Source organism: Mycobacterium sp. E787 (assembly GCF_001668725.1).
Classification (GTDB): domain Bacteria; phylum Actinomycetota; class Actinomycetes; order Mycobacteriales; family Mycobacteriaceae; genus Mycobacterium.
Window position 1 is genome coordinate 113926 of sequence record NZ_LZKL01000127.1, and the last position, 173425, is coordinate 287350.

Consider the following 173425-nt stretch of genomic DNA (forward strand, 5'->3'; position numbering starts at 1 on the left):
GGGCTGCTCGGGCGTCGGGCCGAGCTTGGAGATGATGTTGGTGATGCTGTTGCGCAGGGTGTCCCACTCCACCGGCACCTGGGTGCGTTCTTCGGGGATCACGGCGTTGTCGGCCAGCACCGGGCCGCCCTTGTAGGCCGGCTCCAGCTGGATCGCGCGCGAGGCCACCAGGGTCGGGTTGAGGATCACCGCCGACGCGTTTGCGGGCACCTTGTACTTGTTCTCGTAGTGGAAGGTCACCTTCATCTTGTCGCCGGCCGGCTCGATCTTGTCGATCGTGCCCACCCGCAGGCCCATGATCTGGACCTTGTCGCCGGCGTACAGCGCGTTGGCCGCCGGGAAGTACGCGACGACGGTGTTGTTGGTCAGCTTCTGGTACAGCCGCCACCCGGCGTAGCCGACCACCAGGGCCAGCACGATGACCAGCGACCCGACGATCACCGACGTCCGGGACAGCTTCGGCAGCCGGATGTTGCGGACGTCAAAGATGGTGCTCAATTCTGGCTACCTCCGGTGACGCCGCTACCTCCCGTGCCGCCGGGGTTGATGAACGGTGCCGGCAGCTGGATCCCCGGCCCGGGCGGTGCCGGCGGTCCGGGCGGCAGGGCCGGCGCGAACGTCGACGGGGGCGGCGTCGGGCCTGCCGGTCCCAGGTTCTCGGTCCGCGCGCCCGGCGGCGCCTGAGTCGGCAGCGGCACCGGCGTGCCCGGCACGTTCGGCGGCGGGTCACCCGGCCGCCCGGCGATGTTGATGCCCGGGGTGGGCGGCAGCCCGTCGGGGTTCGGCGGCGACGTCGCGACGTCGACGGGCGCCGGGAAGTTCACTCCACCGAAGGGGCCGATGTTCGCGCCGGCGCACGGCAACGGGTTCCACGGCCGCGGCAGGCCCTCGTCGCCGACGGTGACGTTGCCGCCGGGGTTGGCCGGCGTGTACGAGCACGGCGACCCGGGCGGGACGGCCGGTCCCGGATGGTCGGGCGTGCCCTCCAGCACCGGCGGCGCCGGCGGCGGCGCGCCGTTGGGCTGCCGGGTGCCGTTCGGGTCGGGCCACCGGAATTCCGGCAGACCGGCGCTGCGCCAGAAGTTTTCGGGGTCGATGCCGCGCTTCTTGAACGCGGCGTCGATGAACGGCTGCACGATCTGACCGGGAAACAGGTTGTGCAGCACCACCTTGAAGAACGGTCCCGACGCGATGGCCTCGTTCAGCGATGGCAGGAATTTGCCGACCTCGGTGAAGCCGGTGGCGAGGTCGTCCTTGCGCTGGACCAGGATGTCGCTGACCGTGCGCAACTGCTCCAGCACGTGGTTGAGGTTGGGGTTGTCCTTGATGAAGCCCTTGACCTGCTCGGAGAAGGCGGCGATGTTGCTCAGCAGCGCGTTGATCGCCTGGCCGCGCTCGTTGAACGCGGCCAGCAAGACCTTCGCGTTCACCAGCAGCCGGTCGATCTGCTCGCTGCGGTCACCCAGAATGCCCGCCACCTGATTGGCCTGCGCGAGCAGGTGCTTGACCTGCTCGTCGCGCTTGCCGATGGTGTCGGAGAACTTGGCCACGCCGTCGAGCGCGGAACTCAGGTGCGGGTAGGTCTGATCGATCGTCTCCGACAGCACGTGCAGCGACTGCTTGACCGTGTCGATGTCCCAACCCTGCGCGGCCTTGGTCACGTCGAAGAACGCGTCGTAGATCTGGTAAGGCGTGGTGCTCTGCCCGATCGGCAACGAGTCCCCGGGACGCAGCGTCTGGCTGCCCCGGTTCTCGATCTCCAGGACCTTTTTGCCGAGGATGGTGTCGGTCTTGATCGCCAGCCGGCTTTCGGTGCCGATCCGTTGGCTGCCGAGATTGAACTTGATCAGGATGTGGTCGCCGTCGATCTTGAGGCTTTCCACTTTCCCGACGTCCATGCCGGCGATGCGGACCTTGTCGCCTTTGCTGAGGCCGCCGGTGTCGGTGAACTGCCCGTAGTAGTGCGGCTTGGCCATCAGCATGGGCACGCTGGTGAAGCTTTGACCGACACCGATGACGAGCAGCGTCACGATGATGCCCATCAGGCCGATGCGCATCCGGTTGGGGGGTTCCAGCGTCCTCATTGCGGCGTGCACCTACCCGTCGGCTGCGAGAAGAGCTTGACCGTGCGCACCGGACCACCGGCCTGCAACCCGTTGATCTTGAGGGTGATGTCGCAGGCGTAGAAGTTGACGAAGTCCCCGTAGGAACCGATGGTGCGCCCGATCATGTTCAGCGCGGTCGGCACTTTATGGATGAAGTCGTTCAGTTGCTCGCGCTGATCGATCAGCGGCTGCTGCACCGCGTCCAGGTAGTTCAGGGTGCTGTGCAGCAACCCGCGGTCCTCGGCCAGCAGGTCGGCCACCGTCCCGGCGGCGTTGCTGATGTGCGCGGTGCCCGCCGCCAGCGGTTCGGCGTGGTTCTTCAGCCCGGTGATCAGCACCTCGAGGTTGTTCACCGTCTGATCGAATTGCTGGCGATGCCGGACCGTGGTGTCCAGCACGACGTTCAGGTTCTTGATCACCTCGCCGATCGCCTGGTCGCGCTGCCCCAGCTGGGACGTCAGCTGCGCGGTGTTGTCGAGGATGTCGTTGATGGTGCCGCCCTGACCCTGGAACACCGTGATCAGCGCGGTCGCGATGGTGTTGACCTTTTGCGGGTCGAGCGCCCGAAACAGCGGCTTGAAACCACCGATCAGCGCGTCGAGGTCGAGCGCCGGCGAGGTCCGTGACACGGGGATGAAGCCGCCCGGGGGCAGCACCTTGTCGGCTCCCTCGCCCTCGCCGCGCTTGAGCTCCAGGTACCGGTTGCCGATCAGGTCGAGGTAGCGGATCTGCGCCGTCGTCGACTGATACAGCGGGATCGAACGGTCGACGCTGAAGTTCACCCGCGCGCGCCGGCCGCCGTCGACCAGCTCGACCGAGCTGACCTTGCCGATCTCCACGCCCGAGGCCCGGACGAATTGGCCCTGCCGCAGCCCGCTGATGTTGGTGAATTCCGCGGAGTACCCGTAGGTGCGGTCGAAGCGCATCTGACCGAACACCACGATGATCATCACAGTGAAGACCAGCAGCACCAGGGAGAAGATGCTGAGTCGAACGATGGTTCCGGTGATTTTCATGGGTTGATCGTGTTGTCCCCTACTTGGCGGCCCCAGACGTACTCGATCGCGTACGGGGAACCGGTGTCGAGGTGGTTGTACGGCGCGATGCTGTTGCCGGAGTCCATCACCAACTCGGGCGCGGGCCACAGGTCGTGGGTGATGTGCTGCCAGCAACCCGGCGCACCGCCTGGCCCGCCGCGCGCGTTCACGCGCGGCAGATTCTCGGGCCACACGTACGGGTTCGGCGCCCCGCCGATCAGGGTGGCGATGTTCCCCAGGCCCGCAAGCCCTTGGGTGGGCAGCGCGAAGATTCCGATCAGACCGACGAGGGTCACCGCCGACAGCGGGTTGAGCAACAAGCCCAGTCCGGACAGCACCTTCGTGTCGGCGTTGAGCGAATAGCCGTTGCCGCCGAGGAACTTCTGGGCGATGGGCTCGATGTCGTGGTAGTTGCGGACCGTGCAGAACAGCTCGGGGCTGTAGGTGTCCAGCAGCTGGGCCGTGGGCACCAGGTCCCTGGCCCCGCGGGCGAGGTACGGCCCGCCTCTCTCGAAGATGTCCGCGCCCGTGTTGCCGAAGCCGGCCGCCGACAGCAACGCCTGGTCGAGGTCCTTCTGCTGCGCATTGATCGTGCGCGACGTGACGACGGCGTTGTTGAGGAAGTCGAACAGGTCGGGCGCGGCGTTGGCGTAGGTGTCACCCAGACCCGCGAGCTGCTGGATGTCGTGGCGGGCCTGCGGCATCTGCGGGTTGACGTCGTCGAGGATCGCGTTGGCGTTGACGACCGACTGACCGAACCGATCACCCAGCCCGGTCAGCGCCTGGGCGGCGGCGCTCAGCGTCAGGTTCAGCTTGACCGGGTCCACCTGCTGCGCGATCTCGGTGATGGTCTGGAACAGCGTGTTGATCTCCGTCGTCACCGATCGGGCGTCGATCACGGTCTGCGGCGTGATCCGTTGCGGGGAAGGGTTTTTCGGCGTCGTCAGCGACACGTACTTGCCGCCGAACACCGTCGTCGCCTTGATGTCGGCGTTCACGTTCGACGGGATCAGCTTGAGGTAGCGCGGGTACACGTCGAGGCTGAACTTGGCGGCCGGCTTGCCGTCCTTGACGATCTCGGAGATATTGGCGACCCGGCCGATCTCCACCCCGTTGTAGGTGACCTTGGAGCCCGGATCCATGACGAGCCCGGCCCGGGAGGCCACCATCGTCAGCTTGGTCTTGGGCGTGAAGTCCCCCCGGAACTGCCCGTACACCAAAACCAGCAGCACGGCGGCGACGACCAGCATCGCGACCCCGGCCAGCTTGTAGGGCGGGTTGTGGGGGGCGTTGACCTTTCCGGCGGTCCCTGTCGCAGTGGTCATGGCTAAACCGTTAAAGCGAAGTTGGGGTTGACGCCGTAGAGCGCCAACGCGGCGGCCAGAACGACAACCTGCACCGACACCAGCGAGAAGCGCATCGACCGGCCGACGGCCTCGCCGACGCCGACGGGTCCGCCGCCCGCGTTGTACCCGTAGTAGCAGTGGGTGATCATGACCACCGCCGTGATGATGATGGCCTCGACGAAGGACCAGAACACGTCGTCGGGGCGCAGGAACGTCCGGAAGTAGTGCTCATAGGTGCCGTGCGACTGCCCGTAGATCACCGTCGTGGTGATCTGCGGCGACAGGAACGACATGATCATGGCCAGCGAGTAGAGCGGGATGATCACCACCAGGCCGGCCATGATCCGCGTGCTCGCCAGGAACGAAATCGACTTGACCCCCATGACCTCGAGGGCGTCGATCTCCTCGCTGATCCGCATGGCCCCCAGCTCGGCGGTGGCGCCGGCGCCGACGGTGGCGGCCATCGAGATCCCGGTCACGACGGGTGCGGCGATGCGCACGTTGATCAATGCGGCGAAGAAGCCGGTGAACGCCTCGACGCCGATGTTGCCCAGGGATGCGAACCCCTGGATGGCCACGAGCGAGCTACCGGACAGCGTGACGAAGCCGACGATCGCGACCGTGCCGCCGACGACGGCCATCGCGCCGGTGCCCATGCCGATCTGGGCGATCAGCCGCAGCGTCTCCTTGCGGTAGTTGCGCAGCGCGTGCGGGATGTTGCCGAGGGCCACCGCCCCGAACCAGCCCATCTGCCCGATGTCGTCGAGTCCACGGCCGAAGGCGCCGCCGTAGCGATTGACGTTCTCGACCGCCCGCGGGAAGCGGGCGCGCAACACCGCACCGGTCGACATGTCAGCGCCCCGTCCCGAACCGAACACCGATCGTGGTCAGCACCACGTTCACCGCGTAGAGCGCGACCACGCAGAGCACCACGGTCTCGTTGACCGCGGTGCCCAGCCCCTTGGACCCGCCGCGCACGGTCAGGCCGCGGAAACAGCCGACCAGGCCGGCGATGAGGCCGAACGTCGCGGCCTTGACCGTTGCGATGACCACCTCCGGCAGGCCCGTGATGGTGGTCAGGGTGGCCAGGTAGGCCCCGCCCGAGACGTTCTGCAGGTACACACCGAACAGGTAGCCGCCGACCAGGCCGACGGTGATCACCAGGCCGTTGAGCAGCGTGGCGACCAGGGTCGCGGCGATCACCCGGGGCACCACCAGCCGGTGGATCGGGTCGATGCCCAGCACCTCCATCGCGTCGATCTCTTCGCGAATGGTGCGGGCACCCAGGTCCGCGCAGATCGCCGTCGAGCCGGCGCCGGCCACCACCAGCACGGTGGTCAGCGGGCCCAACTGGGTGACCGCGCCGATGGCGGCGCCCGCACCCGACAGGTCGGCCGCACCGAACTGGGCCAGCAGGACGTTGAGGGTGAAGATCAGCAGAACGGTCAGCGGGATCGAGACCATGATGGTCGGCAGGAACGCCACCCGCATGATGAACCAGCACTGCAGAACGAACTCGCGCCACTGGAAAGGCCAGCGGAACAGCGCCCTTCCGGTCAGGACGCACATCCGGAAGAAGCCACCGATGAGGGTCAGCGGAGTCTCGAGCTGGTCGCGAAGGTAGCCGACCAGATAGGGGCCGCGTCGACTTTCCGTCGTCGAAGTCACCGCTGCCCCCTCCCCTCGACACCGCGGGACTGGCGGATCCGCGGCCTATCGTGTCGCACGCCGCCCCCGCCTTGCCGCGACCCTACGTCTGTGACCATCGGCTCCCTACCGGCAAGTAGTAACGGAGACCACAGGAATGTACCCGATGGCCGTGAACGTGTGAACTGCATCCGCACAATTAACCCTTCGTCAACAGCGGGCAAACGTTACAGTTTCCGTCAACCTTCCTCTCCGGTAGCTGAATCCCTTGCGCCAGAAGCGCTTTCGGTCACCGTGACCACCCCGTAGCGCACCCGTAGCTCAGTCTTGAGCACCTTTCCGGCCGGGTTGCGGGGAAGGGCGTCGACGATCTCGAGCGCCTTCGGATGCTTGTAGCGCGCCAGCCGCTCGGCCAGGTACTCGTGCAGGTCGTCGAGCCGCAGTTCGTCGCCGGCGATGGCCGCGACCGCGATCGGCACCTCGCCCCATTTCTCGTGGACCCGGCCGATGACGGCGACCTCGACGATCTGAGGATGGCCGGCGAGAACGTTCTCGACCTCGGCGCAGTAGATGTTCTCGCCGCCGGAGATGATCATGTCCTTCTTGCGGTCGACCACCCAGACGTAGCCTTCCTCGTCCATGCGCACCAGGTCTCCGGAATGGAACCAACCGCCCGCGAACGCCTCCGCCGTGGCCTCCGGGTTGTTCCAGTAGCCGCTCATCAAAGTCGGTGCCCGGTAGACGATCTCGCCCACCTCGCCGACCGGCACGTCGTTCATGTTCTCGTCCACCACGCGCGCCGCGACCGTGGGGATCACCTTGCCGACCGAGCCGCGCTTCCGGATCGCGTCCTCGCCGAGCAGCATGCAGGTGACCGGCGACATCTCGGTCTGGCCGAACGCCGCCAGGATCTGGGTGCCGGGGAAGGTTGCCGACATCTCCCGCAGCAACGCGTCCGGCGCCGGGGCGGCCCCCCACGACATCACCCGCAGCCTCAGGTCGCGGGGTCGCGCCCGCTGCTCGGCGCACACCGCCTGCCACTGCGCGGGAACCAGGAACAGGCCGGTGACCTTCTCCGCCGACAGCACGTCGAGCAGCTGCCCCGGGTCGAAGGCGCCGAGCGGATAGATCACCGTGGGGATGCCGAGCAGCATGCCGGTGAGCATGTTGCCGATCCCGGCGATGTGGAAGAACGGGACACCGATGAAACCGACATCGCTATTTATGTCGGCGCCGTTGGTGTAGAGGCCGGTCATGGTCTGGCCGGTCAGATTGGCGTGGGTCAGCACCGCACCCTTGGGCCGCCCGGTGGTGCCCGAGGTGTACATGATCAGCGCCGGCGAGTCGTTCGGGATGTCCGGGATGTCCCTGGACCCGCGCTCGTCGCCGCGCTCGCTAACGAGGTCTTCGTAGCCGAAGACACGGTCGTCGGTCGCCGCGCCGGCCACGACAATGGTGTCGAGCATCGGCTGGATGTCACGAACGCCGGTGGCCACCGGCGCGAGCACGGCTTCGGTGATCATCACCCGCGCCTCGCAGTCCTCGACCAAAAAGACGACCTCCGCCGAGGTGAGCCGGAAGTTGAGCGGGACCGCGATGGCCCCGAGCGCGTTGGCGGCCAGCACCGACTCGACGAATTCGGTGCGGTTGAGCATCAGGATCATGACGCGATCACCGAAGCCGACCCCGCGGCGGCTCAGCGCGTCGGCCAGCGCCATCACCCGGCGGTGCAGGCCGCCCCAGGTGACCGTGTTGCCCAGGAAACGCAGCGCCGTTGCGTTCGGTTGCATCAGCGCGTGCCGTTCCAGTTGGTTGACCCAGTTCTGCCGCCGGGACAGGTAGGGCTGCTCGGTGGCCCGGGTCGGCTGGCTGGCCAGTTGCGCGGTCAACTAGTTGCCTCCCCTTCACCTCGCGCACCGCTTGCGCCAGGTTGATATTTGATAAAACATAGTGTTGTGTGGGTCACATTATGGCTTTAGTGCCACAAAGACAAGACCCGCCCAGCCCGCGAAACCCCTGGCAGCCCGCGTGAACGCACCGATCAGGACGCACCGGAGGACCCGGCGGCCACTCCGCCGGGCGCAGCTGTCCGACGAGGTCGCGGGCCACCTGCGCGCCGCGATCATGTCCGGGGCCTTGCGTCCCGGGACGTTCATCCGCCTCGATGAGACCGCGGCGGAACTCGGCGTCAGCGTGACCCCGGTGCGCGAAGCGTTGCTGAAGTTGCGCGGCGAGGGCATGGTCCAGCTGGAGCCGCACCGCGGGCATGTCGTGCTGCCGCTGTCGCGGCAGGACATCGAGGACATCTTCTGGCTACAGGCGACAATCGCCAGGGAACTCGCCGCCGCGGCCACCGAGCACATCACCGACGCCGAGATCGACGAGCTGGACCGCATCACCAACGCCCTTGCGGCGGCCCTGGGATCCAGCGACGCCGAAACCATCGCGGGCATCGAGTTCGCTTTTCACCGCGTCTTCAACCAGGCCAGCGGACGGATCAAGCTGGCGTGGTTCCTGCTCAACGCCGCCCGCTACGCGCCGCTGCTGGTGTACGCGGCCGATCCCGAGTGGGGTGCGGCCGCGGTGCAGAACCACCGGCAGCTGGTGGCGGCCCTGCGCCGGCGCGACGCCGCCGCGGTGATCGAGCACGCCGTCTGGCAGTTCAGCGACGCGGCGGACCGGCTGACGGTGATGCTGGACCGCACGGGAGTCTTCGGCTGAGCCGAGCGCCCTAGCCGCCGGCCAGCTGCTCGGCGCGCTGCTTGAGGTTGTTGGCGAGGTGGTCGAGCACGTTGTTGGCGAGCTGCTTCAGCATCGGGGCGGGCACCGGCATGTTGGTCTCGACGTCCATGTCCACCGTCAGCAGGCTGGATGCGCCCGTCTCGACCGCGCTGAACAGCTGCTCCTGCTTGGTGAACAGGTCGCCCTGCTGCAGCACGGTCTGGATCTGGTTTTCCCCCGGGTAGTAGACCGCCTGGATGAACGTCGCCTGCATGCCTTGGTAATCGGCGTCGAGCCGCACCTGGCTGGGGCGCCCGTCGTCGTAGCGGGCGAGCACCCACAGGCCCTTGATCTCCTCGTTCCATTCCGGGTAGCGCTCGAAGTCGGCGACGATCCCCATGATCGACGCGGCGTCGGCGCCGACCTCGACGGTCCTGCTCAGAACTGGCATTGGCGAAGCATAGCCGGGGCGGCGAAAGTGGCCGACTCCTATGCCATCTCGCCAACGCGGGCCGTCGACAGCAGCGAGCGGATGGCGTCGGGAATGGGCACCGGTTTGCGGCTGATCCGGTCGACGTAGACGTGCACCCAGTGGCCCAGCGCCGTGATCGGCCGGGGTCCGCCGCCGTCGCCGCGGAACACGCCGAGCCGGTAGGTGACGCTGCTGCGGCCCAGCCGCGTCACCGCGAGGCCCACCACGAGGCTCTCCGGGAAATGCAGCTCCGAGAAGTAGCGGCAGCCCGACTCGGCGACGATGCCCAGCGCCGGCGTGGTGAGTGGGTCGAGGCCGGTGGTCGTGTTGATCCAGGCGTTGATCGCGGTGTCGAACAGCTGGTAGTACACCGCATTGTTGAGGTGGCCGAACATGTCGTTGTCGGCCCACCGGGTTCCCACCGGCCACAACACCGGGAAGTCGGCGCTGGTGAGGTCGCCCGCCGCAGGTGAGCCCATCGTCTACCAGTACCGCATGGCCTGCCGGAACAGGTCGGCCAGCACCGGTTTGCTCATCTCGCGCGGGGCGTTCTGCAACAGGCGCTGCTGCGGGTAGGCGCCCTCGGTCAGGGCCGCCAGGTCGTCGTCGGTGTAGCCGACCCCGCCCAGCCCGTTGGGCATGCCGACCGCCCGCATGATGCGGATGAGTTCGTCGGCCAGCACCTCGCCCGCATCCCTCGGGTCCGCGCCCCGGGTGTCGGCGCCCAGCAGCCGCGCGCCTTCCAGGTGCCGCTCCGGGCTGGCCTGCGCCGTGAAGCGGAACGACGACGGCGCGTTGAGGATGACGGCCATGCCGTGCGGCACGAGCGGCTCGTCGTCCGGATACCCGGGCGGCCGGAATTCGCGGACCAGCCCGGCCACCGCGTAGGCCATGCCGTGCGGGGCGTGCACGCCCGCGTTGCCGAACGCGATGCCCGCCAGGGTGGCGGCCCACATCATCTGCTCGCGCGCCTCGCGGTCGGAGGCGTCGCTCACCGCGCGCTCCAGGAACTGCCCCAGCACGCGCAAGGCCTCGCGGCAGCCGAGATCGCTCCACGGGTTGGCGCCCTGGCTCATGGGCCGCAGGCTCGGGCGTTCGGGCGCGCGCCGCCGGACGTACGGCCGCGCGGTGTAGGACTCCAACGCGTGCGACAGCACGTCGAGGCCGGCCGACGCGACGACCTCGCGGGGCAGGCTCGCGGTGCAGTCGGGGTCGACGAGCGCCTCGGTGGGGCGCAGCGCGGGCGACGCGATGCCGGTCTTGGCCTTCAGCGACAGCAGGTCGAAGATCGCGATGCCGGTGACCTCGCTCCCGGTGCCCGCGGTGGTGGGGCAGGCGATGTGCGGCTTGAGCGGGCCGGGCACGGGTCTGCCCTCCCCGATCGGCGCGTTGACGTAGGCCGGGAGATCGGCGGGATGGGTGGCGTACAGGTTGGCGGCCTTGCACGTGTCGATGACCGAGCCACCGCCCAGCGACACGTAGCCGTCGGGGTTCGTCTCCGCCGCGAACCGTGCCGCGTCCCGAAACGACGCGTCGGTGGGCTCGACATGCACGTCGGTGTAGGTGACGACGTCGAGCCCGGCCGCGGCGAGCGAGTCGCGGGCCGTGGCGAAGACGGGCAGGCCGGCCACGCCGGCGTCGGAGAACAACGCCACCCGCCGCATGCCCAGGACCTTGGCACGGTCACCCACCTCCGCCAGGCAACCTCTCCCGAAGGTCACCCGCGACGCGTCGACGGTGAAGGCTCCGTCGCAGTCCTGGGCGGGAATGGGGTATCCGCAGCACGCCATGCGGCCATTATCTCGGGTGCAGCGGCGCGACCGGCTCGGCGGTGCTGACGGGCAGGCGGTGAGCGTCGATGTAGTCCCACCGGATCAGGTAGCCGAGTCCCGGCGCCTGCGGCAGTTCGACGAAGCCGTCCGGGCCGAGCGGATCGCAGGGCGCGTCGAGGTAGGGCGGGGCGGCGTCGTAGCGGACCCCGGGCCCCAGCAGGCCGCGCTCGTAGTATTCGCAGACGTCTTCGCTTGTGGCGCCGAGGACTTGGAGGTTGCCGAAGCCGCTCATGTGCAGCTCGCAGCGCATGCCGACCGCCTCGCACATGCCGGCCAGCTTCATGACGCCGGTGATGCCGCCGCGCAGCACGTCGATGCGGCTGATGTCGGACGCCTTGCGCAGGATCCAGTCGGCGCGGGTGTCGATGCCGCCCTCGGCGATCTCCGGTGAGCAGATCGGGATTTCGAGCTCGTCGGCCAGCTTCACGTAGGCCTCGACCCGGTGCTCGGGCATCGGGTGCTCGTACCAGTAGAAGCCCAGCCGCTCGAGTTCGCGGCCGACGCGCAGCGCGTCGGAGTAGGTGTGGTAGGTGCCCCACGGGTCGAACATCAGCACCATCTCGTCACCGACCGCCGCCCGAACCTCCCGGCACACCCGGACGTCCCAGTCCACGTACGACGGCCGCGGCAGCGCGGGTTGGCGGGTCGCGGGGTTCCAGTAGTGGTAGGGATGGATCTTGTAGGCGCGATAGCCCTGTCGTTGACATTCGACGGCGTGGGCGGCGTATTCGTCGGGCGATCCGAGATTGTTGAAGCTGCTCGCATACGCCTTGACCCGGTCGCGAGCACCGCCCAGCAGCTTGCGCACCGGCAGCCCGGCGAGCCGGCCCGCCAGGTCCCACAGGGCTAGATCGATGACGCTGCAGACGTTTTCGGGGAGCTTCGCCGCCCACAGCTGCCGCCAGATCTCCACCCGGTCGAACGGGTCCTGCCCGGCGAGCAGCGGGCTCAGGAACTGCGTGATCAGTGCCTGGTCCCCGGGCAGCAGGCCGTCCTGGTCGCCGTGGAAGTGACCGCCGAAGTAGTAACCCTCGACTCCCTCGTCGGTGAGCACCTTGGTGACGGTCTGGACGACGCGGTAGTCGGTGTTCAACTGGCCGAACGAGATTCGATCGACGAAGGTCTCGAACGGCACGACCTCAAGCCCGGTGATCTTCATGACAGCCGATTGTTCCGGGCGGATCGCGCGGTCAAGTAGAGCCGAAGGTCCTTGACAGGGCGTGGCCCTGCAGGGCGAACAACCGCTCCGAGTCGGACCAGTCCGGCAGCAGCGAGTCGAAGCCGTGGCAGGCGCCCGGAAACACGTGCAGCTCGGCGGAGACCCCGGCGCGCAGCAGCTGCAGGGCGTAGTCGACCGCCTCGTCGCGGAACGGGTCGATCTCCGCGCAGGTGATCAAAGCCGGTGCCAGGCCGCCAAATTGGCGGCGGCGCGCGGGCACGGCGGCGGGTCCGCCCGTGCCGTCGGGGCCCAGGTAGTGGCGCCACATCTGGTCCGCGGCCTCGCTGTCGAAAGCGGGGCTCGCGCCGAACTCGGCCTTCGACGCGGTCTCCCGATCGTCCAGGACCGGCTGATGCAGCAGCTGGAACGCGACGGCCGGCAGCAACCCGTCGGCGGCGCCGTGCGCCAGGCATGCGGCCAGGGTGGCGCCGGCGCTGCTGCCCGCGACGGCCAGGCGGGCGGGGTCGACGCCCAGCCCCGCGGGGTCGGCCGCCACCCACCGCAACACGGCGACCGCGTCGTCGAGGGCGGCCGGGTAGGGGTGCTCGGGCGCCAGCCGGTAGTCGACCGACACCACCGTGCAGCGTCCGCGTCGCGCGAGCTCCACGCACTGCCGGTGATCGGTGTCCAGATTTCCCAGCGCGAAGCCGCCGGCGTGGCAGTACACGATCGCCGGTGCGGGATCGCCTTGCGCACCGCGATAGATCCTCACGGCCACGCCACCGGATTCGGCCGGCGCGGTGTCGTCGACGATCCGCACGCCGTGGGTGTCGGTGTGCTCGGCGGCCTCGCGGCGGCGCTCGTTGAACGGCTCGCGCATGAGTTGGATCGCTTGCGGCGAGAAGTCGGTTCGCGTCGTCGCCACCGCGCGCAGCGCGGGATCCAGCCGGTCAAAGCCGTGCAATTCGCTCATCGGGCACGCGTCTCGGGGGCCTGGAAGCTGAAGTCGGCGGGTTCGAATCTGCGCGTCATTCCCCAGAAGGTACGCGCGCTGCGCGGCCACTGCGTCACCACTCGGCCATTGGCGGCGCGGAAGTAGTTGCTGCACTGGGTGGTCCACACCGTGCCGACCATCCACCGGTCCACCTTGGCGACGAAGTCCGCCAGCGCGGCGGGCCGCACCGCCAGGTACGTTTTGCTCTTGCGCCGCAGGTACTTCAACGCCCGGACGATGTAGCGGGCCTGGGCCTCGAGCATGAAGATGACGCTGTTGGAGCCGACGTTGGTGTTCGGCCCGTACAGCATGAAGAAGTTCGGGAACCCCGGAACGACCATGCCGAGATACGCGTGCGCGCCGTCGCGCCAGACCTCCCGCAGCGTCGTCCCGCCCTCCCCGGTCACCTCCAGCTCACCCAGGTAATCGGCCGCGGCGTAACCCGTCGCGCAGACCACGACGTCGACATCGCGCTCGGTGCCGTCCGCGGTGACCAGGCTGCGCGCGCGCAGGCAGCGCGCCGGGCTGCTCAGCACCTCGACGTTGGGGCGGGTCAGGGCCGGCAGGTAGTCCGAGGAGAACACCAGCCGCTTGCAGCCCATCGGGTGATCGGGGGTCAGCTTGCGGCGCAATTCCTCATCGGCGACGGTCTTTTCGAGCAGGCCCAGCGCGGTCGCGGTGAAGTCCCGGGTTTTTTCGCTGCCGTGCTCGATCACCGAGATGTTGGATTCGCTGCGCAGCCAGAGCCGGGTCCGGTACAGCCTCTTGGCGAACGGCACGTGCGCGAACACCCAGCGCTCCCGTTCGGTGTAGGGCCGGTCGGGCTTGGGCAGGATCCAGGTGGGCGACCGCTGCACGGAATACACCTTGTCGGCCACCCTCGCCAGTTCCGGCAACAGTTGCGAGGCCGTCGATCCGGTGCCCAGCAGCGCGACCCGCGCACCCTCGAGCGGAACCGAATGGTCCCATCGCGACGAGTGCAACAGCGTCCCGGTGAACGGTTCCTCCTCCACCAGCTCCGGGAAGAGGGGCCGGGTGAACAGGCCCACGGCGGACACCACGATGTCGAAGTGGTGCCGGTGGCCGGTCGCTGTGGTCAGGCACCACCGCTGCGTGTCTTCCTCCCAACGCGCGGAGACGATTTCGGTGCGCAATCTCAGGTGCGGGCGCAAGCCGTACTTGTCGGCGCACCGCTGGAAGTACTCAAGAATCTCGGGCTGCGCGGGCCACAGCCGCGACCAGTCCGAATTCAGGTCGAACGAGTAGGAGTAGAGGTGCGACTTGACGTCGCACGCCAGCCCCGGATACGTGTTGATCAGCCAGGTGCCCCCGACGTCGTCTTCGCGGTCAAAGATCGTGAAGTCATGGAAACCGGCCTGGGACAACAGTATTCCCAGTGCCATGCCGCCCGGTCCGGCACCGATGATGCCGACCGACGGGTTGCCGCTCATCGGATCTGCAGGCACTGGCCACCGTCGACGACCAGCTCCGCACCGGTGATGAAGGACGCCGCGTCGGAGACCAGGAATGCGACCGCGTCGGCGATCTCGCCCGGTTGCCCGATCCGCCCGAACGCCGACGCGGCGGCGAGCCTCAGCTGGGTGGCGTCGTCGAGCATCGGGGTCGCGACCGGCCCGGGGAACACGGCGTTGACCCGGACGCCGAGCGGCGCCAGTTCGGCGGCGGCATTCTGGGTCAGGCCACGCAGCGCCCATTTCGAGGAACCGTAGGCGCTGTGCCGGGGGAAGGGGCGGATCGCACCCGTGCTGCAGATGTTCACGACGGCGGCACCCTTGGCCGCCCGCAGCTGCTCGAGCGTCGCCTGGATGCCGAGGAACGCACCCAGACAGTTGACCCGCCAGGCGTTTTCGAATCCCTCGGCCGTCTCATCGGCGAGCGACGCGCGGTGCAGGACGCCGGCGGCGTTGACCAGCGTCGTCAACGCGCCGAATCGGTCGACCACCGCGCGCACCGCCGCTTGCCACTGCGCCTGCGACGTCACGTCCAGGTCGATCGCGATCAGCCCGTCGTCGCCCAGCTCGTCGACCGCGGCGGCCAGTTGGCCGGCCCGGCGGTCGCAGGCCGCCACCGAATAACCTTCTCCGCGAAGTCGTTTGACGATGGCCAAGCCCTGCCCGCCGGCGGCGCCGGCGACCAGCGCGACGCGTCGTTGCATCATGGCACCTCGGGGCTCTCGGCCAGGCCGCGGCTGGTGACGAACTGGCAGCGCCGCCGCCGGAAGCGCCATCGCCCGGCGACGCGGACCAGCTCGTCGTCGTACAGGGCGGGCCGCAGGTGCAGATCTCCGGCCCTGACGAACAGCACCTGTGAGCGTGCCGTGGCGGTGTCCCCCCGGACGTCGATCCGCGAGACCCCGGTCAGGTGCAGCCCGCGCGGCGCGTCCCGGAACATCTGGGCGATGGCGTCGCGCCCGGCGAAAGTCCTTCCGTAGACGCGAAACTCGGCGTCGGGAACGAACAGGGCCACGCAGCCGTCGATGTCGCCGGCATCGAGGGCCAGCGCGTACGCGGCGATCAGGTCGCGGATCGCGGCTTCGTCTTCGGTCATTGCCCGGTCGCCTCGCGGAGGTGTTCGGCCGCCCCGCGCCGCAGCGCCTGCGATTCGGCCGCCAGGGTGATCATCCGGAAGCCCAGCTTCGCCATGACGCGACCCGTCGCGCCGTCGCCCGCGTGAATCCCGGTGAGCAGGCCCGCGGCGGTGGCGGCGGCGTGCACCCGGGATATGGCGTCGATGACCGCCGGGTGTTTGGTCGCGCCAACCACATCGACGCCCATCGACAGGGCCAGGTCCGCGGGCCCGACGTACAACCCGGCCAGGCCGTCGACGGCGCAGATCTCGCCCAGGCCCGACAGCGCCGCCGCCGTCTCGATCATCGCGAACACGCTCACCCGTGACTCCAGCGCGGCGACGTCGTGGCCCAGGTCGGCGCGCAACGGGCCGAAGCTGCGGATCCCCCGGGGCTGGTGGCGGGTGGCGGCCACCGCGGCGGCGGCCTGTTCCGCCGACTCGATCATCGCGATGAGGACGGCGTCGGCGCCGGCGTCCAGCACCCGCCCGATCGGCGCAGCGTCGGCGTTGGGCAGCCGCACCACCGTCGCGATGGGCACGTGGCCGAGCCGGCGCAGCATGCGCGCGATGTCGGCGTCGTCGAGGTAGCCGTGCTGGGCGTCGAAACCCACGTAGTCGTAACCGGCCCGGGCGAATTCCTCCGGCCCGAGCGCCGTCGGCCCCGTGATCCAGCCGCCCCAGATCGGGGCCGGATGGTTGCGATCGAAGACGCTCATCCGGCGATCGCGATCTTGATGCGCTCGGGGACCGGGCGGCAGGCCAGGTCGAACGCGGCCTGGACATCGTCGACGCCGAAGGTGTGCGTGAGGTAGGTGCGCAGCAGCTCGGGGTGCTCGTCGGCGAACTTGGCCGCGAGGTCCAGGACGCGTCGCCGGTCAAGCGTCACACCGGATTTCAGCGTCAGATTGTTGCGCAGCATCAGGCGCATGTTGATCGGGTAGGCGTCGTCGTCGGCCACACCGAAATAGAACACCGTGCCGCCCGGGGCGGCGGCCTCGATGGCGTGCCCCAGGGTGGCCACCTGGTGTCCGACGGCCTCGATCACGACGTCGGCGCGATCGCCGGGAGCCAGTTGGCTCACCCACCGGTCGCTGGTGGCGCGCACCGGGTCGTCCACGCCGAAAGCCGTTGCGTGGCAGGTGCGGTCGACGGGGTCGACGCCGGTGACGCGGCGCGCGCCGGCCGCCTTGGCGACGTAGGCGAACAGCAGGCCGATCGAACCCTGCCCGATGATCGCGACGTGCCGCCCGGACAGGTCCGGCAACTGCTCGCACGCGTACAGGACGCACGCCAGCGGCTGCAGGCCGATCGCCTCCGCGGGGCTCAGCGCCGGGTCGTACGGCGCCAGCATGTTGCCGTCGCTGATCACCCGCTCCATCAAGCCGTCGAACCCCGACGCCCAGCCCACCACGCGATCGCCGGCCCGGTGGTCGGGGTGCCGGCTGGCGATGACCTCGCCGGCCACCTCGTGGACCGGGAAGCCGTCCTTCCCGGCCGCGCTTCTGCCGTCGTCGCCCGGAAGCCGGCCCCGGTTGCCGCGGAAGGCCGGCAGGTCACTGCCGCAGACGCCCGCGGCCGAAAACTGCAGCAACACTTGGCCGTCGGTGAGGTGCTCGACCGTGGTGTCGGGGATCGAGGTCCGCTCGAACAGGTACGGCGCGATGATCCGGTAGGACCACACCTCAGACCTCCACCGGGATCTTGTTGTATCCCCATTGAAAGCTGGACGGCAGCCGGGTGGCGGCGTCGCCGCGGATCGCGAAGTCGGGCACCCGCCGCAGCCATTCGGCCAGCAGCACATCGATTTCCAGCCGGGCCAGGTGATACCCGATGCAGAAATGTTGGCCCCGGCCGAAGGCCAGCGAGCGGCGGATGGGCCGGTTCCAGATGAATTCGTCGGGCTCGGCATACTCCCGCTCGTCGCGGTTGGCCGACGCCAGCAGCGTGATCACGCGCTGGCCCGGCTTGATCGTCGTGTCGTGAATGGTGAAGGGTTTCCGCGCCGTTCGGGCGAACCACTGCGCCGGCGCGCAATAGCGGATCATCTCCTCGCGTGCGATCGGCACGTTGGTGACGGGATCGGCGCAGACCGCTTCCATCTGGTCGGGCCGTCGGCTGAGTTCCCACAGCCCGTGCGCGACGATCTTGGGCACCGTCTCCGTCCCACCGATGAAGATGCACAACATCTGGGTGGCGACCTCGACGTCGGACAGGGCGCTGCCATCGGGCAACCGATAGCCCAGTAGGCCGTCGACGACTGGGAGCGCATCGCCGGAGGAGGCGGCCCGGCGGCCCTCGACCACCGGTGTGAGGTACTCGAGGTAGTTGGGCCGGGCTTGCGCGGTGTCGACGCCGACGCCGGGCTCGGCCAAGCTGCCGGCGTTGACCGCGGCCAGCACCTGCGGGGCGAGATCGTCTGGCAGGCCGAGCAATCCGCACACCATCGAAGCCGCGACGATGCCGCCGTACTCTTGAGTCAGATCGAAGGAGCCCCGTGGCAGCAGCTCATCGAGGCGCTCGTTGGCCAGCGTTCTGATCCGTGCTTCCAGCCCGGCGACCGACCTCGGGCGTAACGGCGCCGAATGCGCGCGACGGATCTCGGCGTACAGATCGGTGTCGAAGACCGCGTGAAACGGCAGCGGGTGCAGCGGCGGATCGTCGAGCGGCCCGTCGTTGTGGGAAGCCAGCACCGACGCCGGGGGCAATGTGCCTTCCGTCGCGACGAACGTTCCGTCGTTGACTTCCAGCACCTGCCAGATGTCCTCGAAACGGGACAGCGCGAAGGTGTCCCACTGCGGCATGTAATACACCGGGTGCTCGTCGCGCAGGATCCGGTAGTAGGGCAGCGGGTTCGCCATGACTTCCGCGTCGAAGGGATCGTACGAGAAGGTCACTGCAGTGGCGATGGGGGTAGGGCCTGCAGAATCGAGTCTTCCCAGCCGTCGCGCAGGGCCGGCGCCACGCTCATCCACGTGACGATCTCGGCCGGCGGGCTCTCCTTCCAGGACGGGTAGTGATTGGCGAAGCACTCCCAGCCGCCGTCGAGCGCCCAGTAGTGGATGACCTCGTTGTAGCGAAACGTGGTGGTGAAGGAGCCCAGCCAGCGCTTGCCCGTGCGCTCCGACCACGGGACGTACAGGCGCTCCAGCTCGCGGATGTAGTCGTCCTGGCGCCCGGGCTTGGTCTGCATGATCTCCTGGATCACCAGCGGAGCAGCGAAATTCGTCTCGCGCAGCTGTTCCAGCGTCCTGTTGCTGGGACCGGGGTACATGATCCGCCCCTCCCCCGAGGCGCCGATGTCGGACAGGTACCCCGCCCACTTGCCGGCCGCGGCCTCGTGGCTGCCGCCGCGCGCCTGCGCTGCGCCGATGCGGGCGTAGTCGGCGAACCCGTCGATCTCCCAGATGACCGTGGCCTGCGGCCAGTGGCCGTTGTAGGGGGTGGTTTCCCAGATTGCGAACAGCCGGGCTCCGAGGTCGTCCATCATCGGCTGGTACGTGTCGGTGAAAGCCTCGGTGAAGCCGTCACTTCGCCCGGATCCCAGTGAAATCGTCTCGTGCAGGTAGAGCAGGGTGTGGCCGTAGTACTTCTTCATCAGTCGAGCCGGGTGGCGGCGTCGCACAGCAGCGTCTCGGTCGGATCGACCGGGCCGCAGCCGATTCCGGCCGCCGCCAGGGCGTGGCCCTTGAATCGGCGCGCGGCCATGCTGAGCACGTGCTGCGCCTGGTTCATCGCGCGGTCGACCGCCAACGGCCATCCGTCACCCCACAACGCGACCTCGGTCAACCGATCACCCATGGCCTCGAGCACCTTCTCGCGCACGCGGGCGTCGGCGGTGAATGCCTCGGCGCTGACCGCCAGGCTGTGGCTCCTCGCGGCCGCCGGATCCGGCTGCTCGTCGGAGTCCACTGCCCGCACCCCGAGGATCCGCAGCGCGCGGGTGTCGCAGCCGTGCGGCAACATGACGGTCACCTCCCAACCGGCCATCACGCGGTCATAGAGCCAGCCCCCGGCGGACTGCACGACATCGGCGGCGCTGGAAGCGACGACGTCCAACCGATATCGCAGACACTCACCATCGGCACGGGTCGACCGCGCGGACCTGACCCGGCCCTGGTGGCCGATGTTGAACGTTGGAGTGACCATCGTTGGTGTTTCCTGCAGCGCTCGTCCTGGGCTTGTTGTCACCGGACAGCGTGACACTTCGGGAAAAATTTGTAAAGGTCGCGGGCCGGTCAGGACCCGCGGCGTGCCTCGAGTTCGGCGAGAATCTCGTCGGTATGCTGCCCCAGTTCCGGCGCCACGGACCGCGGCGCCCACGGCGTGCCATGGAAATCCGCCGGTGTGGCCACCATCGCCACGCCGGCTTGTCCGTCGGGCACGTCGACGATGCCGCCCGCGGCGTGGAACTGCTCGTCGGCCACCACGTCCTCGAGCGAGTTGACCGGCGACCAGAAGAGGTCGGGTTCGCCCGCGAAGATCTGCGCCCACTCGTCCAGCGGGCGGGTCGCGAAGATCTCGTCCAACTCGGCGATCAGCGGCACCGCATTGGCGGCGCGGGACCGGGCGTCGGCGAACCGGGGATCGTCCGCCCACTCGGGCCGGCCCACGGCGCGGCACAGCGGCGGCCAGTGGCGATCGGCTTCCAGCCCGACGATCCAGAACCGTCGCCCATCACCGGCGGCGTAGTTGTTCATGCACGGGTTGCCCATCGATTCCCGCTGGCCGATCGCGATCTGCTGGCCGGTCAGCAGATAGGTGTTGAGGTCGAAGCCGACCGTGTAGGCACCCTGGCGGTACAGCGAGGTGCTCACCAATTGGCCCGCACCGGTGCGTTCGCGGGCGAGCAGCGCCGCGCACACCGCCGCGGCCAGGGTCATCCCGGCGGAGTGGTCACCCATGCCGCCGCGCTGGAACGGGGGCGTGTCGCCGGGCCGGGTGAGCAGGTGGGCCACCCCCGCCCGCGACCAGAACGCGGCCACGTCGTAGGCGGCGCGGTCGGCGTCGGGACCCGTCTCGCCGTACCCGGTGATCAGGCCGTAGACCAGCCGGGGGTTGCGGGCCGACACCGACTCGAAGTCCAGCCCGAGGCGCCGCAGCGCGCCGGGCCGCACATTGGTCACGAAAACGTCGGCGTCGCTGAGCAATTCGAGGGCGGTGTCGCGCCCCTCGTCGGTCGTGAGGTCCAGGACGATGCTGCGCTTGGACCGGTTGTCCATCTCGAACGGCGGGTTGACCCCTAGGTCGCACCCCAGCATCCGGCCGAACAGGCGGCCCGGGTCGCCCGTCGGCGGTTCGATCTTGATGACGTCGGCGCCCCAGTCGGCCAGGATCCCGCCGGTGGCCGGCCCGGCCACCCACACGCCGAGCTCGACGACCTTGACGCCCTCCACCGGTCCAGCCATGGCTAAGTTCCTACTCCGTGTTGCTGCCGCCTCTCTCAACCGGGTCACGCGGTCGACCATGGCGCTCGGGTAGCTCCCGGCGTAGGGTGCGCGTTGTGGGGGCCGGCCACGATATGCCAGACGACTTGTTGGATCGCAAAGTCATCCGAAGCGTCCGGGTCTTGGTTGGGTCCGAGGTCGGTGGCGTTCAGGCCGCGGCATTCGCCGAACGACACGCACGTAACGCAGCGGAACGCGACATCTGGGCGGCTTTGCGCGAACTTGAGCTGCAAACGCGCGAAGCGGTTTTCGATCAGCTGGGCGGAGCCGCCGCGCGATTCACCGCCACAAAACGCATGGCGAAGACCCTCGGTGGGGCGAATGGGGCGGCCGTGACGGTGTTGCCTCATCAGATGCAGATGCGCTCGCTGGTCGTCGCCACGAAGCTGTTCATCCCGCATTTCCGCAAGCTTGACCAACATTTCGCCGGTGGGCCCCGGGCCGCGTTCTTCCACTATGTCCTCGCGCACGAGCTCGCAATCGCCGAACTGGGTCGGCGAGCGCTCACACACGATGAAGATCCGCTGACCCCGGTCGAGGCACTGCTCGGCGATGTTCCGAAGTGATGGGTTTTGCCACCAGCACCGAGCAGCTCCCATCCGGGAACGCACGACGATTACCGCGACGATGACCGGGTAGCCGAGACGCTGACCCGAATATCGGGTAGTTGAGGGGAAACCGACTGATCTGAAACCAAATACAAAGGGGGCATCGGTCGCCAAGCTTGTCGTCATGTATCCAAAGCCGAAGGATACGGCGCACTTTGAGCGGTTCTACCGCGAAGTCCACGTCCCGCTCGTTGAAAGAATGCCCGGAATCAAGGACTATAGTTACCGCTACCCGACGGGGCCTGACAACCAGGAGGGTGCGTTCTTCTGCTTTTTCCATCGCAACATTCGACAGTCTAGAAGCGATCAAGGATGCGTTCGCTTCTCCTGCCGGTAGGGACGTGATCGCCGACATTCCGAACTATTCGCCCGATCATCACCCCACCATGTTGTTTCTGGAATCGATTGACGGCTGAAGCATCCGCTCATGCGGAGGCTCAGGAAGGAAGACCATGAGCCTGGTAGCCGGACGCGGTCCGCTCAGCACCGATCCGGCCGGGCGGTTCTCGCCGGCGATACCCACCGAGGTCGTGTACATCGAGCCACACCCCCGGCGCGTCCAAGCCTTCCGGGACGGGCGTCCGGTGATCGACACCGAGCGGGCACTGATGGTGCACCGGCGGGGCCGCCCGCTCAGCTACGTGTTTCCGGCCGACGAGGTCGGTGACCTCCCGGCGGAGCCGGAACCCGAGGCGCCGGGCTTCGTCCACGTGCCCTGGGAAGCCGTCGACACCTGGCTGGAGGAGGGCCGCGAGCTCGTCCACTACCCGCCGAATCCCTACCATCGCGTCGACTGCCGCCCGACGCGGCGCCGGCTGCGCGTCTCGGTCGCCGGCGCCACACTGGTGGACACCGACGACACACTGATCCTGTTCGAAACGGCGCTCGAGGCTCGTCTTTACGTCGACCCGAAGCACGTACGCACCGATCTGCTGCGGCGATCGGAGACGTCGAGCTACTGCAACTACAAGGGCTTTGCGACCTACTGGTCCGTCGCCCTCGACGACCGCACCGTCGACGACGTCGCCTGGAGCTACGAGGACCCACCCCCCGAATGCCTGCCCATCAAAGGATTCCTGAGCTTCGACACCGCCCGGGCGGATGTGACGGCCCAACTGCCACTCACTTGAGCCGCGAAAGTGCAACTGGCAACGCATTTCCCGAGTGCCGCCGTCGGCAGTTGCACCTTCGCGGCGAAATCAGGAGTAACTGGGGCGGCCCAGCTTGAGCGCGTGCTGCGCGATCATGTTGCGGAACACCTCCAGGGTTCCGCCGTAGATCCCCAGCGGTAACGAAAGGCGGTAAAGGTGTTCTGCCGCACCGTCGCTCGCGGCACCCTGGGCGCCGGTGGGCAGCGCCGACGCCGCCCCGAGGATGTCCATCAGGTCCGGGGTGATGTCGCGCATCGCCTGCGCGATCGCCACGCGACCGAACATTCCGGGCGTGGACAGCGCCGCCTCCATCCGTGCGACGGCCCGTCCGAGGCGGTATTTCACCGACTCGTCGTCCACTTCGGCAACGAGCCCCGCGACGGTGTCGACCACTTCGGCCATCAGATCGCCGTGGCCCGCCATCGCCGCAACGTATTGCAGCCCATGGTTTTCCGGGTCTACCATGCCGTGCTCGGAGTCCAGCGCCGCGCGCATCACCGTCCAGCCGCCGTTCACCTCGCCGATGCGGTGGAGGTCATCGACGCGCACGTCGCTGTAGTAGACGATGTTGGTGCGGTCGCCGTCCAGGGTGCGGATGGGTTGGATCTCGATGCCCGGCGAGTCGAGGGGGACCAGAAACATGGTCAGGTTCTTGTGTTTCGGGCCCTGCGGGTCGGTGTTGGTGAGCAGGAAGACGTACCGGGCGTTCTGCGCGTTCGAGGTGAACATCTTGGAGCCATTAATGATCCAGCTAGATCCATCCGCGTCCCGCACCGCCCGGGTCTTGCAGGTGGCGACATCGGAGCCGCCCTCCGGCTCGGTGTACCCCAGGCACAGCCGGATTTCGCCGGACAGCACGCCGGGCACGACCTTGCCGGCCAGCTCCGGCGCGCCGAATTGCTGGACCAGCCGGGCGACGACGGACGTGGTGCCCCAGTGGTACCACGGCGTGTGGGCCCGGGCGATCTCGAGTGCGAAGATGCGCCGTCGGACCGGGCTGAACCCGCCGTCGGCCTCCACCTTCCAATCCGAGGCCAGATAGCCGGCCTCACCGAGCGCCAAATGCACTCTCTCGTCGAAGTTTTCGCCGAACTCAAGCTGGCGGGCGAGCACCTCGTCGGTGACGTGCTTGGCGATGAAGGCCCGGGTCTCGTCGAGAAATTCCCGGTCTTCGGCGGAGAGTTCGACCCGTGAAAAGTCCATTTAGATCGCGTCGACCACCTGGGTTCGGAACCGGTCGAGGGTCTCTAGCGCGTGCGCCACGCTGTCGCCGGGCAGCCCGACGCTCACCCACGTCACGCCCACTGCCGCAAGCTTTTCCAATCCGTCGAGGTACGCGTCGGCGTTGAACTCATCGGACGCGGGGCTGCCGCCCTCGAAGTTGGTGAAGGTGACGTCGATCGCGGACCAGTCGCGGCCCGCCGCGTCGCAGCGCCGGCGCAGATCGTCGATGCCCTCCGTGAGGCGCTGCACCGAGTCGATCACCGCGGTGCCCGCGGTCTGGGCCAGCTGCGGCGGAGCCGGAAACGGGCACCAGCCGTCGCCGTACTGCGCGACGCGCCGGCGCGCGGTCGTCGTGTTGCCGCCGATCCAGATCGGTGGGCAGGTGGCCGGCCGCGGGTGGGCCGTGATGCCCCGGGCGGTGAAATGCTTTCCCTCGAAGGTGATGTCGTCGCCGGTCCAGATGGTCCGGATCACCTGCAGCGCTTCCTCGAACAGCTCGGCGCGCTCGTCGTAGTTCACACCCAGCGCCGCGAACTCGCGCTTGAGATAGCCCACGCCGACGGCCAGAGTGAAGCGGCCGCCCGAAAGCAGGTCCAGCGAGGCCCCGGACTTGGCCACCACGAACGGGTTTCGATACGGCAGCACCACGATGTTGGGGATCAGCCGCAGCGTCGTCGTTCTGGCGGCCGCATAACCCAGCGCCACAAAGGGATCCAGCGCGTCGTGCCCGCCGGCCTCCAGCCATCGCTGCGAGGGCGCCGGGTGGTCGGTGAAGCCGAACCCGTGAATTCCGGCCGCCTCGGCAGCTGCCGCCACCTTCCCGATGCCCTCCCCGCTCACCAGTTCCGGGTTATACGGATGGCTGTGCATCGGATGGGTGATGGTGAAGCGCATGACCGCGACCAGACGCTAGAACCGCGCGCGGGAATCGATGGCCGTGTCGCTGGTGCGCAACGGACGGATCAGCGCCTCCTGGGCAAACGAGCACAGCAGCTCGCCCTCCTCGGAGTGCACGGTGCCGCGCACGTACGACATTCCCGCGCCGACCTGGGTGCTCTCGTGGGTGTAGAGCAGCCAACCCTGCCACCGCACCGGCTCGTGGAACGCGACGGAGATGCTCATCGGCGCGGTGGACACGGTCAGGTGCGCCTGGGCGGTGCCAATGCCCGGGTGCGCGCGCATGGTGGTGGAAATGCCCAGGTGGCCGGTGAAGTACGCCAGCAGCGCCTTGGCCAGGTCATCCCGGGTGGGGATCGGCTCGTAACGCAGCCAGGCGTAGAGCTCCGGCGGCCCGACCTCGTCGGGGCTGTTCACATCGACGACGTCGACGAGACGCAGCTCGCGTCCGACCATCGGCATCGGCGAGGGGTGGGCTTCGGCGGGCCCGGCCACGTCGGGCCGCGGCAGATGGTGGCGAATGACGTCGTCGGTCGGGACGTCGGCCAGCACGGTGATGCTCAGGCAGCGCCGACCGTTCTGATGCACGGCGACCACCGCGGTCGCGGTGGACCGGCCCTCGGACACCACGTCGAGCACCAATTCGATCGGCGGCCCGACGGTGACCGCACGGGAGAACACCGCATGCGCCGAGCGCACGGACTTGTCCGGGAATCGTTTGGCCACCGCGACAATCGCCTGGGCGAGCACCTGGGTACCCTCCACCACCTGCCGTTCGTCGCCGACGGCGATCCCGGTGTCGGCGGTGAACCGATCCTGGCCCTCGGCCTGCACGTCGAAGAGATCCAGCAGGCCCTGCACCGTCCACTCGGTCTGCTCGGATTCCTCGGAAGCTTTAGTCAAGTCCGCTCCATCTCTCGCGCAGGCAGCTCACGGCTCAGCGTGACACTTTGAGTAGGATTTGTAAAGCTTGGCTAACAAACCGGGCGAGATTGACACCGGCACACGTCCTGCATGACACTTTCCCGATGTTTTGTAAAGGCCCGGCCGGATGATCCCCGAGCCCCTGGCCAACGGCTTCTGCTTCGGTGAAGGCCCGCGGTGGTTCGAGGGACTGCTGTGGTTCTCCGACATGCTCGGCGAGGCCGTCCACACCGCGGACATGCGCGGCTCGCTGACCACGTTGCCGCTGCCCGGGCGCTCCCCGTCCGGCCTGGGGTTCCGCCCCGACGGGTCACTGCTGATCGCCTCGACCGAAGACCGCCAGGTGCTGCGCTACGACGGCGAAACGGTCGTGACCATCGCCGATCTCGCCTACCTGACGCCGGCCAATCTGGGTGACATGGTCGTTGACGACGCCGGGCGGGCCTACATCGGATGCCAGGCGTTCTCCGGTGGCGCGATCATCCGCCTCGATGCCGACGACACCGCCGCTGTTGTCGCCGAGGACCTGGATTTTCCCAACGGCATGGTGATCACCCCCGACCGAAGGACGTTGATCGTCGCCGAATCGACGGCCCGCCGGCTGTCCGCGTTCACCATCGACGACGACGGTGGGCTCGGTGCGCGTCGGGTCTTCGCCGACGGCCTCGACGGGCCACCGGACGGCATCGCGCTCGACGCCGAGGGCGGGGTGTGGGCGTCGATGACGCTGGCCCACCAGTTCGAGCGGATCACCGAAGGCGGCGTGGTGACCGATCGGATCGACATGGGCGAGCGGGTGGCCATCGCGTGCGCGTTCGGCGGCCCCTCGCGCCGCACGCTGTTCCTGCTCTCCAGCACCGACGCCTATCCCGCGCGCCTGATCGGCACCAAGCTGTCGCGGCTGGACGCCGTGACGGTGGACACCCCCGGCGCTGGCCTACCCTGACACCCCGGGAGGTGGACGAGTGACGGATTCCTATTACGAGCTGATCGACGGCGCCGACCCGTTGGGTGAGAAGTTCCGGGCCACCGACCTCGCGCGCGGCACCTGGTCGGCCGCGATCCAGCACGGCGGACCGGTATCGGCGCTGCTGGTCCGGGCGCTGGAGCGCTGCGCCCGGCGCGACGACACCCGGCTGTCCCGCGTCGTCATCGACCTGCTGGGCGGGGTGCCGGCCGAGGGCGACCTGTGGGTGAGCTCCCAGGTGCAGCGCGGCGGCAAGCAGATCGAGTTGGTCAGCGCCGAGATGCTCGCCGTGGGTCCCGACGGCGAGCCGCGGCCGGTGGCTCGCGCCAGCGGCTGGCGGTTGCAGCGGCAGGACACGCGGGCAATTGCTCACGCCGCGGCCGAGCCGCCGCGGCCGCGGGCCGAGGCCCGCAACCGCAACCTCAAGGCGCTGGACTGGGACCGCAACTACGTGCACAGCCTCGAGTGGCTCTGGCTGACCGAGCCGCTCAGCGCGGGTCCGGGCGAATCCTGGATCAATCCGACGGTCGACCTCGTCAAGGGCGAGGCCATGACGCCGCTGGAGCGGCTGTTCGCGGTGGCCGACTGCGCCAACGGCATCGGCAGCAAGCTGGACATCACCAAGTGGACGTTCCTCAACACCGACCTCGCCGTGCACGTGTTCCGGATCCCCGACGGCGACTGGATCGGCATTCGCGCGGAGACCAGCTACGGGCCGGACGGAGTGGGGACGACGGTCGGCACGCTGTTCGACGAGGGGGGCGCGGTCGGCGCCATCCAGCAGTGTGTGCTGGTGCGGGCGCGTCCCGGCCGGGAAACGAAAAAACCGTGACACCTTGTCGATACTTCGTAAAGTTTCTCTTATGAGCCAACCGGCCCAAGCGGCAGAGTTCGACACCTCGACGCGGCAACGCATCCTCGACGCCACCGCCGAGGTGCTCGGCCGCAACGGCAAGACCAAGCTCAGCCTGTCGGAGGTGGCCGCCCAGGCGGGGGTGTCGCGCCCCACGCTCTACCGCTGGTTCGCCTCCAAAGAGGAACTGCTGTCGGCGTTTTCGCAATACGAGCGGCAGGCCTTCGAGAGCGGCCTGGTCAGGGCCACGGCCGGATTGAAGGGGGTCGACAAGCTCGACGCCGTGCTGCGGTTCATCGTCGAGTTCCAGCATTCGTACTCGGGCGTGCGCATGGTCGACGTCGAACCCGAGCACACGATCGCCCAGTTCGGTCGCGTCATCCCCGAGATGCGCGACGGGTTGCAACGGCACCTTTCCGGACCCAACGCGGCGGTGAAGGCCGCGACGGTCATCAGGATCGCGATCTCGCACTACATCGTCCGCAGCGACGATGCCGATCAGTTCCTGGAGCAACTGCGCCACGCCGTCGGGATCAAGGGCACCTCCTGATCCCCGCGAGGTGGGGGCACCGCCCGCTTGCGGGTGAGCGTGTTTGTACGGCAACACGCCGTATTGCGCGTACAACTGCGCACCCTCGCGGCAGGAAGGTTCAGTCGAACAGCACCGCGGCGTTGAGGTAGCCGGTCGGGTCCAGGGCGCTTTTGACCGCCCGCATCGCGGCGATGTCGGCGGCCTCCCGCGACATGCCCAGGTAGGGGCGCTTGCGGCTGCCGACGCCGTGCTCGGAGCTGACGTTGCCCCCACACCGCGCGATGAGGTCCATCATCGGCTCGTACAGCGCCGGCTCCTGCTCGACCGGGCAACGCAGCACGTTGAGGTGCAGATTGCCCTCACCGATGTGACCGAACAACACCGGCACCGCCTCGGGCACCCGAGCACCGATCAAGGCGACGGCCCCGCGGGCGAACCCGTCGATCGCCGACAGGGGCAGCGACACGTCGAACTTCAGCGGCGGCCCATACACGCCCAGCACGTCGGCGAGCGCTTCCCGCACGCGCCACAACCGTTGCTGCGCAGCGACATCCACGCCGACCGCCGGTTCGGCGCACAACCGCACACCGTCCAGGAGGTCGGCGAGCCGATCGGTCTGGTCGTGGTCGCCGGCCAGTTCCACGAGCAGCAGCCAGTCGCCGGCGACCGGCGCGCCGACCCCGAGATGCTCGGCAGTCAGGACCGCGGCCCGGCCGTCGATCAGCTCCAGCGCCGCGATCCCGTCGGCGTCCCGAAAGGTGCGCCCGGCCGCCACCAGCGCCTCGAGGTCGGCGAACCCGCAGACCGCCGTCGCCCGGTGCGACGGTGTGGGATGCAAGCGCAGGTCCAGCGCGGTGATCACGCCGAGCGTGCCCTCGGCGCCCACGAACAGCGCCGGCAGGTCATACCCGGTGTTGTCGCGGCGTACCAGGCTGTGGCGTCGCATCAGCGAACCGTCCGGCAGCGCCACCTGCAAGCCCACGACCTGCTCGCCCATGTTGCCGTAGCGAACGGTGCGCAGGCCGCCGGCATTGGTGGCGGCCATGCCGCCGACGGTCGCGGTGTCCCGGGCGGCCAGGTCGACGCCGAACACCAAACCCGCTGCGGCAGCGGCACTCTGAACGGCGGCCAGGGTGGCGCCGGCACCGGCCGAAACGCGGCGCTCGACGATATCGACGTCGCCGACGGCGTTGAGCCGTTCGGTGGACAGCAGGACGTCGTCGTGCTCGGGGACGGTGCCGGCCACCAGCGAGGTGCGACCGCCCTGCACCGTCACGTGCGACCCGGCGTCGCGGCATACCCGCAACACGTCGGCGACCTGCTCGGCGGACCCGGGTCGCACCAGCGCGCTCGCCTGCCCGCGGTAGCGGCCGGTGTAGTCCACGCTGCGGCCGGCCAGCACGTCGGTATCGGTGACGACGTGTTGGGAACCGACGATCCTTTTCAGCTCCACGAGCCTGCCTGGCATGCTCGCGGTTATAGCACCGCCGGATGGTCCCCGACCAAAGCCCCCGCTGCGCGATTCAGCCGACGCTGCGGTTTGTCCGCTCGCTGAGGAAGTTTGACCACGACACCACCTCGGGGTGCCGCTGGAGCAGGGCTCGCCGCTGGCGCTCCGTCATGCCGCCCCACACACCGAATTCCACGCGGTTGTCCAACGCTTCCGCGGCGCACTCCCGCATGACCGGGCAATGACGGCAGACCACCGCGGCCTTGCGTTGGGCGGCACCGGTGACGAAGAGCCGGTCGGGATCGGCGTGGCGGCACAAGGCCCTCGACACCCAGCCGGCGTCTTCGTCCTCGGCCGGGTTGCCGGCCACCCCCCGCATAACCACCCGGTGCGGCCGTTGACCGCCGGGCTGTGACCCTGACATGAGCAGTCCCCTTCTCCCGGCCCGAGATCGCCACACACGTCCTTGCCTGCATGAATTCCCGGCGTCGCGCCGCTTAAACGACACCAGTTGAATAATCGGCGGCCGCCACCGAAACCGTGGCCGAAGCCCCCGCGACGCCCCGGTTAAGGCCGACGGCTTCGCTTCAGAACTCCTTGTGCGGCACGTCTGTGACCAGCCCGCCGTCCATGACGAATTCGCTGCCGGTCGTGTAGGACGACTCGTCGCTGGCGAGGAACAGCACGAACGTCGACACTTCCCGCGCCTCGCCCGGGCGCCCCAAGGGAACCGTGACCATGTCCTCGGGCAGCTTCGCGGTCATCGGGGTGCGGATGAAGCCGGGGTGGATCGAGTTGACCCTGATGTTGAGCGGCGCGAGTTCCAGCGCCGCCGACTTGGCCAGGCCGCGCACCGCCCACTTCGACGCGACGTACGGGTGCACCGCGGGCGCGCCCCGCAGCCCCTCGATCGACGACACGTTGATGATCGACCCGCCGCCCGCCTCGGTCATCGGGTCGACGGCCACCCGCATGCCCAGGAAGGTGCCGGTCAGATTGACGTCAATCACCTTCTGCCACTTGCCCAGATCGAAATTTCTCAGCTGCCCCAGCGCCACGATGCCGGCGTTGTTGACCAACACGTTGAGCCTGCCGAATTCGCCGGTCGCCGTCGCGACCGCGGCATCCCACTGGTCGGGCTGGGTGACGTCGAGGTGGACGTAGCGCGCGGCGTCGCCGAGCTCGTCGGCCAGCGCCTTGCCCTCGTCATCGAGGATGTCGCCGATCACCACCTTGGCGCCCTCTTCCACGAGCATCCGGGCGTGCGAGGCGCCCATCCCGCGGGCGCCACCGCTGATCAGCGCAACTTTGCCGTCTACTCGTCCCACTCGGGCTCCTTTCGGTTACCTGACTACCAGGTTGTTCGGTGCGTACAGACCTTTGCCGGTGACCAGCGGAAGGTCGAGCGTGGTGCGGATGCCGGGCGGGGCCGCGATTACCGACGGGATGGCGTTGACGATGCGCCCGGCCGCGCCGACGATCGCGGCGTGGTTGTGGTCGCCCTTGCGGCTGCTCGGCACGATGTCGACCCCGTAAGACGGCTCGCCGGTGATTTCGACGCGGTACGAGCCGCCGCCGGAAGCGGGCTGGGGCCAGTCGGGACGCAAGTCGGGGCGCAACCGGGTGATGTGCTCGACGACGATGGCCGGGCGCCCCTTGGACATGCCGCAGATCTCGAACTGCAGCGCGGCCATGGTTCCCTTGGCCACGGGTCCGACCGCGATCTCGAAGTCCTCGGGCGCCGGCTCGCGCTGGCACGAGTCGGTGATCTCGTCGATCTCGATGCCGAGGCCGGCGGCCAGCTGACGGATCGCCGTCCCCCAGGCGATGCTCAGCACCCCGGGCTGCAGCAGCATCGGCACCTCGTCGAGCGGCCTGCCGAACCCCATGTAATGCATGACCTCGGCGCCGTCGTAGGTGGCGTAGTCGGCGATCTCCATGCAGCGCACCTGCTCGATGCTCTGGCAGGTGCCCGCCAGCGCGAACGGGATGAGGTCGTTGATGAACCCGGGGTCCACGCCGGTGATGAAGACGCTCGAATTCCCTTGCCGCGCAACGTCTTCCACGCGAGCGATGTACTTTTCGGGCATCACGCCCCACGGGTACTGCAGCAGCCCCGGCGACGACCCGACGACGTTGCCCCCGGCGGCCAGGATGCGCATGACGTCGGCCATCGCGTCGCGCAGGCGGGTATCGCCCATCGCGCAGTAGACGACGCAGTCGGGCCGGGTGGCCAAAATGGCGTCCAGGTCCCCGACGGCCGCCACGCCCGTCGCGGTGCCGGCGCCCAGGCCGACGCCGCACAGTTCCCCGGCGTCCTTGCCCACCTTTTCCGGCGTGGACACGCACACGCCCGTCAATTCGAACTGCGGGTTGGTGATCAGTTCGGCCAGGGCCAGCCCCCCGACGTTTCCGGTACCGACGTGCGCGACGCGGATAGCCATGCGAGTCTCCGTCCCTCGATCGCCCGAAACGTTTCTAGACAGTAGTCCACTATTTCTCAGGCACCCACGGCACCCAACTCGAGCCCCGACCCGGCAGAATTGAATCGCTGTGACACAACGTGAGGACGTCCAATTCGCATCCGGCGACGAGGCGATCAGCGCGTGGCTCTACCGGCCCGCGAGCGGTGATCCCGCGCCGCTGCTGGTGATGGCGCACGGCCTGGGGGCCGTGCGCACCATGCGACTGGACGCCTATGCCGAACGATTCAGCGGGGCCGGCTACGCCTGCCTGGTGTTCGACTACCGCAACTTCGGCGACAGCGGAGGCCGGCCGCGCCAACTGCTCGACATCAAGATGCAGCTCGCGGACTGGGCGGCCGCGGTCGCTTACGGCCGCACCCTCGAAGGCATCGATAACCAGCGAATCGGCTTGTGGGGCACATCGTTTGGCGGCGGACACGTGATCGCCATGGCCGCCCGGCTGCCGGGCATCAAGGCCGCCGTGGCCCAGTGCCCGTTCACCGACGGCGTCGCCTCGGCGCGCACGCTGAACCCGCTGATCTTCGCACGCATCGGTGTGCTGGCCGTTCGCGACCTCGTCGCGGCCGGGCTTGGCCGGCCACCGGTGATGGTCGCCGCGGCGGGCAAGCCGGGCGAGGTCGCCTTGATGAACGCCCCCGACGCGTATCCCGGGTACATGCGGCTGGTCCCCGAGGGCCAGCACGTGCCGAACGAGGTCGCCGCCCGGTTCGCGTTGAGGATCCTCAGCTACCGTCCCGGGCGCTGCGCCGCAAAGGTGCCCTGCCCGATCCTGTTCTGCGTGTGCGAGGCCGACTCGGTGGCTCCCGCGGTCCCCACGCTGCGCTACGCGGCCAAGGCTCCCCGAGGTGAGGTCAGGATGTATCCCGAGGGGCATTTCGACATCTATGTCGACGACGCGTTCGAGCGCGTGGTGGAGGACCAACTCGCCTTTCTCGGCAGGCATCTGAAGCACGCCAACGTGTAGCGCGGGCAAACTTGCGCGAAACGCCAGATTTCCCGAGGGCACGGTCTTAGTCTCTGTCAGTACCTAATACCCACGGTCGCGGGTAAGCCCGTTCGGCCGGGCGGGGTCCCAGTCTGTGGGGAAGGGCGGGGAGATGTCGGATCTGATCAGCACCCCGGAAACGCTGGCCGCCACGGCCGCCGACGTGCAAAGCATCGAGTCGGCCATCACCGATGCCCGCGCCGGCGCGGCGGCCCGGACAACGGGCTTGCTGGCGGCGGCGGAAGACGAAGTGTCGACGGCCATCGCGACCCTGTTCGCCACGTACGGCCGGCAATACCAGGCCGCCCTGTCCCAGGCCGGAATTTTCCACACCGAATTCACCCGGGCGCTGGCCGCCGCGGCGAGCACCTACGCGCAAGCCGAGGCCACCGGCGCCGCGCTGCTCGCGCAGACGCCGATCGCGGGCGGCGCGCCGACGGGCGGCAACCCACTGGCCGTGCAGTTGGCCGCCGGGGACCCGATGTACGCGTTGATCATGGGCGGCACCAACAACCCGATGCCCGACCCCAAATATGTAACCAGCGTCTTCAACGCGTACATCAAGCCGAATCCCCTTTTCTCCTCGGCCATCCCGCAGGGCCTGTTCACGCCCGAGCAGTTCTGGCCGGTGACCCCACAACTCGGCAGCATGACGTTCGGCCAGTCCGTCGCCAAGGGCGTCACGTTGCTGAACAACGCACTCCTGGGACCCACCGGCGTCATCACGCAAGGCAACAGCGCCGTGGTTTTCGGCTACTCCCAAAGCGCCACGATCGCCACCAACGAGATCAATGCGCTGCTGGCGGCCGGCTCACCCATCCCTGCCAACCAGTTGTCTTTCGTGCTGATCGGCGATCCCAACAACCCCGTCGGCGGCATCCTCGAGCGCTTCCCCGGTTTCTACATTCCGTTCCTGGATGTGGCGTTCAACGGCGCGACGCCGCAATCCCCGTGGCACACCACCGTTTACACCTACCAATACGACGGCATCGCCGACGCCCCGCAATACCCGCTGAATCTCGTCTCTGACCTCAACGCGTTCATGGGCTATTTCTTCGTCCACGGCCAATATCCCCTCTTGACGGCCACCCAGGTGGGCACCGCCGTTCCCTTGCCGACGAACGGCGGCAACACCGACTACTACATGCTGATGACGCAGAACCTGCCGCTGCTGGAGCCGATCCGCGCGATCCCCTACGCCGGTCCGCCGATCGCCGACATCTTCCAGCCCGATCTGCGGGTGCTCGTCGACCTGGGCTATGCGGACTACGGCACCGGCGCCAACTACGCGAACGTTCCGACCCCGGCCGGGTTGTTCGATCTTCCGAATCCGTTCACGGTCATCCCGGACCTGGCCCTGGGCGCCGTGCAGGGCCCCTACGGCGCCGCGGTCGAAATCGGTGTGGAGGCGGGGCTGCTGTCGCCCTCGCTGTTCCCGAACACCTATCCGTGGGTCCCGTCCATCGACCCCGGCCTGAATGTCTCCTTCGGCCAGTCGAGCACGACGCTGCTGTCGATCCTGAGCGGCGCCACGGGCAGCGTGCTGCACATCATTCCGCCACCGAACTTCGGCTGATTCTCCCGCCGCTCCGTCAGGGGCCGAGCGGACAGCTGTTGCGGACCGACTCGTCGCGGATCAGTCCCCGCAGCAGCGCGGTGCTGAACTCGGCGGCGATCTCCTTGGCTGTGCGCCGGCCGCTCGGCCGCAGCCAGCGGTAGCTGCCCAGCGTCATCCCGATGTAGCCCAGGGCCACCACGTGCGAATCGCATTCGAAGAACTCGCCGCTGGCGATGCCGCGGTCGATGAGCCCGTGCACATGCTCGTAGACCTGGGCCTCCTTCTCACGGACCTCGGCGACCTGCTCGCTGGTGAACCATTCGGTGATGTAGGGCTGCTCCTGGAAGTAGACGGCGGCCCGCTCGGGATTGGCCGCGATCCCGGTGAGCAGGCGGACGGTGTATTGGTAGAGCGCCTCGCGGGCCGTCCATGACGGATCGTCGTGCACGGCGGCCAGGGTGCCCTCGGCGGCCTGGCGGTAGATGTCGAACAGGATCAGCGACTTGCTCGCGTAGTAGTGGTAGACGGTCGCCTTGTTCAGGCCGATCACGTCGGCGACGTCGTCCATCCGGGTGCCGTGATAGCCGCGCGCGGCGAACAGCTTGGTGGCAACGGCCAGCAACTCTTCGCGGCGGGTCATCCCGTTGTCGGACGCCATTCGTACTCTCTATCGTCACAGTCGGCGGGCCGCGGACGGGCCCGGATAAGGCAAAGTACCAATCAACTGGTTGGACAGTTTAAGGGCATCGCCGCTGTCGCACCGACGGCTCGGCGACTACGATGGTGTGTCGAACTGGTCGCGAGTCGAGAGGTGGGGACATGGATCCGAGTCCGGACTATGACATGAGCGACGAGATCGAGTTCTTCTTCAAATACGTGCCATGGGGTCTGCGCGGCGTCGTCGACGGCAACGGTTACCCGCCGCCGGCCTACCCGCCCGTCTAGACCGCTACAGCGCCTTCAGCTCCTCGGCGACCTCGGTCACCGATTTCTTCGCGTCCCCGAACAGCATCGTCGTCCCCTCCGCGTAGAACAGCGGGTTGTCGATGCCCGCGAAACCGGAGTTCATCGACCGCTTCAGCACGATCACCGACTTCGCCTTGTCCACGTTGAGGATCGGCATTCCGTAGATCGGGCTGGACTGCTCGTTGCGGGCCGCCGGGTTGGTGACGTCGTTCGCGCCGATGACGATCGCGACATCGGTGCGGGCGAACTCGTCGTTGATGTCGTCCATGTCCTTCATCGCGTCGTAGTCGACCTCGGCCTCCGCGAGCAACACGTTCATGTGTCCGGGCATGCGGCCGGCGACCGGGTGGATCGCGTACTTCACCGGCACGCCCTTGTCCTCCAGCAGCGACGCCATGTCCTTGACCGCATGCTGGGCCTGCGCGACGGCCAGGCCATAACCGGGCACCACGATGACCTGGTTGGCGTAGGCCATCTGGATCGCGGCGTCGGCGGCCGAGGTCGACTTGACGTGCTTGTCGCCGCCGCCGTCACCGCTGGGCGCCACGCCGCCGCCGCCGAAACCGCCCGCGACGATCGCGGGAATCGAGCGGTTCATCGCCTTGGCCATCAGGTTCGTCAGGATCGAACCGGACGCGCCGACGATCATGCCCGCCACGATCATCGCGGTGTTGTTCAGCGCCAGGCCGGCCGCGGCGGCCGACAGCCCGGTCATCGCGTTGAGCAGCGAGATGACCACCGGCATGTCGGCGCCGCCGATGGGCAGCACCACCATCAGGCCCAGCACGCCCGCGGCGGCCAGCAGGCCGATCATCCACCACAGCGACACCCCGCCGCTGCCGGGATGCGCGTGCAGGCCGATGACCACCGCGGCGCCCACCGCCGCGGCCAGCAGCAGCAGGTTGATCGGTTGCTGGGCCTTCCCGAAGCCGATCGGTGATCCCGAGATGATCTCCTGCAGCTTCCCGAACGCGATGATCGACCCCCAGAACGAGATCGACCCGATGATCGCGGCGAACAACGACGCCACCACGATGTGCACGGTGGGTGACTCGCCATGCTGGAACGCCGAGAAACCTTTGGTCTCAATGAATTCCGCGAGCGCTATCAGCGCGACCGTGCCGCCGCCGACGCCGTTGAAGAAGGCCACCAGCTGCGGCATGGCGGTCATCTTGGTCAACCGCGCCGGGGGAACCCCGAGCACGACGCCCACGACCAGGCCGGCGATGATGAGCACCCATTGGTCGGTGTGCCGGATCTTGATCAGTGTCGCGCCGACCGCGATGGCCATGCCCACCGCGGCGATCAGGTTGCCCCGCACCGCGGTCTTCGGGCCGGTCAGGCCCATCAAGCCGTAGATGAAGAGCGAGAACGCGACGATGTAGAGAACGGTGACGAGGTAGTTCATTTCGCCGCCAGATCCTCGGTCTGCACGGGCTTGACTTTCTTCTTGCCCTTGAACATGCCCAGCATCCGGTCGGTCACGATGAAACCGCCGATCACGTTCAGCGTGCCGAACACCACGGCGACGAACAGGATGATCTGTACCGCCAGCGACGGGTGCTCCACGGTTCCGAACACCACGAGCGCGCCCAGCACCACGATGCCGTGGATGGCGTTGGTCCCCGACATCAGCGGCGTATGCAGGGTGTTGGGCACCTTGGAAATCACGGCGAACCCGACGAATCCGGATAGCACCAGGATCGCCAGGTTGGCCAACAGCTCGTCATACATCTCTAGGAGTCCTCTCCGCGCGGGCGGGTCACACAGGCCGCCGCGACCACCTCGTCGCCGAAGTCGGGCGCCAGCTTGCCGTCCTTGATCAACAGCTCCAGCAGCGCGGTGATGTTCTTGCTGTAGAGCTCGCTGGCGTGCTCGGGCATCGTCGCCGGCAGGTTCAGCGGCGCGGCGATGGTGACGTCGTGCTTGACCACGGTCCGCCCGGGCTCCGTCAGCTCGCAGTTGCCGCCGGTCTCCCCGGCCAGGTCCACCACCACGCTGCCCGGCTTCATCGCTTCCACGGCCGCGGCGGTCACCAGGCGCGGCGCGGGCTTGCCCGGCACCAGCGCCGTGGTGATCACCACGTCGAAGCCGGCGATCGCCTCCTCCAGCGCCTTCTGCTGCTGGGCGCGCTCCTCGTCCGTGAGCTCGCGGGCGTAGCCGCCCTCGCCGGCCGCTGTGATTTTTGAGATGCCGACGTCGAGCCACTGCGCGCCCACCGACCGCACCTGGTCGGCCACCTCGGGACGCACGTCGTAGCCGGAGGTCCGCGCCCCCAGCCGCTTGGCCGTGGCAAGCGCCTGCAGCCCGGCGACCCCGACACCGAGTACCAGGACCGAGGCCGGCTTCACGGTACCCGCGGCCGTCGTCAGCATCGGGAAAAACCGCGTCGACTCCGAGGCCGCGAGCAGCACCGCCTTGTAGCCGGCCACGTTGGCCTGCGACGACAGCGCATCCATCACCTGGGCCCGCGAGATCCGCGGGATGGCCTCCAGAGCGAACGCCTGCACACCGGCGTCGGTGAGCGCGCCGATCAGGTTGTCGGGATTGCGCGGGGCCAGGAAGCCGATCAGCGTCTGACCGCTGCGCAGCCTGCCGACCTCGGCCGCGGTCGGCGGGGCGACCTTGACGACGACATCGGCGGCCCAGGCGTCGCCGATGCCGGCCCCGGCCTCGGTGTAGAGCTCGTCGGGAAGCAGCGCGCCTTCGCCCGCGCCCGCCTCGACCACCACCGCCACACCGCTACCGACCAGCGACGCGACCGCCTTGGGGACCAAAGCGACGCGCCGCTCGTCGGTCCCGGACTCGGCGACCACCCCCACCTTGAACGTGTTGGCCTGCGCATCTGTCATGGCGCCTACATCCACTTCCCTTATGTCTTTGGCTTGCCGCAGACACCCTAACCGCCGCTACCAGAGCGGAATCTCTTGACCGTGTTCCGACTCCTGACGAGGGCCGAAGTACCGGCGCTCCGATTCGTCGATCGGCACGTCGTTGATGCTCGCCTCGCGCCGCGCCATCAACCCCGACGGGGCGAATTCCCACAGCTCGTTTCCGTAGCTGCGGTACCACTGGCCCGTGCGATCGTGGCACTCGTACTGGAACCGCACGGCGATGCGGTTGTCGTGGAAGTCCCACAAGCTCTTGCGCAGCGCATAGTCGAGCTCGCGCTCCCATTTGCGGGTCAGAAACGCAACGATCTCCTTGCGGCCCACGACATGCTCGCTTCGATTGCGCCACTGCGAGTCCGGCGTGTAGGCCAGGCTGACCCGTTCGGGATCGCGGGTGTTCCAGGCATCCTCGGCCGCCTGCACCTTCTGCATCGCGGTTTCGTAGGTGAAGGGAGGAAACGGGGGGCGGGATTCGGTCATGAGGTACATCGTGCTCGACGGGAATCGCGACACATAAACGTCTGCGACGACACGCCTGCGCCGCTCGCAACCGTCTATATCTCGCGCGCTGGCGACCTGACGCGCCCTGTTACCGCACGTGTCCTATCGTGGCGGTCATGGACTTCGCGATGTCGGCCAAAGCCAGCGACTACCACAAGCGACTGTCCGACTTCATGATCGAGAACGTCTTTCCGGCCGAGGCCGAATACGACAAATACCGTCACGAGGCCGGCCCGGACGACCACACCGTTCCGCCCGTCATCGAGGAATTGAAGACGAAGGCCAAGCAGCAGGGACTGTGGAACCTGTTCCTGCCCGCCGAGTCGGGCCTGACCAACCTGGACTACGCCCCGCTGGCCGAGCTGACCGGCTGGAGCCTCGAACTCGCCCCGGAGGCGATCAACTGCGCGGCGCCGGACACCGGCAACATGGAGACCCTGCACCTGTTCGCCACCGAGGAGCAACGCAAGCGGTGGCTGGAGCCGCTGCTGGCCGGAGAGATTCGCAGCGCCTTCTCGATGACCGAGCCGGCGGTCGCCAGCAGCGACGCCCGCAACATCGAGACCTCCATCGAGCGCGACGGCGCCGACTACGTCATCAACGGCCGCAAGTGGTGGACGTCCGGGGCGTCGGACCCGCGCTGCAAGATCCTGATCGTGATGGGCCGCACCAACCCCGAGGCGGCCAGCCACCAGCAGCAGTCGATGGTCCTGGTGCCGATCGAGACGCCGGGCGTGACCGTCGTCCGCTCCACAACCGTCTTCGGCTACCAGGACCAGCCCGGTCACTGCGAGATCATCTACGACAACGTCCGGGTGCCGGTCACCAACCTGCTCGGCGAGGAGGGCGGCGGCTTCGCCATCGCCCAGGCCCGGCTGGGTCCGGGCCGCATCCACCACTGCATGCGCGCGCTCGGCGGCGCCGAACGTGCTTTGGCCCTCATGGTGGACCGGGCGAAGACCCGGGTGGCCTTCGGCCGCCCGTTGGCCGAACAGGGCGTGGTACGGGAGGCAATTGCCAAGTCCCGCAACGAGATCGACCAGGCCCGGCTGTTGTGTGAGAAGGCGGCGTGGACGATCGACCAGCACGGCAACAAGGCCGCTCATCTGCTGGTCTCGCAGATCAAGGCGGTGGCCCCGACGGTCGCCTGCGACGTGATCGACCGCGCGATCCAGGTGCACGGGGCCGCCGGTGTCAGCGACGACACGGTGCTGGGGCGGATGTACGGCTGGCATCGGGCCATGCGGATCTTCGACGGGCCGGACGAGGTGCACATGCGGACCATCGCGCGTGCCGAGATCGGCCGGGAGCAATCCGCGCTCGCCGCGGCGGTCACCGCGCGTGGCTGAGGCGGCGGTCCGGGAACTGTCCGGCGCGTGGAACTTTCGCGACGTCGCCGACGGCGTGGCCGCGCTGCGCCCCGGTCGGTTGTTCCGGTCCGGCGAGCTGAGCCGCCTCGACGACGACGGACGGGCCACGCTGCGCCGGTTGGGCATCACCGACGTCGCCGACCTGCGCGCGTCCCGCGAGGTTGCCCGGCGCGGTCCGGGGTTGGTGCCCGATGGCGTCGAGATCCACCTGCTGCCGGTACCAGACCTGTCCGACCAGGAAGCCGACGCCGCCGCCCCGCACGAAGAGGCGTTCCAGCGGCTGTTGCGGGGCGAATCCGACGGGTCGGACGAGTCGGTCAACGAGACCGCCGTGCGCTTCATGACCGACGAGTACCGGCAATTCCCGACGCGCAACGGGGCGCAGCGCGCGCTGCGCCGTGTCGTCACGCTGCTGGCCGCCGGGCGCCCGGTGCTCACGCACTGCTTCGCGGGCAAGGACCGCACCGGCTTCGTCATCGCGACGGTGCTCGAGGCCGTCGGCGTCGATCGCGACGCGATCGTCGCGGACTTCTTGCGCAGCAACGAGGCCGTACCCGAGCTTCGGGCGCATATCTACGAAATGATCCAGCAGCGCGGCGACACCGAGCTGACCCCGGAAGTGGTGACCTTCACCGAGGCGCGGCTGTCCGACGGGGTCCTCGGCGTCCGAGCGGACTACCTCGCCGCCGCCCGTCAAACGATCGACGACGAATTCGGTTCGCTGGGCGCGTATCTGAACGACGCCGGTATCACCGATGCCGACGTCGACCGGTTGCGCACCGCGCTGCTCGGCTGAACCGCCGGCTCCCGAAATCCCTTCGCACTCAATCGCGCCCACAGCCGGGCCCAACGCTTTGACGCAAACGCCGGACAGGATGGCGGCGTCACCCTACGCTGACGGGGTTCGCGTCTTTTGGTCGGGAAAGGATCGGGCCCGTGACGTATCTGATCGCTGAGCCGCAGGCGCTGGCGTCTGTCGCGGCCGAGCTCGACGGGATTGGTTCGGCATTCAGTGCCGCCAACGCCGCAGCGGCAGCCCCGACCTCGGGGCTGGCGGCGGCGGCCGGCGATGAGGTGTCTGCGGCCATCGCCGAGGTGTTCGGCGCGGTCGGCAAGGAGTATCAGGCCGTCGTCACGCGGTTCGCCGCGTTTCACAACCAGTTTCGGCAGGCGCTCGCGTCCGCCGGAATCGCCTATGCAGACACCGAGGCCGGCATCGCCACCACCTTAGGGCTGGGAGCACCCGGTGCGCCCGCCCCGGCATTGCCGGCGGCCACGATTCCCCCGTTTACCGCCAACCAGTTGTCGTACTTCATCGGTGGCACAGGGGTTCCCATACCGTCGAGCTCATTCGCAACCCGGGCCAACAACCTCTACGTCCGTTCGATGAACACCCTGGCGGAGCTGTACACGCCGGAGGAGTTGTACCCGCTGACCGGTGTCAAAAGCCTCACCCTCAACCAGTCGGTGGCCGAGGGCGTGACCATTCTGGACAACACGCTGTACAACACGATCCATGGCCAGGGCCAAACGGTGACCGTCTTCGGCATTTCGCAGAGCGCCATCATCTCGTCGCTGGAGATGCAGAACCTGGCCAACGGCACGTCCCTCTTCGGCGCGAACCCGCCCAGCGTAAGCCAGCTCAACTTCGTGCTGACCGGCAACGAGGTGAACCCCAACGGCGGCCTGCTGTCGCGGTTCCCGAACCTGTCGCTGCCCGCCCTGGGGCTGGATTTCTATCCCGCGATGAACGCCAACACGCCCTACCAGGTGGCCAACTACACGCTGGAATACGACGGATTCGCCGACTTCCCGCGATACCCGATCAACGTCCTTTCCGACCTCAACGCGGTCGCGGGCATCGTCTTCGTGCACACCACCTATCTGGATCTGACGCCCACCCAGGTCAACAACGCCATTCAATTGCCGACGTCGCCTGGTTACACCGGCAACACCACGTACTACATGATTCCCACGGCCGACCTGCCGCTGCTGAAGCCTCTGGATGCGATCCCGGTCATCGGCAAGCCCCTGGTCGACCTGCTCCAACCGGACATGAAGGTATTGGTCAACCTGGGCTATGGTCCCGACCCCACCCTCGGGTACTCGACGAGTTACGCGGACGTGCCGACGCCGTTCGGTTTGTTCCCGAATGCCAATCCGGGCACCGTGTTCAATGCGCTGGCCGCCGGCACCCAGCAGGGAGTCCACGACTTCTCGCTCGACCTGCAGCAGATCGCCTCGCAGCCCACCGCGGTCGTACCGCAGTTCTCCTTGCCGATCGCGCCGGGCCCGACGACGCCGGCCAGCTTCCCGTCGCCGCAACAGGTCTTCAACACCGTCAACACGATCGTCTCGACCGACTACGCCGTCGCGCTGCCCACCGCTGACATCGGTTACACCCTCGCCACCACGGTGCCCTTCTACGACTCCGAGCTTTTCCTGAGCCAACTCGGGCAGGGCAACCTCATCAACGCGATCGGGTATCCGATCGCCGCCGATGTCGGATTGGGAACGGTCGCGGGCGGGGTCGAGTTCCTGACCATCGCCTCGGCGCTCTCGAGCAACGTCAAGGACATCCAGAGCCTCATTCCCTAACGCGGCCAAAGCCGTTGCCAAAGACAAGGGCGCAAAACGCCACCAAGAACGCCCGATCACTCCTAAGCTAGCTGTGCCGGTTTCAGCGATGCGCCTGGTCATCGGGTCGGCAGCGTCGTCGAGGCCAACACGAGTTCCTCCGTGTCCGGAAGGGAAAAGCCGATGACGAACCTGTTCACGCAGCCCCAGATCGTGGCGACGGCCGCAGCGGATGCATCGGCGATCGGATCGGCGCTCAACGAGGCGAAGGCGGCCGCCGCGGGTCCCACGACGAGCGTGGTGGCGGCGGCCCAAGACGAGGTGTCCGCCGTCACCGCGCAACTCTTCGGCACCTACGGCCAGGAGTACCAGGCGCTGCTCCGCCAGGCCTCCGCATTCCACGAGCAGTTCGTGGCGGCGCTGGCCGCCGCCGGGGGCGCCTACGCGCAAGCCGAAGCCCAGATCGCCGGCACGCTGGGTCTCACCGGTGGAGCCGGCCCGGCGTTTTCGGCGGTGACCACCGCGGCGGACCCGACCGTCAAAGCCATCTTGATCATGACCGGCAGCGGCACCGCCAATCCCCCATCGAGCTACATCGCCAACGTCACCAGCCGCTACCTGACGCAATTCACGAGCGCTCTCCCCCCGATCCCCGTGACCACGGCCGAGGGGTTGTATCCGTACACCGGCACCAAAGACCTGACGCTGGACATCTCCCTGGCCCGCGGCGTCACCGCGCTCGACAACGCGATCAACCTGCAAATCACCCCGTTCCTGCACGGCGGCAGCGGCTCCGTCTCCATCCTGGGCTACTCGCAGAGCTCGATCATCGCCTCGCTGGAGATGCCGAAACTGCTCGCCGAGGGGTTCACGAATGGAACGGCCGGAAACCCGATCCAGGCGTACTTCACCCTGCTCGGTGACCCGGCGAATCCGAACGGCGGGCTGCTTTCCCGGTTCCCCGGCCTCAGCTTCCCGAGCCTGGGCGTCACGTTCGGCACCTCGACACCCAGCAACGACTTCCCGACCACCATCTGGTCGCTCGAATACGACGGCTTCGCCGACTTTCCGCAATATCCGATCGACGTCTTCTCCGACCTCAACGCGCTGGCCGGCATCGTGTTCATCCACGGCACCTATCCGCACCTGACGAACGCACAACTCGCGTCGGCCATCGCGCTGGGGCAGTCCGGGAATCCGTCGATGACGACCTACAACATGATCCCTACCGACAACCTGCCGCTGTTGACGCCGCTGCGGGCGCTGCCGGTGATCGGAAACCCGCTCGCCGACCTGATCCAGCCGGACCTGAAGCTCATCGTCAACTGGGGCTACGGCGACCCCAACTTCGGTTGGTCAACCGGCCCGGCCGATGTCCAGACCCCGTTCGGGTTCCTGCCGCCGCTCAGCGCAACGACGGAACTGGGGGCGCTCCTGCCCGGCGCCACCGCACAGGGAGTCAACGCCTTCGTCAACGACATGTCGCACCTGGCGGGCTCGCTTCCCGGGGCCGCCACGTCGGGCGTCGGCGCCCTGACCCTGCCACCCTCGGCGTCGATCCCCACGACGATCACCGGCGTCCTCCAGGGCATCCAGTCGGCGAACACCAACATCGTCGGCACACTGACGGGCGACTTCTCGACCGCCTATTCCGCCCTGCTGCCGACGGCCGACATTGCAACCGCGGTCGTGGTCACCCTGCCGTCCTACGACGTCAACCTGTTCCTGAACGGCATCATTCAAGCCGTCAACGGCGATCCCATCGGCGGCCTCACCAATGCGTTCGGCCAGCCGATCGCGGCCGACGTCGGCCTGACCACGCTCGCGGGTGGTTTCGAGTTCCTCGCCATCGAGAACTCGCTCGACACCATCTTGACCGGAACCCCGAACCCCGGGCCCCAGTGATCGACGTCTGCCGGGCTGCCCGCTAGGGCTTTAGCACCACGTTGCCGAGCACGCCGCCGTCGGCCAGGCTCGCGCAACGCGACCGCGCCCTCTGACAGCGGATACCGCTGCGGCGGAGGCGGTTTCAGCCCGGGGAACACCAACTGGCTCAGCCCCCAGGAGAACAGGGCGGCCGAGCCCGTGAACCCCGCGGGCGCGACGACGGGCGTGCTGGCCGGCGCGGGGGATTATCCTGCGCGGCGGCCCGACCCGTCGGGCGGACGCAAAGCGGTCAAAAGCCAGACAATCGGATCGTGCCGCTCTACGCTGCCTAACTGACCTTCGCAGTGGTTCGGTCTCAAATCATTTGCGTCCGTCGTCGGTCGGGCACGGCAGGACGCTGGTGGAGAAGGGATGAGCCGATGACGTACCTGCTTGCGCAGCGCGAGACGATGGCGGCGGCCGCCGCGGACGTCGCAAAGACGGGTTCGGTGATCAACCAAGCCAGGGCGACTGCGGCCGGCCGGATAACCGGCGTGGCCGCGGCGGCCGGTGACGAGGTGTCGCTGGCCGTCGGCACGCTGTTCAACAGATTCGGCCTCGAGTATCAGGCGATGGTCACACAGGCCGGGGCGTTCCACGCGGCGTTCGCTCAGGCACTGGCCGCCGCCGAGGGTTCCTACACCCAAGCGGAGGCCGCGGCGGCGAACGCGCTGACGGGCGGTGCCGGCCCCGTCGCTGCGATCGTCAACGCCGTTGCGAATGACCCGGACATCACCTTGGTCGCGGGCGGCAGCGGCAATCCGATACCCGGCGCAACGTACATAACGAACCTGGTCAACAACTACGTCACGCCCAACTTCCCGAGCTTCACCCTCGGCAACGCCCAGGTCATGTACGAGCCGAACGGGGCATATCCGATATACCCGGTGAACAACGGCATCAAGGGTTTGACCTTCGACACCTCGGTCTCCCAGGGTGTCACGATCCTGAACAACACGCTGGTGGCGACGGGCCCGGGGCTGCATCCGCTGCTGTATCCAGGCTCGCCGAACAACGTTGTGTTCACCGGCTTTTCGCAGAGCTGCGTCGTCGCCTCGCTGGAAATGGAAAAGCTCGCGGCCATGGGCGCCGCGGCCCCGACGGCAAGCCAACTCGGCTTCGTCCTGCTGGGAAATCCCATGACCCCCAACGGCGGCCTCTTCACGCGCTTTCCGGGTTTCACCAGCCCGAGCCTGGGGGTCACCTACTACGGCGCGACCCCTCCGAACACGATCTACCCGACCGTCAACTACACGCTGGAATACGACGGTTTCGCCGATTTCCCGAAGTATCCGCTCAACGTCCTGTCCGACCTGAACGCGCTTGCGGGCATCTATTACGTGCACCCCGACTACTACCTGATCAATCCGCAGGCCCTCCCGCCCGGCTACCAGCTTCTGACGTTGCCGACGTCGCCCGGCTACTCCGGCGTCACCAAGTACGAAATGATCACCGTCCCGAATCTGCCACTGCTCGATCCGGTGCGCGCAATCCCGGTCATCGGCAACCCGCTCGCGGACCTGCTGCAACCGGACCTGACGTATCTCGTCAACTGGGGCTACGGCAACCCGGCCTACGGCTATCCGACCGGGCCGGCCGACGTGCCCACGCCGTTCGGGTTGTTCCCACCGCTCGGGGCGACCACTGCCCTGGGCGGCGATCTGATCTCCGGAACCCAGCAGGGGATCCTCGCCGCCGCCAATGACCTGAGCGCGCAAGCGGCCCAAGGATTCCCGTCGCCGTCGAGCCCGTCGGACCTTTGGAACCTGGCGAGCATTCCCAGCCTGCAGACGTACAACCCGTTGGTAGCGCTGACCGCCCCGCAAACGACGGCCTCGAACGTCATCAACACCCTGGCGGACGCGTTCTCGACGGCGTACGCGACGCTGCTTCCGACGGCCGACAACGTGACCGCGCTCTTCACCGCCCTCCCGGCTTACGACCTCACGCTGATCTCGGACGGGATCTCGCAAGCCCTCAACGGACAAGTCGTAACCGGACTTGCCAATGCGCTCGTCGGACCCATCGCCGCGGACACCGCCTTGAGCCTGATCATCGGCGCGGGCGAGGGCCTGGTGCTGTTGGGCGCGACACGGTCGATCGCCGCCGATCTCGCGAGCCTGCTCTGACCCGAAACCGGTCCGCGCTCAATTACGGCTCCAGCACGACCTTGCCGAGCACGCCGCCGTCGGCCAGGCTCTGCAACGCGACCGCACCCTCCGAAAGCGGATAGCGCTGCGGCGGAGGCGGTTTCAGCCCGAGGAAAACCAACTGGCTCAGCCCCCAGGAGAACAGCGCGGCCGAACCCGGGACCTTGTTCAGGTACTCGCCCCACGCGACGCCCACCACGCTGACGTTGCGCAGCAGCAGCCGGTTGACCTTGACGGTGGGGATGCCGCCGGCGGCGAAGCCGATCACCAGCAGCTTGCCGTCGATCGCAAGGACGCGCACCGCGTCGTCGAAGGCCGGCCCGCCGATCGGGTCGACGACGATGTCCACCCCACGGCCGTGGGTGTAGTCACGCACCCGGTCGGCCCAGCCGTCGACCAACGGCACCACCAGGTCGGCGCCCAGCGAAGCGACATAGTCGGTCGCCGCCTCGCGGTGCACGACGGCCAGCACCTGCTTTGCGCCCATCGCCTGGGCGACCTGGATCGCCGCGGTGCCCACGCCGCCGGCGGCGCCCAGCACCAGGACCGTGTCACCCGGCCGCATCGCGGCGCGACGGGCCAGCGCGAAATACATGGTGTTGTAGTTGACCAGCAGGGACACCGCTTCGGCGTCATCGAGTTCCGTGGGGCTGCGCATCACGTTGGGCACCGGAACGGCCACCTGCTCGGCGTAGGCGCCCAGGATCCCGAATGCCGAAACCCGCTCGCCCACCCGGAAACCCGACCCCTCCGGCGCCGAACGCACCACCCCGGCGGCCTCCATGCCGGGGACGAACGGCGGGGGCAACTTCAGCTGGTACTCGCCCTTGGCCAGCAGCAGGTCGGGAAAACATACCCCGGCGGCCCGGACGTCGATGACGACATGGTTGCCGTCCTCGGCGACATCCTCGATATCGGTGAAGACCATGCCGTCCGGGCCGGACAGCTCTTGCACCACACAGGCTTTCATCGCCTTACAGCTTGAAGCCGGCCTTCTGCGCCGAGGACAGGTCGGTGATCTCCGTCCAGTGCGAGGCGACGTCGTCCACCGACGGCGGCTTGTCGAAGTTGACGCCCTGGTTCTCGAACAGCGCGACCCGCTGCACCTTGCCGCCGCCGACAACGAATACCGAAGCGCTGTCGGAACATTCCTCGGTGCACAGGTAGGCCACCACCGGTGCGACGTACTCGGGGGTGAGCTTCTCGAGCACCTCCTTCGGAAGGATGTCCTCGGTCATCCTGGTGGCCGCGATCGGGGCGATCGCGTTGGCCTTGATGTTGTACTTGGCGCCTTCCAGCGCCAGCGTGTTGATCAGGCCGACCAGACCGAGCTTGGCCGCCCCGTAGTTCGTCTGCCCGAAGTTGCCGAACAGACCGCTCGTGGAGGTGGCGACGACCACACGGCCGTAGCTCTGCTCGCGGAAATGCGGCCAGGCGGCGCGGATCACGTTGTAGCCGCCGTAAAGGTGCACCTTGAGCACCGCGTCCCAGTTCTCGGAGGTCATCTTGTGGAAGGTGCCGTCGCGCAGGATGCCGGCGTTACTCACCACACCGTGCACGGCGCCGAATTCGTCGAGTGCGGTCTTGATCATGTTCTCGGCGCCCTCGGGGTCGGCGACGCTGTCGTAGTTGGCGGCCGCCCGACCGCCCGCGTCCTTGATCTCCTTGACCACCTCGTCGGCCATGTTGTGGCCGGCACCCGTGCCGTCACGGGCTCCGCCGAGGTCGTTGACGACGACGCTCGCGCCCTCGCGGGCGAGCGTGAGGGCGTATTCACGGCCCAATCCCCCACCCGCTCCGGTGACGACGATGACGCGATCCTGCACTCCGGGCATCAGGTTCCTCTCTCCTGTTTAAAGGAATTGGCGCATAAGGGAATTCGATTTGGTGCTAGAAGAGCTTGCGGGCCATCTTGAAGGCCCGCTCGGTGTAGGGCGGGTAGATCAAGCTGGACAGGTCCGGCCGGGTCGGCTTGGTCAGCACCGACTTGCGGTGGCTGAACTCCTCGAAGCCGTACTTGCCGTGGTAGGCGCCCATGCCCGAGGCGCCGACGCCGCCGAACGGCAGCTTGGCCGTCGACACCTGGAACGCGAGGTGATTGACCAGCATGCCGCCGGCGGGCACCTCCTTGATCACCCGCTCGCGGACGTCGCGCGACTTGGTGAACAGGTAGGCGGACAGCGGCTTGGGCCGCGAGTTGATGAAACGTATTGCGTCGTCCAGGGATTGAACGGTGATCACCGGCAGGATCGGGCCGAAGATCTCCTCTGTCATCAGCGGCTCGTCCGGAGCCGGATCGACGACGACGGTCGGGTGGATGCGCAGATCCGAGGCGCCGAAGCCGCCGCCGACCGCGACCTCACCCTTCGTCTCAGCCAGGTAACCGGTCAGCCGGTCGAACTGGCGTTGATTGACGATCCGCATCCCGTCCGGGTGGTCGGCTTCGTACTTGGAAATGGCGTCGGCGATCTTGCCGACCAGCTCGTCGCGGATCTTTGCGTCGGCCAGCACATAGTCGGGCGCGACGCACGTCTGTCCGGCGTTGAGCACTTTGATCCAGGCGATCCGCTTGGCCGCGACATCGACATCGGCGTCGGCGGCCACGATCACCGGGCTCTTGCCGCCGAGCTCCAGCGTGCACGGGGTCAGGTGCGGCGCCGCGCCCTGGTAGACCTTGCGGCCGATCTCGGTGCCGCCGGTGAACAGCAGGCGGTCCAGGCCCTGGGCGATGAGCTCCTGGCTGACCGAGCCGTCGCCCTCGACCACGGCGATCGCGTCGTTGTCGAGGTAGCGCGGCACCAGCTCGGCCATCAAGTGTGCGGAGGCCGCGGCGATCTCCGAGGGCTTGAGGATGACGGCGTTTCCGGCGGCGATCGCGCCGGCCGCCGGACCCAGCGTCAGGTAGAACGGGTAATTCCACGCGCCGATGATCAGCACGGTGCCATACGGCTCGTATTCCACCCAGCCGCGGCCGGGCAGCTGCGCCATCTCCAGCAATTGATAGCGCCGGCGCGTCCACCTGCGCACGTGCTTGGCCGCGTATTTCGCCTCACCGGCCGTGGTTGCGATGTCGGCGATGTACGCCTCGAAGGGCTTGCGGTCCAGGTCTTCGGCGAGCGCTGCCGTGATCGCGGCCTCGTTCTCCTCCATCAGCTTCGCCAGCTGAAGCAACTGGCGCCTGCGCCATTCGATATCGCGGGTGCGGCCGGAGGCGAACGTCTTGCGAAGCCGGGCCACCGTGGCGGGGATGTCGACCGGCTGGGCTGCCGCGCCGTTCGTGGATTCCTTGGATTCCGCGGTCTTCGGTGCAACCGATTCGGTGGTCATCGTTGTCCTTCCCGAGCAGAATTGCCCGCTGCAATGCGGGCGACCGCTCATCGGTGTTAACCGCGATCCTAACCATCCGGTTGGGGGAGCAATAGGAAGGATCCGCCCCGGCCAAACCCCCGGGCCCGACGACAGCTACTTGACGCAGGGGATGCTCGTCGCGGACATCTGGCTGAGGTCGGTCGGCGCCGGGGCGTGAGCGCCGGTGCCAGTGGCGGCAACCGCCGTCACCTGCCCGGATGACGAGCCGTCGACCGTAGCACCGGGATGGGCGAGGTAGTCATTTGCCGGAAAGCCCGTGCCCACCGTCAACCGAACGGTTCCCGCCGGCACGGTGTCCGCCGCGGTTGCGGGTACGCGCAGTTCCTCCGCCAGCATGCGTCCGCCCTCGTCGGCTCCCGACCCGTACTCGACGACGCTGTCAACCACCGGGGTCGTGGCAGTGGTCGCGCTCCCCCGGGTAAAGCCACGGACGCTCAACGCATCCTCGATCGCGGCGGCCAGTCCGTCGCGCGACGTGCCGTTCACGACGTCGAGCACCAGGGGTTGCGACAACGCGGGCGATGGTGGCGTGGTCGATGGCGCGGGTTCCGCGGCGCCCGGAGTGTCCGAGAAGAATCGGCCGTCAACGATCCGCCGGATGGCGGCAACGTCGACCAGGTTGACGTCGGACCCATTCGGATCCCTGCCGAAACCGGAGATCGGCAGGGTGTAGAACGACATCGGCCTCCCGCTCAGTCGCGAGGCCCGCGCCGCAAAATCGACGAGATCCAACCCGGCGTCGACGGCGACGTTGTCGCGGGCCACCTCAAGCAGTTTTCGCAGGGCGCTCGGGCTTGACAGGGCACCGCCGTCCCGGGCGGCTTTCACCAACGACACGAGGAACGCCTGCTGTCGACGCGTCCGGTCGAAGTCCGTGAAAGAGCCGTCGTTTTCATCGCGCCGCTGCCGAACGAAGGCCATCGCCTGCGCCGCATCGATCCGCTGAACCCCTTGGTGGAAGTCGGCACCCGAATAGCCGTCCACCGTATCCCCACTGAGGCACACTGTGATCGGCTCGACGACCTTGGCAATCTGGAAGAATGCCCCCAGGGTGACCTCGACGAAATGGTCGAGCGAGATCCCCAATAGATCGGTCACGGTAGCGATTTCGGCCTTGCGGCCGGACTCGCGGGCGGACTGCTCGCGAGCCGCGAGGTCGGTCGCGCCCGGACCGTCCGAATGGCCGGCGGCCTGCGAGTCCAAAGACTGCTGATACGCCAGCCCGTATGCTTGCTTGACCTTGCCCTTGCAGACCGATCCTGGGCAGCCCGGCAGATCCACATAGTCGTCGCGAGGAATCGATACCGCGGTGACTGGCCCATCACCGCCCGAAATGTGCACGATGATCAACACATTCGCGTTGTAGCCGCCCGCGGTTTCGTCACCGGCATGCAGCGCGTCATACATCTCCTGCGGAAGCGGCCGCCCGTTTTGATCCAGGCGACTGTCCAGACCCATCAGCAGAATGTTCTGATCCACACCGGGCGGCGTCGCCGCATCCGGAAGGGCGTGGGAAATGATGATCCTGCCCAATGTCGTGTGGTAACCCGTCCAGCCGACACCGGTCACGGCCATCACGAAAGCCGAAGCGAGGCTGGCGATCAGCCGCCCTTTCAACACCACCACGCGGCGCGACGAACCAGATTCGTTGCTGCTCATAACGAGTCACCATTGTGACTGACCACCCGGGGATTTCGCGGTAACAGCAGCCGCGAGCCGTAGGGCGATTGCGGTAAGCAACGGTGCCGAGGCGAGCGCCGGCCTTATCAGGGTTTGGTGGCCGTCACAAAGCTGTTGGTGAACGGCCTGTCCTCCGACCGTGGCGCCCTTCCCAGCCGCAGCCCCTCCTCGCGGGCGCTCACCGCGCGCGTCGTCCAGCCGTGGGCGCCGAACCAGTCGGCGGGCTCGGGCCGGCCCTCGTCGTCGAACCAGAGGTCGAACGGGTTGAACGAGGTGTCCTGCCCGCGCGCTTCGCGCTTGGCCCGCAACTCCTGCCACCTCTGCTCCGCCTCGCGACGCTTCTCCCGGTCGACGCCGAAGATTTCCACCGCCACCCGGCTGCCCGATCCGCTCAGGGCGTCGATCGACGCGAACATGGCCTCCTGGGCACCCGCCGGCAGGAACGGCAGCAACCCCTCGGCCAGCCAGGCCGTCGGACGGGTCTCGTCGAAGCCGGCGTCGCGCAGCGCCCCGGGCCAATCGTGGCGGAGGTCCACCGGCACCGGGCGACGGTCGACGACAGGGGCCGCCCCGTGGGCGGCCAGGGTGTCGGCCTTGTACTCGAGCACCTTGGGTAGGTCGATCTCGTAGACGACGGTGCCGTCGGGCCAGTCCAGCCGGTAGGCGCGCGAGTCCAGGCCGGCCGCGAGGATCACCACCTGCCGGATCCCGGCCGCGACCGCCTCGGCGAAGTACGCGTCGAAGAAGTGGGTCCGCACGGCCTGGTAATCGATCATGTTCCGGGAGTCGACGGTGAAATCGGCGGCCTCGTCATCGGGTTCCGGGGTCCACCAGGCGGCAACCTGCTCCCGAACCCCCTCGAGTTCGGGAGTGGACACCAGCACCTCGGCGAACCGATCGGAGATCAGCGGCTCCGAGCCGGCCGTCTCGGCGGCCCGGGCTAGCGCGACCATCACCGCGGTCGCCCCGACGCTGGTGGCGATGTCCCAGGAATCGTCCGCGGTGCGCGGCATCTACAACCGTTCCGCGACGACGAAGTCGGAGAACGCGTCCTTGTCGTCGGCGAGCGGGACGTTCTCGACGAAGCGGCCCAGCCGGCGCATCGCATCGACCGAGTGCTCCGCCGTCGCGCGCCAGCCGTGCTGGTTGAGCCAGTCGGTGACGTCCGCGCGGTGGTCGTCCCGGTACATCAACTCGCCGACGTCGACGGTGTGCTCGATGCCGATCTCGTCGGCCACCCTCTTGAAGCGTTCCCGCATCTGCTGTCGCCGCTCGTCGGCGTGGTTGGGTGCGGTTTCGGCCGAGACCCGGCTTCCGGGCGGGCTCAGCTCGCCGATCAGGGTGAACAACCGGTCCTGGGCCTCGGCGGGCAGATACATCAGCAACCCCTCGGCCAGCCACGCGGTGCGCTGGGTGGGGTCGAAGCCGGCGGCGCGCAGCGCGGCAGGCCAGTCCTGACGCAGGTCGATCGCCACCTCGCGCCGATCGGCCGAGGGCGTCACGCCGTTCTGCGCAAGAGTCGTGGACTTGTACGCCAGCACCTGGGGCTGGTCGATCTCGTAAACCGTCGTGCCGGCCGGCCAGTCCAGGCGGTAGGCGCGGGAATCGAGCCCCGACGCCAGGATGACGATCTGGCGGATTCCGTCGGCGACGGCGTCTTTGAAGAAGGTGTCGAAGAAGTGCGTCCGCACCGCCTGGTAGCCGCGCATGTGGTGGAGGTGGGCCGCGGAATCCTCGTCGAGGGCCTCCACCTTGGCAGCGATCTCGGGGTCGAGCATGGCCTCCCACAGGACGCCGGCGCCCGAGCTGGTGACAAGGAGCTTGGCGTACGGGTCGCGGATCAGCGCGTCGGGCCGTTCGGTTTCGACGGCGCGGGCCGCGGCGACCATGACCGCGGTGCTGCCGACGCTGGTCTTGATGTCCCAGGTGTCGTCGTGGGTGCGTAGTGAGCTCATCGCGTTTGCTCCTTGGATCAGTCAGCCGGTCCGCCGAGACGCGCCCGCAGCAAGGTGCTGCGGACCGCCTCGTCGGCCAGGTCGTCGGGAACCGGTCGGCCCAGTCGGGCCATCTCGTCGCGGTTGTCCACGCCGGCCACCCGCCAGCCGTGGTCGGCCAGCCACGCAACGGGGTCCGTGCGATCGGGCTCGTGATAGGTCAGCGCCTGGACGTTCACGTCCAGGCCGAGGCGTTCGCGCATGCGCAGCCAGCGCTGGGAGTTGCTGCGCGAGTTCATCCCGAACACCTCGACGGCAACCTGGCTGCCGGGCGCGCTGAGCGCGGTGAACATTTCGAAAAGCCGGTCCTGGGCGTCGCTCGGCAGGTACGGCAGCAGGCCCTCGGCCAACCACGCCGTCGGCCGGGCGCGGTCGAATCCGGCGTCGGTCAGCGCCGCCGGCCAATCGTCGCGCAGATCGATCGGGACGGGGCGCCGGGTCGCTGCTGGCACCGCGCCATGCTGCTCCAGAATCCCGGTCTTGTACTCCAGCACCTTGGGCTGGTCGATCTCGTACACCGCGGTGCCCGGCGGCCACGTCAACCGGTAGGCCCGCGAATCGAGCCCGGCGGCCAGGACCACGACCTGGCGAATCCCGGCGGCGACCGCGCTCGCGAAATAGTCGTCGAAGTAGTGGGTCCGGACCGCCTGGTAGTCGATCCCCAGCCGGTGCGCGCGTTTCCCCTCCGGGTCGCCGTCCAGCCAGGCGAGCTCGGGGTCGGCCAGCCGTTCCCACGCCGGACCGGCCGACGACACCAACAGGCGAGCGAACTCGTCGTGGATCAGCGGATCGGCGCCGGCGGTCTCGACCGCGCGCGCCGCCGCGACGCCCAACGCCGTGGCGCCGACCAGCTCGGTGATGGCCCAGCTGTCGCCGGCGGTCCGCAATGAAGGTGGTAACGATGCATCTACATCAGTCATGACCCGACCATGCTACCGAATAAGTTAGTTAGCCTATGCGCTTTGTGCGCAACTTCACTGGGGTCGGATCGGCGACCGGCCGATCAGGGCGTGGGACGCCAGAGCGCGCCTTCCAAGAGCTGCCGCAGCATTCCGGTGACGGCCAACATCTCCTGGTAGCTGCGGACGTAACCGGAATAGAGACCCACTCCGCAGATCACCACGAGCAGCGTCTCGACCAAGGCCGACGGATCGATACCGGGGACGACCTCACCGCGCTCGATCGCATCGCTGACGACATGCATCAGGAATTCCCGACTGAGCCGGACGGAATCGTTGTCGGTTCTGTGCAATTCCGGGTGCCGCTGGAATTCCAGCACAGCGCTGATTAAGAACGCGGATCCGGCGGGATTTTCGGAATTGGCGCGCACCGCTGCGGAGATGAACGCCGTCAGCCTGCCCATCAGCGTGGTCTCGCGCTCCGCCTGTTTGATACCGGCGCCGATGACGAATTCGTTGGTTTCGTCCAGCACCGCCCGAAACAGCGCCCGCTTGCTGGAGAAGTAGTGGTTGATCGCGGGCCTGGTCAGGTCGGCGCGGGCGGCGATGGCCTGGAACGTCGCGCCGTCGTAGCCGCGCTCGCTGAACACCAGACGAGCGGCCTGGATGATCCGTTGCCGCGTCTCGTCGGCCTTGGCGGCAGGCGGGCGCCCGGGCCTGCGACCCGCCGTTTGCGACATTACTAAAGTGTGCCACCGCCACGGTGCGGCATTAAAGCATTTGGCGGAACGCTGCCGAACTTTCCGGCCTGGTAGTCCTGCAGTGCCTCGACCAATTCCGCGCGCGTGTTCATCACGAAAGGCCCATAGTGGAATACCGGTTCGCGAATCGGTTGCCCGCCGAGCAGCAGCACATCAATTCCCTCCCGGTGAGCCCCCACAGTGATCCGATCACCGGGTCCGAGGACAGCCAATTGCCCTGAGCGAATCGGGTGGGCGACGGGGCCGACGTACCCGCTCCCGGACAGCGCATATACCAGCGCATTGAAGTCGCGCCGCCACGGGATGTTGAGCCGGGCGCCAGTTTCAATTGTCGCGTGCGCCAACGTGATCGGCGTGTGGGTGATGCCCGGACCGCGGTGCCCGTCGATCTCGCCCGCGATGATGCGGAGCAGCGCTCCGCCGTCGTCCGACGCGAGCAGTGCTGCGTCGTCGCCTTCGATCGCCTGATACCGGGGCGGGGCGAATTTGTCCCGCTTCGGCAGATTCACCCAGAGCTGGATGCCGTGGAAGACGCCGCCGCTTTCCACCAGTTCGGCCGGCGGGGTTTCGATGTGCAGAATGCCCGATCCGGCCGTCATCCACTGCGTCGCGCCGTCGGTGATCAATCCCCCGCCGCCGTGGGAATCCTGGTGTGCGAATTTGCCGTCGATCATGTAAGTGACGGTTTCGAAGCCGCGGTGCGGATGCCAGTCGGTGCCCCGGGCTCGCCGGGCTGGTACTCGACCTCGCCCATCTGGTCCATGTGCACAAACGGATCCAGCGCGGCGGTGCTGACCCCGGCGAACGCGCGGACCACCGGGAAGCCCTCACCCTCGTAGCCGCGCGGGCCGGTGGTGATCGATCGGACCGGCCGTTCGGTGTCGCCCGGACCTGCAGCGCCGACGCGCGGCAACGTGAGCGTGTTTGCGGTGATAGCCGGCATGTTTGCCCTCCTTCGACAAGTGCTGACCGCTATAACCGGACTCTGGTCCGATTATTCCGCGGGTTTCGGTCCGCCTAAGATGACGTGGTGCTTGGGGTCAGGTCGGCGCCGTGAGCGAACACACGGACGACGAACCCCGGCCCACGGAGTCCCAAGTGGCGCCGGTGGCCTCCGGACCCGCCGCCGGCGGACGATTCGGGGCCTCGATCCGCAAGTCGGGCTACCTGCAGAAGTGGTTGCTACTGGGCGTCACGATCGGTTTCATCGCCGGCCTGGGGGCCGTCGTCTTCTATTTCGTCCTCAAGTACACCGCCGAGTTCCTGCTGGGCTACCTGGCGGGCTACCACCTACCGACGCCGGTCGGTGAGGGCGGCAGCCACGGGTCGGCGGGCTTTCAGCGCCCGTGGGCGCTCCCGCTGGTGACGACGGGAGGCGCGTTGCTGTCGGCATTCATCGTGGCGAAACTGGCCCCGGAGGCCACCGGTCACGGGACCGACGAAGCCATCCAGGCGGTGCACGGTGATCCCCGCGCCATCCGCTTCCGGGCGGTGCTGGTGAAAATGGTGGCCAGCGCGCTGACCATCGGCTCGGGCGGTTCGGCCGGCCGCGAAGGCCCGACGGCGCAGATCTCCGCCGGCTTCTCCTCGCTGCTCACCCGGCGGCTGCACCTGTCCGACGAGGACGGCCGGACGGCGGTGGCGCTCGGCATCGGCGCGGGCATCGGCGCGATCTTCGCCGCGCCGCTGGGCGGCGCGGTCCTCGCAGCCTCGATCCCCTACCGCGACGATTTCGACTACCGCTTCCTGCTGCCCGGCTTCATCACCTCGGGGACGGCCTACGCGGTGCTCGGGGCGTTCCTGGGCTTCGATCCGCTGTTCGGCTACATCGACGCCGAGTACCGGTTCGAGAAATCCTGGCCGTTGCTGTGGTTCGTGGTGATCGGCCTTGCTGCGGCAGCCGTCGGCTACCTGTATGCCCGCACCTTCCACACCACGGTGCGGCTCACCCATCGGCTGCCGGGCGGGCCGGTGCTGAAGCCGGCGCTGGGCGGACTCCTCGTCGGCCTGTTGGGCCTGGTGATTCCCCAGATCCTCAGCAGCGGCTACGGCTGGGCGCAGCTGGCCGCCGATCGCAGCTCGCTGATGGCGATCCCAATGTGGATCGTCGTCATCCTGCCGATCGCCAAGATCGTCGCCACGTCGTTGTCGATCGGCACCGGCGGCTCCGGGGGCCTGTTCGGCCCCGGGATCGTCATCGGCGCCTTCGTCGGTGCCGCGGTCTGGCGACTGGGCGAGCTGTCGGGCCTGCCCGGCGTGCCGCACGAACCGGGCATCTTCGTCGTCGTGGGGATGATGGCGTGCTTCGGCAGCGTCGCGCGCGCACCGCTGGCGATCATGATCATGGTCGCCGAGATGACCGGCTCGTTTTCGGTGGTGCCCGGAGCCATCCTGGCCGTCGGGATCGCAGCGCTGGTGATGTCGCGCACCAACGTCACCATTTACGAGGCACAGCGGCTGAACCGGGGGGCCGCGGCCGCCGAGCGCGCGCGTTAGGGGGTGCTGCGCGCGCTGCTCGCGGCGTCCCGTTCGGTGGGCGAGCCCTCATGGGTCAGCTTGCCGCCCGCGCTCTCCAGGTGCGCCCGCACGAACCACTGGAACTTCTCCAGGTGCCCGGCCTGATCGATCAGCAGGTCCTGGGTGACCTTGTCGAGTTCCTCGGTCTCCTCGATGTATTTGCGGATGTCTTCGATGACGCCGGTGTAGACGAGGTCCAACGCGGCCAGGTGCGCCTGCACGCAGTCGCGGCCGACCGAATAGTCGTCCCACGTGCGGTCGTTCAGGATGGCGCCCGGCGTCCCCTGCGGCGATGCGCCCAGGGCCGCGATGCGCTCGGCGACGTCGTCGGCGAACCCGCGGACCGCATCGACCTGCGGGTCGATCATCTCGTGCACGCCAATGAAGTTGGGGCCCACCACGTTCCAGTGGATGTGCTTGAGCGTCAGGTGAAGGTCGTTGTAGGTGCTGAGTTGCTTTTGCAGCAATTCGGTAAGTCGCGCAGCCTGTTTGTCGGTCAGACCCGGAATGGTGAACTGCGTCATCGATCCCTCCCCTGGTTCGCACACGGTCTTTTCGGTGGGTTACCCGGTGGCCGTTGCCGGAAACCCGGGCTAGAGCTCGCTGATGTGCTGCACCGGCAGCCGGGCGCCCCGCCGGGGCTCGTAGGCCAGTCCGCTGGCTTCGAGCAGCCGAACCACCCGGTGACGGTGCGGTCGCATCGGCTCGAGCAGTTCGAGCATCACCGCGTCGTCGACCGGGCGGCCCAGCAGGGTCCAGCCGATCATCTTCGGGATGTGGTAGTCGCCCACCGACACGGCGTCGGCGTCACCGAATGCGCGCTGCGCGGTTTCGGCGGCCGTCCACTCACCGACCCCCGGCAGGGACGTCAGCGCTTGGCGGGCCTGTTCGCCCGGCCGCGACACGAGCCGTTCCAGCGACGGCGCCCGCCGCGCACAGCTCACCACGGCCTGCGCTCGTCGTGGGTCCACGTTGGCGCGATGGAATTCCCACGACGGGATGTGCCGCCAAACCTCGGCCGAGGGCGGCACCCGCATCCCGGCCGGGGCCGGGCCGGGCGCCGGGGTGCCGTACTTCGAGACCAGCAGACGCCAGGACCGGAACGCGTCGGCGCCCGGGACCCGTTGCTCGATGATCGCCGGGATCAAGGCTTCCAGCACCCGTCCGGTGCGGCCCAGCCGCAGGTGCGGGACGCGCCGGTGGGCGGCGGCGACGGTAGGGTCGCGCGGCACGAAGTCCGAGGCGTCGTCGTGGGCGCCCAGCAGCGCCGGCAACATTTCGACGAACTCCTGCGCCCCGCCGCCCCACGCCACACAGTGGGCGGCGTTGGCGGCCGCGCGGGTGATCCGCGCCGTGACGGGACCGGTCGGCAGCAGGCTGGTTCGCCAGATGGAGCCGTCGCCGGTGACCCGGAAGCTCGGGTCCCGGGGCCCTCGGCGCAGGGGCGCCAGGGTGTGCCCGAAGCTGGCCGCCCCGGGGAACGTGACCGTGCGCGCGCTTTCCACGAGGTCCTCTCCAGACCGCCCTGATTGACCGTCAACCGTGTCCAAGACAATATTGCGATGTGGCAACGCCGTTCGATGACCCGCAGGGCGAACTGGCCTGGATGTTCCTGCAGAGTACGAGCGAGGGCGGGGACGTCGATGAGGGCTTCGCGCTGCTCAGCGACGACTTCACCTATTGGACCCTCGCCACGCGCAAGGCGTGCGACAAAGAGACCTTCCGGGCAGCGATCGAGCGGCGCAAACGGGACCTCGAGCTCACCATCGACATGGTGCGTTGCGTCAACGAGGGAGACACGGTGGTCGTGGAGGCGCAAGCCAGCGGCACCACCGTCAACGGCGCCGAATACGACAGCCCGTTCGTGTGCATTTTCGACACCCGCGATGGCCTGATCGTCTCGATGCGCCTATACAGCGACACCAGAGCGCACGAGGATGCGCTCCCGGGGTGGCTGCCCTACTGAGCCGAGACGCTGATCTCCGCCTTGTTGGGGTAGAAGGCGACGTGCCCCGCGATCGCCGCCACGGCCGGGTACGGCTGCTCGTACGTCCAGATCACATCGTCGACGGTGTCGCCGGCCGACGTGGTCAGGCTGTAGTAGCTGGCGTCCCCCTTGAACGGGCAGTGGGTGCTGGTGTCGGTGCGGGTCAGCCGGTCGCTCACCACGTCTGCCAGCGGAATATATTGCACCGCAGGCAAAGTCGCCTCACGCAACTCCAGGGCAGCGGTGGTGTCCGCTACGAGCTCGCCGTTGACACGGACCTGAACCCGGCCCTTCGTCGGCTCGATGGTGATCGGATGCCCGGCGCTGGGCTCCTTGATTTCCGGGTGGCTCATGAGTTCCTCCTCAGACACGGGTAAAGCGTGCAACAACGGCCCGGGCCCAACGCTTCCCGAGCCGCGGCCTAATCGGCCTGGGCGGCCTCGCCTTTGCGCGCGCCCTGCGCGTCCTTGAGTGCGACCCAGAACCGGGCCGCCTCGCGGATGGACTCCTCCACCGGGCGCGGCTGCCAGCCCAGCTCGCGAACCGCCTTGCCGTGGTCGACGGGGGCCTCGGCGCGCATCATCCGCACCGACTCGAGGCTGAGTTCGGCGTCCTCGCCGGTGATGCGCGCCCTGAGGCTGCCCACCGCCCCGAGCGCATAGAGCACCGGGACCGGAATGGACCGCCTCGGCGGCGGCACACCGGCCTCGTCCGCGGCGATCCGCACCACGTCGCTCAGCGCGATCATGCGCTCGGAGATCAGGTAACGCTCCCCGATGCGCCCGCGCTCGGCGGCGATGATCATGGCCCGGGCGGCATCGTCGACGCCCACGACTTCCAGTTCGATGCCGTCCATCAAGAACGGCAGCTTGCCGAACACGGCGCCGGCGATGAACGCGCCGTGCGGGGTGCGGCCCCAGTCCCCGGCGCCGTAGGTGGTCGAGACGCACATGGCGACAGCCGGCAGCCCGGCCTCGGCCACATACCGCATCACCAGATCTTCCGCCTGGACCCGAGATTGGACGTAGGCGGACACCCGGCGCGAGCCGATCCTGTCTTCCTCGGTCGCCACGTGCCCGCGCCGCCGGCCCACCGTCGCGTAGGTGCTGGTGAAGACGAACCTGCGCAGGCCGGGTTCTTTGACGGCGACGTCGAGGACGTTGCGCAGGCCTTCGACGTTGGTGCGGAACAGCGGCGCCGGGTCGCGCAGCCAGGCGCGGGTGTCGACGACGCAGTAGTAGACGTCGTCGACGCCGTCCATCGCCTCGCGCAACGTGGCGGTGTCGAAGACGTCGCCGCGAAAGCGGGTGAGCTCGAGGTCGTCGATGGCCCGCGTGTTGGCGGTCGGCCGCACCATCGCGCGGACCTCCGCCCCGTCGCCGACGAGCTGGCGGGTGACGTGCGAACCGAGAAAGCCGTTCGCGCCGATCACCAGCTTGGGATGCGTGCTCACTCGGCTCCTCCGTATTGCTGCATCCAGCGCGCGGCGTCCTCGTCGAGGGTGCCCAATGCCTGCGCCTTGCGGCACCATTTCATTCCCGCGCGCAGGAAGCGCAGCGGGTTGTAGATGTCTTCCTCGCGGCTCCACTGGCCGTCGCCGGCGTAGGTGATGATCGTGATGTTGGTGGCGCTGATGACGCTGCCGTCGCCGGGGTCACGCATCGGGTTGTCCAGTTCGAGGATCACCCGCCCGGTGGACTCGTCGATCACCGACCACAACGTCGGGAACGCGACCATGTGGCTGCCCGGGAAGGTGGTCATCGTCTGCCGGATCCAATCGCGCACCTCGTCGCGGCCATGCATGGTGCCCGCTGCGTGCTCGACGTACTCGACGTCGGGTGTGTACTGCTCGACCCAGGTGTCCCAGTCCCTCGTTTCTGCGGCCCGGGCAACCGTCGCCTCGAACTGCTCGAACGCGGAAGCCAGCTCGCTGCGGGAGAACGCCGGCGTAGTCATGCCGAAACTAGAACACGTTCTATTGACCTTTGTCGAGCGTCGGCTCACCGGGGTCCGGGCGGCCGCGTCCCCGGCCCTTCCGCAGAACGCGAAACTGCTGCGAGTTTTTCGCCGATTTTTGCAGCCGTTTCACGCTCGGCGCGCGAGGGCGACGGCTCTCACCAGCGACTCCGGTAGCCGCGCCGATTATGCGGGATAATCGGGCGGTGTAAGCGGACGGCAAGGAGGACGAGCATGGCGGCGTATGGTAAGGCGATTCTCGCGGGCGGCTGCTTCTGGGGCATGCAGGACCTGATCCGCAGGCAGCCCGGCGTGATCTCGACGCGGGTCGGGTACACGGGCGGCGACGTCCCCAACGCGACCTACCGCAACCACGGGACGCACGCCGAGGCCATCGAAATCGTCTACGACCCCGCGGCCACCGACTACCGCACGATGTTGGAGTTCTTCTTCCAGATCCACGATCCGACAACGAAAAACCGGCAGGGCAACGACCGGGGCACCAGCTACCGCTCGGCCATCTTCTACCTCGACGACGAGCAGAAGCGGATCGCGCTGGACACCATCGCCGACGTGGAGGCGTCGGGGCTGTGGCCCGGCAAGGTGGTGACCGAGGTCAGCCCCGCGGGTGATTTCTGGGAAGCCGAACCCGAGCACCAGGACTACCTGCAGCGCTACCCCAACGGGTACACCTGCCACTTCGTGCGTCCCGGTTGGAAGTTGCCGCGCCGCGCCGCCGCCGGCCAATAGCCAACGGCGAAACCGTTCCCGCGGGTGGTCCCGCTCCCACAGTGTGGACAACCACTGTGGTCGCGTCGAGATGCTGTCGGTCAGAACATCGACAACACGCCCCCACGAGCCCGAGAATCTAACGCAATAGGGATCGAGCGCCCGCACACGCGGGCGCTCGATCCATTCGGGTAAGCCACCACGAAGGGATCTTTGGCTCATGCCGTCGAAAAACACCGTCTGGGATGTCACGTACGATCTGCTGCGCACCTTGGGCTTGACGACGGTTTTCGGCAATCCGGGCTCGACCGAGCAGACGTTCTTGAAGAACTTTCCCGACGACTTCACGTACGTGCTCGGCCTCCAGGAGGCGTCGGTGCTGGCGATGGCGGACGGCTTCGCGCAGGCGACCGGCAAGCCGTCACTGGTGAATCTGCACACCGCTGCCGGCACCGGCAACGCGATGGGCAGCCTCATCGCGGCGTACAAGAGCAACACCCCGATGATCGTCACCGCCGGTCAGCAGACTCGCGAAATGGTCTTGTGCGAGCCGTATTTGACCAACACCAGCGAAACGCTGCTCCCGCTGCCATGGGTGAAGTGGGCGTACCAGCCGGCCCGCGCCGAGGACGTGCCGGCGGCGTTCATGCGCGCCTACACGGTCGCGGTGCAGCCGCCTGCCGGGCCGGTGTACCTGTCGATCCCCCTTGATGATTGGGACAAGCCGGCACTCGGGCCCGCGGTCGTCCGCACCGCCAGCCACCGTAGCGCGCCCGACGCGGCACGCCTCGGCGATTTCGCCGAGCGCATCAACCGGGCACACCGGCCGCTGGTGGTCATCGGCCCCGAAGTCGACCGCGCCGGCGGGTGGGACGCCGCCGTCGCGTTCGCCGAGCGAGTGCACGCTCCGGTGTATGCCAGTCCACTGCCCGACCGGCTGTCTTTCCCCGAGGACCACCCGCTGTATCAGGGCATGCTGCCGATGACGATCGCCGAGGTGAACGCGGTGCTGCGCGGCCACGACGTGGTCGTCGTCGTCGGCGCTCAGGTCTTCCGGTACTACCCGTACGTGGCCGGCGACTACCTGCCCGAGGGCACCGACTTGCTGCACATCACCGCGGACCCGTGGCTGGCTGGCGCCGCACCGGTGGGCGACAGCCTGCTGAGCGACACCTTGCTGGCCCTGCAGCAGCTCACCCCGCTGATCGAAGCCGGGTCGGGCCGGCCCACCCCCACCGCTCTGGACCGCAGCCCGGGCGCGGTGGAAGCCGCCACCGCCCCGTTCACCCCGGAGCAGGTGTACTCCGCGCTGAACACCGTGAAGCCGCCGGAGGCGGCGCTGGTCAACGAGTCGACGTCGACGATGGCCGAGCAGGCGCGCTGGTTGCCCACCGTGCGTTCGCACGCCTTCTTCGCCACCGGCAGCGGCGGTATCGGTTGGGGAGTGCCGGGCGCGGTCGGCGTCGCGCTGGGCGACCGGGTGGCCGGTCGCAGACGCGCCGTCGTGGCGACCATCGGCGACGGCTCGTTCCAGTACTCGATTCAGGCGATCTGGACCGCCGCGCAGCACAAGCTGCCGATCGTGTTCGTCGTGATGCGCAACGGCGAGTATGCGGTCCTGAAATCCTTTGCGCTGCTCGAGAAGACGCCGGGAGTCCCGGGCCTGGATCTGCCCGGCCTCGACATCGAATCGCTGGCGACGGGCTTCGGGTGCCGGGCCGTCACGGTGGCCGACACCGAACAACTGGTGAAGGAATTCAACGGCGCGCTCGGCGCCGACGGTCCCACGGTCATCGTGGTGCCCACCAAACCCCAACTGGCGCACCTGGGCTGAAGCAACGATGCGGGCCGCGGCCCAACGGTGCTGATCCCCTGACTCGGATTAGGCTGCCGCTATGGCAGCCGATTCCGCGGACGCACAACTCGCCGAACTCGGTGCGGCCCTGCTGTCGCGCGCCGACGAACTGGCCGACACCATGCTCGGGATCATGCGCCGCGACGTCGACTTTCACCGAACCGTCGCATTGGTGACCGACGACCAGCTGCGCGCGACGGTGCGCGACCATCTCGAGTTCATCCTTGGGGTTTTCGGTGAACCCGAAAGCGAATACGACACGGCCGCGGCCGCCGCCACGGGACGCGACCGCGCGGCCGCGGGCGTGCCGTTGCCCGCGGTCATGGATTCCTACCGCAAGTGCGCACGCTTCATCTGGGACGAACTGCGCGCCGAAGCGGTGCGGTCCGCAACGGTCAGCGACAGCGGCCTGGTGCATGCCGCCACGGCGATGTGGATGGCGCTGGATGAGTTCACTACCGCGATGGTGAGCGGATACCAGGAGGAAATGGGCCGCCAGCTTGTCCGCCGCCAACGGGAACGCTCGGCGATGGTGCAGGCGCTCATCGACGGCCGGCTGCCCGACAACCTGGACCTCTGGAATGCCGCCGACGCACTGAGGATTTCGCTGCGCGGGCCCTACGTCGTGGTGTGCGCCGAACTGGCCAGCATCTGACGCTCCGTGCTACCCGACATCGAGCACCGCCTCTCGGTACGGGGCATCTCGTCCACGTGGCGGTTGCAACCCGACATCGAGATCGGCATCCTGCATCTCGGTCCGCAGCCGACGCTCGATCCCGTGATCGAGGAACTCAGCGGATACCCGCCGACCCGAATCGGCATGAGCCCGCTGATCACCGACCTCGCGGAAACCGCCGGCGCGCTGCGATACGCGCGCATCGCGATGACGGGATGCCGTCCCGACCGTGCACCCGTCACCGTCTTCGACCGCGACGTGATGGCGGTGACGGCCGTGACCGACCCCGACGTGATGGGCCACATTTCGGCGACCGTCCTGGGCCCCCTCGACGACTTGCCCGACCACGACCGAGAGCTGCTGCTCGACACGCTGGAAGCATGGATCGACAACGGGGGTTCCACCGAGCGCGCGGCCCAGCAGCTCTACGTGCACCCCAACACGGTTCGCCAGAGACTGCGCAAACTCGAGCATCGGACGGGCCGTCTGCTGGCCGAACCCCGGGCCGCGGCGGAACTGTGTATCGCGCTGGAGACCGCCCGTCGCGCCCCGAAGCCGGCCCCCGGGCCGCGCGGCGCGCGCTGACTCAGCGCCGGTGCACCACGATCCGCCCGCCGTTCTTGGGCGTGTAGGTGACACCACGGCAGTGCCACGGCTCGCCCGGCGCTGTCGTGGTCTCTATGGTGAAGTGGCGCAAGACCGTTCGAAGCACCACGTCCATTTCCATGTTGGCGAACGCCGCGCCCACGCAGCGCCGCGCGCCGCCGCCGAAGGGGATCCACGCGAACGTCGAGGGCTTTCCACCGACGAAGCGTTGCGGATCGAAGCGCTCCGGTTCGGGATAGACGTCGGGGTCGTTGTGGATCTGCACGATGCTGACGATGATCGAATCTCCCTGCGGGATGACCCATTCCCCGAGCCGGAATGCCGGCGGACAGACGCTGCGGCCGACGAAATCGACAACCGTCCTGGCCCGCTGAACCTCGAGGATCGCCGCCTGGCGGAGCTCGTCACCGCCGTTATCGGCCTCCTCGACCAAGGCTGCCAGCACGTCGGGGTGGCGGCTCACCCGCTCGAAGGCCCAGGCGAGAGTCGCTGCCGTGGTTTCGTGCCCGGCCGCCAGCAGGGTCAGCAGCTCGTCGCCGATGTCGCTGCGGGACATGGCCGAACCGTCGTCGTAGGTGCTGCGCAACATCAGTGCGAGCACATCGGTTCGGTCGGCGAAGTTGGGGTCCGCCCGCTCGGCGGCGATCAGCCTGTCGAGGACGACGTCGTACTGGCGGCGCCACTCGGCCAGCCGGCCCCACGGACTGAACCGGCCGTAGGTCCGTTCGGGCTTGGGCATCGGCGCCATCCGCGACCCGAGCGTGACCCACGGCGGGATGAGACGGCGCAGCTCGTCCAGCTCGGCGCCGTCGGCCCCGAAGACGGCGCGCAGGATGGCGTTGAGCGTGATGTGCATCGTCGACGGCAGCGTCGCAAAAGGCTTGCCCTCCGGCCACTTTGCGATTTCGCGCAGGGTCTCCTCTTCGATGATCGCCTCGTAGTTCTTCATGCTCTTGCCGTGAAACGGCGGCGCCAGGAGCCGCCGGCGCTGCCGGTGCTCGTCGCGGTCGAGCGCGAAGACCGAACCCGACCCGAACAGGCGGCTCAGGTTGGGCTGGATGTTGCCGAGCTCCTCGGGACTGGTGGTGAAGATCTGCTTCGCCAGCTGCGGGTCACCGACCATCACCACGCGACCGTAGATCGGGATGTTGAGCGCGAAGACGTTGCCGTGGCGGCGAGCCAGCCGTTCCATCATGCCGCGCCGCGAGATCGCGAAGACGATTCCGCAGAGCAACTTCGGGATTCGGGGCGTCGGCGGCAACCGGACGGCCGGTGGGGCGGTGACGACGTCGCTCATGCGGTGATGTTCCCCATTTCTCCCCGGTTCGGGGTTGGTACCGCGATGTACCACAACCTTTTCCGCTACGGTACTCTGAAGTACCAGACCTGACAAGGTGCCGCATTCGCCGAAGGGGGCGCCGCCCGTGACATCAGCGGTAGACGACGTGCTCCGCGCCGACCCCCAGGCCGGATCGGATCCGTTCCGGCTTCGCCTGCTCGACGGCCTCGCCGCCTCGATCGGCGAACGCGGCTATCGCGCCAGCACCGTCGCCGACATCGTCCGCCACGCCCGGACCTCCAAACGCACCTTTTACGACCAGTTCGCCAGCAAGGAAGACTGCTTCCTGGAGCTGCTGCGGGCCGACATCGAGAAGCTCGGTGGCGGTATCGCCGCGGCCGTCGACCCCGAGGCCGACTGGCACCGGCAGATTCGTCAGGCCGTCGAGGCCTATGTCGCCCACATGGAGGCCCGGCCGGCCATCACCTTGAGCCTGATTCGTGAGCTCCCGTCGCTCGGCGACGTCGCCCGTCCGGTCCAGCGCCGGGGCGTGCAGATGTTGTCCAACCTGCTGATCGACCTCAGCGCCAGCCCTGGTTTTCGCCGCGCGGAGTTGCCACCGCTCACCGCGCCGCTGGCCGTGATCCTGCTGGGCGGCCTGCGTGAGCTGACGGCGCTGGCCGTCGAAGACGGCCGGCCCGTCCGGGAAGTCGTCGAACCCGCCGTCGACGCCTCCATCGCCCTGCTCGGCCCGCGACACTAGGCTCGTCGCTGACCCCGACCCGGAGGATTGCGATGCGACTGTCGACACGAAACCAACTCAAGGGAACCATCACCGAGGTCAATCTCGGCAGCGTGATGGCGATCGTCAAGGTGAAGCTCGACGGCGGTGAACAGATCGTCACGTCGTCGGTCACCAAGGACGCAGCGACCGAGCTCGGGCTTGCGGTCGGTCAGCCCGCGACGGTGTTCATCAAGTCCACGGAAGTCACCATCGGCGTCGAGTAGCGCCGAAACGCACCGCGGCGCTTCAACTTTCGGCGCGCAGGAAGGACCTGAGCCGGTCGAGGACCAGATCAGGCCGCTCCTCGACGATCCAGTGACCCGCGCCCTCGACGACCTCGACCTCGAAATCGCTGATGCGGTCGGCGTATCCGTCCAGCAGATCGACGGTCAGCACCGGATCTTTGGTGCCGCTCAGCCAGCGGACCGGCACGTCGACCCGGGTGTCGTCGTATTCGCCGCGCAGCCAGCGAAACACCTCCGTGCTCAAAAAGGTGCGGTACCAACGTGAACCGGCCAGCGCGTGCCCGGGCTGGCGCATGCACTCGATATAGAAGCGGACGTCGTCCTCGGGCACCAGGTATCCCCCGCCGACCCACGACGCCAGAGCGCGGTAGAACCGGGCCTTCGGATCGCCGACCACCCGCGGACCGATGACCGGCAACGCTATCGGGACCTGGTACCAGAACCGCCAGAGATTGCGGAGCATTTTCAGGTCGGGCTTCACCCACGGCGCGGACGTGTTCATCCCGAAAAACCCGGTGACCTTTTCCGGATGCCGCAGCATCATGGTGAACGCGACGGGTCCGCCCCAGTCGTGCGCGGCGAGTTTGACGGTCGCGACACCCAAGCGATCCAACACCGCGGCCAGGTCGTCGGCCATGTCGTTCTTGAGGTATCTCGATGGCGGCGCCGAGCTCCACCCCGCGCCCCGCAGGTCGGGGCACAGCACCCGATAGCCGTCGGCGGCCAGCGGACCGATCAGCGCGTGCCACTCCCACCAGTTCTGCGGAAAGCCGTGCACCAGCATCACGGCCGGACCATGGGCCGGACCGGCATCCGCGATGTGGATGGTGACACCGTCCCCCAGCTCGATGTACCTGTGTTCCACACCTTCCAGCGCGGGCATAGCGACCATGTGTTGAGAAGGTACTCGATGAGCGCCCGAGCGGATCAGGCGAGGAACCGTTCCACGTAGGGCGCGAAGCGCGCCCGCAGGCCGTCGTCGGTGAGGCCGAACATCTCGGCGGACGTCTCGACGTTTCCGAGCCGGCCGCGACGGTGGTCGGCCAGGTAGTCGGCGACCGCGGCGCGGGCCGGTTCGGTGAACGGTTCGCCGGCCAGCGCGTACACCTGCCCGGCGACGCCGAGCTCGTCGGCCATGAAACGGTCGAAACGGATGTCGATCGAGCGTTCCGGGCCGATGGTCTCACGATCGCGGACGAGCGCGGTCAGCATCCGGTCGAGGCGATCGACCCAGTAGGCCGCGATCTTCGGCACCGGCACCGGCGAGCGATGCATCCGCGCCGAGTAGGTGATCATCGCGATCATCGACAGCGCCACCGGGACGGGGTCGCGGTGGGTGAACACGACAATGCCGGCGGGGAAAACCCGATCGAGCACCGGCACCTGCTCGAGGTGCTGCGGCGACTTGAGCAGCCAGCGCCGCCCGCCGCGCAGGAACTGCATGGCCTTGAGCTGGCGGGCGAGGTACTGGTAGTGGGGCGTCTGGTCGTGGGCCTGGTAATAGTCGCGCCAGCGGGGCACGTCGGCCAGCGTCTCGAAGAACATCGTCGAAAAATCGTTGGCCAGCAATTGGATTTCCTCGTGCACGTGGTCGGCGGTCATCTCGTGCATCAGCGGGAAATACGGCATCACGGTATTGATCACGCCGACCCCGACGTCCATCCGGGTGCGCCGCGGATCCGGCTCGCTGCCGGCCTCTGCCGGCAGCGGGAACGGTTCGACGCTCTCCCAATACGGCATCGTGCGGAAGGTGGGAGCCGCCGCCAGCAGGTTGTGCAGGTGGGTGGTGCCGGTGCGGGGCAGGCCCGCGATCACGATGGGCGGCTGCAGTTCGATGTCATCGATTTCGGGGTGCCGGCGCAGGAGATCGGTGAACAGCAACCGGTTCTTGAGCAACTGCAGCAGCTGCGCGAAGAAGTTGACCGCGCCCGCCGGGTGCAACCCGTCGATGTCGCGCAGCGCGGCGAGGTAGACGTCGAGCCGCTCCCGGTAGTCTTGCGCGCCGAAATCGTGCAGTCCGGTGTCGGCGGCGGCCCTGGCGTGCAGCGCCTCGGAATCCAGCGGACATTCCGCGGCCATCGCGGCCATCATGTCGAGAATCTGCTGCGCCTCGGTGCTGAACCGGGGCCGGGCGAGGTCGTCAAGGCGAACGGCGTCGGTCACGCCGACTTATGTTACTCTCGGTTTCGTAATGGTAGTGGATTTTGGCCGACCCCGTGACCCCCGCATCGACGGCGCGGTGCTGAGCGCGACCGCCGAACTGCTCGCCGAGACCGGCTACGCCGGACTGCTGGTCTCCGCGATCGCCGAACGAGCCGGCACCAGCAAGCCCGCGATCTACCGGCGCTGGCCGAGCAAGGCTCACCTCGTCCACGAGGCGGTGTTCCCGATCGGCGCCGCCACCGAGCTGCCCGACACCGGGTCGCTGCCCGAGGACCTCCGTGAAATGGTCGCCCGCGCAATGGCTTTCCTGACGACACCGGCGGCCAGGGCGGCTTTACCCGGGCTGGTGGGCGAGATGGCCGCGGATCCGACCCTGCACTCGGCGCTGCTGGAAAGGTTCGGCGGCGTCATCGGCGGCGGGCTCACCGAGTTGCTGGGACGGGCCGCCCGCCGCGGCGAGGTCCGGCCGGACATCACCGCGGCCGAAGTCACCGAGGCCATCGCCGGTATCACCCTGATGGGCCTGCTCACCCGCGCCGGCGAACTCGACGGCGCCTGGGTCGACCGCACGACGAGGTTGCTGCTGAAGGGAATCCAAGGATGACGCACGAATCGACGGCCGCGTGGCAGGAGTTGCTCGCGACCCTGGGCGCCCTCGACCGCTCCTTCCTCGAGGGTGACCGTGCCGTCACCGACGATCGCCACATCGCCGACGGCTACCGCACGCTCGCCACCACGCTGGGCGTCGCGTTGGACACCTACCTGTTCCCCGAGCCCGGCCGGCCGCAGTTCGTCGCGGTGAACACGCCGTTCCGCCGGGACCGCCGGTGGGGCGGCGACAACACCGACGCCTATTACTTCCTGTGCCCGGTCGATCCGGAGCGGCGCTACCGCGTCAGCGGCAATCGCGGTGACAGCGTGTACTTTTCGGTGACGGCCTACAACGAGCCGTCGCCGGGCGCATGGTCGGACCGGGTGGTGGCGATCGTCAGGGACAGCGACCTCGACGTCGACGCCGACGGCAACTTCAGCTTCGAATTCCCGCCGACCCGGGACGCGGCCGTGCTGATGACGCGCGACTACCAGGCCGACCCGCTCACCGGCCGCCCGGTCGTCTGGCACATCGAGGCGCTCGACGAACCCGATCCCATCCGGCACGGCGACGCCGAGACCGCCGCCGGCCTGCGGGCGGCCGCCACCTGGTTGCGCACGATGTTCGCCATCGTGCCGCTGGCGGTAGGCACCCGCGTCGATGACGAACACGCGCTCGGTCACGAGACCGCCCACGCGGCAAACGAATTCGCCGAACCCTATCAGGTGCCCGACGCCAACTTCGGCTGGTCTGCCCGCGACGCGTGCTACGCCTACGGCAGTTTCGTGCTCGATGAGGACGAGGCGCTGGTGATCACGCACCGGCCCCCGCACTGCCGGTTCTGGAACATGGTGGTGTGGAACCAGTTCATGGCGACCTACGGCGCGGCAGACGCGCGTTGCTCGGTCAACGGGCACAGCGCCGTGCCCAACGGTGATGGCTCGGTGACGATCGTCCTGTCCCACGCGATGACGACCCACCCGAATTCGCTGACGACGCTGGGCTATCCGCAAGGCAACCTCGCGTTCCGCTGGTTCCTGGCCGACGGTGTGCCGCAGCGGCCCGAAGTGAAACTTGGGAAGGTATCCGATGCTCCGACGAGCGTGTACTGAACCGCGCTCCTGATCGGCTCGGGCACGCCGCTTAGCGAGCGTGAAGCCAGCCGCACGTTCGACACCGAGCGTGAAGCCAGCCGCACGTTCGGCGCGAAAGCCGAATGCCGCAGCGGCCCGAGGTGAAACTGGTGAAGCTACGCGACCTCGCGGACCAGCTCGATGGCCCGGCCTAAGGTCAACAGCTTGGCGTCCAACGTGTCGCCGGCGGGATACAGCCGCACGGTGTCGACGCCGGCGTCGCGCCAGACGGCGAGCCGCGACCGCACCATCTCCTCGGTGCCGATGAGCGTGGTGGCCAGCACCATGTCGTCGGTCACCAGCCCTGCCGCGCCGTCGCGGTCACCGCGTTGCCAGCGCTCCCGCACTTCGGCCGCCACGTCGGCCCAGCCCTGCCGGCCGTAGGCCTGGTTGTAGAAATTCGTGCTCGACGACCCCATGCCACCGAGGCTGAACGCGAGCTCCTTCTTGCGGCCCGCGATCATGCCGCGCAGCTCGTCCTCGTCCGCGGCGAAGGCGACCTCGGCCCCCTGACAGACGTCGATGTCGGCGCGAACGCGGCCGGCGTTCGCCAGCCCCTCGTCCAGGTGGGCGAAGTAGGCGTCGCCGGCGCCCTCCGGCACGAAGCTGGTGCCCAGCCAGCCGTCGGCGATGCGTCCGGTCAGGCGCAGCATCGCCGGTGACAGCGTGGCGAGGTAGATCGGAATGGGGTGCTCGGGCTTTGTCGACAGCCGCATCGGGACCGCCTCCCCGCCGGGACGGGGGATCTGAAATTCCTTGCCGGAGTGCGAGATTTTGCCTCCGCCGAACGCCTGCCGGACGATGTCGACGGTCTCGGCGATGCGTGCCAGGGGCCGGCTGAACGAGACGCCGTGCAGGCCCTCGATCACCTGCGGACCCGACGCGCCGAGCCCGAGCAAAAAGCGCCCGTCCGAAAGGTTGGACAGGGTGATCGCGGTCTGGGCGACCAGGACGGGCGACCGGGTGCCGACCTGCAGGATGCCCGAGCCGAGCAACATCCGCTCGGTCCGCGCCGCGAGATAGCCCAGCGCCGACGGCGCGTCCGAACCCCAGGCCTCGGCCACCCAGCACACGTCGAGGCCCAGCTTCTCGGCTTCCACGACCAGGGTTACGACTTCGGTTGCGGCGCCGGAGAACTCGACCGTCGTGGCCGTCCGCATCAACGGACTCCGCGTTCGGCCAGCCTCTTGAGCGCGGCGAGCGTCTTGATGATCGCGGCCTCGAATTCGCGCATCCGCACGAACACGATCTTTTCTTCCTTGTCGGGCATCGAGTCGATGGCCACCGACAGCCCCGAGCGTCCCGGCCCCATCCGCATCCAGAAGTTCAGCAGGGTGCCGCCGTCCCGGGGGTTCAGCCGAAATCGCCAAGTTGCCGACGGGTTTTCGGTTTCGCCCACCGCCCAGGCGAATTCGCGCGGGGGGTCGCACGCGACGATCTGCGAGGTGGTGCTCCACTTCCCGAACGCCTCATGCTCGTTGTGGCCGACGAAGCGGGCGCCGGTGCGGGGCCGGTCGGATCCCTCGGCCCACTCCACCGCCTTCAGCTCGTTGCTGAACGTCGGCATCAGCTCGATGTCGGAGACCAGATCCCAGACCCGCGCCGGGTCGGCGTCGATCCACGTCGAGGCCTCCACCGTGGGGGTGTCCGCGTAGCGCGCACCGGTCCATTCCACGCACCTCATTGTCCCCCGGAAAGGGCCCGAGGCAATGCTCCGGTGAGAAGCGGGACGGATACGTTATGCGGCGACGGCGAGCCGGTCGGCGGGCTTGTCGGGGCTGGGCTTGCCCGTCCACGAGTCCGGAAAGGTCAGCTTGACGATCTTGCGGACGACGGTGCCGAACTGGCGCACCAGCGGGCCCTGGTTGTAGGGGATCCCGTAGCGCCGGCAGATCTCCTGCACCTCGGGCGCGATCTGGGCATACCGGCGGGCCGGCATGTCCGGGAACAAGTGGTGCTCGATCTGATGCGACAGGTTGCCGGACAGCAGATGAAAGAGCTTGCCGCCGGTCAGATTTGCCGAACCGAGCACCTGCCGGAAGTACCACATGCCGCGGGACTCGTCCTTGGTCTCCTCGACGGTGAACTCGCTCGTGCCGTCCGGGAAGTGGCCGCAGAAGATGATCATGTACGACCACACGTTGCGCATCAGGTTGGCCGACAGGTTGCCCGCGAAGACGAACGGGGCGAACGGCCCGGCCAGCAGCGGGAAGGCGACGTAGTCCTTGAGCGTCTGCCGGCGGGTCTTCTTCCAGATCTCGCGTAGCACCTCACGCTTGTCGGCGAGCGTGATCTCGCCGGCGCGCCAGCGCTCGGTTTCCAGCTCGTGCAGCGCGACGCCGTACTGGAACAGCACCATCAGCAGGAACGCGTAGACCGGGTTGCCCAGGAAGTACGGCTCCCAGGGCTGGTCCTCGCTCATCCGGAGGATGCCGTAGCCGATGTCGCGGTCCATCCCGACGATGTTGGTGTGGGTGTGGTGCATGTAGTTGTGTGAGTGCCGCCATTGGTCGGCGGGGCAGGCGGTGTCCCACTCGAAGGACCGGCCGGAGATCGCCGGGTCACGCATCCAGTCGTATTGGCCGTGCATGATGTTGTGGCCGATCTCCATGTTGTCCAGGATCTTGGACACGCCCAGCATCGCGGTGCCCAGCGGCCACGCCGGCGGCAGGAACAGCAGGGCCCGGCCGCCGACCTCCAGCGCGCGCTGTGCCTTGATGACGCGGCGGATGTAGTCGGCGTCTTGTTCGCCGAGGTCCGCCATTACGCGTTCCCGGATGGCGTCGAGTTCGCGGCCGAAGGCGTCGGCCTGCTCGGGGGTCAAGGTGATCTCGTTGGGTGTCATGGCATTACTCCTCTCCATAAACAGATTCAGAGGGACAGGTCGACGTCGCCGACCGGGACGGACACGCAGATCTGCACGTCCTCATCGGGCTGGGTGGACACCGCGCCGGTGACCAGATTGCGCACGGTCCCGGTGGTCTTGCGCCGCGTGCAGGTGTGACAGATGCCCATGCGGCACCCGTTCTGCGGTGTCAGGCCGGCCGCTTCGGCCTGCTCGAGCAGGGACCGCCCGTCGTCGACGACGTCGATCCCGCTGTCGGCGAACGTGATTCGCCCGCCCGAAGGGTTGGGCGGCGCATCGAACGCCGGTGGTACGAAGCTCTCGGTGTGCACGTTGTCGCAGTGTTGCCGCACGGCGTCGACCAGAGCCGTCGGCCCGCAGACGAACACCACATCGGGGTCGGGCATGGCGGCGGCCAGGTGTTCGGGCCCGAAACGCCCTGCGAGGTCGCCGGCGTCGGCGCGGGTGTAGCCGTGCAGAACGCGGACGCCCGGCCGATCGTTGTGGGCGGCCAGCTCGTCGCGGTAACACGCCTCGGCGGGCGTGCGGGCGTAGTGCAGAAAGGCGACCTCACCCCGGTGGCGCTCGGCGATCAGCGTGCGCAGCATCGCCATGACGGGTGTGACGCCGCTTCCACCCGAGACGAGCAGGATCCGGCGCGGCAGCACCGCGGGCAATACGAAGTCGCCGCCGACGCCGGCCAGACCGACCACCATGCCGCGGCGGGCCCGTTCGTACAGGAAGGTCGACACCAGCCCGCCGTCGTGGTGGCCGATCGTGAGCTCGAGGTGGTCGCCGCCTTCGGCGTTGGCCGGTGAATAGCAACGCGTGTGCCGGCGGCCGTCGATGTCGACGGTGAGGTTGACGTACTGGCCTGCCCGGACGGTGTGGCGGGACTTGAAGGTCGCGTTGGGCGCGAGCGTGAGCGTGACGCTGCGCGGCGTGCCGCGGCGCACGTCGACGACCTTGGCGCGGGCCTCGCCCAGCGTCCAGGTCGGCGCCACCAGCTCGGTGTAGCGGTCCACGCCGTGCGGACCGGCGAGCAGGTCCAGCAGGTCCGAGCCCAGCACGCGCTCCCGCAGGGTTTGCGCGAGATTCCGAGTCGCTGTTTGAGTGAACACATGTACACCGTGCGACCGCTTACCCCTGGTCGTCAAGGGTTTTGTGCCGGTTTGTGGTAGGGTTCACACAGTGAACAGCCGTGCTCCCAGCTCACGGCCGCATCGGTCGGGCCGCGAGCGCTCCCGCGAGAACCCGTCGCGCGAGGAGCGCAAGGAGGCCACGCGACGCGCGATCATCGCCGCGGCGCTCAAGCTGCTGCAGGACCGCAGCTTTTCCAGCCTGAGCCTGCGGGAGGTGACCCGGGAGGTCGGGATCGTGCCCGCGGCCTTCTACCGGCATTTCGAGTCGATGGAGGCCCTTGGCCTGGTGCTGATCGACGAATCCTTTCGCACGTTGCGCGACACCCTGCGCGGCGCGCGCGCCGGCAAGCTCGACCCGAACCGGGTGATCGAGTCGTCGGTGGAGATCGTCGTCGCCAGCATCACCGATCGCCGCGAGCACTGGCGGTTCATCTACCGGGAGCGCTCGGGCGGAGTCACCGTCCTGCGCTATGCGATCCGCACCGAGCTGCGCCTGATCACGTCCGAGCTCGCCACCGACCTCGCGCGCTTCACCGGCCTCAATGCGTGGAGCACCGAGGACCTGAACATCCTGGCGACCCTGTTCGTCAACTCCATGATCGTCATCGCCGAGGCGATCGAGGACGCGCAGACCGCCGAGGCACTGGAAGACATCCGTCGGACCGCCGTCAAGCAGCTGCGGATGATCACGATCGGGATCGCCGGCTGGCGCAGCACTCCGTAGCGACGAACGCTATGTGCCGGGAGTGAACACCCGAACACTCATTCTTCGCCCTCCCCGTCGACGACGTCGTACAGCGAGTCGCCGTCCTCGGGGGTGCCGTCGATCTGGCCCCGGTGAGCGCGCGCCGGACCACCGTCATCGGTCGGGCCGGTCCAGGCCGGCGCGTCGGCGGACACATCCGGCTCCTCCTCGGCCAGACGGGCGTCGAGGGATTCGCCCTCGCGCTCTTCGCGGGCCGTCATCCCGAAGCGGTCCGCTTCGCTCCAGCCCTCGGGCGGGTCGACGACGATGTCGCCGTCATCGTTGCGCAGCTCGTCGGAGTCGGTGCCTTCGCTCGCGTTCAAGGTGTCGCCCGGGCCGCCCTCTTCGGGAAAGTCGCCTGTGTCGCTAGCCATACGCCAACGGTTGCCCCGGCGCCCCGCGATTAAACGCGGTCAACGCCTCGCCCGCCGCATCACCCGGGTCCGCGTCGACGGGCGAAACAGGTCCTGACGAGACCGAACGCACCAGACCAGTGCGGGAATTTCGCAGTTCCCGATGTGACAAACCCCGCAGGCGCATACGCTCCGATCGTCCCGGCAACTTCACGGAGCGAAGAAGGTCTCGGCACATGTTCTTCCGCGCAGCTCAGGTCGCCGTAGCCGGGTCGGTGATCGGCGGGATCGGGTTTGCGGCGCCGGCCCTGGCCGACGTCGCCGACGACTACTTCATCCAGGCCCTCGATGGCTACGGGATGCAGTACGGCACACTCGAAAAGGCAATCCTCGTAGCCAAGACCTACGTCTGCGCTCAACTCGACGCCAACCCGGGCCAAACGATCAACGATGTCGTTTCCGGCGTGGCGAGCAACACCGGCTGGTCCAACGCCGACAGCGCTTTCTTCACCGGGTCGGCGATTGCCGCGTACTGCCCCGAGTACAAATACGTCGTCGACGCAAATGCACCAGCGCCGGTGGGCGGCCCGGAGAACGTGCCGATTTCTTAGGCACCGTTCCGCCTTTGACCGAGTGGGCATAACGCCCGGCGCCGAGCCGGGTGCGTGCGGAATGCTTCCTGACCCTGTGGCGGCGAACCGCACCGTGTCGGCAGCCGGCCCGGCTACCGTGTTGCCGCCGGCCTGCGGTACTCACCGCGGCGCACGCCACATCGCCCAGATCGGTGGGCCGCCGTGCGGCAGCCGGATCTCCCGGGTCACCGCGAAGCCGAAACGCTCGTAGTAGGGGACGTTCTCGGGCTTGCTCGACTCGAGATAGGCCGGGCAGTACTCGGCGTCGCAGCGGTCCAGCCGCGACCGCATCAGCGCCTGGCCGAAGCCCTGGCCACGAACCGTGGGGTCGCTGCCCAGCACGGCCAGGTACCAGTGCGGCTCCTCGGGATGCAGGCGCTTCATGAGTTCCTGCACCCCGCGCGCCCTCGCCGAACGCGACCCGAACACCCGGATGAAGCTCGGCATCATCGCCAACTCCTCCCGGCGAGAATTCCGCCAGCGACCGGGTGGATCCCACAGCGCCGCCGCACCGATGCCCGGCCCGTCGCACGCCACCTCGACGCCCCCGCCGGCCAGGTGGTGATGGCGGGTCATCGCCGAGAAGATCCGGGCCGCATGTCCAGAGCGCGTGCGCTCGTCGGGGCAGATCCACATGATGACGGGGTCGTCGTAAAACGCCCGGGCCAGGGTGCGCGACAGCTCGCCAACGTCGGCTTTGCGCGCGGGGCGCACCTGCGGGGTCACCCCGTCAGGCTAGTGGGTGAGTGGTCGGCCGTCAGATGGGTATCTTGAGCCCGTGACCGGCATCTCGCGGCGTGCGTTCGGGCGGATGGCCGCCGGCGCGGGTGTGCTGGGCCCGGTCGGATTTTCTGAGGCCTGCGGCAAATCGGGATCCGGCCAAAGGCCCGCCGGACCGCCGCCGCCCGCGGGCAAGGGTGTGGGGGTCGTGCTCTCGCACGAGCAATTCCGCACCGACCAGCTGGTGGCGCAGGCCCAGGCGGCCGAGCAGGGCGGCTTTCAGTACGTGTGGGCCAGCGACCACATTCAGCCGTGGCAGGACGACGAGGGCCACTCGATGTTTCCGTGGCTGACGCTGGCCCTGGTCGGCAACGCCACCAGCCGCATCTCATTCGGCAGCGGGGTGACCTGCCCGACATACCGCTACCACCCCGCCACGGTGGCCCAGGCGTTCGCCTCGCTGGCGCTCCTCAGTCCGGGACGGGTGTTCTTGGGACTGGGCACCGGCGAGCGACTCAACGAACAGGCCACCACCAACACATACGGCAACTACCGCGAGCGCCACGACCGGCTGATCGAGGCGATCGAGCTGATCCGGCAATTGTGGAGCGGTTCACGAATATCCTTCGCGGGCCGGTACTTTCAGACGAACTCGTTGAAGCTCTACGACACGCCCGCCACGCCGCCGCCGATCTTCGTGGCCGCCACCGGGCCCAAGAGCGCGAAACTGGCGGGTCAATACGGCGACGGTTGGATCACCCAGGCGCGCGACGTCACCGATTCGAAGTTGTTGGCCGCGTTCGACGCAGGGGCGCAGGCCGCCGGACGCGACGCCGCCAACCTCGGCAAGCGCGCCGAATTGTTCGCCGTCGTCGGCGACAACAACCAGGCCGCCCGTGCCGCCACTCTGTGGCGCTTCACCGCCGGGGCCGTCGATCAACCCAATCCGGTGGAGATCCAGCACGCGGCGGAGTCGAATCCGATCGACAAAGTCTTGGCCAACTGGACGGTCGGCACCGATCCCGCCCCGCACGTCAACGCCGTGCAGAAGGTTCTCGACGCCGGAGCCGTGCCGTTTCTGCACTTCCCTCAGGACGATCCCGTGGCCGCCATCAACTTCTACCGCATCAACGTGTTGCCCAAACTGCGCTGAACAACCTGGGCGACGGTCAGTTTCGGCGCCGCTGTCCGGGGTATCCGCAGGCCACTTCGAGTGACAGCCCAACTGGAAGGCAAGGCATGGACGCGATCACTTTTCTTCGTCAGGACCACCAAAGTGTGCTCGGCTTGCTGGAGACCCTCGACGGGGCGCCGTCGGGCTCGGGCGCCGAAAGCAGCGGGTTGGAGACGATGGTCAACAACCTGATCATCGCCGAGTCGCAGCACGAAGCGGTCGAGGAACAGTTCTTCTGGCCCGCGGTGCGCAACGCGATCGGCGACTCGCTCGCCGACAAGGCGATCGAGCAGGAGCAGGCCGGAAAGAAGCTGCTGCAGCGTCTCGAGGACGGCAAGCCGGGTGATCCGGACTACCACGAGGCGCTGCAAGAGTTCGTGAAAGCGGGCCGCGAACACATCGCCTACGAGCAGGAGGTGGTGTGGCCGCAGGTCGAGGTCGCGATCAGCCGCGAGGAGCTGGAGAAAATCGGCGAAAAGCTGGAGGCCGCAAAGAAAATGGCGCCGACCCGGCCGCACCCGGCCACCCCGCCCAACCCGGCCGTGCTGAAGACGGTGGGGATGGGCGCGGCGGTCGCCGACCACGTGCGTGACGCCGTCACCGGCCGCGCCAAGGACAACCCACCGGACCCGCAGGTGCACTAGGGCAAAGAAGCGAAGGCCGGGTGTCGAAGCATCGACACCCGGCCTTTTGCATCCAATCAGCCTGTGGGGCTGCGCTGTTCGTGAGTGAACGGCTTCTCGGCGTTGATGGCGGGTGACCCCGACGGGTTCTGCTCGGCGCCCTTGTTCCGGCGGGCGGCGCCGCCCAGCCACTGCTGCTCCGGCTTCTCCACGTACTCCCACTCCATGCCCTTGGGCCACGGCCCCTGCCCCTGGTTCCAGGGTCCGCGGTTCGACTCGCCGCCGCCGTCGGACATGTTGAACGCCACGTTTTGGAAGCGGGGGTCCGCGGGTAGCTGACCCGGTGGGAAGTTCACCGGGAGTTCGTTGAGCGCGGCGGTGAACTGCTGGTAATGGGTGACCTCACGGGTCATCAAGAAGGTCAACGTGTCCTGCACGCCAGGATCGTCGGTGAACTGCTTGAGGTACTCGTAGACGATCTTGGCCCGGGACTCGGCGGCCAGGTTGCTGCGCAGGTCCACCGTCGGGTCGCCGTTGGCGTTGACGTAGGAGCCCATCCACGGCACCCCCTGGGAGTTGCTCACGTCCGGGGTGCCGCCGTTCAGCGCGAAATACAGCGGGTTGACCGCCACCTGATGAATGATCTGCTCGCGGCCGTCGCTGCCGGCCACGGCGGGCATCCAGTCGCACCGCTCGTTGGCGATCTTGAGGTTGTCGTTGAGCCCGTCGAGCAGCATCGTGATCATCGAGCCGACCATTTCGAGGTGGCTGAGTTCCTCCGTGGCGATGTCCATGAACAGGTCATACATTTTCGGGTTTTTCCCGCGCAGGGCGAACGCCTGGGTGAAGTACTGCATGGCGGCCTTGAGTTCACCGTTGGCACCGCCGAACTGCTCTTGCAGGAGCGTTGCAAAGCGTGGATCCGGCCGGTCGACCCGGACCTCGAATTGAAGATCTTTGTTGTGCACGAACATTGGGCCTCCCCGGCGGGTTTTGAGATATTCCTGGTCGACGGCGGGTACCCCCGGGCTATGTGCCGAAACGGCGACCACAGCAAATTTTCGACCCCGACGATTTGGCCGCGACTTCGATCGATGCCTAGATTGGGCTGGGTCACCAGACACTGACCGATCAAACAGAATCCGGTTTCATGGATCTTTCAGCATCGAACACCACGCACGCGCTGGCCATGCGCATGGCCGAGCTTTCCCGCGAGATGGCCGCGCCTCGCCCGCTGGAACAGCTCCTTTCCGACGTGACCGCCGCGGCGGTGCAGCTGATACCGGCGGCCGACATCGCCGGGGTGCTGTTGGTGAAAAAGGGCGGCGACTTCGAATCCATCGCCGATACCGACAGCCTCGCGGCCGAGCTCGACAGACTCCAGCACCAATTCGGCGAGGGCCCCTGCTCCGACGCCGCCCTCAAACAAACGCTGGTGCGGACCGATGATCTGCGCGACGAGCCGCGGTGGCCGCGGTACGCGCCGGCGGCCGTGCGGCACGGCGTGCTCAGCAGCCTGTCGTTCAAGCTGTACACGGCGGACCGGACGGCCGGCGCGCTTAACCTGTTCAGCTTCGACTCCGGCGTGTGGGACACGGAGGCCGAGACCATCGGAGCGGTGTTCGCCGCGCACGCGGCGGCGGCGATCATGGCCGGGCGCCACGGGGAGCAGATGGAATCGGCGCTGTCGAGCAGGGACCGCATCGGCCAGGCCAAAGGCATCATCATGGAACGCTACGGCGTGGACGATGTGCGCGCCTTCGAGATGCTGCGGGCTCTTTCGCAGGAGGGCCAGACGAAGCTCGTCGACATCGCCGAGCGCGTCATCGCGACCCGCAGCGGCAACTGATCCTCCGCGGTCGCCATCTAGGATGGGGTGGCTTTAGCAACGAGACCGGCGCGACGCTGCGCCGGGGAATGGTTGGCCACGGTGTGGGACTTCGAAACGGACCCGGAATACCAGGCGAAGCTGGACTGGGTCGAAAAATTCATGACCGACGAACTCGAACCGCTCGATCTCGTCGCCCTCGACCCGTATGACAAAAAGAACGACGAGATGATGGGCATCCTGCGGCCGTTGCAACAGCAGGTCAAGGATCAGGGGCTGTGGGCCGCCCACCTGCGGCCGGAACTCGGCGGCCAGGGCTTCGGCCAGGTCAAGCTCGCGTTGCTCAACGAGATCCTGGGCCGCTCCCGGTGGGCACCGTCGGTGTTCGGCTGCCAGGCCCCCGACTCGGGCAACGCCGAGATCCTCGCGCTGTTCGGCACCGACGAGCAAAAGGCCCGCTACCTGCAGCCGCTGCTCGACGGCGAGATCACGTCGTGCTATTCGATGACCGAGCCGCAGGGCGGTTCGGATCCGGGTCAGTTCGTCACCGCCGCGACCCGCGACGGCGACCACTGGGTGATCAACGGCGAGAAGTGGTTTTCCACCAACGCCAAGCACGCGTCGTTCTTCATCGTCATGGCCGTCACCAATCCGGAATCGCGCACCTACGACAAGATGTCGCTGTTCATCGTCCCCGCCGAGACGCCGGGCATCGAGATCGTGCGCAACGTGGGCGTGGGAGCCGAATCGTCGAAGCGTGCCAGTCATGGCTACGTCCGCTACACCGACGTTCGCGTGCCCGCCGACCACGTGCTGGGCGGCGAGGGTCAGGCGTTCATGATCGCGCAGACCCGGCTCGGCGGCGGCCGCATCCACCACGCGATGCGCACAATCGCCTTGGCGCGCAGTGCCTTTGACATGATGTGCGAGCGCGCGGTGTCGCGAAAGACCAGGCACGGGCGACTCGCCGATTTCCAGATGACCCAGGAGAAGATCGCCGACAGCTGGATCCAGATCGAGCAGTTCCGGCTGCTGGTGCTGCGCACCGCGTGGTTGATCGACAAGCACCACGACTACCAGAAGGTGCGCCGCGACATCGCGGCGGTGAAGGTCGCCATGCCCCAGGTTCTGCACGACGTCGTCCAGCGGGCCATGCACCTGCACGGCGCACTCGGCGTCTCCGACGAGATGCCGTTCGTCAAGATGATGGTCGCCGCCGAATCGCTGGGCATCGCCGACGGCGCCACCGAGCTGCACAAGATGACGGTGGCACGCCGCACGTTGCGCGAATACCAGCCCGTGGCAACGCCTTTCCCGTCGCAGCACATCCCGACGCGGCGCGCCGAGGCGCAGGCCCGGCTGGCCGAACGCCTGGAACACTCGATCGCCGAGTTCTGACCGGTTCCCCCGCCGGTCGCCGCCGCGACACATAAACCTTTGCGACGACACGCCGGGAAACGGCGCAATGCTTTATGTTTCGCGGTTGCCGGCGGGCGGCCGAGCCGCCGGCGTCAGGAGATGTAGCGGACGATGCTTTCGGCCACACACGCCGGCTTGGGCGCGCCCTCGATCTCGACGGTCGTCGACACGGTCGCCTGCACGGCGCCGTCGCCGAGATCGTCGACGCTGATCAGCGAGCTCTGCGCGCGCACCCGGGAGCCGACCGGCACCGGGGCGGGGAAGCGAACCTTGTTGAGGCCGTAGTTGATTGCCAGCTTGATGCCCTTGACGGTGTACATCTCGTGCTGCAACCGCGGCAGCAGCGCCAGGGTCATGAAACCGTGGGCGATGGTCGTGCCGAACGGACCGGCGGCGGCCCGTTCCGGGTCGACGTGGATCCATTGGTGATCGCCGGTCGCGTCGGCGAACAGGTTGACGTCCTCCTGGGTGATGGTCACCCAGTCGCTTTGCCCGATGGTCTCGCCGGCCGCGGCGGCCAGGTCGGCTACTGACTCGAAGGTGCGCATTGAAGTGTCCTCCTTGACTCGGGTGACAACGATAGCCCCGGCCGGGTTTCGTCACGACGGTCGGGGGAACCCCGTTGCGAGCCGCACGGAAGGAATGGCATGCCTGGAGCGACAGGACGCAACACCGATGACTCACGCAGGCCCTCGGAGCGGATCCGCGACGCCGAACGGATCGACCTCAAGCTGCCGGTGATCGGACACGTGCGCATACCGACCCCCGATCACCTCGCGTTCTACGGGGGACTGGCCGCCCTGGCGGCCTTGCAGCTCCTGGATTGGCCCGTGGCCTTGGTACTCGGTGCGGGCCAGGCGCTTGCCGAGAACCAGCACAGCCGCGTCGTCCAACAGTTCGGCGATGCCCTCGAAGACGCCTGACCGACAGCGGAGGCAGGATCGCGGCGGGCAACTTGTGAATGCCCTCCACTTCGGCGATCGACGGGAGGGCCTGCAGTTTGGCGGCGAACCTCCGGGGAATCCGTCGTCATCACGCGAGCCGCATGAAAGGAACCAAATGGCTGACCCGAAGGGCCACAGAGCCGAGGAAGACGTAGAACCCGAAGTGCACGAGGCCCGATCGCGCGCCGCCGAGGGCGAGGACGGCTCGTACGTGGGCGCGGCGAGCTCGGATGACTCCTTCGATGCAGGCGAGACGGGCGCCGAAGCCCGCAGTCAGGACGACTCGCGGTAGCAAGATGACGGTGTGAGGCTGCTGCTGATCGCCGACACCCACGTCCCCGGCCGTGCTCGCGACCTACCCGCACGGGTGTGGGACGAGGTGGCGAGGGCCGATGTCGTCGTGCACGCCGGCGACTGGGTATCACCCGAATTGCTCGACCGGCTCCAAGCCAGGGCCGCGGAGCTGATCGCCTGCTGGGGAAACAACGACGGACCGGCATTGCGGGCGCGGCTGCCCGAACGGGCCGACGCCACGCTCGGCGGGCTGCGCCTGACCGTGACGCACGAGACCGGGGCCGCGGCCGGCCGGGACGCGCGCATGTCGCGGCTCTACCCGGACAGCGACGTGTTGGTGTTCGGCCACAGCCACATCCCCTGGGACACGACGACGGAAAGCGGCCTGCGGCTGCTCAATCCGGGCTCGCCGACGGATCGCCGCAGGCAACCGTATTGCAGCTACATGACGGCCGAAGTCACGAACGGGAAGCTGGCCGACGTGGTCCTGCACCTCCTCGACAAGTAGCTGGGAGCTAGGCCCTACACAGCCCGCACACATATTTAGCTCGTAGACAGAGGTATATGGCTGCTGTACAGGCCGGCACCGATCTGGTCACCGAGGTCTTCGGCGTCGTCGGCAGATTCCGCCGGCAATTGCGCCGGTCGGCCGGTCGCGGGCTCGATTCCGCCCGCCTGTCCGAGGCGCAGGCGGAACTGTTGTGGCTCGTGGGTCGCCGGCCGGGGATCTCCGTCAGCGTCGCGGCCGCGGAGCTGGGCCTGGTGCCCAATACGGCGTCCACCCTGGTCTCCAAGCTGGTCGGCAACGGTTTGCTGATCCGCACTGTCGGCGAGACGGACCGCCGCGTGGGACGGCTGCGGCTCGCCGAGCCCACCCAGCAACTCGTCGACGCGTCTCGGGCCGCGCGGCGGGCGCTGATATCCGAAGTGCTCGCCGAACTCGGCGACGACGAAATCGAGTCCCTGGCAAAGGGATTGGAGGTCCTTGACACGATGACCCGACGACTGCAGGAGCGATCATGAGCGAACGACTGCCGATGGCGATCGACGGCCGAAACCTGACATACCGCTACGGCCAGTTCACCGCGGTCGAGGGCGTGACGCTGCGCGTCCGGCCCGGTGAGACCATGGGCCTGCTCGGGCCCAACGGCGCCGGGAAGACGACGCTGGTCCGCATGCTCACCACCTTGACGCCGGTGCAGCAGGGCGAACTGCGCATCTTCGGCATGGACGCCCGCGAGCAGACGGTCGACATCCGGAGCAACATCGGATATGTCCCGCAACAACTTTCGATCGAACCGGCGTTGACCGGGCGGCAGAACGTGCAATGGTTCGCGCGGCTGTACGGGGTACCGCGCGCCTGCCGCGCAGAGCGGGTGGATCAGGCGCTGGAGGCGATGGAGCTGCTCGACGTGGCCGACCGGCGGGCGGGAGCGTATTCCGGCGGCATGGTGCGCCGGCTCGAGGTGGCCCAGGCGCTGGTCAACCGCCCGTCGCTGCTGGTGCTCGACGAACCGACCGTTGGGCTGGACCCGATCGCCCGCGACGGCGTCTGGCAGCAGGTGCAGAGCATGCAGGCCCAGTTCGGCATGACGGTGCTGCTCACCACCCACTACATGGAAGAGGCCGACGCGCTGTGCGATCGGGTCGCGCTGATGCACCGCGGCCGGCTGCGCGCCGTGGGAACGCCCGCGGAGCTGAAGGCCCGGGTGTCGCCGGGCGCCACGCTCGAGGACGTGTTCCGCCACTACGCCGCATCGGGTCTCTCCGAGCACGCGGAATCCGCCACGTCCTTCCGTGAAATCCGTTCCAGCAGAAAGGTTGCCAGCCGTGCCAGTTGACAGCGCCCGCACAGCCCCCGCGGCCACCCTGGTTCGCGCGCCGCGCGGATGGCAACGGGTCCAGGCGACCCTGGCGCGCATCGGGGCGTTCGCCATCGTCGAACTGCAGAAGCTGCGGCACGACCGCACCGAGCTGATCACCCGGATGGTGCAGCCGGCGCTGTGGCTGCTGATCTTCGGCACGACCTTCAGCAAGCTGCACGTCATCAACACCGGCCCGGTGTCCTACCTCGCCTTCCTGGCGCCGGGGATCATCGCCCAGTCGGCGTTGTTCATCGCGATTTTCTATGGGATACAGATCATTTGGGATCGCGACGCCGGTGTGCTGGCCAAGCTCATGGTGACGCCGGCACCGGCTTCGGCGCTGATCACCGGCAAGGCGTTCGCGGCCGGAGTGCGATCGGTCGCCCAGGTCGTCGGCGTGATGGTGCTGGCCTACCTGATGGATGTCGGCCTGACCGTCAACCCGCTGCGGGTCCTGGCGGCGATGGCCGTGGTCATGCTCGGCGCCGGCTTCTTCGCCTGCCTGTCGATGACGCTGGCCGGGCTGGTCCTCAGCCGCGATCGCCTGATGGGCATCGGGCAGGCCATCACCATGCCGTTGTTTTTCGCGTCCAACGCGCTGTACCCGGTCGACGCGATGCCCGCCTGGCTGCACGCGCTCAGCAAGGTCAACCCGCTCAGCTACGAGGTGGACGCGCTGCGTGCGCTGTTGATCGGCACTCCGTTCAACCCCGCCGACGTGATGGTGTTGGTGATCGCCGCTGTGCTCGGAATCGTCACGGCCTCAACGCTATTGCGGCGCTTGGTGGCGTGATTCGCAACCGGTTCGTGAGCCGTTCGTGACCCCGGCGTGACGATTCCGGCCCGACTCCCAATCGTTAGCCAACCGCGATCTGGCGCCACGGCCACGACAGACGAATTGCCCCCTCCCCTTGTGTTTCACTGCGCTGGCGAACAGATTCGACCGTAATCGCGCGGCATCGAACGAGCCATGAAAAGTTGGGATGGGTAGAGAGCTATGTCGTTCTTCGAAGAGGTGCGGAAGTTGCGCGGCGCAGCATCTGGTGTGCCGCGCCGGCTGGCCATCGCGGCTGTGGGGGCTGCCCTGTTGTCCGGCCTGATCGCCGCCGGCGGCGGCTTGGCCACCGCGGGGGCGTTCTCGAAACCCGGCCTTCCGGTGGAATACCTACAGGTGCCGTCGCCGTCGATGGGCCGCAACATCAAAGTCCAGTTCCAGGGCGGTGGACCGCACTCGGTCTACCTGCTGGACGGCCTGCGGGCCCAGGACGACTACAACGGTTGGGACATCAACACTCCCGCGTTCGAGGAGTTCTACCAGTCCGGCCTGTCGGTGATCATGCCCGTGGGCGGCCAGTCCAGCTTCTACAGCAACTGGTACCAGCCGTCATCGGGCAACGGCCAGAACTACACCTACAAGTGGGAGACGTTCCTGACCCAGGAGATGCCCGCTTGGCTGCAGGCCAACAAGCAGGTGTCGCCGTTCGGCAACGCCGTGGTCGGCCTGTCGATGTCGGGCGGCTCGTCGCTGATCATGGCCGCGTACTACCCTCAGCAATTCCCCTACGCCGCTTCGCTTTCGGGCTTCCTCAACCCGTCCGAGGGCTGGTGGCCGACCCTGATCGGCCTGGCGATGAACGACGCGGGCGGTTACAACGCCAACAGCATGTGGGGCCCGTCGTCCGACCCGGCGTGGAAGCGCAACGACCCGATGGTGCAGATTCCGCGGCTCGTCGCCAACAACACCCGGATCTGGGTCTACTGCGGTAACGGCACGCCCAGCGACCTCGGCGGCGACAACATGCCGGCGAAGTTCCTGGAGGGCCTGACGCTGCGCACCAATCAGCAGTTCCAGAACAACTACGTGGCCGCGGGCGGACGCAACGGGACCTTCAACTTCCCGGCCAACGGAACCCACTCGTGGCCCTACTGGAACCAGCAGCTGGTCGCCATGAAGCCCGACATCCTGCAGGTGCTCAACGCCGTCAACGCCAACGCGCAACCGGCACAACCGGCACAACCGGCGGCCTGAACCGCCCCAAGCCAGCATCGGCAGTAGCGCACCGGTCAGCGCTACTGCCGATGCTCATCTTCTGACCTGGTGTTCAACAACGCGCGGCGATCCTGGTGGAAGTAGGTGTACAGGGTGGTAGCCGCGCACGCGATCGTCGCGATCACCAGCATCCAGCTCCCGTTGACCACCACGCCGATGAAGCCGCCGAGCGCGGCGCCCACGATGAAGCTGGCCAGCAGCAGGAAGTAGCCGAGCCAATCCGCCGCCTTGCCGCCGGCGATGTGGCGTTCGATGCCCTGCCCCATCTTCACCATCGTGCCGGTCACATAGCTCAACGGAACCGACACTTCGCCGTCCTTGACGAACGACGTGTTCAACGCTCCGTTCGCGAAGGCCAACACGACAATTGGCGCGAAGTCCAGGAACTTCTCCTCCCAGCCTTCGTCGATGACGTCCAGGGCGGTGGCAACCGCCAGGCTGATGGTCGTCAGCACGGTCGGGCCGTGCGGATGGTTCACCCAAAAATGCCGCCGGCACACCGAGGCGACCACCACGCCGCCCACGAATGACACCATGAGCACCGCCGCACTGACCGCGAGCCACGGTTGGTGCGTGAAATACGCCAGGACCGCGCGTTGGGCGTTGCCGGTCATGAAGACCACGAAGTATCCCTGTGAATGGGTGAACGAGATCGCCCCCAGCACACCGGCCAGCACCGCGAGCACCCACGAGAGCCGCGCCTCACTGTTGAAAGTTTCGCCCGCCACACGAACATGCTGTCAGACGCCCGCCCAAATCGCAGGCGGCACATAGGTACTACCTATGTTTGCGCTAAGCGGCGGTCAGCCGGGCGATGGAACGCAACGGGATCGGCAGCCATCCGGGCCGGTGCCGCGCCTCATAACCGGCCTCGTAGACCGCCTTGTCGAGTTCGTATGCGGCCAGCAGCTGCGCCGAATCGCGTGGGTCGATCCCGGACACGGCCGCGTAACCGTCGCAGAAGGCCGCGCAGTTGCGCTCGATCCATTCCCGCGCGCGGGCGGCCAGCTGCTTGTCGCCGCCCTGATCGAGCAGTGGCCCGTAGGCGGCGTACTCGAAGGAGCGCAGGACGCCGGCCACATCGCGCAACGGTGAATCCGGCGCCCGCCGCTCGTCGAGCGGCTGGCCCGGCTCCCCCTCGAAGTCGATCAGCAGCCAGCTTTCCGGGGTCCGCAACACCTGACCCAGATGCAGGTCGCCGTGCACCCGCTGCACGGTGACCGTCTCGCGGGCGAGCTTGCCGAATCGTTCTTCGATCGTCGCCGCGTACTCCTCGAGTTCGGGCACCTTGGCGACGGTCGACGACAGCCGCGCCAGCACCGTGTCCGCGGGGAACGGGACCTCGGCCGTGCCCAGCGACTCGGCCAACGTCGCGTGTACGGAGGCCACTGCCTCGCCCAGCCGGTTGGACTCGGCGGCGAAGTCACCACCGACCTCGTAGGCGTACAGGTCGCCCTCGGCGAACAGGTCCCGGATGCTGGCGGTGGCCATGGCCCAGCCCTCGGCGGCGTTCGACGCGAACTCGGTCACCATGCCCAGCGGCCAGGCCTCATCGTCGGGGAGCGCCATCTCGTAGGTGCCCAGCAACCGGGCCACATGCGGGTTGCCCGCCCGCGCGAGCACCCGGTTCAGTTCGATGTCTGGGTTGATGCCGCTGCTGACGCGGCGGAACACCTTGAAGATGGCGCGCCGATCGAAGATCACGCTGGTGTTGCTCTGCTCGGCGTCGGAGACGTGCGGCATCGCTTCCAGCGGCAGCTCGACGCCGGGTTCCTTGGCGAACGTCACGTCGACACCGGACGCGCCGCGGGCGCCCGAAGAGTCGACCAAGGACAGCAGGAACCGCGGGGCGTCGACGTCGTAGAGGGCGTCGAAGCCGGTCCGATCGTCCGCGGCGCCGATCGTGGCCACGGTGCTGTACTCCGAGACGGGCGCGGAATCCCACCCGACGATCACCTGGTAGCGCTCCGACGAACCGTCGGCATAGTCGGCGTCAACGAGCACCAGGTCGAGGCCGTCCCGCAGCGGGACGACGACGGCCGCCTCCGCGCGTGACAGTTCCCGGTTGCGTCCGGCGTACCAGCGTTGCTGAGGCAGCCACTCGGACCAAGGCAGCTTGGCCGGGCTCCCGGAAGGGACAGTCATGAGTTCTCCTCACATGCGGGGGACAACTGGAACCAGTAGAACCCGTGTCCCGGCAGTGTCAGCAGGTAGGGCAGGTGACCGACACGGGGGAATTCCACGTGCCCGGTCAGCTCCACCGGCGTGCAGCCGCTCCAGTTCTGCAGGTTCAGTTCGATCGGTTGGGGGAACCGCGACAGGTTGTTGACGCATAGCACGGTGTCCCCATCCGCCTGGCGCACAAACGCCAGCACGGAGGGGTTAGACCCGCCCAGCTCCTCAAACCTTCCGATCGCGAAAGCCTTGTGCCGCCCGCGCACCGCCAGCATCATCCGGGTGAAGTTCAGCAGGGACGTCGAGGTGTCGCGCTGCGCCTCCACGTTGACGGCCTGGTACCCGTAGACGGGGTCCTGGCTGGGCGGCAGGAACAGCCGGCCGGGGTTGGCCGTGGAAAACCCGGCGTTGCGGTCCGGGGTCCACTGCATCGGGGTGCGCACCCCGTCGCGGTCCCCGAGCCAGATCACGTCGCCCATGCCGATCTCGTCGCCGTAGTAGAGCACCGGCGAGCCGGGCAGCGACAGCAGCAGCGCGGTGAACAGCTCGATCTGGTTGCGGTCGTTGTCCAGCAGGGGCGCGAGGCGGCGGCGGATGCCGACGTTCGCCTTCATCCGCGGGTCCTTGGCGTACTCGGAGTACATGTAGTCGCGCTCTTCGTCGGTGACCATCTCGAGCGTCAACTCGTCGTGGTTGCGCAAAAAGATTCCCCACTGGGCCATGTCGGGGATGGCGGGCGTCTGGGCCAGGATCTCCGAGATGGGAAACCGCGATTCGCGCCGGACGGCCATGAAGATGCGCGGCATCAACGGGAAGTGGAACGCCATGTGGCACTCGTCGCCGCCGGTGCTGGGATCCCCGAAGTACTCGACCACGTCGCCCGGCCACTGGTTGGCCTCGGCGAGCAGCACCCGGCCGGGGAACTCGTCGTCGACGACCTTGCGCACCCGCTTGAGGAAGGCGTGGGTCTCGGGGAGGTTCTCGCAGTTGGTGCCCTCACGTTCGAACAGATAGGGCACCGCGTCGAGGCGAAATCCGTCGATGCCCAGCCCGAGCCAGAAGCGGATGACGTCGATCATCGCCTCCTGAACGGCCGGGTTGTCGTAGTTCAGGTCGGGCTGGTGGGAAAAGAAGCGGTGCCAGTAGAACTGGCGCCGGACCGGGTCGAAGGTCCAGTTCGACTCCTCGGTGTCGACGAAGATGATGCGGGCGTCGGTGTAGCGCTCGCTGGTGTCGCTCCAGACGTAGTAGTCGCCATAGGGCCCGTCGGGATCGTGCCGCGACTCCTGAAACCACGGGTGGGACTCCGAGGTGTGGTTCATCACCAGGTCGGTGATCACCCGGATCCCCCTCTCGTGGGCCGCGTCGAGGAGGGCGACGAAGTCCTCGACGGTCCCGAAATCGGGCAGCACCTTGTAGAAGTCGCGGATGTCGTAGCCGCCGTCGCGCAGCGGTGAGTCGTAGAACGGGGGCAGCCAGATGCAGTCGATCCCGAGCCACTGCAGGTAGTCCAGGCGGTCCATGAGTCCGCGCAGGTCGCCCTGCCCGTCGGCGTTGGCGTCACTGAACGCGCGGACCAGGACCTCGTAGAAAACCGCGTGCTTGAACCACGTCGGGTCCGCCGGCAGCGCGGCGGCGTTGTCGAAATCCTCGGCATCCGGGTGCTCGACCACACCGTCTTCGACGTGACTGCCCGCGGTTGGATCGTGCTCGACAGCTTCTCGTGCGTCGTTCATCAATTCCACGATGCCACGTGTACCCGACGCGGCACGTCGGGAATCACCACCGCTGGCGTGCGACGGATCACGCTGTGCCGCAAGGGAGTTGGATGCGAGGCGGGCATTATCCGCGCGAATATCAGGCCGGCGGCCCGTCCGCCAGCGTCACCGGCCCGCTGCGGTCGCCGCCCCCCTTGGCGATCCAGCGCAGCATGATGGTGTCGCCGGGGTGGTGCGGGACGAGCACGTCGGTCATCGAGGTGGCCCCGGTGATCGGGACGTTGTCGACGCCGACGATGACGTCGCCGGCCGACACGCCGGCGGCCGCCGCGGGACCGCTGCCGACGACGCGTTCGACCCGCGCGCCGTTGCCGCCGTTGTCGGTGACGCCCAGGCCGAGGAAGGCCGTCGGACCGATGTGCGTCGTGTTCGAGCCGGCGCCGGACCGGATCTGTCCGGCGACCCCCATCGCCGTACCGATCGGAATGGCGAAGCCCTGACCGCCGGACATCTTGTAGCTGTCGGTGGCGGCGGTGTTCATGCCGATCACCTGCCCGGCCTGGTTGACCATGGGTCCACCGGAGTCACCCGGCCGGATCGCGGCGTCCGCCTGGATCAGCCCGCCCAGGTTCTCCTCGGCACCGGTCAGCGTGTCGGTTGCCGACACGGTCTGGTTGAGCGCGACGACCTTGCCGGCCACCGCGCTCGGCGTCCCGCCCTGACCGCCGGCGTTGCCCAGCGCGACGACGGGGTCGCCGACCGCCACCCCGCCACCGATGTTGGCCGCGGGCAGGCCACCGCCACCGCGCAGCTGCAGGACCGCGACATCCGCGTTCCTGTCATAGCCGATCACGTCGACGGCATAGGTCTGGCCGTTGCCGACGGCGAACGCGCTGATGTCGGTGGCACCCGAGATCACGTGGTTGTTGGTCAGGATGACGCCGCCCGGGTCGATGACGATCCCGGTTCCCGCGCCGACCGCGTTGTTGTAGCCGAATTTGGTGCTGATGTCGACGACCTGCGGCCCCACCTTGCCGACGATGCCCGAGGGGTCGAGCGGCGCCATGGGCCGGTCGTGAGACGGCCCGGGAGGTGCGGCGGACGCCGGGACCGTGGCCAGGCCCAGGCCCAGTCCGATCACAGCCAGCACGCTGACCAACCATGACCACCAGACTGAGCGGTGGTGCCATTTGCCCATCCCCGTCACCTCCTGCTTTGCGCTCAGAACCAGAATCGGCCCAGCCTCCGCGTCTGGGACACACAACTCGATCTGTATAACCGTAATGCAGATAGCTATGCGGGATGGTGGTCAGTCCCCGTTTGGCCGCTGCGCCGCCGGTCCCCGCTCAGGCCCTCCGGGCCGGCGTGATCGCATGGGTCAGGTGCCGGCTGACGTCACCCACCATGTCGATGAGCGTGAGGTCGCGGTACGAGAACCGCCATTCGCCGTCGACCCGCTCGAATCGGTCGTGGTAGCGACCCGTGACGATGGTTTGCAGGGGCAGCTCGTCGGTCTGCTGCAGCACCGTGTAGTAGCTACGGCAGCTCGCGCTGCCGGCCCGCTCGTCGACCTCGATGATCGGGTTCGTCGTCACATGCTTGGTTCGCGGCGTCCCGTCGGGGTGTATCACGATCAGCGACTTCCAGATGCCCAGCAGCGCATTGGCGTCAACGGTTTCCTGCGCGGCGTCCGACCCACCGATGCGGATGCGGGCGTGCTCGAAAAGCGCGGCCGCGCCCGGCAGATCGCCGGCATCGATGCATTCGGCGTAGCGGTAGAGGAGGTTGGTGATCTGGGTTTCCGCCGGCATGGGAGTAAAAGTACGGCCCTAAGCTGACCAGGTGGGCGAATTCGACCCGAAGGTCAGATTCACACAGTCCCCGATAGCCCGGCTGGCCACGGCCACGCCCGACGGCGCGCCGCACCTGGTCCCGGTGGTCTTCGCCGTCGACGAGGCGCACGGCGGTCAGGGCGTCGTGTACACCGCCGTGGACGCCAAACCGAAGGCGTCGCGGCGGCTGCGGCGGCTGGCCAACATCGAACTCAATCCCCAGGTCAGCCTGCTCGTCGACCACTACGACGAGGATTGGTCGCGGTTGTGGTGGGCCCGCGCCGACGGCATCGCCGCAATTCATTCCGACGGCGACGCTCTTGCCACCGGGTTCCGGTTGCTGCGCGCCAAATATCCCCAGTACCAGGCCGTTTCGCTGGACGGCCCGGTGATCGCGGTCACGGTGCGCCGCTGGGCCGGCTGGCACGCCTGACCCGGCCCCAATTGTGGCCCGCCCGTGGCCTTGTGTTGGGCGGCCGTTGGGGGAAAAGTTGCTTACAGCGTCCTGTGGCCCAGAACACACCGCGCCACAGCACCCCGCGGCGCTGCAGAACTGGAGGAAAGTCATGGCGGACAAGGCGAACGCTTCCCAGGGCGCGGGGGCCGCTCCCACCGCGAACGGTCCGGGCGATGTTCGCAATGTGGTGCTGGTGGGCCCGTCGAGCGGCGGCAAGACCACCTTGGTCGAGGCCCTGCTGGTCGCCGGCGGCGTGCTGTCCCGGGCGGGCTCGGTCACCGACGGCAGCACGATCTGCGACTACGACGAGGCCGAAATCCGCCAGCAGCGCTCCGTGGGCGTCGCCGTCGCGTCCCTTTCGCACGACGGCATCAAGATCAACCTGGTGGACACGCCCGGCTACGCCGATTTCGTCGGCGAGTTGCGGGCCGGCCTGCGCGCCGCCGATTGCGCGCTGTTCGTGATCGCGGCGAACGAGGGTGTCGACGAGCCGACCAAGTCGCTGTGGCAGGAGTGCAGCCAGGTCGGTATGCCACGGGCCGTCGTGATCACCAAGCTCGACCACGCGCGGGCGAACTACCAGGAGGCGTTGGCCGCCGCGCAAAACGCGTTCGGCGACAAGGTGTTACCGCTGTACCTGCCGACGCCCGACGGCCTCATCGGCCTGCTTTCGCAGCGGCGCTACCAGTACACGGACGGCAAGCGGACCGTCCTCGAGCCGGACCCGTCGGACGCCGAGCGCATCGAGGAGGCGCGCGGCACCCTGATCGAGGGGATCATCGAGGAATCCGAGGACGAGTCGCTGATGGAGCGCTATCTCGGCGGCGAGTCGATCGACGAGTCGGTGCTCATCGGCGACCTGGAGAAAGCCGTTGCCCGCGGCTCGTTCTTCCCGGTGATCCCGGTGTGCAGCGGCACCGGCGTCGGCACCCTGGAATTGCTGGAGGTCGCCACGCGGGGATTCCCGTCCCCGATGGAACACCCGCTCCCGGAAGTCTTCACGCCGAACGGTGCCACGCACGCGACGCTGGCGTGCGATGCCGACGCGCCGTTGCTCGCGGAGGTGGTGAAGACGACGTCGGACCCCTACGTCGGCAGGGTGAGCCTGGTCCGGGTCTTTTCCGGGACCATCAGGCCCGACACGACGGTTCATGTGTCGGGCCATTTTGCGTCGTTCTTCGGCGCGGCCAACGGGAACGGGAATTCGCACCCCGATCACGACGAGGACGAACGCATCGGGGTGCTGTCCTTCCCGCTCGGCAAGCAGCAGCGCCCCGCGGCCGCCGTGGTGGCCGGCGACATCTGCGCGATCGGCAAGCTGAGCCGCGCCGAAACGGGCGACACCCTGTCGGACAAGGCCGAGCCGCTGGTCCTCAAGCCCTGGACGATGCCGGAGCCGCTGCTGCCGGTGGCCATTCAGGCGCATGCCAAGACCGACGAGGACAAGCTGTCGGTCGGGCTGGGACGGCTGGCCGCCGAGGACCCGACGCTGCGGATCGAGCAGAACCAGGAAACGCACCAGATCGTGCTGTGGTGCATGGGGGAGGCCCACGCCGGTGTCGTCCTGGACGCACTGGCGAACCGCTACGGCGTCACCGTGGACACGGTTGACCTCCGCGTACCGCTGCGAGAAACGTTCGCCGGCAAGGCGAAAGGACACGGCCGCCATGTCAAGCAGTCGGGCGGGCACGGCCAGTACGCCGTCTGCGACATCGAGGTGGAGCCGCTGCCGGAGGGTTCGGGATTCGAGTTCGTCGACAAGGTGGTGGGCGGGGCGGTGCCGCGCCAGTTCATCCCGAGCGTGGAGAAGGGCGTCCGCGCGCAAATGGAAAAGGGCGTGCACGCCGGTTACCCGGTCGTCGACATCCGGGTCACGCTGTTCGACGGCAAGGCCCACAGCGTGGACTCGTCGGACTTCGCGTTCCAGGCCGCGGGTGCGCTGGCCCTGCGCGAGGCGGCGGCGGCCACCAGGGTGGCCCTGCTCGAGCCGATCGACGAGATCTCGGTGCTGGTGCCCGACGACTTCGTCGGTGCGGTGATGGGCGACCTGTCCGGGCGCCGCGGCCGGGTGCTCGGCAGCGACACCGCCGGCCACGAACGCACGGTGGTCAGGGCCGAGGTGCCTCAGGTCGAGCTGACCCGCTACGCCATCGACCTGCGGTCGCTCTCGCACGGGGCCGCGTCCTTCACCCGCTCCTTCGTAAGGTACGAGCCCATGCCGGAAACGGCGGCGGCGAGGGTGAAAACCACGGCGTGACAAGCGATTGGACCGCCTAGGCGCTGCGGCCGAACTGGTCGGCCACGGCCCGGCGGTCCAGCGAGCCTTTCGCGGTGTGCGGCAGCGCGCCGGCCTCCCGGAAGGTGGCGGGCACCTCGAAGGCCGCCAGCCGGTCGCGGCAGAACTCCGCGAGCTCGTCCGGTGTGGGCGCGGGCGCCTCCCTGGGCACGATGACCGCGGCCACCGTCTCGCCGTACAACTTGTCCGGCAGCCCGTACACGGCCACCTCGAAGACGTTGGGGTGGGTGGCCAGCACGCCCTCGACGCGTTCCGGCGAGATCTTCTCGCCACCCCGGTTGATCAGTTCCTTGATCCGGCCGCGGATGATCAGGTCCGCGGCCGGGGTCAGCGAGCCCAGATCACCGGTGCGCAGCCAGCCGTCGGTGAAGTTGGCGGCGGTGATCGCCGGGTCCCCGAGGTAGCCGCGCACCACGGTGGGCCCGCGCAGCCAGACCTCCCCGACGGCGTCCGCGGGCAGCGGCCGACCGTCGGGTCCCGCGATCCGGATCTCCGGCCCGGTCGACGCGCCGACGAGACCGCCCGTGGCAGCTGGGTTTTCGGTTCGGCCGATGCCTGTAGTCGCCACCTGATGGGTCGCCTCCGTCATGCCGAAGGCGCACACCACCGATGCCGAAAACGTCTCTTGCAGCGCCTGGGCCGTCTCCGGGGTGAGCGGCGCGCTGCAGCTGCGGATGAACCGCAGCGCGGCCCGGTCGTTGCCCGACCGCTCGGTCTTGCTGCGCTCCAACAGGATCTGGTGGATCGTCGGCACGGCGGTGTACCAGGTCGCGCCGACGGCGTCGATGTCGTCCCAGAACGTGTGCGCGGAGAACCGGCCGCGCGCCGGCAGCAGGACGGTGCCCCCGGAGACCAGCGTCGCCAGCAGGGCGGCGACCAGGCCGTGACCGTGGTACAGCGGCATCACCGCGACCGTCGCGTCGTCCGGGCCCAGCCCGTAGCCGGCGATGATCGCCCGCACCGAGTTGGCGAGGTTGTCGTGCGTCCACGGGACCATCTTCGGCACCCCCGTGGTCCCGCCGGTGAACATGATCATCGCGTCGTCGTCGCGCAGCCCCTCGGGCGTCGCGACGTCCGGCGCCGGCGGCGTCGCGGTGTCGAGGTGCACCGCCGGCGCACCCGCACCGCGACCCGCGGTCACCGCGATCGGCCACCGGCGCAGGGCCGGCTCCCGCTCATCGCCGGGGCCGTCACCATCGACCAGCATCGCCCGCGCCCCCACCGCTTCGGTTCGGGCGCGCTGGTCGCCGGCCGGCAGGGCCGGGTCCAGCGGGACCGCGACGAGCTCCGCCCGCGACGCGGCCAGCAGGCCGACGACGAACTCGGCGTTGCTGCCGGCGCGCAGCGCGACCCGATCGCCCGGCACCAGACCGGCCCGCTTCAGCTGGCCCGCCAGGTCGTCGACCAGGCCGACCAGCTCGCGGTAGCTCACCGGGAGGCGATCGGAGGTGACGACGAGCGCCGGGGCGTCCGGGCGCCGGCTCGCCGCCACCTCGACCAGATCAGCGACAACGTGCTCGCTCGTCCTCATCGCCCCATCCTTTCGTCGTTGTCAAAGTCCTGTTGGCACCTTGCCGCGGCGCCCCGGCGCCCGTCCAATACCGATCCCCTCACATTCGATAGGTGGAGGCTATTGATAGACGGGGTGAATCGCTGGATAGCGGCCTAGTCTTGGACAGCCGCGCGCACCGACACAACAGTGGTGGCCAGGCAGATACGGCACACGCACCCCAGGAGTCGCCACCATGACCACCGTTTCGGCACCGCCCAGCGACGCGACTCGCTTGATCGACGGCTTCCAGCTCGTCGTCGATGCCCTGAAGGCCAACGACGTCGACACCATCTACGGCATCGTCGGCATCCCGATCACCGACCTCGCCCGCACCGCGCAGGCGTCGGGGATCCGTTACATCGGCTTTCGGCAGGAGGCCTCGGCCGGCAACGCGGCCGCCGCCGCCGGGTTTCTCACCCGGCGGCCCGGCGTGTGCCTGACCACCTCGGGGCCCGGTTTCCTCAATGGCCTGCCCGCGCTGGCGAACGCGACCGCGAACTGCTTCCCGATGATCCAGATCTCGGGCTCGAGCGACCGGGCGATGATCGATCTGCAGCGGGGCGACTACCAGGACCTCGATCAGCTAACCGCGGCAAGGCCTTTCACGAAGGCGGCTTATCGGATCGGCCGGATCGGAGACATCGGGCGTGGGGTGGCGCGCGCCATTCGGACCGCGACCTCCGGGCGCCCGGGCGGGGTCTACCTGGACATCCCCGGCGAGATCCTGGGCCAGGCCATGGACGCCTCGGCCGCCGCCGAAACTGTTTGGCGGGTGGTCGATCCCGCGCCCCGGCAGCTGCCGGCGCCGGATGCGGTCGATCGCGCTCTGCAGGTGCTCGGGCGGGCGCGGCGCCCGCTGATCGTGCTCGGCAAGGGCGCGGCCTACGCGCAGGCCGACGACGTGGTTCGGAAGTTCGTGGAGGCCACCGGGATTCCGTTCCTGCCGATGTCGATGGCCAAGGGCCTGTTGCCCGACTCGCACCCGCAGTCGGCCGGGGCGGCGCGCTCGCTGGCGATCTCCCGCGCGGACGCGGTCATGCTGGTGGGCGCCCGGCTGAATTGGCTTCTCGGTCACGGGGAGTCGCCGCAATGGTCGGCCGACGCCGAGTTCGTGCAGGTCGACATCGCCGCGGCGGAGCTCGACAGCAACAGGCCGATAGCCGCGCCCCTGGTCGGCGACATCGGCTCGGTGCTGTCGGCGCTGTGTGACGCGGCGGCGGCGAACCCGATCGCCGCGCCCGCCGACTGGGTCGAGGAGCTGGCCGATCGCAGGGCCCGCAACGAGGCGAAGATGCGCGAGCGGCTGGCCGAAGACCCGCACCCGATGCGGTTCTACAACGCGCTGGGCGCCATTCGTGCCGTGTTGCAGGAGAGCCCGGGGGTCTATGTGGTCAACGAGGGCGCCAACGCGCTGGATTTGGCGCGCAACGTCATCGACATGGAGCTGCCGCGGCGCCGGCTCGACACGGGGACCTGGGGCGTGATGGGCATCGGCATGGGATACGCCATCGCCGCGGCGGCGGAGACCGGCAGCCCGGTCGTCGCGATCGAGGGCGACAGCGCCTTCGGCTTCTCCGGCATGGAGGTCGAGACGATCTGCCGGTACCGGCTGCCCGTGACCGTCGTGATCCTCAACAACGGGGGCGTCTACCGCGGCGACGAGACCGCGACCGGACCGGACCCGGCGCCCACCGTGCTCAACGCCCGGGCGCGTCACGAGCTCATCGCGGAGGCCTTCGGCGGCAAGGGGTATCACGTCACCACGCCGCCGGAATTGCGCGCGGCGCTGTCCGAAGCGATCGCCTCCGGCGGGCCGTCGGTCATCGACTGCGAGCTCGACCCGGCAGCCGGAGTGGAAAGCGGCCATCTGGCGGGCCTCAACCCGACCAGCGCGGCCACACCCACGATCAGCGCCGGTGCGTGATGCCCAGCAACTGTGCGTCGAAGAACTCGCCCAGCGCGAGTTCCTGAGCGCACGCGGTGAGCGCGCGTGCGACGGGTGAGCCCGGGCCGGAAGCGTTGGTGGCCAACGCGATCTCGGCTTTCAGCGCCGGTTCCACCATCTCGACCGCACGGATCTCGGCGCCCAGCGGCGACGTCCACAGCCAGGTGTGCGGGACGATGCACGCCCAGTTTCCGGTGGCCACCTGGGCCAACAGCGAAGCGACGGAGTCGGTTTCGACCTGCGGGGTGACGGTGATGGCGTGGCCGGCGAAGGCTTCGTCGATGATCTGGCGGTCACGCATGTCGGCGGTCAGCAGGGCCAGCGGCAGTTGCGCGGCCTCCGGCCAGGTCAGCGTCGAGGCCCCGGCGGGCAACATGTTCGCCGTCGACAGCAACACGTAGTGCTCCTCGTAGAGCGGCACCAGGTGCACGTCGTGTGCGTCGTCGGTGCCGGTGTGCACGATGGCGGCGTCCAGGTCGAACTCGCGCAGGCGCCGGTACAGCTCGGTGGCGGCCAGCCGGGAGAGGATCTGCACCTTGGCCAGCGGATGCGCGGAACAGAACGCGGAGAGCACCAGGGACGCCGTCGTGGAGGCGGTCGGGACCGTGCCCAGCCGAAGGGTCCCCGCGATCCCGGACCGGACGGCGTGCACCTCGGCTTTGAAAGCGTCGTGTTCGGCGAGAATCCGCTTGGCCCACACGACCAGTCGCTCCCCTTCGGGCGTGAGGCCCTCGAAGCTGTGCCCGCGGTTGATCAGCGTGACGTTCAGCTCTCGCTCGAGCTTGGCGATGGCCGCCGACAGCGCGGGTTGGGAGACGTAGCACTTCTCGGCCGCCCGGGCGAAGTGGCGCTCCTGGGCGACCGCAACGAAGTACTCCAGTTGACGGAAAAGCATCTCGCTGAAGGCTAACGCGCGGCTAGCACCCCAGCCAATCGAGTGTCTCCGAGGTGTTCAGGACGTCCACCCCGATGGCGCGGCACTCCGCCACGCCCCGGTCGTAGAGGCCGGAGATCGCGTCGGACACCAGAACAATCCGGAAGTCGCGTTCGGACGCCTCGTAGATCGACGTTCGGGGGCAGTTGGGAAAGTTGCAGCCCGCGAAAACGACCGTATCGCTGCCGCTTTCACGCAGGTGCTGCTCGAGGGAGGTGCCGTAGAAGGCGCCCCACCGCGGCTTGTACATCACGTGCTCGGCGGGTCCCACTCGTTGGAAACCGCCGGCCAACAACAACTCGTGTTCCAGGTCAACGGATTTGGGCAGGAGTTCCGCGGCGATCTGCGAACCGGCGCTGCCGGGTGCGGCGATCCGGGCGCCCCGCTCGATCGACTGGCGCCGCGCCAGGTCCACGTTCGAGCCATCGGGCAGATACAGCCGGACGACGTGCACGATGGGCAGCCCCCGTCGCCGGAAGGCCCCCGCCAACCGCGCCATCGCCGGGATCGCGGCGCGCGTGCCGGCAACCGGCATCGGCGCGTGATCGCCGGGGACGTCGATGAAGTCGAGCTGCACGTCGATCAGGATCAGGGCGGCGGTCGCCGCCCTCGGACGCGTGTAGCGATCGTTTGCGGTCATGTCCGCCCCTTGCCGCCGTTGCGCTTGCTCTGATCGGCTCTTCCGGCGGTCTGCGGCCGTCTGGCCGGGCCAGCGAAGCCGCCGTAGTTTGCTGAAAATCGTAATGAACCGACAGCCAGTAGAATATCGTTGTGTCAGTTGAGCCATCGCAAAGGGTAGGCGCCATGCACCGAGCGTTTCGTTATCTGTTCGTTATGGTAGCGATTGTCGGCATGGGCGCGTTGGGCAGCGCCGCCCGCGGCGTGGCCGCCGTCCCCCTGCCCCAGCCGGTGCCCGCCGTCGCGTCGGTGTCGCCCGCTGACGGAGCGGTGGTGGGCGTGGCGCACCCTGTCGTGGTCACCTTCACCGCGCCGGTGACCGACCGCGCCGCCGCCGAGCGGACCATCCACGTCACTTCTCCCAGCGATACGCCGGGACACTTCGAGTGGGTCGAGAACAACGTCGTCCAGTGGGTGCCGAACCACTACTGGCCCGCCCACACTCATGTCTCGGCCGGAGTGCAGGCCCTGACGACGGGCTTCGACACCGGTGACGAACTGCTCGGTGTCGCCAGCCTCTCCGGGCACACGTTCACCGTCAGCCGCAACGGCGAAGTGCTGCGCACGATGCCGGCGTCGATGGGCAAGCCCAGCCGCCCGACGCCGATCGGGAACTTCACCGCCCTGGAGAAGGACCGCACAGTGGTGATGGACTCGCGCACCATCGGCATACCGCTGAGTTCGCCCGAGGGATACAAGATCACGGCGCAGTACGCCGTCCGGGTCACCTGGAGCGGTGTGTATGTGCACTCGGCCCCGTGGTCGGTCGACTCACAGGGCCACGCCAACGTCAGCCATGGATGCATCAACCTGAGCCCCGACAACGCGGCGTGGTATTTCAATCAGGTCAACGTCGGCGACCCCATCCAGGTCGTGGCCTGACGCCTTCGGGCAAGCCCTAGCCGGGCAACCCGCTTTTGATCGCGGCGTCCTGCTTGCGCCCGACGTCGGTCGCGATGGCCGGATCGATCGGATCGTTGGGCGCGCTGTCGAATTCGATGTTGACCACGGCCTTGCCCTCGCTGAACAGCAACACGGTGACTGCTTGGGAGTTGTCGGGCGAATTACCGGAGATCATGAAGCCGTTGGAGCCGACATCGACGGGCTGCCATGTGCCGCTGACCTTGCCCGCATAGTTGGCCTTGGTGTTTTCGATTCCCGCCTTGGCCACCTCGGGATCGGCGACGATGAGGATGGTGTCGCCGATCCGGCGGCTGTTGTCGGGGTTGGCGAAAAGCTGTGCGACGCCCGCCGCGTTGTTCGGGTTCAGCACGGGCGGCTGCGGGGTCTTGAAGTCCCCGCCGATGTCACTGGCCTTGATCAGCAGCGAACTGTAATCGGTGGGCTGACCCTGCGACGGAGCCGTCACCGTGCCCGATCCGCTCGACGAAGTGGCAGCGCCCGAAGACGACGTCGTCGAGGAGGAGGGCGACGAGTTCTTCTGGTCATTGCCGCAGCCGGTGACCACGGCACCGACCGCGACGGTGGCGACCAGCCAGCCGCCGACGGTGATCCGAGCGAGATCCATGGCGTTCCTTCCGCGTCTATCCACAGTCCGCGGCGCCTGACGCTACTGCGAAATGCCGGCAGGAACAAGGCCTGCGCCGGTCAAGCGGCCGGCCCAGGTTGGCGGCCTATGCTGGCCGGAGCAAGGGCGATCCGGGGAGGGAGACGACATGACGGCTGGGGTGGCGCGTGCCGTACGGTTCGACCGTTACGGGGGCCGTGACGTCTTGTACGTGGCGAATGTGGAGATGCCTTCGCCCGGCCCGGGTGAGGTGGTGGTCGAGGTACGCGCCGCCGGGATCAATCCCGGCGAGGCCGCCATCCGAACCGGGGCGCTGCACGAGATGTTCCCAGCCACCTTCCCGTCCGGGCAGGGCAGCGATCTCGCAGGGGTCGTGACAGCCGTCGGACCCGGAGTGACCCGGTTTTCCGTCGGCGACGAGGTGCTGGGGTTCAGCTTCCGCCGATCCAGCCACGCCACCCACACCGCCGTTCCGGTGGATCAGCTGATCCGCAAGCCAAGCCAAATGAGTTGGGAAACAGCAGGTTCGCTGTACGTGGTCGGCGTCACGGCGTACGCCGCCGTGCGCGCGGTCGACCCGCAACCGGGCGAGACGGTCGCCGTTTCGGCGGCCGCGGGCGGCGTCGGCAGCCTGGCCGTGCAACTGCTGACCCTGCGCAAGGCGCGGGTGCTGGGCATCGCGGGTCCCGGCAACTTCGACTGGCTGCGCGCCCACGGCGTCACCCCCGTCGCCTACGGCGACGGGCTGGCCGATCGCCTGCGGGAGGCCGCACCGAACGGAATCGACGCGTTCATCGACCTGTTCGGCCCCGAGTACGTCCAGCTCGCTGTGGATCTCGGCGTCGCGCCCGAGCGCATCGACACGATCATCGCGTTCCAGAAAGCCGGCGAGGTCGGCGCCAAGACCGAAGGCAGCGCCGACGCGTCGACAACCGAGGTGCTCGCCGAGACGGCCGACCTGATCATCACCGGCGCCATCGAGTTCGAGGTCGCGGCCAGCTATCCGCTGGACCGGGTCGCCGACGCCTACGAAGAGCTCGAGAAGCGGCACACCCGCGGCAAAATCGTTCTGCTGCCCCAAGGTTCACAGTGAGGCAGCCGGTCCGACCACAGCGATCTCGATGACCTTGATGATGACGAACACGATGGCCAAGACCAGGTAGCCACGCAGCGTCAACAGTCCCGCCCGGCGGAGTGGCGACATCGTCGGACGCTCCAGACCGGCGAGGTTGGGGGTTTGCCAGTTCGCACGGTCCTCTCGGCGCAAGGCACGCTGCTCGGCCCTGGTGAGCGACCGGGCATCGTCGATCTCATCGACCTGCTCGGGATCCAGACCATCGCCGAAGCGCTGCACGATGGCTTCCGCCTCACGCCGATCGCTGGACCGCCGACCCGCGACGATGGCGGCCGCGCCGCCGACGATTCCGACCACCGAGCCGATTGCGAGGCCTGCCTCGATGGCGGCGGTTGGCAGATTCTTGAAGAACGTCGTCGCCGTCAACGCCAGCGACAACAGGACCAGAGACCACACGATGGTCCACGCGATGATGTTCTGGCGCACCGTGTTTATCCACGGCCCCAGCACTGCGCGGTCGTTGCAGAGCAAGACCAGAAACACTGTCGCCGAGGGCAGCAAGACACCGGCCAGCGCCTGCACGCCCTGGGTCACCAGGCCCAGCACGTGATCGGGGCTGAAGGCGACCGCAGCGGAAACCCCGAGCAGCAATGCGTATCCGCCGTAGAACAGCGGGGCCTCGGTGAGCTTCCAGTGCAGTGAGTGTCGCCTGCCCATCGCGTCACCGATGGCGTAAGTCGTGGAAAGCCCGATGGCGTTGGCCCCGATCAGCGACGCGTCCAGCAGGATGATCGCGAACAGCACCGCCACCGGCTTGCCCAGGTGGTCGCGCAGACTGGTCGCAACCGCACCCGCGTCGGTGAAGTTGCCGACGTCGGTGGTTCCCGCCAAACCGAAGGCGGTCACGGCCATCAGCGCAGTCGCGCCGGCCATGACCACGACGATTCCGATGACCAAATCGGCTCGGGCGTAAGGGATCCAGCGCGCCGTAATGCGCTTGTCCACGACGTTGGACTGCTGGAAGAACAATTGCCAGGGGGCCACCGTGGTGCCGACGATCGCAACGGTCAACAACAGCACGGTGGAGTTGAGCCCGCCCGGGAACTGCGGTACCAGCCCGCCGGCGGTTGCCTTCAGGGAGGGATGCACCATCAGCACCATCGGGACGATGAGCACGTTGACAGCGATCAGCAGGAACATCAGTCCTTCCCATCGCCGAAACGACCCCCCGGCCACGACGGCGAACAACAACACGGCAGCGGCGGGGATGGCGATGATCTTGGGGCAGCCCAAAAATCCGAGCGCCAGCGAGACGCCGATGAATTCGGTGACGATCGTCAGGGCGTTGAGGATCAGCAGATCACCGATGCTGAACGCGCCCCAGAACTTGCCGAACCGCTCGAAGATCAAGCGGGCGTGGCCCACCCGGCTGACCGCTCCCAATCGCAGCACCATTTCCTGGTTGACGTAGAGCACGGGGATCAGCAGCGCCAACGTCCACAACAGCCCCATCCCGTAGTTTTGGCCGGCCTGCGCATAGGTCGCGACGCCGCCGGCGTCGTTGTCGCCCACCATCACGATCAGCCCGGGGCCGGTGATGACCGCCAGGGTCCGCAGGCGGCGCCAACGCCCACTGAAAGCGTCGAAGCCGCCGGTGCCATCGCGCCGGATTCGGCCGAACGCGCCGACGATGTCGCCGGTGTGCGCCGAGTCCAATACCGCCTGGCCGGCGCCGTCGGAGCCTGGAGGCGGAGCCACTGCTCCGCCGCGACTGAATGCGGCGCGCAAGCCGCCACGATGCTGGGTCGGGGTCGAAGTCATAGGAGTCCGGCTCTCTCAAGTGGATTGGTGGGAGACCGCGATAGCCGGCCAGTCACCCGGCGACGGGCGCAGTGCCCGCCACCGGGCGGCCGGCGGAACCGATCACCGACGGCCGTCCGCGCTGCCCGACGGGTGCCCGCCGAGCGACGCCGTGATTACCGCGATAGGCATCCGCGACACATACAGGTTGGCCCGCTCCTGGGGAGTCAGTGCGGTCCGCATGTGCAACTTGTTCGCAAGCAGCCGCGCCGAACGCAGCAACGCTTCTCTGCGTCCACCGGTGTGACCGGTGACACGCTGTGTAACAACAAAAACCATGATCTTCTCCTGTCGCAGGTCCGATCGGTTCGTGGCATGCGCGGTGACCCCGGAAAACCGCGTTGCGACGCGCGGGGTCAGACGGAAGCCCGAAAACTCAGGCGGCAGAAGGAATGCCGGAACCGGGTCGGGACAAGACGGATTTCGGATAGGGACTGTCGCCGGGACTCATCTCGCCCTCACCTCCTCACGGCCGGGACACACGCGGGTGTCGTCACATTCACCTGAACGGGAGAGGCACGAATCACCGGCGGCAGAGCGCCGATGGCACCCCTCTCGTTCGGAGCTTTGGCACTGCACGGCGTATCCGGATTTAGCCGACGGTCGCGATCCGGAAGCCACTTGGGCTCAACCCTTGGGTCCGGGAAGAGCTGTCCTGACCCGGGGCGTCTCTCGACGTTCGGGGTCAGTGGCCTGTATCCGTGCAGACGCCTCACCTACCGAGGTGCCTGCCCGTCCATCTTGCCCGAGGCCCGCGAGCTCGTCAAACTCGTTTACGCAACCTTGACGTGGGTTTGCGTTAACCGGCGCCCACCGGGGCCGTCCTTCGTTCCATTGGTCGAGGCCTACCCTCGAACGCATGGCCAATACTTTGCAGGCGCCCAACGTCGCGACGCTCCTCGACCGGATGTACGCCGAAACGAAAGATCAGATGTCGCGGTTGCGCGAGATGCACGGTGATTTCGACCGCCCGATGAGCGCGCAAGAGCGCGCCGACGCCATGAGCGAGTTCTACATCCCGGTCACACCGGAAGCCGGCCGCCTGCTGTATGCCCTGGTGCGCGCGACCCGGCCGGCGACGATCGTCGAGTTCGGCATGTCCTTCGGAATCTCCGCGGTGCACCTGGCGTCGGCGGTGCGCGACAACGGCACCGGGCGGGTGGTGACCACCGAGCTCAGCGCCCCCAAGATCGCCGCGGCCAGGCGGACATTCGCCGAGACCGGTCTGGATGACGTGATCACCATCCTCGAGGGGGACGCGCTGATCACGCTGGCCGAGCTGGACGGGCCCGTTGATTTCGTGCTCCTCGACGGCTGGAAGGACCTCTACCTGCCGGTGATCGAACTGCTCGAACCGCGCCTGACGACGGGCGCGTTGGTCATCGCCGACAATGCCAGCGCCGAGGACACCCGACCCTATCTCGACCGGGTGCGCGACCCGGGCAACGGCTACGTGAGCTTCAACTTTGCCGTCCGGGAAAGCGACAGCATGGAAATCAGCTGCCGCACGGGCGATTAGGGTCAGCGCAGGGATTCCTCGAGCCACGGCGTCAGCCATTTCACGCCTTCGGGGGTGAGGTGGACGCCATCGCTGCGCACCTTGATGCCGTCGACCTTGGCGGTGTAGACGCCGTCGGGGCACAGCTTCTTGTTCAGGTCGAGGATCCGGACATTCGGGTGGTGGGCAACGGTCCTGCGCAGCATGGCGTTCCACAGGTTGACGCGGTCGGGTTGGTCCTCCGGATAAAGGCGACCGTCCGGCTTTTCGCCGTCCCGGCTGTAGGGCACGGTGGCCACCACCACGCGAACGCCCGTGGCGCCCACGATGTTCAGTGCGCGTTCGAGTTCGCCGTTGAGGTAGGCGTCGAAGGTGGGGTCGCCGATGTGCGTCCACTGGCCCTCGTTGACGCGGTCGACCGTTTCCCACCGGCCGATGATCAACAGCGCGACGTCAGGCTGGTCCTGGCTCATCTGCGCCGACCATCGGATGGGCCAGCCGTCGCATTCCGGCCGCTGCTCGAGGGTTTGGCCGATGTACCGGTACGGGGTCCCGCGCACCAGGCTGCAGCCGATGACCGTGTGGTCCAGAAAGGCGAATCCCGGCGTGGGCGGCAGGTAGTGCATCCACGTCCACCCGATCGAATCACCGAACACCGAAACCGTGAAGGGCCGGCGCGGATCGCGCGGCGCGGGCCGGCTACCGGCGGGCGGTGAGGGCGAGACCGCGGCGACGGCCGACACCCCCGGTGGCAGGCCCGCCTCGCGCAGACCGGGCCCGGTTCCCACCGGAATGACCAACAGCGTCACCGCAGCGGCGCTGGCCACGGTGGCCGCCGCCAGCGGCAACAGGGGCACCCGTGCCGGCCGCCAGCGCCGGATCGGCTGCTCGATCAGCCACCACGACGCGGCGGCGACCGCCACGGTGGCAGCGCACCGGGCGGCGAACAGCGGCAACCCCGACCATCCGGTGCGTTCGCCGTTGAGCGCCAAGAAGATTGGCCAGTGCCACAGGTAGACGCCGTAGGAGATGGTGCCCAGCCACACGAGGGGGCGCAGGGCGAGGATGCGGGCAACGGCGCCGCGCTGTTCCATCGCCACCGGCGCGACCACGAGGACCGAAGCGATCGCGACCCCGACCAACAGGCCGTGGCGAAACTCGCCGGCGCCGCCGGTCGCATAGTGGGTGGCCGCCGCCAGGCCGGCCAGGCCGAGCATCGGCAACAGGCGGGCCACCCGCCTTGCCCACCGGGTGCGGATCAGGCACCAGCCGCGGTTCATCGATGGCCAATCCCGCACCAGCAGAGCCGCCGCCGCGGCGCCGATCAACAGCGCCTGCGCGCGGGTGTCGGTGCCGAAATAGATCCGGTCGCGGGTGGACTCGGAGGCGAGGACGACGGTGAGCACCGCGGACGCCAACGCCCCCACCGTCGCGATCACGAAGGTGGCGAACCGCACGCCGCCGACGGTGGCCCGTCGGAAGTAGCGCCTGGCCCGCGCGGCCAACAGCAGGGTGACGGCGATCAGCAGGACCGGCCAGACGAAGTAATACTGCTCCTCGACCCCGAGCGACCAGGTGTGTTGAAGCGGCGACGGCGGGGCGCCCTGGGTGAAATAGTCCGTCTTCTGCGCGACGAACCGCCAATTCGCCACCCAGAGGAAGGCCGCGATCGCGTCGTCACGCAGCCCGGTGAGCGACTGGCTGGGCAGCAGCTCGCGGGCCGCGCCCACGCTGAGCACCATCAACAGCAGCGCCGGCAGCAGCCGGCGCGCGCGCCGGATCCAAAAGCCGGTCAGCTCAATGCGGCCCGTGCGCCGCAGCTCGTCCAACAACAGCGAGGTGATGAGGAAGCCGCTGAGGACGAAAAAGACGTCGACGCCGATGAACCCGCCGCCCACGCCGGGGATGCCGCCGTGCCCGACGAGCACCAGCGCGACCGCGATCGCGCGCAGGCCGTCCAGCGCCGGGATGCCGCTGCGGCGGTCCGGTTGATCCCAGATCGCGATCCGGCCGGCGCGGCGCACCGGGGCAACCCACCGGGGCCGGGAAGCAGAACGCGCCGATGCGGGGTGCCTCCCGCCCGGCTCAATGTCCGTTGCTGATGCGCCCTGACCCGCTTGTCGCCCGGCGCCAAAGTTGATGCCGATACGTCGCTGCCCCTCCTCTTGATCGGAGCAAGCCTAATTGCGGCGCGGCCGGGACAGCCGGAAAGACACGCGCGGGGAGCCGGGTATCAGAGCGGAAATCGGTTCAGGACACCGTGGAAGCGTTCCCGCATCAGCGCGGTGCGCTCGGCGGGGGTGACGCGCGCGGTTTCCGGCGGTAACGCGCGCGCGAGGTCGGCGTGTTTGGCGAGCCGGGTCGCCAGTGTCGCCGGCCGACCCGCGAGCAGGTGGCGGTAGGTGAGGTTGCCGCGCTCGAATCCCTGGGTGTCGATCCAGTTGCGGAAACCCGGGTCCCGATGGGCCAGAATCAGTCTGACTTTGCCGTCGTTGTCGACCGATGCGCGGCTCGGGGTGTAGCTCACCGGCCGGTACAGGTAGTCCATGCTGGTGAAGTAGGCCCCCATGTTGGTGATCATCCACAAGCCCTCGTGGGCGTCGAACTCGACGATGAGGGCTTCGTCGGGCGCCAGCTCCCAGTACATGTTGGCGGCGGTTCGGCCGCGTCTGGCGTCCGCCTCGGATGCCGCCGGGGCGGGGAACCTGTTGGGGTGCTCGCCGTCGACGCCGCCGTGGGCGAACGGGAACTCGGGCCAGTCGCTCATCAGGCCGGTGACGAATTCACCCGCCCAGCGCATGGCCGCAACCATCGTGTCGGGAGTCGGCAGCGGCTTGGGCGAGTCCATGTCGACGCGCTCGATCCGCATCCGCGCGGGACGCTCGTCCCAGCGGTCGAAGCCCTGGCGGATGAACAGCTTGCGCGAACCGGCGGTGGTCGGCAGCCAGTTCGGCCCGCGCTCGGAACCACCGACGTAGAGCTCGAACGTGCCGTCCGGCTCGACGCGGAGTTGGTCGCCGAACAGGTTCGCCTCCGGCACGTCACCGAACGGCTCGTGCAGGACGTGTGGACCGTCCGGACGCGCGCCTTGCACGGTGACGTTGAAAAACGGTGCGGTGCCGCGGGTTCCGCTGATGCGGTACGTCGATTCGCCGTCGATCCAGACCTGTTGGTAGGTGAAGTCGGCGCAGTCGCCCCCCAGCTTGCGGGTGGGACTGCAGAAGGCGTGCATCGCCGGGTAGCGGGTGTCGCGGGTTTCCAGGGCCAGATCAAAGGCCTGCCCCAGGTTCTGGGTGAGAAAGCGAAACGCGTCGGCACGCTGCAGGCCAGAGGTCGCGTTCAAGTCCTTGAACGCCTGCCTGCCGGCGGTTTTCAATCGCCCGCAGAATTCGCTCCACGCGCGGTCGAGTGCCGCATCATCGGGCCCATCACCGAAAGCCACTGCGCCACGCCCTTTCTCAGCTGCTCCGCTGCCCAAGCCTGTCCAACATCGCGCTCACCGTCGCGCACGCTCGCCCGGCCGCCGCCAGCCTGCCTTCCGCGTCGATGCGCGGCCCGAGCAATTCCAGGTCGAAACCGAACCGGTAGCCCCCGGCCAGCGCCTGAGCCACGAAGGGTTCGATCGGGATCGCGCCGTCGCCCGGTACGGCGCGGGCCGGCAGGGCCCGGTCTCCCAGCACGTAGTCGCTCAGCTGAATCAGTTCTGTCCGGGGCAGCGCCAGCCTCAGCAGTCCCGCGAGATCGGCCTCGGCCCAGCAGTGGAACAGGTCGATGCAGATGCCAAGCCCCGCCAGCTCGGCGAGGGTGATGGTGTCGCGCAGGCTGTGCGCGACGTGGATGTCGGCGTAGAGGCTGGACGCGTTCTCGATGGCCAGGGCGACGCCGGCCTGCCGCGCTTGTTGCACACACGGCTCGATCGCACGGCAAAACCGCTCGGCCGCCCGCTCCCACGTGAGGCCGTTCCGGCCGCCGGTGAGCATGTAGATGCACCGGGCGCCCACGGTCGCGGCGGCATCGATCAGCCGCGACAGGTCCGCCCCGTCGGCGAACAGGTGGTAGACCGCCTCGACCGCGTACTCTTCGGCTCGGATCAGGTGAACGAAGCCGGGGTCGAGGAGTTGCGTGTCGAGGATGCTGAGGTGTCGCAGGCCAAGGGTCGTCCAATTCTGGTGCAGTTCATCGGTATCCGCCCCGAGGAACGTCACGTTGTGGACCGATAGCGCACGCACGAGAATTTCAGTCCCGCTGTTCGATGCTGACCCCGAACCGCTTCCGGAAGGGCGCGAATTCGGCGTGCAGGTCGTCGAGGTTTTCGCCGATGTCGGTCAGCAATCGGGTGGAGTAGCGGAACTTCCCGTAGCGGTCGCCGCGGTTGTGGGCCAGGTAATCCCGCATCGATGCCTCGGCCTCGCCGGTGAGGGCCCGCCCGCAGAAGGCGTAGTAGCGACCGACGGTCGCGACCGGGTCCGCGATGAAGTCGGCGTAGGGGATGTGCAGGATGCGCGGGTCGTCGACCATCGGGTTGGTCATGGTGTTGGCGATGCTCGCCCGGGTCATCTCGAGATGCCGTGAAAACCCTTCAGAACCCAGTACTTTCGCGGCCGGTGGTACTGGAACTGCTGCAGCATCGCCTTGTGCAGGCGGTACTGTGCGACGGGGTCGGTCGGCAGGCCGGCCACCAGCGTCTGCATCGGCACCCGCCACCACGCGGTCGGCGTCATCACCCGAAAGTCGAAGGCCCAGGTGCGCTCGTCTTCGGGCAGGCCGTCACCGAGCATGTCGTTGTAGGGGTGGCTGAGCAGCCACCTGGGCATCTTCGCGTTGATCTCACGCCAGTCGGCATCGGCCCGGGCGCGACGGGCGTCGCCGGGCGGGGCAAGCCCGGGAGGCGGCGACGGGTACATCACCTCCCAGAACCGCAGCGCACGCGCGTGCGGGTCCACCGCCATCAGCGCGTGCATGAGCGTGGTACCGGAGCGCGGTTCTCCCGTCACGAACATCGGGTGGTCGATCACCTCGGCGGCGATCGGATAGCGGTTGCGGTCCTCGATGAACTCCAGCCGCGACGTCAGCAGCCAGTGGCACACGCTTTGCGCACGCTCAATGCCGTTGGCGTCCATCCCGATACCGTTCAGGTGGTCGACGGCCAGGCGGAACCGCTTCGGCAGCGTCGGGTCGCCGTAGTCGTCGAGTCCCGTCGCGGCCTGCGCGCAGCCAAGGATCGCGTTCGCGTCGAGACCGGCTGTCATGCTTGGCCTGCGCCCTGAGCACCACACAAGGCCAACAATTCGTCCTCCGTCTTACGCACGTTGGCCGCCGACGCGGCACCGAACTCGAGTCCGGCCATGGCGCCGTAGTCCAGGATCTTGGGCACCCGAAGCCCCGCATCCACGTACGACTTGATGGTTCGCGCGACCTGCCGGGGCGTGCCGTGCGGCACCACCGCCCGAATCGCGTCGGGGTCGACGCGCTCGAGAAAGTCCACGATCCGCTCGCGCGTCAACGTCGTCGGGTCGATGTCGTGAAACCCGCCCCAATCGTCCCCCATCGGGTGGTCAAAGCCGAAGCGGCGCAGGACTTCAGCCGATACCTGCAGCAAGAACGCGGCCACCAGTGGGGCGCGCACGATCTTCTCGATTGCGTCGTCGTCTTCGCCGATCAGGCACACCTGCACGTAGCACGGCGTGATCGCCAGTGGGTCTCGCCCGGCCCGCTCGGCCGATTGCCGTACCGCGCCGAGCATCTCGGCGTAGTGGTCGGGGGTCCATGCCCCGGCCGGCCACCAACCGTCGGCGTAACGCCCGACGATGTCGAGCATCCGCGGCCCGCTGGCGCCGATCCAGATCGGGGGGAAGCGCCCCTGGTAGGGTTCGGTGTCCAACCGAGCATGGTTCAGCCGGTAGAACCGCCCCTCGAAATCCACCGGCCCGTCGCCGGCCCAGAGCAGCCGGATGACCTTCAGGGCCTCCTCGAAACGGCCGACGGGCCGGGCGAAGTCGAAACCGTAGGGCACGACGTTTTCGCTTTCACCGCTGCCGAGGCCCAGGATGAACCGCCCGCGGGAGAGATGGTCGATGGTCAGCGCGGTTTGGGCCAGCATCGCGGGGTGGCGGCGCACAGTGTCCACGACACTGGTGGCCAGCGGCACCCGTTCGGTCAGCACGGCCGCCGCGGCGGCGACCGCCATGCCGTCGAGGTGGCGATGCGGCGACGGCGACGACGTCGCGAGGTCGGTGAACTCCGGCGTCCACAGCGCATCGGGCCAAAAGCTCACCATGTGATCGGGCAGCCAGATCGAGTGGTATCGACCGGTATCGAGCTCGGCCAGGCCCGACAGGTCCAGCGGGAGCGTGGTGCGCAGGAACGCGGCGGGCGAAACCTTCACCGCGCGATCCACTCCGAGGTCAGCGCGAAGTCCGACAGATACCTGGTCGAGCTCCACCCGCCGTCGACGACGATCGTCTGCCCGTTGATGAAACTGCCCCCCGGCGAGCACAGGAAGGCGACGGTGCCGGCGATGTCGTCGACGGTGCCCAACCGCTGATGCGGGGTCAGCTCAGTGTTGATCTTGCGGAAACGCTCATCCACCAAACGCTTTTCGACCATCGGCGTCACCGTCACCCCGGGCGCGACGGCGTTGCAGCGGATGCCCGAGGCGCCGTACTGGCAGGCGATGTGGGTGGTCAGCGCGGTCAGCCCACCCTTGGCCGCGGAGTAGGCGCCGCCGCGCAGCCCGCCGACGACGGCGAACGTCGACGTGATGTTGATGATCGCCGATCCGGGCCGCATGTGCGGCAGGACCTCGCGCGCGAGCCGAAACGGCGCCCGCAGCATCAATCCCAGAAAGTAGTCCAGCGTTTCGTCGTCCGTTTCGTGCAGCGGTTTGGGATTGCCGACCCCGGCGTTGTTGATGAGGAAGTCGATGTGCCCCCAGCGCTCGACGGCGAGGTCGACGATCCGTCGCGGCGCGTCGTCGTCGGTCAGGTCGACGGCCAGCGTCGCCACCCGCTCGGGGTCGTCGATCGACTCTCGCAGCGCGGCCAGCCGGTCCTCGTCGCGGCCCGTGCCGAGGACGGCCATGCCCGCATCGGCAAGTTTCCTTACGCATCCCAGACCGATGCCGCTGCTTGCGCCGGTGACGATCGCGACCTGCATGTTATCCATCCCCTGGCTCGGCCTGTGTCATCTGGCGGCGACCCGCTGCGCCCGGCTCCGCCGCGCTTGCGATCGCCGATTGTGTCGTCTGGCGGCGACCCGCTGCGCCCGGCTCCGCCGCGCTTGCGATCGCCGATTGTGTCAACGCCGCTCTGATCCGATGTTTGAGGACCTTGCCGGCGTCGTTCTTGGGCAACGCATCCCAGATGACCACCTGCTCCGGGGCCTTGAATTTCGCGACCCCCTTGCTGTTCAGCAGCGCGAGCAGGTCGGCGACATCGGGCCCCGGCTCACCGGCGGGCACGATCACCGCGCACGCCCGCTCTCCGGTCCGGTCGTCGGGCAGCCCGACCACCGCGATTTCGGCGATGGCGGGATGGTCGGCGAGCAGGTCCTCGACCTCCTTGGCCGAGATGTTCTCACCGTTGCGGATGATGACGTCCTTGGCCCGGCCCGTCACGACGAGGTATTGGTCGTCCACCCAGCGCCCGAGATCCCCCGTATGGAAGAACCCCTCCGGGTCGAGGCAATCCGCATCGTCTTCGGGGTGCCGGTAGCCCAGCAGCATCTGCGGGCCGCGCACGCAGACCTCTCCATCACCGGCCGGCGCGGCCGCATGCGCGACGAGCTTGATCTCGGCGATCCCGGCCCGGCCGTCGGTGTCGGCGGCGCGGTCGGCTTCGTGCGGTAGCGGGGCGCCGACGGTCGCGACGGGCACCTCCGTGCAGCCATACACGCGGGTGACGACCGCCCGGTCGAAATACCCGGCGGCGCGCCGGATCAGCGACGGCGACACCGAGGCTCCGCCGCAGACGAACACCTTCAGGTGGGGCAGGCGACTCCCCGAACGTTCGGCGGCGGACAGCAGCTGCTGCAAAAACGGTGTCGCCCCGGCCATGTGGGTGCACCGTTCGGTGTTCATCAGTGCCACAGCGGCCGAGGGATCCCACCGGTCCATCAGGATCGCGGTGGTGCCCAGCAACAGGGGGCATTCGAACGCGTATATCGACCCGCCGATGTGGGCGATGGGCGACGGAACCAGGAACGTGTCGCCCGGCTCGATGTTCCACTGGTCGCGGATCTGGCGGATCAGCGCATGTATCGAATTGTGGCTGTGCAGCACGCCTTTCGGGCGGCCGGTGGTGCCCGAGGTGTACAGGACCATCCGCACGGCGTCGGGATCCAGCGCCGGCAGCCTGGTGCGATCCGGTGGGCCCTCCAGCAGCGTCGGGTAGGGCGTGTGTCCGCCGTGTTCGCCGCGCACCAGCACCACTTCGGGGGCGCGGTCCAGCGTGGCGGTCACGCGTTCGAGCATCACCGCGTAGTCATGGCCGCCGAACCGGTGCGGGATGAAGATCGCGGCGGTTTCGGCATCTTCGAGGATGAAGCGCAGGTCGTGGTCGCGCAGCGACGGCAGGATCGGGTTCACCACCATCCCCGCGAGCGTCGCCGCCAGATAGATGGCGGCGGCCTCGTGCCAATTCGGCAGCATGAACGACACGACGCTGCCGGTTGGCATGCGCGCCAGCAGGGCGTGGGCCAACGCGGTGGCCTGGGCGTCGAGCGCGGCGCAGTCCAGGCGGGTGTCCTTGTCCACCAACACCGTTCGCCCCGGGGAGGCCTGCGCGGCCGAGCGCAGCGCGTCGGCCAGCGTGGTGGTAACCCACAACCCGCGCCGGTACGCTTCCGCCGCGTGTGTCGTGTCCATCACTTCACCGCGCCTAGTCATTCACGCGGCGCATGGTCATCGCATACCGGAAGCTCGACGACAGGTGGGTGTTGATCGTCACCTGCGCGATCTCGCCATCGGAGGTCTTGTATGTGCGCCGCAGCTGCAGCGCGGCCGTGCCCGCCGCGACGCCGAGTCCGTCGGCCAGCTCGGCCGGAAGCAGCACCGCCGCGATCTCCTGGCGCAATTCGGCGATGCTCACGCCGAACAGGTCCTCGATCAACGGGAAAATCGGACCGGTGTGGCGCTGCAACAGTCTGCCGACGGCGGCGAAATCGCGGTTGATGAAGTACTCGGTCCGGCACAGCGGCACCTGCGCGCCGTCGGCCAGCCGGTAGCCGCGCACGGACAACCACTGCGTGCCGGCGGCCAGGCCGGTCCGGGCGGCGAGTTCGTCGTCGATCTCCACCATCGCGTTGGACTCGATGGTCAGCCGCGCACCGGCCGCGAACGCGAGCAGGTCGTCTATCGACATCGTTTCCTGCGCATAGGAACTGGACGCGGGCCGGGGCACCACCCGGGTGCCCGCGCGGGGCCGCGACGCGACGAGGTTGTCCTCACGCAGCCGGCGCAGCGCCTCGCGTACGGTGTAGCGGCTGACCGCGAATCGCTCACACAATTGGTGTTCGGTCGGGAGCTGCGACCCCACCGGATAGACGCCGTCCACGATCTCCTTGCGCAGCGTGCGCGCGATCTGCAGATAGCGGTGTTCGCTCGAAATGGCCTGGGACATCAGCGGCCGCCCCGCGACCGGCGCAACGCCAGGACGCTGCCGTCACCGTCGGCCGAGACGTAGAGCGTGCCGTCGGCCGCGGCGGCGACGCCGGCGAATGGGCCCTGCGGACCCGAAAACGGCGGCATGCCTTTCAGCGGCCTGGGCACCACGCCCGGCGGGGCACCGACCGGCAGCCCCGACGCGACCGTCTGCCGGACCTCGGTGTCCAGATCGAACGCGATCAACTCCTTGGCGCCGGCGTCGACGATGTAGAGCACCCCGTCGTGCACGCAAATACCCTGCGGGCGAACCAGGTCGGCGACGACGGTGCCGACGGCCTCGGGCCCGCTCACCCGCGCCACCCGTCCGGCGCCGGCTTCCGCCACCAGGCACGCCCCGTCCGGGTCGACCGCGACACCGACCGGCTCACGCAGCCCGGTGGCCAGCACCTCGGTGCTTCCCGACCGCAACGACAGCACCCGTCCGGTGCCCAACTCGGCGACGAGCACGCCGCCGGGACCGACCGCGATCCCGTAGAGCTGGTCGAAACCGTCTGCCAGCACTTCGGTTTCGTTCGCCCCCGGCCGGTAGCGGCCGACCTGGCCGCCCGAGGTCGTGACGACGAACTCGCCGGGGCTGCTCGACGCCACGCCGCGCAGGAACCCGGGATAGCCGGGGCTGAACAACATCCCCACCGTATGCAGCGACCCGTCCGGCAGGACCGCATAGAAGTACGTGCCGTCGGCGACGTAGAGCCGCCCGTCGTGCCCCACGCTCAGATCCAGCGGCCAGTTCAGGCCGCCGGGCAGCACCGTATGCGTCGCGCCGTCCGGCGATATCTCGGTGATCTCGCCGGTGAAGTGGGATACCAGCACCCGGTCGCCGGCGAACGTGCAGTTGTCCAGCCCCGGGCTCAGCTGCGCCAGCACCCGCCGTTCGCCGCTGCGCGGGTCGATGCGCAGCACCTGCCCGCTCGCCACCTGGGTCGAGACGATGTTGCCCCGCGGGTCGAACTTGACCGAGTCGGGAACACCGAGATCGCTTGCGACGCACTGTGGTTCGCCGCCATCGGGATCGACGCGCCAGATCGCGTTGGCGCCCATCACCGGGAAATACAGCAGCCCGTCCGGGCCCACCTCCATCGCGTTCGGTGAGGGCACGCCATCCAGCACCACCCGTGGCGGCCCGCCGGTCAGGTCGAGCTCGAGCAGGCGCCCGCCCTCGCGGCATTCGCCGATGAACAACCGGTCGCGATGAAACGTGATTCCGTTGGCGGACGGAAGGTCGTCGCGCAGCACCCGGGTGCGACCGGCGGTGTCGCGCACGCTGACCCGGCCGTCCATCACCTCGGTCGCGTACAGGTTCCCGCTCGCGTCGAACGCGACGTCGTCGGGCGCCACGATCTCGCCGCCTCTGGCGCTCACCGTTTCCAGTCGTCCGGTGCCCAGATCCAGCGCGCTGATCTGACTGCCGGTGACCTGCGCGATGTAGACGCCCCCGTCGGGGCCGGTGCGCAGGCCGTTGGCGCCGAACAGCCGGCTGGGCGCCGTGACCCTCTCGAGTCGCCAGCCGTCCGCGACGCCGCTCGACTGCGGTACCGCATACCGGGATGGATGCGTCGCGATGGCCATATCCTGCCGAGGTCCTTCCGTCCGGCGTTTGAGCTGGACGCTATCAACTTGTCCTAGTCCAGACAATAGCTTCCGAACCACGTCGGATTGACCTTGACAGCCCACTCCGCCGATGGGAATAGTGTTCTCCAAAGGACAGAACGCTGTATCTTGTCCGGACAAAACGACGCGGCAGATTGCAGGTCATGGACGATCTTCTCGGGCGCCTCCCAGGGCTGGAAGGGCGCGTCGTCGTGGTTTCCGGCGCCGGCGGCGGCGGCATCGGCACCACCGTCACCGCCATGACCGCCCGCGCCGGGGCGACGGTGATCGCGGCGAGCCGGTCGAAGGAAAACCTGGACGAGCACGTCGCCCCGCTGGCGCAGCAGGGCTTGGCGGTGGTGCCCGTCGCGGCCGACGCGTCGACGGACGAGGGCATCGCCGCCGTCATCGACCAGGCGCGGCGCGCCGACGGCAACCTCTACGGCCTGGTGAACGTCGCGGGCGGCGCCGAGCCGTCGACGTGGATGCCGTCGACGCGGGTGACGCGCGGCGACTGGCGCAAGATCTTCGCCGACAACCTCGAGACGGCGTTCTTCATGAGCCAGGCCGTCGCGGCCGAACTCGTCGCGCAGCAGCGCCCCGGGTCGATCGTGTCGATCTCGTCGATCAGCGGCATGAACACCGCACCGTTCCACATCGCCTACGGGACCGCCAAGGCCGCGATCGCGGCGATGACCCGCACGATGGCGCTCGAGCTGGCGATGTCCGGAATCAGGGTGAATGCCGTGGCGCCCGGCGTCACCGAGACCGCGGCCTCCCGCACCTACGTCGACGAGGACCCGGACCGGGATCGGCAGGCGATCGCGATGGGCCGGCGCGGCCGGCCCGAGGAGCAGGCCGGCGCAATCCTGTTCCTGCTCTCCGACCTGTCGAGCTACATCACCGGCCAGACGCTGCTCGTCGACGGTGGCCTCGACCTCAAATGGAGCCACCTGGACGCCGACAACACCTCGTTGTTCCTCAAGGACGAATCCTTCCGCGCGGCCATCAGGAGGATGCGGTGACCGATCTGGCCAAGGACTCGAATCGCACCGGGGCCGAGGAACTTTCGCGACCCATGACGATCGGCGTCGAGGCGTACATCAGCGAGGACTACGCCCGCGCCGAGCGCGACAGGCTGTGGCGAAAAGTCTGGCAGCAGGTGGGCCGCGTCGAAGAGCTGCCCGAGGTGGGCAGCTACCTGACCTACGACATCCTCGACGACTCGATCATCGTGGTGCGCACCGGTGAGAACGAATTTCGCGCGCACCACAACGTCTGCATGCACCGCGGCCGCCGGCTCATCGACACGCCGCAGGGCGCGAAGAACGCCTGCGGCCGCGCCCGCAAGTCGTTCGTGTGCGGATTCCACGGCTGGACATACGGTTTGGACGGGACGTGCACCCACATCCGCGAGCAACAGGACTGGCAGGGCGCGCTGACTCCCGAGAACACCCACCTGCGGCCGGTCAGGGTCGACACCTGGGGCGGTTGGTTGTGGATCAACATGGACCCCGACTGCGAGCCGCTGGCCGACTACCTGTTTCCCGCCGCGAAGATCCTCGACCCGTTCGGGTGTGAGAACATGCGCTGCAAGTGGCGCAAATGGCTGTCCTTCGAGTGCAACTGGAAGGTCGCGCTGGAGGCCTTCAACGAGACCTACCACGTCTACACAACCCATCCGGAGTTCAACAAATTCGGCGAATTCAAGGGCTGGGCCAAGGCGCAGGGCAAGCACAGCAACATCGGCTACGACGCGCCCGACGACATGGAGGCCACGAAGTCCAAGATCCGACTGGGCACGGGCGACCCGCGTATTTCGACCGCGGAGATGCAGATCTACACGATGGAGGAAACCAACACCTCCACCACCGAGACGCTGGTGAACGCCGCCAAGCGGTTGGTGGACGAACTGCCCGAGGGCACGCCGCCCGACAAGGTGCTCGAGCACTGGCTGTCCGCGGCGCGGCGCGACGACGAGGCCCGCGGCGTGATCTGGCCGACCATCCCGCCCGACATCCTCGGTCAGGCGGGTACGGCGTGGCAGATCTTCCCGAACTTCCAGATCGGTCAGGGCCTGACCGTTGCGCTGTGCTACGGCGCGCGTCCGCATCCCAGCTACGACCCGAACAAATGCATCTTCGAGGTGTCGGTATTCGAGTTGTACCCGAAAGGCCAAGAGCCGCAGACCGAATGGGAGTACACCCCGGTGGGCGACCCGCGCTGGCTGTCGGTCCTCCCCCAGGACTTCTCCAACATGGCCGCCGTGCAGCAGGGCATGAAATCGCTGGGCTTCCCTGGCACCAAACCCAACCCTTACCGCGAACGCAGCACCGTCAATCTCCATTACCAGCTGTCGAAGTACATGGGTACCGGTGAGCCGAAAGAGATCCGATGACGCACTTCGACAACTGTGGGCCGACCGACGTCCCGCAAGACATCGACATCGACGCGCTTCGCGAGAAGTACCTGCACGAGCGCGACAGACGGTTGCGCCCCGAAGGGTCCAAGCAGTATTTGGAACTCACGGGCGATTTCGCCGAGTTCGCCGAGGTCGATCCCCATACGCCGGTGACGCCGCGCACGCCGATCAGCGAGGACGTCGAGGTAGCGGTCCTCGGTGGTGGCATCGCCGGCCTGCTGGCGGGCGCCTACCTGAAGAAGTCCGGCGTCGACGACGTGCACATCATCGAGATGGGCGGTGACGTCGGCGGCGTCTGGTACTGGAACCGCTTCCCCGGTATCCAGTGCGACAACGACGCCTACTGCTACATCCCGATGCTCGAAGAGCTCGACTTCATGCCGAGCAAGAAGTTCGCCGACGGGGCGGAGATCTACGAGCATTGCCGCCGCATCGCCAAACATTTCGGGCTGTACGACGGCGCGATCTTCTCTACCCAGGTGCGCACGGTGCGCTGGGACGACTCGATCAACCGCTGGCGGCTACGGACGAATCGCGGCGACGACATCCGCGCCCGCTTCGTGGTGATGACGCAGGGCTCGTACAACCGGCCGAAGTTGCCCGGCATCCCCGGCATCCAGGACTACTTGGACGCCGGAGGCCACGTTTTCCACTCGGCGCGTTGGGACTACGACTACACCGGCGGCGACGCCAACGGCCGCCTGGACAAGCTGCACGACAAGCGGGTGGCGCTGGTCGGCACCGGGGCGACGGGTGTTCAGCTGGTTCCCCACCTGGGTCGGGATGCCCAGCACCTCTACGTGTTCCAGCGGACACCGTCGTCGGTGGACGAGCGCGGAAACGAGCCGACGAACCCGGACTGGGTGGCATCGCTGCAGCCCGGGTGGCAGGCGGAGCGCAAGCGCAATTTCCATCGGTGGTCGCCGTTCGAGGGCGTGGTGTTCGATGCGGCGGACCAGGTTTGCGACTTCTGGACCGAGTTGGGGCGCAACATGACTGCGCGCATTGCCGCGAGTGACGACCCCGCGTCGCTGGGCATCGAGCAGATCATGGCGATGCGCGAGGAGGAAGACTACAAGATCATGGAGCGGCTGCGGCGCCGGATCGCCGACATCGTCGAGGACCCCGACACCGCCGAGGCGCTCAAGCCGTACTACCGGTTCCTGTGCAAGCGGCCGTGCTCGAGTGACGAATACCTGCCGACCTTCAACAATCCCAATGTCACGTTGGTCGACGTGTCGGGGTCAAAGGGGGTGGAGCGGCTCACGGAGAACGGCATAGTCGCGGGCGGCATCGAGTACGAGGTCGATTGCGTGGTCTTCGCGAGCGGCTTCGAGATCTCCACCGAGATCAGCCGCCGGTACGCGATCGAAGCGATCGAGGGCCGCGACGGTGTTTCGCTCTTCGATCACTGGCGCGAAAGCTACAAGACGCTGCACGGCATGACCACTCGCGGCTTCCCCAACCAGTTCCACACCGGTTTCCTGCAGGGCGGCGTTTCGGCCAACACCACCGCGATGTTCGAGCAGCAGGCCGAACACATCGCCTACATCATCTCCGAAGCCATCAAGCGCGGCGCCACGACCGTCGAACCGAGTCAGGAGGGTCAGGACGACTGGGTTGCCACGATCCGCGAACTCGCCATCGACAACTCGGCGTTCGAAGTGAGCTGCACGCCGGGCTATTACAACAACGAGGGCGGCGGAGGCGGAGAGGGCATCCGCTCGTTCCTCGGGGAGCCCTACTCGCCCGGTTTCTACGCGTTCGACGACCTGCTGAGGGAATGGCGCGCCAAGGGCGATCTGAACGGCCTGGTGCTCGGAACTTAGATGGCAGAGCTGAGATTCGACGGGCGCGTCGCCGTCATCACCGGGGCCGGCCGAGGCCACGGCCGCTGCTACGCCCTGTTGCTGGCGTCACGGGGCGCCAAGGTCGTCGTCAACGATCACGGCGGCGGCCTCACGGGTGACGGCGCCGACAACGGTCCGGCCCGCGATGTCGTGCGCGAGATCGTCGCCGCCGGTGGTCAGGCCGTCGCCTGCACCGACTCGGTGGCCACCGCCGCCGGCGGCAAGGCCATCATCGACGCGGCGCTCGACAGCTACGGACGCGTCGACGTCCTCATCCACAACGCCGGCAACGTCCGCCGCGGCTCGCTGAAGGAGATGAGCTACCAGGACTTCGACGCGGTGCTCGATGTTCACCTGCGCGGCGCGTTCCACGTTGTGCGGCCCGCGTTCCCGGTGATGTGCGACGCGGGGTACGGGCGCATCGTGCTGACTTCCTCGATCGGCGGCCTGTACGGAAACCAGGACGTCGCCAACTACGCCGCCGCCAAGGCCGGCGTGATCGGACTGTCCAATGTCGCGGCCCTCGAAGGCGCGGCCGACGGCGTGCGGTGCAACGTGATCGTGCCGGCAGCGGTGACGAGAATGGCCGCCGGCATCGACACCTCGGCCTACCCCCCGATGGGTCCGGAACTCGTTGCGCCCGTGGTGGGTTGGCTCGCCCACGAAAGCTGTTCGGTGACCGGGGAGGTGTTCATCGCGTTGGCGGGGCGGGTGGCGCGGGCGGTCATCGCGGAAAGCCCCGGGGTGCACCGGCCGGCCTGGACGGTCGAGGAGGTCGGCGAACACCTCGACGCGATCCGAAACATCGAGGCCCCGCTGGTGTTTCCGGTGGTTCCCGACGGTCACCACCAGCACATCCGCTACAGCTTCGACCTCGCACACCGGTCCAGCGATCGGGGCGTGCTTCGTGGCTAGCCGGACGGGCCCGCTGGCCGGCGTGCGGGTCGTCGACCTCACCGCGATGGTGATGGGACCGTACTGCACGCAGATCATGGCCGACATGGGCGCCGACGTGATCAAAGTCGAACCGCCCCAAGGCGATAACACCCGCTACATCTCGGTCGGCCCCGCGCCGGGCATGAGCGGGGTGTTCGTCAACGTCAACCGCGGCAAGCGCAGCGTCGTCCTGGACCTGCACACCCACGCCGGAACGGACGCGCTGCGGGCGCTTGCCGAGACCGCGGACGTGTTCATCCACTCGATGCGCGCCAAGGCGATCGCCAAGCTCGGCTTCGCCTACGACGACGTCGCCGCGATCAACCCCGCGATCGTCTACACCAACTGCTACGGGTACGGGCGCCGCGGACCCGAACGGGACCGGCCCGCCTACGACGACACGATTCAGGCCGAGTGCGGCCTGCCCGCGGTGCAACAGCAACTGACCGGCGAGGCCGACTACGTCGGAACCATCATGGCCGACAAGGTCGCCGGGTTGACGGCGCTGTACGCGACGACCATGGCGTTGTACCACCGCGAACGCACCGGCGAGGGTCAGGAGGTCGAGGTCGCCATGTTCGAGACCATGGCCTCGTTCATGCTCGTCGAACACGCCAACGGCGCAATGTTCGACCCGCCCCTGGGGCCGGCGGTCTATCCGCGCACGGTGGCGCCCAACCGTCGCCCATACCGCACCAGTGACGGCTACATCGCCGCGTTGATCTACAACGACAAGCACTGGAACGCGTTCGTCGACGCCGTGCGCCCGCCGTGGGCCAGCGACCTCTATTCGACGCTGGAACAGCGCGCCCACCAGATCGACACCATCTACGGATTGGTCGCCGAGACGATGAAGCAGCGCTCGACGAGTGAGTGGCTGGAGCTGTTAGGAGAACTCGAAATACCGGCCGCACCACTGAACACGCCGGGCGCGCTGTTCGACGACCCACATCTGAACGCCGTCGGCATGTTCCAGACCGTGGACACTCCGCACGGGCCGGTGCGCTTTCCGGGCGTGCCCACCTGGTTCTCCCGGACACCCGGTCGCGTCGCGGGCCCGGCGCCGGAACTCGGCGCCGACACCGCACAAGTGCTCGAGGAGCTCGGCGCGAGCGTGGTGCCTCCAGCTCGCGATGGAAAGGAGATTTGACCATGGCCGTGCCCGTCTACAAGCGCATCCTCGACCTGTTCGAGGCCGAGGGTGTGAACACCTTGTTCGGCATCCCCGACCCGAACTTCGTGCACATGTTCGCCGAAGCCGACGCGCGCGGGTGGTCGGTGGTCGCGCCTCATCACGAACTCAGCGCCGGCTTCATGGCCGAGGCGGCGTCGCGGATGACGGGTAAGCCCGGGCTGTGCATCGGCACGCTCGGACCCGGGATGGCCAACATGGCCGGAGCGATCCAGTGTGCGCTGGTGGAGAACTCGCCGGTGATCTTCCTCGGCGGCCAGCGGGCCCGCGTCACCGAGCGCCGAGTCCGGCGGGGACGCATCCAGTTCGTGCGGCAGGAGCCCCTTGTCGCGCCGTCGGTCAAGTACAGCGCATCCATCGAGTACGCCAACCAGACGGACGAGATCATCCACGAGGCGATCCGCCGCGCCATGTCCGGCACACCGGGACCGGCCTACATCGAGTACCCGTCGCACGTCATCCTCGAAGAACTCGAGGTACCGGATCCGCTGCCGCCCAACCGATATCGGCTTGTCAACCAGACAGCAGGCCAGCGCGAGGTGCTCGAAGCGGCCGAGCTGATCCGGGCGGCCGAAAGCCCGATCCTGTTGGTCGGACACGCGGTCCACACCTCGCGCACCGGTGCGGCGGTCCGGGAGCTGGCCGACCTCATGGCTTGCCCCGTGATCCAGACCTCGGGCGGCACGTCGTTCATCGACGGTCTCGAGGACCGCACCTTCGCCTACGGTTTTTCCCCGGCCGCCGTCGAGGCGGTGGTGAAGTCCGACCTGTGTGTCGCGCTCGGCACGGAGCTCGGCGAACCGAGCCACTACGGCCGGACCCGCCACTGGGCCGAGAACGACGCAAAGCGTAAATGGGTTCTGGTCGAACAGGATCCGGTGGCCATCGGCGTAAACCGTCCCATCGACATCCCCCTGGTCGGCGACCTTCGCGGTGTGGTGCCTCAGCTGGTGGACGCGCTCCGCGACAGACCGCGGAAGCCGTCTGCCGATCTTGACCGCTGGATCGAACAGGACGCGGCGGAGCTGGCGCAGCTCGCGGAGAACGCGCCGACAGGCCGGACGCCGATACATCCGGCGCGGTTCGTCGTCGAGGCCACCAAAGCCTTCCCGAAGGACGGCATCCTGGTCCGCGACGGCGGCGCGACCGTCATCTTCCAGTGGACCTACTCGCAGGCCAAACCGCGCGACGTCATCTGGAACCAGAACTTCGGGCATCTCGGCACCGGCCTGCCCTACGCGGTCGGGGCGTCGATCGCCGAAGGCGGCAAGCGGCCGGTGATGCTGCTGACCAGCGATTCGGCGTTCCTGTTCCACATCGCCGAGTTGGAAACCGCCGCGCGGCAGAACCTTCCGTTGGTGTGCGTGGTGGGCGTCGACCACCAGTGGGGCCTCGAGGTGGGGGTCTACAAGCGCACCTTCCCCCAGCCGTCACCCCAGCCCGGCGTGCACTGGAGCAAAAACGTCCGCCTCGACAAGGTCGCCGAGGGCTTCGGCTGCCACGGCGAGTACGTCGAGAAGGAGGACGAGATCGGCCCGGCGATCGAGCGGGCTTACGCTAGCGGCAAGACCGCCGTCGTCCATGTCTGCATCGACCCCAAGGCCAACTCCGAGGAGATGCCCAAGTACGACGAATTCCGCACCTGGTACGCCGAGGGCACCCAATAGAAAGGGATCGATCTGATGCGCGAATACCTCAAGTTCTACATCGACGGGCGCTGGGTAGACCCCGTGCGGCCCAACACCTTCGACGTGGAGAATCCGGCGACCGAAGAGGTCTCCGGGAAGATCTCGCTCGGCTCGGCCGCCGACGTCGACGTGGCGGTCACCGCCGCCCGCCGCGCGTTCACCACATGGTCGCAGAGCACCCGTGAGCAGCGCCTCGATCTGCTGGAGGCCATCCTGGCCGAATACGGCAAGCGCACGGGCGATCTCGCGGACGCGGTCACCGAGGAAATGGGCGCGCCGCCCTCACTGGCCGCGGGTCCGCAGGTGCAACTCGGGCTCGGTCACCTGGTGACGGCGATCGACGTGCTGAAGAACTTCGCCTTCGAAGAACAGCACGGCGCAACGCTGATCGCCAGGGAGCCGATCGGCGTCTGCGGGCTGATCACGCCGTGGAACTGGCCACTCAACCAGATCGCGGTCAAGGTGTACCCGGCGTTGGCGACCGGCTGCACGATGATCCTGAAACCGTCCGAGGTGGCGCCCTTCTCCGCCTACATCTTCACCGAGATCCTCGACGCCGCGGGCGTGCCCGCCGGGGTGTACAACCTCGTGAACGGTGACGGCCCCGGGGTGGGCGTAGCCCTGGCGAGCCACCCCGACATCGACATGGTGTCGTTCACCGGCTCCACGCGCGCCGGCGTCGAGGTGGCCAGGAATGCCGCCACCACGGTGAAGCGGGTGACCCAGGAGCTGGGCGGCAAGAGCCCCAACATCGTCCTCGATGACGCGGGCTTTGCCGACAGCGTCCGCGCCGGCGTGGTCAACATGATGCCGAACACCGGACAGAGCTGTAACGCCCCGTCGCGCATGCTGGTCCCGAATTCGCGGATGGCCGAGGCCATCGGCATCGCTCGTGAGGTCGCCCAGCAGGTGAAGGTGGGCAGCCCGGCAGACAAGACCGCGATCGGACCGGTGGCCTCGAAGGCGCAATTCGAGAAGGTCCAAGGCCTGATCCAGGCGGGCATCGACGAGGGCGCGACGGTCGTCGCCGGCGGCCCGGGCCGGCCGGCGGGTCTGGACAGGGGTTACTACGTCAAGCCGACCGTCTTCGCCAACGTCACCAATGACATGACGATCGCGCGCGAGGAGATCTTCGGTCCGGTGCTGTGCATCCTCGGCTACGACGACATCGATCAGGCCGTGGAGATCGCCAACGACACCGATTACGGCCTGGCCGGTTATGTCTCGGGAGCCGACCTGGACAAGGCCCGCGAGGTGGCCCGCAAGATCCGCGCGGGCTGGGTCACGATCAACCATGCCTTCGACATGAATTCGGCGTTCGGCGGCTACAAGCACAGCGGCAACGGTCGGGAGTGGAGCGAGTTCGGCTTCCACGAGTATCTAGAGGTCAAGAGCACCTTGGGCTACGCGCCCTGACGGGCCGAGGCGCCATCAGGGAGGTCGCTATGAGGTGTCGTGCCGCCGTGATCCGCGGGGTCGGCAGGGACTGGGAGATCCACGAGATCGAACTCGACCCGCCCCGGACCGGTGAAGTGCTGGTGCGGATGGCCGTTGCCGGGGTGTGCCACTCCGACGACCACTTGTTCACCGGCGACGTGGTGCCGTCACCCGAGGCCGTGGCCGCCAGCGGTCAGCCCGCGCCGGACTGGTTCCCGCTGCTCGGCGGGCACGAGGGTGCGGGGGTTGTCGCCGAGACCGGACCGGGAGTCACGACGGTGCGGCCGGGGGACCGCGTGGCGCTCTCGTTCATTCCCGCGTGCGGCAATTGCCGGTTCTGCGTGAACGGTCAAAGCTACATCTGCGACATCGGCGCAAGCCTGTTCGTGCGGGAGATGCCCACCGACGGGACCTGCCGGCGGCATCTCGGCGACGAAAACCTCTTGGCCTACGGCCAACTCGGCACGTTCGCAGAATATGCCGTGCTGTCCGAGAGGTCCGTCATCAAGATCGACGACGCGATCCCGTTCCACGCCGCCTCACTCGTGTCGTGCGGTGTGAGCACCGGCTGGGGCTCCGCGACGATATCGGCGGCCACCGAACCCGGGGACACCGTCGTCGTCATCGGCGCCGGTGGGGTCGGGATGAACGCGTTGCAGGGGGCGCGGGCGGTCGGCGCGAAATATGTGGTCGCGGTGGATCCGGTTGATTCCAAGCGGGATTCGGCCAAGTTCTTCGGTGCCACGCACACCGCCGCCTCCGCCGGGGCGGCGATCCCCCTGGTCAAGGAGATCACGAACGGGTTGATGGCGGACCGCGTGGTCGTCTGTCCCGGTGTTGTGCGTGTGGACGTGCTTCCGTTGGCGATGGCGCTGCTGCGCAAGGGCGGGATATGCGTGCTCACCGGCATCACCCCGTTCACCGAGCCGCCGGTGCCGTTGGTCCTGCAGGAGATGACGCTGTCGGCCAAGCAACTCCGGGGAGCGCTCTACGGCGGGATGAATCCGCGCACGAGCGTGCCGATGCTGTTGTCGCTGTATCAGGCCGGCGCGTTGAAACTCGATGAGCTGGTCACCCGGCACTACCGGCTCGACGAGATCAACGAGGCGTTCGCCGACCTGCGGGAGGGCCGAAACATTCGCGGGATCATCGAGTTCGCCGGCCCGTAAAAAGCCGCCTGGTCAAGCGGATTCGAAGTGGCGCCGGATGCCCGCCAGCATTTCGGTGTGCGCCTTGACGGCCTCGCGCGTGGTGATCGGGGCCAACGGCCGGGGCGCGGCGATCCGTATCCGCTCGGTGATCAGAGTGCCGCCGTCGCTCGGGGCGAAGCTCACCGTTCCGCGCAGCCGCACCCCCGGTGACTGGTCGGCCTCGGTGGTCACGTCGCCGTCCGCGCGGACGTGCAGCCGGGCGCGGTAGGTGATCCGCATACTGAAGGGCCCCAACGGGATCCGGTCCACCACGCGGTAGCTCTGCAGGTAACCGTCCGGCGTTTCGGTCCGCGAGGTGGCCTGCACGGACACGATCAGCGGGTGCACGACCTTGATGTTGTTCAGGTCCACGTAGAAATCGCGGACATCGCCCGGCGGCGCCGGCACCTGTTCGGACAGCGTTCGTTCGGCGCGCGCGACCCACCAGCTCACCGGGACAGCTCCGCGGCGAGAACCCCGGTGCGCCACCAGATCAGCGCGGCGAACACCACCAGGACGACGACCGTCACGGCGGCCTGGATCAGGTTCCGCCGCTCCGGCGGCGGATAGACGTAGGCCGCGGCCACCAGGCCGCCGGTCACCAGCCCGCCCACGTGCGCCTGCCAGCTGATCCGTTGCGAGCTGATCAGCGGGACCACCAGCGTGAAAACCAGGTTGATCACGATGACCGCCGCCACCCAGCGGACATCCAGGGACAGCCGCTTGCCCACCACGAACGTGGCGCCGAAGAGACCGAAAATCGCGCCCGACGCTCCGGCCGTCGCCGTGCCGAGCGACGACAGCAGGTACACCAGCACGGAGCCGCCCAACCCGCTCAGCGCGTAGAGCGCACCGAACCTCATTCGGCCCAGCCACATTTCGAGCGGCGGGCCCACGACGTACAGCGCCCACATGTTGAGTAGCAGATGGGTCGCCCCGTAATGCAGGAACATCGACGTCAGCAGCCGATACCGCTCGCCGTCGGCGACCGCCGGTGGCCACAGCGCCAGCTGCTTTTCCAGCCCCCCCGACGCCAGCTGCACCACGAAGGCCACCACGTTGATCGCGATCAGCGCGTAGGTGACCACCGGCGTGTCCGATCGTTGCGGCGCGCCGAAGCGGGTCCGAGGCTGCCGGATCGTGCGGGCGCCCGCCTGCACGCACTCCACACACTGGTGACCGACCGCGGCGGCGCGCATGCAGTCCGCGCAGATGTAGCGTTCGCAGCGGTTGCAGCGGAGGTAGGTGCGACGACCGGGATGCCGGTAGCAAATCGGGGCATCGGCCGGTGACTCCGGGGCGCTGGGTGCGCTCATCGCATCATTCTCGCGCGTGTTGCCGCATTGCTCGACATTTTCTGGGCCGCCCCCGTGCCTTACTGTGTTTTCCGTGGAGTCACCGAGGTGACCGGCGCCGGCGTTGTCGAGCGCTACCTGGACTGCCTGGCCGGACACGACTGGGACGGCCTGGCCGCGACGATCGCCGACGAGGGCCTGGTCCGTGAGGGCCCGTTCTGCGACGTCGTCGAGGGCAAGCAGCGCTACGTCGCCTTTCTGCGCAAGGTATGCACCGACCTGAAGGGCCACCGGCTGGAGGTGCGGCGGGTTTCGCACGTGGACTCCCGGGTGTCGTACGCCGAATTGACGGAGGCGTTCGAGATCGACGGGGTCACCGCGACGTGGCCCGAATGCATCCTCTTCGAGCAGGGCGACGACGGGCTGATCCGTCACGTCAGCGTGTTCTTCAAACAGCCCGGCGCCGGCGCGGGTCAGTAGGCCGAGCGTCGACTTGTTGTCGTGATTTCGGCTCCATTCGTCAAACAACTCGACGTTCGACCTGCGAAGTGTTCCTTCCCTGATCCACCGAATTGACCTAACGTGTCATGGATGGAGGCAGACGGAACACCGGAGTCGGTGCCGGTCGAGAAATTGCACTCGGGCGACCCGATCACCGATTGTGGTCAGCGATACATAGTCCTCGAATCGAAAACCGTTGGCGACGGCTGCGTGGTTCTCGAGCTCGAATCCAGGGTGGACCACCAGCTGCAGGTCATCGAGAAGTCCTTCCCGACCGGCTACCAGGTCGGTAGGGCGAACCGCCGGATTTTATAGCCGAATTCCCGACGCCAGAAATGCGCGAGTAGCCGGTCGACGGCTACCGCGCATTTGTGTTTTAAGGGCGTGTCACACGAGGTAGTAGTAGCGCTGGCGATCCCCGTTGCCCGACACGGCGCCAGCCGGCAGCGCCTCACCCGGTTCGTGGATGCCCAGTTCGGCGTGCGCGTAGCGGACGGCCTTCAGGGTCGCCGAGAATTCCTCGTCCTCTTCGGGGAAGACGTGCTCGCTGGAGAACCACCTGTCGAGTCCGACGTTCTTCAGCACGGTCCACATGTCGGGCTGCACGCCGGCCAGCAGAACCGTGACGCCTTGCGCGGTTTCCTCGCGCAGGAAGTGCTCGATCCGCTCGACCACGACGGCATCGGGGTGGCGCACCCGCTTGAGCCGCAGCACCACGAAGCTGATGCCGTCCTGTTTGACCCTGTCCCGCAGCGCATCCAGGTAGCGGTCGAGTTCCGGTGCGGCACCGAAGAACAGCTCGCCTTCAAGGTCGTAGATGATCGTCGAGGGATCCACCGGATCACCGGGGACGCGCTCGCGGACCACCCGTTCGGGCGTGACGATCAGCTCCTTGGCCTTCAGCTTCGCCGCGCGCGGAACGAACAGCAGGATCGACAACGCGACGCCCAGCAGCACGGCGGTGTCCAAATCGATCAACACCCCCGTCAGCGCCGTGACGATCACCAGTCCCGCGTCGTAGCGCGACGCCTTCAGCATGTAGAACAGCCGCTTGTAGTCGATGAGGCGCGCGGCGGTGATCAGCAGCAGGCCGGCCAGCGCGGCCCGCGGCATGTAGTGCAGGAGCGGTGCGCAGAGCAGCACCACCACGGCGACGCCGGCCGAAGCCACCACCCCGGAGAACCGCGACGCCGCACCGGCCTGGAAGTTGATCGGCGAGCGCGACATCGAGCCCGATCCCGGCACGGACTGAAAGAAGCCGCCGGTCAGGTTCGCCAGGCCCTCAGCGAGGATCTGCCGGTTGTAGTCGATCCGCTGCCCGCTCTGGTGGGCGATGGCCTTGGCGATCGACAGCGCCTCGATCAGTCCGATGAAGGCGATGGCGAAGGCGCCTTCCGACAGCTGGCCCACTAAGCCGAGTTGCACATCCGGGATGTGCGGTGTGGGCAGGCTCTGCGGGATTTTCGCGGTCAGGGCCACCGCGGTGTTACCGCCGCGATCGGTGGTGGACCATCCCGCCGCATACGCGATGATTGCCGCGGTGACGAGCACAGCCAGCAGGTCGAGCTGCGGGAGCCCGTACCGCTTGACCAGCCAGCGCAGGATGACCGCCAGCGCGACGGTGACGACGGTGAGGACCAGCGCGCGGTAGTTGACGGCGTCGCCGTGCAGCAGGGTGAGGTAGGTGCGCTTCAGCACCGGCATCCGCCCGGTCCCCTTGTCCTTCACACCGAGCGCGTTACCCAGCTGGCCGAGCGCGATCAGCAGCGCCGCGGCCACCAGGAATCCGATGATCACCGACTCCGAGATGTACCGGGTCAGGTCGCCGAGCTTGAACACCGCGATGAGGATCTGGAACGCGCCGACGAGCACCCCGAGCAGAAACAACGCGTCGAAAAGGACGGTGCGGTTCTCGGGATCCAGAAAGGCCAGGGAACTGAAGACGAGGAGCGATATGGCGCTCGTCGGGCCGTTGATGAGATGTGAGGAGGATCCGAAGACCGCGGCGACGAAGGTCACCACGATCGCGGAGTACACACCGAATTTGGGATCGACGCCGGCGACGAGTGCGTAGGTGATGCTCTGCGGCAGCGAAACGGCCGCGACGGTGAGCCCGGCGACGACGTCGCGGCGCGCCTTCGTCGCGTCGTAGTTCAGATTCTTCAGGCTTGCCGGAATGCTCATGGCCGCTTGGCCTTTCGTCGCGGATGCGCGGACGCGGCCCTGGCTTGCCCTGGCGATGAGACCGTGTCGTAGATGCCGTTGTCGCCGAAGAACTTTTGTCGCGCGTCGTTCCAGTCGTTGGCGATCGCGTTGATCGGGAACAGGTTGATGTCCGGCAACTTGTCGGCGTGCCTGTCGAGGATTTCCCGTTTCACCGGCCGGTAGCCCAGTTGGGCGATGATTTCCTGCGCCGCGTCGCTGTAGAGGTATTCCAGATAGGCCTTCGCGTATGACGCGGTCCTCTTGTCGGTGACATTCGCGTCGACCCAGGCGACGGCCGGTTCGGCGCGGATGCTGATCGGCGGGTAGACGATCTCGAGTTCGTCCTTGTTCTCGGCGACCTCGCGCAGGGCTTCGTTCTCCCAGGTGAGGTGCACGTCGCCGATCCGCTCGACCGCGAAGCTGATGGCGGCGCCGCGCGCCCCGGAGTCGGCGACGACGACATGGCGGACGAGCGCCCGGACAAAGTCGGACGCCTGAGCGTCGGTACCGCCGCGGGTCGTCACCGACCCCCAGGCCGCGAGGATGCTCAACTTGCCGTTGCCCGAGGAGCGCGGGTTGGGCGACACGATGGCAACACCATCCTTGACCAGATCCGGCCAGTCGCGAATTGCCTTCGGATTGCCCCGATGGACGACGAAGACGATGGTCGATGTGTAGGGGATCGAATTGTTCGGCAGGCGTTTCTGCCAGTCGGGGGCGATCAGCCCGCGCTTGCGCAGTCCGTCGACGTCACTCACCAGCGCGAGCGATACAACGTTGGCCTTCTGCTTGCCCTCGATGACCTCGCCGGCCTGGCGTCCCGAACCACCGTGGGACTGCTTGATTTCCAGCGTCACGCCGGTCTGCCGACGAAACTGCTCTACGAAGGCCTTGTCGACCGCCACATAAAGCTCCCGGGTGGGGTCGTAGGAAACGTTGAGGATCTGGTTTGGCGACGCTTGGCCGTGCAGGTTCTTCAGCGTGATCAGGCCCGCTGCCAAGACGATGGCGAGGACGCCGACGATATTGAGCCAGGGAACGCGAAATCGAAGCTTGCGGCGGTCCGCCGACACCTGCGGGGCCTCTGTCATCGCCGCCTCCATATCCATCACCGGGCTCGTCGAAGTTGCCAATCACCGCCGGTTCGCTGGAGGCAGACTGTCGACGTCGGATGTTAGCCACCGGGCCGCAGCAAGACAGCGGTGTGAATCAGCCTGATCGCAACGGCCTGCGCAACCGTTGTGCGCCAACCGGTTCCCGCCGACGACGTCTGGCCGAGCCCGCCGGACGGCTCACGCCCACCAGGCGAAATACGGCCTCCTGCAGGATGGTTCAGCCGGAGACCCATCCGCGCGGCGGCGACGATGCCGGGACGGATCCAACCGCCGCCAACGGGTAAACCGCCATGCCGACAACCGGCGCGACGCCGATCCCCGTGCGTCACGCTCACCGCGCTGCGCGACGCGTGACGGCTCTTCCAGGTTTGGTCCGGCGCCAACCCGGTAACCTTTCTGCGAGGAAGCGATTGCACCCCTGGTTACCGAGCGAATCGCGACGCGCCGCGCTCGTCGGTGTCATCGGTGTGCCGTCCGCGCAGCCCAGCTGTGGACAGGCCCCTGACACGCCAGGATCATTAGGCGCGGCAGATGTAGGTGAAGGGTGACGGAATGAGGATTCCGGGCGTGGCCGGCGTCGTCGCCGGCGTGACCGGCGGGGCCGCGCAGGTGGTCCGGGCCGGCGTCTCGACGGCGGCCGGCGCCGCCGGGGCGGTGCAGATGCTCGCCAGCCCGGTGGTGGAACTGGCCGGCCCGGTGGTTCAGTCGATGGCGCAGACGACCGGCCGGGCGGTCGGCATTGGCTCCCCGTCGGACGGCTCGCCGAACGGCGTCGCGCCGCCGGTGCGCTGGCAGAGCGGGCTGCGGGTCCATTTCGATCTCGATCCCTTATTGCCCTTCCCCCGCTGGCACGAGCACGCGGCGGTGGTGGAGGAACCGGTGCGCAGGATTCCCGGGGTGGCCGCCGCCCACGTCGAGGGCGCGCTCGGCCGGTTGGTGGTCGAACTCGAGAGCGACGCCGACGGCGACGCCGTCCTCGACGAGGTGCGGGAAGCGGTTTGTCAGGTGGCCGCCGACCTGAACCTGACCGGCCCGAAGTCCGCGCCCCGGACGGCGCCGTTCGCCGACCCGGGCAACCCGTTGGCGATCCTGGTCCCGATGACGGCGGCGGCGATGGACGTGGCGGCGATCGGCGCGGCGGTCACCGGCTGGCTGGGCCGGCTGCCCGTCGCGCCGCGCAGCGCCCGCGCGGCGGCCGCGCTGCTCAATCATCAGCCGCGGGTGGTGGCCGTGCTGGAGTCCCGGCTCGGTCGCGTCGGCACCGACATCGCGCTGAGCGCCTCGACGGCGGTGGCCAACGGGCTCACCCATGCCGTCGGGACACCGCTGATCGACCTGGCGCAGCGCAGCCTGCAGATCTCGGAGGCATCGGCGCATCGGCAGCGCTGGCGAGAGCGCGAGCCCGAACTCGCATCGCCGAAGCGGCCGCAGGCCCCGGTGGTTCCCGTCATCTCCTCGGCGGGACCGAAATCGCAGGCGCCCCGGCACAATTGGGCCGCCGCGGCCGCAGGTGAGGTGTCCCACGTCGTCGTCGGCGGGGCCATCGATGCGGCGATCGACACAGCAAAGGGGTCGATGGCCGGACCGGTCGAGGAGTATGTCGACCAGTCGGCCAACGCTTCGTTGATCGCCGCGGCCGGCGCGCTGCTGGCCGGCGGGGGCACCGAGGACGCGGCCGGCGCGCTGCTGGCCGGCGTGCCGCGGGCCGCCCACGCGGGCCGGCAGGCGTTCGCCGCCGTGCTGGGCCGCGGGCTGGCCAACGCCGGGCAGCTGGTCCTCGATCCCGGCGCGCTGCGCCGGATGGATCGGGTGAAGGTGGTGGTCATCGACGGGGCGGCGCTGCGGGGCGACAACCGCGCGGTGCTGCGCGCGCAGGGAGACATCCCCGGCTGGGACGAGGATCGCGTCTACGAGGTCGCCGACGCGCTGCTGCACGGCGAGGAGGCACCCGAGCCGGACCCCGACGAGTTGCCGGCCACCGGGGCGCGCCTGCACTGGATCCGGGCGCAGGACCCGGCGGCGCCCGCGCAGGGACTCGAGCACGCCGACCTCATCGTCGACGGCGAACGCGTCGGCAGCGTCGACGTGGGGTGGGAGGTCGACCCCTTCGCGATCCCGCTGCTGCAGACCGCCGCCCGTACCGGGGCACGGGTGGTGCTGCGCCACGTCGCCGGCACCGAGGACCTGACCGCCAGCGTCGCGGTGAGCCACCCGCCGGGAACCCCGTTGCTGCAGGTGGTTCGCGACCTCCGCACGGATCGCGGGCCGGTGTTGTTGATCACCGCCCTGCACCGGGATTTCGCGTCGACGGACACGTTGGCGGCGCTCGCCATCGCCGACGTCGCGGTGGCGCTCGACGATCCGCAGGCGGCGACGCCCTGGACCGCGGACATCATCACCGGCACCGATCTGGCCGCGGCGGTGCGGATCCTTTCGGCGCTGCCGGTGGCGCGGCAGGCCACGGAATCCGCAGTGCGCCTTGCCAAGGGCGGCAGCACCCTGGCGGGCCTGCTGCTGGTCACCGGCGAACCCGGCTCGGCGAACCCGGTTGCCTTGCAGCGCTGGCTCAATCCGGTCAACGCCGCTGCCGCGGCGGCGTTGATCCAGGGAACCTTCTCGGCCAGTAGGGTCTTGCGGCTGGCGGACCCCACGCCCCAGCCGCTGACCGCCTGGCATGCGCTGGACCCCGAGATCGTCTACTCCCGCCTGACCAGCCGCACGCGGCCGCTGGCCGTCGAGCCCGGCACCGCGCCCTGGCGGCAGATGCTGGACGACCTGTCCTACAACCCGGTCATCGCACCGCTGCGGGGTCCGGCGACCCGGGTGGGGCGGCTGCTGTCGGCGACGCGGGCCGAGCTCGCCGACCCGCTGACGCCGATCCTCGCGGTGGGGGCGGCGGCGTCGGCGATCGTCGGCAGCAATGTCGACGCGCTGCTGGTGGCCGGCGTGATGACCGCCAACGCGATCGCCGGCGGCGTGCAGCGCCTGCGCGCCGAGGCCGCGGTCGCCGAGCTGTTCGCCGAGCAGGAGAAGCACGCGCGGCGCGTCGTGCTGCCCACGGTGGCGACCGCGCACCGGCGGCTCGAGGCGGCGCGCACCACCGAGCGAACGGTCACGGTGAGCGCGAAATCGCTGCGCCCGGGCGACATCATCGACCTCGCCGCCCCGGAGGTGGTGCCGGCGGACGCGCGCCTGCTGGTGGCCGAGGACCTGGAGGTCGACGAGTCCTTCCTCACCGGGGAATCGCTGCCGGTGGACAAGCAGGTCGAGCCCGTCGCAGCCGCCGACTCCGACCGGGCCAGCATGCTGTTCGAGGGCAGCACCATCGTCGCCGGGCGGGCCCGGGCGATCGTCGTCGCCACCGGCGCCGGCACCGCCGCGCAACGCGCGCTGACGGCGATCGCCGACGTCGAGTCCGCCGCCGGCGTGCAGGCCCGGTTGCGGGAGCTGACCAGCAAGGTGCTTCCCCTGACGCTGGCCGGCGGCGCCACAGTGACCGGGCTGGCGCTGGCACACCGCGGGTCGCTGCGGCAAGCGGTCGCCGACGGTGTCGCCATCGCCGTCGCCGCCGTCCCCGAGGGCCTGCCGCTGGTGGCCACCCTGGCCCAGCTCGCCGCCGCCCAGCGGTTGTCGCGACGCGGGGCGCTGGTCCGCACGCCGCGCGCGATCGAGGCGCTGGGGCGCGTCCAGACGGTGTGTTTCGACAAGACCGGCACGCTCACCGAGAACCATCTGCGCGTCGTGTGCAGCGTGCCGCACGAGACGAGTCCGGACGGCCCGTTCCGCGATCCGGCCGATCCCGGGGCCGCCGAGGTGTTGCGGGCCGCCGCGCGCAGCAGCACCCAGCCCCATAACGGCGGAGGACACGCGCACGCCACCGACGAGGCCATCCTCGGCGCAGCCAATGCCCTTGAGGGCCAATGGGTTTCGGGGTGGAACGTGCTCGCGGAGGTCCCGTTCGAGTCCAGCCGCGGCTACTCCGCCGCGATCGGCGCCGACGAGGCGGCGGGCACGATGCTGATGGTGAAAGGCGCCCCCGAGGAGATTTTGCCGCGCTGCCGTTTCACCGATCAGGACGCCGCGCTGGAGCATGCGGACGCGTTGGTGATGCGCCTCGCCGAGCAAGGCCTGCGCGTGCTGGCCGTCGCGCAGCGACGCTGGGACGGCGGCACCAGCGAGGACGACACCGACACCGACAACGTCGACGCCGCGGCGCACGACCTGGAGCTGATCGGCTACGTCGGATTGGCGGACACCGCTCGGGCGTCGGCGCGGCCACTGATCGAGACGCTGGTGGAGGCGGGTCGCAGGGTGGTGCTGATCACCGGCGACCACCCGGTCACGGCCCGCGCGATCGCGCGCCAGCTCGGCCTGCCGTCCGACGCGCGTGAGGTCACCGGCGCCGAGCTCACCGCCCTCGACGAGGACGCACGGGCCAAACTCGCCGCCGACGTCCAGGTTTTCGCGCGCGTCAGCCCGGAACAGAAGGTGCAGATCGTCGCGGCGCTGCAGCACAGCGGGCAGGCTGTCGCGATGGTCGGCGACGGGGCCAACGATGCCGCCGCCATTCGGATGGCCGACGTCGGCATCGGGGTCAGCGGTCGCGGTTCGTCGGCCGCGCGCGGCGCCGCCGATATCGTCTTGACCGACAACGATCTCGGCGTGCTGGTCGACGCGTTGGTCGAGGGCCGCGGCATGTGGGGCGGGGTGCGGGATGCGGTCAGCATTCTGGTCGGCGGCAACGTGGGTGAGGTGCTGTTCACCATCATCGGCACGGCCCTGGGCACCGGCCGCGCGCCGGTGGGCACGCGCCAGCTGCTGTTGGTGAACCTGCTCACCGACATGTTTCCCGCGCTGGCGGTCGCCGTCACCCCGCAGTACCCCCAGCCCGACGAGTACGAGGAGGCCGCGGACCGCGACGCCGACGAGGTGCAGCGCGCCTTCCAGCTTGCGGCGCTCTCCGAACCCTCGCCGTCGCTCGACGCGCCGCTCATGCGCCAGATCGTCACGCGCGGCGCCGTCACCGCCGCCGGCGCGACGGCGGCCTGGGCCATCGGGCGTTGGACGCCGGGCACCGAACGCCGCACCTCGACAATGGGTCTCACCGCGCTGGTGACCACGCAGCTCGCGCAGACGCTGCTGACGCGCCGCCACAGCCCGCTGGTCATCGCCACGGCGCTGGGCAGCGCCGGCGTCCTGGTCGCCATCGTCCAGACCCCCGGTGTCAGCCAGTTCTTCGGCTGCACACCGCTGGGGCCCGTCGCCTGGTCCGGCGTGATCGGCGCGACGGCCGGCACCACCGCGGTGTCAGTGCTGGCGCCCAATTGGCTGGCCAGGAGGGTCGCAGCTCTGGAACCCAAGCGACTCGAGCCCGGCGACGGCTCAGGTCGATAGCTCCTTGCGCACGACCTTGCCCGCCGGATTGCGCGGAATGCTGCCCACGATGTTGATGTCTCGCGGCTGCTCGAACCGGGAAACCCTGTCCTTCAAGTAATCCCGCAACGCCGACGGATCGACGCCGCTCCCGGGCTGCGGAACCACGAAGGCGGCCAGCCGATGGCCGAACTGCTCGTCGGGAACGCCGATGACCGCGCTGTCCGCGACGCCGGGGTGCTCGGCGAGCGCGTTCTCCACCGCGCGCGGATAGACGTTCTCTCCCCCGGAGATGATCATGTCGTCCTCACGGCCGACGATGAACAGCCGTCCCGCGTTGTCGAGGTAGCCCATGTCCCCGGTGCTGGTCATGTTCTCGACGACGGCCTTGGCCTCCCCGGAGCCCTCCGTGTAGCCCTCGCTCGCCAGCTCGCCGCCGACGAAGATGCGTCCGGTGACCCGCGGGCCGACGGGCCGGTTCTTCTTGTCGAAGATCCGCACCGGGCATCCGGCGACCGGTTTCCCGACCGTCTCCGGGGCCTCCCGCAGGTCGGCCGGTGTGGCCAGCGCACCGATGCCGACTTCGGTTGAGCCGTAACCGTTGTAGAGGATGTCGCCGTAGGCATCCATGAACCGCTGCCCCAGGCTCGGATCCAGCCGATCCCCGCTGGACAACACCACGCGCAGGTAGGGCAACGGGTTTCGTGCCCGCACCCGCTGCGGCAGGTCCAGGATGCGCGCCAGCACGACCGGCACCGCGGTGAACGCGTCGGCGCGGTGCAGCGACGCCTGCGCCAGCGCGGCTTCGGCGTCGAAGTGGCGATGCGTGAGCACGGTGCCGCCCAGGGCCACCGTCAGCATCAGCATGCCGAGGCCCAGCCCGTGAAACATGGGCATCGCCACCGAGATCCGCGAACCGGTGCGCAGGCCGGTGCGGTCGAGGATCGTCACCCAGACGCCCACCGCCGAACGCAGCTGCGGGGTCCGGGGCACGCCCTTGGGTTTGCCGGTGGTGCCCGACGTCAGCAGCACGATGCGGCCGGGCGCGGTCACTCCGGGGCGGGGGGCTCGCGGCCGGCGGTCGCGCGCGTCGACCGTCGCCGGATCGACGACGGTGACCGGCGCCTGGGCTTCAGCGGCGGCGCGCACCCGCTCCGTGAACTCGTCGTCGGCGACGACCGTGGTGATCCGGTGCGCGCTCAAGGCGACGGCCAGCGCATCGGTCCGGAAGTCCGTGTTGACGAGGACGACGTCGGCGCCGACCAGGGCCGCTGCGAAGAACGCCTTGACGAATCCCCGGCCGTTGCGGCACATGACCCCGACCGCGCGACCGGGTCCCGCCCCGGCGGCGGACAGCTCGCGGGCCAGCGCCTCGGCCTCTGACCGCAGGTCCCGGTAGGTGAGGGCGCCGTCGTCGTCGACGATCGCCGCCCGGTTGGGCCACCGTGCCGCGGTGACGCCCAACAGGGTGTAGGGATTCGTGCCGCCGCGGCGCGCCTCGTGCAGCACCCGCACCACCGCGGCCGGCGAGGGCGGGCCGAGCAGCCCGGACCGCAGCAGCGCCCGCGCCGCGGTGGCGACCACACCGTCCCGGGACACCAGCGCGCTCATCGCCGGGCCTCGCGCGCACCGGAATTGGCGAAGAACCGGCGGTGCCACAACCGGGCCGCGCGCTCGGCCGGCCCGGCCAGCAGCACCGACGCCAGTTCGGCCGGCCACACCCACGGCGGTTCGTTGGTGCGGGGCCGCTCGATGACCGCCTTGGCGATCGCGTCGGCGGCCTCGTCCGCGGACATGCCGGGAAGCCGGCCCAGGATCGGTGTGGGCGCGATCATCCGGGTGCGCACCAGCGCGAAGTAGACCGTCGTGACGTCCACGCCGTCCATGTGCAATTCCGGTGCCACGCTGCGCAGCCAGCGGTCGAAGGCACCCTTGGACGCCTGGTAGGCGCCCCACTGCGGCCCGGGAACGACCCGGACCCCGACGCTCGACACGTTCACGATGTGCCCGCAGCCGCGCTCGCGCATGGCCGGCAGCAGCCCGAGCAGCAGCCAGATCGGTCCCAGGTAATTGATGTCGATGGTGCGCTGGAAGTCGTGCGGGCGGTCGTACTGGTCGTGCAGCGAACGGCGCAACGACTTGCCGGCGTTGCTCACCACGATGTCGATCGCGCCGTGGTTCTCGGTGACCTCCTTGGTCAACGCGCCGACGGCGGCCTCGTCGGTGAGGTCGGTCGGGTAGGCGACCGCCCGGCCGCCGCCCGCGTTGATCGCCGCCGCAAGGTCCTCCAGCCGTTCCGCCGACCGGGCGACGACCAGCACCGTCGCTCCCGCCGCGGCCAGCCGGCGGGCCGTGGCCTCGCCGATGCCGTAGGACGCGCCGGTCACCAACACCGTCCTGCCCGAAACGATGTCGCGCAGCTTGTCGGGGTCGTCGACCCGCGCCGGGTTGGCCACTCGATCGGTGGCCGCCGCCAGGGCCCGCTGGAAGGGCTGTGCTATCACGTTCAGGTTCACGTTCGCCGCCGCATTCGCTCCGAACTGCGCGCGAGGGTGCGGCTCTGGCTTAACCGTAGGCCTCGACTCGGGTTACAGCTAGCAGACCACACCGGGGTCTGTCGCCGCCGTCCGGCCCGGCGTTCAGGCTGTTCGGCCGCGCGCGGGCCGGCCGGAGCATTGCCGACGGGACGTTTTACGATTCCGAAACATTTGCCAGAGAATTCTCTGTTTAGGCAACGGTTTACAAGGGCACAATTGCGGCATGATCGCACGTCACCTCGCTCGTTTCCTTGGTCCCGCGGTAGTCGCGGCGTCGGGGCTCAGCGCCTCGGTCCTCGCGCCTGCCCTCCCCTTCGCCTCCGCCCAATGCCCGGACGTGCAAGTGGTTTACGCCCGCGGCACCGGTGAGCCCCCGGGGGTCGGCCCGACCGGGCAGGCGTTCGTCGACGACCTGCGCTCGCGCATCGGCGGCAAGTCGCTCGACGTCTACCCGGTCAACTACCCCGCCAGCAACGACTGGGACACCGGCCTCGACGGCATCCGCGACGCCGGCGCCCACGTCGTGTCCATGGCCCACGACTGCCCCAACACCAAGATGGTGCTCAGCGGCTACTCCCAGGGCGCGGCCGTGATGGGCTTCGTCACCTCCGCCGCCGTGCCCGACGGCGTCGACCCCAACACCGTGCCCAAGCCCATGGACCCCTCGGTCGCCGACCACGTGTCCTCGGTCGTGCTCTTCGGCATGCCCAACGTCCGCGCGATGAACTTCCTCAACGAGCCCCCGGTCGCCATCGGCCCGCTGTATCAGCCCAAGACGATCAAGGTCTGCGCCCCCGAGGATCCGGTGTGCTCCGACGGCATGAACTTCGCCGCGCACGACACCTACGCCTCCGACGGCCAGATGATCGACAAGGGCGCGGCCTTCGCGGCCAGCCACCTCGGCGGGAGCGGCGCCACGACGGTCGGGGCGCCCGGCGGGGGCTTCGGCAGCTGACGGGTCGCGCCGCGCTAGTCGCTGATGAAGCCCTTGTTGCACATCAGGTGATCCGCGAGGAAGCCGTTGTGCGGGATCTCGGGCGCCGCGTAAAAGGTCGGGTGCCGGCCGCGGTACACGTTGGTGATCGTCGGTTCGGCGAGCAGGTCGTCGACCAGCCGGTCGTCGCCGGCGATGGCGGTGACGACCAGTGATCGCCGCAGCGGCTCCGTACCGGCGGCGCGCGTCCACGGCGACACCCACACGCACGGGAACGGCAACTCGACGTTGAGCTTGTCGACATCGGCCTCGGCCAGCAGGTGCACGGCCGGGCGCAGCGCGGCGTAGCTGGTCGGGCCATCCCCGAACGGCGCGACCACCTGGTCGGCGCCGAGCAGCGCCGTCGTCCCGGCGGCCTTGGCCGCCAGGTATTGCGCCAGCGCCCGCGCCTGCCCGAGGGGCTGGGTGGGCAGTACCGCGCATTCGTCGTCGGTGGGCAGCGGGGGGATCGTCGCCAGCCGCTCGGCGATCGCGTGTGCCAGCGGGGCCGGGTCGCCCTCGTAGAGCACCGCGGTGGTGTTGACGCACGCCATCCCGCCCAGGTTGGCGATCGAGTCGACGACGAGGTCGATGTGGTCACGCCAGTCCTGGTCCGCCGTGATCAGGATCTTGGTGCGCCCGGGCCCGTTCACCACCACCCCGGGGTCACCGGCGTACTTGTCCACCACGTCTTGCCCGCCATAGACCATGGCGAAATCGGCGCACCGGATGATCTCGTCCGCGCCGCCATGGTCGGTGGGCAGATACACCGCGTCTTCGGGGCGAAATCCCGCCTGCCGCAGGGCATTCACCAGCCGGTGTGCGGTCAGCGGCTCGCGGCGCGACGGCCGCACCGCCACGCGGTATCCCAGCGCGAGCGCCTGAGGCCACAGGCCGTGCACGCCCGGGCCGTTTCCGGCCGCGTGCACGGCGAACACCTCCCCGCGCCGCGCCCACACCGCGCCGCCGCCGCGGGCGGGCTCCTCCCTCCAGTCGAGCGCGGCGCCCGCGGGTCGGGCCGGTCGCACGGCGTCGAAGGCGGTGGCGACGGCGCGGGCCACGCCGCGCGCCCCGGCCCGCGTCACGGCGATCGGGAGCCCGGATATGCCGCTGGCCAGGCGCACGTAGTCGTCGAAGCCGAGGCCGCCGATGGTCGCGGTGGCGAAGACGTCGGCCGCATCGCCCAGCGCCGCCTCGCGCCGCGCGATCGGCAGCGGCCGGGTTTTGCGCTGCGCTCCGATGGTGCGCGAAACATACAGCGGCGGAACAATGCTGAGCTCGGCGACCGCGACGCCGGTGGTGCTCGTGATGACCTCGCGGTTGCGGGTGCGGTAATCGCCACCGGCGCCGAGCGCGTCGATGCACACCAACTCGGTTGCGGCGCCGGCTCCTTCGCCCACCACGCTCAGTACACGCCCTCGATGACGGCCTCGCCGTCGAAGGTGGTCACGGGCCGCACCTCGCTGACCGAATCACTGAGTTGCCCCGCCGGGCCGGGCAGCCGGATCGCCAGATCGCGCTCCAAATTGTTGGGTATGAACATGCCCTTGCTGATGTGGTTCATCACCACCTGGCCCCGCTGCCCGTAGGGCACTCGTTCCCCGGTGTCGGGATCGACCACCCAGAACACGACATACGGCGTCCGCGGATCGAACACGAACGAGTCGCCGTCCGTTCGGGTGACCGCCTGCGAGAGCACCATGGTGCTGCCGAAGGCCATCGTGATCGTCGTGTTCGGGAAGATCTCGCGAAGCACGTCGAGCGTGTCGGCGTCCACGTGCGCACCGCTGAGCAACAGGTAGCGGATCTTGTCGTTCACCAGCCCCGCCACCCGGTCGTCGCGGGCGATGGCCTCGATCAGCGGCGGGGTCGTGTGCAGGTTGGCGACGTTCTGCGTCCGCAGGACGAACACCGCTTGCTCGATGACATGGTCGACGTAGGCGGCCACCTCGGCGGCCGCGTTGCGGGCGGCGACCTTCTTCACCCAGCGCGGGTCGAGGTCGACCGCATGGAAGACCGCGCCCAGCCGCTCGGAGACCAGGCGGGAGAAGTAGCCGACGCCGTGCGGGCCGCCGGGCATCAGGCACAGGAAGCCCCGCCCCCGGACAAAGCCGCCCGTGGCGAAATCCTCGGTCTGCCACTGCACAACCTGCGCGATCCAGTCCGGCATCTGCACCGTCCGCTTCGGCGCCCCGGTGGTACCGCCGGACTCGAAAATCTGGGGCGTCGGCGGTGACGATCCGCAACCGCGCGGAACGAGATCCTCCACGGGCACGGCGCGCAACTCGTTGACCAGATTGGGGAACAGGCGCAGGTCCGCAAAGCCTTTGACATCGGTCAGCGGGTCGAAGTCCAGCGTCCGGGCGGTCCGCAGCCAGAACGCGGAACCGGTGTCCTCGCCGAAGTGCCAGGCCATCGCGGCGGCCAGATAGGCTTCGGGGTCTTCGACCGGGACGGACCGGGGAACGTCCAGCAGCGAAAAATCGCCCATGCCACCGATCCTGTCACAGGACCGGTCCGGTAACCGCGCGCGCCGGAACGCCGGGCACACGGGCGGTGAACGTTGCCCCACGGCGCGGGGAACGCTTGGTGGCCAACCGGTTTCAGCCGTCGCGCGCCTGGCGGACGGCTTCGGTGATCGCCTCGTTGAAGGCGGGGTACATCTCCTCGTAGCGGCCGTCGCGTTCGGCAAACCGAAACGGCTTGACCCGCTCCACCAGGATCTCCCCGGCCTCCGGCTGCGCCTGCAGGAGGGCCATCGTCTCGGTGATGTACTCGTCCAGCGGCATCGCCCGCGGGTCGCTGGCGTCGAATCCCCGCCCACGCTGCAGCCCCGTCTGCACGTGCGGCGGAACGATCTCGATCACCTGCACCGCGGCGCCGCGGAGCTGAAAACGCAGCGACTCGGTGTAGGAATGCAGCGCCGCCTTGGTCGCGCAATACGTCGGCGTGACGGCGCTGGGCATGAAGGCCAGGCCAGACGTGACGTTGAGGATCGCCGCCCGCGGCTTCTTCAGCAGCGACGGCAGCAGCGCCGCCGTGAGCCGGATCGGGCCCAGCAGATTGATCGCGACCGTCAGCTCCGCCACGCTGGGGCCGGTCGTGGTGAGGTCCTCGAAGCGCTGGACGCCGGCGTTGTTGACGAGGACGTTGAGGTCCGGGTAGTGGTCGGTCGCCTCGGTGGCGAAGCGGCGGATGTCGGCGGGGTCGCCCTGATCCAGCGACAGCACCTGGATGCCGGGGTTGGCTTTCGCGACGTCGGCCAGCGGCTCACGCCGCCGGCCCGCGATGACGACCGTGTTGCCGAGCCGATGGAACGCCTCCGCCAGGCCGCGGCCGATCCCGCTGCCGCCTCCGGTCACCAGCACCGTGTTGCCCGTCATCTGCATGGCCGCTCCCCTCGTCGGATCCAGTCCTGTGTAACCGCCGATCAGTCGTACCAACCCCCCACTTTCGTCCCTTCGGCGACCGCTGGGTAGAGCCGGGGCCATACCGCGCGTCGCCGGTCGTCGATGCGCAGCAGGGGATACGGACTGTTCATTTCCCACAGGCGCGGGTGCGGCGCACAGTCGAAGGCGACAGCGACGATGACGGCGGTAACGACAGTGAGGACGGCCGATGCGCTACATCGCTTTGGAGGAAGCGTTTTTCATTCCGGAGTTGGCCGACCTGCTGCCCGCCCATCGGCAGCTGATGCGGCTGTTGAGGCCCGACGTCGCCGAGCGGTATGAACGCCGGCTGCCCGATTTCACCGAATACCGGCTGGCGGAGATGGACGACGCGGGCGTCGACATCCAGGTTCTCTCGCTGACCTCGCCCGGCCTGCAGGTGGAGCTCGACGCCGAGCGGGCGGTCAACAATGCGCGGCTCGCCAACGACCACCTGGTGAAGATCATCGCCCGGCATCCCGATCGGTTCCGCGGGTTCGCCGCCTTGCCGCTGCAGGATCCCGCCGCCGCCGCGAAGGAACTCGAGCGCGCCGTCACCGAGGGCGGACTTTGCGGAGGGCTGGTCAACGACTGCATCAGTGGGCCGGGCGGGCGCTATCTGGACGCGCGCGCATACGACGAACTGTGGTCTGCGGTGGAATCCCTGGGCGTCCCGTTGTACCTGCATCCCGGGTCGCCGCCCGCTGATCGCTGGCGCGTCCTCGACGGCCGCCCGGAACTTTACGGGGCGACCTGGAGTTGGGCGGCCGAGGTCAGCGGGCACGCGCTGCGGCTGTTGTTCGGCGGCGTGTTCGACCGTCATCCGGGAGCGACGCTGATCTTGGGGCACATGGGCGAGTTCTTGCCGTTTCAGCGCAGCCGGCTGGATTCCCGCTACGCCACCATCGCTCCCGCCGCGCCGCTGCGGCGCGCGCCCTCGGCTTACCTGGGCACCAACATCGTCTTCACCAACAGCGGGGTGTTCTCGCCTGCGGTCATGCTGGGGGCGGTGCTCGAGGTCGGCGCCGACGCGGTGATGTTCTCGGTCGACTATCCCTACGAGTCCTCCCGCGAGGCGGTCGACGGATTCGAGCGGACGACGCTGTCGGCCACCGACCGGGAGAAGATCGCCCACGGCAACGCCGAACGGCTGCTGCGCATCGGCTGAGCCGGGTGGTTGTGCAGCCCGCGCGGGTCGACGCCCGCCCGCCGCCACGCCTCGGCCGCCCAGGGCAGGTAGACGAACGCCAGCGGCAGCCGGTTGATGAGCGGGTTCAGCGCGCGCACCGCGGCGGCGAACCGCTGAAACCGCTTCTCCTTCTTCGCATTCCACTCCAGTCCGCACACGTCGCGCATCTGCTGGGGCAGGGTTCCGACGAGAACGAGTCGGGTGTAGGCGTTGAGCGGTGCGGAGAGTATCTTCCACACCGGCCTGGGAATCCACCGCGGGCCCGGTATCCCTTTTCGGATGTAGCCGGTGCCGTACAGGACGGTTTTGTGCGGGACGAACCGCTCGAGCATCTCGTCCCAGTAGGTGAGGAACTCGTCATAGGTCTGCGGCTGCCCGCGGTCGCTGACGCCGTAGAGCCCGAACCAGACCTTGCCCTCGTTGAAGATCTGCTCCTTCTCCGCGCGCGACAGCCGGCGGATGAAGGTGTCGGCGGTGTAGAGGACCTGGTCGACGAACGTGGCGTGCGCCCAATAGAACAACTCCGGATTGAGCGCGTGATACCGGGAGCCGTCGCTGATGGTGCCCTTGATCGGCTTGTGGAAATCCCGGACCTTGCGACCCCACTCGTGCGGGTCGTCGGAGTAGACGGTCTTCATCAGCGGCGGTGCGGTCCGCTTGGCCCGCCCCAACGTGTCGCTGAAGATCACCGAGTGATCGAGCACGCCCTGGGCCAGTTGCTCGATGCAGTTCTCCACGCCGGCCGTGCGCTGGAACCCGAAGAACTGGGTGCGATGGTCGCCGTAGAACTTCCAGATCAACGACTCGGGCCCCAGCCGCGCACCGTCCGTTCCGTCGCCGGGTATCGGCACCGCTTCCCGGACGCCGGTGTCGAAATCGTGGCGCGCCGGCCGCGCTGTCATATCTCCCCCAACCCGCTTGTGGTGCAGAGAAACAAAATCGTATCTTTGTGTCAAGTTAGCAGTGGTGCGCCGAGATCGCCGAGGGGGGTCCGCCATTCATGCAGAATCGCAACCTTGACGGCGATCTGGACGACAAGATCCTGGACACCGCGCGCGCGGTGTTCGAGACCTACGGTGTGCGTCGCGCCAACATCGAAGACGTGGCCGTCCGCGCGGGCGTCAGCCGCAGCACGATCTATCGGCGGTTTCCCAGCAAGGACGCCCTGTTCGAGCGCGTGGTGCGCCGCGAGGCCGAACTGTTCTTCAGAACGCTCGACCAGGCCACCGCGGGCCGCGACCCGCAACAGGCCGTGATCGAGGCGTTCGCCCTCGGGGTGCGCCTGGTCCACGACTCGCCGCTTTACTCACGCATCGCCGAGAGCGAGCCGGAGCTGCTGGGCCTGTTCTCCCGGTCGCAGGCGTTCCCCATTCGCCAATTCGCCGACGGGATCGCCCATACCCTGCGCCGCTGCGGGGCCGACGCCGCGGACGCCGACCTGGCCAACATCGCCGACATCCTGTTGCGCGTCGCCCTGGGGATCATCGTGTTTCCCACCGACCGGCTCGACATTTCGAACGAGGCGGCCGTGCGTGCCTACGCCGCGCGCTACCTGGTCCCGATCATCGGTCGCTAGCGGCTTCGGCTCGGCCCCGCCGTTCAGCGACGTGTCACAGCGCTGAATTAGCCTTGATAGCCGTGGCGGGGTTTTCTGGCGCACCGCGAACCCGATACGCCAGTTGCGGCGACACGGACATCGCTTACCAGGTGTTCGGCGATGGAGCGATCGACCTGGTGCTGCTGCCGGGACCGTCGATACCGATCGACTCGGTCGACGCCGAGCCGTCGATGTACCGCTTTCATCGGAGGCTCGCGTCGTACGCCCGGGTGATCCGGCTCGACCAGCGCGGCATCGGGCTGTCGTCCCGCGTCCCCTCGACAGACGTGATCGGGCCGGAATTCTGGGCGAAGGACGTCGTCTCGGTGATGGACGCGGTGGGATGCGAGCGGGCGACGATCGTGGCGCCGGGCTTCACCTCGATGACCGCCCTCGTGCTGGCCGCCGAGTATCCCGAGCGCGTCTGCAGCCTCGTGATCATCAACGGCGCGGCCCGCACCCTGTATGCGCCGGACTACCCGATGGGCGCCAAGATCGAGACCCTCGATCCCTACACGACCCTGGCGATCGACCCGGACGCCGTCGACCAGGGCTTCGACATGCTCGGCATCATCGCTCCCAGCGTCGCGCGCGACGACGCCTTCCGGGCCTGGTGGGACGCCGCCGGCAACCGGGCGGCCTCGCCCAGCATGGCGCGCGCGATGATCATCGCCGTCCGCCAGGCCGACGTGCGCGACACGCTGCCGCGCGTCTCGGCGCCGACGCTGATCCTGCACCGCACCGGCTCCGAGTTCACCCCCGTAGCGCACGGCCGGTACCTCGCCGAGCACATCGCCGGTTCACGCTTCGTGGAGCTACCGGGCGACGACACCCTGTACTGGGTCGGCAACACCGGGCCGATGCTCGACGAGATCGAGGAGTTCATCACCGGCATGCGGGGCGGTTCGGACGCCGAGCGCCTGCTGACCACGATCGTGTTCACCGACATCGTCGGCTCCACCGAACGGGCCGCCGAGCTGGGCGACGGCCGGTGGCGCGACCTGCTGGACAACCACGACACCATCATTCGCCACGAACTGCAGCGGTTCGGGGGGCGAGAAGTCAACACCGCGGGTGACGGATTCGTCGCCACGTTCTCCAGCCCCAGCGCCGCGCTCGCCTGCGCTGACGACATCGTCGACGCGGTGCGGGTGCTCGGCGTCGAGGTGCGGGTGGGCGTTCACGCCGGCGAGGTCGAGGTGCGCGGCGCCCTGAAGAACGACATCGCCGGGATGGCCGTCCACATCGGCGCGCGGGTGGCCGCGCTCGCCGAGCCGAGCGAGGTGCTGGTCTCCTCGACGGTGCGCGACATCGTCACCGGCTCGCGGCACCGGTTCGCCGACCGCGGCGAGAGCGCGCTCAAAGGGGTGCCGGGTCACTGGCGCCTGCACTCGCTGGTGCGCGAGCGCGCCGCCGTGCGGCGGTAACCGACGGCTCGGCGTAGGCTGCCACCGGGAGCGTGCCGAAGCCGGAGGGCATCCGGCCGCATCGATTCCTGTTGTCCGGCTTGACTTTTGACCGAAGGAGCATGCGTGACCGACGTGCACGTCTCGATGTCGCCCGCGTTGCGCCGAGCGCTGGATCTGCTCACCGATCCGCCGGCGGATCCGGACGTGAGCAAGGGCTACCTGGATCTGCTCGGCGCCGGGCCTGCCGTGGACGACGTCCCGAGGAACACCGGTCCGATCCAGGCGGCCTGGGCCTCACCGCTCGGGTCGATGCTCTACGACAACGCACAAGCCCTGTCGCGCCGGCTGATCAGCGCATGGCAGGTGCCCGTCGGGTGGTTGGACATCCCGCCCGGCGGCGTGGCGCTGGACGTCGGCTCGGGGCCCGGCAACGTCACCGCGTCGCTGGCACGCGCGGCCGGTCCCGACGGTCTGGCCCTGGGCGTCGACATCTCCGAGCCGATGCTGGCCCGTGCGGTGCGCAACGAGGCGGGGCCGCAGGTCGGGTTCATCAAGGCCGACGCGCAGCGGCTGCCGCTGCGCGACAACACCGTTGACGCGGTGATCTCGACCGCCGCGCTGCAGCTGGTGCCGAATCCGGCGGCGGCCCTCGCCGAGATGGCGCGGGTACTGAGGCCGGGCGGCCGGCTGGCCATCATGGTTCCGACCGTCGGCCGGGCGGCGCGGTTCTGGCAGAAGCTGCCGAACGTCGGGGCGCACGTGTTCGATGACGACGAAATCGGCGACATCCTGGAAAGCAACGGATTCGTCAGCGTGCGGGTCAAGAACTACGGCACGTTTCAGTGGGTGCGGGGCAAGAACGGCTGAGTCAGTTCCGTTTCAGCGCCGGATGGCCACGGGCGAGCACCGGCAGCAGCAGTTCGGGCGGCGCGACCCGGAACAACGCCGACGCGACCCGGTTGACGCGACCCGGGACGACGACGGCCTTGCCCGCCGCGAGCCCGTCGATCCCGGCACGCGCGACCTTGGCCGCGGGCACCCACATCACCCGCGGGAGGGCAGATTCGGCCTCCTCCTTGGAGAAGCCGGCCGCCTCGCCGAAACCCGTGTCGACCGGACCGGGGCACAGCGCGGTCGCGCTGACCCCGGTGCCTCGCAGCTCGCCGCGCAGGCTGTGGGTGTAGGACAACACGAACGCCTTGGCGGCGCCGTACGCCGCCTGTCCCGGTAGCGGACCGAACCCGGCCACCGACGCCACGTTCAGGACGGCGCCGCGATGGCGGTCAACCATGCCCGGCAGGAACCGGCTGCACAGGTCCACCACGGCGGCCACGTCGACCTCGACGAGGTTGACCTCCTGCTCCGGAACGGATTTTGCGACGAGGCCCAGCGTCGAGAACCCGGCGTTGTTGATCAGGATGTCCGGAACCAGGCCGAGTGCGGCCACGCCGTCGGGCAACGCCGCCCGTGCGGCTCGGTCGGACAGGTCGGCCGGCAGCGGGTGAGCCTGCGGGCCCAGCCGTCCGGCGAGCGCTTCGAGGCGCTCGGCGCTGCGGGCCACCAGCACCACCTGATAGCCGCGCCGGGCAAGGATCTCGGCGAACTGTTCGCCGATGCCTGACGATGCCCCGGTGACGATGGCGGCACGGTCGTTGGCAGGGGGCGGCAGGGCCATGTCACCCCTCGCCGGCCTGGGCGAGCGTGGCGAGCCGGTCGATCGACTCGCGCAGCATCCCGGGCGTGGTCGAACTGGCCCTGGCCACCCGGGCGCTGTCGGTCAGCGCCGTCCAGTCATAGGTGTGGGTCACGCTGGTCAGGCCGGCGTTGATCGGGTGGAGCTCCCAGCGCCACAGGTGGCCGGGCGGCAGCTTTTTCGGTTCCGCCGGCTGCCACGCGATCGTGCTGCCCTCGATGAATTCCACCACGTGGTTCTCGCGCACGGCGCCGTTCGTCAGCGTCGTCTTGAACACGTCACCCACCTGCCGGACGCGCTGCCCCGGCGCGGCCGATGCGAGGTTGTTGTTGCCGTCCCAGCTCGGCTGCTGGGCGGGATCGGCGATCAGCTCGAAGATCCGCTCGGCGCTCGCCGAGATCACGCGGGTGGCGCTCACGATGCGTTCCGGTTCCATGTCGCTATCCAAACACGCCCGCCGATGCCGCGGGATGTGACTTTCGGCGGGCCCGGCGGGGACCTTCGGCCGTCGAAGCGCCCGCCGGCCGGCCGCGATGATGGTCTCGCCGGGTTCGCCCGGCGGCCTGTCCGAAGTGCAGCAAGCCCATTTTTGGGTGAGGCCCCCACGGCCTGCTTGACCTACCGTCACGAGACGGCAATCTGCCTTCGGACAGGCCATTCAACGTCGGTCGGTCCGTCATCCCACCCGAAGCGCCTCGACCGGCCCGGACAGCGCCGACTTCATGTAGCGGGTGTCGTCGTCGGCGAGCACCTCGGTGTCGCCCCGCTCGATGCCGTCCACGATCTGCCGCGCCACGTCCTGCGGGGTGTTCTTCGGCATGTCGAAACCCGACGCCATTTCCGTGTCCGTGAAGCTCAGGTGCACGCCGGTGACCAGGGTGCCCTGCTTTTCCAGCTCCACGCGCAACGAGTTCGTCGCCGACCACAGGGCCGCCTTCGAGTCGCCGTAGCCGCCGAAGCCGGCCACCCAGGACAGGATCGAGGCGATGTCGACCAGCGCCCCGCCGCCGTTGTCGGCCAGGATCGGGGCGAACGCCTGGGCGACGCGAAGTGCGCCGAAGTAGTTCGTCTCGAACACCGCCCGGACTTCCTCGATGTCGCTGCCCAGCAGCGTGCGCCCACTGATGATGCCGGCATTGTTGACGACGATGTCGGCGTCGGTCGCCGTAGCAGCCAGCGCGGCAACGGAATCCGGCTTGGTGACGTCGAGCTCGACGCTCACCACGCGCGGATCCTCGCTGGGCCTGGGCGACCGCGCGGTGGCGTACACCTTGGCCGCCCCCCGCCGCAGGAATTCGTCCACGATGGCCTTGCCGAGCCCGCGCTGCCCTCCGGTGACGACGACCGTCGAACCCTTGATGTTGACCATGATGATCCCTTTCTGACGTAGTCAAAACTTCTTTGCATCTGTCACCGTAGTTGACTGTCACGACATAAGCAAGTATCGTTTGAATATGTCTTCACCATGGCGTGCGTCACAGCGGTACCAGCTCGTCCCGGCCCCCGGCGGCCTGGCCCTGGTTCAGGACTTCCTCAATACGGCGGGCATCGAGGGCTACGGGCCGGACCTGTTGTCCGAGGGCGCGCTCACCGACGACTGGGTCGCCGGGGCGGTGCGGGCGTGGTCAGCCGCGCGCGGGCTGGACGCGCAGCCACCGCCGCTCGGTGACGCGGACCTGTCCAAGCTTCGGGCGCTGCGCGAGACGATCGCCCAGCTCGTCGCCGGGGAACCGCCGACGGGGCGCGGCCCGGGTGCAGTCGCGGCTTCCCTGACGCTGTCAAACAAAGGTGAGGTGCACCTGGAACCCACCGGCTCGGGCTGGCGCTGGCTTGCGTCGGCGCTGTGGGGTGAGATCCTGCTCAGCCAGCGCGACGGCACCTGGCGGCGGATCAAGCGATGCCACAACCCCCAGTGCGCGTCCACCTTCTACGACCGCTCGAAGAACAACAGCGGGGTGTGGCACGACGTGAAGACGTGCGGCAACGCCGCCAACCTGCGGGCTTCCCGCGCCCGTCGACGCGAACGCGCGGCGCGCGGATAGGCACCCGGCCCGGTACGCCGGCCGTCAGCAGCGCTCGACGCCCCTGGGCATGATCCGGGGGCCGGAGGCCCCTTGCCGTCGGGCGCCTTTCAGCACGGCCTGTAGGGCGTCGCACGCGCGTGCCGCGATCGGGGCGACCATGTCGCGGTTGATGGGGCGCGGACCAATCCGGTCCTGCAGTGTTGGCACGGTTCTAAAATCCCTTGTCCGTTCGGCCGGTTCGCCGATTCATTGAATTGCACCCCGGCCGTTTTACGGCCGCGCCGCGCCGGGGTAAACGTCACGAAAAGGCATCTTGTGGCCTCACCCACATTCGCGGCGCCACGCGCGGCTCGTCACACCTTGCCCCGGAAACGGCGCAGATAGCCGAACAGCCGGTGCGCAGGCACCGGCTTGGGCCAGTCGTCGGCACGGAAGTACGCGTCGGTGCCGCCGTCGACGAAAATAAGGCTCCCGCAAAGGAAGTCGGCGGAATCCGACAGCATGAAACACATCCACTCGGCCAGCTGTCGGGCGTCGCCGAAGCCGCCCACCGGGACCGGGAACGACCGGACCGCCTTGGCCTGCCTGGGATCGGCCAGCTGTTCTTCCAGCAACGGCGTCATGATGGCGCCCGGCGCGATGGCGTTCAGGCGCACCCCCGAACCGGCCCACTCGGGCAGCACCGCATTCCGCCGCACCCAGCGGGCGACGGCGATCTTTGAGGCCGCGTACATCATCGTCGGCGCGGCCGGTCCGAACGGCCGCACGGACCGCAGCGCCCTGTCGGCATCGTGCGCGAGTAGCGCGCGCACGGTCCGCCGGGGCACCGCGGGCACCGTCGTCGTCGAATTGCTGGAGACGACCACCACTTTGGCGCGTTCGGCCGCGACCAGCGCCGGTCGCAAGGCGGCGAGTAGATCCACCACCCCGAGATAGTTGACCTGAGCGATCTGGCGGGGTCGATCGCGGCCGGGGCTCGGGCCCAGACCGGCGGCCAGCACCGCGCCCTCCAGCCTGCCGCCGCAGGCCGCCAGGATGCCGTCGGCGGCGGCCGTGCGGCCGTGCGGCGTCGACAGGTCCGCGACGATGTCGGCGTCTTTGACGTCGACGCCAATCACCGTGTGTCCCGCGGCCCGCAGCCGCTGCGCGGTTTCGCGGCCCATCCCGGACGCGGACCCGCTTATCGCGTAGGTGCCCATCGAAGACCTCCGTTCCTCGTCGGGCAGTATGCCTGTCAGCCGGCGGCGGCGCGCTCGACGTCGAGGAGCTGCTCGCCGCGGCGCTCCTCGTCGTAGGCCTTGCGGCCACCGCGCAGGCCGAACAGGCGCTTCGATATCAGCAGGTAGATCACGGCGGCCACGTTGATCGTGAAGGTCACCAGCCGGGTCATCGTGATGCCCTTGGCCAGGTCGTAAATTTCCAACGGCAGGAACACCGAGGTTGCGATCACCGCGAAGTACTCGCCCCAACGCTTCAGCAACCACAGGCCGACGCCCTCGACCACCTCGATCAGCGCGTAGCCGACCAGCATCGCGGTCAGCAGGGCCAGCGTGGATGGTTTGGCGGCGAGCGCCTTCTCCAGCTCGTGCACGAGCGTCATCTGATCGACCTTGAAACCCGCCGCGCGAAAGATGGGCAGGTCGCGGTCCAGCGTGGCCTGGATCGCCCCGCGCGCGCCGCGGAACTTCCACACGGCATACGCCGCCAGCCCGATCACCACCGCGCGGAACAGCCGTTCCACCGCGAGCGCGCGGATGATGATGGCCTGACGTAAGGCCTTGCCGCGCATGACCATCGGCGCGTCCTCGGCGCGGCCCCGCCCGTGTGGCGCACCGACGGTGAATTCGGCGCACCGCAGGCAGCGCCAGACCTCACCCAGCCCGGTGGTGCCGCTGAGCCGGTCGGCGAGCGGTTCCTCGTCCGGCGCGTACGTGACGTGTCCCGCTACAGCGCAGGTGACAAGTTCCCAGCGGTTGTTCCCGCGACGTTTGCCCATGGCCGATCTTTGAATGCCGAAGGCGAACGATGCAAGGCGGCGCGCACAGCAGGGGTCGGTGGGCCTCAGAAGCGCGCCGCGCCGCGCGGGCGCCGGGCGGTGGGGCTCACCGCGCCGAGCAGGGCGGCGAACTCGGCGACGGGCATCTCGTCCAGGTGGTCGACCGCGGCGACGATGTCGTCGCGCAACGGTTCCGCGCAGAAGGGCTCGGCGAGCCAGCCGAACTTGTCGACGACGCGATCCCACGACATCGGGCGGGTGGGTGAACCCTCGTAATCGCTTTGCTCGCAACTGAATTCGCGTCCGTCGCGGGTCAGCAGGTGCACCCGGGCGGCCGTCCGCTGCGGGTAGTCCGCGGTCAGGTCGGCCGCGGCACGGACATCGACGCGCTGCAGCAGGTCCTGCACGTCGGCGCGCAACACCCGTTCGGTCTCGAGTTGCTCGGGACCGACGCCGCCGTCGAGCAACGCCACCGCACTCAGATATTTCAGGTTGTAGTCGGCCTGCTCCTTGGTCAGCGGGTGATCCTTGCCGCCGTAGGCCCCGCCGCCGGCGAAGTCGTACGCGCCCTGGAAGACCTCGAGGCTGACCCGGGCGACGTCCTCGCCACGCAGGCCGTTGTCGCCGCGAAGCGCCAACACCGCGTCGATGACGACCTGGCCGTGGATCAGCGAGCAGTATTGCTTCAGATAGGTCTGTTCCACACTGGCGAGGGCCCGGTCGGCGGTGCGGAAATCGATGGGCTGATCGAAGAGTTGGACCAGTCCGTGCGGGCCTTCGAACAACGACTTGGGCCCGGTGATCCCGCGGGCGGCCAACATCGTCGTGTAAACCGCGCGCATGCCGGTGACCGCCGGCGAGACGCCCTTCCAGTTCGACACCGGTTCGGCGTGCACGGTCGCCAGGGAGACGTTGTCGGCCGCGGCGGCGGCGATGGCGTTCGCGGTCTGTTCGGTGTCGAGGCCCAGCAGCTTGGCCGATCCGGCCGCGACCGACATCGCCAGTTGCAGAGCGTGATTGAGCCCCCGCGCCATGACCGGAACCTGGGCGCTGAACCGGCATTGCACCTCGTATGCGACCGCGAGGGCCAGCAGGAAGTCCGCCCCTGAAGCGCCGACGTGCTCGGCTACCGCCAGGATCGCGCCGAAGTTGTCGGCCGGATGGCACAGCCCGCCCATCGTCAGGTAGGTGTCGAGCAGATCGGGGTAGCGCACCAGCACCGCGTTGAAGAACGCGGCCTGATCGACCGACGCCCGCCCCCCTCCGACCAGGGTGGCGGTGGGAACACCGCTGAACTGATCGGTGTGTTCGCGAATCGTGCCGATCAGCTCACCGTCGAGGGAGCCGACGGCGCACGCGACGCTGTCCAGCACGTTGCGCTTCAGCAATGCGCGCGGCGACCCGCTCAGGTCGGCAGGCCGCGCGCCGACGACGAAGCCGGCGAGCTCGTCCACAACGTAGGTGTGTGCCATGAACTGTGGTCCCTTCAGCGGCGTTGCGACCAGCTAAGCGCCGCAGCGCACCCGGCGTCCAGGACCGGTTGCCTACCTGTGCTCGACGAGACTTCCTACCGCTGCTCCGTGCCGTCGAGCACGCCTCTGCTGGGGTCGTCTGACGGGATCCACCACCCGTGGGCGGGGGGCGTCCGCCAATCGCGGTTGCGCGCCAGCTCCAGCAGTGATTCCACGACGCGCCGCACGCCGACCCGGTCGTCGGTTTGGCGGTGTACCAGCGACCAGGTCCAGAGCGGCACCGGGTCGGCGACGGGCCGCCGGCCCAGTCTTGGCGGAGTTACCGCGGTGTGCCGCTTGGGCGAAGCCAGCACCGGGGCGCCGATGCGGTGGACGTGTGCGTAGAACGCGTCGCCGGTGATGCCGCCGTCGTCGATCCGGACCACCCGTGCGCCGGTATCGGCCGCGAACTGGCCGGCAAAGCGGTTCCAGGAAGACCAGGCCGACTCGTCGGCGTCGAGCAATACGACAATGTCCGCTGCCGCAACGGGTTCCGCTGAGCTCGCACCGGGCAGGACCGCGTGCAACGGCTCGGCGCGCAACAACTGCGTCGTGAGGTCCCGCTCCCTCGCCTGCGGTGCGGTGACCCACGTCAGCGCCACGTCCAGCGTGCCCTCTGCGACGCGATCGACCTGGACGTGCGACGGCAGCACCCACTCATCGAGCCGCAGCGACACGGCAGGCGTCACCACGCGGGTGATGTCGTCGGGCAGCCAACTGACGTAACCCAGCCGGACCGGGAAACTCTCGGCGGCCGCCCGCTGCAACCGACGTTTGGCGTCGTCGGCCAGGCCCAATATCCGGCGCGCATCGGGCAGCAAGGTGAGTCCCGCCTCGCTCAATCGGACGCTGCGCCTGTCGCGCGCGAAAAGCTCCGCCCCGAGCTCGCGTTCGAGAGCGATGATCTGTTGCGAGAGCGCCGGCCCGGAGATGTGCACCCGATTGGCGGCTCGCCCGAAGTGCAGCTCCTCGGCAACCGCCACGAAGTAGCGCAGCTGCCGCAGTTCCATAGGGCGAGCTTAGGGGGCTCTACCTGCGGTAGGAAGAAGCACCTACTACTGGTCGGAAGCCGGTTGTGGACGCGCTGTCCTACTCGCGATTGGCTGGACTGGACCACCGCGATCTCGTAAGGAGCGACTCGATGCGACTGCCGCTGTTGCCGCCGACCAGTTTGACCGCCGCGCAGCAAGTTCTGTACGGCGACATGCGGGCCGTAATCGACAGCGGCTTTGGTGAACTCGTCGCCTACCGCAGCGACGGCGCACTGGTCGGGCCGTTCAACGGTTGGCTGCATTTCCCCCAATTCGGTTCGCCGGCTTGGGCGTTCAACAGATCGCTGTGGGAGCATGCCCTGCTGCCCGCCGGTGTCCATCAGCTGGTCATTCTGGTCACCGCCGCCAAATTCGGGGCGCGTTACGAGATCTACGGGCACGAGTACTTCGCGGCACGGGCCGGGCTGCCCGATGACAAGATCGCAACGATCGCCGCCGGTGAGCGCCCCGCCGATCTGACCGACGACGAACGGGTCGCCTACGACATGGCGGCCGCTCTCAACCGCGGCGGCGTTCTCGCCGAGACCACCTATCGGGCCGCCGTCGCGCGGTTCGGCGAGCACGGGGCTGCCGAGATCGTGTTTCTGGTGGGCTGCTTCTCCATGGTTGCCGTGACGCTCAACGCCTTCGACGCTGGAGTGCCGGGCCGCGAGGAGGCATAACGTCTCGCCTCCCGGGGTGGTTTGGTCCGCGGGCAGCGCTTGTCAGCACCTCAACATCCCGCGGTCACCCCCCAATCCGTACGGCTAACTTAAACGGCGCGATCCACGGTATGCCGCTGGGCTTTCGTGATCGCCTCGGTTTCCGCCGTGAGCTTCTCCCCGATGACCCGGATCTGCCTGGCGCTGAGTGGGCACAGCGGATGCAACGCCAGCATCAGGGCGGGTCGTCCCCGATGGTCGAGAACCGGGGCGGCGATGGTGACCACCGGTTGCTTGCGGCGTCCGGGGTTGTCGTCGGAAAGAAAGCCGATGGTGCTGAATTCGACGAGCAGCTGGTCCAGGATGTGCCGCACCGGCGTCGGCATCTCGTGGCTGTCGAGCGTGCCGACGACTTGGACGGCCTGCGCCAACGCGGGCGTCGTCCAGTCGACGTCGTAGCCACGCCGCCGCGTGTGCTCCAGGACGCGTTCGAGTCGTCGGATCCGGTCGGTGTTGTCGCCCGCGCCGCGACGGACCCACGCCCGTTGTTCCTCCTCGGTGTCCCAGGCGGCGAGCGCGACGCCGAACGGCGGGGCGTAGGGGATCCGGTCGCCCGGAATGCCCGCCGGCTGCGTGGCGGGGTCACCCTCGAAGGCGGTGACCACCAACGAGTCACCGAATCGCTCGACGACCGAGCCGGCGTAGCCCACCTCGCGGGCGAGTCGCAGCGCCGCCGAGCGCGCGGCATGCGCGATCGGGCGCGCGGTGTCGGTCCGCGCGGCCACCACGGCCAGCGCGGGACCCAGGGTGAAGGTCTTGGCGACGGGATCGCGACTGGCCCAACCTCGGTCACACAGCGTCTTCAGGATCGCGTGTGCGGTCGCCTGGGTGAGGCCGAGCTCGCGGACGATGTCCGAGAACCGCAGCCGGGTGTGCGCGGACCGCGCCAGGAGCTCGACCACGTCGAGCACGCGGGCGGTCGGCGCCGACGACGATCCCCGGATGGCTTGACTCCCTTGCGGCGAGGTTCCTACAGTAACGGCGAGATTCGAGATCATATATCGATTATTCGAGAAAATAAATGAGGTCGATCGTTGGTCCCGACGCGCTCGAGCCGGCCGGCAGATCCGACGGCCCGCCGCGCATCGTGGTACATCCGAACGGAGCCGTCGCATGACCGAACGAGAAGACCGCCAGGATATTTCGGATCTGCTGGTGCGTTACGCCACCGGAATCGACCGGCGTGACTGGGCGCTGTTCCGGACGGTGTTCACCGACGACTGCGAACTCGACTACGGCGTGATCGGCGCGTGGAAGGGTGTCGACGCCGTCACCGACTTCATGGCGCAGGTGCACGGGCTGGCCGGACACACCATGCACCGGCTGAGCAACCACGCCGTCACGGTCGACGGCGACAGGGCCGCGGCCCGCACATACGTCGACGGACTAATCATGTCGGCCGACAACACATCCGGCGTCAACGCGATCGGGTTCTACGACGACGAGCTCGTCCGCACAGAAGACGGATGGCGCATCGCGCGCCGCCGGTACACCCAGGTTCGACTGACCACCGTGGGGAGCACTTAGGTGACGTTCGCAACCAAATACGGACCGTGGGCCCTCGTCGCCGGCGCGTCCGACGGGCTAGGCGCCGCGTTCGCCGCGGGAATCGCCGAGCGCGGAGTCAACGTGGTGCTGCTGGCGCGCCGCCAGTCGGCCCTGGACCACGTTGCGGCGCAGATCAGCTCGCAACACTGCGTCGAAACGCGCACGCTGGCTTTAGATCTCGCGGAGCCGGGCGCGGCGCGAGCGGTCGCGGCGGCGACCGGCGACCTCGAGATCGGGTTCCTGGTGTACTGCGCCGGCGCCGACCCGAATTTCAAGCCGTTCCTTGCCAGCCCGATCGAGGCCGCCGAGGCGATCGTGCAGCGCAACTGCATGGTGCCGACGCAGCTGTGCCACCACTTCGCCGCGGCGATGGTCGAGCGAGGCCGCGGCGGGATCGTCATCTTCGGTTCCGGCGCCGGCCTGGCCGGCGGCCCGAACATGGTCGCCTACGGCGCCTCCAAAGCGTTCGACATGGTCTTCGCCGAAGCGCTGTGGGCCGAACTGCACGACAAGGGCGTCGACGTCCTGGGCCTCATCCTCGGCAAGACCGACACGCCCGCGTTGCGACAGCTGGAGCACAGTCGCGGACAGATCAGCTCGCCCGACGACGCGCCGCCGGGCGCCGCGGCCGTCGACGACGTCATCGCGGAGGCCTTCGAGAACCTCACCAACGGCCCGACCTGGATGGTCGGGGACATGCGCGCCGCGGCGCAGATGATGTCGTCCCTGACCCGCAATCAGATCGTCGAACTGATGACGCGCGCGAGCGCCGCGGCGATGGGACCGCCGGGTTGACCGGGCGCGCGCCGGGAGATCGGCGCCCTGCCGTGAAGCTGCCTCAGCTGGGCGGAACCCCGGAGGCCGGCGGCGCGTCGTAGCGGATGTTGACGTGGTTGTCCGTCGGGCGCGCGCACCCGAAACCGACCGGGCCGGTGTGCGCGCTCAAGCTTTGCCAAAGTTTTGGATTAGCTGGCCCTAACTTTGAAGGTAGATCGTGTCAGCCAGCAAAGACGGCGTGCGGGGTGTCGGCGCGTCACCGGTCGAGAACGTTGCTGGCCTCCGGGATCGCGGGTAGGTTTGAGCGGGCGGGTCAAGTCACGGCCGCGAGCCCGAGCCATCGATGATCGGCACCCCTCTCTGAGTTGAAGGATGACGATGCTCGCCACAGACCGGCCCGCCGCAGTGACGCCGGCACGCGCGCGGCGGCGGACGCTGATCCGCTCGGCGCTGATCACCGCGACGTTCATCGCGCCGGCGGCGGTGGTCCGCATCGTCGGCCTGCACCTGGATCCGGTCGCCGCGCTGCTGACCTATGGCGCCGCGGTGGTGGCGGCCAGCTTCCTGCTGGCGTGGGCCGCCGAAGCCGCGCAGATCGACGTCGCCGGCGGGCTTGCGATCGCCGCCCTCGCTCTGGTCGCGGTGTTGCCCGAATACGCCGTTGACCTGTACTACGCCTACGTGTCCGGACGCAACCCGGAATACGCCCAGTACGCCGCCGCCAACATGACCGGCTCCAACCGGCTCCTGATGGGGCTGGGCTGGCCGGTCGTGGTGCTGGTCAGCATCGTCGTCGCCCGCAAGGCGGGCTCCGGCAAACCCGGACCCAGGACCGCCGCGGTGGCACTCGAGCCCGCCAACCGCGTCGAACTCGGGTTCCTGCTGATCGCCGGCGTGGTGGCGTTCGTGATGCCGGCGACCGGGCAGATCCACCTGGCGCTCGGGCTGACGCTGCTGGCCTGGTTCGGCTTCTACCTGTACAAGATCGGCCATGGCGACGTGGAGGAGCCCGACCTCATCGGTACCGCCGCGGCGCTCGGGGAGCTGCCCGATCGCACCCGGCGCATCGCCGTGATCGGGATGTTCCTGGCATCGGGCGCGGTGATCGTGCTCTGCGCCAAGCCTTTTGCGGACAATCTGGTCGCGGCCGGCGCGGAGCTGGGCATCGACCGGTTCCTGCTCGTTCAATGGCTGGCCCCGCTGGCCTCCGAGGCGCCCGAGTTCATCATCGCGGTCATCTTCGCCACCCGCGGCAAGGGCACGGCGGCGATCGCCACACTGATCTCCTCGAAGGTCAACCAGTGGACGCTGCTGATCGGCTCGTTGCCCCTGGCCCACATTCTCGGCGGCGGCGGACCTTCCCTTGCGCTCGATTCCCGCCAGGTCGAGGAGGTGCTGCTGACCGCCACCCAAACCCTGATGGGGGTCGCCCTGATCCTCGGGCTGCGGTTCAGCCGCGCCTCGGCCGCCGCGCTGCTGACGCTGTTCGTGGTGCAATTCCCGATCGTTTCGACGCCGGGGCGGCTGGCGCTCTGCGCCATCTACACCGTCGTGGCGGTCGTCGGGCTGATCGTCAACCGGCGCTACGTGGCGAGCACCATCAAGGCGCCGTTTGTCGGGAGGGCCATCCGGCACAGCGGCCACCCCCACCACGCCGAGGACGGTCACGGCCTCTAACATCGCCGCTTGACACAACTACCTATGGGAGCGCCGTGGCTCGCGAAGTGTTGACCGTCATCGGTGTGGGCGGCATGGGGCAGGCGATCGCCCGACGGCTGGGCTCCGGCAAGACGCTGCTGTTGGCCGACTACAACGAGGCGACGCTGTCATCGGTCAGCGAATCGTTGGCGGCCGACGGCCACCAAGTCGAGAGCCGCGGCGTCGACGTCGCGTCGGCCGAATCGGTGCGCGCGCTGGCCGAACACGCCGCTGCACTGGGTCCCGTCACACAGGTGGCACACACCGCGGGCCTGTCCCCATCGCAGGCGCCGGCCGAGGCGATCCTGGCCGTGGACCTGCTGGGTACCGCGCTGGTGCTGCAGGAATTCGGCGACGTCGTCGCGCCGGGCGGCGCGGGCGTCGTCATCGCCAGCATGGCGGGACACATGTTTCCGCCGCTTCCGGCCGAGCAGGAGCGGGCACTGGCCCACCACCCGCCCGGCGAATTGTTGCAGCTGGAGTTCATCAGCAGCATCACGGACCCCAACTTTGCCTATCCAATCGCCAAGCAGGCCAACCACATTCGCGTCCGCGCCGCCAGCGGCCACTGGGGGCGGCGGGGGGCGCGCATCAATTCCATCAGCCCCGGCATCATCTCCACGCCCATGGGTCAGCAGGAACTGGCATCCCCGGTCGGTGAAGGCATGCGCGCGATGGTCGCCATGTCCGCCACCGGCCGCCTGGGAACTCCCGACGACATCGCCGCGGCCACCGCCTTCCTGCTCGGTCCCGACGCGTCGTTCATCACCGGCACCGACGTCCTCGTCGACGGCGGCGTCATCGCGGCCATCAAGGCCGGCAGCCCCGCGAACGAATGACACGCCTCGTGGTTGGCGCGGGCCTATGCTGATCGGATGCCGCAACGGGCGTTGCGCGATCGCCTGATCGAACTCGAGGTCCCCAGCGAGGATGTGGCGCGCGGCCGGGCGCTGCGGCAAACCGTCCCGCGGCGCGCCCTCGCCCAGCTGACTCCGGCCAGCCGAACGGCGACGGAAATTCTCGTCGCCCAAAACGCGGGCCGGCTAAGCGAACTCGTCCCGCTGCGGTTCGCCCGGATGCTCGCCGACCCGTTCTCCTTCTACCGGGGTTCGGCCGCGGTCATGGCCGCCGACCTCGGCGCCGGCCCCTCGACCGGCATCGAAATCCTGTGCTGCGGCGACGCCCACGTTGTGAATTTCGGCCTGTACGCCGCGCCGGACCGATCGATCGTCTTCGACCTGAACGACTTCGACGAAGCGGGCGTTGCCCCCGCGGAGTGGGACGTCAAACGCCTGATCACCAGCGCCATCGTCGGTGGGCGCCATGCCGGCTATCCCGACGACGCCATCCGCCGTTGCGTCGAGGAGGCCGTGACCGGCTACCAGAAGAGCCTGCAGGCCATGCTCGAGGAGATGGACGTCCTGGACCGCTACTACCTCCGGGTGGAACCCGAGCACTACACCGGGAAGGTGTCCAAGGGGCTGCAGGCGGTCATCCAAAAAACCATATCCCGGGCGCGCAGCCGAACGTCGGCGCGAGTCTTCAGGAAAATCACCGAGGTCGGGCGCGACGGAACCCCGCGCCTGCGGGAGGATCCCCCCGTGCTGCAGCACGTCGACGAGGAGACCGAGGCGCCGTTGGTGGAGGCGGTCAGGGAGTACCTGACCGCCGTCCCGTCCGACGTCGCGCTGTTGCTGTCGCACTTTCGCATCACGGATGTCGCGCTGAGGGTGGTCGGCGTGGGCAGCGTCGGGACCCGTTGCTACCTGGTCATATTGGTGGGGCCCAACGGCACGCCGCTGATCCTGCAGATCAAGGAGGCCACCCGGTCGGTGCTCGACGAATACGGCGGTTGGGCGCAGCCGGAGAGCCTCAAGGCGGCCGTCGAGGCGCACGGCCAGGGGGTGCGGGTCATCGACGGTCAGGTGATTCTGCAGGCGATGTCCGATGTGTTCCTCGGGGCCACGCGCAAGGACGGCCGCGACTACTACGTCCGCCAGTTCCATGACATGAAGGGCAGCATCGACGTGGCAGGGATGTCGGCGTCCACGTTCGGCGAATACGTCGTGGCGTGCGCGGTGTTGCTGGCGAGGGCGCATTCGCAGAGCGCCAATGCCTCGATCCTGCGCGGGTACGTCGGGACCAACGACACGGTGCACCAGGCGATCGCGGAGTGGTCCTATGCCTACGCCGACAAGTCGCTCGACGACTTTCACCAACTGCGCGCGGCGGCGGCGGCCGGCGACATCGAGGTGGCCGGCGACCCGCGCCGATAGCGGCTGGGACCTCACGCGGGAGTCAGTCGGACCGCCAGGCGCGTGGGGCCGCGCAGCAGGCTGTTGGTAGACCAGCGGGGTGCACCGACCACGGATATCCGGTCGACCCGCGTGACGAGCTCACGCAGCACCGCCTGGGCCTCCATGCGAGTCAATTGCGCTCCGATACACAGGTGCGCGCCGAACCCAAAAGTCATGTGCTGGGTGGGATTTCGATGCACCCGAAACGCGTCGGGTTCGTCGAACGCCAGCGGATCCCGATTGGCGGCCCCAATCGACAGCATGATCCGGGAACGCGCTGGAATCGTGGCGTCCCCGACCCGGTAGTCGTTGAGTGCGGTGCGATACACGTTCTGCGCCGGTGACAGATAGCGCAGCAATTCCTCGACCGCCATCGGTACCGAGTCGGGGTCGGCGCGTAGCAGCTCATACTGCTCCGGGTGGGCGGCCAGGGTGTCGAACATGCCGCCGAGAAGATTGGTGGTGGTCTCATTGCCTGCCAACAGCAGAAGCATCGCGAAATAGAACAGCTCGCGGTCGGGCAGGGAGCCGGCCGCGTTCTCAGCCAGCAGCCGGCCCAGGATCGTGTCGGAGCCCTTCAGTCCGCCCACCGCGAACTGCCCGGTGAAATAGCGGTGCATCGCCCAGGAGCCGCGCAACGAGCCGGCGAGCTTGCGGGCGCCGCGCACCGACAGGTCGAGATCGGTGATCTGTACCGACGCTTCCGACCACCGCCGAAAATCGTCGACGTCGGTGTCGGGAACACCCAGCAATTGGGCGATCAGCCGCACCGGCATCGGGATCGCCAGCCGTTGCACCACGTCGCAACCCGGGTTGGCCAACACGTCGCGGACCGTCTCCGCGGCCAACCGGTCGATGATCGGACGCCAGCTGTCAAGCGCGGCCCTGGTGAAGGCCGGCAGCACCTGACGCCGCTGCCGGGAGTGTTTCTCGCCGTCGAGCGAGACCAGGATGGGCGTGCGTATCCGGGTCAACATCGGCCCTTCGGCACTGGACAGGTTGGCGTCGTCGCGAGCGGCGGCCCGGACATCGTCCAAACGGCTCAGGACAAACACCCTGCGCTTCGGGTTGTACTGCACTCGAGGGCCGGCGTGCAATCGGCGGTAGGCCGAGTGTGGTTGGGCCGCCGTCGCCGCGTACAGCGGGTCGTATGCCGTGATGGCCGCATCGATCGGCGCGCGCCGGCGGGCGCCCGCCGCATTGGCCAACACGGCGCCGGCCAGCGTGCGCGCCGCAGAGCCGGTGAAGCGAACCCCGTCAGTGAGCGTCATCGATCACCTGTCCTGTATTGTTACGTAACGGACCGTAACGTAAATCTCCGTAATCGACAATGGGTTACCTGCTGTGGACATGACAATCGACGAGCTCGCGCGCCGCGTCGATATGACGGCGCGAAACATTCGCGAGTGGCAAACCAACGGCCTGGTGCCACCGCCACAGCGCCGCGGTCGGATCGGGATTTACAACGACGACCACATCTCACACATTGAACGCATCAAATCGCTTCGAGCACAAGGATTTCCGCTCGACGTCATCCGGCGGGTTCTGGACCAGTCCGGTGAATCGGCACCCGAGTTACGCCGGCTGACCTCGCAAGCGCTCGGCCCCGCCAACCTCACCGGGTCGATGGAGATGAAACGGGTCGACCTGGCCGAACAGTTCGGCGCCGACGCGGAGCGATACCTGGCAGAGTGCGGGCTGATCGAGGTGGTCAACGACGAGTTGCTCGTCATCACCGACACCAGAACGTTCGACTACGTCGAGAAGCTCGTCGCCACCGGCCTGCCGTTGGAGAAGGTCGCCGGCGCGCTCGCCCACATGACCAATCACCAGATCGCGAGCATGCAGGCGTTCGTCGACCTCTATCGCGACGAAATCTGGGAGCCGTTCCTGCACGACGGGCTACCCATCGACGACTGGCCCGCGATCGCCGAAAAGACCGTCCAATTACGTTCCCTGGGAATCGGTCTCGGCATGCAGGCGTTTCGCAGGGCGATCGACAATGTGGCAGGGAGAATCGCTACCGAGGAAGCCGCGAAGATCGACGTTCCGAGGACGCCCCGAAAGCGGCGGAGCACCTCTTGAGTGGTGCGACCAGTCTCGTGGCCGCAGGCGCCAGGTACGCCGGGCGTATTCCAGCTCGGTGTAGGGCCATTGGGTGACGATGCGGCCCGAGGGCGAGCGGAAGTAGCTGTCGCACCGAGTCCAGATGGTGCGCTCGAGGTCCGCGGAAAGCCGCTCGTTGTAACGCTTTTCGGCCTCCGGGCGCACGTCGACGTAGCCACCGCGGCGTGCCACCCGACTCACCGCGCTGGCCACCAGGCGCGCGCCGGCCTCGAGGATGTAGACGATCGAGTTGCCACCCTGGTTGGTGTTGGGACCGTAGAGCATGAAGAAGTTCGGGAAGCCCGCGACAGCCACGCCCAGGTATGCGCTCGGGTCCGCGCCCCAGCGCTTGTGCAGGCGCTGTCCGCCGATCCCGATGACGTCGATCCCCGAGAGATAACGGGACGTCTCGAAGCCGGTGGCCAGCACGATCACGTCGGCGTCGACGGCCCGGCCGGCCTTGGTGACAACCGACTTCTCGGTGACGTGGTCGATGGGGTCGGTGACCAGGTCGACATGGTCTTGCTGCAAAGCCCGGTAGTAGTCGTCCCCGAGCAGCACCCGCTTACAGCGAAATGGGTAGTTCGGCGTCAGTGCCCGCCGAAGCCGCTCGTCGCCCACGGTGCGCTCCAGAAACGACGTCGCGATCTGGCTGCGCGCGGTGACGACGGGGTCGTCGGCGAAGGTCGCGGTGTTGTCGTGCTGAAATTTCCAGATCTGCCAGCGGGTGCGGCGGGTAGCCAGCGGGTTGCGCCGAAATTGCGCCAATTCCGTTGGGCTGTAGGGGCGGTCGTCCTTGGGGACCATCCACGGCGGGGTGCGCTGGAACACCGTCACGCGGTCGGCGATCTTGGCCAGCTCGGGAACGGCTTGCACGCCGCTGGCTCCCGTGCCGATCACCGCCACCTTCTTGCCGACCAACTCGAGGTTGTGATCCCACTGCGCGGTGTGCATGAGCGTGCCGCCGAAGTCGCGCAGGCCGGCGATGTCGGGCAGCTTGAGCGACCCGAACAAACCCACGGCGCAGACGATGACGTCGGCGGACAATGTGGCGGTGCGCCCGGAGCGCTCCAGCCGGCAGTCCCACTGCCACGTATCCGCGTTCCAGCGGACAATGTCGACCCTGGTGTCGAGCATGAGGTGGCGACGCAGATCGAAGTCGTCGGCCACCGACTCCAGGTAGGCCAGGATCTCGGGCTGCCGCGCGTAGGTGCGGCTCCAGGACTTGTTGGGCGCGAACGAAAACGAATACAGGTGACTCTGGATGTCGCAGGCGGCCCCGGGATAGGTGTTGCGCCGCCAGGTGCCCCCGACCCCGTCGCCGGCCTCGATGATCACCAGGTCGTCGATGCCGGCGCGGCGCAGCGCCACCGCCGCGCCGAGACCACCGAAGCCGGCGCCGATGATCGCCACCTTCGGCGAGGGCCGACGCCGCGTCGCCGCCCGGGCGCGTCCGAGGACGTACTTCACCGACCTGCCCCGCGAATCTCGAGGCCTTCCATCTCCCCTTTCGCCCGCCACGCCTGAAGGATGTCGGCGTACTCGGTCGGTGCTCCGATGAAGAAACTGCCCTGCCGAGTCTTGGCGTCGGCCTTGCCTTCCCGGTTGTAGTAGCCCGGGGTGCAGGTCCGTGCCCGTTCCGCGGTCGCGGCCGAGCGGGCCACGACCATGTCGACCCAGGCGGCCTCGGCCGCGGGGGACGCCTCGATCTCGGTGACGCCGCGGGCCAGCGCCCACGCGATGATCCACGCGGCGTGGCCGGCCTGCACGTCCAGCAGGTACGGGAAGTTCACCGTCAGCCCGGCCTGCGCGATGCTCTCGATGAAGCAATTCGGAAAACCGTTGGCGCACAGGCCCTGAAACGTGCGGACGCCGTCGCTCCAGCGCTCGGTCAGCGTCACCCCGTCGCGGCCGATCAGCTCAAATCCCGTGCGCCGGCAGTAGTCCGTGCCCACCTCGAAGCCGGTGGCGAAAATGAGGCAATCCAGTTCATAGGCCACCCCGTCGACGACCACGCCGTTCTCGGTGATGCGCTCCACCCCGCGGCCCCGCGTGTCGACCAGGGTGACATTGTCGCGGTTGAACGTCTGCAGGTACTCGTCGTGGAAGCAGGGCCGCTTGCAGAAATAGCCGTACCAGGGTTTGAGCGCGCCGGCCGTGGCGGGGTCGCTCACGATCTGGTCGACCCGCGCCCGGATCTCCTCCATCTTGGCGAAGTCGGCCAGCTCGATGTTGGGACCCGGCGAGCCGTCGCCGTCCTGGCGCATGACCGGGAGCTTGCGGGTGATGCTCGTCCACGCGTCGGCGACGAGGTCTTCGTCGGCCTGGCCGCCGGCCGTGAGCAACTGGAAGTTGCGGATGCGTTCGCGCTGCCAGCCCGGCCGTAACGCGTTGGCCCACTGGGCATCCGTGGGCCGATTGGCTCGCACGTCGACGGAGGACGGGGTGCGCTGAAAAACGAAAAGGTGCCCCGCCGCCGCCGCGAGGTGCGGGACGCACTGGACCGCCGTGGCGCCGGTGCCGATGATGCCGACCCGCTTCCCGGCCAGGTTCTCCAGCCTGTCGCCGGTGTAGCCGTAGTCCCACCGGCTGGTGTGGAAGGCCTTGCCGCGAAAGCGGCCCAGGCCGTCGATCCCGGGCAGCTTCGGCTTGGCCTGGTACCCGTTGGCCATGGACACGAACCTGGCCCGCATCTCGTCGCCGTGGTTCGTCCGGATGACCCAGCGGGAAGCCGGTGAGTCCCAACGTATCTCGTGCACCTCGGTTCGCAGGCACGCGTCGCGGTAAAGGTCGTAGCGCTCGGCGATGCGCCGGCAGTGGGCGAAGATCTCCGAGCCCCTGGCGTACTTGTCGGTCGGGATGTAGCCGAGCTCCTCCAGCAGCGGCATGTACACGTACGATTCGACGTCGCAGGCGATCCCCGGGTACCGGTTCCAGTACCAGGTGCCGCCCACGTCGGCCGCCCGGTCGATCAACCGCACGCTGTCGACACCGAGCTCCCGCAGCCGGGCACCCGTCAACAGCCCGCCGAATCCGGCGCCGATGACCGCGACGTCCACCTCGTCCGCGAGCGGCTCGCGGGTGAAGTTGCCGTCCACCCACGGGTCTTCGGCGAATCGGGCGAAGGCGCCCGACGTCTCCACGTATTGCGCGATGCCATCCGGGCGCAGCCGCCGGGCCCGTTCCTCGGCGTACCTGCGCCGCAGCGCGTCGACGTCGAACGTCACGCCGACGGTCTCGGTCACGCCACCGGCCTTTTCATCGTGGCCCCGACTATATAATCAATCAATTGATCATATCAATGGGGCCGTCAGGGCCTCGGGCCCAACAGCGTGCCCCGGATCAGCCGCTTGGCGGAGCGCAGGGCCGCCTGGTAGTCGTCCGGCGGCAGCGAGGCGCCCAGCTCGGTGAGGCCGTAGATGAGCGAATAGACCGCCTCGGACGCGCCCCTCGAGGCGCCGTCAGGGCCGCCATCGAGGATGCCGTCGATGATGGCGCGGAACGCCTGAAACCCCGCGCCGCCGTCGATTTGGGATTCGAGCAGGCTTTCGGCCCGGATCGCCCACTCGAAAGCCGCGAGGTCCGGGAACTCGCGCATCAACTTTCCCGATTCGTCGAGCACCGCTTCGATTCGGTCGACGACGCCGCCGGGACGGGCGGCGGCC

162 protein-coding genes, 8 pseudogenes and 1 riboswitch (1 of these 171 cut by a window edge) are annotated in these 173425 nt (G+C 68.4%); of the genes and pseudogenes, 69 read left to right on the forward strand and 101 right to left on the reverse strand.

Translation table 11 applies throughout. The annotated features are described in order from the left end of the window. The 7 genes from A5705_RS25400 to fadD5 form a co-directional block, all read right to left on the reverse strand. Nucleotides 1-498 carry the start of a virulence factor Mce family protein gene (locus tag A5705_RS25400; RefSeq protein ID WP_068280801.1) on the reverse strand. Its footprint begins 1122 nt before the window's first position, so the window shows 498 of its 1620 coding nt (coding positions 1-498); it begins with the start codon at nucleotides 496-498; its stop codon lies off the left edge, out of view. Next, nucleotides 495-2084, reverse strand: coding sequence for a virulence factor Mce family protein (locus tag A5705_RS25405; RefSeq protein ID WP_068280804.1), 1590 nt, complete (start codon nucleotides 2082-2084; stop codon nucleotides 495-497). Before A5705_RS25405 ends, A5705_RS25400 begins: the two co-directional genes overlap by 4 nt. After that, nucleotides 2081-3121, reverse strand: coding sequence for a virulence factor Mce family protein (locus A5705_RS25410; protein WP_067883867.1), 1041 nt, complete (start codon nucleotides 3119-3121; stop codon nucleotides 2081-2083). The genes A5705_RS25405 and A5705_RS25410 overlap by 4 nt, the downstream gene beginning before the upstream one ends. Continuing rightward, nucleotides 3118-4467: an MCE family protein gene (locus tag A5705_RS25415; protein ID WP_068280807.1), complete on the reverse strand. Its 1350-nt coding sequence runs from the start codon at nucleotides 4465-4467 to the stop codon at nucleotides 3118-3120. Before A5705_RS25415 ends, A5705_RS25410 begins: the two co-directional genes overlap by 4 nt. 2 nt (nucleotides 4468-4469) lie before the next feature. After that, nucleotides 4470-5339 carry an ABC transporter permease gene (locus tag A5705_RS25420; RefSeq protein ID WP_068280810.1) on the reverse strand — a complete coding sequence of 290 codons (870 nt, stop codon included), beginning with the start codon at nucleotides 5337-5339 and terminating at the stop codon, nucleotides 4470-4472. Nucleotide 5340: 1 nt separating this feature from the next. Then, the gene (locus tag A5705_RS25425) at nucleotides 5341-6156 is read right to left on the reverse strand and encodes an ABC transporter permease (RefSeq protein ID WP_067883872.1); all 816 of its coding nucleotides are present in this window, start codon (nucleotides 6154-6156) and stop codon (nucleotides 5341-5343) included. 218 nt (nucleotides 6157-6374) lie between these two features. Beyond that, complete coding sequence (gene fadD5 / locus A5705_RS25430; RefSeq protein WP_068280813.1) at nucleotides 6375-8024, reverse strand: fatty-acid--CoA ligase FadD5; 1650 nt, start codon at nucleotides 8022-8024, stop codon at nucleotides 6375-6377. Between the two features lie 139 nt (nucleotides 8025-8163). Here fadD5 and A5705_RS25435 point away from each other — a divergent pair, with 139 nt between their 5' ends. Next, entirely contained in the window at nucleotides 8164-8856 is a 693-nt protein-coding gene (locus A5705_RS25435) for a GntR family transcriptional regulator (protein WP_067883876.1), read from the forward strand. A 10-nt stretch (nucleotides 8857-8866) separates the two neighbouring features. Here A5705_RS25435 and A5705_RS25440 read toward each other — a convergent pair whose 3' ends face one another. The 14 genes from A5705_RS25440 to A5705_RS25505 all read right to left on the reverse strand — a co-directional run bounded on the left by A5705_RS25440 (nucleotide 8867) and on the right by A5705_RS25505 (nucleotide 21307). Then, nucleotides 8867-9307: an SRPBCC family protein gene (locus tag A5705_RS25440; protein WP_067883878.1), complete on the reverse strand. Its 441-nt coding sequence runs from the start codon at nucleotides 9305-9307 to the stop codon at nucleotides 8867-8869. 38 nt (nucleotides 9308-9345) lie between these two features. After that, a complete protein-coding gene (locus tag A5705_RS25445; RefSeq protein WP_067883879.1) occupies nucleotides 9346-9807 on the reverse strand; it encodes a thioesterase family protein in 462 nt (153 codons plus the stop codon). A gap of 3 nt (nucleotides 9808-9810) precedes the next feature. Continuing rightward, a complete protein-coding gene (locus A5705_RS25450) occupies nucleotides 9811-11118 on the reverse strand; it encodes a hydroxyacid-oxoacid transhydrogenase (protein ID WP_068280816.1) in 1308 nt (435 codons plus the stop codon). Nucleotides 11119-11125: 7 nt separating this feature from the next. Further along, complete coding sequence (locus A5705_RS25455; RefSeq protein ID WP_068280819.1) at nucleotides 11126-12319, reverse strand: enolase C-terminal domain-like protein; 1194 nt, start codon at nucleotides 12317-12319, stop codon at nucleotides 11126-11128. Between the two features lie 31 nt (nucleotides 12320-12350). Next, complete coding sequence (locus A5705_RS25460; protein ID WP_067883884.1) at nucleotides 12351-13292, reverse strand: alpha/beta hydrolase; 942 nt, start codon at nucleotides 13290-13292, stop codon at nucleotides 12351-12353. Further along, entirely contained in the window at nucleotides 13289-14764 is a 1476-nt protein-coding gene (locus A5705_RS25465; RefSeq protein WP_067883886.1) for an NAD(P)/FAD-dependent oxidoreductase, read from the reverse strand. The genes A5705_RS25460 and A5705_RS25465 overlap by 4 nt, the downstream gene beginning before the upstream one ends. Next, a complete protein-coding gene (locus A5705_RS25470) occupies nucleotides 14761-15489 on the reverse strand; it encodes an SDR family NAD(P)-dependent oxidoreductase (RefSeq protein WP_067884232.1) in 729 nt (242 codons plus the stop codon). The genes A5705_RS25465 and A5705_RS25470 overlap by 4 nt, the downstream gene beginning before the upstream one ends. Then, entirely contained in the window at nucleotides 15489-15881 is a 393-nt protein-coding gene (locus A5705_RS25475) for a nuclear transport factor 2 family protein (RefSeq protein ID WP_068280822.1), read from the reverse strand. Before A5705_RS25475 ends, A5705_RS25470 begins: the two co-directional genes overlap by 1 nt. Continuing rightward, complete coding sequence (locus tag A5705_RS25480; protein WP_068280825.1) at nucleotides 15878-16618, reverse strand: HpcH/HpaI aldolase/citrate lyase family protein; 741 nt, start codon at nucleotides 16616-16618, stop codon at nucleotides 15878-15880. The genes A5705_RS25475 and A5705_RS25480 overlap by 4 nt, the downstream gene beginning before the upstream one ends. After that, nucleotides 16615-17583, reverse strand: coding sequence for a zinc-binding dehydrogenase (locus tag A5705_RS25485; RefSeq protein WP_068280828.1), 969 nt, complete (start codon nucleotides 17581-17583; stop codon nucleotides 16615-16617). Before A5705_RS25485 ends, A5705_RS25480 begins: the two co-directional genes overlap by 4 nt. Nucleotide 17584: 1 nt before the next feature. Beyond that, entirely contained in the window at nucleotides 17585-18796 is a 1212-nt protein-coding gene (locus tag A5705_RS25490; RefSeq protein WP_068280831.1) for a cytochrome P450, read from the reverse strand. Then, the gene (locus A5705_RS25495; RefSeq protein ID WP_068280834.1) at nucleotides 18793-19497 is read right to left on the reverse strand and encodes an NIPSNAP family protein; all 705 of its coding nucleotides are present in this window, start codon (nucleotides 19495-19497) and stop codon (nucleotides 18793-18795) included. The genes A5705_RS25490 and A5705_RS25495 overlap by 4 nt, the downstream gene beginning before the upstream one ends. Beyond that, nucleotides 19497-20048, reverse strand: coding sequence for a hypothetical protein (locus tag A5705_RS25500; protein ID WP_067883897.1), 552 nt, complete (start codon nucleotides 20046-20048; stop codon nucleotides 19497-19499). Before A5705_RS25500 ends, A5705_RS25495 begins: the two co-directional genes overlap by 1 nt. An 89-nt stretch (nucleotides 20049-20137) precedes the next feature. Continuing rightward, on the reverse strand, nucleotides 20138-21307 hold the full coding sequence (locus tag A5705_RS25505; protein WP_068280837.1) for a CaiB/BaiF CoA-transferase family protein: 1170 nt from the start codon (nucleotides 21305-21307) through the stop codon (nucleotides 20138-20140). Between the two features lie 95 nt (nucleotides 21308-21402). Here A5705_RS25505 and A5705_RS25510 point away from each other — a divergent pair, with 95 nt between their 5' ends. The 4 genes and pseudogenes from A5705_RS25510 (at nucleotide 21403) to A5705_RS25515 (ending at nucleotide 23084) form a co-directional block, all read left to right on the forward strand. Next, entirely contained in the window at nucleotides 21403-21912 is a 510-nt protein-coding gene (locus tag A5705_RS25510) for a hypothetical protein (RefSeq protein ID WP_156738593.1), read from the forward strand. A gap of 121 nt (nucleotides 21913-22033) precedes the next feature. Next, a pseudogene (locus A5705_RS29255) lies at nucleotides 22034-22168 on the forward strand (EthD family reductase); the annotation flags it as partial. 43 nt (nucleotides 22169-22211) lie between these two features. After that, nucleotides 22212-22370, forward strand: a complete 159-nt coding sequence (locus A5705_RS28805) for an EthD family reductase (protein ID WP_231964592.1) — start codon at nucleotides 22212-22214, stop codon at nucleotides 22368-22370. Between the two features lie 36 nt (nucleotides 22371-22406). Further along, the gene (locus tag A5705_RS25515; protein WP_068280839.1) at nucleotides 22407-23084 is read left to right on the forward strand and encodes a DUF427 domain-containing protein; all 678 of its coding nucleotides are present in this window, start codon (nucleotides 22407-22409) and stop codon (nucleotides 23082-23084) included. Between the two features lie 69 nt (nucleotides 23085-23153). Here the strand turns inward: A5705_RS25515 and A5705_RS25520 are convergent, their stop codons facing one another. From A5705_RS25520 to A5705_RS25530, 3 genes are read right to left on the reverse strand one after another with little or no spacing between them, the layout of a single operon-like run. Further along, nucleotides 23154-24308, reverse strand: a complete 1155-nt coding sequence (locus A5705_RS25520) for an acyl-CoA dehydrogenase family protein (RefSeq protein ID WP_068280841.1) — start codon at nucleotides 24306-24308, stop codon at nucleotides 23154-23156. Beyond that, nucleotides 24309-25223 carry an LLM class F420-dependent oxidoreductase gene (locus A5705_RS25525; protein ID WP_067883906.1) on the reverse strand — a complete coding sequence of 305 codons (915 nt, stop codon included), beginning with the start codon at nucleotides 25221-25223 and terminating at the stop codon, nucleotides 24309-24311. A gap of 15 nt (nucleotides 25224-25238) precedes the next feature. Continuing rightward, entirely contained in the window at nucleotides 25239-26129 is an 891-nt protein-coding gene (locus A5705_RS25530; protein ID WP_068280843.1) for an acyl-CoA thioesterase II, read from the reverse strand. A gap of 148 nt (nucleotides 26130-26277) precedes the next feature. On the opposite strand from A5705_RS25530, the gene A5705_RS25535 reads away from it, so the two are divergent. Genes A5705_RS25535 through A5705_RS25545 form a run of 3 tightly spaced genes read left to right on the forward strand, consistent with a single transcriptional unit; the run spans nucleotide 26278 to nucleotide 28520 of the window. Next, nucleotides 26278-27096: an SMP-30/gluconolactonase/LRE family protein gene (locus A5705_RS25535; RefSeq protein WP_067883909.1), complete on the forward strand. Its 819-nt coding sequence runs from the start codon at nucleotides 26278-26280 to the stop codon at nucleotides 27094-27096. A gap of 19 nt (nucleotides 27097-27115) precedes the next feature. Next, entirely contained in the window at nucleotides 27116-27949 is an 834-nt protein-coding gene (locus A5705_RS25540) for a thioesterase family protein (RefSeq protein ID WP_068280845.1), read from the forward strand. A gap of 31 nt (nucleotides 27950-27980) precedes the next feature. Further along, nucleotides 27981-28520, forward strand: coding sequence for a TetR/AcrR family transcriptional regulator (locus A5705_RS25545; protein WP_067883913.1), 540 nt, complete (start codon nucleotides 27981-27983; stop codon nucleotides 28518-28520). 100 nt (nucleotides 28521-28620) lie between these two features. Here A5705_RS25545 and A5705_RS25550 read toward each other — a convergent pair whose 3' ends face one another. From A5705_RS25550 to A5705_RS25565, 4 genes are all read right to left on the reverse strand, one after another. After that, a complete protein-coding gene (locus A5705_RS25550) occupies nucleotides 28621-29970 on the reverse strand; it encodes an FAD-binding oxidoreductase (RefSeq protein WP_067883915.1) in 1350 nt (449 codons plus the stop codon). A 55-nt stretch (nucleotides 29971-30025) separates the two neighbouring features. Further along, nucleotides 30026-30376 (reverse strand): WhiB family transcriptional regulator, encoded by a 351-nt coding sequence (locus A5705_RS25555; protein WP_067883917.1) that lies wholly within the window; start codon nucleotides 30374-30376, stop codon nucleotides 30026-30028. A gap of 163 nt (nucleotides 30377-30539) precedes the next feature. Next, the gene (locus A5705_RS25560; protein WP_067883918.1) at nucleotides 30540-31280 is read right to left on the reverse strand and encodes a glucose 1-dehydrogenase; all 741 of its coding nucleotides are present in this window, start codon (nucleotides 31278-31280) and stop codon (nucleotides 30540-30542) included. A gap of 15 nt (nucleotides 31281-31295) precedes the next feature. Further along, nucleotides 31296-32396 (reverse strand): diacylglycerol kinase, encoded by a 1101-nt coding sequence (locus A5705_RS25565; RefSeq protein WP_067883920.1) that lies wholly within the window; start codon nucleotides 32394-32396, stop codon nucleotides 31296-31298. Between the two features lie 109 nt (nucleotides 32397-32505). Between A5705_RS25565 and A5705_RS25570 the strand changes: the two genes are divergently transcribed. Together A5705_RS25570 and A5705_RS25575 are read left to right on the forward strand one after the other, a co-directional pair. Next, complete coding sequence (locus A5705_RS25570; RefSeq protein WP_067883922.1) at nucleotides 32506-33402, forward strand: alpha/beta hydrolase; 897 nt, start codon at nucleotides 32506-32508, stop codon at nucleotides 33400-33402. Nucleotides 33403-33535: 133 nt separating this feature from the next. Then, the gene (locus A5705_RS25575) at nucleotides 33536-34999 is read left to right on the forward strand and encodes a PE-PPE domain-containing protein (RefSeq protein ID WP_068281055.1); all 1464 of its coding nucleotides are present in this window, start codon (nucleotides 33536-33538) and stop codon (nucleotides 34997-34999) included. A 16-nt stretch (nucleotides 35000-35015) separates the two neighbouring features. Here A5705_RS25575 and A5705_RS25580 read toward each other — a convergent pair whose 3' ends face one another. Beyond that, nucleotides 35016-35639: a TetR/AcrR family transcriptional regulator gene (locus A5705_RS25580; RefSeq protein ID WP_067883923.1), complete on the reverse strand. Its 624-nt coding sequence runs from the start codon at nucleotides 35637-35639 to the stop codon at nucleotides 35016-35018. Nucleotides 35640-35800: 161 nt separating this feature from the next. Here A5705_RS25580 and A5705_RS28000 point away from each other — a divergent pair, with 161 nt between their 5' ends. Next, nucleotides 35801-35926, forward strand: a complete 126-nt coding sequence (locus tag A5705_RS28000; RefSeq protein WP_108637325.1) for a hypothetical protein — start codon at nucleotides 35801-35803, stop codon at nucleotides 35924-35926. A 4-nt stretch (nucleotides 35927-35930) separates the two neighbouring features. Here A5705_RS28000 and A5705_RS25585 read toward each other — a convergent pair whose 3' ends face one another. Genes A5705_RS25585 through A5705_RS25600 form a run of 4 tightly spaced genes read right to left on the reverse strand, consistent with a single transcriptional unit; the run spans nucleotide 35931 to nucleotide 39318 of the window. Further along, nucleotides 35931-37355 (reverse strand): NAD(P)(+) transhydrogenase (Re/Si-specific) subunit beta, encoded by a 1425-nt coding sequence (locus A5705_RS25585; RefSeq protein WP_067883925.1) that lies wholly within the window; start codon nucleotides 37353-37355, stop codon nucleotides 35931-35933. After that, the gene (locus A5705_RS25590; RefSeq protein WP_067883927.1) at nucleotides 37352-37681 is read right to left on the reverse strand and encodes an NAD(P) transhydrogenase subunit alpha; all 330 of its coding nucleotides are present in this window, start codon (nucleotides 37679-37681) and stop codon (nucleotides 37352-37354) included. Before A5705_RS25590 ends, A5705_RS25585 begins: the two co-directional genes overlap by 4 nt. Before the next feature lie 2 nt (nucleotides 37682-37683). Beyond that, nucleotides 37684-38799 carry a Re/Si-specific NAD(P)(+) transhydrogenase subunit alpha gene (locus tag A5705_RS25595; protein WP_067883929.1) on the reverse strand — a complete coding sequence of 372 codons (1116 nt, stop codon included), beginning with the start codon at nucleotides 38797-38799 and terminating at the stop codon, nucleotides 37684-37686. A 57-nt stretch (nucleotides 38800-38856) separates the two neighbouring features. Further along, complete coding sequence (locus tag A5705_RS25600) at nucleotides 38857-39318, reverse strand: nuclear transport factor 2 family protein (protein ID WP_068281057.1); 462 nt, start codon at nucleotides 39316-39318, stop codon at nucleotides 38857-38859. A gap of 149 nt (nucleotides 39319-39467) precedes the next feature. On the opposite strand from A5705_RS25600, the gene A5705_RS25605 reads away from it, so the two are divergent. The 4 genes from A5705_RS25605 to A5705_RS25620 all read left to right on the forward strand — a co-directional run bounded on the left by A5705_RS25605 (nucleotide 39468) and on the right by A5705_RS25620 (nucleotide 45191). Continuing rightward, nucleotides 39468-40688, forward strand: a complete 1221-nt coding sequence (locus tag A5705_RS25605; RefSeq protein WP_068281058.1) for an acyl-CoA dehydrogenase family protein — start codon at nucleotides 39468-39470, stop codon at nucleotides 40686-40688. After that, complete coding sequence (locus A5705_RS25610) at nucleotides 40681-41505, forward strand: tyrosine-protein phosphatase (RefSeq protein WP_068281059.1); 825 nt, start codon at nucleotides 40681-40683, stop codon at nucleotides 41503-41505. The genes A5705_RS25605 and A5705_RS25610 overlap by 8 nt, the downstream gene beginning before the upstream one ends. A 140-nt stretch (nucleotides 41506-41645) precedes the next feature. Beyond that, nucleotides 41646-43307, forward strand: a complete 1662-nt coding sequence (locus tag A5705_RS25615; protein ID WP_068280848.1) for a PE-PPE domain-containing protein — start codon at nucleotides 41646-41648, stop codon at nucleotides 43305-43307. 162 nt (nucleotides 43308-43469) lie between these two features. Continuing rightward, nucleotides 43470-45191 carry a PE-PPE domain-containing protein gene (locus A5705_RS25620; protein ID WP_067883933.1) on the forward strand — a complete coding sequence of 574 codons (1722 nt, stop codon included), beginning with the start codon at nucleotides 43470-43472 and terminating at the stop codon, nucleotides 45189-45191. Between the two features lie 22 nt (nucleotides 45192-45213). On the opposite strand, the pseudogene A5705_RS28005 reads toward A5705_RS25620, so the two are convergent. Then, nucleotides 45214-45370 (reverse strand): annotated as a pseudogene (locus A5705_RS28005) (NADPH:quinone oxidoreductase family protein); the annotation flags it as partial. A gap of 222 nt (nucleotides 45371-45592) precedes the next feature. Between A5705_RS28005 and A5705_RS25625 the strand changes: the two are divergent. Beyond that, a complete protein-coding gene (locus tag A5705_RS25625; protein WP_068280850.1) occupies nucleotides 45593-47341 on the forward strand; it encodes a PE-PPE domain-containing protein in 1749 nt (582 codons plus the stop codon). A 22-nt stretch (nucleotides 47342-47363) separates the two neighbouring features. On the opposite strand, the gene A5705_RS25630 is transcribed toward A5705_RS25625, so the two are convergent. From A5705_RS25630 to A5705_RS25670, 9 genes and pseudogenes are all read right to left on the reverse strand, one after another. Further along, nucleotides 47364-48332 carry an NADPH:quinone oxidoreductase family protein gene (locus A5705_RS25630; protein ID WP_068280853.1) on the reverse strand — a complete coding sequence of 323 codons (969 nt, stop codon included), beginning with the start codon at nucleotides 48330-48332 and terminating at the stop codon, nucleotides 47364-47366. Nucleotides 48333-48336: 4 nt separating this feature from the next. After that, the gene (locus tag A5705_RS25635) at nucleotides 48337-49197 is read right to left on the reverse strand and encodes an SDR family oxidoreductase (protein ID WP_067883938.1); all 861 of its coding nucleotides are present in this window, start codon (nucleotides 49195-49197) and stop codon (nucleotides 48337-48339) included. Nucleotides 49198-49252: 55 nt separating this feature from the next. Then, entirely contained in the window at nucleotides 49253-50689 is a 1437-nt protein-coding gene (locus tag A5705_RS25640; protein ID WP_067883940.1) for an aldehyde dehydrogenase family protein, read from the reverse strand. A 135-nt stretch (nucleotides 50690-50824) separates the two neighbouring features. Then, on the reverse strand, nucleotides 50825-52390 hold the full coding sequence (locus A5705_RS25645; RefSeq protein WP_067883941.1) for an LCP family protein: 1566 nt from the start codon (nucleotides 52388-52390) through the stop codon (nucleotides 50825-50827). 107 nt (nucleotides 52391-52497) lie between these two features. Continuing rightward, a complete protein-coding gene (locus A5705_RS25650) occupies nucleotides 52498-53424 on the reverse strand; it encodes a class I SAM-dependent methyltransferase (protein ID WP_067883943.1) in 927 nt (308 codons plus the stop codon). Next, entirely contained in the window at nucleotides 53425-54366 is a 942-nt protein-coding gene (locus A5705_RS25655) for a class I SAM-dependent methyltransferase (protein ID WP_067883945.1), read from the reverse strand. Between the two features lie 17 nt (nucleotides 54367-54383). Then, entirely contained in the window at nucleotides 54384-55325 is a 942-nt protein-coding gene (locus A5705_RS25660; RefSeq protein WP_067883947.1) for a class I SAM-dependent methyltransferase, read from the reverse strand. Nucleotides 55326-55408: 83 nt separating this feature from the next. Further along, entirely contained in the window at nucleotides 55409-56044 is a 636-nt protein-coding gene (locus tag A5705_RS25665; RefSeq protein WP_067883949.1) for a TetR/AcrR family transcriptional regulator, read from the reverse strand. A gap of 2 nt (nucleotides 56045-56046) precedes the next feature. Then, nucleotides 56047-57008 (reverse strand): annotated as a pseudogene (locus A5705_RS25670) (pirin family protein). A 155-nt stretch (nucleotides 57009-57163) separates the two neighbouring features. Here A5705_RS25670 and A5705_RS25675 point away from each other — a divergent pair. After that, nucleotides 57164-58561 (forward strand): chloride channel protein, encoded by a 1398-nt coding sequence (locus A5705_RS25675; protein WP_068281060.1) that lies wholly within the window; start codon nucleotides 57164-57166, stop codon nucleotides 58559-58561. Here A5705_RS25675 and A5705_RS25680 read toward each other — a convergent pair. Then, nucleotides 58558-59106, reverse strand: a complete 549-nt coding sequence (locus A5705_RS25680; RefSeq protein WP_068280856.1) for a Dps family protein — start codon at nucleotides 59104-59106, stop codon at nucleotides 58558-58560. The genes A5705_RS25675 and A5705_RS25680 overlap by 4 nt on opposite strands. A gap of 69 nt (nucleotides 59107-59175) precedes the next feature. After that, on the reverse strand, nucleotides 59176-60087 hold the full coding sequence (locus A5705_RS25685) for a DNA-3-methyladenine glycosylase (protein ID WP_068280859.1): 912 nt from the start codon (nucleotides 60085-60087) through the stop codon (nucleotides 59176-59178). A gap of 59 nt (nucleotides 60088-60146) precedes the next feature. On the opposite strand from A5705_RS25685, the gene A5705_RS25690 reads away from it, so the two are divergent. Beyond that, nucleotides 60147-60548 carry a nuclear transport factor 2 family protein gene (locus tag A5705_RS25690; protein ID WP_067883955.1) on the forward strand — a complete coding sequence of 134 codons (402 nt, stop codon included), beginning with the start codon at nucleotides 60147-60149 and terminating at the stop codon, nucleotides 60546-60548. Here the strand turns inward: A5705_RS25690 and A5705_RS25695 are convergent. The 3 genes from A5705_RS25695 to A5705_RS25705 all read right to left on the reverse strand — a co-directional run bounded on the left by A5705_RS25695 (nucleotide 60542) and on the right by A5705_RS25705 (nucleotide 62525). After that, nucleotides 60542-60922, reverse strand: coding sequence for a DUF427 domain-containing protein (locus A5705_RS25695; RefSeq protein WP_067883957.1), 381 nt, complete (start codon nucleotides 60920-60922; stop codon nucleotides 60542-60544). The two genes, A5705_RS25690 and A5705_RS25695, sit on opposite strands and share 7 nt — an antisense overlap. A gap of 68 nt (nucleotides 60923-60990) precedes the next feature. Continuing rightward, nucleotides 60991-62022, reverse strand: a complete 1032-nt coding sequence (locus A5705_RS25700; RefSeq protein ID WP_067883959.1) for an NAD-dependent epimerase/dehydratase family protein — start codon at nucleotides 62020-62022, stop codon at nucleotides 60991-60993. Further along, nucleotides 62019-62525, reverse strand: a complete 507-nt coding sequence (locus A5705_RS25705) for a nuclear transport factor 2 family protein (protein WP_067883961.1) — start codon at nucleotides 62523-62525, stop codon at nucleotides 62019-62021. The genes A5705_RS25700 and A5705_RS25705 overlap by 4 nt, the downstream gene beginning before the upstream one ends. Before the next feature lie 234 nt (nucleotides 62526-62759). On the opposite strand from A5705_RS25705, the gene msrA reads away from it, so the two are divergent. The 4 genes from msrA (at nucleotide 62760) to A5705_RS27570 (ending at nucleotide 66370) form a co-directional block, all read left to right on the forward strand. Next, nucleotides 62760-63275: a peptide-methionine (S)-S-oxide reductase MsrA gene (gene msrA / locus A5705_RS25710; RefSeq protein WP_067883962.1), complete on the forward strand. Its 516-nt coding sequence runs from the start codon at nucleotides 62760-62762 to the stop codon at nucleotides 63273-63275. A gap of 199 nt (nucleotides 63276-63474) precedes the next feature. Next, nucleotides 63475-65088, forward strand: a complete 1614-nt coding sequence (gene mdlC, locus A5705_RS25715; protein WP_067883964.1) for a benzoylformate decarboxylase — start codon at nucleotides 63475-63477, stop codon at nucleotides 65086-65088. Between the two features lie 61 nt (nucleotides 65089-65149). Then, nucleotides 65150-65764, forward strand: a complete 615-nt coding sequence (locus A5705_RS27565) for a hypothetical protein (RefSeq protein WP_082956690.1) — start codon at nucleotides 65150-65152, stop codon at nucleotides 65762-65764. A 6-nt stretch (nucleotides 65765-65770) separates the two neighbouring features. Next, a complete protein-coding gene (locus tag A5705_RS27570; RefSeq protein ID WP_082956691.1) occupies nucleotides 65771-66370 on the forward strand; it encodes a CdaR family transcriptional regulator in 600 nt (199 codons plus the stop codon). A 1-nt stretch (nucleotide 66371) separates the two neighbouring features. On the opposite strand, the gene A5705_RS25725 is transcribed toward A5705_RS27570, so the two are convergent. Beyond that, the gene (locus A5705_RS25725; protein WP_067883968.1) at nucleotides 66372-67688 is read right to left on the reverse strand and encodes a cytochrome P450; all 1317 of its coding nucleotides are present in this window, start codon (nucleotides 67686-67688) and stop codon (nucleotides 66372-66374) included. A 148-nt stretch (nucleotides 67689-67836) separates the two neighbouring features. Between A5705_RS25725 and A5705_RS25730 the strand changes: the two genes are divergently transcribed. Beyond that, nucleotides 67837-68433: a TetR/AcrR family transcriptional regulator gene (locus A5705_RS25730; RefSeq protein ID WP_067883970.1), complete on the forward strand. Its 597-nt coding sequence runs from the start codon at nucleotides 67837-67839 to the stop codon at nucleotides 68431-68433. A 32-nt stretch (nucleotides 68434-68465) separates the two neighbouring features. Then, entirely contained in the window at nucleotides 68466-68678 is a 213-nt protein-coding gene (locus A5705_RS25735) for a molybdopterin-binding protein (protein WP_067883972.1), read from the forward strand. Between the two features lie 22 nt (nucleotides 68679-68700). On the opposite strand, the gene A5705_RS25740 is transcribed toward A5705_RS25735, so the two are convergent. Both A5705_RS25740 and A5705_RS25745 read right to left on the reverse strand, forming a co-directional pair. Next, entirely contained in the window at nucleotides 68701-69591 is an 891-nt protein-coding gene (locus A5705_RS25740) for an alpha/beta fold hydrolase (RefSeq protein ID WP_067883974.1), read from the reverse strand. A gap of 35 nt (nucleotides 69592-69626) precedes the next feature. Beyond that, nucleotides 69627-70862, reverse strand: coding sequence for a sulfotransferase (locus A5705_RS25745; RefSeq protein ID WP_067883975.1), 1236 nt, complete (start codon nucleotides 70860-70862; stop codon nucleotides 69627-69629). A 28-nt stretch (nucleotides 70863-70890) separates the two neighbouring features. Here A5705_RS25745 and A5705_RS25750 point away from each other — a divergent pair, with 28 nt between their 5' ends. Then, nucleotides 70891-71466 carry a TetR/AcrR family transcriptional regulator gene (locus A5705_RS25750; protein WP_067883977.1) on the forward strand — a complete coding sequence of 192 codons (576 nt, stop codon included), beginning with the start codon at nucleotides 70891-70893 and terminating at the stop codon, nucleotides 71464-71466. Beyond that, nucleotides 71463-72566: a DUF1214 domain-containing protein gene (locus tag A5705_RS25755; RefSeq protein ID WP_067883979.1), complete on the forward strand. Its 1104-nt coding sequence runs from the start codon at nucleotides 71463-71465 to the stop codon at nucleotides 72564-72566. Before A5705_RS25750 ends, A5705_RS25755 begins: the two co-directional genes overlap by 4 nt. A gap of 137 nt (nucleotides 72567-72703) precedes the next feature. Here A5705_RS25755 and A5705_RS25760 read toward each other — a convergent pair whose 3' ends face one another. From A5705_RS25760 to A5705_RS25775, 4 genes are read right to left on the reverse strand one after another with little or no spacing between them, the layout of a single operon-like run. Continuing rightward, a complete protein-coding gene (locus A5705_RS25760) occupies nucleotides 72704-73747 on the reverse strand; it encodes an LLM class flavin-dependent oxidoreductase (RefSeq protein WP_068280863.1) in 1044 nt (347 codons plus the stop codon). Next, a complete protein-coding gene (locus tag A5705_RS25765; RefSeq protein WP_197517084.1) occupies nucleotides 73747-74271 on the reverse strand; it encodes an SRPBCC family protein in 525 nt (174 codons plus the stop codon). The genes A5705_RS25760 and A5705_RS25765 overlap by 1 nt, the downstream gene beginning before the upstream one ends. A 54-nt stretch (nucleotides 74272-74325) precedes the next feature. Next, on the reverse strand, nucleotides 74326-75432 hold the full coding sequence (locus tag A5705_RS25770; protein WP_068280866.1) for an acyl-CoA desaturase: 1107 nt from the start codon (nucleotides 75430-75432) through the stop codon (nucleotides 74326-74328). A gap of 26 nt (nucleotides 75433-75458) precedes the next feature. Continuing rightward, nucleotides 75459-76553, reverse strand: coding sequence for a ferredoxin reductase (locus tag A5705_RS25775; RefSeq protein ID WP_068280871.1), 1095 nt, complete (start codon nucleotides 76551-76553; stop codon nucleotides 75459-75461). Nucleotides 76554-76623: 70 nt separating this feature from the next. Here A5705_RS25775 and A5705_RS25780 point away from each other — a divergent pair, with 70 nt between their 5' ends. Beyond that, a complete protein-coding gene (locus tag A5705_RS25780) occupies nucleotides 76624-77298 on the forward strand; it encodes a TetR family transcriptional regulator (RefSeq protein ID WP_067883989.1) in 675 nt (224 codons plus the stop codon). A gap of 38 nt (nucleotides 77299-77336) precedes the next feature. Here the strand turns inward: A5705_RS25780 and A5705_RS25785 are convergent, their stop codons facing one another. Further along, nucleotides 77337-77693: a hypothetical protein gene (locus A5705_RS25785; RefSeq protein ID WP_067883991.1), complete on the reverse strand. Its 357-nt coding sequence runs from the start codon at nucleotides 77691-77693 to the stop codon at nucleotides 77337-77339. A gap of 215 nt (nucleotides 77694-77908) precedes the next feature. Here A5705_RS25785 and A5705_RS25790 point away from each other — a divergent pair, with 215 nt between their 5' ends. Further along, nucleotides 77909-78283 carry a DUF732 domain-containing protein gene (locus tag A5705_RS25790; protein ID WP_068280874.1) on the forward strand — a complete coding sequence of 125 codons (375 nt, stop codon included), beginning with the start codon at nucleotides 77909-77911 and terminating at the stop codon, nucleotides 78281-78283. Nucleotides 78284-78424: 141 nt separating this feature from the next. Here the strand turns inward: A5705_RS25790 and A5705_RS25795 are convergent, their stop codons facing one another. Further along, complete coding sequence (locus tag A5705_RS25795) at nucleotides 78425-79030, reverse strand: GNAT family N-acetyltransferase (RefSeq protein WP_068280877.1); 606 nt, start codon at nucleotides 79028-79030, stop codon at nucleotides 78425-78427. A 52-nt stretch (nucleotides 79031-79082) separates the two neighbouring features. Here A5705_RS25795 and A5705_RS25800 point away from each other — a divergent pair, with 52 nt between their 5' ends. Both A5705_RS25800 and A5705_RS25805 read left to right on the forward strand, forming a co-directional pair. Then, nucleotides 79083-80177 (forward strand): F420-dependent hydroxymycolic acid dehydrogenase, encoded by a 1095-nt coding sequence (locus tag A5705_RS25800; RefSeq protein WP_067883997.1) that lies wholly within the window; start codon nucleotides 79083-79085, stop codon nucleotides 80175-80177. Between the two features lie 86 nt (nucleotides 80178-80263). Continuing rightward, entirely contained in the window at nucleotides 80264-80842 is a 579-nt protein-coding gene (locus A5705_RS25805) for a hemerythrin domain-containing protein (RefSeq protein WP_067883999.1), read from the forward strand. A 56-nt stretch (nucleotides 80843-80898) separates the two neighbouring features. On the opposite strand, the gene A5705_RS25810 is transcribed toward A5705_RS25805, so the two are convergent. Further along, the gene (locus A5705_RS25810; RefSeq protein ID WP_067884001.1) at nucleotides 80899-81795 is read right to left on the reverse strand and encodes a manganese catalase family protein; all 897 of its coding nucleotides are present in this window, start codon (nucleotides 81793-81795) and stop codon (nucleotides 80899-80901) included. A gap of 176 nt (nucleotides 81796-81971) precedes the next feature. On the opposite strand from A5705_RS25810, the gene A5705_RS25815 reads away from it, so the two are divergent. Both A5705_RS25815 and A5705_RS25820 read left to right on the forward strand, forming a co-directional pair. Then, the gene (locus tag A5705_RS25815; protein ID WP_067884008.1) at nucleotides 81972-82670 is read left to right on the forward strand and encodes a GAF and ANTAR domain-containing protein; all 699 of its coding nucleotides are present in this window, start codon (nucleotides 81972-81974) and stop codon (nucleotides 82668-82670) included. 81 nt (nucleotides 82671-82751) lie between these two features. Next, entirely contained in the window at nucleotides 82752-84047 is a 1296-nt protein-coding gene (locus A5705_RS25820) for an acyl-CoA dehydrogenase family protein (RefSeq protein WP_067884252.1), read from the forward strand. A gap of 113 nt (nucleotides 84048-84160) precedes the next feature. Here A5705_RS25820 and A5705_RS25825 read toward each other — a convergent pair whose 3' ends face one another. Further along, nucleotides 84161-84616: a MaoC family dehydratase gene (locus tag A5705_RS25825; protein ID WP_067884014.1), complete on the reverse strand. Its 456-nt coding sequence runs from the start codon at nucleotides 84614-84616 to the stop codon at nucleotides 84161-84163. A gap of 99 nt (nucleotides 84617-84715) precedes the next feature. On the opposite strand from A5705_RS25825, the gene A5705_RS25830 reads away from it, so the two are divergent. The 7 genes from A5705_RS25830 (at nucleotide 84716) to ag85C (ending at nucleotide 89200) form a co-directional block, all read left to right on the forward strand. Next, nucleotides 84716-84991 carry a hypothetical protein gene (locus tag A5705_RS25830; protein WP_067884015.1) on the forward strand — a complete coding sequence of 92 codons (276 nt, stop codon included), beginning with the start codon at nucleotides 84716-84718 and terminating at the stop codon, nucleotides 84989-84991. 136 nt (nucleotides 84992-85127) lie between these two features. Next, complete coding sequence (locus A5705_RS28300) at nucleotides 85128-85304, forward strand: hypothetical protein (protein WP_197517085.1); 177 nt, start codon at nucleotides 85128-85130, stop codon at nucleotides 85302-85304. A 12-nt stretch (nucleotides 85305-85316) separates the two neighbouring features. Further along, nucleotides 85317-85814: a metallophosphoesterase gene (locus A5705_RS25835; protein WP_067884016.1), complete on the forward strand. Its 498-nt coding sequence runs from the start codon at nucleotides 85317-85319 to the stop codon at nucleotides 85812-85814. Nucleotides 85815-85870: 56 nt separating this feature from the next. Then, nucleotides 85871-86329, forward strand: coding sequence for a MarR family winged helix-turn-helix transcriptional regulator (locus tag A5705_RS25840; RefSeq protein WP_067884017.1), 459 nt, complete (start codon nucleotides 85871-85873; stop codon nucleotides 86327-86329). Further along, complete coding sequence (locus A5705_RS25845) at nucleotides 86326-87147, forward strand: ATP-binding cassette domain-containing protein (RefSeq protein WP_068280881.1); 822 nt, start codon at nucleotides 86326-86328, stop codon at nucleotides 87145-87147. Before A5705_RS25840 ends, A5705_RS25845 begins: the two co-directional genes overlap by 4 nt. Further along, nucleotides 87137-87964, forward strand: coding sequence for an ABC transporter permease (locus tag A5705_RS25850; protein ID WP_067884019.1), 828 nt, complete (start codon nucleotides 87137-87139; stop codon nucleotides 87962-87964). Before A5705_RS25845 ends, A5705_RS25850 begins: the two co-directional genes overlap by 11 nt. 204 nt (nucleotides 87965-88168) lie before the next feature. After that, the gene (ag85C, locus tag A5705_RS25855; protein WP_068280886.1) at nucleotides 88169-89200 is read left to right on the forward strand and encodes a diacylglycerol acyltransferase/mycolyltransferase Ag85C; all 1032 of its coding nucleotides are present in this window, start codon (nucleotides 88169-88171) and stop codon (nucleotides 89198-89200) included. A 41-nt stretch (nucleotides 89201-89241) separates the two neighbouring features. On the opposite strand, the gene A5705_RS25860 is transcribed toward ag85C, so the two are convergent. The 5 genes from A5705_RS25860 to A5705_RS25880 all read right to left on the reverse strand — a co-directional run bounded on the left by A5705_RS25860 (nucleotide 89242) and on the right by A5705_RS25880 (nucleotide 94925). Beyond that, a complete protein-coding gene (locus A5705_RS25860) occupies nucleotides 89242-89949 on the reverse strand; it encodes a YoaK family protein (protein WP_067884021.1) in 708 nt (235 codons plus the stop codon). Nucleotides 89950-90013: 64 nt separating this feature from the next. After that, nucleotides 90014-91366 (reverse strand): phosphotransferase, encoded by a 1353-nt coding sequence (locus A5705_RS25865; protein WP_068280887.1) that lies wholly within the window; start codon nucleotides 91364-91366, stop codon nucleotides 90014-90016. Continuing rightward, on the reverse strand, nucleotides 91363-93132 hold the full coding sequence (treS, locus tag A5705_RS25870) for a maltose alpha-D-glucosyltransferase (RefSeq protein ID WP_067884023.1): 1770 nt from the start codon (nucleotides 93130-93132) through the stop codon (nucleotides 91363-91365). Before treS ends, A5705_RS25865 begins: the two co-directional genes overlap by 4 nt. A gap of 121 nt (nucleotides 93133-93253) precedes the next feature. After that, entirely contained in the window at nucleotides 93254-94312 is a 1059-nt protein-coding gene (locus tag A5705_RS25875) for a S1C family serine protease (protein ID WP_068280890.1), read from the reverse strand. A gap of 148 nt (nucleotides 94313-94460) precedes the next feature. Beyond that, the gene (locus A5705_RS25880) at nucleotides 94461-94925 is read right to left on the reverse strand and encodes a nuclear transport factor 2 family protein (RefSeq protein ID WP_067884031.1); all 465 of its coding nucleotides are present in this window, start codon (nucleotides 94923-94925) and stop codon (nucleotides 94461-94463) included. 31 nt (nucleotides 94926-94956) lie between these two features. Here A5705_RS25880 and A5705_RS25885 point away from each other — a divergent pair, with 31 nt between their 5' ends. After that, nucleotides 94957-95379 carry a TIGR03668 family PPOX class F420-dependent oxidoreductase gene (locus tag A5705_RS25885; RefSeq protein WP_067884033.1) on the forward strand — a complete coding sequence of 141 codons (423 nt, stop codon included), beginning with the start codon at nucleotides 94957-94959 and terminating at the stop codon, nucleotides 95377-95379. A 133-nt stretch (nucleotides 95380-95512) separates the two neighbouring features. Then, the gene (locus tag A5705_RS25890; RefSeq protein ID WP_067884035.1) at nucleotides 95513-97660 is read left to right on the forward strand and encodes an elongation factor G-like protein EF-G2; all 2148 of its coding nucleotides are present in this window, start codon (nucleotides 95513-95515) and stop codon (nucleotides 97658-97660) included. A 16-nt stretch (nucleotides 97661-97676) separates the two neighbouring features. On the opposite strand, the gene A5705_RS25895 is transcribed toward A5705_RS25890, so the two are convergent. Then, nucleotides 97677-99230 carry a FadD7 family fatty acid--CoA ligase gene (locus A5705_RS25895; RefSeq protein ID WP_068280895.1) on the reverse strand — a complete coding sequence of 518 codons (1554 nt, stop codon included), beginning with the start codon at nucleotides 99228-99230 and terminating at the stop codon, nucleotides 97677-97679. A gap of 214 nt (nucleotides 99231-99444) precedes the next feature. On the opposite strand from A5705_RS25895, the gene oxc reads away from it, so the two are divergent. Then, nucleotides 99445-101175 carry an oxalyl-CoA decarboxylase gene (gene oxc / locus A5705_RS25900; RefSeq protein WP_068280898.1) on the forward strand — a complete coding sequence of 577 codons (1731 nt, stop codon included), beginning with the start codon at nucleotides 99445-99447 and terminating at the stop codon, nucleotides 101173-101175. Here oxc and A5705_RS25905 read toward each other — a convergent pair. Both A5705_RS25905 and A5705_RS25910 read right to left on the reverse strand, forming a co-directional pair. After that, the gene (locus tag A5705_RS25905) at nucleotides 101159-102091 is read right to left on the reverse strand and encodes a LysR family transcriptional regulator (RefSeq protein WP_068280903.1); all 933 of its coding nucleotides are present in this window, start codon (nucleotides 102089-102091) and stop codon (nucleotides 101159-101161) included. The genes oxc and A5705_RS25905 overlap by 17 nt on opposite strands. 22 nt (nucleotides 102092-102113) lie before the next feature. Then, entirely contained in the window at nucleotides 102114-102770 is a 657-nt protein-coding gene (locus tag A5705_RS25910; RefSeq protein ID WP_068280905.1) for a cysteine hydrolase family protein, read from the reverse strand. Between the two features lie 164 nt (nucleotides 102771-102934). On the opposite strand from A5705_RS25910, the gene A5705_RS25915 reads away from it, so the two are divergent. Beyond that, nucleotides 102935-103690, forward strand: coding sequence for a L,D-transpeptidase family protein (locus tag A5705_RS25915; RefSeq protein ID WP_067884061.1), 756 nt, complete (start codon nucleotides 102935-102937; stop codon nucleotides 103688-103690). A 16-nt stretch (nucleotides 103691-103706) separates the two neighbouring features. Here the strand turns inward: A5705_RS25915 and A5705_RS25920 are convergent, their stop codons facing one another. After that, the gene (locus tag A5705_RS25920; protein WP_067884063.1) at nucleotides 103707-104336 is read right to left on the reverse strand and encodes a hypothetical protein; all 630 of its coding nucleotides are present in this window, start codon (nucleotides 104334-104336) and stop codon (nucleotides 103707-103709) included. Nucleotides 104337-104484: 148 nt separating this feature from the next. Here A5705_RS25920 and A5705_RS25925 point away from each other — a divergent pair, with 148 nt between their 5' ends. Beyond that, nucleotides 104485-105429 carry an NADP-dependent oxidoreductase gene (locus tag A5705_RS25925; RefSeq protein ID WP_068280908.1) on the forward strand — a complete coding sequence of 315 codons (945 nt, stop codon included), beginning with the start codon at nucleotides 104485-104487 and terminating at the stop codon, nucleotides 105427-105429. On the opposite strand, the gene A5705_RS25930 is transcribed toward A5705_RS25925, so the two are convergent. Both A5705_RS25930 and A5705_RS28010 read right to left on the reverse strand, forming a co-directional pair. Continuing rightward, nucleotides 105421-107232: an NRAMP family divalent metal transporter gene (locus A5705_RS25930; protein ID WP_068280912.1), complete on the reverse strand. Its 1812-nt coding sequence runs from the start codon at nucleotides 107230-107232 to the stop codon at nucleotides 105421-105423. The genes A5705_RS25925 and A5705_RS25930 overlap by 9 nt on opposite strands. A 102-nt stretch (nucleotides 107233-107334) precedes the next feature. Continuing rightward, the gene (locus A5705_RS28010; protein ID WP_156738596.1) at nucleotides 107335-107550 is read right to left on the reverse strand and encodes a hypothetical protein; all 216 of its coding nucleotides are present in this window, start codon (nucleotides 107548-107550) and stop codon (nucleotides 107335-107337) included. A gap of 264 nt (nucleotides 107551-107814) precedes the next feature. Next, nucleotides 107815-108002, reverse strand: a riboswitch (M-box (ykoK) riboswitch). Between the two features lie 128 nt (nucleotides 108003-108130). On the opposite strand from A5705_RS28010, the gene A5705_RS25935 reads away from it, so the two are divergent. After that, nucleotides 108131-108790, forward strand: a complete 660-nt coding sequence (locus tag A5705_RS25935) for an O-methyltransferase (RefSeq protein ID WP_067884069.1) — start codon at nucleotides 108131-108133, stop codon at nucleotides 108788-108790. Nucleotides 108791-108792: 2 nt separating this feature from the next. Here the strand turns inward: A5705_RS25935 and A5705_RS25940 are convergent, their stop codons facing one another. The 9 genes and pseudogenes from A5705_RS25940 to A5705_RS25980 form a co-directional block, all read right to left on the reverse strand. After that, entirely contained in the window at nucleotides 108793-110793 is a 2001-nt protein-coding gene (locus A5705_RS25940) for an acyltransferase family protein (protein ID WP_068280915.1), read from the reverse strand. Nucleotides 110794-111002: 209 nt separating this feature from the next. After that, on the reverse strand, nucleotides 111003-112211 hold the full coding sequence (locus A5705_RS25945) for a DUF1214 domain-containing protein (RefSeq protein WP_068280918.1): 1209 nt from the start codon (nucleotides 112209-112211) through the stop codon (nucleotides 111003-111005). Between the two features lie 16 nt (nucleotides 112212-112227). Beyond that, the gene (locus A5705_RS25950; protein ID WP_082956692.1) at nucleotides 112228-112998 is read right to left on the reverse strand and encodes a TIM barrel protein; all 771 of its coding nucleotides are present in this window, start codon (nucleotides 112996-112998) and stop codon (nucleotides 112228-112230) included. Between the two features lie 7 nt (nucleotides 112999-113005). Beyond that, nucleotides 113006-114018, reverse strand: a pseudogene (locus A5705_RS25955) (sulfotransferase). Then, the gene (locus A5705_RS25960; RefSeq protein WP_068281062.1) at nucleotides 114015-115154 is read right to left on the reverse strand and encodes an LLM class flavin-dependent oxidoreductase; all 1140 of its coding nucleotides are present in this window, start codon (nucleotides 115152-115154) and stop codon (nucleotides 114015-114017) included. The pseudogene A5705_RS25955 and the gene A5705_RS25960 overlap by 4 nt, the downstream one beginning before the upstream one ends. After that, on the reverse strand, nucleotides 115151-115933 hold the full coding sequence (locus tag A5705_RS25965; RefSeq protein ID WP_082956693.1) for an SDR family NAD(P)-dependent oxidoreductase: 783 nt from the start codon (nucleotides 115931-115933) through the stop codon (nucleotides 115151-115153). Before A5705_RS25965 ends, A5705_RS25960 begins: the two co-directional genes overlap by 4 nt. A 127-nt stretch (nucleotides 115934-116060) precedes the next feature. Continuing rightward, nucleotides 116061-117632 (reverse strand): annotated as a pseudogene (locus tag A5705_RS25970) (AMP-binding protein); the annotation flags it as partial. A gap of 13 nt (nucleotides 117633-117645) precedes the next feature. Next, on the reverse strand, nucleotides 117646-118386 hold the full coding sequence (locus A5705_RS25975; RefSeq protein WP_067884086.1) for a GntR family transcriptional regulator: 741 nt from the start codon (nucleotides 118384-118386) through the stop codon (nucleotides 117646-117648). Continuing rightward, complete coding sequence (locus A5705_RS25980; RefSeq protein WP_068280927.1) at nucleotides 118386-119999, reverse strand: SMP-30/gluconolactonase/LRE family protein; 1614 nt, start codon at nucleotides 119997-119999, stop codon at nucleotides 118386-118388. Before A5705_RS25980 ends, A5705_RS25975 begins: the two co-directional genes overlap by 1 nt. A 185-nt stretch (nucleotides 120000-120184) precedes the next feature. On the opposite strand from A5705_RS25980, the gene A5705_RS25985 reads away from it, so the two are divergent. The 8 genes from A5705_RS25985 to A5705_RS26020 are packed head-to-tail and all read left to right on the forward strand — an operon-like array spanning nucleotide 120185 to nucleotide 130714. After that, entirely contained in the window at nucleotides 120185-121045 is an 861-nt protein-coding gene (locus A5705_RS25985) for an SDR family NAD(P)-dependent oxidoreductase (RefSeq protein WP_068280928.1), read from the forward strand. Beyond that, the gene (locus A5705_RS25990; RefSeq protein ID WP_068280929.1) at nucleotides 121042-122418 is read left to right on the forward strand and encodes an SRPBCC family protein; all 1377 of its coding nucleotides are present in this window, start codon (nucleotides 121042-121044) and stop codon (nucleotides 122416-122418) included. Before A5705_RS25985 ends, A5705_RS25990 begins: the two co-directional genes overlap by 4 nt. Continuing rightward, a complete protein-coding gene (locus A5705_RS25995) occupies nucleotides 122415-124271 on the forward strand; it encodes an NAD(P)/FAD-dependent oxidoreductase (RefSeq protein WP_067884092.1) in 1857 nt (618 codons plus the stop codon). Before A5705_RS25990 ends, A5705_RS25995 begins: the two co-directional genes overlap by 4 nt. After that, a complete protein-coding gene (locus A5705_RS26000; RefSeq protein WP_068280933.1) occupies nucleotides 124272-125207 on the forward strand; it encodes an SDR family NAD(P)-dependent oxidoreductase in 936 nt (311 codons plus the stop codon). A 13-nt stretch (nucleotides 125208-125220) separates the two neighbouring features. After that, nucleotides 125221-126378: a CaiB/BaiF CoA-transferase family protein gene (locus A5705_RS26005; RefSeq protein ID WP_068281064.1), complete on the forward strand. Its 1158-nt coding sequence runs from the start codon at nucleotides 125221-125223 to the stop codon at nucleotides 126376-126378. A gap of 2 nt (nucleotides 126379-126380) precedes the next feature. After that, nucleotides 126381-128087, forward strand: coding sequence for a thiamine pyrophosphate-binding protein (locus tag A5705_RS26010; RefSeq protein WP_068280936.1), 1707 nt, complete (start codon nucleotides 126381-126383; stop codon nucleotides 128085-128087). 15 nt (nucleotides 128088-128102) lie between these two features. Next, nucleotides 128103-129524, forward strand: coding sequence for an aldehyde dehydrogenase family protein (locus tag A5705_RS26015; protein WP_068280937.1), 1422 nt, complete (start codon nucleotides 128103-128105; stop codon nucleotides 129522-129524). Nucleotides 129525-129571: 47 nt separating this feature from the next. After that, a complete protein-coding gene (locus tag A5705_RS26020; protein ID WP_068280938.1) occupies nucleotides 129572-130714 on the forward strand; it encodes an NDMA-dependent alcohol dehydrogenase in 1143 nt (380 codons plus the stop codon). Between the two features lie 12 nt (nucleotides 130715-130726). Here the strand turns inward: A5705_RS26020 and A5705_RS26025 are convergent, their stop codons facing one another. Next, nucleotides 130727-131188: an SRPBCC family protein gene (locus A5705_RS26025; protein ID WP_067884123.1), complete on the reverse strand. Its 462-nt coding sequence runs from the start codon at nucleotides 131186-131188 to the stop codon at nucleotides 130727-130729. Continuing rightward, complete coding sequence (locus tag A5705_RS26030) at nucleotides 131185-132051, reverse strand: rhomboid family intramembrane serine protease (protein ID WP_068280943.1); 867 nt, start codon at nucleotides 132049-132051, stop codon at nucleotides 131185-131187. The genes A5705_RS26025 and A5705_RS26030 overlap by 4 nt, the downstream gene beginning before the upstream one ends. Nucleotides 132052-132138: 87 nt before the next feature. On the opposite strand from A5705_RS26030, the gene A5705_RS26035 reads away from it, so the two are divergent. Both A5705_RS26035 and A5705_RS26040 read left to right on the forward strand, forming a co-directional pair. After that, a complete protein-coding gene (locus A5705_RS26035; protein WP_067884263.1) occupies nucleotides 132139-132510 on the forward strand; it encodes a nuclear transport factor 2 family protein in 372 nt (123 codons plus the stop codon). 111 nt (nucleotides 132511-132621) lie between these two features. After that, nucleotides 132622-132846 carry a hypothetical protein gene (locus tag A5705_RS26040; protein ID WP_068280946.1) on the forward strand — a complete coding sequence of 75 codons (225 nt, stop codon included), beginning with the start codon at nucleotides 132622-132624 and terminating at the stop codon, nucleotides 132844-132846. A gap of 72 nt (nucleotides 132847-132918) precedes the next feature. On the opposite strand, the gene A5705_RS26045 is transcribed toward A5705_RS26040, so the two are convergent. Further along, the gene (locus tag A5705_RS26045) at nucleotides 132919-134715 is read right to left on the reverse strand and encodes a SulP family inorganic anion transporter (protein WP_068280949.1); all 1797 of its coding nucleotides are present in this window, start codon (nucleotides 134713-134715) and stop codon (nucleotides 132919-132921) included. After that, entirely contained in the window at nucleotides 134712-135839 is a 1128-nt protein-coding gene (locus tag A5705_RS26050) for a sulfate ABC transporter substrate-binding protein (RefSeq protein ID WP_304528562.1), read from the reverse strand. The genes A5705_RS26045 and A5705_RS26050 overlap by 4 nt, the downstream gene beginning before the upstream one ends. A 564-nt stretch (nucleotides 135840-136403) precedes the next feature. Between A5705_RS26050 and A5705_RS26055 the strand changes: the two genes are divergently transcribed. Next, the gene (locus A5705_RS26055; RefSeq protein ID WP_068280956.1) at nucleotides 136404-141245 is read left to right on the forward strand and encodes a cation-translocating P-type ATPase; all 4842 of its coding nucleotides are present in this window, start codon (nucleotides 136404-136406) and stop codon (nucleotides 141243-141245) included. On the opposite strand, the gene A5705_RS26060 is transcribed toward A5705_RS26055, so the two are convergent. Together A5705_RS26060 and A5705_RS26065 are read right to left on the reverse strand one after the other, a co-directional pair. After that, on the reverse strand, nucleotides 141234-142835 hold the full coding sequence (locus A5705_RS26060; protein ID WP_369829622.1) for an AMP-binding protein: 1602 nt from the start codon (nucleotides 142833-142835) through the stop codon (nucleotides 141234-141236). The two genes, A5705_RS26055 and A5705_RS26060, sit on opposite strands and share 12 nt — an antisense overlap. After that, nucleotides 142832-143734 carry an SDR family NAD(P)-dependent oxidoreductase gene (locus A5705_RS26065; RefSeq protein ID WP_068281071.1) on the reverse strand — a complete coding sequence of 301 codons (903 nt, stop codon included), beginning with the start codon at nucleotides 143732-143734 and terminating at the stop codon, nucleotides 142832-142834. Before A5705_RS26065 ends, A5705_RS26060 begins: the two co-directional genes overlap by 4 nt. 250 nt (nucleotides 143735-143984) lie before the next feature. Here A5705_RS26065 and A5705_RS26070 point away from each other — a divergent pair, with 250 nt between their 5' ends. Further along, entirely contained in the window at nucleotides 143985-144716 is a 732-nt protein-coding gene (locus A5705_RS26070) for a cutinase family protein (RefSeq protein WP_067884136.1), read from the forward strand. Between the two features lie 14 nt (nucleotides 144717-144730). Here A5705_RS26070 and A5705_RS26075 read toward each other — a convergent pair whose 3' ends face one another. The 3 genes from A5705_RS26075 to A5705_RS26085 all read right to left on the reverse strand — a co-directional run bounded on the left by A5705_RS26075 (nucleotide 144731) and on the right by A5705_RS26085 (nucleotide 148123). Continuing rightward, on the reverse strand, nucleotides 144731-146104 hold the full coding sequence (locus A5705_RS26075) for an aldehyde dehydrogenase family protein (RefSeq protein ID WP_068281073.1): 1374 nt from the start codon (nucleotides 146102-146104) through the stop codon (nucleotides 144731-144733). A gap of 35 nt (nucleotides 146105-146139) precedes the next feature. Then, on the reverse strand, nucleotides 146140-147225 hold the full coding sequence (locus A5705_RS26080; RefSeq protein WP_068280959.1) for an AMP-binding protein: 1086 nt from the start codon (nucleotides 147223-147225) through the stop codon (nucleotides 146140-146142). A gap of 112 nt (nucleotides 147226-147337) precedes the next feature. Beyond that, entirely contained in the window at nucleotides 147338-148123 is a 786-nt protein-coding gene (locus A5705_RS26085) for an SDR family oxidoreductase (protein WP_068280962.1), read from the reverse strand. A 229-nt stretch (nucleotides 148124-148352) separates the two neighbouring features. On the opposite strand from A5705_RS26085, the gene A5705_RS26090 reads away from it, so the two are divergent. After that, the gene (locus A5705_RS26090) at nucleotides 148353-149330 is read left to right on the forward strand and encodes an amidohydrolase family protein (RefSeq protein ID WP_068280965.1); all 978 of its coding nucleotides are present in this window, start codon (nucleotides 148353-148355) and stop codon (nucleotides 149328-149330) included. On the opposite strand, the pseudogene A5705_RS26095 reads toward A5705_RS26090, so the two are convergent. Beyond that, nucleotides 149330-150253 (reverse strand): annotated as a pseudogene (locus A5705_RS26095) (oxygenase MpaB family protein); the annotation flags it as partial. The gene A5705_RS26090 and the pseudogene A5705_RS26095 overlap by 1 nt on opposite strands. 98 nt (nucleotides 150254-150351) lie before the next feature. Here A5705_RS26095 and A5705_RS26100 point away from each other — a divergent pair. The 3 genes from A5705_RS26100 to A5705_RS26110 all read left to right on the forward strand — a co-directional run bounded on the left by A5705_RS26100 (nucleotide 150352) and on the right by A5705_RS26110 (nucleotide 153224). Beyond that, nucleotides 150352-150927: a TetR/AcrR family transcriptional regulator gene (locus tag A5705_RS26100; RefSeq protein WP_067884168.1), complete on the forward strand. Its 576-nt coding sequence runs from the start codon at nucleotides 150352-150354 to the stop codon at nucleotides 150925-150927. 62 nt (nucleotides 150928-150989) lie between these two features. After that, nucleotides 150990-152375, forward strand: a complete 1386-nt coding sequence (locus A5705_RS26105; RefSeq protein ID WP_068280973.1) for an adenylate/guanylate cyclase domain-containing protein — start codon at nucleotides 150990-150992, stop codon at nucleotides 152373-152375. Between the two features lie 105 nt (nucleotides 152376-152480). Next, nucleotides 152481-153224 (forward strand): class I SAM-dependent methyltransferase, encoded by a 744-nt coding sequence (locus A5705_RS26110; RefSeq protein WP_082956697.1) that lies wholly within the window; start codon nucleotides 152481-152483, stop codon nucleotides 153222-153224. Nucleotide 153225: 1 nt separating this feature from the next. On the opposite strand, the gene A5705_RS26115 is transcribed toward A5705_RS26110, so the two are convergent. The 3 genes from A5705_RS26115 to A5705_RS26125 form a co-directional block, all read right to left on the reverse strand. Then, a complete protein-coding gene (locus A5705_RS26115) occupies nucleotides 153226-154032 on the reverse strand; it encodes an SDR family oxidoreductase (RefSeq protein WP_067884173.1) in 807 nt (268 codons plus the stop codon). 1 nt (nucleotide 154033) lies between these two features. After that, nucleotides 154034-154486 (reverse strand): SRPBCC family protein, encoded by a 453-nt coding sequence (locus A5705_RS26120; RefSeq protein WP_067884174.1) that lies wholly within the window; start codon nucleotides 154484-154486, stop codon nucleotides 154034-154036. 240 nt (nucleotides 154487-154726) lie between these two features. Next, a complete protein-coding gene (locus tag A5705_RS26125; protein WP_068280980.1) occupies nucleotides 154727-155419 on the reverse strand; it encodes an SDR family oxidoreductase in 693 nt (230 codons plus the stop codon). Between the two features lie 85 nt (nucleotides 155420-155504). Here A5705_RS26125 and A5705_RS26130 point away from each other — a divergent pair, with 85 nt between their 5' ends. Then, nucleotides 155505-156092, forward strand: coding sequence for a CGNR zinc finger domain-containing protein (locus A5705_RS26130; RefSeq protein WP_068280983.1), 588 nt, complete (start codon nucleotides 155505-155507; stop codon nucleotides 156090-156092). A gap of 335 nt (nucleotides 156093-156427) precedes the next feature. On the opposite strand, the gene A5705_RS26135 is transcribed toward A5705_RS26130, so the two are convergent. The 4 genes from A5705_RS26135 to A5705_RS26150 form a co-directional block, all read right to left on the reverse strand. Further along, entirely contained in the window at nucleotides 156428-157273 is an 846-nt protein-coding gene (locus A5705_RS26135; protein ID WP_068280987.1) for an SDR family oxidoreductase, read from the reverse strand. A gap of 35 nt (nucleotides 157274-157308) precedes the next feature. Next, nucleotides 157309-158070, reverse strand: coding sequence for a DUF2127 domain-containing protein (locus A5705_RS26140; protein ID WP_067884184.1), 762 nt, complete (start codon nucleotides 158068-158070; stop codon nucleotides 157309-157311). A 65-nt stretch (nucleotides 158071-158135) separates the two neighbouring features. Beyond that, nucleotides 158136-159524 carry an MmgE/PrpD family protein gene (locus A5705_RS26145; protein ID WP_082956704.1) on the reverse strand — a complete coding sequence of 463 codons (1389 nt, stop codon included), beginning with the start codon at nucleotides 159522-159524 and terminating at the stop codon, nucleotides 158136-158138. 113 nt (nucleotides 159525-159637) lie between these two features. Continuing rightward, a complete protein-coding gene (locus A5705_RS26150) occupies nucleotides 159638-160591 on the reverse strand; it encodes a LysR family transcriptional regulator (protein ID WP_068280995.1) in 954 nt (317 codons plus the stop codon). 131 nt (nucleotides 160592-160722) lie between these two features. Here A5705_RS26150 and A5705_RS26155 point away from each other — a divergent pair, with 131 nt between their 5' ends. Continuing rightward, the gene (locus tag A5705_RS26155; protein WP_067884192.1) at nucleotides 160723-161295 is read left to right on the forward strand and encodes a carboxymuconolactone decarboxylase family protein; all 573 of its coding nucleotides are present in this window, start codon (nucleotides 160723-160725) and stop codon (nucleotides 161293-161295) included. A gap of 89 nt (nucleotides 161296-161384) precedes the next feature. Here A5705_RS26155 and A5705_RS26160 read toward each other — a convergent pair whose 3' ends face one another. Further along, entirely contained in the window at nucleotides 161385-162245 is an 861-nt protein-coding gene (locus A5705_RS26160; RefSeq protein WP_068280997.1) for a helix-turn-helix domain-containing protein, read from the reverse strand. A 202-nt stretch (nucleotides 162246-162447) separates the two neighbouring features. On the opposite strand from A5705_RS26160, the gene A5705_RS26165 reads away from it, so the two are divergent. From A5705_RS26165 to A5705_RS26185, 5 genes are all read left to right on the forward strand, one after another. After that, nucleotides 162448-162861: a nuclear transport factor 2 family protein gene (locus A5705_RS26165; protein ID WP_068281004.1), complete on the forward strand. Its 414-nt coding sequence runs from the start codon at nucleotides 162448-162450 to the stop codon at nucleotides 162859-162861. Next, nucleotides 162862-163677 (forward strand): SDR family NAD(P)-dependent oxidoreductase, encoded by an 816-nt coding sequence (locus A5705_RS26170; protein ID WP_068281023.1) that lies wholly within the window; start codon nucleotides 162862-162864, stop codon nucleotides 163675-163677. A 354-nt stretch (nucleotides 163678-164031) separates the two neighbouring features. Further along, nucleotides 164032-165336 (forward strand): sodium:proton exchanger, encoded by a 1305-nt coding sequence (locus A5705_RS26175; protein ID WP_067884200.1) that lies wholly within the window; start codon nucleotides 164032-164034, stop codon nucleotides 165334-165336. A 35-nt stretch (nucleotides 165337-165371) separates the two neighbouring features. Further along, on the forward strand, nucleotides 165372-166196 hold the full coding sequence (locus tag A5705_RS26180; protein ID WP_067884201.1) for an SDR family oxidoreductase: 825 nt from the start codon (nucleotides 165372-165374) through the stop codon (nucleotides 166194-166196). A gap of 36 nt (nucleotides 166197-166232) precedes the next feature. Continuing rightward, on the forward strand, nucleotides 166233-167633 hold the full coding sequence (locus tag A5705_RS26185) for a DUF2252 domain-containing protein (protein WP_067884202.1): 1401 nt from the start codon (nucleotides 166233-166235) through the stop codon (nucleotides 167631-167633). An 11-nt stretch (nucleotides 167634-167644) separates the two neighbouring features. On the opposite strand, the gene A5705_RS26190 is transcribed toward A5705_RS26185, so the two are convergent. Further along, nucleotides 167645-168925, reverse strand: a complete 1281-nt coding sequence (locus A5705_RS26190) for a cytochrome P450 (RefSeq protein WP_082956698.1) — start codon at nucleotides 168923-168925, stop codon at nucleotides 167645-167647. 79 nt (nucleotides 168926-169004) lie between these two features. Here A5705_RS26190 and A5705_RS28935 point away from each other — a divergent pair. Further along, nucleotides 169005-169196: pseudogene (locus tag A5705_RS28935) on the forward strand (helix-turn-helix domain-containing protein); the annotation flags it as partial. 405 nt (nucleotides 169197-169601) lie between these two features. Here the strand turns inward: A5705_RS28935 and A5705_RS26200 are convergent. The 3 genes and pseudogenes from A5705_RS26200 to A5705_RS28305 all read right to left on the reverse strand — a co-directional run. After that, a complete protein-coding gene (locus tag A5705_RS26200) occupies nucleotides 169602-171173 on the reverse strand; it encodes an NAD(P)/FAD-dependent oxidoreductase (protein WP_082956705.1) in 1572 nt (523 codons plus the stop codon). A gap of 53 nt (nucleotides 171174-171226) precedes the next feature. Beyond that, the gene (locus A5705_RS26205; protein WP_068281025.1) at nucleotides 171227-173005 is read right to left on the reverse strand and encodes an NAD(P)/FAD-dependent oxidoreductase; all 1779 of its coding nucleotides are present in this window, start codon (nucleotides 173003-173005) and stop codon (nucleotides 171227-171229) included. 65 nt (nucleotides 173006-173070) lie between these two features. After that, nucleotides 173071-173425 (reverse strand): annotated as a pseudogene (locus tag A5705_RS28305) (TetR/AcrR family transcriptional regulator); the annotation flags it as partial.

What these genes read in the sequence shown, in the direction of transcription:
- A5705_RS25405 (WP_068280804.1), bottom strand. Translation starts at nt 2,084, where the DNA reads ATGAGGACGCTGGAACCCCCCAACCGGATGCGCATCGGCCTGATGGGC.
- A5705_RS25410 (WP_067883867.1), bottom strand. Translation starts at nt 3,121, where the DNA reads ATGAAAATCACCGGAACCATCGTTCGACTCAGCATCTTCTCCCTGGTG.
- A5705_RS25415 (WP_068280807.1), bottom strand. Translation starts at nt 4,467, where the DNA reads ATGACCACTGCGACAGGGACCGCCGGAAAGGTCAACGCCCCCCACAAC.
- A5705_RS25420 (WP_068280810.1), bottom strand. Translation starts at nt 5,339, where the DNA reads ATGTCGACCGGTGCGGTGTTGCGCGCCCGCTTCCCGCGGGCGGTCGAG.
- A5705_RS25440 (WP_067883878.1), bottom strand. Translation starts at nt 9,307, where the DNA reads ATGCCAGTTCTGAGCAGGACCGTCGAGGTCGGCGCCGACGCCGCGTCG.
- A5705_RS25445 (WP_067883879.1), bottom strand. Translation starts at nt 9,807, where the DNA reads ATGGGCTCACCTGCGGCGGGCGACCTCACCAGCGCCGACTTCCCGGTG.
- A5705_RS25450 (WP_068280816.1), bottom strand. Translation starts at nt 11,118, where the DNA reads ATGGCGTGCTGCGGATACCCCATTCCCGCCCAGGACTGCGACGGAGCC.
- A5705_RS25455 (WP_068280819.1), bottom strand. Translation starts at nt 12,319, where the DNA reads ATGAAGATCACCGGGCTTGAGGTCGTGCCGTTCGAGACCTTCGTCGAT.
- A5705_RS25460 (WP_067883884.1), bottom strand. Translation starts at nt 13,292, where the DNA reads ATGAGCGAATTGCACGGCTTTGACCGGCTGGATCCCGCGCTGCGCGCG.
- A5705_RS25465 (WP_067883886.1), bottom strand. Translation starts at nt 14,764, where the DNA reads ATGAGCGGCAACCCGTCGGTCGGCATCATCGGTGCCGGACCGGGCGGC.
- A5705_RS25470 (WP_067884232.1), bottom strand. Translation starts at nt 15,489, where the DNA reads ATGCAACGACGCGTCGCGCTGGTCGCCGGCGCCGCCGGCGGGCAGGGC.
- A5705_RS25475 (WP_068280822.1), bottom strand. Translation starts at nt 15,881, where the DNA reads ATGACCGAAGACGAAGCCGCGATCCGCGACCTGATCGCCGCGTACGCG.
- A5705_RS25480 (WP_068280825.1), bottom strand. Translation starts at nt 16,618, where the DNA reads ATGAGCGTCTTCGATCGCAACCATCCGGCCCCGATCTGGGGCGGCTGG.
- A5705_RS25495 (WP_068280834.1), bottom strand. Translation starts at nt 19,497, where the DNA reads ATGAAGAAGTACTACGGCCACACCCTGCTCTACCTGCACGAGACGATT.
- A5705_RS25500 (WP_067883897.1), bottom strand. Translation starts at nt 20,048, where the DNA reads ATGGTCACTCCAACGTTCAACATCGGCCACCAGGGCCGGGTCAGGTCC.
- A5705_RS25505 (WP_068280837.1), bottom strand. Translation starts at nt 21,307, where the DNA reads ATGGCTGGACCGGTGGAGGGCGTCAAGGTCGTCGAGCTCGGCGTGTGG.
- A5705_RS25515 (WP_068280839.1), top strand. Translation starts at nt 22,407, where the DNA reads ATGAGCCTGGTAGCCGGACGCGGTCCGCTCAGCACCGATCCGGCCGGG.
- A5705_RS25520 (WP_068280841.1), bottom strand. Translation starts at nt 24,308, where the DNA reads ATGGACTTTTCACGGGTCGAACTCTCCGCCGAAGACCGGGAATTTCTC.
- A5705_RS25525 (WP_067883906.1), bottom strand. Translation starts at nt 25,223, where the DNA reads ATGCGCTTCACCATCACCCATCCGATGCACAGCCATCCGTATAACCCG.
- A5705_RS25535 (WP_067883909.1), top strand. Translation starts at nt 26,278, where the DNA reads ATGATCCCCGAGCCCCTGGCCAACGGCTTCTGCTTCGGTGAAGGCCCG.
- A5705_RS25545 (WP_067883913.1), top strand. Translation starts at nt 27,981, where the DNA reads ATGAGCCAACCGGCCCAAGCGGCAGAGTTCGACACCTCGACGCGGCAA.
- A5705_RS25550 (WP_067883915.1), bottom strand. Translation starts at nt 29,970, where the DNA reads ATGCCAGGCAGGCTCGTGGAGCTGAAAAGGATCGTCGGTTCCCAACAC.
- A5705_RS25555 (WP_067883917.1), bottom strand. Translation starts at nt 30,376, where the DNA reads ATGTCAGGGTCACAGCCCGGCGGTCAACGGCCGCACCGGGTGGTTATG.
- A5705_RS25565 (WP_067883920.1), bottom strand. Translation starts at nt 32,396, where the DNA reads ATGGCTATCCGCGTCGCGCACGTCGGTACCGGAAACGTCGGGGGGCTG.
- A5705_RS25575 (WP_068281055.1), top strand. Translation starts at nt 33,536, where the DNA reads ATGTCGGATCTGATCAGCACCCCGGAAACGCTGGCCGCCACGGCCGCC.
- A5705_RS25580 (WP_067883923.1), bottom strand. Translation starts at nt 35,639, where the DNA reads ATGGCGTCCGACAACGGGATGACCCGCCGCGAAGAGTTGCTGGCCGTT.
- A5705_RS28000 (WP_108637325.1), top strand. Translation starts at nt 35,801, where the DNA reads ATGGATCCGAGTCCGGACTATGACATGAGCGACGAGATCGAGTTCTTC.
- A5705_RS25585 (WP_067883925.1), bottom strand. Translation starts at nt 37,355, where the DNA reads ATGAACTACCTCGTCACCGTTCTCTACATCGTCGCGTTCTCGCTCTTC.
- A5705_RS25590 (WP_067883927.1), bottom strand. Translation starts at nt 37,681, where the DNA reads ATGTATGACGAGCTGTTGGCCAACCTGGCGATCCTGGTGCTATCCGGA.
- A5705_RS25595 (WP_067883929.1), bottom strand. Translation starts at nt 38,799, where the DNA reads ATGACAGATGCGCAGGCCAACACGTTCAAGGTGGGGGTGGTCGCCGAG.
- A5705_RS25600 (WP_068281057.1), bottom strand. Translation starts at nt 39,318, where the DNA reads ATGACCGAATCCCGCCCCCCGTTTCCTCCCTTCACCTACGAAACCGCG.
- A5705_RS25605 (WP_068281058.1), top strand. Translation starts at nt 39,468, where the DNA reads ATGTCGGCCAAAGCCAGCGACTACCACAAGCGACTGTCCGACTTCATG.
- A5705_RS25620 (WP_067883933.1), top strand. Translation starts at nt 43,470, where the DNA reads ATGACGAACCTGTTCACGCAGCCCCAGATCGTGGCGACGGCCGCAGCG.
- A5705_RS25625 (WP_068280850.1), top strand. Translation starts at nt 45,593, where the DNA reads ATGACGTACCTGCTTGCGCAGCGCGAGACGATGGCGGCGGCCGCCGCG.
- A5705_RS25630 (WP_068280853.1), bottom strand. Translation starts at nt 48,332, where the DNA reads ATGAAAGCCTGTGTGGTGCAAGAGCTGTCCGGCCCGGACGGCATGGTC.
- A5705_RS25635 (WP_067883938.1), bottom strand. Translation starts at nt 49,197, where the DNA reads ATGCCCGGAGTGCAGGATCGCGTCATCGTCGTCACCGGAGCGGGTGGG.
- A5705_RS25640 (WP_067883940.1), bottom strand. Translation starts at nt 50,689, where the DNA reads ATGACCACCGAATCGGTTGCACCGAAGACCGCGGAATCCAAGGAATCC.
- A5705_RS25645 (WP_067883941.1), bottom strand. Translation starts at nt 52,390, where the DNA reads ATGAGCAGCAACGAATCTGGTTCGTCGCGCCGCGTGGTGGTGTTGAAA.
- A5705_RS25650 (WP_067883943.1), bottom strand. Translation starts at nt 53,424, where the DNA reads ATGCCGCGCACCGCGGACGATTCCTGGGACATCGCCACCAGCGTCGGG.
- A5705_RS25655 (WP_067883945.1), bottom strand. Translation starts at nt 54,366, where the DNA reads ATGAGCTCACTACGCACCCACGACGACACCTGGGACATCAAGACCAGC.
- A5705_RS25660 (WP_067883947.1), bottom strand. Translation starts at nt 55,325, where the DNA reads ATGACTGATGTAGATGCATCGTTACCACCTTCATTGCGGACCGCCGGC.
- A5705_RS25665 (WP_067883949.1), bottom strand. Translation starts at nt 56,044, where the DNA reads ATGTCGCAAACGGCGGGTCGCAGGCCCGGGCGCCCGCCTGCCGCCAAG.
- A5705_RS25680 (WP_068280856.1), bottom strand. Translation starts at nt 59,106, where the DNA reads ATGACGCAGTTCACCATTCCGGGTCTGACCGACAAACAGGCTGCGCGA.
- A5705_RS25695 (WP_067883957.1), bottom strand. Translation starts at nt 60,922, where the DNA reads ATGAGCCACCCGGAAATCAAGGAGCCCAGCGCCGGGCATCCGATCACC.
- A5705_RS25705 (WP_067883961.1), bottom strand. Translation starts at nt 62,525, where the DNA reads ATGACTACGCCGGCGTTCTCCCGCAGCGAGCTGGCTTCCGCGTTCGAG.
- msrA (WP_067883962.1), top strand. Translation starts at nt 62,760, where the DNA reads ATGGCGGCGTATGGTAAGGCGATTCTCGCGGGCGGCTGCTTCTGGGGC.
- mdlC (WP_067883964.1), top strand. Translation starts at nt 63,475, where the DNA reads ATGCCGTCGAAAAACACCGTCTGGGATGTCACGTACGATCTGCTGCGC.
- A5705_RS27565 (WP_082956690.1), top strand. Translation starts at nt 65,150, where the DNA reads ATGGCAGCCGATTCCGCGGACGCACAACTCGCCGAACTCGGTGCGGCC.
- A5705_RS25725 (WP_067883968.1), bottom strand. Translation starts at nt 67,688, where the DNA reads ATGAGCGACGTCGTCACCGCCCCACCGGCCGTCCGGTTGCCGCCGACG.
- A5705_RS25735 (WP_067883972.1), top strand. Translation starts at nt 68,466, where the DNA reads ATGCGACTGTCGACACGAAACCAACTCAAGGGAACCATCACCGAGGTC.
- A5705_RS25740 (WP_067883974.1), bottom strand. Translation starts at nt 69,591, where the DNA reads ATGGTCGCTATGCCCGCGCTGGAAGGTGTGGAACACAGGTACATCGAG.
- A5705_RS25750 (WP_067883977.1), top strand. Translation starts at nt 70,891, where the DNA reads ATGGTAGTGGATTTTGGCCGACCCCGTGACCCCCGCATCGACGGCGCG.
- A5705_RS25755 (WP_067883979.1), top strand. Translation starts at nt 71,463, where the DNA reads ATGACGCACGAATCGACGGCCGCGTGGCAGGAGTTGCTCGCGACCCTG.
- A5705_RS25760 (WP_068280863.1), bottom strand. Translation starts at nt 73,747, where the DNA reads ATGCGGACGGCCACGACGGTCGAGTTCTCCGGCGCCGCAACCGAAGTC.
- A5705_RS25765 (WP_197517084.1), bottom strand. Translation starts at nt 74,271, where the DNA reads ATGAGGTGCGTGGAATGGACCGGTGCGCGCTACGCGGACACCCCCACG.
- A5705_RS25770 (WP_068280866.1), bottom strand. Translation starts at nt 75,432, where the DNA reads ATGACACCCAACGAGATCACCTTGACCCCCGAGCAGGCCGACGCCTTC.
- A5705_RS25785 (WP_067883991.1), bottom strand. Translation starts at nt 77,693, where the DNA reads ATGGCTAGCGACACAGGCGACTTTCCCGAAGAGGGCGGCCCGGGCGAC.
- A5705_RS25790 (WP_068280874.1), top strand. Translation starts at nt 77,909, where the DNA reads ATGTTCTTCCGCGCAGCTCAGGTCGCCGTAGCCGGGTCGGTGATCGGC.
- A5705_RS25805 (WP_067883999.1), top strand. Translation starts at nt 80,264, where the DNA reads ATGGACGCGATCACTTTTCTTCGTCAGGACCACCAAAGTGTGCTCGGC.
- A5705_RS25810 (WP_067884001.1), bottom strand. Translation starts at nt 81,795, where the DNA reads ATGTTCGTGCACAACAAAGATCTTCAATTCGAGGTCCGGGTCGACCGG.
- A5705_RS25815 (WP_067884008.1), top strand. Translation starts at nt 81,972, where the DNA reads ATGGATCTTTCAGCATCGAACACCACGCACGCGCTGGCCATGCGCATG.
- A5705_RS25825 (WP_067884014.1), bottom strand. Translation starts at nt 84,616, where the DNA reads ATGCGCACCTTCGAGTCAGTAGCCGACCTGGCCGCCGCGGCCGGCGAG.
- A5705_RS25830 (WP_067884015.1), top strand. Translation starts at nt 84,716, where the DNA reads ATGCCTGGAGCGACAGGACGCAACACCGATGACTCACGCAGGCCCTCG.
- A5705_RS28300 (WP_197517085.1), top strand. Translation starts at nt 85,128, where the DNA reads ATGGCTGACCCGAAGGGCCACAGAGCCGAGGAAGACGTAGAACCCGAA.
- A5705_RS25840 (WP_067884017.1), top strand. Translation starts at nt 85,871, where the DNA reads ATGGCTGCTGTACAGGCCGGCACCGATCTGGTCACCGAGGTCTTCGGC.
- A5705_RS25845 (WP_068280881.1), top strand. Translation starts at nt 86,326, where the DNA reads ATGAGCGAACGACTGCCGATGGCGATCGACGGCCGAAACCTGACATAC.
- ag85C (WP_068280886.1), top strand. Translation starts at nt 88,169, where the DNA reads ATGTCGTTCTTCGAAGAGGTGCGGAAGTTGCGCGGCGCAGCATCTGGT.
- A5705_RS25865 (WP_068280887.1), bottom strand. Translation starts at nt 91,366, where the DNA reads ATGACTGTCCCTTCCGGGAGCCCGGCCAAGCTGCCTTGGTCCGAGTGG.
- treS (WP_067884023.1), bottom strand. Translation starts at nt 93,132, where the DNA reads ATGAACGACGCACGAGAAGCTGTCGAGCACGATCCAACCGCGGGCAGT.
- A5705_RS25875 (WP_068280890.1), bottom strand. Translation starts at nt 94,312, where the DNA reads ATGGGCAAATGGCACCACCGCTCAGTCTGGTGGTCATGGTTGGTCAGC.
- A5705_RS25880 (WP_067884031.1), bottom strand. Translation starts at nt 94,925, where the DNA reads ATGCCGGCGGAAACCCAGATCACCAACCTCCTCTACCGCTACGCCGAA.
- A5705_RS25890 (WP_067884035.1), top strand. Translation starts at nt 95,513, where the DNA reads ATGGCGGACAAGGCGAACGCTTCCCAGGGCGCGGGGGCCGCTCCCACC.
- A5705_RS25895 (WP_068280895.1), bottom strand. Translation starts at nt 99,230, where the DNA reads ATGAGGACGAGCGAGCACGTTGTCGCTGATCTGGTCGAGGTGGCGGCG.
- oxc (WP_068280898.1), top strand. Translation starts at nt 99,445, where the DNA reads ATGACCACCGTTTCGGCACCGCCCAGCGACGCGACTCGCTTGATCGAC.
- A5705_RS25905 (WP_068280903.1), bottom strand. Translation starts at nt 102,091, where the DNA reads ATGCTTTTCCGTCAACTGGAGTACTTCGTTGCGGTCGCCCAGGAGCGC.
- A5705_RS25910 (WP_068280905.1), bottom strand. Translation starts at nt 102,770, where the DNA reads ATGACCGCAAACGATCGCTACACGCGTCCGAGGGCGGCGACCGCCGCC.
- A5705_RS25915 (WP_067884061.1), top strand. Translation starts at nt 102,935, where the DNA reads ATGCACCGAGCGTTTCGTTATCTGTTCGTTATGGTAGCGATTGTCGGC.
- A5705_RS25920 (WP_067884063.1), bottom strand. Translation starts at nt 104,336, where the DNA reads ATGGATCTCGCTCGGATCACCGTCGGCGGCTGGCTGGTCGCCACCGTC.
- A5705_RS25925 (WP_068280908.1), top strand. Translation starts at nt 104,485, where the DNA reads ATGACGGCTGGGGTGGCGCGTGCCGTACGGTTCGACCGTTACGGGGGC.
- A5705_RS25930 (WP_068280912.1), bottom strand. Translation starts at nt 107,232, where the DNA reads ATGACTTCGACCCCGACCCAGCATCGTGGCGGCTTGCGCGCCGCATTC.
- A5705_RS28010 (WP_156738596.1), bottom strand. Translation starts at nt 107,550, where the DNA reads ATGGTTTTTGTTGTTACACAGCGTGTCACCGGTCACACCGGTGGACGC.
- A5705_RS25935 (WP_067884069.1), top strand. Translation starts at nt 108,131, where the DNA reads ATGGCCAATACTTTGCAGGCGCCCAACGTCGCGACGCTCCTCGACCGG.
- A5705_RS25965 (WP_082956693.1), bottom strand. Translation starts at nt 115,933, where the DNA reads ATGGATAACATGCAGGTCGCGATCGTCACCGGCGCAAGCAGCGGCATC.
- A5705_RS25975 (WP_067884086.1), bottom strand. Translation starts at nt 118,386, where the DNA reads ATGTCCCAGGCCATTTCGAGCGAACACCGCTATCTGCAGATCGCGCGC.
- A5705_RS25980 (WP_068280927.1), bottom strand. Translation starts at nt 119,999, where the DNA reads ATGGCCATCGCGACGCATCCATCCCGGTATGCGGTACCGCAGTCGAGC.
- A5705_RS25985 (WP_068280928.1), top strand. Translation starts at nt 120,185, where the DNA reads ATGGACGATCTTCTCGGGCGCCTCCCAGGGCTGGAAGGGCGCGTCGTC.
- A5705_RS25995 (WP_067884092.1), top strand. Translation starts at nt 122,415, where the DNA reads ATGACGCACTTCGACAACTGTGGGCCGACCGACGTCCCGCAAGACATC.
- A5705_RS26000 (WP_068280933.1), top strand. Translation starts at nt 124,272, where the DNA reads ATGGCAGAGCTGAGATTCGACGGGCGCGTCGCCGTCATCACCGGGGCC.
- A5705_RS26010 (WP_068280936.1), top strand. Translation starts at nt 126,381, where the DNA reads ATGGCCGTGCCCGTCTACAAGCGCATCCTCGACCTGTTCGAGGCCGAG.
- A5705_RS26015 (WP_068280937.1), top strand. Translation starts at nt 128,103, where the DNA reads ATGCGCGAATACCTCAAGTTCTACATCGACGGGCGCTGGGTAGACCCC.
- A5705_RS26030 (WP_068280943.1), bottom strand. Translation starts at nt 132,051, where the DNA reads ATGAGCGCACCCAGCGCCCCGGAGTCACCGGCCGATGCCCCGATTTGC.
- A5705_RS26040 (WP_068280946.1), top strand. Translation starts at nt 132,622, where the DNA reads ATGGAGGCAGACGGAACACCGGAGTCGGTGCCGGTCGAGAAATTGCAC.
- A5705_RS26045 (WP_068280949.1), bottom strand. Translation starts at nt 134,715, where the DNA reads ATGAGCATTCCGGCAAGCCTGAAGAATCTGAACTACGACGCGACGAAG.
- A5705_RS26050 (WP_304528562.1), bottom strand. Translation starts at nt 135,839, where the DNA reads ATGGAGGCGGCGATGACAGAGGCCCCGCAGGTGTCGGCGGACCGCCGC.
- A5705_RS26055 (WP_068280956.1), top strand. Translation starts at nt 136,404, where the DNA reads ATGAGGATTCCGGGCGTGGCCGGCGTCGTCGCCGGCGTGACCGGCGGG.
- A5705_RS26060 (WP_369829622.1), bottom strand. Translation starts at nt 142,835, where the DNA reads ATGAGCGCGCTGGTGTCCCGGGACGGTGTGGTCGCCACCGCGGCGCGG.
- A5705_RS26070 (WP_067884136.1), top strand. Translation starts at nt 143,985, where the DNA reads ATGATCGCACGTCACCTCGCTCGTTTCCTTGGTCCCGCGGTAGTCGCG.
- A5705_RS26080 (WP_068280959.1), bottom strand. Translation starts at nt 147,225, where the DNA reads ATGGGCGATTTTTCGCTGCTGGACGTTCCCCGGTCCGTCCCGGTCGAA.
- A5705_RS26085 (WP_068280962.1), bottom strand. Translation starts at nt 148,123, where the DNA reads ATGCAGATGACGGGCAACACGGTGCTGGTGACCGGAGGCGGCAGCGGG.
- A5705_RS26090 (WP_068280965.1), top strand. Translation starts at nt 148,353, where the DNA reads ATGCGCTACATCGCTTTGGAGGAAGCGTTTTTCATTCCGGAGTTGGCC.
- A5705_RS26100 (WP_067884168.1), top strand. Translation starts at nt 150,352, where the DNA reads ATGCAGAATCGCAACCTTGACGGCGATCTGGACGACAAGATCCTGGAC.
- A5705_RS26115 (WP_067884173.1), bottom strand. Translation starts at nt 154,032, where the DNA reads ATGGCCCTGCCGCCCCCTGCCAACGACCGTGCCGCCATCGTCACCGGG.
- A5705_RS26120 (WP_067884174.1), bottom strand. Translation starts at nt 154,486, where the DNA reads ATGGAACCGGAACGCATCGTGAGCGCCACCCGCGTGATCTCGGCGAGC.
- A5705_RS26125 (WP_068280980.1), bottom strand. Translation starts at nt 155,419, where the DNA reads ATGGTCAACATCAAGGGTTCGACGGTCGTCGTCACCGGAGGGCAGCGC.
- A5705_RS26130 (WP_068280983.1), top strand. Translation starts at nt 155,505, where the DNA reads ATGTCTTCACCATGGCGTGCGTCACAGCGGTACCAGCTCGTCCCGGCC.
- A5705_RS26135 (WP_068280987.1), bottom strand. Translation starts at nt 157,273, where the DNA reads ATGGGCACCTACGCGATAAGCGGGTCCGCGTCCGGGATGGGCCGCGAA.
- A5705_RS26140 (WP_067884184.1), bottom strand. Translation starts at nt 158,070, where the DNA reads ATGGGCAAACGTCGCGGGAACAACCGCTGGGAACTTGTCACCTGCGCT.
- A5705_RS26150 (WP_068280995.1), bottom strand. Translation starts at nt 160,591, where the DNA reads ATGGAACTGCGGCAGCTGCGCTACTTCGTGGCGGTTGCCGAGGAGCTG.
- A5705_RS26155 (WP_067884192.1), top strand. Translation starts at nt 160,723, where the DNA reads ATGCGACTGCCGCTGTTGCCGCCGACCAGTTTGACCGCCGCGCAGCAA.
- A5705_RS26165 (WP_068281004.1), top strand. Translation starts at nt 162,448, where the DNA reads ATGACCGAACGAGAAGACCGCCAGGATATTTCGGATCTGCTGGTGCGT.
- A5705_RS26175 (WP_067884200.1), top strand. Translation starts at nt 164,032, where the DNA reads ATGACGATGCTCGCCACAGACCGGCCCGCCGCAGTGACGCCGGCACGC.
- A5705_RS26185 (WP_067884202.1), top strand. Translation starts at nt 166,233, where the DNA reads ATGCCGCAACGGGCGTTGCGCGATCGCCTGATCGAACTCGAGGTCCCC.
- A5705_RS26190 (WP_082956698.1), bottom strand. Translation starts at nt 168,925, where the DNA reads ATGACGCTCACTGACGGGGTTCGCTTCACCGGCTCTGCGGCGCGCACG.